Origin of the sequence: Cohnella sp. CFH 77786, assembly GCF_019400745.1 — a bacterium.
In the GTDB taxonomy this organism is placed as follows: domain Bacteria; phylum Bacillota; class Bacilli; order Paenibacillales; family Paenibacillaceae; genus Cohnella.
The window spans coordinates 346,029-560,120 of record NZ_WJIB01000002.1 but is presented as its reverse complement, the minus strand read 5'-3'; the positions used below and the strand labels follow the sequence as shown (position 1 = coordinate 560,120).

Annotated in this window: 176 protein-coding genes and 6 pseudogenes; 49 read left to right on the top strand and 133 right to left on the bottom strand. The window is 56.2% G+C overall.

Annotation, left to right across the window (positions count from 1 at the left end):
• The 7 genes from GE107_RS05205 to GE107_RS05175 form a co-directional block, all read right to left on the bottom strand.
• A partial coding sequence (locus GE107_RS05205; protein ID WP_219638464.1) for a condensation domain-containing protein occupies positions 1-3,556 on the bottom strand: 3,556 nt, incomplete at its 3' end.
• Between the two features lie 60 nt (positions 3,557-3,616).
• Positions 3,617-4,342 carry a thioesterase II family protein gene (locus GE107_RS05200; protein WP_219638462.1) on the bottom strand — a complete coding sequence of 242 codons (726 nt, stop codon included), beginning with the start codon at positions 4,340-4,342 and terminating at the stop codon, positions 3,617-3,619.
• The gene (locus tag GE107_RS05195) at positions 4,339-6,252 is read right to left on the bottom strand and encodes a cyclic peptide export ABC transporter (RefSeq protein WP_219638460.1); all 1,914 of its coding nucleotides are present in this window, start codon (positions 6,250-6,252) and stop codon (positions 4,339-4,341) included. The genes GE107_RS05200 and GE107_RS05195 overlap by 4 nt, the downstream gene beginning before the upstream one ends.
• 34 nt (positions 6,253-6,286) lie before the next feature.
• Positions 6,287-9,709: a non-ribosomal peptide synthetase gene (locus GE107_RS05190; protein ID WP_219638459.1), complete on the bottom strand. Its 3,423-nt coding sequence runs from the start codon at positions 9,707-9,709 to the stop codon at positions 6,287-6,289.
• A gap of 100 nt (positions 9,710-9,809) precedes the next feature.
• Positions 9,810-10,862 carry a hypothetical protein gene (locus GE107_RS05185; RefSeq protein WP_219638457.1) on the bottom strand — a complete coding sequence of 351 codons (1,053 nt, stop codon included), beginning with the start codon at positions 10,860-10,862 and terminating at the stop codon, positions 9,810-9,812.
• A gap of 43 nt (positions 10,863-10,905) precedes the next feature.
• Entirely contained in the window at positions 10,906-14,775 is a 3,870-nt protein-coding gene (locus GE107_RS05180; RefSeq protein WP_219638455.1) for a non-ribosomal peptide synthetase, read from the bottom strand.
• Positions 14,776-14,956: 181 nt separating this feature from the next.
• The gene (locus GE107_RS05175; protein WP_219638454.1) at positions 14,957-15,964 is read right to left on the bottom strand and encodes a BtrH N-terminal domain-containing protein; all 1,008 of its coding nucleotides are present in this window, start codon (positions 15,962-15,964) and stop codon (positions 14,957-14,959) included.
• Between the two features lie 135 nt (positions 15,965-16,099).
• On the opposite strand from GE107_RS05175, the gene GE107_RS05170 reads away from it, so the two are divergent.
• Positions 16,100-17,134: a hypothetical protein gene (locus GE107_RS05170; protein ID WP_219638452.1), complete on the top strand. Its 1,035-nt coding sequence runs from the start codon at positions 16,100-16,102 to the stop codon at positions 17,132-17,134.
• 9 nt (positions 17,135-17,143) lie between these two features.
• Here GE107_RS05170 and GE107_RS05165 read toward each other — a convergent pair whose 3' ends face one another.
• From GE107_RS05165 to GE107_RS05140, 6 genes are all read right to left on the bottom strand, one after another.
• Positions 17,144-17,830, bottom strand: a complete 687-nt coding sequence (locus GE107_RS05165; protein ID WP_219638451.1) for a YwaF family protein — start codon at positions 17,828-17,830, stop codon at positions 17,144-17,146.
• Positions 17,831-18,143: 313 nt separating this feature from the next.
• Positions 18,144-18,830 (bottom strand): response regulator, encoded by a 687-nt coding sequence (locus GE107_RS05160; RefSeq protein ID WP_219638449.1) that lies wholly within the window; start codon positions 18,828-18,830, stop codon positions 18,144-18,146.
• Positions 18,823-20,259 carry a sensor histidine kinase gene (locus GE107_RS05155; protein WP_219638447.1) on the bottom strand — a complete coding sequence of 479 codons (1,437 nt, stop codon included), beginning with the start codon at positions 20,257-20,259 and terminating at the stop codon, positions 18,823-18,825. Before GE107_RS05155 ends, GE107_RS05160 begins: the two co-directional genes overlap by 8 nt.
• Positions 20,260-20,583: 324 nt before the next feature.
• Positions 20,584-22,491 (bottom strand): ABC transporter ATP-binding protein, encoded by a 1,908-nt coding sequence (locus GE107_RS05150; RefSeq protein WP_219638445.1) that lies wholly within the window; start codon positions 22,489-22,491, stop codon positions 20,584-20,586.
• Positions 22,488-24,218 (bottom strand): ABC transporter ATP-binding protein, encoded by a 1,731-nt coding sequence (locus GE107_RS05145; protein WP_219638443.1) that lies wholly within the window; start codon positions 24,216-24,218, stop codon positions 22,488-22,490. The genes GE107_RS05150 and GE107_RS05145 overlap by 4 nt, the downstream gene beginning before the upstream one ends.
• Positions 24,219-24,341: 123 nt before the next feature.
• Positions 24,342-25,313 (bottom strand): RluA family pseudouridine synthase, encoded by a 972-nt coding sequence (locus tag GE107_RS05140; protein ID WP_219638442.1) that lies wholly within the window; start codon positions 25,311-25,313, stop codon positions 24,342-24,344.
• 123 nt (positions 25,314-25,436) lie between these two features.
• Between GE107_RS05140 and GE107_RS05135 the strand changes: the two genes are divergently transcribed.
• Positions 25,437-26,204, top strand: coding sequence for a kanamycin nucleotidyltransferase C-terminal domain-containing protein (locus tag GE107_RS05135; protein ID WP_255570199.1), 768 nt, complete (start codon positions 25,437-25,439; stop codon positions 26,202-26,204).
• On the opposite strand, the gene GE107_RS05130 is transcribed toward GE107_RS05135, so the two are convergent.
• Complete coding sequence (locus GE107_RS05130) at positions 26,201-26,455, bottom strand: alpha/beta fold hydrolase (RefSeq protein ID WP_219638440.1); 255 nt, start codon at positions 26,453-26,455, stop codon at positions 26,201-26,203. The genes GE107_RS05135 and GE107_RS05130 overlap by 4 nt on opposite strands.
• Before the next feature lie 140 nt (positions 26,456-26,595).
• Here GE107_RS05130 and lplA point away from each other — a divergent pair, with 140 nt between their 5' ends.
• On the top strand, positions 26,596-27,585 hold the full coding sequence (gene lplA / locus GE107_RS05125; RefSeq protein ID WP_219638438.1) for a lipoate--protein ligase: 990 nt from the start codon (positions 26,596-26,598) through the stop codon (positions 27,583-27,585).
• Between the two features lie 282 nt (positions 27,586-27,867).
• Here the strand turns inward: lplA and GE107_RS27020 are convergent, their stop codons facing one another.
• The 3 genes from GE107_RS27020 to lacZ all read right to left on the bottom strand — a co-directional run bounded on the left by GE107_RS27020 (position 27,868) and on the right by lacZ (position 32,661).
• Positions 27,868-28,566: a CD3324 family protein gene (locus tag GE107_RS27020; RefSeq protein ID WP_370636254.1), complete on the bottom strand. Its 699-nt coding sequence runs from the start codon at positions 28,564-28,566 to the stop codon at positions 27,868-27,870.
• An 11-nt stretch (positions 28,567-28,577) separates the two neighbouring features.
• Positions 28,578-29,282 carry a hypothetical protein gene (locus GE107_RS05115; protein WP_255570198.1) on the bottom strand — a complete coding sequence of 235 codons (705 nt, stop codon included), beginning with the start codon at positions 29,280-29,282 and terminating at the stop codon, positions 28,578-28,580.
• Positions 29,283-29,541: 259 nt separating this feature from the next.
• Complete coding sequence (lacZ, locus tag GE107_RS05110; protein WP_255570197.1) at positions 29,542-32,661, bottom strand: beta-galactosidase, LacZ type; 3,120 nt, start codon at positions 32,659-32,661, stop codon at positions 29,542-29,544.
• 112 nt (positions 32,662-32,773) lie between these two features.
• On the opposite strand from lacZ, the gene GE107_RS05105 reads away from it, so the two are divergent.
• On the top strand, positions 32,774-33,604 hold the full coding sequence (locus GE107_RS05105) for a helix-turn-helix transcriptional regulator (protein ID WP_219638437.1): 831 nt from the start codon (positions 32,774-32,776) through the stop codon (positions 33,602-33,604).
• A gap of 834 nt (positions 33,605-34,438) precedes the next feature.
• On the opposite strand, the gene GE107_RS05100 is transcribed toward GE107_RS05105, so the two are convergent.
• The 4 genes from GE107_RS05100 to GE107_RS05085 form a co-directional block, all read right to left on the bottom strand.
• Entirely contained in the window at positions 34,439-34,873 is a 435-nt protein-coding gene (locus tag GE107_RS05100) for an RbsD/FucU family protein (protein WP_219638435.1), read from the bottom strand.
• A gap of 925 nt (positions 34,874-35,798) precedes the next feature.
• Positions 35,799-37,307, bottom strand: a complete 1,509-nt coding sequence (locus GE107_RS05095) for a rhamnulokinase (protein ID WP_219638433.1) — start codon at positions 37,305-37,307, stop codon at positions 35,799-35,801.
• A 16-nt stretch (positions 37,308-37,323) separates the two neighbouring features.
• A complete protein-coding gene (locus GE107_RS05090) occupies positions 37,324-37,986 on the bottom strand; it encodes a class II aldolase/adducin family protein (RefSeq protein WP_219638432.1) in 663 nt (220 codons plus the stop codon).
• A 21-nt stretch (positions 37,987-38,007) separates the two neighbouring features.
• A complete protein-coding gene (locus GE107_RS05085) occupies positions 38,008-39,798 on the bottom strand; it encodes an L-fucose isomerase (protein ID WP_219638430.1) in 1,791 nt (596 codons plus the stop codon).
• A gap of 135 nt (positions 39,799-39,933) precedes the next feature.
• Between GE107_RS05085 and GE107_RS05080 the strand changes: the two genes are divergently transcribed.
• Positions 39,934-40,953 carry a LacI family DNA-binding transcriptional regulator gene (locus GE107_RS05080; RefSeq protein ID WP_219638428.1) on the top strand — a complete coding sequence of 340 codons (1,020 nt, stop codon included), beginning with the start codon at positions 39,934-39,936 and terminating at the stop codon, positions 40,951-40,953.
• 156 nt (positions 40,954-41,109) lie between these two features.
• Here the strand turns inward: GE107_RS05080 and GE107_RS05075 are convergent, their stop codons facing one another.
• The 5 genes from GE107_RS05075 to GE107_RS05055 form a co-directional block, all read right to left on the bottom strand.
• Positions 41,110-42,162: an ABC transporter substrate-binding protein gene (locus tag GE107_RS05075; protein WP_219638426.1), complete on the bottom strand. Its 1,053-nt coding sequence runs from the start codon at positions 42,160-42,162 to the stop codon at positions 41,110-41,112.
• Positions 42,163-42,310: 148 nt separating this feature from the next.
• A complete protein-coding gene (gene yjfF, locus GE107_RS05070) occupies positions 42,311-43,276 on the bottom strand; it encodes a galactofuranose ABC transporter, permease protein YjfF (RefSeq protein ID WP_219638423.1) in 966 nt (321 codons plus the stop codon).
• Positions 43,269-44,306: an ABC transporter permease gene (locus GE107_RS05065; RefSeq protein ID WP_219638421.1), complete on the bottom strand. Its 1,038-nt coding sequence runs from the start codon at positions 44,304-44,306 to the stop codon at positions 43,269-43,271. Before GE107_RS05065 ends, yjfF begins: the two co-directional genes overlap by 8 nt.
• A gap of 5 nt (positions 44,307-44,311) precedes the next feature.
• A complete protein-coding gene (locus GE107_RS05060; RefSeq protein WP_370636252.1) occupies positions 44,312-45,829 on the bottom strand; it encodes a sugar ABC transporter ATP-binding protein in 1,518 nt (505 codons plus the stop codon).
• 105 nt (positions 45,830-45,934) lie between these two features.
• Positions 45,935-47,005, bottom strand: coding sequence for an ABC transporter substrate-binding protein (locus GE107_RS05055; RefSeq protein ID WP_219638417.1), 1,071 nt, complete (start codon positions 47,003-47,005; stop codon positions 45,935-45,937).
• A 275-nt stretch (positions 47,006-47,280) separates the two neighbouring features.
• On the opposite strand from GE107_RS05055, the gene GE107_RS05050 reads away from it, so the two are divergent.
• The 4 genes from GE107_RS05050 (at position 47,281) to dat (ending at position 52,596) form a co-directional block, all read left to right on the top strand.
• Positions 47,281-49,080, top strand: coding sequence for a cache domain-containing sensor histidine kinase (locus tag GE107_RS05050; RefSeq protein ID WP_255570196.1), 1,800 nt, complete (start codon positions 47,281-47,283; stop codon positions 49,078-49,080).
• Between the two features lie 13 nt (positions 49,081-49,093).
• A complete protein-coding gene (locus tag GE107_RS05045; RefSeq protein WP_219638415.1) occupies positions 49,094-50,701 on the top strand; it encodes a response regulator in 1,608 nt (535 codons plus the stop codon).
• Complete coding sequence (locus tag GE107_RS05040; protein WP_219638413.1) at positions 50,676-51,644, top strand: sugar ABC transporter substrate-binding protein; 969 nt, start codon at positions 50,676-50,678, stop codon at positions 51,642-51,644. Before GE107_RS05045 ends, GE107_RS05040 begins: the two co-directional genes overlap by 26 nt.
• A gap of 121 nt (positions 51,645-51,765) precedes the next feature.
• Positions 51,766-52,596 (top strand): D-amino-acid transaminase, encoded by an 831-nt coding sequence (gene dat, locus GE107_RS05035; protein WP_219638534.1) that lies wholly within the window; start codon positions 51,766-51,768, stop codon positions 52,594-52,596.
• Positions 52,597-52,651: 55 nt separating this feature from the next.
• Here the strand turns inward: dat and GE107_RS05030 are convergent, their stop codons facing one another.
• From GE107_RS05030 to GE107_RS04955, 16 genes are all read right to left on the bottom strand, one after another.
• The gene (locus GE107_RS05030) at positions 52,652-54,535 is read right to left on the bottom strand and encodes an LTA synthase family protein (protein ID WP_255570193.1); all 1,884 of its coding nucleotides are present in this window, start codon (positions 54,533-54,535) and stop codon (positions 52,652-52,654) included.
• A gap of 148 nt (positions 54,536-54,683) precedes the next feature.
• The gene (locus GE107_RS05025) at positions 54,684-55,268 is read right to left on the bottom strand and encodes a thymidine kinase (protein ID WP_219638410.1); all 585 of its coding nucleotides are present in this window, start codon (positions 55,266-55,268) and stop codon (positions 54,684-54,686) included.
• Positions 55,269-55,395: 127 nt separating this feature from the next.
• On the bottom strand, positions 55,396-55,701 hold the full coding sequence (locus GE107_RS05020; protein ID WP_219638408.1) for a hypothetical protein: 306 nt from the start codon (positions 55,699-55,701) through the stop codon (positions 55,396-55,398).
• A gap of 371 nt (positions 55,702-56,072) precedes the next feature.
• Complete coding sequence (locus GE107_RS05015; RefSeq protein WP_219638406.1) at positions 56,073-57,212, bottom strand: GNAT family N-acetyltransferase; 1,140 nt, start codon at positions 57,210-57,212, stop codon at positions 56,073-56,075.
• Between the two features lie 45 nt (positions 57,213-57,257).
• On the bottom strand, positions 57,258-58,196 hold the full coding sequence (locus tag GE107_RS05010) for a metallophosphoesterase family protein (protein ID WP_255570192.1): 939 nt from the start codon (positions 58,194-58,196) through the stop codon (positions 57,258-57,260).
• Between the two features lie 57 nt (positions 58,197-58,253).
• Positions 58,254-59,126 (bottom strand): sugar phosphate isomerase/epimerase family protein, encoded by an 873-nt coding sequence (locus tag GE107_RS05005; protein WP_219638530.1) that lies wholly within the window; start codon positions 59,124-59,126, stop codon positions 58,254-58,256.
• 296 nt (positions 59,127-59,422) lie between these two features.
• Entirely contained in the window at positions 59,423-60,292 is an 870-nt protein-coding gene (locus tag GE107_RS05000; RefSeq protein ID WP_219638405.1) for a MurR/RpiR family transcriptional regulator, read from the bottom strand.
• A 291-nt stretch (positions 60,293-60,583) separates the two neighbouring features.
• Positions 60,584-61,555 (bottom strand): ABC transporter ATP-binding protein, encoded by a 972-nt coding sequence (locus tag GE107_RS04995; protein WP_219638403.1) that lies wholly within the window; start codon positions 61,553-61,555, stop codon positions 60,584-60,586.
• Complete coding sequence (locus GE107_RS04990; protein ID WP_219638401.1) at positions 61,552-62,604, bottom strand: ABC transporter ATP-binding protein; 1,053 nt, start codon at positions 62,602-62,604, stop codon at positions 61,552-61,554. Before GE107_RS04990 ends, GE107_RS04995 begins: the two co-directional genes overlap by 4 nt.
• Complete coding sequence (locus GE107_RS04985; RefSeq protein WP_219638399.1) at positions 62,571-63,560, bottom strand: ABC transporter permease; 990 nt, start codon at positions 63,558-63,560, stop codon at positions 62,571-62,573. The genes GE107_RS04990 and GE107_RS04985 overlap by 34 nt, the downstream gene beginning before the upstream one ends.
• On the bottom strand, positions 63,557-64,528 hold the full coding sequence (locus GE107_RS04980) for an ABC transporter permease (protein WP_219638398.1): 972 nt from the start codon (positions 64,526-64,528) through the stop codon (positions 63,557-63,559). The genes GE107_RS04985 and GE107_RS04980 overlap by 4 nt, the downstream gene beginning before the upstream one ends.
• Positions 64,529-64,619: 91 nt before the next feature.
• Positions 64,620-66,353 carry a peptide-binding protein gene (locus GE107_RS04975; protein ID WP_219638397.1) on the bottom strand — a complete coding sequence of 578 codons (1,734 nt, stop codon included), beginning with the start codon at positions 66,351-66,353 and terminating at the stop codon, positions 64,620-64,622.
• A 534-nt stretch (positions 66,354-66,887) separates the two neighbouring features.
• Entirely contained in the window at positions 66,888-67,625 is a 738-nt protein-coding gene (locus tag GE107_RS27015; protein ID WP_219638395.1) for a response regulator, read from the bottom strand.
• A 12-nt stretch (positions 67,626-67,637) separates the two neighbouring features.
• Positions 67,638-70,592 (bottom strand): ATP-binding protein, encoded by a 2,955-nt coding sequence (locus GE107_RS27010; protein WP_219638394.1) that lies wholly within the window; start codon positions 70,590-70,592, stop codon positions 67,638-67,640.
• Positions 70,589-71,713: an adenylate/guanylate cyclase domain-containing protein gene (locus GE107_RS27005; RefSeq protein WP_219638392.1), complete on the bottom strand. Its 1,125-nt coding sequence runs from the start codon at positions 71,711-71,713 to the stop codon at positions 70,589-70,591. The genes GE107_RS27010 and GE107_RS27005 overlap by 4 nt, the downstream gene beginning before the upstream one ends.
• Positions 71,710-72,459 carry a response regulator gene (locus GE107_RS04955; RefSeq protein ID WP_219638390.1) on the bottom strand — a complete coding sequence of 250 codons (750 nt, stop codon included), beginning with the start codon at positions 72,457-72,459 and terminating at the stop codon, positions 71,710-71,712. The genes GE107_RS27005 and GE107_RS04955 overlap by 4 nt, the downstream gene beginning before the upstream one ends.
• A 241-nt stretch (positions 72,460-72,700) precedes the next feature.
• On the opposite strand from GE107_RS04955, the gene GE107_RS04950 reads away from it, so the two are divergent.
• A complete protein-coding gene (locus GE107_RS04950) occupies positions 72,701-72,910 on the top strand; it encodes a cold-inducible protein YdjO-related protein (protein ID WP_219638389.1) in 210 nt (69 codons plus the stop codon).
• A gap of 929 nt (positions 72,911-73,839) precedes the next feature.
• Here the strand turns inward: GE107_RS04950 and GE107_RS26400 are convergent.
• The 14 genes and pseudogenes from GE107_RS26400 to GE107_RS04890 all read right to left on the bottom strand — a co-directional run bounded on the left by GE107_RS26400 (position 73,840) and on the right by GE107_RS04890 (position 84,413).
• The gene (locus tag GE107_RS26400; protein ID WP_370636261.1) at positions 73,840-74,115 is read right to left on the bottom strand and encodes a YiaA/YiaB family inner membrane protein; all 276 of its coding nucleotides are present in this window, start codon (positions 74,113-74,115) and stop codon (positions 73,840-73,842) included.
• Positions 74,095-74,334 (bottom strand): annotated as a pseudogene (locus GE107_RS26395) (YiaA/YiaB family inner membrane protein); the annotation flags it as partial. The pseudogene GE107_RS26395 and the gene GE107_RS26400, both read right to left, overlap by 21 nt.
• A 41-nt stretch (positions 74,335-74,375) precedes the next feature.
• Positions 74,376-75,350 (bottom strand): DMT family transporter, encoded by a 975-nt coding sequence (locus GE107_RS04940; RefSeq protein ID WP_219638387.1) that lies wholly within the window; start codon positions 75,348-75,350, stop codon positions 74,376-74,378.
• Positions 75,351-75,429: 79 nt separating this feature from the next.
• Entirely contained in the window at positions 75,430-76,209 is a 780-nt protein-coding gene (locus GE107_RS04935) for a glycerophosphodiester phosphodiesterase (RefSeq protein ID WP_370636260.1), read from the bottom strand.
• A gap of 200 nt (positions 76,210-76,409) precedes the next feature.
• The gene (locus tag GE107_RS04930; protein ID WP_219638384.1) at positions 76,410-77,642 is read right to left on the bottom strand and encodes an aminopeptidase; all 1,233 of its coding nucleotides are present in this window, start codon (positions 77,640-77,642) and stop codon (positions 76,410-76,412) included.
• A 179-nt stretch (positions 77,643-77,821) separates the two neighbouring features.
• Positions 77,822-79,000: a bifunctional diguanylate cyclase/phosphohydrolase gene (locus GE107_RS27000; protein WP_370636250.1), complete on the bottom strand. Its 1,179-nt coding sequence runs from the start codon at positions 78,998-79,000 to the stop codon at positions 77,822-77,824.
• A gap of 1,167 nt (positions 79,001-80,167) precedes the next feature.
• A complete protein-coding gene (locus GE107_RS04920; protein ID WP_219638381.1) occupies positions 80,168-80,749 on the bottom strand; it encodes a DUF5317 domain-containing protein in 582 nt (193 codons plus the stop codon).
• Complete coding sequence (locus GE107_RS04915) at positions 80,750-80,956, bottom strand: helix-turn-helix domain-containing protein (protein WP_219638380.1); 207 nt, start codon at positions 80,954-80,956, stop codon at positions 80,750-80,752.
• A 249-nt stretch (positions 80,957-81,205) separates the two neighbouring features.
• Entirely contained in the window at positions 81,206-81,853 is a 648-nt protein-coding gene (locus tag GE107_RS04910) for a helicase-related protein (protein WP_219638378.1), read from the bottom strand.
• A gap of 127 nt (positions 81,854-81,980) precedes the next feature.
• A complete protein-coding gene (locus tag GE107_RS04905; protein WP_219638376.1) occupies positions 81,981-82,652 on the bottom strand; it encodes an MBL fold metallo-hydrolase in 672 nt (223 codons plus the stop codon).
• Positions 82,653-82,670: 18 nt separating this feature from the next.
• On the bottom strand, positions 82,671-82,967 hold the full coding sequence (locus GE107_RS04900; RefSeq protein WP_219638374.1) for a YciI family protein: 297 nt from the start codon (positions 82,965-82,967) through the stop codon (positions 82,671-82,673).
• A gap of 19 nt (positions 82,968-82,986) precedes the next feature.
• Positions 82,987-83,247, bottom strand: coding sequence for a DUF2203 domain-containing protein (locus GE107_RS26390; protein ID WP_255570191.1), 261 nt, complete (start codon positions 83,245-83,247; stop codon positions 82,987-82,989).
• Between the two features lie 14 nt (positions 83,248-83,261).
• A complete protein-coding gene (locus GE107_RS26385; protein ID WP_370636249.1) occupies positions 83,262-83,399 on the bottom strand; it encodes a DUF2203 family protein in 138 nt (45 codons plus the stop codon).
• A gap of 108 nt (positions 83,400-83,507) precedes the next feature.
• Positions 83,508-84,413 carry a DMT family transporter gene (locus tag GE107_RS04890; protein ID WP_219638372.1) on the bottom strand — a complete coding sequence of 302 codons (906 nt, stop codon included), beginning with the start codon at positions 84,411-84,413 and terminating at the stop codon, positions 83,508-83,510.
• A gap of 172 nt (positions 84,414-84,585) precedes the next feature.
• On the opposite strand from GE107_RS04890, the gene GE107_RS04885 reads away from it, so the two are divergent.
• Positions 84,586-85,926: an aminotransferase-like domain-containing protein gene (locus GE107_RS04885; protein ID WP_219638370.1), complete on the top strand. Its 1,341-nt coding sequence runs from the start codon at positions 84,586-84,588 to the stop codon at positions 85,924-85,926.
• 8 nt (positions 85,927-85,934) lie between these two features.
• Here GE107_RS04885 and moaA read toward each other — a convergent pair whose 3' ends face one another.
• The 6 genes from moaA to GE107_RS04855 all read right to left on the bottom strand — a co-directional run bounded on the left by moaA (position 85,935) and on the right by GE107_RS04855 (position 92,529).
• A complete protein-coding gene (gene moaA / locus GE107_RS04880; protein ID WP_219638368.1) occupies positions 85,935-86,951 on the bottom strand; it encodes a GTP 3',8-cyclase MoaA in 1,017 nt (338 codons plus the stop codon).
• Between the two features lie 197 nt (positions 86,952-87,148).
• The gene (locus GE107_RS04875; protein WP_219638366.1) at positions 87,149-88,360 is read right to left on the bottom strand and encodes a carbohydrate kinase family protein; all 1,212 of its coding nucleotides are present in this window, start codon (positions 88,358-88,360) and stop codon (positions 87,149-87,151) included.
• 2 nt (positions 88,361-88,362) lie between these two features.
• On the bottom strand, positions 88,363-89,517 hold the full coding sequence (locus GE107_RS04870; protein WP_219638365.1) for a Gfo/Idh/MocA family protein: 1,155 nt from the start codon (positions 89,515-89,517) through the stop codon (positions 88,363-88,365).
• 2 nt (positions 89,518-89,519) lie between these two features.
• Positions 89,520-90,365, bottom strand: coding sequence for a class I fructose-bisphosphate aldolase (locus GE107_RS04865; RefSeq protein WP_255570189.1), 846 nt, complete (start codon positions 90,363-90,365; stop codon positions 89,520-89,522).
• A 127-nt stretch (positions 90,366-90,492) separates the two neighbouring features.
• On the bottom strand, positions 90,493-91,266 hold the full coding sequence (locus GE107_RS04860; protein ID WP_219638363.1) for a DeoR/GlpR family DNA-binding transcription regulator: 774 nt from the start codon (positions 91,264-91,266) through the stop codon (positions 90,493-90,495).
• 159 nt (positions 91,267-91,425) lie between these two features.
• Positions 91,426-92,529 carry a citrate synthase/methylcitrate synthase gene (locus GE107_RS04855; protein WP_219638361.1) on the bottom strand — a complete coding sequence of 368 codons (1,104 nt, stop codon included), beginning with the start codon at positions 92,527-92,529 and terminating at the stop codon, positions 91,426-91,428.
• Positions 92,530-92,860: 331 nt separating this feature from the next.
• Here GE107_RS04855 and GE107_RS04850 point away from each other — a divergent pair, with 331 nt between their 5' ends.
• Both GE107_RS04850 and GE107_RS04845 read left to right on the top strand, forming a co-directional pair.
• The gene (locus GE107_RS04850; protein ID WP_304516540.1) at positions 92,861-93,298 is read left to right on the top strand and encodes a hypothetical protein; all 438 of its coding nucleotides are present in this window, start codon (positions 92,861-92,863) and stop codon (positions 93,296-93,298) included.
• Between the two features lie 69 nt (positions 93,299-93,367).
• Complete coding sequence (locus tag GE107_RS04845) at positions 93,368-93,505, top strand: VOC family protein (protein WP_219638360.1); 138 nt, start codon at positions 93,368-93,370, stop codon at positions 93,503-93,505.
• A 143-nt stretch (positions 93,506-93,648) separates the two neighbouring features.
• Here GE107_RS04845 and GE107_RS04840 read toward each other — a convergent pair whose 3' ends face one another.
• From GE107_RS04840 to GE107_RS04825, 4 genes are read right to left on the bottom strand one after another with little or no spacing between them, the layout of a single operon-like run.
• Positions 93,649-95,061: a hypothetical protein gene (locus GE107_RS04840; protein WP_219638359.1), complete on the bottom strand. Its 1,413-nt coding sequence runs from the start codon at positions 95,059-95,061 to the stop codon at positions 93,649-93,651.
• Positions 95,062-95,081: 20 nt separating this feature from the next.
• The gene (locus GE107_RS04835) at positions 95,082-96,974 is read right to left on the bottom strand and encodes a glycosyltransferase (protein WP_219638357.1); all 1,893 of its coding nucleotides are present in this window, start codon (positions 96,972-96,974) and stop codon (positions 95,082-95,084) included.
• Positions 96,975-96,997: 23 nt separating this feature from the next.
• Entirely contained in the window at positions 96,998-98,974 is a 1,977-nt protein-coding gene (locus tag GE107_RS04830; protein ID WP_219638355.1) for a cellulose biosynthesis cyclic di-GMP-binding regulatory protein BcsB, read from the bottom strand.
• A gap of 32 nt (positions 98,975-99,006) precedes the next feature.
• Positions 99,007-100,020 carry a sugar phosphate nucleotidyltransferase gene (locus GE107_RS04825; protein WP_219638354.1) on the bottom strand — a complete coding sequence of 338 codons (1,014 nt, stop codon included), beginning with the start codon at positions 100,018-100,020 and terminating at the stop codon, positions 99,007-99,009.
• Between the two features lie 816 nt (positions 100,021-100,836).
• Between GE107_RS04825 and GE107_RS26995 the strand changes: the two are divergent.
• Positions 100,837-100,968 (top strand): annotated as a pseudogene (locus GE107_RS26995) (hypothetical protein); the annotation flags it as partial.
• Between the two features lie 14 nt (positions 100,969-100,982).
• Here GE107_RS26995 and GE107_RS26380 read toward each other — a convergent pair.
• From GE107_RS26380 to GE107_RS04805, 4 genes are all read right to left on the bottom strand, one after another.
• Positions 100,983-101,210: a hypothetical protein gene (locus GE107_RS26380; protein ID WP_255570188.1), complete on the bottom strand. Its 228-nt coding sequence runs from the start codon at positions 101,208-101,210 to the stop codon at positions 100,983-100,985.
• Positions 101,211-101,238: 28 nt separating this feature from the next.
• Positions 101,239-104,142, bottom strand: coding sequence for a hypothetical protein (locus GE107_RS04815; protein ID WP_219638350.1), 2,904 nt, complete (start codon positions 104,140-104,142; stop codon positions 101,239-101,241).
• 463 nt (positions 104,143-104,605) lie between these two features.
• Complete coding sequence (locus tag GE107_RS04810; protein WP_219638349.1) at positions 104,606-105,550, bottom strand: aldo/keto reductase; 945 nt, start codon at positions 105,548-105,550, stop codon at positions 104,606-104,608.
• Positions 105,551-105,585: 35 nt separating this feature from the next.
• Positions 105,586-106,584, bottom strand: a complete 999-nt coding sequence (locus GE107_RS04805) for a Gfo/Idh/MocA family protein (protein WP_219638347.1) — start codon at positions 106,582-106,584, stop codon at positions 105,586-105,588.
• Between the two features lie 131 nt (positions 106,585-106,715).
• Here GE107_RS04805 and GE107_RS04800 point away from each other — a divergent pair, with 131 nt between their 5' ends.
• Positions 106,716-107,552 (top strand): AraC family transcriptional regulator, encoded by an 837-nt coding sequence (locus GE107_RS04800; protein ID WP_219638345.1) that lies wholly within the window; start codon positions 106,716-106,718, stop codon positions 107,550-107,552.
• 75 nt (positions 107,553-107,627) lie between these two features.
• On the opposite strand, the gene GE107_RS04795 is transcribed toward GE107_RS04800, so the two are convergent.
• The gene (locus GE107_RS04795; protein WP_219638341.1) at positions 107,628-107,816 is read right to left on the bottom strand and encodes a hypothetical protein; all 189 of its coding nucleotides are present in this window, start codon (positions 107,814-107,816) and stop codon (positions 107,628-107,630) included.
• Between the two features lie 109 nt (positions 107,817-107,925).
• A complete protein-coding gene (locus GE107_RS04790) occupies positions 107,926-108,270 on the bottom strand; it encodes an ArsR/SmtB family transcription factor (RefSeq protein WP_219638339.1) in 345 nt (114 codons plus the stop codon).
• Positions 108,271-108,481: 211 nt separating this feature from the next.
• Between GE107_RS04790 and GE107_RS04785 the strand changes: the two genes are divergently transcribed.
• From GE107_RS04785 to arsC, 3 genes are read left to right on the top strand one after another with little or no spacing between them, the layout of a single operon-like run.
• Entirely contained in the window at positions 108,482-108,796 is a 315-nt protein-coding gene (locus GE107_RS04785; protein WP_219638337.1) for an ArsR/SmtB family transcription factor, read from the top strand.
• A 17-nt stretch (positions 108,797-108,813) separates the two neighbouring features.
• Positions 108,814-109,452, top strand: a complete 639-nt coding sequence (locus GE107_RS04780) for an MIP/aquaporin family protein (protein WP_255570187.1) — start codon at positions 108,814-108,816, stop codon at positions 109,450-109,452.
• A gap of 14 nt (positions 109,453-109,466) precedes the next feature.
• The gene (gene arsC / locus GE107_RS04775; protein WP_219638334.1) at positions 109,467-109,889 is read left to right on the top strand and encodes an arsenate reductase (thioredoxin); all 423 of its coding nucleotides are present in this window, start codon (positions 109,467-109,469) and stop codon (positions 109,887-109,889) included.
• 968 nt (positions 109,890-110,857) lie between these two features.
• On the opposite strand, the pseudogene GE107_RS04770 reads toward arsC, so the two are convergent.
• From GE107_RS04770 to GE107_RS04755, 4 genes and pseudogenes are all read right to left on the bottom strand, one after another.
• Positions 110,858-113,074, bottom strand: a pseudogene (locus GE107_RS04770) (heavy metal translocating P-type ATPase); the annotation flags it as partial.
• Between the two features lie 82 nt (positions 113,075-113,156).
• Entirely contained in the window at positions 113,157-113,360 is a 204-nt protein-coding gene (gene copZ, locus GE107_RS04765; protein ID WP_219638330.1) for a copper chaperone CopZ, read from the bottom strand.
• A 173-nt stretch (positions 113,361-113,533) separates the two neighbouring features.
• Entirely contained in the window at positions 113,534-113,875 is a 342-nt protein-coding gene (locus GE107_RS04760) for a hypothetical protein (protein WP_219638328.1), read from the bottom strand.
• On the bottom strand, positions 113,872-114,312 hold the full coding sequence (locus tag GE107_RS04755) for a MarR family winged helix-turn-helix transcriptional regulator (protein ID WP_219638327.1): 441 nt from the start codon (positions 114,310-114,312) through the stop codon (positions 113,872-113,874). Before GE107_RS04755 ends, GE107_RS04760 begins: the two co-directional genes overlap by 4 nt.
• A 223-nt stretch (positions 114,313-114,535) precedes the next feature.
• On the opposite strand from GE107_RS04755, the gene GE107_RS04750 reads away from it, so the two are divergent.
• Genes GE107_RS04750 through GE107_RS04725 form a run of 6 tightly spaced genes read left to right on the top strand, consistent with a single transcriptional unit; the run spans position 114,536 to position 119,692 of the window.
• Positions 114,536-115,537 (top strand): phosphotransferase, encoded by a 1,002-nt coding sequence (locus tag GE107_RS04750; RefSeq protein ID WP_219638326.1) that lies wholly within the window; start codon positions 114,536-114,538, stop codon positions 115,535-115,537.
• A complete protein-coding gene (locus GE107_RS04745; protein WP_219638325.1) occupies positions 115,534-116,226 on the top strand; it encodes a phosphocholine cytidylyltransferase family protein in 693 nt (230 codons plus the stop codon). Before GE107_RS04750 ends, GE107_RS04745 begins: the two co-directional genes overlap by 4 nt.
• A gap of 18 nt (positions 116,227-116,244) precedes the next feature.
• Positions 116,245-117,306, top strand: a complete 1,062-nt coding sequence (locus GE107_RS04740; protein WP_219638324.1) for an iron-containing alcohol dehydrogenase family protein — start codon at positions 116,245-116,247, stop codon at positions 117,304-117,306.
• 29 nt (positions 117,307-117,335) lie between these two features.
• Positions 117,336-118,124 (top strand): CDP-alcohol phosphatidyltransferase family protein, encoded by a 789-nt coding sequence (locus tag GE107_RS04735; RefSeq protein WP_255570186.1) that lies wholly within the window; start codon positions 117,336-117,338, stop codon positions 118,122-118,124.
• Positions 118,125-118,133: 9 nt separating this feature from the next.
• Positions 118,134-118,508 (top strand): adenosylmethionine decarboxylase, encoded by a 375-nt coding sequence (gene speD, locus GE107_RS04730; RefSeq protein ID WP_219638323.1) that lies wholly within the window; start codon positions 118,134-118,136, stop codon positions 118,506-118,508.
• A 5-nt stretch (positions 118,509-118,513) separates the two neighbouring features.
• Entirely contained in the window at positions 118,514-119,692 is a 1,179-nt protein-coding gene (locus GE107_RS04725; RefSeq protein WP_219638322.1) for an aminotransferase class I/II-fold pyridoxal phosphate-dependent enzyme, read from the top strand.
• A 41-nt stretch (positions 119,693-119,733) separates the two neighbouring features.
• Here the strand turns inward: GE107_RS04725 and GE107_RS04720 are convergent, their stop codons facing one another.
• From GE107_RS04720 to GE107_RS04705, 5 genes are all read right to left on the bottom strand, one after another.
• Entirely contained in the window at positions 119,734-120,675 is a 942-nt protein-coding gene (locus tag GE107_RS04720) for a spermine/spermidine synthase domain-containing protein (RefSeq protein ID WP_219638321.1), read from the bottom strand.
• Positions 120,676-120,852: 177 nt separating this feature from the next.
• Positions 120,853-121,359 (bottom strand): hypothetical protein, encoded by a 507-nt coding sequence (locus tag GE107_RS04715; RefSeq protein WP_219638320.1) that lies wholly within the window; start codon positions 121,357-121,359, stop codon positions 120,853-120,855.
• Positions 121,360-121,925: 566 nt separating this feature from the next.
• Complete coding sequence (locus GE107_RS26375) at positions 121,926-122,057, bottom strand: hypothetical protein (protein ID WP_255570185.1); 132 nt, start codon at positions 122,055-122,057, stop codon at positions 121,926-121,928.
• Between the two features lie 108 nt (positions 122,058-122,165).
• The gene (locus GE107_RS04710) at positions 122,166-122,420 is read right to left on the bottom strand and encodes a DUF6171 family protein (protein WP_219638319.1); all 255 of its coding nucleotides are present in this window, start codon (positions 122,418-122,420) and stop codon (positions 122,166-122,168) included.
• 7 nt (positions 122,421-122,427) lie between these two features.
• Entirely contained in the window at positions 122,428-123,921 is a 1,494-nt protein-coding gene (locus GE107_RS04705; protein WP_219638318.1) for an alpha-N-arabinofuranosidase, read from the bottom strand.
• A 146-nt stretch (positions 123,922-124,067) separates the two neighbouring features.
• Between GE107_RS04705 and GE107_RS04700 the strand changes: the two genes are divergently transcribed.
• The 4 genes from GE107_RS04700 to GE107_RS04685 all read left to right on the top strand — a co-directional run bounded on the left by GE107_RS04700 (position 124,068) and on the right by GE107_RS04685 (position 127,913).
• Entirely contained in the window at positions 124,068-124,979 is a 912-nt protein-coding gene (locus tag GE107_RS04700) for an ArsR/SmtB family transcription factor (RefSeq protein ID WP_219638317.1), read from the top strand.
• Between the two features lie 14 nt (positions 124,980-124,993).
• On the top strand, positions 124,994-125,641 hold the full coding sequence (locus tag GE107_RS04695) for a response regulator transcription factor (protein ID WP_219638316.1): 648 nt from the start codon (positions 124,994-124,996) through the stop codon (positions 125,639-125,641).
• Positions 125,642-125,643: 2 nt separating this feature from the next.
• The gene (locus GE107_RS04690) at positions 125,644-127,044 is read left to right on the top strand and encodes a HAMP domain-containing sensor histidine kinase (RefSeq protein WP_219638315.1); all 1,401 of its coding nucleotides are present in this window, start codon (positions 125,644-125,646) and stop codon (positions 127,042-127,044) included.
• Between the two features lie 80 nt (positions 127,045-127,124).
• The gene (locus GE107_RS04685) at positions 127,125-127,913 is read left to right on the top strand and encodes a hypothetical protein (RefSeq protein WP_219638314.1); all 789 of its coding nucleotides are present in this window, start codon (positions 127,125-127,127) and stop codon (positions 127,911-127,913) included.
• Between the two features lie 119 nt (positions 127,914-128,032).
• Here the strand turns inward: GE107_RS04685 and GE107_RS04680 are convergent, their stop codons facing one another.
• The 9 genes from GE107_RS04680 to GE107_RS04640 form a co-directional block, all read right to left on the bottom strand.
• Positions 128,033-128,320, bottom strand: a complete 288-nt coding sequence (locus GE107_RS04680; RefSeq protein WP_219638313.1) for a hypothetical protein — start codon at positions 128,318-128,320, stop codon at positions 128,033-128,035.
• Positions 128,321-128,421: 101 nt separating this feature from the next.
• Complete coding sequence (locus GE107_RS04675; protein ID WP_219638312.1) at positions 128,422-129,180, bottom strand: YdcF family protein; 759 nt, start codon at positions 129,178-129,180, stop codon at positions 128,422-128,424.
• Positions 129,181-129,217: 37 nt separating this feature from the next.
• The gene (locus GE107_RS04670) at positions 129,218-129,709 is read right to left on the bottom strand and encodes an AbrB/MazE/SpoVT family DNA-binding domain-containing protein (RefSeq protein ID WP_219638311.1); all 492 of its coding nucleotides are present in this window, start codon (positions 129,707-129,709) and stop codon (positions 129,218-129,220) included.
• A gap of 335 nt (positions 129,710-130,044) precedes the next feature.
• On the bottom strand, positions 130,045-131,379 hold the full coding sequence (locus tag GE107_RS04665; protein ID WP_219638519.1) for an arsenic transporter: 1,335 nt from the start codon (positions 131,377-131,379) through the stop codon (positions 130,045-130,047).
• Between the two features lie 575 nt (positions 131,380-131,954).
• A complete protein-coding gene (locus GE107_RS04660) occupies positions 131,955-132,362 on the bottom strand; it encodes a zinc ribbon domain-containing protein (protein WP_219638310.1) in 408 nt (135 codons plus the stop codon).
• A 145-nt stretch (positions 132,363-132,507) separates the two neighbouring features.
• Positions 132,508-133,824 (bottom strand): FtsW/RodA/SpoVE family cell cycle protein, encoded by a 1,317-nt coding sequence (locus tag GE107_RS04655; protein WP_219638309.1) that lies wholly within the window; start codon positions 133,822-133,824, stop codon positions 132,508-132,510.
• Positions 133,821-134,153, bottom strand: a complete 333-nt coding sequence (locus tag GE107_RS04650; RefSeq protein WP_219638308.1) for a PadR family transcriptional regulator — start codon at positions 134,151-134,153, stop codon at positions 133,821-133,823. The genes GE107_RS04655 and GE107_RS04650 overlap by 4 nt, the downstream gene beginning before the upstream one ends.
• Before the next feature lie 982 nt (positions 134,154-135,135).
• The gene (locus GE107_RS04645) at positions 135,136-135,468 is read right to left on the bottom strand and encodes a DUF3889 domain-containing protein (protein WP_255570184.1); all 333 of its coding nucleotides are present in this window, start codon (positions 135,466-135,468) and stop codon (positions 135,136-135,138) included.
• A 314-nt stretch (positions 135,469-135,782) separates the two neighbouring features.
• Positions 135,783-136,577, bottom strand: coding sequence for a Nif3-like dinuclear metal center hexameric protein (locus GE107_RS04640; protein ID WP_219638307.1), 795 nt, complete (start codon positions 136,575-136,577; stop codon positions 135,783-135,785).
• Between the two features lie 176 nt (positions 136,578-136,753).
• Here GE107_RS04640 and GE107_RS04635 point away from each other — a divergent pair, with 176 nt between their 5' ends.
• Together GE107_RS04635 and GE107_RS04630 are read left to right on the top strand one after the other, a co-directional pair.
• A complete protein-coding gene (locus GE107_RS04635; RefSeq protein ID WP_219638306.1) occupies positions 136,754-137,638 on the top strand; it encodes a helix-turn-helix transcriptional regulator in 885 nt (294 codons plus the stop codon).
• Between the two features lie 112 nt (positions 137,639-137,750).
• On the top strand, positions 137,751-139,034 hold the full coding sequence (locus GE107_RS04630; protein ID WP_219638305.1) for a glycoside hydrolase family 27 protein: 1,284 nt from the start codon (positions 137,751-137,753) through the stop codon (positions 139,032-139,034).
• Positions 139,035-139,108: 74 nt separating this feature from the next.
• Here the strand turns inward: GE107_RS04630 and GE107_RS04625 are convergent, their stop codons facing one another.
• The 6 genes from GE107_RS04625 to GE107_RS04600 form a co-directional block, all read right to left on the bottom strand.
• A complete protein-coding gene (locus GE107_RS04625; protein ID WP_219638304.1) occupies positions 139,109-139,936 on the bottom strand; it encodes a carbohydrate ABC transporter permease in 828 nt (275 codons plus the stop codon).
• Positions 139,937-139,950: 14 nt separating this feature from the next.
• The gene (locus GE107_RS04620) at positions 139,951-140,835 is read right to left on the bottom strand and encodes a carbohydrate ABC transporter permease (RefSeq protein ID WP_219638303.1); all 885 of its coding nucleotides are present in this window, start codon (positions 140,833-140,835) and stop codon (positions 139,951-139,953) included.
• Positions 140,836-140,902: 67 nt separating this feature from the next.
• Positions 140,903-142,255, bottom strand: a complete 1,353-nt coding sequence (locus GE107_RS04615; RefSeq protein ID WP_219638302.1) for an ABC transporter substrate-binding protein — start codon at positions 142,253-142,255, stop codon at positions 140,903-140,905.
• A gap of 174 nt (positions 142,256-142,429) precedes the next feature.
• Positions 142,430-143,806: an ABC transporter substrate-binding protein gene (locus GE107_RS04610; RefSeq protein WP_255570183.1), complete on the bottom strand. Its 1,377-nt coding sequence runs from the start codon at positions 143,804-143,806 to the stop codon at positions 142,430-142,432.
• Between the two features lie 11 nt (positions 143,807-143,817).
• Complete coding sequence (locus tag GE107_RS04605; RefSeq protein WP_219638301.1) at positions 143,818-145,713, bottom strand: sensor histidine kinase; 1,896 nt, start codon at positions 145,711-145,713, stop codon at positions 143,818-143,820.
• Complete coding sequence (locus GE107_RS04600; protein ID WP_219638300.1) at positions 145,710-147,287, bottom strand: response regulator; 1,578 nt, start codon at positions 147,285-147,287, stop codon at positions 145,710-145,712. Before GE107_RS04600 ends, GE107_RS04605 begins: the two co-directional genes overlap by 4 nt.
• Before the next feature lie 286 nt (positions 147,288-147,573).
• Here GE107_RS04600 and GE107_RS04595 point away from each other — a divergent pair, with 286 nt between their 5' ends.
• Entirely contained in the window at positions 147,574-148,410 is an 837-nt protein-coding gene (locus GE107_RS04595) for a DUF92 domain-containing protein (RefSeq protein WP_219638299.1), read from the top strand.
• A 50-nt stretch (positions 148,411-148,460) separates the two neighbouring features.
• Here the strand turns inward: GE107_RS04595 and GE107_RS04590 are convergent, their stop codons facing one another.
• Positions 148,461-150,584 (bottom strand): multicopper oxidase family protein, encoded by a 2,124-nt coding sequence (locus GE107_RS04590; protein ID WP_219638298.1) that lies wholly within the window; start codon positions 150,582-150,584, stop codon positions 148,461-148,463.
• Between the two features lie 156 nt (positions 150,585-150,740).
• Between GE107_RS04590 and GE107_RS04585 the strand changes: the two genes are divergently transcribed.
• Together GE107_RS04585 and GE107_RS04580 are read left to right on the top strand one after the other, a co-directional pair.
• Positions 150,741-151,433 (top strand): response regulator, encoded by a 693-nt coding sequence (locus tag GE107_RS04585; RefSeq protein WP_219638297.1) that lies wholly within the window; start codon positions 150,741-150,743, stop codon positions 151,431-151,433.
• Positions 151,430-152,803: a sensor histidine kinase gene (locus tag GE107_RS04580; RefSeq protein ID WP_219638296.1), complete on the top strand. Its 1,374-nt coding sequence runs from the start codon at positions 151,430-151,432 to the stop codon at positions 152,801-152,803. Before GE107_RS04585 ends, GE107_RS04580 begins: the two co-directional genes overlap by 4 nt.
• A gap of 19 nt (positions 152,804-152,822) precedes the next feature.
• Here GE107_RS04580 and GE107_RS04575 read toward each other — a convergent pair.
• A pseudogene (locus GE107_RS04575) lies at positions 152,823-153,035 on the bottom strand (winged helix-turn-helix transcriptional regulator); the annotation flags it as partial.
• A 101-nt stretch (positions 153,036-153,136) separates the two neighbouring features.
• Complete coding sequence (locus tag GE107_RS04570) at positions 153,137-153,943, bottom strand: ThuA domain-containing protein (protein ID WP_370636247.1); 807 nt, start codon at positions 153,941-153,943, stop codon at positions 153,137-153,139.
• Between the two features lie 119 nt (positions 153,944-154,062).
• Here GE107_RS04570 and GE107_RS04565 point away from each other — a divergent pair, with 119 nt between their 5' ends.
• The 5 genes from GE107_RS04565 (at position 154,063) to GE107_RS04545 (ending at position 160,067) form a co-directional block, all read left to right on the top strand.
• A complete protein-coding gene (locus GE107_RS04565) occupies positions 154,063-155,724 on the top strand; it encodes a GMC oxidoreductase (protein ID WP_255570182.1) in 1,662 nt (553 codons plus the stop codon).
• A 198-nt stretch (positions 155,725-155,922) separates the two neighbouring features.
• Entirely contained in the window at positions 155,923-157,506 is a 1,584-nt protein-coding gene (locus GE107_RS04560; protein ID WP_370636246.1) for a spore germination protein, read from the top strand.
• Complete coding sequence (locus GE107_RS04555) at positions 157,503-158,678, top strand: Ger(x)C family spore germination protein (RefSeq protein WP_219638293.1); 1,176 nt, start codon at positions 157,503-157,505, stop codon at positions 158,676-158,678. The genes GE107_RS04560 and GE107_RS04555 overlap by 4 nt, the downstream gene beginning before the upstream one ends.
• A 15-nt stretch (positions 158,679-158,693) precedes the next feature.
• Positions 158,694-158,936, top strand: coding sequence for a hypothetical protein (locus tag GE107_RS04550; protein WP_219638292.1), 243 nt, complete (start codon positions 158,694-158,696; stop codon positions 158,934-158,936).
• A gap of 24 nt (positions 158,937-158,960) precedes the next feature.
• Entirely contained in the window at positions 158,961-160,067 is a 1,107-nt protein-coding gene (locus GE107_RS04545) for a GerAB/ArcD/ProY family transporter (RefSeq protein WP_219638291.1), read from the top strand.
• Between the two features lie 497 nt (positions 160,068-160,564).
• Here GE107_RS04545 and GE107_RS04540 read toward each other — a convergent pair whose 3' ends face one another.
• Positions 160,565-161,398, bottom strand: a complete 834-nt coding sequence (locus tag GE107_RS04540) for an AraC family transcriptional regulator (protein ID WP_219638290.1) — start codon at positions 161,396-161,398, stop codon at positions 160,565-160,567.
• Between the two features lie 161 nt (positions 161,399-161,559).
• Here GE107_RS04540 and GE107_RS04535 point away from each other — a divergent pair, with 161 nt between their 5' ends.
• Positions 161,560-163,638, top strand: coding sequence for a beta-galactosidase (locus tag GE107_RS04535; RefSeq protein WP_219638289.1), 2,079 nt, complete (start codon positions 161,560-161,562; stop codon positions 163,636-163,638).
• A gap of 348 nt (positions 163,639-163,986) precedes the next feature.
• Here the strand turns inward: GE107_RS04535 and GE107_RS04530 are convergent, their stop codons facing one another.
• Positions 163,987-165,939 carry a glycoside hydrolase family 127 protein gene (locus GE107_RS04530; protein WP_219638288.1) on the bottom strand — a complete coding sequence of 651 codons (1,953 nt, stop codon included), beginning with the start codon at positions 165,937-165,939 and terminating at the stop codon, positions 163,987-163,989.
• 190 nt (positions 165,940-166,129) lie between these two features.
• Between GE107_RS04530 and GE107_RS04525 the strand changes: the two genes are divergently transcribed.
• Positions 166,130-166,894 (top strand): AraC family transcriptional regulator, encoded by a 765-nt coding sequence (locus GE107_RS04525; protein ID WP_370636244.1) that lies wholly within the window; start codon positions 166,130-166,132, stop codon positions 166,892-166,894.
• Between the two features lie 10 nt (positions 166,895-166,904).
• Here the strand turns inward: GE107_RS04525 and GE107_RS04520 are convergent, their stop codons facing one another.
• Together GE107_RS04520 and GE107_RS04515 are read right to left on the bottom strand one after the other, a co-directional pair.
• On the bottom strand, positions 166,905-167,873 hold the full coding sequence (locus GE107_RS04520; RefSeq protein ID WP_219638286.1) for a glycoside hydrolase family 43 protein: 969 nt from the start codon (positions 167,871-167,873) through the stop codon (positions 166,905-166,907).
• A 16-nt stretch (positions 167,874-167,889) separates the two neighbouring features.
• A complete protein-coding gene (locus GE107_RS04515; RefSeq protein ID WP_219638285.1) occupies positions 167,890-170,271 on the bottom strand; it encodes an alpha-L-arabinofuranosidase C-terminal domain-containing protein in 2,382 nt (793 codons plus the stop codon).
• Positions 170,272-170,407: 136 nt separating this feature from the next.
• On the opposite strand from GE107_RS04515, the gene GE107_RS04510 reads away from it, so the two are divergent.
• Together GE107_RS04510 and GE107_RS04505 are read left to right on the top strand one after the other, a co-directional pair.
• Positions 170,408-171,187, top strand: a complete 780-nt coding sequence (locus tag GE107_RS04510; protein ID WP_219638284.1) for an AraC family transcriptional regulator — start codon at positions 170,408-170,410, stop codon at positions 171,185-171,187.
• Positions 171,188-171,276: 89 nt separating this feature from the next.
• Complete coding sequence (locus GE107_RS04505) at positions 171,277-172,434, top strand: acyl-CoA dehydrogenase family protein (protein ID WP_219638283.1); 1,158 nt, start codon at positions 171,277-171,279, stop codon at positions 172,432-172,434.
• Positions 172,435-172,550: 116 nt separating this feature from the next.
• On the opposite strand, the gene GE107_RS04500 is transcribed toward GE107_RS04505, so the two are convergent.
• From GE107_RS04500 to GE107_RS26360, 5 genes and pseudogenes are all read right to left on the bottom strand, one after another.
• Positions 172,551-174,125, bottom strand: a complete 1,575-nt coding sequence (locus tag GE107_RS04500) for a copper amine oxidase N-terminal domain-containing protein (protein WP_219638282.1) — start codon at positions 174,123-174,125, stop codon at positions 172,551-172,553.
• Positions 174,126-174,214: 89 nt separating this feature from the next.
• Positions 174,215-175,333 (bottom strand): annotated as a pseudogene (locus tag GE107_RS04495) (glycoside hydrolase family 28 protein); the annotation flags it as partial.
• Between the two features lie 749 nt (positions 175,334-176,082).
• Entirely contained in the window at positions 176,083-176,409 is a 327-nt protein-coding gene (locus GE107_RS04490) for a hypothetical protein (RefSeq protein ID WP_219638280.1), read from the bottom strand.
• Between the two features lie 36 nt (positions 176,410-176,445).
• Positions 176,446-176,688, bottom strand: a complete 243-nt coding sequence (locus GE107_RS26365; protein ID WP_255570181.1) for a hypothetical protein — start codon at positions 176,686-176,688, stop codon at positions 176,446-176,448.
• A gap of 93 nt (positions 176,689-176,781) precedes the next feature.
• The gene (locus GE107_RS26360; RefSeq protein ID WP_255570180.1) at positions 176,782-177,018 is read right to left on the bottom strand and encodes a hypothetical protein; all 237 of its coding nucleotides are present in this window, start codon (positions 177,016-177,018) and stop codon (positions 176,782-176,784) included.
• A 335-nt stretch (positions 177,019-177,353) separates the two neighbouring features.
• On the opposite strand from GE107_RS26360, the gene GE107_RS04480 reads away from it, so the two are divergent.
• Entirely contained in the window at positions 177,354-177,569 is a 216-nt protein-coding gene (locus tag GE107_RS04480; RefSeq protein ID WP_219638279.1) for a hypothetical protein, read from the top strand.
• Positions 177,554-177,724, top strand: a complete 171-nt coding sequence (locus GE107_RS04475; RefSeq protein WP_219638278.1) for a hypothetical protein — start codon at positions 177,554-177,556, stop codon at positions 177,722-177,724. The genes GE107_RS04480 and GE107_RS04475 overlap by 16 nt, the downstream gene beginning before the upstream one ends.
• Before the next feature lie 33 nt (positions 177,725-177,757).
• Here the strand turns inward: GE107_RS04475 and GE107_RS04470 are convergent, their stop codons facing one another.
• The 3 genes from GE107_RS04470 to GE107_RS26990 all read right to left on the bottom strand — a co-directional run bounded on the left by GE107_RS04470 (position 177,758) and on the right by GE107_RS26990 (position 183,016).
• On the bottom strand, positions 177,758-178,474 hold the full coding sequence (locus tag GE107_RS04470; RefSeq protein ID WP_219638277.1) for a S1C family serine protease: 717 nt from the start codon (positions 178,472-178,474) through the stop codon (positions 177,758-177,760).
• A gap of 384 nt (positions 178,475-178,858) precedes the next feature.
• Positions 178,859-179,491 carry a GntR family transcriptional regulator gene (locus GE107_RS04465; RefSeq protein ID WP_219638276.1) on the bottom strand — a complete coding sequence of 211 codons (633 nt, stop codon included), beginning with the start codon at positions 179,489-179,491 and terminating at the stop codon, positions 178,859-178,861.
• A 309-nt stretch (positions 179,492-179,800) separates the two neighbouring features.
• Positions 179,801-183,016: an ATP-binding protein gene (locus GE107_RS26990; RefSeq protein WP_219638275.1), complete on the bottom strand. Its 3,216-nt coding sequence runs from the start codon at positions 183,014-183,016 to the stop codon at positions 179,801-179,803.
• A gap of 248 nt (positions 183,017-183,264) precedes the next feature.
• Here GE107_RS26990 and GE107_RS04455 point away from each other — a divergent pair, with 248 nt between their 5' ends.
• Entirely contained in the window at positions 183,265-184,134 is an 870-nt protein-coding gene (locus GE107_RS04455) for an SDR family oxidoreductase (RefSeq protein WP_219638274.1), read from the top strand.
• 83 nt (positions 184,135-184,217) lie between these two features.
• Here GE107_RS04455 and GE107_RS04450 read toward each other — a convergent pair whose 3' ends face one another.
• Complete coding sequence (locus tag GE107_RS04450) at positions 184,218-185,705, bottom strand: glycoside hydrolase family 43 protein (RefSeq protein ID WP_219638273.1); 1,488 nt, start codon at positions 185,703-185,705, stop codon at positions 184,218-184,220.
• Between the two features lie 328 nt (positions 185,706-186,033).
• On the opposite strand from GE107_RS04450, the gene katG reads away from it, so the two are divergent.
• Positions 186,034-188,223 carry a catalase/peroxidase HPI gene (gene katG / locus GE107_RS04445; protein WP_219638272.1) on the top strand — a complete coding sequence of 730 codons (2,190 nt, stop codon included), beginning with the start codon at positions 186,034-186,036 and terminating at the stop codon, positions 188,221-188,223.
• A gap of 82 nt (positions 188,224-188,305) precedes the next feature.
• Here the strand turns inward: katG and GE107_RS04440 are convergent, their stop codons facing one another.
• From GE107_RS04440 to GE107_RS04395, 10 genes and pseudogenes are all read right to left on the bottom strand, one after another.
• Positions 188,306-188,806, bottom strand: a complete 501-nt coding sequence (locus tag GE107_RS04440) for a DinB family protein (protein WP_219638271.1) — start codon at positions 188,804-188,806, stop codon at positions 188,306-188,308.
• A 127-nt stretch (positions 188,807-188,933) separates the two neighbouring features.
• Positions 188,934-190,523 carry a cellulase family glycosylhydrolase gene (locus GE107_RS04435; protein ID WP_255570178.1) on the bottom strand — a complete coding sequence of 530 codons (1,590 nt, stop codon included), beginning with the start codon at positions 190,521-190,523 and terminating at the stop codon, positions 188,934-188,936.
• A gap of 271 nt (positions 190,524-190,794) precedes the next feature.
• Positions 190,795-190,914, bottom strand: a pseudogene (locus GE107_RS26350) (carbohydrate ABC transporter permease); the annotation flags it as partial.
• 145 nt (positions 190,915-191,059) lie between these two features.
• The gene (locus tag GE107_RS04430; RefSeq protein ID WP_219638269.1) at positions 191,060-192,061 is read right to left on the bottom strand and encodes a glycosyltransferase; all 1,002 of its coding nucleotides are present in this window, start codon (positions 192,059-192,061) and stop codon (positions 191,060-191,062) included.
• A 68-nt stretch (positions 192,062-192,129) separates the two neighbouring features.
• Positions 192,130-192,903, bottom strand: coding sequence for a Cof-type HAD-IIB family hydrolase (locus GE107_RS04425; RefSeq protein ID WP_219638268.1), 774 nt, complete (start codon positions 192,901-192,903; stop codon positions 192,130-192,132).
• 440 nt (positions 192,904-193,343) lie between these two features.
• Positions 193,344-194,390: a type I glyceraldehyde-3-phosphate dehydrogenase gene (gene gap / locus GE107_RS04415; protein WP_219638266.1), complete on the bottom strand. Its 1,047-nt coding sequence runs from the start codon at positions 194,388-194,390 to the stop codon at positions 193,344-193,346.
• Positions 194,391-194,443: 53 nt separating this feature from the next.
• Entirely contained in the window at positions 194,444-195,991 is a 1,548-nt protein-coding gene (gene pckA, locus GE107_RS04410; RefSeq protein ID WP_219638265.1) for a phosphoenolpyruvate carboxykinase (ATP), read from the bottom strand.
• A 136-nt stretch (positions 195,992-196,127) separates the two neighbouring features.
• Positions 196,128-197,426, bottom strand: coding sequence for a CapA family protein (locus tag GE107_RS04405; RefSeq protein ID WP_219638264.1), 1,299 nt, complete (start codon positions 197,424-197,426; stop codon positions 196,128-196,130).
• 20 nt (positions 197,427-197,446) lie between these two features.
• The gene (locus tag GE107_RS04400; RefSeq protein ID WP_219638263.1) at positions 197,447-198,718 is read right to left on the bottom strand and encodes a Glu/Leu/Phe/Val family dehydrogenase; all 1,272 of its coding nucleotides are present in this window, start codon (positions 198,716-198,718) and stop codon (positions 197,447-197,449) included.
• Between the two features lie 103 nt (positions 198,719-198,821).
• Positions 198,822-200,531, bottom strand: a complete 1,710-nt coding sequence (locus GE107_RS04395; protein WP_219638262.1) for a methyl-accepting chemotaxis protein — start codon at positions 200,529-200,531, stop codon at positions 198,822-198,824.
• Between the two features lie 99 nt (positions 200,532-200,630).
• Between GE107_RS04395 and GE107_RS04390 the strand changes: the two genes are divergently transcribed.
• Complete coding sequence (locus GE107_RS04390; protein WP_219638261.1) at positions 200,631-201,551, top strand: LysR family transcriptional regulator; 921 nt, start codon at positions 200,631-200,633, stop codon at positions 201,549-201,551.
• 28 nt (positions 201,552-201,579) lie between these two features.
• On the opposite strand, the gene GE107_RS04385 is transcribed toward GE107_RS04390, so the two are convergent.
• The 9 genes from GE107_RS04385 to GE107_RS04345 form a co-directional block, all read right to left on the bottom strand.
• Positions 201,580-202,752, bottom strand: coding sequence for a M20 family metallopeptidase (locus GE107_RS04385; protein ID WP_255570177.1), 1,173 nt, complete (start codon positions 202,750-202,752; stop codon positions 201,580-201,582).
• A 30-nt stretch (positions 202,753-202,782) separates the two neighbouring features.
• Positions 202,783-203,751, bottom strand: coding sequence for an ABC transporter ATP-binding protein (locus tag GE107_RS04380; protein ID WP_219638260.1), 969 nt, complete (start codon positions 203,749-203,751; stop codon positions 202,783-202,785).
• On the bottom strand, positions 203,732-204,727 hold the full coding sequence (locus GE107_RS04375; RefSeq protein ID WP_219638259.1) for an ABC transporter ATP-binding protein: 996 nt from the start codon (positions 204,725-204,727) through the stop codon (positions 203,732-203,734). The genes GE107_RS04380 and GE107_RS04375 overlap by 20 nt, the downstream gene beginning before the upstream one ends.
• A gap of 26 nt (positions 204,728-204,753) precedes the next feature.
• The gene (gene nikC / locus GE107_RS04370) at positions 204,754-205,659 is read right to left on the bottom strand and encodes a nickel transporter permease (protein WP_219638258.1); all 906 of its coding nucleotides are present in this window, start codon (positions 205,657-205,659) and stop codon (positions 204,754-204,756) included.
• A 13-nt stretch (positions 205,660-205,672) separates the two neighbouring features.
• A complete protein-coding gene (gene nikB / locus GE107_RS04365; protein ID WP_219638257.1) occupies positions 205,673-206,593 on the bottom strand; it encodes a nickel ABC transporter permease in 921 nt (306 codons plus the stop codon).
• Positions 206,594-206,640: 47 nt separating this feature from the next.
• Positions 206,641-208,254 (bottom strand): glutathione ABC transporter substrate-binding protein, encoded by a 1,614-nt coding sequence (locus GE107_RS04360; RefSeq protein ID WP_219638256.1) that lies wholly within the window; start codon positions 208,252-208,254, stop codon positions 206,641-206,643.
• Positions 208,255-208,506: 252 nt separating this feature from the next.
• Positions 208,507-209,139 (bottom strand): helix-turn-helix transcriptional regulator, encoded by a 633-nt coding sequence (locus GE107_RS04355; RefSeq protein ID WP_370636259.1) that lies wholly within the window; start codon positions 209,137-209,139, stop codon positions 208,507-208,509.
• Positions 209,140-209,250: 111 nt separating this feature from the next.
• Positions 209,251-209,889, bottom strand: coding sequence for a nitroreductase family protein (locus GE107_RS04350; RefSeq protein ID WP_255570176.1), 639 nt, complete (start codon positions 209,887-209,889; stop codon positions 209,251-209,253).
• Positions 209,890-209,930: 41 nt separating this feature from the next.
• Positions 209,931-210,689, bottom strand: coding sequence for a GTP cyclohydrolase II (locus GE107_RS04345; RefSeq protein ID WP_219638505.1), 759 nt, complete (start codon positions 210,687-210,689; stop codon positions 209,931-209,933).
• Positions 210,690-210,929: 240 nt separating this feature from the next.
• Here GE107_RS04345 and GE107_RS04340 point away from each other — a divergent pair, with 240 nt between their 5' ends.
• Positions 210,930-211,238 (top strand): winged helix-turn-helix transcriptional regulator, encoded by a 309-nt coding sequence (locus tag GE107_RS04340; protein ID WP_219638255.1) that lies wholly within the window; start codon positions 210,930-210,932, stop codon positions 211,236-211,238.
• A 372-nt stretch (positions 211,239-211,610) separates the two neighbouring features.
• Positions 211,611-212,033, top strand: a complete 423-nt coding sequence (locus GE107_RS04335) for an RDD family protein (RefSeq protein WP_370636240.1) — start codon at positions 211,611-211,613, stop codon at positions 212,031-212,033.
• Between the two features lie 118 nt (positions 212,034-212,151).
• Here GE107_RS04335 and GE107_RS04330 read toward each other — a convergent pair whose 3' ends face one another.
• Positions 212,152-213,075 (bottom strand): carbohydrate ABC transporter permease, encoded by a 924-nt coding sequence (locus tag GE107_RS04330; protein ID WP_219638254.1) that lies wholly within the window; start codon positions 213,073-213,075, stop codon positions 212,152-212,154.
• 12 nt (positions 213,076-213,087) lie between these two features.
• Positions 213,088-214,017 (bottom strand): ABC transporter permease, encoded by a 930-nt coding sequence (locus tag GE107_RS04325; protein WP_219638253.1) that lies wholly within the window; start codon positions 214,015-214,017, stop codon positions 213,088-213,090.
• Positions 214,018-214,092: the final 75 nt, after the last annotated feature.

The following is a 214,092-nucleotide window of genomic DNA, read 5'->3' as shown; positions in this document are numbered from 1 at the left end:
CCGCCATCAGCCCGACCGGCTCCTCCGGCGCCAGCCCCCCTTCCCGCAGCGCCCGCGCGATCCGGCCGGAACGCTCGTCCAGCTCGCGGTACGTCAGCGTCTCCTCCGCGAACGCCGCCGCGACGCGGTCCGGCGTCCGCTCCGCCTGCTGCCGGAACATCGCCGGCAGCGTCAGCTGCTCCGGATACGGCGCCTCCGTGTCGTTGAACCCCTCCACGACCTGCCGCCGCTCCCCGTCCGTCATCCATTCCAGGTCCGCCAGCCGCGCCGAAGGATCGCGCAGCGCCGACTCCGCCAGCCGCGCGAAGCCTTCTGCCAGCCGCTCCGCCGTCTCCCGGCGAAGCAGGCGCTCGTTGTATTCCCACACGCATGTAAGCGAGCCCGACGGCTCCGGGTATACGTCCAGCTTCAGATCCAGCTTCGCCGTTCCCGTCTCCGCCGGAAGCTGGACGAACCGGCATCCGCCGGCCTCGAAGCGGACGGATGCCGATTCCGCTTGATTGTGATACACGAGCATCGTATCGAACAGCGGATTGCGGGAGGGGTCCGTCCGCTGCCCCGAAAGCTCGATCAATCGCTCGTACGGCACGCCCGACCGGCGCAGCGCTTCCCACAGCTTGTCTTGCGCCAAGCGCCGGAAATCGCGGAACGAAGCGCCGGAGTCCGCCGTCAGCCGGATGGGGACGTAGTTGTTGAACATGCCGACTATTTCCGCGGTATCGGGATGCGCTCGGCCGGCGAGCAATAAGCCGACGGACATCTCCGGCCGGCGGGTATATCGATGCACCGCCAAAGCATGCAAGCCGAGCAGAAGCGACGCGATCGTCGATCCATCGCGGCGGACCTGGAGTTCCCAGGCTCGAACCGTTTCCGCGGGCAGCTCCGCGCGAACCGTGCCGCCCCGATAGGTTCTTATGGCGGGTCTGGCGGCCGCATCCGGCCATTCCAAGGCCGGAATCGGAGACCGAAGCTCCTCCCGCCAGTAGGCTTCATCGTCCGGCTTCCGAAGTGCCTCGCCCGCGTCCCGCTCCCAGTGCGCATAATCCTTGTAGTGCCGCTTCGGACGCGCAGGCCGATCCCCGTTCAGCAGCGCCGCGAACTCTCGGGTCAGCACGTTCATGCCGATTCCGTCCGACGCGATATGGTGAACGTTGAGAATCAGGAGATGGCGCTCTTTCCCGTCGGTCCATAAGCGGGCCCGCATCGCCGGCGCGCGCGACAGATCGAACGGCTCGAACGCGTCCCGAAACGCCGCGTCATCCGCATGAACCGGATCGGGAAAACGCCCGCCGCAATCGATCACCTCGAAATCCGCCCCGACGGTGCCCGCGGGATGGATGCGCTGAACGAGCTCTCCGCGCTCCCACCGGAATGACGTGCGCAGCGTCTCATGCCGGTCCGTCAGCTCCTGCAGAACGGCCCGCAGCTTGTCCGCATCCAGCGGGCCGTCGGCCGCGAGCGCGACCGGGATGTGATACGCGCAGCCCATTCCAAGGGCTTGTTCCGCGAGCGCCATCCTTCGCTGCGCGATCGACGCGGGATATAGGCCATCCTCCCGGCGCGGCGCTTCCGGCAACGAATCCCATTCCGCCGCCGCGCGGGCATTAACGCTTCGAAGCCTTTCCAGGAGAAGCCGGGGAGTGGGACAGTCGTACAGATCGCGGGGGGCGAGCTCCGCCCCCCATTCCCTGCGGATGCCTGTCAGCGCCAGCGCAGCCTTTAACGAATTTCCCCCCAGCTCTTGAAAATGATCGTCCGGCCCGACGCTCCCCGTCCCGAGCGCCTCCCGCCATACGGTCAACATGCGCAGCATGTCCGGATGCGCGGTGTCTGCGTCGGCCGCCCCGGACCGCGCCGCTGCCGTCTCTTCCGAGTGCCGGAGCGACTCCAGCTCGCCCAGCACGCCGTCCCATTCTCCGGAGACAAGCCGCTCGACCAGCTTATAACGCTGGATTTTGCCGCTCGTCGTCCGCGGCAGATGGCGAACCGGCACGACGCGGCCGACATCGAGCCCGGTCTCCCGGTTCATCCGGCGCCGAAGCCGTTCGGCCAATGCGGCGAATTTCTCCAGACCGCCCTTGTGCTGAATGAACACCACGATCTCGTCTTCTCCCGAATCGGAGCTCGGTACGCCGCATGCGGCCGCTTTGCCGTACCCCACCCCTTCGACCGCTTCCGCTCGCGTTTCGAGATCGTGAGGATAGACGTTCTGCCCGCGGACGAAAATGATGTCTTTATGGCGGCCCGTGATGACCAGTCTTCCTCCGCGCATCAGCCCGATATCGCCGGTGCGAAGCCATCCGTCCGGGCCGATCGCCTGCCCGCTCGCTTCCGGCGCGTTATAGTAGCCGGAGGTGACGTTTCTCCCCCGGATGAGGATATGGCCGATCCTGCCCTCGGGCAGCGGATCGCCCGTTTCCCCGGCGATCCGCACTTCGCAATCGGCCACAGGGGTTCCTACGTCCACGAAAGTTACCGCCCGCTCGTCCTCCGCATCCGCCAGTCTGACGCTGCCGCCGATCCGGAGCGAATCCGGGGACAGCCGCACGGACGTCAATCCCTCGCCCGCGGGAGGGAACGTAACGGCCAGCGTGCCTTCGGCCAGTCCGTACACCGGAAACATCGCGGAAGGAGACAGCCCGTAAGGCTCCATTTCCCGCAGGAAACGGCCGGCCCACCCGGCGGAAATCGGCTCCGCCCCGTTAAAGATCAGCCTAACGCAGCCAAGGTCCCATGCTTGCGCTTCCTCGGGTTTAAAACAGGCGAGAAAATGCCGATAGCCGAAGTTGGGCGAGGCGAGCGAGGTAATCCGGTGCTCATGCGCCTTCGCGAGCCAAAGCATCGGATCGAGCATGAATTGCGAGGGCCGCATCAGGTACTGCTCCATGCCCGCATAAATCGGGGCGAGATGGAAGCCGATCAGCCCCATGTCGTGCGTCAGCGGCATCCAGCTCAGGGAGGAGTCCCGATCCGTCGTCCCCGAGCAAGCGACGATCGCCCCCAGATTGGAAAGCAGGTTCGAATGGGTCAGAACAACCCCTTTGGGTTCACCCGTCGATCCGGACGAGAATTGAACGAAGGCGATCTCCTCCGGAGAAGGCCGGTACGGCAGCTCCGCATGCGCGAGCGGAGCCTCGCCTTCCTCGGCCAACACCTCGGCGGCAAGAAAGCCGCCCTCAAGGCGCCAAGGCTCGTCTTCAGCCGTGAAGTCGTCCGTATCCGCCAGCAGGCGGGGACGATTGAGCCGGGCCCAAACCTGGCGAAGCTTGGCCCGATGCTCCTCGCTGCCTCCCGCCGCCAGCGGAACCGGAATCAACCCTCCGAGAATGCAGCCCCAGAAGGAGGTCACAAATGCTTGCGGGTCTTCGGTCCGGATGACGATCTCGTCCCGCGGGCGGCAGCCCCCGGCGCGCAATCGCGCGGCGGCGGCCAGGCCCCGGTCGTACAACTCCCGGTAGGTCATGCGGGTTTCCGATTTCTTATGGATAAACACGATGCCCTTCCCGGTTGCGGCGCCGAATTCCAGCACATCCGCCAAATTGCCGAACGGCTTCATGTTAAACTCCTCCCCACTGGTCCGGCGGCGGCATCGGCCGCGGCCGGGTCCGCGCGAATCCTAAGCGAAATTTCTCTTCTCCCCGTACGCCTTCCGTAACGCTTGCTCCAGAAATCCGGGCAGCCAATCGGGATCCGGGCCGTTCTGCCAGTAGAAATGGCCGCCAGGCGGGCGCACGATCCGGCAGCCTGCCGAGGTGCGGCGTCTCCAGCCTTCCAGCTCCTCGTCCGACCATTGTTCCTCCGAGCCGGCCAGAATCGTCAGCTCCCACGGCAGGAGTCCCTTCTCCTCGTAGCGGTACGTTTCGACCAGCCGGAAGTCGGCGCGCAGGATCGGCACGAAAACGTTCATTAATCCCCGATGGGCAAACACCTCGGGAGAGGTCGCCCCCATCTCGAGGATGCGCTCCGCGAACTCGCGGTCCGGCAACTTGTGAATCGGCACGGCCGCGCGCGGCAAATCCGGTGCGGGCCGGCCCGAGAAGAAGAGGGCGGCAGGCGGCGGAAACTTCCCGTCCCGCAGCAGGAGGCAAACCTCGAAGAGGATCATCGCGCCCATCGAATGGCCGAATACCGCGTAAGGCGAACGGGAGTCGATTTGGGCCAGCAGCTTCTCCAGCGCGTCATCGGCCGCCTCCTTCATGCCCGCGTAAAACGGTTCGCCGGACCGTATTCCCCTTCCCGCCAGTTCGAGGGGAACGCACTCGATGCCGGGCGCTAGCGCCCTTTTCCATTTCATGTAGATCGCGGCCGAGGCGCCGGCATACGGCAAACAAAAGAGCTTCACGCGATTTTCCCCATTTCCAGCTTGATCAGCCTGTCCGCCATGCCGAAATACCTGTCGTCGTGGGTAATGACGATGACGCACTTGCCTCGGCTTCTCAGATCCGGCAGCAGGGAGGTGTAGAAAAACTCCCGGTACTCCGGGTCCTGGTCGGCCGCCCATTCGTCGAAGAGGCAGATCGGCTTATCGTCCAAATAGCTGACGAGCAGCGCCAGCCGCTTGCGCTGGCCGGTCGAGAGACGGGTCGTACTGAAGCGCCCGTCTTGGATGCTGACCTTATCCTGAAGGCCGAGCAGCGCAAGGTACGTTTGCGCCTCCCGTTCCTTGGCCGCGAAATCGATTCCGTACAGGCGGTCGAACAGGTAGGCGTCGCTGAAAATGGTGGACACGTAATCGCCGATGTCGCCCGCATGCAGCCGCTTGCCGTTCAAAGTCACGGTACCGTCTTTCGGCTCGTAGAGGCCGGTAATCAGCTTGGCCAGCGTCGACTTGCCGCTTCCATTCCCGCCGACGATGAAGATCAGTTCGCCCGAACGGAGTTCGAGGTCGATCGGGCCGACGGCAAACGCTTGCTCCTCCTCGTGGCCTCCATATGCGTAAACGGCGTTCTCCAGCCGCAGGGCAAGACCGGTTTCCTCCAGCGAGATTTCCGGAGCCGTTCTTCTCCCCCGAAGGGCAGCCAGTTCCTCCGACATTCTCTTCAGCCGCCTCCAGCTGATCCTGGCCTGGAACAGCTCCGGCAACGAATTGAGAATCGAAGTAAGCGGACCCGCCATGTACAGGAACACGAATACGAAGCTGCGTAATTCATCCGTCCCGATGCCGGCGAACAGCAAGGGAAACGCGAACACGACCGACCCGATGACGGCGGCGAACAGCAGGTCGCCGACGACGATGACGGCCGCGACCTTGCCCTCCGCCTTCATCCGCTTGTCGCGGTAAGAGGCGCAGCGGTTTCCCATTTCCTCGCGGAAATCGCGCGCCTTGCCGCGGTGCAGGTACAGCTCTTTGAAGCCGTATATGAGGTCGTGGATCAATTTGAAAAAGACGTTCTGGATGTCCCGGGTCTGTTCCCAGAGCTTGTCGGCCGAACGCAGAATCGCGTAGAAAGCGCCCGAAGCGGCCGCCACGACCGCGAGCGACAGCAGGAACCCCGGCCCATGGAGCAGCGCCAGGTATACGAAGCCGGCGATAATCGTCACCGTCCACGTTCCTATGCTGACCAGCCTGTTGGCGAATGCGCTCACGATTTCCGTGTCGTTGTTCAAGCTCGTTTCGATTTTCCCCCGCTCGAGTCTCTCGACTTTCTCGTAAGGAGCGCCCAGGATCGCGTCGAGAATTTCCATGCGCTTGTCGTATACCATGCCGTTCGTCATTCGGATCAACCGGAACCGGAGCAGCCGTTGACCGCAGACGAACAGGAGCATGCCCAGGACGAAATAGGGCAGCAACGCCAGCCTGGCGCTCCCGGTCAAGGCAATCGCGGCATTGACGACGAAGATCATCGACGCGTTGCCGAAACCGCTGATGACGCTGAGCAGCAGCAGCGTGACATAAGGGCGTTCTCCTTTCCTCGAATAGCGGGACGTCAGGGCGACATAAGCGCCGAACAGGAGCGCGAGCGCGAATGCCATGCCGGCAAGCGCGATTTCCGCAAAGGAAGCGTCCCGCCAGTACTCGGCGGCGGAAACCTCCGGCGGCGAGAACAGCTGCCCGGCGCCGTAGATGCAATAGCCGAGCCAGCCGTATATTCCGGCCGCAAGGAGCAGGGACTTGCCGCTGCGCGGGCCTGGTTGCTGAAGCAACCGTTTGCCGGAGCGTATTCCCGCACATGCGGACGCGATCCCCGCCAAGCAGCCTGCCAAGCCGATTCCGATCGCGATCAACCCAACCGCCGCCGCATTCGGCATCATCGGTCACTCCTTTCGTTCACGCTTGGCCGCTCCCTTATCCCGCGGTTTCCGCCCCGAGGGTTCTGGTCGTGTACCGGCTCAAGTCCCGTATCGTATAGCATTGTTGAAAATCCTCGGGGGAAATGGCGAGTCCCCGCTGCTCCATTTCGATCTCCAGCTTGACGGCGAGAAGCGAATGCCCTCCCAACTCGAAGAAGTTGTCGTTTACGCCGACGATCTCGATCTCCAGCAGCTCCTGCCAAATCTTGACCAGTTCCTCCTCGATCTCGTTGGCCGGCGGCTCGTATTCCGCGTCGGATCGGACACGGGTCAACGGATCGGGAAGTGCCGCCCGGTCCACTTTGCCGTTCGCCGTCACCGGAATGGCCGGAACCCGGACGAAATACGACGGGATCATGTAACCCGGCAGATCCTGGCTCAAATAATCGCGCAGCTCGCGGAAAGGAAGCTCGGCTGCCCCGGCATAATAGGCGCAAAGCGCTTTCTGGCCGGAACCGTCCGAACAGTCGAGGACGACGCACTGGGCGATGTCGGGATGGCGGAGCAGCTTCGCTTGAATCTCCCCCAGCTCGACCCGGAAGCCGCGGATTTTCACCTGGTGGTCGACGCGGCCCAGAAACTCGATGTTTCCGTCCGGCAGCCACTTGGCCAGATCTCCCGTCCGGTACATCCGCGCCCCTCCGTCCGGTTCGAACGGATCCGGGAGGAAACGTTCCCGGGTCAATTTCTCGTCATGATATCCGCTGGCGAGGCATTCTCCCCCGATATACAGTTCCCCGCGCGCTCCAATCGGACAGGGCTTCCTTTCTTGGTCCAGAATATAGTACTTGGCGTTTCGGATCGGCTTGCCGTACGGAATGCTTTGCCACTGCGGATCGATCTCGTTCACTTCATAGCAGTTCGACCAAATGCTCGCTTCCGTCGCGCCGCCCAGCGCAGCTACCCGGCAACCCGGGAACAGGCTCTTGAGCTGCCCGGGCAGCTGCAGCGGAATCCAGTCCCCGCTGAGCAGGAACAGCCTCGCCGGCGCCGGGGCCTCCGCGTGCTTCGCGAAGCAGGGCATGCTCTGGGCCAGCGCGGCGGGCGCGGAATCCCAAATCGTGATGCCGCTCGCCGCCATCCGCTGCGGCCACGTCTCCGGCCTGCGGACGTCTTCCTCCGGAATGATATCGACCGCCCCTCCGGCTGCGAATATCCCGAACAGGTCGTAGACGGACAGATCGAAGCACAGCGACGTGATGAAAAACAAGCGGTCGCGCTCATTTACGCCGAACGTGCCGTTCACCCAGTCGATGACGTTGACGACCGGTCGATGGGACACGACGACGCCTTTGGGCGTTCCCGTCGAACCCGAAGTAAAGATGACGTAGGCCGTTGCCGACGGATCCGAGGAAGCCGGAAGTCCGGCGTCTTCCTCCCGTCCCAGGTGGAGCTTCGTATAGAAGCGGATTCTTCCGTCTTTCGCACGATCTGAATCCGCGTTCGCCGGCTCCTCTTTCGTTAGAACGATGTCGTACCGATAACGGAGTTCGTTTTTGAATCCGGTCGTCCGCTTGCGGACCTCCGCGCGAAGACCGGGATACATGCCGGCGAAGCTCTCGAAAAAGTCCTGATGGACATATAAATGCTGGTCCAGGTTCGTTCGGGTTTTGTAGAAGGCGCCGTGATTCCGCTTGAACTCCTCCAGCGAAGCCCGGAACTCCTCTTTGGCCTCTTCGTCCGGCACGTCGGCCACGATGACGGCTCCTCCCGGCCGAACGACCCGCACCGCCTCCCGGAGCACGTGCGCCAGGTAGAAATAATCAGGGAAAAACTGGATCGCGCTCGGAAGCAATACGGCATCATACGCGTGGTCGGGCATGCCGGCGATCTCGTCGGCGAAGCCTGTCAGCAGCCGGATTCGCCGGTCGTCCCAACCTTCCTCCGCCAAACGCAGGCGATTTCTTTCCTGCGTTAACGGAGAAGGATCGAGCCCCGTGTATTCCCCGAACCTTCCGGCCAATCCGAACAGGATCAAACCGGAGCCGCAGCCGATTTCCAGCGCGGATTTGCCTTCGCCGGCGTAAGGCGCCGCAAGCTCCATCACCCTGTCCCGGTACTCGTCCACTTCTTCTTCCGTGAAATTCAGACCCGTGTAGGAGCTGACGAACCCTCCGGATGACACCCGGTCCGTGGCCGCTGCCGCCAAATCGTCGAACATCCGGACGATCGATTCCCGGTCCGGATGGATAACGTCCGGCTGCTCGCCGTCCTCGTCCAGAAGCACGACGTGCCGCAGAGAGGGAATCCGCCAGAGCAGGTCGGCCAGCGGCGCGATCACATGCCTCTGGGTGACGATATAACGGGCCTCTACTTGTTCAAGAACCGTTTGAACCCGGCGTTTGGGCCAAGAAGCATCGATCGGGACGTAAGCCCCTCCCGCCTTCAGGATGCCTAACGCGCCGACGGCCATGCCGAACGATCGCCTGCACATCAAGGCGACGCGCGTTTCCGGCCCGACGCCCGCCTTCCGGAGTACGCGGGCCAAGCGGTTGGAGCTTTCGTCCAGCTCCCGGTACGTGATCGTTTCGTCTTTGAAAACGGCCGCGACAGCGTCCGGCGTCCTGGCTGCTTGGGCCGCGAACAGGCCGTGAAGCGTCAAGTCCCGGGGGAACGGACCGGCCGTATCGTTAAAGCTCCGGACGACCGTATCCCATTCGGACGGATCGAGCATGTTCAGTTCGCGCAACGGCGCATCCGGGTCGGACAGCAGACGGTCCAGCGCCAGCACAAGCCGGGAAGCGACGGTTTGGGCGAATTCGTCGGAATAACGACTGGGGTTGCAGCGAACTTCCAATTCCCAATCGCCTTCCCGCTCCGCGAACCAGAAAACGACCTCCGCCTCCGTTCCCGCAAGCGATCCGTCAGGGTGAAGCCGCCCGCTGCCGACGGCGATCGGAGCACGGAAGCCCCCCGTTTCGTCGGCATTGCCCCAACCGCGGTCCTGCACGAGTTGGGAGAACGGGTAGTTCTGATGATCCAGAATGTCGGCGAGGCGGTCTTTGAGCGCGTTCAGATTGTCCCGGCAGGAACGTTCCGCATTCGGCGCGAAGGGAATGAGGAGCAGATCGTTGACCCGGTTTTCCCCTTGTTCATTCCCATCGAAAACGGGCGTTACGAGCAGCACTTCCGAAGCGTGCGCGTATAGCCTCGCTACAAGCTGAACGCCGCTTAGCAGCACGAGGAAAGCGGCGATATCCGAACCGCCCGAGATCGCGTTGACCTTGCCGGACAAGGCGGGACCGAACGTCGTCCGCCACCGGCGCATATCGGAAGGAGACGATTCGGCAAGCCGGCGATCTTCGGGAAAACGGGTCAACTCCCGGTCTCCGCCCAGCAGCTCGGACCAAAACCGTTTTTCCTTATCCCATTTCCCGCTCGCCAATATTTTTCGAATCTCCAGCGCATCCAAGCTCATTTTCCTTCCTCTCCTTTTCGAAAAACGTTTAGCTTAATAGGGAGACCGCAGAACGGTGCGAAGCCGCCGATGCCGCATGACCGATGTGCGCTGCCGCGGCTCACATCCCCCCCATCCGGTGCGAGGTCCCATATTCGTCCAGAAGCCGTTCGATCGCGACAGCTTCCTCGTCCTTCAGCCGGATCAACCGTTCGGCGAGCTGCTCCAGATAGCGGTTGTCCAAGGTCATCCAATATTTCAAGATCAGGTTGCGAGTCACCAAGGCGGACTGTTCTACGTTCCGGTAGCCCTCGGCCGCCTCCGGGGAGACAACGTAGTAGCCTTGCCGCTCCATGTAGGCGAAGCGGCGGTTCATCATTCTTTTGTGCTCCCACAGCACGTAGAAGGGACGGTGATCGAGGTTGATTTCCCGGGCGACGTGGCGCTCGATTTGGCGAAGCAGGCAGTCGTAAATCTCCATTCCCCATACGAGGGGAGGAGAGTTTTCAACCTCGAACCGCTCCTTCACCCGGTTCGAAGGCGCGGCATGCCGGTAATCCTCCAGCTGCTTCATCAGCCACCCCACGTGAAATTCGCAGGACGACTTCCGTCTTTCGTTCAGTTTGTACAAGTGGGTATAGGCCGTGTAGTGAAACTCGTCAGCCGGTTCGAATCCGTGGAATGCCCGTTCCAGGTCTTCGTAGCCGACCGATGTGACGCCGTAGCGCTGGTTGGATAAAAAGGCGGTCGCTTGGAACGTCCGGCTTTCGTCGTCGAAGCCGTATAGGAAGATGCTGTGGGGATTGGATCGGTTCTGGTAAGCGACGGTGCCGGGGATATAGAAATCGTTCACGAACGTCGTCACATAGTAGCCGTCTTCGATGGCGCTCCGGACGAAATCGGCGAAGCGCGGAAAGCACCGCTGAATCATCTTCCGGGCGAGGCGCGGCGAGCCGGCTAGACTCGGAATGTAATGGTGGTCGTCCGGATTGTTCGTGTAATAATCCACCATCAAGCTGCCATCAAGGGAGCCCCTCATAAACAGTTGGACGAAATGGTTGTAGACCCAGCGAAGCGAATCCGTGTCCGTGTACAGCACCGAGAGAAAAAAGGCGAAATGGGCATAGGAAGTAATGTCCGGTTCGGCGATCGGCAAGATTTTGCGGGCGGCCATCTTTCGTTCCTCCTTCGGTCTCCTTATGCATTCCGCGGAGCGATCAGAAACGGAAATCCAGTCGGTGCCGGGAAGCGCTTACGGGCTGATATTTCGTTGTGAGGTAGATGGCGCCCAGATCGACATCCGGCTGATCCGCCAACCTGGCGAGCAGAGTCCGGTAGTCTTCCGCCAGCTTTTCGACCGTGGTTCTGCGGAACAGGGAGCTGGAATAAGTCACCCACAGCAGCATGCCGTCCTTGTTCTCCCAGGCCTGGAACACGAGGTCGAACCTCGACCACTTTTCCTCCAGGACATGCGGCGTCCACACCGCTTGTTCGTACCGGATTTCCGGCGAATCGAGATTCTGCAGCACGAACATCGTGTCGAACAGCGGATTCCGTGCGCCTCCTTGCAGCTTCAGCTTGCGTACGAGCCGCTCGAAGGGATAATCCGCGTGTTCATACTCTTCGGTGACCCTCTCCTTTACCACGCGGGCGAACGTTTCGAACGTAAGGTCCCCCGTTACCGTGTTGCGGTGAGCCAGGGTATGCACGAACATGCCGACCATGCTTGCCGCATCCGGGTGGTTCCTGCCCGCATGGAGCGAACCTACGACAATGTCTTCGGATCCGGTCAGTTTGGAGAGAAGCACGAAATAAGCCGCCAGCATCGTCACATGCACGGTAGTCCCGCACCGGTTCGCCAGCTTCCGGACGGCTTCCGCCATCGCTCCGTCCCATTGAAGCGGCAAGGTTCCCCCTTCATACCTGCGGTCCGGGACCCGAGGATAGTCGGTCGGCAAGTCGGGGGAGGACGCATAATCCTCGAACCTGGCGAGCCAGAAATGCTCGTCGTCCCCGGACGGTTCCCGGTTATGCCTCCATTCGCAATAATCTTTGTACTGCACGGTGAGCGGAGGAAGTTCGCGGCCGGACAGAAAAGCGGTCAAATCGTTCATCAAGATGCCGAGCGATATTCCGTCCGCTATGATATGGTGAAGATGAATCAGGAGCAAGCTGCGGCCGTCGGTATATTCGACCAGCGCGGCCCGAAGCAGCGGCGGCTTGTCCAATTCGAACGGTTCCACGAGCCGATCGGTCAAATCCGGGAGCCGCTCCGGGATATCCCGGATCCTTTCCATCCGGAACGGAACGGAAGGATGGACGATTTGCACGGGTTCGCGACCGTCCCAACCGAACGAGGTACGCAGGGGCTCGTGGCGCTCGATGAGCCGGACGAAAGCGTCTTCCAGCCGGGCGAAGTCCGGCGCAGGCTCCATCCAGAAGGCGAACGGCAACACGTACAGCGTACTGCCGGGCCGGGAGCTTTCCACGGTAAATACCCTGGTCTGAGCAGGAGAAAGACGGTACCCGGACCGGACGGGGGCGGGCCCAATCGCCAAAACGGCGGATTCCGCACGAAGCGCTTCGATGCGCCGGGCCATCCCCGCAAGCGACGAATGCCGAAACATTTGCTCCAGCGGCAGATTAACGCCGAACGAATCATAGATGATCGAGGCCATCTTCGCGGCCCTTAAGGAATGCCCGCCGAGCTTGAAGAAATCGTCGTCCTTCCGGATGCCTTCCGTCCCGAGCAGAGAAGCCCAAATGGCGGCCAAACGGACCTCGGTGTCGCCGCTCGGTTCCCGTTCCCCAGGCGTTTGTTGTACATCGCGGAGCCCGGCAACGGATGGAAGCGCCTTCAGATCCGGCTTCCCGTTGGGCGTGAGAGGGATATCCTGAAGCTCCGTCCAATAAGCCGGGATCATGAACGGGGGCAACCGGCTCGAGAGACCTTCCGTCAACGCGTCGGCATGGGGACAGTTGTCCGGCCGGGCCGTATAGAAGGCAACGAGCGCGGGCTCGCCCCCGGCGTCCGTTTGTACCGTGACCACCGCTTCCCTGACGCCCGGCTGCTCCATCAGCGCTTGCCGCACCTCTTCCGTCTCGATCCGGTAGCCCCGGATTTTCACTTGGCGGTCAAGCCGTCCCAGGAAGACGATCCGTCCGTCCGGCGTCCACTTGGCCAAATCCCCGGTCCGGTATACCCTCGTTCCGTCTGCGGGAAGGCGCACGAATTTCTGGTCCGTAAGCTCCGGTTTGTTCCAGTACCCTCGCGCCAAGCCGTCTCCCGACACCACGAGTTCCCCTGCCACGCAAGCCGGAAGCGGCTGCAGAAACTCGTTCACGATCAGCACCTTCGTATTGGGCATAGGCGTGCCGATCGGAACAAGGGCCGATTCCGGCAGCGGCTCGGCACTGCCGTTCCAGGCCGTCGCGCAAACGGTCGTCTCGGTCGGGCCGTATGCGTTCACGTAAGTTACCCTGCTGCGCCACTTCGAGAGCAGCTCCCGGTTGGATTCGGAGCCCGCGGTCACGACCAGCCGGAGCGAAGGCATGGTTGCCGGATCCAAATGAATGGCGTACGTAGGCGGGAGCGTCGCGACCGTTACCCCTTGCTCCTCCATCCACGACTCGAACCGCCTCAGATCGCCGATGACGTCGGGGACCGCGATGTGAAGCTGAGCCCCGGTCAGCAGCGCCATGGACAACTCCCAAATCGAAGCATCGAATGATGCGCTGGCGAATTGGAGGATGCGGTCCCCTGCTCCGATTCCGAGCTCCGCTTCGAAATAGCCTTGCAAGTTGCCGACTCCGCGGTGCTCGATCATGACGCCCTTGGGCTCTCCCGTCGATCCCGAAGTATAGAGGATATATGCCAAATCGTCCGATGACACCGCCGCCCGCGTTGCCGCCGAATCGCCTTCCTCCGGCAGCGGCGACGGTCCGTGCGCGAGGTTCACCAAGGTGCCGGGGAAATGACGGGCCGTTTCCGGTTCTCCCGAGACGATCAGGGCGGAGGCACGGCTGTCGGACAGCATGTATTCGATCCGCTGCACCGGGTAAGACGGGTCCAGCGGGACGTAGACGGCTCCAACCTTGAGCACGGCGATGAAGGCCGCAGCCCACTCCGCGGATCGATCGAGCATAACGGCGACGCGATCGCCGCGGGCGACCCCGGCTTGGCGCAGCCGGCGGGCCAGCGCGTTCGACCTCTCGCTTAGCTCCCGGTACGTCCATCGCTCCCTGCCGCAGACGACGGCCGTCCGATCCGGATGCCGGGCGGCAACCCGTTCGAATCCGTCGTGTATCGTTCGTTCGCGGTCATAAGGCGCGAACGTATCGTTCCACCGGTTCTGCCTGGCGGCCTCGGTGCCGGTTCTCAATTCCCAGTCCGACATGGAACCTTCGGGCCGGATAGCCGCCCGCTCCAACAGGGTCGTGAAGCCTTCCGCCGCGGACTTCATCAATTCGGCGCTGTACAAGCCCTCATCGTAATGAAGGCAGCATATGCCATCATCCGCAAAACCGTTTCCGATATGCAACAGCACTTTCCTGCCGTCCGACTTCTCGAACGAATCCGCGAACTCCCTCCCGTGTACGGGTTCATATGAGAAAGAGAAACATTCCAAAGCTTCCTGCGGCATTGATCGATCGGGATAATCGTGCCAATATTCCGAATATTTATAGGTTTCCCGGAGGGCAACGAGCCACTCGCCGAGCCATTCCTTAAAGCTGCTCCCTTCGGAAGGCTTCCCGATGAAGACCGGTAAGGCTTGTCCACCCGAATCGCCCGGCAGGGACGGGAGCGTTACCGCGACTTTGCCCTCCGCCCGTGAAAAAGCCGCGAGAACGGCGGCCCAGGCCGCAAAACAAAACACCATCCGCAAATCGTGCCGCTGCCGGTCGTAACGCTCCATGCGCTTGACGACATCCGGCGGAATCCGAAAATCGAGCTTGCGATTCCGGACGGTCTCTCCGAACCCGTCGGGCTGCAAGGGAGGTTCCCGGCCCCAGTCGGCCAACGTCTTGTTCCAAAATGCCGAAGCATGGCGATTGGACAACCGTTCTTCCAAGGAGTGAGACATCATGCAAGGATCATCTCCCAAGGTATCAGGTTTCAGTTCATCAACCGCTGTCCAGGTTCTTCGACAAAATATAACATTTTTATTCATTTTATGAAATTCCTGTTCCACCCTTAGATTACAACCGTCGTGTTTTCCGGTCAATAACCGATTTTGTAAAAATTCGGGTAAATGCAATAATATTCGCTCATAGACGTGCCAGCAACGACTCCAGGATTCGTTTCTCTTCGCCGGGGATCGCACGGAGAACGACGTTCGCTTCCGACAGAAACTTCAGGTTCCCGGATACTCCGAACTTCAGCGCCAAGTTGCGGATCATGGCGCATTGTTTCAGAATCGGTTCATAGGCTTGCGCCGCTTCTTCGCGGACATAACCCAAGTTCTTCATATGCTCCAGTCTCCGAAGCATCAGAAATTTATGATCGTGAAGCACATGGATCAGACGAAAATCCGGCTCTTCCCTCTTCTCCAGCACCCGTGACAAGTGTTCGAGCACATAATCATATACGGCAACACCGTATGCCGAAACTTGCGTGGCGAGCCATGTCTCTTCCTTGTCCTGGGTGAACGAGGCATTCAAGTAGTCCGACAAATAGAGTTTGACCTGGTCCCGTTCAAACGGGCAGACGGCCTCCGCACGATACCCGAACAACTCGATACCGTCCAGCTTGTCTTCTGCGGGAGCCATATCTTCATAGGCGAGCTCCAACTGCTTGAACGGAACGGCAAACGTGCCGTATTGAAGGATTCCTCCATCCGCGAGATGAAAATCAGAGAGGAAAAACAGTCGTTTGCGTTCGTCGTACCCGCGAACCAGCGGATCGTGGGGCAAATGCTTGATGTGGTAGAAGGGGTAATGAGGCAGATGGTAGGCGTTAAGGAAAAGGTAGGCGTAGCATCCGTTTCTGGCGCTCTCCTTGAGAAAGGCGACGGCTCCTCCCGCGGCCGCCACGCTTTCCCTCGTCGATCGCGACACCTCGAGCAGACGGCAGGATTCTTCCGGGGTCTTCGGGAAGGAGTAATTGAGAAGCGGGGGGCCGCCATGCAGCGACTCGACGAGCTCAAGCTGAATGTAGTTCGAATAGATCCAATTGCTGCTCTCCGGATTTCTCTCAATGATCGAAAAAATGTGGGCATGATTCGCCCATGACGCGATGATCGGCCGACTCAGCGGCAACAAGACGACGTCTTCCATCCGCTTCCCTCCTCTGCGTTATGGATCACCGTTGCAACGCGCATTCCGCCTTTCTAGGAATCTATTGATTGTTTTCGTTTCCGTTGGAGTTTATACTTATTTTACCATGTCTACCACGGAAGGGGGAGATATCCCGTGACTGCAACGAGCAAGAAATCCGTGCTGCCCGTCGCCTCTCCTATGATTTCCTTGTACGCCGCCCATGCGAACGCTTTGTCCGTGCTGGAGAATCGTCCGGAAACGATGCCGTGGCTGCTCAACCGGTTCGTGCAGATCGTATGCTGGCAGAAAGATTGGGTCGATTACTTGGATTTCGACTTTCGGGACTGTCCTCTTCTCGATTACCAAAGACTCGATAAAACGTTCATCCGGCTCAAATGGGGAGACGATATCGTTTCTTTCGTGCGGGATGCGATCGATGGCGGGTTCTATGTTTCCTTCCTGGTCAAAACCAGATGCGTCCCCGCGTATATCCACGGCGGAGACCATTGCCATGAACTTTTCGTCTACGGCTACGACGACCACGCGAAACAATTGTATATCGCGGACAATTTCGATTTCGGCCGTTACCAACGGAAAACGTGCTCGTTCGAGGAAGCGGCGGAAGGCTACGCCAAGGTAACGGAGCGGGAAGAACGGACCTTCTACGGAGCCCCCCAAGCCAAGGGAGCCGTGCAGCTGATTCGCTACGACGGCGTTAAGAGCGGCTCCGTTTCGCTTTCCTTTCAACCAGGTTTGTTCGTCGAGTCGATGGAGGATTATTTGTCGGGCGACATGCCGAGAGCGGGCTTCAACTTGTACGATTATACACCTCATGCTTATGGCTGCAAGGCCGTTTACCAACTCGCGATCCGCAATATCCGCGAGCTCATGGAAGATCCCGACGCTTATTTCGACGTCCGTAGAATCCACATCCTCTGGGAACATAAGGACATGATGCTTAGAAGGCTGAACTATATGGCCGGGCAGCATATGCTGCCGGCTCCTCAAATCGTGGATCGTTACCGGGAGTTGGAACGGAATCTGCACCGGGCAAGGGCGACGGTCTTGAAATATTTCTTCACGAGGGATAGGAGGATGTTGAAGGAAGCCGTGGATTTGTATGCATCGTTGATGGAATCCGATTTGGAATACGGATATGACTTGTTGCACCAGCTAAAGTCCGGTTGAGGGAGAGATTTACTTCCCGTACCCTTTGTCCGACAGGCGGACGACGCCGGCGAGCAACAAACAGAGCGCTAGCGCGATCACTTCGAGCTGAAGGACGTACCACGGCCACGGGGCCAGCAAATCCAGCATCGATGCCGTATCCGGCTTCCGGGCCAGAAACATGAAGTTCTCGCCCGTGACGGCATTGGCGATCCCAGCCGGCACCGCCAGCAGGTTCAGCCATCCCCATGCCCGCCATGCCGAAATCGAAGAGGGACGGTACCCGGCTACCGCGGTGATATAAGTACCGGCTCCTATAATGGCGGCATGCGCGACGAAAAAATGAAAATAGCGGAAGTTCGGAAACGTCTCCTCCAAGTTCGGGGTGACCACGGCCTGCAGGGCGCCGAGCACGCCCAGAAAGAAAACAGGTTCGGAAAGCCTCGGGTTTCCGCTCAGGAGAGCGGCGACGGAAAGCCATAACGTCATCGTGCAAAGCTGGAACGGCAGCGCGTGGAGTCCCCAATTGCCGGTGAACCCGTACCAGACATAGAGTGAAACTTCGCTGGCGATCAATACGGACGCAAGCCCCAAGCGCGCAGTTCGGTCCGCGGCCGCTTTTCTTAGCCGTGTGCGGAATGCGATGATGGTGCCGGCGACCAAAGCCGTGAAGGCCATCGCTGCCCAATGGGCGGACGACAACGGTTCGAATGCCACCCGAATTCCCCCCTCTACTCCCTATCATTAGCGTGATTCCGGTCCTCACACCCTCATTCTAGAAAAATGGCGCGAAAAAAATAGTACCATCTTGGCATGGTACTCACCTGTTTCGAAGCGGATGGAGAATGTCGCAGGACGTTTCGCGCTCTCCGCGCCTCTTGGCTTGCGCAATTTGTGGATTGTTGCGATTGTGCGGATTGTCGCGATTGTGCGGATTGTTGCGATTGTGCGGATTGTTGCGATTGTGCGGACTGTTCGTCGGTTTCCTACGCCTGTGAGGGGCAAGTAAATGACATAAGACCCCCCCCTTTCAGCCCTGGCCTTTGCCGTCCTCCCGTTCGAACAGGCCCATATCCCGGGCTATGCGGGCCGCTTCCTTGGAGCCGGTAAGACCAAGCTTCTTCAGCACGTGGTTGATATGATTCTTCACCGTCCGGATCGACACGACGAGACGCTCGGCGATCTGGGACTGCGAATAGCCGCGGTCCACGAGCTCCAGCAGCTGCAGCTCGGACGGCGTAATCAGATCGCGCATTTTGCGGACCTCGAATTCCCGCTCCAGCTTCTTCAGCCTGCGGAACTCTTCCCGCATGCGCTCCGCCGCTTCCGGGCTGATCGGCGCCCGTCTGGCAGAAGCCGCACGGATCGCGCCCGGCAAAGACTCGTACTCCGATTTGATCTGGTAGTCGATCGCGCCGGCCTGGAAGGAACGGAAAATGAATTCCTTCTCCTCCATCGACGTAAGCATGATGACCCTGGCGCCGGTCGCGACGGACACTTCCTCCGCGAGCTCGATGCCGGCTGGAACGCCTTGCAGCATGATGTCCATCAGCACGACGTCGGCATCCGCGCCTCCTTCCGCAAGCGCCTCCCGAACCGCGTCGGGCCGCTCCGCACGGAACGTCACCGCCAAGTCCGGCTGGCTGTCCAAATAACCGGACAACCCCCGCAGCCAGTCCGGATCATCCTCTACGATCCAAACGCGAATATCAGCCACCGATATTCCCCCTCTCCGCCTTTTCGGCAGTTTCCCGGCGTTCCGCCCGGACCGCGCGTTTCGGAAACGCCAGGCAAACGGTCGTTCCGATCCCGGGAGAGCTTCTCAGCAGAAGCTGTCCCCCGTGCTTGCGCATCACATGATAAGCGTATGGAAGTCCCAAGCCGAAGTTGAGTCCCGTCTGGGCCTTCGTCGTGTGGAACGGCTCCAAAGCCCGTGCGGCCTGCTCTTTGTCCATGCCCCGCCCGTTGTCCGAGATTTCCACGCGCCATTCCCTTTTCGTCTCGAATAGCCGGACGCCAAGCTCTCCCCCGTTCTCCATCGCCTCCAACGCGTTGACCACTACGTTTTGGAGCGCTTCCCCGACTTGCGCCGCATCGATGAAGCAGTGCCAGCCCTCCGTGACCGACTCCCGGACGGCGATCCCATGCAGCTTCGGGCCGACCGTCCGAACGGTTTCCCGGACGAGGGCGCCAAGGTCCGCAGCCGACAGCCGGATGGACAAATCTTCCGTCCGATGGTGCACGCGGGAGATCATTTCCCGAATGTGCTCCGAAGCGGCGAGCACCGTCCGGATATCCTCGAGGAGTTCCATCTGATTCGTCGCTTCCGCGTATGCCTTGATTTTATCCCCGAACAGCCGCATTTTGCCCACGTCGTTCTTGATCGCATGGTTCAGGATCGCCGTTCCCGACGTCACGGCTCTCAAGGTGGAATCGATCCTTTTCCGCTCGATGGCCAGACGGACGCCCATAAACCCATACGAAAACAAACCGATCAGAAAAATGCCGAATCCCAAAACAACGATCCAGGTATTGTAAACGTACATGCGAAGATAGCCGAGGCTGGGCAGAATATAGTTCAACACCATAAAAAAGAGAACCGGCGGAAGCACGGCCAGACATACGATCGCGTGTATCCGGTCGAAGCCTCTGTATGGAGGGCGTTTCGTCAAAACGAGGACCGTGCCCCCGAGCAAATACGGCACCGCCCACCAGACGACGATCCGGAAAGTGACAGGATACGTTTCCGTATAAAACGGCGTAAACAGCAAGCAGCCGGCAATGGGCAGCAGCAGCAGCCAGGGCATCGCCTTACGCAGTCCGGTTGTCAGGCTCACCGGGCGATAGGCCAGCGCGAATAACACGAAACCATAGGGAACGCCGTAGTAGGATGAAACGGAAGACACGGCCTGCAAAGCATACAAGACCCGCTCCATTTCGTCCGGCCAAGAAGCCCAAGACCCGTTCGTCAGCTTGGGGATGATATCGCTGTCCAGCAAAGAGGCAAGCGCTCCCGCTCCTCCGAAGAAACAGACGGCCGCAAGCCGGCGGGACGCCGGGGATCGCCGATCGGAAACCAGCAGCAGAACGGCGACCGTCCATAACGCGACCAGAACGTAAGCCAGACGATAACCCTCCCTCCACATTTTCCACCGTTAGCTTTTCGACAAAATCCCCCGTTTCCCCTGCCGAACGTCAAAGAAAGCCCGTTTCGCTCCGCGAAGGGAGAAAACGGGCCGGCTAATCACGGGTCGGGTTGTCAACCATCATGCGCCGCAGCGCTTGAAGAGGAAGTCGCGTGAGTGCCGACAGCTGGGTCACGCATCCTGAAGAGCAATTCGCGTCAGTGCCTACAGCTGGGTCACGCATCCTGAAGAGCAATTCGCGTCAGTGCCGATAGCTGGGTCGCACAACCTGTCGAGCGAAGTTCCGAACCCCCAAGACTTGCCGTGCGAATGACGAAAGCCGGCTTACACGGCATGCACCTGCGGGCTTTGTTCGGCAAACTGGCTGTTGTACAGATCGGCGTAAAATCCGCCCCGCTCCATCAGCTCCGAATGGGTTCCCTGCTCGATGACCGTTCCTTTGTTCATGACCAGAATGAGGTCGGCGTCCCGGATCGTGGACAGCCGGTGCGCGATGACGAAGCTGGTCCGTCCTTTCATGAGCCGGCTCATCGCCTTCTGGATTTGGACCTCCGTGCGCGTATCCACGCTGCTGGTCGCTTCGTCGAGGATGAGGATCGCCGGATCGGCCAGGATGGCTCGCGCGATCGTGAGCAGCTGCTTCTGGCCCTGCGAAATGTTCGAAGCTTCTTCATTCAATACGGTATCGTAGCCTTCGGGCAGCGTCCGGATGAAGTGGTCGGCGTAAGCGGCTTTGGCCGCTTCGACGACTTCCTCGTCTGTCGCGCCTTCGCGGCCGTAAGCGATGTTGTCGCGGATCGTGCCGCCGAACAGCCACGTATCCTGCAGCACCATGCCGTAGAGGCTGCGCAAATGCCCGCGTTTCATCCGGGTGATGTCCACGCCGTCCACGGTAATCCGGCCGCCGTTCACCTCGTAGAAGCGCATGAGAAGGTTGACGAGCGTGGTCTTGCCCGCGCCCGTCGGTCCCACGATGGCGACCGTCTGTCCTTGCTTGACGCCGATGTTCATGTTCTCGATCACGGGATCGTCCGCCTTGTACCCGAACGTAACGCCGCGAAGCTCCACGTCCCCGCGCGGCTTCGCGAGCCGGACGGCGTCCCGGGCCGCTTCCGGCACCTCTTCCGATTCGTCGAGCAGCTCGAATACGCGCTCGGCGGAGGCGATGGTGGATTGGATGACGTTCGCGATATTCGCCGTTTGCGTAAGCGGCATCGAGAACTGGCGAGCATATTGGATGAATGCCAGAATGTCTCCGATCTGGATGGCGCTCCGGGTGACCAGAATGCCCCCGACGACGCAAATGAGCACGTAGCCGATGTTGCTGATGACGTTCATGAGCGGCATGATGATGCCGGAGACGAATTGCGCCCGCCAGCCGGATTCGAACAGCCGGCCGTTGATTTCTTCGAACTTGGCGATCGATTGCCGTTCGCGGCCGAACGCCTTGACGATTTTGTGGCCGGTGTACATCTCCTCGACGTGTCCGTTCAGCTCGCCGAGTTCCTTCTGCTGTCCCTTGAAAAAGAGCTGGGAGCGTTTGGCGATGCCTTTGACGACGAAGAAACTGAGGGGCAGCGTAAGCAACAAAATGAGCGTGAGCAGCGGGCTGATCGTCAGCATCATGACGACGACGCCGACGATGGTTACGACGGAAGTGATCAGCTGAGTCAAGCTTTGCTGCAGCGTATTGCTGATGTTGTCGACGTCGTTGACGACGCGGCTCATGATTTCGCCGTGCGTACGCGTGTCGTAATATTTGAGCGGCAGCCGGTTCAGCTTGTCGTTCACTTCGCGGCGGAGCCGGTACACCGTCTTCTGCGCGACGCCGGCCATCAGGTAGGACATGACGTACATGAAGGCGGAACTGAGGAAGTACAGTCCGGCCAAAAGCAGCACGATTTGCCATAGCCCCGCGTAATCGATGTTGCCGCTCATGAATCCTTCAAAAAGTTTGGTCGTGGCCTCGCCCATGATTTCGGGACTGCGAATGCTGAATACGGTGCTCCCCACCGCGGTCAACAAGACCGCAACCAGCTTCCAACGATGCGGACTCAGGTAGCCGGCAAGCCTGCGGAACGAGCCTTTGAAGTCTTTGGGTTTCTGTCCGGGCATCGCCATCATCATGCCGGGGCCGCCGAACGGCATGGGACCGCGTCCAGGACCGCCGGGACCGCCGGGACCGCCCGATCCTCCGGGGCTCCCCGGCATCGGTTTGCGTTCCTCGCTCATGCGATCTCCTCCTCCGTCAGCTGGGATTCCACGATTTCGCGATAGACGGCGTTCTCGGCGAGCAGCTCGCGGTGCGTTCCGCTGCCGACGATGGTGCCTTCATCGAGCACGAGAATCCGGTCCGCATCGATGACCGTGGATACCCTCTGGGCGACGATCAGCACGGTCGCGTCAGCCGTAACCTGCCGGAGTGCGGCGCGGAGCTTGGCGTCCGTCTTGAAGTCGAGCGCGGAGAAGCTGTCGTCGAACAGGTAAATGTCGGGTCTTCGCACGATGGCGCGGGCGATGGAAAGACGCTGCTTCTGCCCGCCGGAGACGTTCGTGCCCCCCTGCGCGATGACGGACGCGAAGCCGTCCGGCATGCCGGAAACGAATTCGGTCGCTTGCGCGATCTCGGCCGCCATCCGCACTTCTTCGTCCGTCGCGTCTTCCTTGCCGAATCGGATATTGTCGGCGATCGTCCCGGTAAACAGCACCGCTTTCTGCGGGACAAGCCCGAGCCTGGACCGCAGGTACTCCTGGTCCTGGTCCCGGACATCCGCGCCGCCGACCCGAACGCTCCCTTCATCCGCGTCGTAGAAGCGGGGAATGAGGCTCAGCAGCGTCGATTTGCCCGAGCCGGTGCCGCCGATGATGGCGGTCACTTCGCCCGGACGGGCCGTGAAGGTAATGCCCGTGAGTGCGGGTTTCTCCGCGCCGGGGTAGCTGAACGTCACGTTGTCGAACTCGACGAGCCCCCTGACGTCCTGCTTGGCGGCGGTCCGGCCGCCTTGATCTTCGATCGCCGGCGCCGTGCTGAGCACTTCGTTGATCCTGACCGCGGAAGCCGAAGCGCGGGGCACCATCACGAACATCATCGAGAGCATCATGAGCGAGAACATAATCTGCATCGCGTACTGAATAAAAGCCATCAGATCCCCGACCTGGATATGCCCGCCTTCGATGCGCATGCCGCCGAACCAAATGATGGCGATGGACGAGAAGTTGATGATCAGCATCATCACCGGCCACATGAACGCCATGATCTGGTTAACCTTCACGGCGGTGTTCGTCAAGTCGAGGTTGGCCTCGTCGAAGCGCCGCTTCTCGTGCTCGATGCGGTTGAACGAGCGGATGACGCGGATGCCCGTCAGCGCTTCGCGAAGCACCAGATTGAGCCGGTCGAGCTTTTTCTGCATCACTTTGAAGTAGGGGATGCCTCTGCCGGCGATCAAAAAGATGGCGCCTCCCAGGATCGGCAGAATGGCGATGAGAACGAGCGAAAGCGTCGGATCTTTGGATACGGCCATGATGATGCCGCCGATGCACATCATCGGGGCCATGACCATGAGCCGCAACATCATCATGAGCACCTGCTGCACCTGGTTGATATCATTGGTCGTCCGCGTGATCAACGACGAGGTGCTGAGCCTGTCGAACTCCTGCAACGAAAACCGCTCGACGTGCGAGAACACCTTCGCGCGTACGATCCGGCCGAAACCGGCAGACGCTTTAGACGAGAGATAGCTGGCCGTCACTGCGACAAGAGCCCCGCCGAGCGTCACGAGCAGCATGAAGCCTCCGATTTTCCAGATGTACGGGATATCCTTCTTCACTACGCCATAGTCGACGATGTCGGCCATCAGCGTCGGCAAGTACAGCTCCGCCAGCGACTGCAGCAGCACGAGCACCAGCACCGCGGCGACCGTCCAGCGGTAAGGCTTCAAATAACGGAACAATCGGAACATTGCTCGAACCACTCCCTCTCGTAACTCCCCGCAAAGAGACGTACTGCTTCGCCATTTTTTCCGATCGCTTTGCGGGGGCCTCAACACCTTAGACTCGAACCAGACTACGCCCGCAATATGAACTCAGTATGAACTTCCGGTTAAGGAGAGACCGACGCGGGAAACCGCGCTTCGGAGCAGGGGCGGCCAAGGCGCGCGGAACTCGCGCCCGTCCGGCAGCACCATCCGCCAGGCATGCAGCAGCTGGTGATTGATCGTTCCGAGCGCGTGCCCTCCGTATTTGATGTCGCCGAGCAGAGGATGGCCGATGCTTTGGAAATGGGTGCGGATCTGGTGCGTGCGGCCGCTGATCAGCTCCACCTCGACGAGAGAGTAGGTTTTGCCGGTTTGCAGCACTTTGTAGCGCGTCGTCGCTTCCTTCTCGCCGGGACGGGTTTCTGCCTGGGCTTCGCCGCCGCGGGAACCGACGACCAGCGTCCGGTTGCTCTTCTCGTCCCGGACAAGCGAGCCCTCTATCGCGCCTTCCCCGCTCAATCGGCCTTCCACCAGGGTGACGTAGTACTTCTCCATTTCCCTTTTCTGGATCCACTGGTTCAGCTGGTGCAGCATGCCAGCCGTTTTGCCGATCAGCACGAGCCCGCTCGTGTTGCGGTCCAGCCGGTTGGCCGTGGCCGGCAGGAACAGCGCGCTGTCCAGCTCGCCCTTGCGGTACAAATACGCGTGAACCCGGCCTATGAGCGTGTCCCTTTGCTGTGCTTGGTCCGGGTGGGTCAGCATGCCCGCCGGCTTGTTCGCGACCAGCAGCTCCGCGTCCTCGAACACCACGTCGACGTCCGAGCTGACGCCGACGAACTTCGGCTTCTTCTGCGCCGCCCCGGCGCTCGCTTCTTTATAGTAAGCCTCTTCGACATGAAGGACGATTTCATCGCCCGCTCCGAGCTCATAATTCTGGTTTTTCCGCTTGCCGTTGACCCGTACCTTGCCTTGGTCGATCATTTTGTATAGTTGCCCGAGCGGAATGTTCGGCATCAACGTCCGGAGAAACCGATGCAGCCGTTTGCCGCTTTCCGAAGGGGTTACTTTGCGTGTAATCATGCGTATTCTCGCTCCCGTTCCGCTTGATGTCGATGTTTTCCGGATTCCCTTCCAAGCGTACTCCACCCACGGCAAAAGTCAAGGCGATATAATGGAGTAATAACAAAACGGGAGGCGCGCCGCATGGACATGATGCCTTACCCCTGTTCTACGACGAGGGAAGAAAAACTGCATTTCGTTTACCGCGCGAAAGACAAGCTGCTGGCTCTGCACGGAGACGGCATCCTGGCCGTCGGGATATACGGTTCCCTAGGCCGCGGATCGGATGGTCCTTATTCGGACATCGAAATCCATGTCGTCACGAGAGACGGATACTCTCTTCAGGGACATGAGTTTATTTGGTTGCCGTTTAAACTCGAGATCAGCGCCGTAACGGAAACGGAATTCCGGAACAAAGCGGCGGGGTGCGACGACGGTTGGCCTATTCGGGCAGGGTCGTACGTCGATATCCTTCCGATTCACGATCCGGACTCCCTGTTCGATGAAATCAAAAAAGTCCCTTCGTCGATTCCGGACGAAACCGTAAGAGAGACCATGAGGCAATTCATGATTTGGGAACCGTATGAAACGATGGCGAAAATCCGAAATAGCCATTGTTCCGGCAACTGGAATTACCTTCCGACCGGCGCGACGGACCTTGCCTGGCAGACAGCGAAATTGGTCGGGCTGGCGAACCGGCGGTATTTCTCCACCCGGGCCCGGACGCTGGAAGAAGCGACGGGCATGCCCTTGAAGCCCGCCGGTTTCACGGAGCTGGCCGCATCCGTCATGGCCGGGGATTTAACCGACAAAAACCGCGTTTATCGCCTTTGCGAAAAGCTGTGGACGGGATTAAACGAGTGGTTTCGGGAACTGGGGATCGAATACCGCAGCAAGGAATGGCCTTTCTAGTCCGGGTAAGACACTCTCTCCAGCCAATCCGTCACCAGGCTTTCCAGCATGATTTTGCCCTCGATCGGGATCATATGACCGGTGCCGCCAAGAATCACGATGGCTGCGCCGGCCGGCGCGATCAAGCAAATTCCGTCGATCTGGAGGTGCAGATGGTGTATAATTCCTTGTGCCGGCAATCCTCCATAAGACATTCCGACGATGGCGAACCGTTCGTTCGGCAGCGTCCGGCAGCATGTCGAGGAAATCATCCGTGCCCCATGGCGTGCAGAACAAGCAGCGGCCTTCCTTCTCCGAAAATATCGCAATGTATGGTACCTTGACGGAGTTGTATCATCATCGTTGCTGGGTCACCTCGCTTTTCCATCCTAACATAAAGGCGGCGAACCCTATGCTTTTTCTGGACAACGGCAACATCCACGATCCGGCCCTTAACCTGGCCTTGGAGGAATATGCCCTCCGCAAGCTGCCCGCAGACGAGGACTACTTGCTGTTCTACATCAACGAACCGTCCATCATCATCGGCAAAAACCAGAACACCGCGGAGGAAGTGAACGAACCGTACGTTCGCGAGCGGGGCCTCCATGTCGTCCGCCGTCTGTCGGGCGGCGGCGCGGTGTACCACGATTTGGGCAATCTGAATTTCAGCTTCATCACCCGGGACGACGGCCAGTCGTTCCATAATTTCCGCAAATTCACGGAACCGGTCGTGGCGGCCTTGCGGAAGCTGGGCGTGCAGGCGGAATTGACCGGCCGCAACGACCTCCAAGTCGGGGAACGCAAAATTTCCGGCAACGCCCAATTCGCTTCGAAGGGACGCATGTTCAGCCACGGCACGCTGCTGTTCGATTCCGAAATCGATGCCATCGTGGCCGCCTTGAACGCGAATCCGTCGAAGTTCCAGTCGAAAGCAACCAAATCGGTGCGCAGTCGGGTCGCCAACATTTCGGAGTTTCTGCCCGAACCGATGGAAATGGAGGCTTTCAAGCGTTTCTTGCTGGAGTCGATCTTCGGCGGCACCGATATCCACCGATACGAGATGGGGGAAGCGGATTGGGAAGCCGTCCGGAAGCTGGCCGACGAGCGGTACCGCAGCTGGGAGTGGAACTACGGACGCTCCCCGGCGTTTAACGTGAAGCAGGTGAAACGGATCGAAGGGGCGGGCACGTATGACGTCCGATTAAACGTCGAGGCCGGCATCATCCGCGAAGCCGCCGTATACGGGGACTTCTTCGGAACAGGCGAAGTCGGCGAAGTGACGCAGCGTCTGATCGGCGTGCGGTATGATCGGGATGCCGTCCGCGAGGCGCTGGCCGACCTGGACCTGAAGGTCTATTTCGGCCCTGTCGACCGGGAGGAATGGCTGTCTCTGCTGATTTGAGCGGGGGGTGCAACTCCATTAATGAATTGGCATACCTGATTCGACAAGCCGAAACGATGCGACCCAATGCTGTTGCCAACCTGAATGCAAAAGCTAGGAAGTGACAGACTGTAGGCGACCCGATCATGATTGTAAAAACCCGACGTGGGTTCGGCAATCGCCGCGAAGACGGGGAGGTTCGCCTGTCAATTCCTTCTCCATAGCACCTGCAAGTTTTAAGGCCATCCATTTCGGATGGCCCTTTCTTGGAAAGATTGAACGAACGTGTCCCTTTCGTTCATATCATACTTTATCAACATAATAGAGTACGGTTCCATAGTATTTCATAAATCTTTTATAATCGGCATTTTCTTTCATAACGATTATGGTGGGATAAGCGTTTACTTTGCGTTTTTTTAATGAGGCCAATAATTCTTGCTGAACGATGCAATGAAATATGCCTTCCTCATACTGAACGATAAGCGGCGGGTGGGCGGCTGCATGGTTATCTTTTTCATCCGCATGGTTGTTCCTGTTCTCGATTCCATCACGCTGAATGAGACGCAATGGAAACTTAACGACACCAAAATATAAATGATCTTCTTTCATGAAATGTTGTAAACGGGGAGCGGATTTTCGAGTAAGCAGGAGATAGCATTGAATCCATTCTTCGATCTTCCCGACATTCGCATATTGCACAGCCGATTCTAAAGTCGGAACATAGGTTAAACGGCTGTCGTTTTTCTTCGAATAGATGATCTTCTTGATTGAATCCAAGGATAGAAAGTATTCGTCCGCAAGTTCCGAAACCGTCATCCCATGGGCATACTTATTGCGAATCATGAGGTTGCGCCTCTGCAGTTGATGTCGGTAACCGGACGTTTCGCCCCAAGCCTTCTTTTCCTCCCCGGAGGGTATATAAAGAAGTTTTCCTGCCGCGTATTTCTGGATTTCTTTCAATAGTCCCCCCGGGAGTACATCGCCGGCATTTTCATATTTCATACCGTCACCATCTATAAGGCATAAATTCGATCTTTCAATTCGCTGATGGATTTCTTGATGGATATGCAGGACTCCACGTCGTCAATCGATGCATGCCAGCGCAAGGTGTCGATCCCTTTATAATAAGCCATGCATAAGAATCTTTCCTTAAAATCCGGGATGATGATGGCTCTTTTCTTGCAGTACTCAAACAACAATTCCGGAATTTTTAGGTAAGGCTTATTTAAGTCCATGATGGCAAAATCCAAAAGCAAATCGCCAATGCCGGATCTGCTCCAGTCAGGAAAACCGACCATTGTCTGGCCATCTGTGATGATATTGACGAAAAACGCGTTATTGTAAACCAAATAACGTTTTCCTTCACAATAACGGATTCTGTCCGCCATTTCCTTGAAGTAGTTTTCGAAGAATTCACGCTCTAAAACCGTTGTTTCGAACATTTCCCTCCAATTATACCAGTACCCCTCTTTATCTTCCGTAAAGGTACCGACCAGAAACTCCTCGCAAGATCCATATTCTGTTTTACATTCATCATTAAACTCGCCATAACCTTCTACTTCCGCTATGTCGGATGAACTAATTTCAAAAATCTTGTCAAAAAACAATTCGTAGCAACCGGCAAACTGTTCGGGGCTTAATTGATCCGCAACGAATCCATTCGGTGTCATGTTTACCTTTTCAGAAAGCATGGATTTAATGATATTGTCCTTACCCAATTCTTCATCTCCTTTTCCATGTTCAAATCGTGCTCTAATCAGTTCCGCGCCTGATATGTGATCATCATATCATCGGTAAAGTGCGGGATATAGGCAACGAATATCTTTAATTAACTTTACACCGACCCAAAAAACTCGCAGAAGCTGGTTTGTGCCACTGTTTTTCCGTGGATTTTGGAGTCCAGTGAACCGGACAGCCGTAAAGCAAAAACCGCCGCAAGGATCGGGAGAGCGGCTCCCGGCCTTCGGCGGTTGTGGTTTATATGCCTTTGATTTTGAAGCGGAAGTCGTAAGAGCGGTTCGAGAACAGCGTATAGTCCGGATGCGTCCGAGCGCCCCAGCTGTCGTCCCCGCCGACGCCCATTTGCAGATGATTGATCCTCACGACCGTTTTCTCCGCTTTCGGCAGCAGATGGTAATGGTCGTACTGCTCCATTTCGTCAGGCGTGTACGGCATCACGTTCAACTCGAACGCCGGCAGCCCCTCGATCCGGAATCCCTTTCCGGCCGCGTCGGTAACCGTCGCGTAACGCACGTCGGTTTTGTTTCCGCACTCCTGCGGACGAAGGTAAGGAACGACTTGTTCGGAAACGAGCCCTTCATGCAGGCCCAGCTTCGCGCCGGTTTTCCGGTCCCAATGGTTCTCGTGCGGCCCGCGGCCATACCAGACGATGCGGTCGAACGACGGCTCCATGGCGAACAGGAGGCCGATCTCCGGAATTTCCGGATTGCCTTGGCCCGGATGCAAACTGCCCGACACCGCGATCTCTCCGTTGCCGGCAACTTCGTACCGCAGGTCCAACGTCGATTCCGGCGCCGTCGGAAGCCCGTAGCGGACGTTAACCTGCACACGGTCGGTTCCCGATACCCATTCCAGGCCGAGCAGCTTGCGGTTCGGGCCGGCTTCCCTCCAAACGGCCGTCCTTTGCGGGTGGCCGTTGCCGCGGTCGTTGTCGGTATAGGCGCGCCAGAAATTAGGAGCGGGAGCTTGCCGCAGCAGCTCCACGTCGCCGATCCGGTAGGACGAGAGGTTTCCGCTGTCCAGATCGAACCGGACCGTGAACCCTTCGCCTTCGAGATGAACGCTCGTTCCTTCCTCCCTGACCCGCAGCGCCGGATAAACGGCCGAAGCGGGCGCCGCCACCGGCGTTTGCCCGGACGCGGGCAGCACGAACTGCTCCCATGCCAGCTCGTGGCCGGCTTCCGCCCATTTCGTGCCTTCCTGCAAGTGCATGCTCAGCGTCAAAACATGCTCGTCGCCGTAAGCGGCGTTGCTCGGGTACGCATGCAGCAGATCCACGATGACGGTTTCCCCTGGTGCCCCTTGAACCGGGATCCGTCCTTCATCCACCGGAACCCCGCCGCGGGAAAGCGTCCAGCGGAAAGCGAATTCGCTCAAATCCGTAAAAAGGTTGCCGTTCTTGACGGCGAACGTCCCTTTGGACAAATCGTCCGAAGTGATGCGAACGTTCTGATAGCATTTTTTCACCTCGTACAGCTTCGGGGAAACGGACCGGTCCGCGAAGATCAGACCATTGCCGCAGAAGTTGCCGTCGTGCGGAGATTCCCCGAAATCGCCTCCGTAAGCCAAATGGCTGGAACCGTCCGCTTCCGTCACGCGGATGGCCTGGTCGACCCAATCCCAAATAAATCCGCCTTGCAGGACCGGATATTGCTCGAACAGCTCCGTGTATTTCTCGAGTCCACCGCACGAGTTGCCCATCGCATGGCTGTATTCGCAGAGAATGAAAGGCTTCTTGTCTCCCGGCCGCCGCGCGTATTCCTCGAGCGCTCTCGGCGGGGAATACATTTGGCTCTCCATATCGGAAGCCGAATCGAACGGCCGACAGTGCATCACGCCTTCGTAATGCACGGGCCGGGAAGGATCGCGTTCCCTCAGGTAGTCGTGCATCTTGACGAAATTGCTGCCGCCCCATGCTTCGTTGCCGAGCGACCAGATGAGGATGGACGGGTGGTTCTTGTCCCGCTCCAGCATGGACTTGCAACGGTCGAGGACGTTCTCGCTCCATTCCGGCTTGCTTCCCGGCACGGTGTCCCCTTCCTCGACTTGCCCGTACTGCCAGCTGCCGTGGGTCTCGAGATTCGTTTCGTCGATCACGTACAAGCCGTACTCGTCGCACAGATCGTACCATCTGGAATCGTTGGGGTAATGGGAAGTCCTGACCGCGTTGATGTTGTGCGACTTCATGAGGCGGACGTCGCGCAGCATGTCTTCGAATTGCGGCACCCGTCCTTCGTCGCAGGAAAACTCGTGCCGGTTGACGCCTTTGAACACGATGCGCTGGCCGTTGATTTTCATCAAACCGTCCACGATCTCGAATTTGCGGAAACCGATCCTGCAGCTCGCGTACTGAATCGTCTGCCCTGCGGCGTCCGCGAGTCTTAGGACCAGCGTATACAAATTCGGATGTTCGGCGCTCCATTTCTTCGGATTGCCGACAGTCGCGGCGCCTTGGACGGTGCCTGATTCACCGGAACCGAGGGCGGATTCCATCCGCAGCGGGTTCGGAAGCACGGGATTGCCCGCAGGATCGTAGAGCTGCGCTTCCAGCGTCACCGTTCCGGCATCGCGTTCGTAGTAATTCACCAGCTTGGCGGATACCCGGACTTCCGCGTCTCGGAAATCGGCGTCCAAGTCCGTATTCGCCTGAAAATCATAGAGATGCACGTCAGGCGCGGTGAACAGGTACACCTCGCGGAATATGCCGCTCAGCCGCCAGAAGTCCTGATCCTCCAGCCAGCTGCCGTCGCACCAGCGGTACACCTCGACCGCCAGCTTGTTCTCCCCTTCGCTCAGGTAGGGGGTCAGGTCGAATTCCGCGGGCGTGAACGTATCTTCGCAATAGCCGACGAGCTCGCCGTTCAGCCAGACATAGAACGCCGACTCCACGCCTTGGAAGCTGATGAAAACGGGTTTGCCCGCCCATGACTCCGGAACGGTGAACGACCGGACGTAGGAGCCGACCGGATTGTAGTTCGTCGGCGCGAACGGAGGGCGGATGTCGTCGTGCTCGATCCAAGGGTAGCGGACGTTCGTGTATTGGGGGTAGTCGTATCCCTTCAGCTGCCAATGGGAAGGCACCGGGATTTCGGCCCAGCCGGAACAATCGTAGTCCCTTTCGTAAAAGTTCGCGATACGCGAGTCCGGGTTTTTCGCCCAAGCGAATTTCCAGCTGCCGTTCAGGGAGACTTTGTAAGCGGAAGTATCCCGATTGCCTTTGAGCGCTTCTTCGAGCGTATCGTACGGAAGGAAGGCGGCGTGCGCGTCCATTCGATTCAAGGCGAAGATGTCGGGATTGTTGTTCCATTCCGGATATCCGTTCACCGGCGGAACGTAGACGAATTTTGTTTTGGACAATGGGGACACTCCCTATGCATAATATAACTATATTCAAATTATAATGGCCGATCGTGTGCAATCCAATACTAGTATTTTCGCCAGGATATCAAAATTTGAAAGGAAGTCGCGGATGACGGACATCGCCCTGTTTCCGGTGGTGAGCGAGCTCGACGCCAGGCTCCCGGTCCATTTGACCACTGTAGGGCATTGGGATCATCAAGACGCCATGCGGAGGCCGGACGGCTTCCCGCACTATCAATGGCTGCAAATCGTGTCCGGGGAAGGTGAACTGATTTGCGGGGAGCGGCGGGTGACCGCCAAAGCCGGACAAGGGGTATGCCTCTATCCCCGCATCCCCCATCGTTACGCTCCGATCAAATCTCCCTGGGAAATCTACTGGGTCTCCTTCGACGGCGGATTAGCGGGGCAGCTGCTCGGGCAGGCGGGCATCGCGGAAACGGGCGTGTACGGCACCGCGGAACCGGAGCTCGCGCTTTCTCATTTAAGGAATTTGCTGGCAGCGGCGCGATCGGCGCCTCCTACTTCTGCGATCGAGTTTTCGAAAATCTTGTACGCTTTTCTCCTGGACTTGCAGACCATCGTGCACGGGCAGCCGGTGAAAACCGGCGTGCACCGGTCGCGATTGGACCCGGTGCTCCGGTTGATCGAGGAGCGGCTTCACCGGCCGATCGGCATCGCGGAATTGGCCGGCGCGATCGGAACGAGCCCGCAGCATCTGTGTACGCTGTTCCGTAAAACGCTCGGCATGCGGCCGATGGCATACGTCAACCTCGAGCGGATCAAACGGAGCAAGGAGCTGATGTTCCGCCATCCCGATCTTCCGATCCGCGACGTTGCCGCGCGCGTCGGCATGGACAACCCGAGCTATTTCGGCGCCGTGTTCAAGAAGCTGGAAGGCCGGACGCCGGAACAGTTCAAGCATATGCACGGACTGAGATAACTCGGGCGATGGCCCGGGATATGATCCTTATCATGATAAACTCAGCCCTCTGCCGTCTTTGCGGTGGAATTAAGGCATTTTGTACCTTTACTCCGCCGCTTTCTCGGTGTTTTGGCGGAGTTAAGGCATTTTGTTCCTTAACTCTGCCGCTCTCTCGGTGTCTTGGCGGAGTTAGGGCATTTTGTTCCTTAACTCCGCCGCTCACTCGGGGTTTTGGCGGAGTTAAGGTATTTTGTTCCTTAACTCTGCCGCACTCTCGGTGTTTAGGCGGAGTTAAGGCATTTTGTACCTTTACTCCGCCGCTCTCTCGGTGTTTTGGCGGAGTTAAGGTATTTTGTTCCTTAACTCTGCCGCTCTCTCGATGTTTTGGCGGAGTTAGGGCATTTTGTTCCTTAACTCTGCCGCTCTCTCGGTGTTTAGGCGGAGTTAGGGCATTTTGTTCCTTAACTCCGCCGCTCTCTCGGTGATTTGGCGGAGTTAAGGTATTTTGTACCTTTACTCCGCCGCTCTCTCGGTGTTTTGGCGGAGTTAAGGCATTTTGTACCTTTACTCCGCCGCTCTCTCGGTGTTTTGGCGGAGTTAAGGCATTTTGTACCTTTACTCCGCCGCTCTCTCTGTGTTTTGTAGGAATTAAGGTATTTTGTTCCTTAACTCCGCCGCATCTCGGTGTTTAGGCGGAATTAAGAGATTGCCGCTTGACGATGATGTTTTCACCATTATGGGAAACGGGGGTCGGGACGGTGCCCGGGGGAAAGTTTCCTCAACAAAAAAGTCCCGGCAGCGGTCGGCGCGGTAGAACGCGCGCCGGGTTGGCCGGGACTTTCGAGGCGATCTTCAGGCGTCCGTAACGACGCCTTTCTTCAGGATCAGGTTCGCGTACAAGGCGCTCTCCCCCGTCGCGACGACCGCATACGCTTGTTTGGCTCTCTCGTAGAAGGCGAAACGTTCCACTTGTTCGAACGGCTCGGCCAGTCCGGCTCGCTGCCGGATCACGTCCGCGTACGTTTCCCAGATCGGGGTTTTCACCGGATCGCCGGGAACGACTTGCATGAGCGCAGCCGGCTTCGGCACGTACGGATCCAGCGGGAACAGCTTCAGTACCGCGTCCAGCAGCTCCGGGATGCCGAGGCCGTCGCAACGGATCAGCCGCCGAGCATGGCTGGCCGCGGGAAAATTACCGTCCGCCAGTACGATTTCGTCACCATGACCCATTTCCATCAAGACTTTGAGCAGCTCCGGCGACAGGATTTTCGGAATGCCGATCAGCATCTGTTTCCACCTCTCTATGATGGTTCCATCATCGATTTATCAAAACCCGTTTAAGCCTCTGGTTCTTCTCCGCCACAGGGCAGCGTGCACGCTCGTTATGCTCGCCAGGCGAGCTTATCTCCGCCTATGCGGCAGCGTGCATGTACGTTAAGCTCGTCGGGCGAGCTTATCACCGCCACCTCGGCAGCGTGCTCGCATGTTATGCTCGCCGGGCGAGCTTATCTCCTCCTCCGCGGCAGCGTGCAGATACGTTAGCTCGTCTGGCGAGCTTATCTCCGCCTCCGCAGCAGCCTGCACGCTCATTATGCTCGCCAGGCGAGCTTATCTCCGCCACAGGGCAGCGTGCACGCTCGTTATGCTCGCCAGGCGAGCTTATCTCCGCCTCCGCAGAAGCGTGCACGCTCGTTATGCTCGCCAGGCGAGCTTATCTCCGCCCCCGCGGCAGCGTGCATGTACGTTAAGCTCGTCTGGCGAGCTTATCTCCGCCCCCGCGGCAGCGTGCATGTACGTTAAGCTCGTCTGGCGAGCTTATCTCAGCCTCCGCAGAAGCGTGCACGCTCGTTATGCTCGCCAGGCGAGCTTATCTCCGCCCCCGCGGCAGCGTGCATGTACGTTAAGCTCGTCTGGCGAGCTTATCTTCTCCTCCGCGGCAGCGTGCTCGCATGTTATGCTCGCCAGGCGAGCTTATCTCCACCATCGCGAAAGCGTGCACGCTCGTTATGCTCTCCAGGCGAGCTTATCTCCGCCTATGCGGCAGCGTGCATGTACGTTAAGCTCGTCGGGCGAGCTTATCTCAGCCACCGTGGCAGCGTGCATGTACGTTAAGCTCGTCGGGCGAGCTTATCACCGCCACCTCGGCAGCGTGCTCGCATGTTATGCTCGCCGGGCAGGCTTAACTCCGCCCGAGGCTCTCGAGCCCGCCAGCTTACGCCCCCGCCGACGGCTTCTGCTTCCGGAACCGCACATATGCCGCTTCCCAAGCGGAGACGTCGGCCGCCGGCGCGTATTGCTCGACCGGGAACGACGACGCAACGAGGCGGCGCGCTTCCGGCAAGCCGGTGCAGCGGCCGAGCGCGACGAGCTGCATCAGCATGTTGCCGATCGCGCTCGCCTCGACGGGGCCAGCCCATACCGGCCGGCCCAAGGCGTCGGCGGTAAACCGGCACAGCAGCCGGTTCTGGATGCCGCCGCCCACCATGTGCAGCCCGCCGTACTCGCGGCCGGTCAACGTCTCCGCCTGTTCCAGCGCCTCGCGGTATCGCAGGGCGAGGCTTTCCAGGACGCAGCGGACGAACTCCCCTTCGTTGCGCGGCGCCGGCTGCCCGGTCTCCTCGCAATAGGATCTGATTTTGTCCGGCATGCCGCCCGGCCCGTAGAAGCGAGGATCGTCCGGGTTCACGAGGCTGCGGAACGGCTCTGCGGCTTCCGCCGCCGCCACCAGTTCGGGATAACCGATTTCGCCGCTGCCCTTCTCGTCCCATTCCCGCTTGCATTCCTGAAGCAGCCACAATCCCATGATGTTCTTGAGCAGCTGATACGTCCCGCCGACGCCGCCTTCGTTGGAGAACTCCATCTCCATCGCGTCCAATGTCAACAAAGGTTCCGCCATCTCGGTCCCGAGAAGCGACCATGTGCCGCAGACGAGGTACGCGAACGGCTCATCGCCCGCCGGGACCGCGGCGATCGCCGACTCCGTATCGTGCGTGCCGACGGAGACCGCGGTTATCGCGGGCACTCCGAGCTCCTCGCGCACTTCCGGCGCGAGCGGGCCGATGACGCTCCCCGGCTCCGCCGGGTCGAGAAAAAGCCCGGCCGGAATGCCGAGCCGCTCCATCAGCTCGGCGTTCCAAGCGCGCCGCTCGGGATGGAACAGCTGCGTCGTCGTGGCCATCGTGAATTCGCACGATTGGACGCCCGTCAGCAAGTACGCGAGCAAATCCGGCGTCAGCAGCAGCGTGCGGGCGACCTCCAGCTTCGGAGACGCGGCTTTCTTCATCGCGTACAGCTGGTACAACGTGTTGAACGGCATGAACTGCAGCCCGCTTTGCCGGAACAGCTCCTCCTTGCCGATCAGCGCATTGACCTCTTCGATCAGCCCTTCGGTCTGCGGGTCGCGGTAATGGTACGGATTGCCCAACAGCTCGCCGTTTGCGTCGATCAACCCGAAGTCGACGCCCCACGAATCGATGCCGAACGTCTGCGGCGCATACCCTTCCTTGAAGGCGATGCGGATCGATTTCTTGATTTCGTGCAGAAGCCGAAGGATATCCCAGTGCAAATGCCGCCCGACCTGGATCGCGTGGTTCGGAAACCGGTGGAGCTCCGTCACCTGCAGCTTCGGCTCTCCGCCTTCCGCTGCTGCGAGTTCCCCGATCAAAGCGCGCCCGCTGCCGGCGCCCAAATCGAACGCCAGCACGGCCGTCCGCTCGGTCATCGCGCGCCACCTCCGGTCATTTCATCTTCTGAAGCAGCTGGATCCGGTACGCTTCGCTTTCAAGCGAAGCGATTTCCCGAAACTCCTCTTCCGTGAGCACCTTCGGCTCCCGGATCGCCTTCGCGATCAAATAGATTTTCGAGCTCTCCTCGACCACTTCCGTGCGGTAATACGCTTCGCGTAAATTTCTGCCCGTGGTCACCAGCCCGTGGTTGCCAAGCAATATCGAGCTTGCGTCGTTCACCTTCGCCACCACCGCGTCGGCCAGCTTGTCGGTCGTCGGCAGCACGTAATCGACGTACACGGTGCGGCCGACAAGCGCCGCTTGGTCGGGGAACATGATCGGCAGCTCCCGCTCGACCAGCGTGAACGCGATGCAGTAAGGCGGATGCGTATGGACGATCGCGCCGATATTCGGATTCGCCCGGTACGCGTACAGATGCATAAGGACTTCGGAAGACGGGCGCAGGCCGATGTCGGTGATGTCGCCGGTCGCGATGTCCACCTCGACCCATTGCTCCGGCTTGATTTCATCCAGCGCGAAGCCGCTGGGGGACAAGTACATTGTACCTTCGTGCCGGGCGCTGATATTGCCTCCCGGTCCGACGACAAGTTTGTTCGCTACGGTTTTCTGCGCGTACTTGCAGAGCTCCTCGCGGATGGCGGTACTGCTGCTCATGAACGTTCAGTCTCCTCTCCGTTATCCGTACAGCGGTCCGAAATTGCCGCAGGCTCTGAAATCGGCGCTTTCCGCGTTGTCCGTGCCGAACAGTCCCCAAGCCCGGGGACGGAAAACGCGATCCGCGGACACGTTGTGCATGTTGACCGGAATCCGGAGCATGGAAGCCAAGGTGATCAAGTCCGCGCCGATATGGCCGTAGCTGATCGAACCGTGGTTGGCCCCCCAATTGTCCATCACTTCGTACACGGAACGGAACGCGCCGCTTCCCGTCAGGATCGGCGCGAACCAGGTCGTCGGCCAAGTCGGGTTTGTCCGCTCGTCGAGCGCGTCGTGCACCTCCGGCGGCAGATCGACGGAATACCCTTCCGCGATTTGCAGGACGGGGCCAATGCCCTTCACCAGGTTGATGCGGGACATCGTCATCGGCATGCCGCCCCGCGTCAAATAGTCGGTCGAATACCCGCCCCCGTTGAAATACTCGACGGCGGCCGGACGCCAGGACGTCGCTTTCAGGCATTTATCCGCTTCTTCCTCGCTGATTTCCCAGAATGGCTTCATCGCCGGCTTGCCGTCCCGCGTCTGCTCCCCCGTTCCGTCGAGCGCCGCCGGTCCGGAATTGATCAAATGCAGAATGCCTCCCGCCGCCGCCCCTTCCAGCTTATGGCCGGTGACCCGCTCGACGGATTCCGGGCTCCAATAGGTGCGGACGTCAGCAAAAATTTGCGCCGTATTGGTGAGCAAATATCCCATCAGCATGGCAGCGCCGTTCAGGCTGTCGTTCTCCGTTGCCACGATATAAGGTGCTCGGATGCCGTTCCAGTCGAAAGAGGAGTTGAGAATCGCTTCGAGGAAATCCCCATTCGGAAAATGATCGGTCCATTGCCGCTGTCCCTGGAATCCGGAGACGATCGCGTTATGGCCGAGCGCTTCTTCGCCGTAGCCAAGTTCCGCCAGTCTCGGGTTGCCGACCATCAGGTCCCGGGCGATAAGCGCCATCTTGACGACGGTCTCCCAGTCTTTGTCCTTCCGCTCGCGGGAGGTTCGGATGCCCGGAGGGTTGTCGTCCGGTCCTTCCGGACAATTCTCCTTCACCCATTTAAGCGCGCGTTCGAATTCCTCCGGGTCGTAAATGCCCGTGTCCATTCGGCGCACGAATTCGGTCATATCCACGTACTCGTTGCGCATGCCGAGATAGTCCTGGAAGAACGAGTCGTTGACGACGGAGCCCGCGATGCCCATGGACACCGAACCCATGGACAGATAGGCTTTGCCGCGCATGATCGCAACCGCGAGACCCGCCCTTGCAAAAGCCAACAATTTGCCGCGAACATCGTCCGGAATCGAAGTATCCCCGGCATCCTGCACCTGCTCGCCATAGATGCCGAACGCGGGCAGGCCCTTCTGCGCGTATCCGGACAGAACCGCCGCCAAGTAAACCGCGCCGGGACGCTCCGTTCCGTTAAAGCCCCATACGGCCTTCGGGATCGTAGGATCCGCGTCCATCGTTTCCGTTCCGTAACACCAGCAAGGGGTGACCGTTATCGATACCCCCACCCCGGATTTGGCGAACTTGTCGGCACAGGCCGCCGCTTCCGCCACGCCGCCGATGCACGTATCCGCGATGACGCATTCCACCGGAGAACCGTCCGGATAGCGCAAGTTGCCCGTCAGCAGCTTCGCCGTCGCCTTCGCCATGTTCATCGTCTGGTCTTCCAGCGATTCCCGAACGCCTTTGCGCCGTCCGTCGATCGTCGGCCGGATTCCGATTTTCGGAAATCCGCCCGCCCAGCGCGTCTGTATATCCGCCAATTTGAACACCCTCCCGCACTTTTTGAAAGCGCTTGAAATGTTATCGATAACTCTACGCTATCAAGGAAACGTATTGCTGTCAACCATTTTCTCCGGTAAGATAAACACAACGATTCGACAAGAGGAGCAGCCTTCATGGTTACGATATACGATATCGCGGCGAAAGCGGGCGTATCCGCGATGACGGTCTCGAGAGTTATCAATAACACGGGAAAAATCAGCGACAAAACGAGGGCCAAGGTGAAACGGGTCATGGAGGAGCTGAACTACGTCCCGAACCAGACCGCCCGCAGTCTCGTGCTTCAGCAAACCCGGATCCTGTTCCTGCTGATCACCGACATTACGAACCCTTTCTATACGACGCTGGCCCGGGGAGCGGAAGACGCAGCCACGAAAAACGGCTTCCGCCTGCTGTTCGGCAACAGCGACGAAAGCCTGGACAAGGAAAGCGATTATATCCAAACGATTCTCTCCACCCGCGTGGACGGCGTGCTGGTCGCGCCCGCGGGCGATCCTTCGCTCCCCCATCTGGAGAAGCTCCGCCGGCATAACATCCCGTTCGTGCTGCTGGACCGGGAGGTGCCCGGCATCGGCTGCGACGTCGTGCTCGGGGACAGCAAGGAGGGCGGCCGGCGACTCGTCGAGCATCTTGCCGAACATGGACACCGCCGGATCGCCATGATCAACGGCTCCTCTTCCATCTCCAGCGCGCGCCTGCGCCTGCAAGGGTACCGGGAAGCGATGAAGCTGCACGACCTTCCCTGCGGCGAGCTCGATATTTATGAAACGAGCTTCGGCCTCCGCTCCGACCTCTCCGGCATCGAAGCTTGGCTGGACGCCATGCCGGAGCCTCCGACCGCCATCATCGCGGGCAACAACGTGCTGGCCCTTGAAGTGATGAGCGTGCTGCGCAAGCGGGGAATCTCCGTTCCCGAACAAATCTCGCTCGTCTGCTTCGACGACCTCGGACCGTACGCCGATTTCGATCCGTTTATCACCGTCATTGCGCAGCAAGCCTACCATTTCGGCTACATCGGCATGCAGATGCTGCTGGAGCGGATTCAGGAGCGGGAGCCTTCCGCCCCATGGAAGAAAATCGTTCTGCCCGCCGAGTTGATCGTCCGGCGATCCGTCGCCGAGCCGCCTTCCCCGTAAGTTCGTCTAACGAGCCGTCGCCAAGCCGCATTCACGGTTACTTCGCCCGGCGATCCGTCGCCGAGCCGCATTCAAGGTTACTTCGCCCGGCGTTCCGTCGCCGAGCCGCCTTCATGGTAACTTCGCCCGGCGATCCGTCCCGGAGCCGCCAACGCGCTAATACTTCCGGTTGCCGACCTCGACCGCCGCCATTTCCTCCGTGAACACGCTCTCCGGGGACGCGATCCTTTTGGGAAGCGTGCGCCCCTGCATGATTTCCTTCGCCGCCTGCATGATCAAGGGCCCTAAGAGCGGGTTGCACTCCACGACGCAGTTGATTTTGCCCTCCACCATCTTCTCGAAGGCTTTCCGGGTCCCGTCGACGGAGATGACGACGATGTCCTTGCCGGGCGCGAGCCCCGCCTCTTCGATCGCCTCGATCGCGCCGAGCGCCATGTCGTCGTTGTGCGCAAACAGGACGTGCGGCGGCTTCCCGTCCTTCTTCAGGAACGCCCGCATCACTTCCCGGCCCTTCTCCATCGTGAAATCCGCCGGGGCGCTGCTTACGATTTCCAGGTCGGCGCGCGATCGGATCGTATCCCGGAAGCCTTGCCCGCGGTCGATCGACGGCGTCGAACCGACGGTGCCTTCCAGCTCCGCGATCCGGATCGGACCGGGCACGTCGCGCATCTTGTCGAGCAAATATTTCCCGGCTTTGACGCCCTCTTCGTAAAAATCGGACCCGATGAACGTGACGTACAGCGACGTATCCCGGACGTCCACGGCGCGGTCGGACAGGATCACCGGAATGCCCGCCTGCTGCGCTTCCTTCAGGATGGGTTCCCATCCGGATTGGATTACCGGCGCGAACGCGATGACGTCGACCTTCTTGCGGATGAACGAGCGGATGGCTTCGAATTGCTTCTCCTGCGATTGCTCGGCGTTCTCGAGCAGCAGCGTGATGCCGGCCTCCCGGGCGGCGTCCCGGATCGAATTCGTGTTCGCGATCCGCCAGTCGCTCTCGGATCCGAGCTGAGAGAACCCGAGCACGATAGGACGCTCGGGCGTCTGGCTCTCCGCGGCCGGATCGGCCGGTTGCCCGGCAGACGGCTTGGGCACCGGTTCGGCGACGGGCTGAACGTCCGGGCCGCTTCCCCACGCGCAACCGGACAAGTCCAGGAGCAGAATGGAAAGGAGGCAGCATGCCGCGGTCCATTTCAGAATCCTCATGTCATTCCCTCACCTTCGCGATCCGTCCGTCTTCGGCTGCCTCATAACGAAGAAGCTAGACATATGATTCTCCACCTGACAGGATATTTCCTTCAAGCAGCCGGCCGCGCGTTGAGATTCGCCGGTTCGCCCGCGCTCCTCGCCTTCGCTACCCCTTCCATGCCGCCTTCCCGGAACTCAGCAATCTCTGCAGCACGATGAACAGAAACAGCAGCAAACCGATGGCGATCTTCGTCCACCAGGAGCTGAGCGTCCCCTCGAAGCTGATGATCGTCTGGATGACGCCCTGGATCATGACCCCGAAAAACGTTCCGACCACGTACCCGACGCCGCCCGTCAGCAGCGTGCCGCCGATGACGACGGCCGCGATCGTGTCGAGCTCCGTGCCGATCGCATGCATGCCGTACCCGGACAACATATAGAACGTAAACACGACGCCCGCAAGCGAAGAACACAAGCCGCTGAGCAAGTAGACCGATATCTTCGTCTTCCCGACGGGAAGTCCCATGAGCAGCGCCGACTGTTCGCTTCCTCCCAGCGCGTACGCGTTGCGGCCGAAACGGGTGTAATGCGCGATGTAAATGCCGATGGCGACCACGATGAGCGCGATGACGACGCTGACGGACACCGTGTTTCCGCCCGGCAGGTGAATACGCGTCTGCGCTGCTTTCGTATAGAAGGCGTTATCGATCGTGATCGTATTGATGTCGATGACATAGCATAAGCCCCGGGCCAGGAACATGCCGGCAAGCGTGACGATAAACGGTTGGATTTTGAAATAGTGGATGATCGCGCCCATTCCCGAGCCGAAGACGGCACCCATCGCAAGCACGAGCGGAATGACGACGGCGGGCGGCCAACCGTGTTGCTGGACGAGGCTCGCGGACACCATCGTGGTAAGCGCGATGACCGAACCCACCGACAGGTCGATGCCTCCGGACACGATAACGAGCGTCATGCCGACGGCCGCGATGAGCAGGTAGGCATTATCGATCAGCAAATTCAAAATGACTTGCAGCGAGAAAAAACCGGTGTAGCGGAAAGATCCCGCGGCGAACATAAGCGCGAATAAGCCGACCGTGACGAATATCGGGACGTATTTCCGGTTAAACATGGCGCGCGACCTCCCGTTCGGCCGGATAGCGGCGGGTTTTCCATCGTTGCACGAGCGCCTGGCGGAACGTTTCCGATTGGATCAGGCATACGGCGAGCACCACGAACGCCTTCACGACAAGCGTGATGGTCGGCGGCACGCCGGTCATATAGATCGTTGTCGTCAGCGTCTGGATGATCAAGGCGCCGATGACGGTCCCCGTCAAGTAAAACCGTCCTCCGTTCAGCGAGGTCCCGCCGATGACGACGGCCAGAATCGCGTCCAGCTCGTACCATTGGCCGGCGTTATTGCCGTCCGCGCTGGCGACGTTGGAGCTGAGGATGAGACCCGCGATGCCGGCGCAGAAGCCGCAGAACACATACACGGCAGCGATGACCCACCCCGACCGGATCCCGGCCAGGCGGCTGGCGCGCGGACTTACGCCGACCGATTCGATAAACAGGCCCAAGGCGGTTTTTCTCGTCAGCAGAGAAGCCAGAAGGAACAAGGCGAGAACGATGAAAATGGAAAACGGCAGACCCGCCAGCGCCCCGGAGCCGATATATTGGTACTTCGGGCTGTTCACCGTAATGATCTGGCCATCCGTGATGAGCTGCGCGATCCCGCGTCCGGCCACCATGAGAATCAGCGTGGCGATGATCGGTTGGATGCCCGCTCCCGCGACGAGAAACCCGTTCCACAAGCCCAGCAGCAGCGACAATCCCAGGGCGGCGCCGGCGGCGGTCAGCACCAAGGCGAGAGAATCTCCGCCGGTGCCTTTGCTGATCGTCAGGCACGCCATGGCGCCGGAGATCGCGACGACGGAGCCGACGGACAAGTCGATGCCTTTGGCCGCGATGACGAGCGTCATCCCGATGGCGACCAGGATCAGGGGCGCCCCGAAATTCAGGATGTCGATCAGGCTGCCGAACAGCCTCCCGCCCCGCATCCCGATGCGGAAGAAGTCCGACGAGTACAGGAAATTGAACAGCAGCAGCGCGGCCAGGACGGCGATCGGCCAAAACAGGTGGTGTTTCAATATTCGGTTCATGGCTTTCACACTCCCGCGATCGCCTGCATGACATGCTGCTGGCTGATGTTTTGGTCCGCGATTTCCTTGACCACGCGGCGGTCCCGAAGCACGGCGATCCGGTCGCTGACGCGGAGGACTTCCTCCAGCTCGGACGAAACGAAGAGCACGGACATCCCCTCGCCGGCGAGCTGAAGGACCAGCTTCTGGATTTCGGCCTTCGCGCCGATATCGATGCCCCGCGTCGGTTCATCCAGGATCAGCAGCTTCGGCTGCGTCAGCAGCCAGCGTGCCAGAATGACCTTCTGCTGGTTGCCGCCGCTCAAGTTTTTGACCAAATGCTCCGGATTCGGAGGATTGATGTTCAGCTTCCGGATGTATTCGTCCGCGATCTCCTCCTGGCGTTTGCGGGAGATCGTCCGGAACCATCCCCGGTGCGCTTGGAGCGCGAGTACGATGTTCTCCCGAACGGTCAGGTCGTCGATGATCCCTTCGGTTTTCCGGTTTTCCGGGCAGAAGGCGATGCCGTTGTCGAGCGCTTGCCTGGGCGATTGGATCCCGCGGGTGCCGCCTCCCTTCCCCCGGAACGTGAGCTTGCCCGAATCCGGGCGGTCGGCGCCGAAGAACAGCCGCGCGACCTCCGTGCGGCCCGATCCGAGCAGTCCCGCCAGACCGACGACCTCCCCTTGCCCGATCCGCAGGTCGAACGGCTCGATCGCCCCCTTCCGACCGAGCCCCTTGGCTTCGGCGACGGTTTCGGCGCCGGATTTGGCCGAAGCTGGCGCCTTAGGCATCTCCTCCAGCAGATGCAGCGCCTTCCCGATCATGCGCGAGACGAGCTCGATCCGGGGCAGCTCGGCGGCCGGGTATTCCCCGACGAATTCCCCGTTTCGGAGTATGGTGATGCGGTCGGAGATTTCGTACACCTGGTCCAGGAAATGGGTGACGAACAGAATGGCCAACCCTTCGCCCTTCAGCTTCCGCATGATCCCGAACAGCTGCTGGACTTCGCTCTGGTCCAAGCTGGACGTCGGCTCGTCCAGGATCAGCACTTTGGCCTCGACGTTCAGCGCCCGCGCGATGGCGACCAGCTGCTGTATGGCGACGGAATAATGCTCAAGCGGAAGCGTGACGTCAATGTCCAGGTGGAGACGCTCCTTCAGCAGCACCTTCGCCCTCGCGTTCATTTCCTTCCACCGGATCCGGCCAAGCCGGCGCGGCTCCCGGCCGATGAAGATGTTTTCCGCCACCGACAGGTTCGGACACAAATTGACTTCCTGATAAACGGTGCTGATCCCCGCCTGCTGCGCTTCCAGCGGACTGCGAACTTCGTGCGTCCGGCCTTCAAGCGTCACGGTGCCCCGCGTAATGGAATACACGCCGGTAAGCACCTTGATGAGCGTCGATTTGCCGGCTCCGTTCTCCCCCATAAGCGCGTGGACTTCACCGGGAAACAGCCGGAAATTGACGTTCGTCAAGGCCGCGACGCCCGGGAATTCCTTGCAGATGCCTTTCATTTCAAGAATCGGTTCGCGTTCGGCCACCGGATTCCCTCCCTTCATGGGAAAAGCCGCTCCGGCGCGGAAGAGCCCGAACGGTACGGAGCGGCTTTGCCCTTGATCTTCGAATAGGCTGTCAGAGCTTGCTTCTTAATATTGGCGGGTCGGGAGCGCTTCTTTGGCTTGCTCCGACGTGAACGTGCCTTCCTTGGTCACGATCCGCTGCGGAATTTCCTTGCCCTCAAGCACGGCGTTCACGGCTTCCATCAACTGCGGCCCGAGGAGCGGATTGCACTCGACGATGAAGTTGATCTTGCCTTCGCTCGCGGCTTGCATGCCGTCCTTCACCGCGTCGACGGAGATGATTTTGATGTCCGTGCCCGGCTTCAGGCCGGCGGCTTCAATCGCCTGGATCGCGCCGAGCGCCATGTCGTCGTTATGCGCGTACAGCACGTCGATGTCCTTGTGCGCCTGCAGGAATGCCTGCATGACTTCCTTGCCTTTGGCGCGGGTGAATTCTCCCGTCTGCGAAGCGATGATCTTCAGGTGCGGATTGGTCTTGATCACTTCCTGGAAGCCCGCCATCCGGTCGTTCGCCGGAGCGGAACCGGTCGTGCCCTGCAGCTCCACGATGTTGACGTCTTCCGATGCGTCCTTATACTGGTCAACCAGCCATTGGCCGGCCTTGCGTCCCTCTTCCACGAAGTCCGAGCCGAGGAACGTCCGGTACAGCGACGTGTCTTTGGAGTCGACGGCGCGGTCCGTCAGGATGACCGGAATGCCGGCGTCCTTCGCTTCCTTCAGCACGGTGTCCCATCCGGATTCGACGACCGGAGAGAATGCGATCACGTCGACCTTCTGCTGAATGAACGACCGGATCGCCTTGATTTGGTTTTCCTGCTTCTGCTGGGCATCTGAGAATTTCAGCTCGAAGCCCGCTTGTGCGGCCGATTCCTGGATGGACTTTGTGTTCGCCGTCCGCCAAGCGCTTTCCGCGCCGACCTGCGCGAAGCCGAGCACCACTTTCTTGTCCGCCGGTTTCGCGGATTCGCTTGGTTTCGCGGATTCGCTTGGTTTGGCGCTTTCGCTGGCCGCAGGCGCCTTCGAGCTTTCGCTGGGCGACGGGCTCGCCCCTTCGTTTTTGCCGCCGCATGCCGCGACCGCGAGCATCAGCGCGATCAGCGCGGCAAGCACGCCCCACTTTTTGCCGAACATCTTCATCGTTCTATTCCTCCCCTTCGGATCACCATGGTTGGTGTGGCTCCATTATAGAGCGCTTCCAAAACGGAAAAATACGGAGTCCGATGGGGATTGTTTTTGTTTTCTTATTCATTTGCCGGCCGCTTCAGGAGCGAAAGTGTAAATTTATCATCGTTTGCTGGATTTTTTAGTCGCGCTTCCATTTCCGTCTCTCCGCCCCCGCAACTTTTGCTATAGTAATAGAAGCTCCCATTTGACATAACCCGAGCGGTGCGGAAAGCGAGACGGAAGAGCCCATGATGAATCCGGTGCGCGTCATCAATTCCAGCCTTAGAGCCAAGCTGCTGACCATGTTCGTCATCTTGACTTCCATCCCCCTGATCACGGTCGGCCTCATTTCCTACCAGAAATCCTTCAATACGATCTCCGGTCACAGCAAGGCTTCCGCGATGCTGGCGGCGAACCGGCTCGCCCGCGACATCGACGTCCTGTTCCAGGACACCGGCAAGCTGCTCGAGCTGGAGAACAATCCGCAGGTGCTGCGGTTTCTGTTCTCGCAGAGCGAGACTTACGCCGACGCCAAAGACATCCTGAAGACGTTCGAGCTTTACCGCGATATCTACAAATACGAGAACGTCCGCAACATCACCATGATCAACCTGTACGGCAAAGGGATCAGCGAACGCAAAGGCGTCTTCCAGCTCGATCACAATCCGATGCGCAATCCCCATTTTCAGCGATTGACGAAAGAACCCGGGCGGACCTTGATCATCCCCCCTTCCGACGCTTCGCCGCTGGACCGACTGGACGGCTTCACCTATCCTGAGTCGGATGTCATTTCGATCATGGCGACCGTCAAGCAGCGCATTACCCACGAGGTCATCGGATTCATCGTCATCGACTTGGACGACTCGTTCGTGGAACGGTTCTGCAACGACGTGACGATCGGCGATACCGGGTTTTTCTACGTGGCCGATCCGGAAGGCACTCCGCTGTTCGCCCCGGCCGACCCGGCGAAGAAGGAAGCGCTGCGGCAGATCGATTGGTCGGATCGGAAGCTGGGCCAAACGCAAGACAGCTTCGTGCTGCGCCAATCCGGCAAGCCGAAATTCGTTGTCTTCACGACATCCTCCGCCACCGGGTGGAAAATCGTCGGAAACGTCACGCTGCAGGAGATCGTACAGGACGCCAACGAGATCCGCCAGCTCATCATCGTCAGCGTCATGCTCAGCATCCTGTTCACGATCACGTTATACTTCTTCATCACCGCCCGGCTGACCCGTCCGATCCAGTTTCTCAAAAACAAAATGAGACAGGCGGCGAGCGGCTACCTGGACGCGAAGGTGAAGCCGGCCGGTCAGGATGAAATCGCCGATCTGGGCAAGAGCTTCAATATCATGCTGGAGAAAATCAAAGCGCTGCTCGACCAGAGCATCCGGGAGAAGGAGCTCGTCCAGAAAGCCGAACTCCGGACGCTGCAGGCGCAAATCAATCCCCACTTCCTCTATAACACGCTCGATTCCGTCGTCTGGATGGCGGAAGCCGGCAAGAAGGATCAGGTGATCCAGCTCGTGCAGGCGTTCTCCCGTTTCTTCCGGATCAGCCTCAACAAGGGACGGGACTGGATCTCGATCAAATCCGAGCTGGATCATGTCCAAAGCTACTTGATCATCCAGCAAATCCGTTACCGGGACATCCTCGATTACGAGATTTCGGTGGACGGGGAATTGCAGGTGTTCCCGATCCTGAAAATGACGCTGCAGCCGCTCGTCGAAAACGCGCTGTATCACGGCATCAAAAACAAACGGGGCAAAGGCATGATCCGGATCGGCGGCCATGTCGAGCAGGAACGGGACATCGTCCTGACGGTCGAAGACGACGGCGCCGGCATGAGCGCCGAGCGCCTCGCGGAAGTCCGGGAAGGCTTGAACCGGCAGCGCGCCCCGGACGAAGAGGAAGACGGAGCGGGCGGCGGCTTCGGCCTCCAGAACGTGCACCAGCGGATCCGGCTGTATTTCGGCGAACGGTACGGGGTCGGGATCGAAAGCGCGGAGGGCGCCGGCACCCGCATTTTCGTGCGGATTCCGAAGAAATGAGGAGGCGGGTCGGATGAAAAAAGTGATGCTCGTCGACGACGAAATCGTCATCCGGGAAAATATACGCGAAAGCATCGATTGGGAGCGGGCAGGGTTGATCTACTGCGGGGACGCCTCCGACGGCGAGACGGCGCTCCCCTTGATCGAGAAATGGAATCCGGACATCCTGATCACCGATATCAAGATGCCGTTCATGGACGGACTCGAGCTGAGCAGCATCGTCCGCCGGCGGATGCCGCATATGAAGATCGTCATCCTGAGCGGGCATGACGAATTCCATTATGCCCGGAGCGCCCTGCGTATCGGGGTCGAAGAATACATCCTCAAGCCGATCGGGGCGGCCGACCTCATGCAAGTCCTGCAGTCGGTCTGCCTCAAGATCGATCGGGAGAACCGCGAGAAATCGGCCGGCGCGTACACGAAAGACAAGCTGCTGGCCGACTTGTGCGGCGGACTCGTTACGACGGCGGAAGCCGCGGAAGCCGCCGCCTCGCTCGGGCTTCCGCTGCTCTCCCGGTTCTACGCGGCGGCGGTCTGGGACCTGCGTTTCCCGGAACCGGCCGCGGACGCGGACGCAGAGCTGCTGCGGCGAGCGGACGCGGAAATCGAAGCGCGCGGCCGACAGCTGGACGGGGTGCTCGGTTACCGTCGCAGCCGCGCCGAAATCGTCTGGATCGTCACCGGCGATTCCTGCGGCGAAGTGGAGCTCACGTTGGAACGGCTGCAGCAGAGCATCCTCCCGGAGCTGGAAAACGCCCTTCCCTGTCCGGTTACTGTCGGCATCGGTTCGGTGCAGGATCGGCTCCAGGGCATCCACGCTTCGTTCATGGAGGCCGAAGAAGACCGCAATTGGAAGCGGCTGACGAGAATGAACGAGCTGGCTCTGCGCGAAGCTGCGGGCATCGGCTCCCATGAAGCCGCCCCGCTAGACCGGCCGAAATTCGTGGAATTCCTGAAGATCGGCCGCCCCGCGGGTGCGGACGGCTTCATCCGCGGCTTCGCCGAAGGACTGCGGGCGATCGACTGGAAATCTTCCTTGTACGGTTATTACCTCATGAACGATATTACTTTGGAGACGCTTCGCGCCGCGAAAGAAACGTTCCGCCCGGCGGAGCTGACGGAGGCCGCGGTCGGAGCCTTGCAGGACAAAATCCGGGACATCCGCAGCTGGGAGGATGCCGTCCGTTACTTGACCCTGCTGGCGGAACGGTTCTGGGAATGGCGCGCCTTGGCTTCGGACAAATACGGCGAATTGATCGCTGCCGTAAAGGAATTCATTCACGAGCGTTACGCCGACGACCGGCTCTCCCTGCAAGACGCGGCCGAGCGGGTTCGTGTCAGTCCCGGCCACTTGAGCAAGGTGTTCAGCCAGGAAACGGGCCAAACGTTCATCGAGTATTTGACGCAAACCCGCATCCGCAAAGCGATGGAGCTTCTGCAGACGACAAGGGACAAAACCTACGAGGTCGCCTACCGGGTCGGCTACAACGACGCGCATTACTTCTCCAACCTGTTCAAGAAAATGACGGGAATGACCGCCCGCGAATACCGCCGCCAAGGGGCCGCGGACGTCAAAGCGCCGGAGGGGGATGCCGATGCGACAGGCGGGCAAGTATCGTAAATGGACGCGGCTGCCGCTTGCCGCTGGTTTGCTAGCCGCGCTCGCGGGCTGCACCGGCGCTGCCGGAGAGACGCCGGTCTCCTCCTCTCCGGCAGGGGGAGCATCGGCGGCCCCCTATTCCTATACGTTCGGCATCATCTATCCGATGGCGCATCCCTACTACGAAACCATGACGGAAACCGCGCAGAAAGCGGCCGAGCCGGCCGGTGTCCGGCTCGTGGTCAAAGCGCCCGACGAGGCCAATCTGGAGCAGCAAATCCGGATGATGGAGACGATGATCAAGATGGGAGTCGACGCGATCGCGATCGATCCGGTCGATTCGGACGCGCTCGCCCCCGTCATCGACAAGGCGGTGCTCGGCGGAATCCCGGTCATCTGCTTCGAATCCGACGCGCCGTCGAGCAAACGGCTCGGCTTCGTCGGCGTCGACAACGTCGAAGCCGGCGTCCGCATGGGGCAAGCGATCGACCGGCAGCTGAAGGGCCGGGGCATGGTGCTGGTGGAAACGGGCATGAGCCGGATGAGAAGCCTGGGCCAACGGCTGCAGGGCATGCTGGACTATATTAATGCCCATACGGATATCCAGGTGCTGGAGGTTCGGTACAACGAAGGAAGCGAAGACAAAGCGTTGTCCGATCTGGAGGAGATGATCGACGCCCATCCCCATTTCGACGCGTTCATCGCTTTGGACGTCGTATCGGGCCCGGCTTCCGTCCTTGTGTGGAAAGCCAAAGGCTTGACCCGTTACGCCGTCACCTTCGGCGTTACGCCGAAAATCCGGGAAGCGATCGCGAACGGGCAGATCAAAGCTGCCGTTTCCCAGAACGAAGCCGGGATCGGAACCCGCATCGTGGAACGCATGCTGCAGGCCGCGCAAGGACAAGCGGTTCCGGCCTTCGACGATACGGGGCTAACGGAGATCGCCTCTGGCTCGGCCCCGTAGCGGCGCTCGGCGGATTGAAACGCCTTCGCCTGCCGGGTTAAACTGAGAGAGTACGTCTCGTTCGAATCCGGATTCGACGAAACATCGCACCCCTGACGGGAGGAGAAGAGCGTTGTCGCAAATCTATTGGTATCAAGACCGCTGGCTGCCGGCGGATGAAGTGAGGATCTCTCCGGAGGACCGCGGCTATTATTTCGGGGACGGCGTCTACGAGGTATTCCGCGTGTACGGAGGCAAGCTGTTCGAAGCGGACGCCCATTTCGCCCGCCTGGAGAAGAGCGCGGCCGGCATCCGGATTCGGCTGCCCCATTCGACCGAAGTCCTGAAGCGGCGGATGGAGGAATTGGTCCGTCGCAACGGATTGCAAGAAGGAACCGTTTATTTGCAGATCACGCGGGGAGAAGCGCCGCGCAGCCACTTGTTCCCCCGCGATGCGGACCCGGTCGCGATGGCGTACTGCACGGAAACGAAGCGCCCGATCGCCGCCATGCAGACCGGTTATAAAGCCATAACGGCCGAGGACGTGCGCTGGCTCCATTGCGATTACAAAACGCTGAACCTGCTGGCGAACGTGCTGGCCAAGCAGGAGGCGGCGGACCGCGGGGCGGACGACGCCGTCCTTCATCGCGGCGGAACCGTAACCGAGAGCAGCGCCTCGAACGTCATGATCGTGAAGGACGGCAGCTTAATCACCCACCCGGCCAATCACCTGATTCTGCACGGCATCACGCGCGCCGTCGTGCTGAGGCTGGCCGCCCGGGCGGAAATTCCGACGGAGGAACGGAGCTTCTCCGTCCACGAGCTTCTAGCCGCCGACGAGGTGCTGCTCACGGGCACGACGATCGAGGTGATGCCGGTGATCGAGGTTGACGGAAGAACGGTCGGTACAGGCGTTCCCGGACCGGTGACCCGCCGGCTGCAGCAAGAGTTCGAGCGCGTGATTCATGCGTGAAATGAAAAATCCCTTTCACCGGTTCGCCGCCGGAAGAAGGGATTTTTCATATCGTTTATCGTTTCGGGAGAGACTGCACGTACGCATCCGACAAGCCCATCAGCTTCAGCACGTAATCGTAGTCTTCCTTATATTTCGAGAAATCGGCAACAGGTTTCAGTGTATCGAGGGAGACGGCCGTACCGTCCTCGAACGATTTGCCCGGCACGAACATGACGTCGTTGTTGAAGAACGAACCGGTCGGCAAGTAATACCGCATGCCGAATACGTTCTTCTCCGTGTTGAGCAGGTCGTGCCCGAAAGCCATGTAATTCTCTTCTTTCAAGGAGATGCCAAGCAGGTTTGCGACCGTCGGCATAATGTCGACTTGCCCCCCTACCGTTTGGATCGTTTTCTTGGGGGACGTGCCGGGCACATGGATGATGAGCGGAATGTTGAAACGGGAAATCCGTTCATGATACGTAATGCCGAGCTTCTCGCTGACGTCCTCCGGTTTGTTGTCCTGGGGCTGAAGGCCGAAGTGATCGCCGTAAAGCACGATCATCGTGCTGTCGTACAGTCCGTTTGCCTTCAGCATCTTGATCAGCTCGCCGATTGCGTAATCCGTGTAATGGATCGCCTGCAAATAATCGCCCAGCTGCGTGCCCTGGATGTTCGCCGGCAGATCGAGCCACTGCTTATCCTTCGGAATTTTGAACGGATGATGGCTGGAAGCGGTGATGAGCTGTGCATAGAACGGCTTGTTCTCTTTTTTGAGCTCGACCAACCGCTTGACCGCCCCCTTGTACAACTCTTCGTCGGATGCGCCGAAAGCGTTGAAATGGTCGTTGTTGAAAAAGGGCTTGTCGAAATATCGATCGAACCCGAGCGCCGGATACATCTTGATGCGGTCCCAGAACGTGACGTCGTTGACGTGGAACGTCTCCGCCGCGTATCCGTGCTTCTCGAGCAGTCTCGGAAGGCTCGGAATCTTCCGGTCGCCGTATCCGGTCGACATCGCAACCTTCGCCGTCGGGTAAATCGACGTGTTGGACATGAACTCGGCGTCGGATGTGTTCCCTTGGCCGATTTGCTGGAAGAAATGCGGGAAATAATAACCTTCGTCCGCCAGTCCGTTAAGCACGGGCGTCAGCACCTGTCCGTTCAGCTTCAGGTGGATCGGGAAGTTCTGGAACGCCTCCATCTGGATGACGATCAGGTTCTTGCCCTTCATCGAACCGAATGCCGCGGGTGTTGCTTCCTTCGTCGCCTGCAGATCCGGATTGGATGTCTCGAGCTGGTCGACCTGCTTGGAAAGCTGCTTGATGTCCACGGTTTTCGCAAAAGCTTCTTTGGCATTCAACGCCGCGTTAACTTGATAATTGAAGAAGCCGATTTCTTCCGCCTGCGCCAATTCGTTCTCGATCGAAGCCGCGCTGCGGATATACAATTGGGAAACGAAAAGACCGACGACTGCCGCGGCGATGACGCCGAGTTTCCAAGTGCGGCTCTTTCCTCTCTCCGGCGGGGAAACTCTCTTCGTCAACCGGTAAACCGCCCATACGAAGGCCAAGATGATCAGATCCGCGAAAAACGCGTAATATTTCCACTGAATCGTCGCCCGGACGCTGTCCTTCACGCCCGCCACCTGATCGAGCTGTTCCAGCGCCGTGTACGTCGGTATCGTGCTGTAATAGCTGAAGTACAGGGTGGAAGCGAAAAACAGCAAGGAAACGACGAGATTCAGAGCCCAGAACACGTATTTCTTCGGCTTGTCAGGCGTGATTGCTTCGAATAACCCTGTGAGGAACAGGATGGACGCGGCGTCTGCCGCCACCTGCCCCCATGCAATATGGTCGAACAGAAACTGGCGAAGCAGCAGCGATTTGAGGAATAACAGCACGAATGCAACAAAAAAAGGCTGAGGCCGTTTTAGCCCGGATAAGAGCGTAGAAATCAATGAGCAACCTTCCTTTATCTGCATAATGTCAAATCCATATAAACTGTATGTTATCACGGATTTAATCATTTTCCAAAAGCATAATAACAGGAAAAGAAGAAAACTCCGGCACGCGGCCCGGAGTTTCCCAAAGATGTTTCCGATCGGACTAGTCCTCCTGCTCGAAGGCTTTGTTGTAGCATTTGCGGCAGACCGGCTTGTAATCCTCGTTGCCGCCGACCTGGAATTGCTCGCCCACGTTGACGGGAACCCCGTCCTTGAACCGGATGACCATCGTGGCCTTGCGGTCGCAGTACCAGCAGATCGTTTTGATTTCCTCGATTTTGTCCGCGTAGATGAGCAGGTTGTAGCTGCCTTCGAACAGATGGTTCTGGAAATCGTTCTTCAGCCCGAACGCCATGACCGGAACGTGGAGCTCGTCCACGACGCGGGTCAGCTCCAGGATATGCTTCTTCTTCAGCCACTGGGCTTCGTCGACAAGCACGCAATAATATTTCCGCTCCTCGAGGAACTGTTTGACGCTCTCGTACAGGTTCGTATCCTCGTCCACGGGAATCGCTTCCCGCGTGAAGCCCGCGCGCGACCCGATCCGGTTCGATCCGTTTCTCGTATCGACCGCCGGCGTATATAACAGCACCGGTTTGCCCTGTTCCTCGTAATTGTGGGCCACCTTGATGATTTCGAAGGATTTGCCGCTGTTCATCGTTCCGTATTTGTAATAGAGCTGTGCCAAACCGTGTCCCTCCATGCCGATCTTATCTCGTCCATTATACTCGAGCGAAAGCGAATGATCGACATGAAGTGGCAGGATCGTGTCGTTTCGCGTGTTGTCTCGATGACGTTACTCGTTGCATGAAGCCCTATTCCGCCAACCCGAATTTCCGCAGCTGGTCCCAATGCCCCTCGCGAATCAAGATTTCCTTTTGCTTCGGGCCGATCAGATCGAAGTGCGGGTAAGGCTGCCGCCGGTGAATGTACTTCGGGTTCAGCCCGTTCGCGGCGCACCAGTCGGACAACCGGTCCAGATCGGAGCAGCCCACTTTCGTAACCGTGCGGACGCCGGGAAAGCGGATTTCCTGCCAATAATGGGTCAGGAACGCGATCTCCCCCTTCGCCACCCGCTCCTTCCACGCCTCCAGCTCTTCCCTCGTAATCCCGAAAGCCATGTTCGCATTCCGTCCTTCATGCAGAGCATTTGAATAGGATCAACATCATATCATAAGCTTCCCGCGGCATGACAAAGCCCTGGGCGTTGGAAAGAAGCGATGGCGAGCGAGAAAATGGAATTTTGTTCCTTTCCTCCGCCCCTCTCCCGCTTTTCCAGCTGAACGCGGAACCAACAAAAGACCCGGCAGCTAAGCCGGGGCAGGGGATGTTGTCGTACCAACCGACTGGATCTCTTTTATCTTGCCGTCGTCGACCGTTTGGTGGATCATCCCCCACAGTTACGCAGTTTAGGAATACGGTCCGGACGAATACTCGCTGCGTTTTCCTGCAACAAACATGGCCCATGTTGAGGATTCCGGGTCCGCTCATCCTAAATATACGCCAAACCCGCCGTATACGGGAACGGGACGGGGAACAAGTCCCGGTAAGCGTCGCAGCCTGCCGGCAACGCCTCGTTCTCCGAGCTGGCGCAGTCGAAGACCAGGCGCACGAGTTCGTTGGCCGTCAATGGGACGGTCGGACACGAAGCTCTCTCCAACCGCCAGTTGCCTTCTTCTACAGACACGAAACGCAATCCATCAATGTTGCTCCGCTTCTCCAGCCAAGGCCGCAGCTGTTCCGCCAACGCATCTCCATCGACGATCCGGACGGTCCCCAGGTGATCCTCCAGAGTGAAAGGGATACCCTCCAGCCGCGATTGCAACACCGTCTCGTGCCAAGGAATTGGAAAATCCACACCCGGAAGCCCGTAACGCAGCACCGCTGCCCCGGCCAACCGAGCCACTACGCTAGGATCCCCCGCATACTCCACCACGACTCCTCGTTTATGCGGGTCGTTCGGCACGCCGATCACGGCGAACGCGGCCATGACGCCGCCGGTTTCCGCGACGAGCACCCGGTGCGTCATCTTGATGCAGCTGACGAACGCCTCCGCCTTGAGCAGCGTGGCCAACTCCTGAACGCCGTAATGATACCGAACGCCGCGGGAAGCCGCAATTTCCTGCAGACCGAACACGTCTTCGGGATTCAACTCCCGGACCAGTGGATGCCCGTCTCCGGCGCGATCGGCCAGCGTCTCCGCGGATTGCGGATCCAAGCGGTACCTGCGAATCCTTCCGAACGGGGCGCAGCCGGCCCGCGTGTACAGGGAGCGGTATCCTGACACGAGAAGCAGGGACGCGCCGGCTTGCCGGGTAAACTCGTTGATCTCGCTTAAGATATCGCTGGCGTAACCTTTTCCCCGGGCTTCCGGTTCCGTGCAGACCGAGCCGAGAGAGAACACCCGCAGCTTCGCGCCGCCGATCCGAATTTCCCAAGGCACCAAACCCATGAACGATATAAGCTTCCCGTTCTCCCCGAATGCGCCATAGGACAATGAAACCGACGTTTCCGAGAAAATGTACGGAAACGCCTTGCCCATCGACGTCTGCTCCGCATCGCGGAACGTGGCGTCCGACAGGCGCACGGCCTCCCTCATTTCGGTATCCGTTAATCTGCGTATGATCGCCATTCGCCGGGCCTCCGTAGGTTCGTTTTTGATTCGCTTCCTCTCACCTTATGGCCGCTTGGCGGGCCTTCCCTCCGGCCGATGCGCGGGCTGCTCGGTCACGACTTCGCCGTTATCCAGCCTGAGCCACGTGCGAAATCCCCGAGCGCCTTCCTCCAGCAAGATGACTCTCGCCCCGTTCGGGAAACCTTCCATGGCATAGTTGTTGTATCCGGTTTTGCGGCCGTAGCACAAGGTGATGCCCATCAGCTCGCCCATGAAATCATTGGCATGGTCGTGCCCGACGAAGGTGCCGACCACGTTCCCTTGCTGAACCATGGCGGCGAACAAGCCGGTATTAAGCGCGGGACAGCAGATTTCCTCGTGTTTGCTGCCGCGGCATTCCCGGAAATCCCAGACATCGTTGTACTCCGGCAGCGGAATGTGGAAGAACGCGAGCGCCGGAACGGGCGTATTCCCATTGGCTTCTTTCAACGCCTCTGACTCCCGGGCGAACCAATCGATCTGATCCCTCGCGACCGCGGCATATCCGCCAATCGGCGGCTCCGCGTAATCTCCCGAATCGAGGAAGAACAATGCATGCCCCGGCTTCCCGTCCCTTCCATGCAGGCGGAGCACGTAGTTGCCCACTCCGGCAATCGAAGCCGGACCGCGTTCCGTCAGCCCGTGCCGAAGTCCGCGTAACGCCTCCATCAGCTCCTCCCGGGTCACGTTGCCTTCGGCGTCGTGATTGCCGAATACGGCGGCCCACGGCGTGGCGGATTCCTCCATCGGGGCGACTGCGTCCCGAATGGAGCGGACGGGAACGCTGCAAGTCCCGCTTTCGATGAGGTCGCCCGTGAGCACGACCAGGTCCGGGCGCTCCTCCACCAACACCCGTTCCATGAGGAGCCGGGTCCGGCGGTCGTTCTCGTTCCCTTCCCCCCAATGCAAGTCCGTGAATTGCACGATTTTGAACGTTCCGTCTTCCCGATAAAACAACGGCATCCCGATACCCTCTCCCGGTAAAATTTTCACCCTTATTCCATGGAATGCTTCTCCGCCTTAACGATACCGCTGGATGAACCGCACGGCTTCCCGGATGTCCGCCTCCGGGTTGACGCCCACTTCCCGCTCGATCGTCAAATAGCCTTGATAGGCGATTTCCAGAAGCGCGCCGAAATAATCGTCGAAGTTCACGCCGCCTTGACCCAGCGGCACTTCCTTGAACACTTCCCCGGATGTTACCATCTGCGCGATTTTGCCGTGGTCCATCGGCTCGTAGCCCAGAGCTCCATAGATTTCGCGGGGATCGACCTCCTTGAAGCGGACTCCGTCTTTCACGTGCGTATGCACAATATAATCCTTCAGCATGCGAACGCCGGCCGAGGGATCGTCCCCGGTCACCATCACCATGTTCGCGGGATCGAAATTGACCGACACCCCTCTGGAGCTCAGCGTGTCTAGGAAAGCCTTGAGATGGGCCGCCCGTTCCGGACCGGTCTCGATCGCGAAATAAGCGCCCATGCTCGTCGCGTATCGGCTCAACTCTTCGCAGGACTGCTGCATCGCATCGTAAATGTCGTTTCGATCGTCCGGGACGATTCCGATATGCGTCGTCACGATGTTCGTGCCGAGTTCGACCGCGAGGTCGAGGATGCGTTTCGATTTCTCGATTTTCGCCGGATTAGCCGCGCGATCCTGAAATCCGTGGCCTCCCAAATCCCCGACCAACGCGGAGATTTCCAGCCCGAGCGACTCGATGTAAGCTTTCAGTTCCTTGCGGGCAGCGACGCTGAGGTGGGCCGGATCCATCTCCCCGCTGACGGCATAGATTTGCACGCCTTCCGCTCCGACTTCCTTCGCCTTCACGAGGCCTTCGCGGATCGGCAAGCGGAAGCTGTCGACGATGACGCCGATTTTGTTGGTCAATTTCATAGCGGTTCTCCCCTTTTCCATGATCCCCCTGTCTATAACTTTGGTTGACTCGGATACATAAATGCCGCGCGTCTGGATTCGATCCCTGCAGCACCTTTCCATGACCTGCTGCGCGCCCAACATCGCTTGTTTCATGTCCCCGGAATTCTCCTGTGGCTCTATTTACCAAGACGCTCTTATCGTAACATATGTTGAATGTTCACTCCACAATCTTCAGGATTTCCGAAGAAATTATCCAACACAAAAGGGAACGATCGCATGAGGTCGTTCCCGAAGCCGGAGCGATGATATGGAATTCAATACAATTTATCGGCGACGGACAGCGCCGTTTTCTCGAGCGCTTCGGACGCCGTGTCCATCTTCATGGACAAGAGCGTAGTGAGAATGTTGAGCATATGGATCTGCGTGAACTTCGTCGACAACGCCCCGCCTTCCCTCGACATCTCCCGCGACGGTACGAGCAGCACCGTATCGGCATGGGCGGCGATCGGAGAGCGCAGGTGGCTCGTCAAGCAAATCACGCCGGCTCCGTTCTTCTTCGCCTGCCGCACCGGATCGACCAGGTCCCGGGTGCTCCCGGACGTGGAGATCCCGAATACGAGGTCGCCTTTCTTCAACAGTGCGGCCGACATCGCGATGATGTGGGCGTCGCGGTGCGCCTCGACGTTCATGCCCAGCCGCATCAGCCGGTAGTGCAAGTCCAGCGCGGTAATGCCGGACGATCCTACGCCGTAGACGAATATTCGTTCCGCGGCGAGCATTTTGTCCACGGCTGCCTTCAAGTTGTCTACGTTTACCAGATCCAGGGTGTTCTTCAACAGCCGTTCGTGCTGCATCGTCAGCTTACGGGCTACCGTTATGACGTCATCCTCGTCGCCGATCTCCATGTTCGAAACCGACGGCGGACGGTCCACCAGATCCTGCGCGACCGACAGCTTGAATTCGTGGAACCCGCGGAACCCCAGCTTCCGGCAGAAACGGATGACCGAAGTCTCCCCGACGCCCGCCTGTTCGGACAGATCCGTCACGGTGGCCAGCACCGCTTCCTCGGGATTGCTTTTCACGACGTCCGCTACCTTCTTCTCGGCCTTCGTCAAGGAAGAATAGATGCTCGAGATCATCAGGAGCGTATTCGCTTGCTGCAGCTTCGGGCCTACTCTTGCCATATGCCAAACCTCGCTTATTCATGTGTAGGGAATAGAAAAAGAATAGACGATTGCCTAGGGAAAAACAAGCAAATATCTTCTTCATCAGGAGTACAAAAGAAGAAAATATCCAATTCGATGATCTGATGATCAATATTCGGCAACAACCTGCGTTTTCCCTTCATCTGTCAGAGAATAGACCTTTCTGCAACCGGAAACGGAAAAAAACACCCGAGTTACCTCAGGTGCCGGCTTGGAAATATACCGGTTCGGATGCCGGGGCATCCTTAAGCGTTATATCGCCGATAGGATTTACAACGGAAAATGGCATGCGACTTGACGGTCGTCTCCCGCCGGCGAGAGCAGCGGCTCCTCGACCTTGCACCGTTCTTGCGCGTAGGGGCAGCGGGTGTGGAAGCGGCACCCGGACGGCGGATTCGCCGGCGACGGCACGTCTCCCTCCAGGATGATGCGCTCCTTCGTCCGGTGCGGCGTCGGCTTGGGAATCGCGGACAGCAGCACCTGCGTATACGGATGCTTCGGATGGTCGAACAGGTCTTCGGTGCGCGCGATCTCCACCATTTTGCCCAAGTACATGACGCCGATTCGGTCCGAAATGTGCCGGACGACGTTCAGTCCGTGGGCGATGAACAGATACGTGAGCCCGAGCTCCTTCTGCAGCCGCTGCAGCAGGTTCAGCACTTGGGACTGCACGGAGACGTCAAGCGCCGATACCGCTTCGTCCGCCACGACGAACTTCGGGTTCAGGGCGATTGCCCTGGCGATGCCGACCCGCTGGCGCTGCCCGCCGGAAAATTCGTGCGGGTACCGGTTCCGCCGGCTCACGTCCAGTCCGACCAGCTCCATCAGCTCCACGACCCGTTCGTCCACTTCCTTGGCCGACATTCTCCTGTGCGTGCGAAGCGGTTCCGCGATCACGTCCTTCACCAGAAACCGCGGGTTCAAGGAACCGTAAGGATCCTGGAAAATGATCTGCATTTCTTGCCGAAGCTTGCGCAAGTCGGAGGAGCCGACTTCGTGGATATCCCGTCCCTGGAAACGGATTCCCCCGTCCGTCGCCCGTTTGAGCTTGAGCAGCACGCGGGCCAGCGTCGATTTGCCGCAGCCGGACTCCCCAACAAGTCCGAACGTCTCCCCCGCCCGGATCCCGAACGACACGTCGTCCACCGCTTTGACGTGACCGACCACCCGGCCGAACAAGCCCGACTTGATCGGGAAGTATTTCTTGACGTGCTCCGCTTCCAGCAAATATTCGTTCGTCATGACGGGGTCACCTCCGGCCGGCTTCCGATCGTGATTTTCCTTTCCCTGTTGTCCGGCATGCCTGGTCTCAGGCCGCCCTCGTCGTCCAGCCAGCAAGCGGCCTTATGTCCGGACAACGATTGGCGAAGAGGCGGTTCGTCCGTCCGGCACGCGTCCATTGCATACGGACAACGGGGATGAAAGCGGCAGCCCGACGGGATCTTGCTAAGCGGAGGTATCGATCCCTTGATCGTATACAGCTCTCCGCCGCGCTCTCCTTCCAGGCCCGGAATCGACTTCAGCAACCCGATCGTATAGGGATGACGGGGCTTTTCGAAAATTTCCGCGACCGTTCCCTCTTCGACCACGGTTCCCGCGTACATGACCGCGATGCGGTCCGCGACTTCCGCCGCCACGCCCATATCGTGGGTGATGAGCAGCATGGACATGCGGAACTCCTGCTTGAGTTGCAGGAGCAGATCGAGGATTTGCGCCTGAACGGTCACGTCGAGCGCCGTCGTCGGCTCGTCGGCGATGAGCAGCTCGGGATTGCAGGCGAGGGCCATCGCGATGACGACGCGCTGGCACATGCCGCCCGACATTTCGTACGGGTACTGCCGCGCCCGGATTTCCGGATCCGGAATCCGGACCTTCCTCAACATTTCCACGCTTTGCCGCCAAGCTTCCTTCTGGCCGACTCCCTTATGCGTCCGGAGCGCTTCGGCGATCTGTTCCCCGACCGTGAAGACGGGATTCAGGGCCGACATCGGGTCCTGGAAAATCATCGTAATGCGGTTGCCGCGGATTTTCAGCATCTCTTGCTGTTTCATCCGGACCAAATCCTGACCGTCAAACCGCACTTCGCCTTCCGTGATCGTGCCGCCTGCGAAATCGATCAGCCGCATCACCGACAATGCCGTCACGCTTTTTCCGCTGCCGGACTCGCCGACCACGCACAACGTCTTCCCTTTTTCGATCTCGAGGGAGACCCGGTCCGCGGCTTTCACCATTCCTTGATCCGTAAGGAAGGCGGCGGTCATGTTCCGGATTTCGAGAATTTTGTCCGCCATTGGTCCAGCCTCCTTCGCGGGATCGTCGTTTTGCGGGGATCCATGGCGTCGCGAATGCCGTCACCGATGAAATTCACGGCCAGCACGACGATCAGAATGCACAAACCGGGATATAAAGCCAGCAGGGGATCGGTCAGCATGAATTCCTGAGCGTTGCTAAGCATCAGGCCCCAGCTCGTATCCGGAGTCTGGATTCCCAGTCCCAAATAAGAAAGCGCCGATTCGCTCAAAATCGCGTTCCCCACCATGAGCGTGGCGGTCACGATGATCGGAGCCGAAGAGTTGCGGAGCAGATGGACGAAAATAATGCGCCAATCGGACACTCCGATCGCCTTGGCCGCTTCTACGTACTGCATCTCCCGCAGCTGCAAATAATTGCCGCGCACGAGCCGGGCCACGCCCATCCAGCTGGTGAGCGCGAGAATCCAGATCAGATAAGTCGACTTCGAGCCGAAAATGGCCAAAATCAAAATATTGAGGAACAACGTGGGAATCGAGTACATGACGTCGACCAGCCGCATGAAAACCGTGTCCACCCAACCGCCGAAATAGCCGGATACGGCGCCGATCATCGCGCCGATCACGACGGAAACGATGGCGACGGAGAAACCGACCTTCAGCGAGATTTGGCTGCTGTAGATCAGCCGGGACAAGATATCCCGTCCCAATTCGTCCGTCCCGAGCAGATGGCCTTCCGAGCCGGCCGGCAGGTTCGGGAACATCATATCGATCCGGGTCGGATCGTAAGGAGCCAGCTTATGGGCGAGCAGCGCGATCAGAACGAAAATCAAAACGATGACGAGTCCCGCAACCGCAAAAGGATTATGCATGAACTTCTTGGCCGCGGTCTTCCAAGGCCCCGGAGGCGGCGGATCCGCGGGAACGGGAATGCCCGCCGGCGTCCCCTGGGGGGAATTACGCCGCTTGCCTGTTGGAGGAACTTCAATGTCGCTCATGCGGCCGCACCGCCCTTCCGCCCGTACTGTACGCGGGGATCCACGACGGCATAGAGAATATCCGCCAGCAGGTTGCCGACCACGACCATGACGGAAACGACGAGCGTGATGGACATGAGCACGGAATATTCGCGCGCTACGGCCATTTCCACGAACAGGCGGCCCATTCCGGGCCAGTTGAATACGTTTTCGGTTAACGCCGCGCCGCCGACCAGAATCGGCAGATCGAGGCCGAGGATCGTGATGATGGGGATCAGCGCGTTGCGAAGGGCGTGGCGGTAAACGACTTTTCGTTCCTTCAAGCCTTTGGCGCGGGCCGTGCGCACATAATCTTGGTTCAGCACCTCGAGCATGCTGGAACGGGAATATTTAACATAACCGGCTAGAAAGCCGAGAGATAGCACCGTTACGGGAAGAACGAGATGCAGGATCAGGTTTCCGACGTCTCCTTGCTTGTCCATGTCGTACATGTCGGATAGAGGCAGCAGATCCAGCTTAAGCGCGAACGTCTGCTGCAGAATGATGCCGAACCAGAACGTCGGCATCGCGAAGCCGAGATACGAAATGAAATTGGAAGTATGGTCGGAAAAGCCGTATTCCCGGGTGCTGTTGTAGATGCCCCAAGGGATGGCGATGATCAGGGACAGAATCCAGGCCGACGCCATCAGAATGATCGTGTTCTTCACGGTTGGCCACAGGATGTCGCCGACGGGGATGTTGTTCTTGAACGTGTGGCCCAAATCCCCTTGAAGCATTCCCCCGATCCATTTCAAATACTGCACGGGAACCGGTTGGTCCAAGCCGAGGTTGTGAGCCTGCACTTTGGCCGCTTCCGGAGACAGCCCCGGCGCCAGGAACACTTGCGTCGGACCGCCTGGAGCCGCATGGATGATGGCGAACGTGAGGATGGATATGAGGAAAAGCACCAGCACGGATTGCAGCAAACGGCGTATCAAATACTCGGTCATCCGGCGTCCTCCTCTCCTTGGAGACAGGGGAAGGGCCCGCGGGACCTTCCCCTGAATCTTTAGAATTAAGATGATGTCCTTGCGATTCCGCTTACTCTAACCACCAGTTGATGATATGGAACAGATAGCCGTAGGCAAGGGACGATTCGGGACGGTCTTCCTCCGCCCATTTGACCTTCGAAGCGTCCACGCCTTGCGGGAGGCCGTATTGGTACAGGAATACGTAGGGCAGGTCAATCGAAATTTTCTCGCCGATCTCGTGATAAATCTTGGCGCGCTCGGTTTTGTCGACGGTTTGTTGGCCTTTCACCCACAGCTCGTCGAGCTCTTTGTTCACGTACCAGCCGCTGTTCTGTCCGGCCGGCGGGAAATATTTGGACGAGAAGATGCTCTCCGCGTCCGGATCCGGGTTGGACAGCGACCATCCGAGCAGGATCGCCGGGAACTTGCCGGGCGTGACGTTCTGGTCGATCCAGGTCGCGAAGTCGATGCCTTTCGGAATCACCTCGATGCCGACGTCCTTCAAGTTCTGTTGGACGATCGCCGATACTTGCTCGCGGCGGCTGTTGCCCGCGTTGTACTGCAGTTCGAACGAGAAGCGGATGCCGTCCTTCTCGAGGATGCCGTCTTTACCCGGCTTCCACCCGTCTTCCGCCAGCAGCGCTTTCGCCTTCTCGGGATCGTATGCGTAATTGACGGCTTTGTCGCCCGGGTCCGCCCACGATTTGGGGAGGAACGGGGAGTTCATCAGGGCGCCGGCGCCCTTCAGCACGTTGTCGACCATGCCTTGGCGGTTGAGCGCGTAGGCGATCGCTTGACGGGTCTTCTGGCTCTTGAACGGAGACACCTTCTGCGGGAAGTTCTCGTCCTTGAAGTTGAATTGGATGTACTCGTATTGCGGTCCCGGCGCCAGGATGACGTTGAGGTTCTGCTGCTTCTTCACGGCTTCGATCTGCGTCAGCGGGATCGCTTCCGTCATTTGAACGTCGCCCTTCATGAGCGCCTGAACTTCCGTGTTCTGGTCCGCGTAGATCTTGTACACGATCTTGTCGATATGCGGCTTCTTCTCGCCCCAGTAGTTCGGGTCCTTCTCGATCGTGAAATGCTGGCCTTGCGTCCATTCCGTCCATTTCCACGGTCCGCTGGTCACCGTTTGGGCCGGATCGACCCCGAACTTGTGCGCCTTAAGTTCCTTGGCAGGAACGTCCTTGAGGATGTGCTGCGGCACGATGGAGATGTACAGGGAGTACGGGAACGGCGCGTATACCTGCTTCAGCTTGATTTCCACCGTCTGGGGGTCCTTGACGGTGATCGTATCGATTTTATCCAACGTGCTGATCGCCGGAGAGCCGACGTCCGGATTCCGGATCGTATCGAACGTGAATTTCACGTCTTCCGCGGTGATCGGCTGGCCGTCGCTCCATTTGGCGTTCGGCTTCAGCTTGATGACATAAGTCTTATTGTCCGCGGCAACCTGAGGCAGCTCGGCGGCGAGCGACCACGGCTCGGCGGCCAGATTGGCGTTGCGGTCCAAATCGTACAGCTTCGCGAAAATCAAGGCGTCCAGGTCACCGGATGCGGTATCGTTAATGAAAATCGGGTTGACGGATACCATGTCGGAGAACGTGCTGATCGTCAAGGTTCCGCCGTCTTTGGGCCCGGCCGGGCTGGCGGAAGGAGATTCGGAGGGAGATTCGCTGGATGTCGCGCTGGGCGACGCCGAGGGGGAGGCAGATTCCTGCGGCTTATTGCCGGTACAGCCCGCGATGAGTACGGCCGCTAGTGCAAAAACGGTGAAGCTCGAGACCCACTTCTTTTTTCTCACGTTTTCATCCTCCTCTTAATTATTGCGGAAAATCATGGCAAAAGCGGAGTACGCCTTTTTAAATCATAACGACTTTTCCAAGTTATCGGAAGAATTTTTTTATTCGATTTCTCCCGAATATCCCGTACGAAATTAATAATTATTAGCTTTTGTTCATAAACATTTTTCGCGCTCCGGCTTGCGTTCTGAAAACGCAATCCCGCTCTTACTGGAAAATCGGAACCCGATCTTTCTCCTGCCAAATTCTATCATCTAAAATCCACAACAAAAAATGAGGCTTGTGCCTCTTCGTTTTGTGAGCTCTTTTCATTTCCAATTGAAAACGCTTCAATCGAGGACGGCGCAGGGTTTGTCGAATTTTCACGACTTACCGGTGACGATTTCTGGCGAGAAATGTATAAAGATGCATTACGATTTTTTGTTAAAAAATTGTTAAAGTCCCCTTCGGATCTCTGTAAACGGCGGGGCAACCCTTCCTTCCATCATGAATGACACCGGCAACGATTGCCGGTGCCCTCGGTTTGGCCGATCCGTTCAAAAGACGACTTGCGCCCATTCGGTATGAATGCGGAAAAATTCGCCTTGATTATGCTGCTTCAGGGATTCGATCAGACTGTGGTTATGGCTGAGCGCCTTGACCGCACCTCCGGCGTCATGCAGCTTTCTCATGAGGCCCAGGATACGGACCAGCAAGTCCTCCTGCAGCATCCCGATGCTGCCGAAATCGACGACGGCTCGGAGCGGCTTGACGTAGAGGAACCCTTGCACCGCCGTCTGAAGCTCGTCCAGCTTCTCGTCCGTGATTCCGTGTCCGATCCGGATGAGGAAGATTCCGTTCTTGTTCTCGATCGCCAGCGGCACGTCGTTGTCCCGCCCGTTCTCCTCTGTCATGGACGCGACGTCCGGGGATTTGATTTTCAGAACTTCGTTCACCGTTTCGAGAATCTTCTCCACGGTCACCGGTTTGAGGATATAGTGCTTGGCGCCGTTCTGGATCGCCTCGAACACCATGTTCCGCTGGTCCAGCGCGCTAATCATGATGATGTTGGCTTCCGGATACGTGGCCATGATTTTTTTGACGGCGTCGATCCCGTTCATGACCGGCATCGTGATGTCCATCGTCACGAGGTCCGGCAGCAGCCTCGCGTATTCCCGGTACGCCTCCATTCCGTCGGAAGCTTCTCCGACGATCGTGTGGCCCGCCTGCACAAGCATCGATTTCAGATTTCTCCGCATGATCACGGAATCGTCTACGATCAATATTCTGGCCAAATGGATAACCTCCTAGGTTAAACTGCTTTTCTTGAGAATGACGAAGCCGACGCGAAGCACCCCTTGCCCGGAATCCAGACGGCACGTCCAGATTTCCGAATCCGCGTATCGGATGGAAGCCCCCTCCGTGCGGATCGTGATCGGCGGATCCATCAGAATGAATTCTTCCAGGCTCTGCAGCTGGCTCAGGGAATTCCCGAGCACCGTATTGGCGGCTTCCGCCAGACTGTCCTCGACGAATGCGTCCTCTTCTGCCTCCGGAATCCCTCCGATGACCATGCGCTGAAGCAATATTCGAGAAAGCCGGTCGTCTGCCGTCATCACGAAGATGCCTTCCACCGCCCCTTTGACATGGATGAACGTGGTCACCTTGTTCAGCAGCAGCTTGTCGTTCTTCCCCTGCTGCAGCTGAACCATTTCGTCGGCGACCAGGCGGACGCCGGCTTGCTCGCGGAAGAAGGTCTCGGTGGTGCGGACCAGCGGTTCGATCACCGTCGGCACGCCGAGCTGCGGAAGATCGGTCAATTCGTCAGCCGGAAGCGTAATGCGGAAGATCGTGCCCTGCCCCGGCCCGGTCATCACTTCGATCGTGCCGCCCAGACGAAGCACTTCGGCTTTGACGGAGGACAATCCGATTCCCCGTCCGGACAGTTCCGTGACTTGCTCCTTCGTCGAGAGCTCGTCGCGGAAAATGAGGTCGAGCGCTTCCCGATCGTCCAAGTTAGCCAGACGGTCTTCCGCATAGATGCCGGCGGCCTGCGCCCGGGCCTTGATCGCGGAGACGTCGATTCCCTTTCCGTCGTCGGCGATGGACAAGAGAATCGAATCCGCCCCCCGGCTAACGTCGCAGATCAAGTTGGCCGAAACCTCCTTGCCGGAAGCCTCCCTCTCCTCGGCCGTCTCGATGCCGTGGTCGACAGCGTTGCGGAAAATATGGATAAGGGACCGGCCAAGCTCCCCGTATTTATCCGTATCGGCGAGGAAGTCCCCGCCCCGGATGTCGAAGCGGTTCACGGATTTCTCGAGCCGCGAGGCCAGCCCTTCCACGTATTCGGGATAGGTCTTGAGCAGGTCGCGGAAAGGCTTGTACCTGAGCTTGCGCAGGTCGGGCAGCAACAGCTTGCAATCGACCGGCGACAACGTTTGCAGCATTTTCTTCTCGATCTCGATCAAGCGGGCCTTGTCGATCATCAGGACGTCCCGGTCTTGGAGGAACTCGTCGCCGACGGTGTCCCGTAGCATCTGCATGTCCTCTTCCAGGGCTGTCTCCAAGGACATGTCTTCCAGTTCGTCCAGCCATTCCATGGCTTCGGACGGTTCCCGCTTGCCGAGCTTGGAAACGAGGGTTTCCGCTTCGTGCAGCCTTTCCGTGATCTGGCGAAGACCCCATTGTGCGAAAGTGCCTTTGAACGTATGGAGATGGCGGAATACGACCGTCAGCTTGTCCCCTATCGGCTCGTCCCTGGACGCCAGCTGCTTCAGGTCGTACTCGAGGAATTTGCGGAAATCCTTCACGCTGGAGGAGAAGTCGGCATAATGGACCATGACTTTGACGACCATCTTGAGGGTATTCCGTTCCGCTTCCATTTGCGATTGAAGCGCCCGTTTTTCCGTGATGTCGGTCAGGACGACCATGAATATCTCGCCGGTCTCGTTCTCGGGATCCGGTATGATTTTATAGTCGACGTGCACGATCCGCCCGCAGGTTCGGACCTCTTCAATAAGGAGCGGCATGTAGATTTCCCGGCGGTTGCGGTCGCGGTCCTGCAGAATTTTCACGAGGATGTTCTCCATGAATATCCGCTGTTCTTCGTCCCCGGAGGAGATTAAGGCCGGGAAAGAGCGCCCGGCGAGCGGCCGATCCGGAGACAATATTTTGACGCATTCCTGGCTGAACACCGGGTGGACCGACAGATCCGCGCCGAACGTCAGGAAGCCCTGCCCCGCATGATTCAGGATGTTCCGAAGCGCGGCTTCCTTCCGGGCGATTTCCAGTTGGGCCCGCTGGATGATCTCCTTGGACTCCATGAGCTCCTGATTTTGCGCTTCGAGCTCCTCGTTCTGGTCCTCCAGCGTCTGCTTCTGAATATGGAGCTGGTCGGCGTAATCACTCATCTTCTCTATGATCAGATTCGTGGCATCCGCGAGCTCTTCGATTTCCCGCAGCGGCCGTCTCAGCTCCACCCGGTTCCCTGCGACATCCTCGTAACGGTCCCGCGCAATCCCCTGGATGTTGTCTTTGAGCTGCATCAGCGGTTTGAGCACCGGAATCGAGAACAGCTTGCTGAAAAGCAAGGAAAACAGCTGCATAATGACGAACATCACGATGAACAAGACGACCATGAGCGCGAGCATGAAGGCAGTTACCGCCGGGGAGAAGCCGACTTTCACCTGCCCGATCCGATCTCCTGACGTATTATACAGCTCGTTGAGGGAATCCGAATGGTACAAGCGGTCCACCAGCTTCAGCAGCCCCTTCGGGGAAGCCATGGCTTCGTTGTTCGAATAGACGGTTTTCCCGGCCAAATCCACTTGAACGTAAATCATCACATCCGAAAAATCGACTCTCTTGGGAGGCGCTAAATCGACTTCCCCCGAATTCGGATCCCAGGACATGGGAAGGAAGTATTCGATCTTGGTCATCCGGTCCATCTTGGCTTTCCACGGCTGGGCTTCGGGACTGTCCGGATTGAAATCCTCCAGCTTCCCGATCTTCATCTCCTGAAGGAACGATGGAGAATTGATCTCTTCGGCGATGGAAGAGCTGATATAAGTGGCGGCGGCTTCCGTAATCGGCTTGAAAATGAATCCGATCAAGGCCAGCGTAATGCAGGCGAACAGAAACGTGTTGACCATGTTGGACAGATAGAACAGGCGGCGTACCCGTCTCCTGAGCGTCCGGCGGTTTATCTTATTTCCCGGCTTGGGGTAATGGCTGCGAACGGCCTGCTGGGGCTTGGCAGTCACAAGGTTTCACCTGCTTCTTGGGAGTCGTAGGCCGGGCGGCCCGCGGGAGGACCTTCTCCGGTTACTTCATAGATTTCGACGGGTTCCTTCTTGCCCTTCACCCGCACCCGATCGACCCGTCTGACCCGGAACCGGGAAGGATCCGCCAGACGGCGGTATGTATGCTCCGAGAACAGAATGGAAGTGCCGTACGCTTTGTTGAACTCTTCCATCCGGGAGGCGAGATTGACGGCATCGCTGATCACCGTTCCTTCCATCCGGTTCTCCCCGCCGACGATACCCAGCATCATGGAACCCGTATTGATCCCGATGCCGATCGCCAGCGGCTCTTCGCCGGCGGCCGCGCGGTCCCGGTTGAACTCGCGGAGCCGTTCCAGCATCCGAAGCGCGGCAAGTAAGGCATGGTCAGGACTCCTGTGGAAGAGAGCCATGATCGAATCGCCTATATATTTGTCGATGAACCCGTGATGCTCGTTGACCACCGGTTCCATGACATATAGGTAGGCATTGATCAACCGGAAGTTTTCTTCGGGCGTCAATCCTTCGGACAAGGCGGTGAAGGAACGGATGTCCGACACGAGAATCGTCATTTCCGTCTGGACATGGTCGCCGAGCTTCACTTCCGTGATGCTCGATTTCTGGAGAAAGCTGATGAAGTCTTTGGGAACGAACCGCTGATAGGCGTTCGTGAGCGCGAGTTGAGCCAATTTCGCCTGTCGCTCTTCCTCGAAGCCTTGCTCCAGGTTGTCCACGTTCCTCAGCAGCATCCGGTTAATCTCGATCACTTGCCGGAACGCTTCCGCGATGCCGGGCTCGGCCCTGCGGAACGGTTCCTCCGGAATCTCGTCCGGAATAAAGCCTTCCGAGATGTCCTCCAGCCTGGAACGAAAGTAGCGCAGCGGTTCATGGACGCGGATCCGGAGGAAACGCAGCAGCAAGAACGCATAAGCGGCGATCCCCACCAGCGTAAGCGCGAACAAGGCGAATCCCCAGGTTGCCCGGTTTCCGGACAAGCCGTTAATCGAGTACCACCCGAGCGCAAAGGCCGGAAGGCCGATCAGAAGAACCAGGCACGCGACGAGCGGCGTCCGGAGCTTGTTCGGAATATCCGCCGCCTTCACCCGCTCCGTCCTTCCGCCCCGATCGGTACGGACAACCGGTTGCGCAGCGCGGCGGCCAGCGTCTCGTTCCGGGCGCCTGCGAAGGCGTTCCCCCCGGCTTGCCGGATCGTACCGATCAATGCCTCCAGTTCGTCAGCCAACGCCGGATGGCACCCCTGCGCGTCTCCGAAATGAAAGGCAATGTTGATCGGCTTCACGAAAAGCAGTCCTTGCACGGCCGTTCGCAAATCGGCATAGGGACCCGGCCTCATCGGATCGGCGAACGAAATCGTGAACATCCCGTCTTTGTTCTCGATGTCGAAACCGGGCCCTTCAGCCGTCAAGCTTGAAGTCGCGGGACGCTCGGGAGATCCGGCGGCGACCGGTTCGGAAACCGGGACAGGGGAAGGCTCAAGCTGCTGTCGTACGGCCGAGAGCAGCTTATCTGCCGTGATCGGTTTGATCAAATAGTGCTTGGCTCCGTTCTCCATCGCCTCGAACAGCATCCGCCGCTGATCGAAGGCGCTGATCACGACGATCCGGGCTCCCGGATACTCGCGGATGATCCGCTTGACCGTCTCCAAGCCGTCCATCACCGGCATCGTGATGTCCATCGTCACCAGGTCGGGGAGATACTTGCGGTACGCTTGAAGCGCCTCCTCGCCGTCGGCCGCTTCGGCCACGACTTCATACCCGGCATTCGAGAGGATCGCTCTCAGGTTTCTACGCATGATTGCGGAATCGTCCGTGATGAGAATGCGCTTCAAAGATCAAACCTCTCTTCCATAACTTGTCTCTCCCATTGTAGCCGGATCGACAGGAAGTGACAATCTTCCCAGGCTTGAACGATCATAAAGAAACCATCCTTCGGCGCGGATATAGAGAGGAATACCCACAGAACTTCAGCGAAACCGCATGGTCCCGGGGATGGACCACAACGCGGTTTTCTTGCGGTTAGGACTTGTGCATGAGGGGAAACGTAGTCGGTGGAGGTGAATCGTCCTGCAAATGGATACGCCCAAACCGGAGACCTCGCCGGTTCCGATCTTCCGATGCGTCAATCCGGAATGCAAGGCGTGGGTGCGGGAGGAACTGGCCGCTTCAGCTTCTCCCGAATGTCCCATGTGCCGGGGGAAAATGATCCGGGGCATCAAACACTTGCCTAAGCTGATTAAGAAGCATAGAGGGAGCCGCAAGAAGAACGACGAGAAAGTTTGACTCGTTAGAACAGCGTTTCCATAGAACGATCAAGATCAAGTCTAAGAGGTTCTATTTTTTCGCTGAAACTGCTTTTCTCCGCAATCGTTCCGGATTCGCAGACTTGAACAAAAAAACGACGGTGACCTACAGCATATATGCCAAGCCGCTTTCGGCAGATCCTACCGAATGCCGGATTTGCCCCGCCGATCCACTTTAGATGAAAAACCTCCCGCTAATTCCTTGAATTTTGCTTATTCGGGATCTTTAGAGGGAAAATCTCCCACTAATATCGGTGAAAAACTTCAATTGAGGGGAGATAGCCGGAATTAGAGGGAGGTTTTCCTTCTAATCACGCGCGTGTGGGATACGCAAAAATAGAGGGCCGATTTCCCTTTACTCGCCTTGACTTCGAGACAGCCGCCCCATCTTAGGCACCCAGTTCGGCACTGCCGAAATCAGATACGCGTATGACGAGGATGGCAGATTTTATACTTTCTGAATCACCAAGTAAAACGACTTCGTCGTTCTGTCGGTACGTATTTCAAGGCAGATTTGCGGACAGGCCCTTCATCTGGCTTGATGACTCGTATCTCGGCCGAGTGGAACATACTTGCTCGTGAGTTCAATCGCCACCCGGATAAAAGACCAAGCCTTGCATACCCACACCCGATTCTCTTAAAAGACTGATCCGCAGGGCGGCGTGCAAGGGCTTGGATTACCTCTTATGATAGGAGACGACCGTCTCTTTGTAACCGGTAAACTGTGTCATGACAGAGCAACATTCCAAACCATTCTCCCTTTCGCTCGAAAGGTCGGACGGCGGGATTATGCAGTTTCCCCGCGCGCTGCCCCGCAAGAAAGAGCATCTCCCGCGTCATGCTTTCGAGCGAATGCTTAGGCTTGAACCTCCAGTTCACGATGCCCGAGCGGCACCACACCGCGTTCCCTTAAGCGTTCGCTTCGTCGGACTCCGGAAGCTTGTCTTCTTCGTTGTCCCGGATCGTCTTCTGCAGGACGAGACAGGACACGATCAGAAACGCGGCGGCGATGGCGTAATATCCAACCACGTAAAGCGGTTCCTGCAAGGTCGACAGACCGATATATTCGAAAGCGACCGACAGGACGAATCCTCCCCAGGCCAAGAAAGTAAATGCAGGAGTGTTCCGCCTCCGGTGATGGGGATTGTGCTCCGCAAGGTAACGGTCTTCGTCATTGTCGCGGATGACCTTCTGAAGCACGAACGACGTAACGATGATCAGCACGCCCACGGCTGCATAGTAGCCTTGAACGGACAGGGGCTGCTTCAGCGTATAGATGCCGACGAATTCAAACCCGCAAGCGATGACGAATGCCGCCCATGCCATGAAGGTATACGCCGGAGTATTTCTTCTCCGGTAGAAATTGCGGCTAGCTCTTCTGGCCGCGACAATCGGTTCTTCCATGTCCGATTCCTCCTGAGTGACGGGATCTGGTGGATCTAACGTCATGATACGGGAGGATGGCGGCTGCCGGTAGACTCATCTTTTCCTAGTACCTTCCGGGGACGAATCACCCGGTTTACGATCACGATGCCCAGCACGATCAAGAGAAGAGACAGAAACGTGGTCGGATAAAGACGTTCGTTCAGCATCCAGGCGGACAACATCACCCCGAACAGAGGGATCAGAGCCAAGTACATGGACACCGAGCCTACGCTGTTATATTTCATCAGGTAGTTCCAAAGCAGGAAACCCGTCGAAGAGAGCACGGCCAAATAGAGCAGCAGAAGAACCGAATGGCCGTCGATCCGAAACGGCAGCCATCCTCCCCGAAGACCTCCGGCCGCCAGCAGGGTCAATCCGCCGAGAAGCATCTGCAAGCCCGTCAATAAGAACACGTTCACGCTCGATGCCTGCTTCTTGCTGATGACGTTCCCGAGCGCCCCGAACAACATCGCGGCCAGCAGCAGAATCTCTCCGAATCCGAACGAGCCTTCGTCTGCCGCTCCTTGAAAATAAATAACCATGATGCCGGCAAACCCGGCAAGCATCCCCAACACCTTCGGCGCGGTAAACCGTTCGTCGCGGTACATGAAGCGGGCAACGAGCAGTTGGAAGAACGATGTCGTCCCCGCGGTTATCGAACTGATCGTTCCCGTACTGAAGCCGAGACCGATATAAAACGCGATGTATTGCAATACCGTTTGGAAAACGCCCACCTTAGCGGCTCTAGCCACAGACGACCAGTTTCTCTCGAATTCGATCCGCATCGCGAGCATCGCGATTAAGATCAACATTCCGGCCAGCGTAAAACGGTACCCGGCAAACAAAATTTGCGCATTCGTCTCATCCCTATGGATGCCCATATGGGCGTAAGAAAGCTTGATCAGGGGAAAAGCGCTGCCCCACAGCAGAGTCGCCCCTGCCGCAGCCAGCGGCTTGCCGATCGGGTGTGTAAAAAATCGTTCTGCTGCGGACATAGTCCCTCCGTCATGCTGTCGAATCAAATACGCTCTATTGTAACCGGATTGATCCCGGATCGGCAATTCCCCTTCGTTTCTAGCCGTAGTCCTTACGCGGTACATAATCGGGATAGTCCGTGATGATGCCGTCCACGCCCATCCGTATCAGCGGTTCCACCTGGGATTTGTCGCGGACCGTCCAAGGCAGGATCTTCATGCCGAGCGAGTGGATTTGGTCCGTCAGCGTCCCGCTTGCGAGGCTTAGGTGGGGGTTCACGTATTCGGCGAACTCCGCGAAATCCCGCAGTTTGTCTTCCGTCAAGTCCTCCGGCAGGAAGGTCAATAGCCCGATGGGAATATCGGGGAGAAGCGCATGAAAACGGCGCATGGCTGCGTGGTCGAAGGACTGGACGATCACTTCGCCTCTTTTCGGCTCGTCCATTACCCTTTCCCGGAGCTCATCGGCCACCTGCTGCTCAATCCCCGGATAAAGCCAGGGCGATTTGATCTCGATCAGAAAACCGATTTGGCCCCGGTAACGGTCCAGCACCTCGCCCAGCGTAGGAATCCGTTCGCCGGCATAGGCGTCGGAGAACCAACTCCCAGCGTCAAGGCCCCGAAGCTCCTCCAACGTCAAATCCATAACGGCTCCGCTGCCGTCCGTCGTCCGGTCGACCGTTTCGTCATGGATCACGACCAATTTGCCGTCTTTGCTCCTCTGCACGTCGAACTCGATCAAATCCGCATTCATCTTCAAAGCCAGGTCGAAAGCAGCGATCGTGTTTTCCGGCGCATACCCCGACGCGCCCCGATGGGCAATCTTCCATAAGTCGCGGGAATTAGCCGAAGCGTCGGACACCAGACCGGGAAACGACATTCCGGATGCCGCCAGCATCATGAGGAAAACCACCGCCTTCATCGGTTTCTCGCCCCTTTTTCTTCTGTCGTCCATTCCAGTATAGAGCGTCATTGTAAACCGAAATGGCGGTAAACTCGCTTCGTTTGTAAGTCTGAAAAAAACGCCTGCATCCGGCCGGATGGCGGATGAACAGGCGATTTACAACGATTGCCATATTTTCAGAATGCCCAAGTCCCTTGCCGGAAAATCGGCTCCAGCGTGCCGTCGGCGGTTTCGCCGTCGATGTCCATGTCGGCCGTGCCGATCATGAAATCCACATGGGTTTGGCTGTTGTTGAGCCCGGCTTTCTCCCTCTCCTCAGGCGATAGGGAGGCGCCGTCCTCCAGGCAGAACGCGAAAGCCCGGCCGATGGCCAAATGGCTGGACGCATTCTCGTCGTACAAGGTATGGTAGAAAATCAAGCCGGATCGGGAAATCGGGGAATCGTGCGGCACCAGGGCCACCTCTCCCAAATATTGCGCCCCCTCGTCAAGCCCGATCATCGCTTTCAAAGTATCGGTGCCTTTCTCCGCTTCATACTCGACGACCCTTCCGTTCTCGAAACGCATCCTGAAATTCTCGATTACGTTGCCTTGGTAGCTGAGCGGTTTGGAGCTGCGGACGGTTCCGTTCGTCCCCTCCTTGCGCGGGGATGTAAATACTTCTTCCGTGGGGATGTTGGGGCTGAAAACCGTTCCTTTCTCATTCCGGGCCGATCCTCCGCTCCAAATATGCCCTTGAGGAAGCTCCACGGTCAATTCCGTCCCGAGCGCGCGGTAATGAAGCTTCCGGTATTGCTTGCGGGTCAAGTATTCTTTCCTCTCGTGCAATGCGGCAACATGCTCCGTCCAATTCCGGACCGGATCGTTCCCTTCCACCCGCGAGGCCCGGAAAATCGCTTCCCACAGCGCCTGCACGGCTTCGTTCTCCGGCAGGCCGGGGAACGCTTTTTTCGCCCATTCGGGCGAAGCGGCGCCGATAATCGTCCATGAAAACTTGTCGGAGGTCATGTATTCCCTCCACCTGGCGAGCGCTTTGCCCGAGGCTTTGGCGAAAGCCGCGACGCGTCTCGTATCCGCGTCCTTCAGCATCTCGGGGTCCCTGGACTCGATCAGCAGATACGCCCCGTCGTTCACCGCGTTCTCTTCCACCGCCTGCACCCGCCAGGCCGGATACTCCTCGAACGCTTCGTCCGGAGCTTTCGCGAATTTGATTTTCGTTATCGCTTCGTCGTACCATTCCACGTGTACGTCTCTGGCTCCCGCTTCGTATGCCTTGTCCGTAATGAAACGCACCAGCTCGGGGGTGCCGATCGGGGCATTGATCCATAAGGCTTGTCCGGGTTGGATATTCAATCCGACCTTTACGGTTATTTCGGCGTATTGCTTCAGTTTAGTCAAGAAGTCAGACATATAAGCCCTCCGCTCTCGGTTCCATCGCAGGATTTTATTACCATCTTACACATTCGCGAACCGCTTTTTCAACCTGATGGACCGGCCTATTCGACGGGATACGTCCACATTGATCTAGTTGAACAAAAAAAAAGAGAGTCCGTCGACTCTCTACTTGCTGGATTCTCATCCTTGCGCGGTTATCCCCCATTGTTGGGACTAACGTCCGCCATCTCGCTGCCGGCAACGGCGACATCGGACAGACTGGACGCCAGCTTGCCTTCCATATAACGAATGAACTGGTCTGCAAGCTCGGGATCGAATTGGGAGCCGGAGCATCTTCTGATTTCCAGCAGCGCGTCCATGAACGATTTCGTCTCCTGATACGGACGTTCCGTCGTCATCGCATCGAATGAATCGATAATGCACAGCATTCGGGCCAACCTTGGAATTTCTTCCCCTTTGTAACCGTGCGGGTATCCGGCGCCGTCATAACGTTCATGGTGGAGTTCGACGAGCGGAACGAGATCCTTGAATTTGCCCGTTACGAGAACGATTTCCTTTCCCCACAACACGTGCTTTTTGACGATTTCCCATTCCTCGCGGGTCAGCTTGCTCTTCTTATTCAAGATGTCCCTCGGGATTTCCAGCTTCCCGATGTCGTGAATCAACGCGCCCAATACCAGAAGCCTGCGATCCGATTCGCCCAGCTTCAGCACTTCGGCCATTTCGACCGCGTACGAATACACCCTTTTGGAATGCTTGAACGTGTACACGTCTTTGGACAGGAAAATTTTCAGCTGCTGTTCCAATTCATGGATGTCGTTCTCGAGACTGATCGGCAAACGGCTATCTTCGCCATAGATGAGGACCGTGTTCTTGCCTTTGGCCTTCGCCGCATAGAGCGCCTGGTCCGCCCAATCGATCAGTTGGGACTTGTCGTGCGTCTCCTTGTTCAGCTCCAGAATCCCGGCCGAGAACGATACGCAGCCGTGCGGAAAAATCTCCACCCCTTCGAAGGGAGTGTCGTTGATTTTCTTGCGGAGTGAGTCCACGAACGCCTTCGCTTTATCCTGCGTTAATCCCGGCATGATGATGGAGAACTCTTCCCCCCCAAACCGGGCGGCGAAAAACTCCTTGGGTTCGCATTCCGACTTGATCTGTTGGCCGAAAAAACCGAGAAGCCGATCACCTTGCGGGTGACCGAAAGCGTCATTGTATTTCTTGAAGTCGTCCAAATCGATCATCACCAGGGATAAGGGAAGAGCCTGTTCCCTGGCTTGAGCGATATATTCATCCAGCTTCTCTTCGAAGTAACTGTGGCTGTACAAGCCGGTGCGCTGGTCCGTATTCGCTTTTTCGCTGACTGCATTATACATATTGAACAATTGCCTGAAGGCGTGGGACAAAAGCATCCCAATCGCAAGGAAAAGAAAGAGGCCAAGCGAACCGTTATTTACGATTAGAATGACGAGAACTAGTGAAAGCAGCAGTGTACTTAAGTAAGCAAACAGAGTATCTTTCAAAATGTTTTTAATAAACTCATAAATGGTTCCTTTATGTAAGAGAAAGTAATAGCCCAGTAATAAGACATTTACAATGAAATATACGCTTAAAGAGAGAATATAGGCATAAATGTGATCACTGTTCAATTCACCAGTTTTACCGCCTAACAGATTAAAAGTAAAATCCGCTCCGTTAATCATAAACGTGTAAATCGAAAAATTAACGAAGTGTTTCCACCACTTTATGGATCTATTGTAAACTAAGACGACCGCTGTACTGATTAGTAGAATAAATAAAGCAAAACTTCCGCCAAAAACAAACATTGCAGCCAAATAAACGGATGAGTCCATGGACTGGACATTGCCTTCCGGCGGAAGGTAAAAAGAATAGTGATCTAATATCAAAACGGCTCCAACCATGGCATATATTAGTGCCCATTGTGCCATGGTATAAGCATGAAAGGATAAATTTCCGGTTGCAGCATAGAGTGCTACTCCTGCAAAGCAAAGCAACAACAAATAGATGTTGCCGGGTTGTCGAAAGTTGGAAAGTAATCTTTGAGCGAACCCCATTGTGGCTTCAGACCCTCCAACACGTTCAAATAAAAAAACGGGCAAACAGGTTTACCTGTTTACCCTTTATCTTAACCTAATTTATATCCCGATGTAAGAGCAATAATGACTGATGCAACAATCAACGCATTCAACAAAATCCGGGTAACTTTGATTCCATCAAGTTTTTTCATATGGCTATCTCCTCCAAATGAATGAAATTATCCCAGTTTATAGCCGGAAGTCAGAGCCACGATGACCGAAGCAACAATGGCTGCGTTGAAAAGAATTCTCGAAAGTTTGATTCCTTCGATTTTTTTCATATGTATGTCTCCTCCCAAAGAATGAAATTATCCCAGTTTATAGCCGGAAGTCAGAGCCACGATGACCGAAGCAACGACGGCAGCATTGAACAAAATACGAGTAATCTTGATACCTTCAAATTTTTTCATGGTTTATCATTCTCCTCTTTAGGAAATTGAGTTTATATTATTTTGTTTTCACAAAGGAAGTACTCGTCTTATAAACCATCATGACTTTCTGCAGGAAGATGAAAATCCCGAAGTTCATGATAACATCGCCCACGCTGATCACTTGCTGTCTCGGATACGGAGGCGTGAGAGGAATGATGTCTCCAAGAAAGGGGAGTCTCGTCGAATCCGTCATTGCGACGTGCTTGGCGTCCGCGGTTCCGCTCTGAAGCATTTCAACGTATTTATGATCCAACACGGAAGCGGCGTCGATCGATACCGGCATTTGCCCCCCGTTCACAAGCATCACGAGGAAATTCAGCGCGACTCCGGCGAAAATCCACCAAAATCCTTTTTCGTTCCGGTTGAGCCAAAGTACACAAAGCCCGGCGGCGTAGACGACCATGAACATATAGCCGCTGGATGTCGCCAGAAATGGAATACGGTTTTCAAGCAACACGACAATCAATTGAATAGCCAGCAGAATCGGAAAGACGATGCCGCCTCTTATTCGAATTTGCGAGAGTGCCGCCAGACCGCTGCGCCATCCGGCGCGGATAAATCCGACGAGCAATCCGATTACGATTCCGTCATAAACCATTTAAGCAGTTCCCTTCGCAGCAGCCGGGATGGATGAAATCGTCTTACTGGCGCCGGGCTTTGGCTGGTTCTTCTCCAGAATATAAGTTTTGCCGAACTTCCGGCATGTCACTTTCCCTTCGCGGCAGAGCCGTTTGACATGGTCCTGATGGACTCCCCAAAGCTTGGATGCCTCTTCCGTCGACATAATTTCGTTGAGCGGGCTCAAAATGCACTCCTCCTTACTGCACAGATAGAGGCGGCATCTCTGGGTCTTTGCGAAAATCTTCCTATGAAATCGCTTCCTGTTTGACTAAATAATAGCATGTCCGACAACGGACGTCAACATTTTTTTTCGTAATATCTTCCACATTTGATTATAGCGCAAAAAAGACCCCGTAACCGGGGTCTTGGGATGCAATATATCAAACGATCCATGGTCGATTCCTATCAGATTTGGGAGTAGAATATCGATCCGTTACGCCGTCGGGTTCGCGCGTTGCCGGATCGACCTCTCGGCCATGCATTCCCCGTAATCGAATTCGTCGATTTTGCCGGAAGTCATAAGATAATAGACCCACGCTTCCCGATGCTGCGACGTCTGTCTCGTCATCCGGTTATGACGCTGAAGCATGTCCAAATACCGGGACGGATAATCGTAATGCACCAAATGGTTCGCGGCCGTCACGTCCAGCCCCGTGCTCGCGGCATCGGTCAGGATCAGAACGGTCGAATCGGGATGCTTGTTGAATTGGTCGATCAGTTGGTTCGCTTGATGGACGGACAGCTCCGCAGACAGGAATAACACGCTCTCCTGGCTCCAAGCCGCAGTCAGTCTTTCATGCAATTCCGCTGCCGCGGCGGCCGACTTCGAGATGATCGCGAGCTTCTCCCGCTTATCGCGGACCTTCCCGATCACTTCATTCAGCCGCTCCAGCTTGTTCGGGTTCCGGTTGCACAGCTCCGTCATGACGTCCTTGATCGCCATCAGCCGTTTCTTCGCTTCGATGGACGAAACGCGGCTGTTGCGCTCCGCGGCCGCAAAATATTCATTCAGGAGTCCGAGGTATTCCGTTTCCAATGAAGGTTCCAACGTGACGACGATCGGGATTTCCGTAACTTTCATCGCGGATAACACCCTCTCTCTCGGTTTTCCCCATTATAAACGAAAATCTGCCGGAGTCAGTGCCTAAGAACTTTCCACGTCTGGCACAAATCCCCTAAGCGGTGAAACGGCGGATCATCGATCTCCATCATTTATCCGCCTTTGCCGATGCCGCGATTTCGGTCAGCCGCTCCCGGATCCGCTCCTTGCAGACCCCTCCGTGATAAGTGATCACGGTTTCGATGTCGTAAACGAGAAGCTTCGAGACGGATTGCATCGCGCTTTCCCAATCCGGCGTGAATTGGGGGGTGGGCGGCATCAGAACGCCATCCTGCGCTGTCAGGGCATCACCCGAAACGAGCGTTTTGCTGGAGGGATGATACAGGCTGATATGGTCCGGCGTGTGTCCCGGCGTATGGATCACCCGAATGCCTCCGGCATGCGATAGGACATCGCCGTCCTTCAGCTTCACGCCTACATCAACCGCAGGGGCGATCATTCCGCTCTTGATCAGCGGAACTTCTCCCTTCAAATAAGGTACGGCCTCTTCATGCGCCAATACCTCTACTTTACCGCCGAACGCCTCGACCAACTCGGGAAGACTTCCGATGTGGTCCCGGTCCTGATGCGTGATGATGATTTTCGTCAAACGGCCGAACGGGATGCCTGCGCTCTCCACCGCACGGCGGATGATCTCCAGCTGTCCCGCGATTCCGGTATCCACCAGGATCAGGTTGCTCTCGTCCCTGAAGAGGGCCGCATGCACGATAAAAGGATTGCCGCCGGCATCCATTTCGAGTTTCAGCGGAATAAGTTCCATGACTGCCTCCTTGCAGGGTTAGGAATGGGGCGCGAACACGGAATTCAACCGCTCGTCCCATCCAGTCGGCTCGAACTCCACGATCTCGTAGTCCGCAATTTCATGCTTGTAAAAAGGATCTTGTCTGACGGTTTCTTCGACGAGTTCCCTGTCGGACCCTGCCGCGAGAATCACCCCGCCGTTTCTCGGCACTTTGCGACCGGAAAGAAGAAACAAGCCTTGTCCGTAGTACGTCTCCAAGAAAGCCTTGTGCTCCGGAAGATAGCGTTCGACCGCATCAAGCGACGCTTTGTACTTCAATAAAATAAGAAACATCGCCGACCCCCTCCTCCACTTAAGCGTCCGGAATCGGTTTGCGGCCGATGAAGCCGTCGTTCCATCCGTGATAATGGGTGATACTCTCTTCCCCTTCCTGCCAGCAGATCAATACCGATTTTCCTTCGATGATGGCCGGAAAGTCAACCAGACCCGGGCGGATTCGCTTCAGCAATACGCCCTTGCGTTCGAAATTCCCGATGAGCAAATCGACTTCCACTTTCATGAAATCGAGACGACTCTCTTCCGTGAAGAAAGGATCCCGGCCTTCGGCCGCCATGCCGGCCGTTTGCTTCAGGCGGTTTTTTTGTCCTGCAATTCCCCGTACAGCTCCTCGAACCGCGCCGCCAAATCCTGAAGCTTCCGCAATTCCGTTCTCAGCTCCGGCAGCAGCGCGTTCGCTTCTTGCAAAGTGAAGATTTTCCTGTCCACGCCGGCATACACCCCTTCTTCCCAAAGTGTACTAAAAAACCGGCGGACAGTAAAACCCGGTAAACCTCCCTGCTCGCCTACGGTCCGCTGGTGCGCCCAACATCGATTTCATGCCGCGACTTCCTCTTTCGCCGCTTCTCGTTTATCGCGCCGCCTGTATTGAACCCCGAAGACGCCGACGAGGATGAGCAAGCCGCCATAGAGATGGTAAATCTCCAGCTTGTCATGCAGGAAGAGAATGCCGGCGAGCACCGCGATCAAATTGCCGAGGTTGACGAATACGCTCATCTTAAACGCCTCCAGCTTGGAAAGCACGAAATTGGAGAGCAACGAAGAAACGAGGGAAGACAACAGGCCGATGTACAGAATGGATACCGCGAAAACCGGATGGGAGAACGGCTGCAGCATGCCGCCGAACGTGCCTTCCCAGACGTGCTTGGCGATCGCGGCCGCGTCGAAGCAAACGCAGCCGACGAGCATCATCGCGAAACTCAATTGAAACGCGTTGAATTCGTGCCTCATGGAGCGGGCAAACACGCCGTACAAGGCAAGCGTGATGGCCGACGCCAGCAGCATGGCGATGCCGAACGCACTCGTTCCGTTCAAGGATGCCCCGCCCATCGATACGATGCAGACCACTCCTCCGACCGAACAGAGTACGGACAGCTTCTGGATCCAAGACGTCCGCTCTTTCAACACAAGGGAGCCTAGGATCAGCGTGAAAACCGGCGTCATAGCCGAGAAAATGCCGCCTTCGGATGACGTAGCATGGGCGAGCCCGAACGACTGGAACCCGAAAAACGCGGCCGGATACGTGAGTCCGATCGGCAGGAGCCGCCGCCAATGGCCGGCACGCAAACCCAATCGGATCCATCCCGCCCATACGGGGATCCCGATCGCAAGAAACGAAAGGGAAAACCGGAAAGCCAGCATGTCGACCGGATCCGCGATTTCCAAGGCCTGTTTCGTGAATAAGAAGGAAAACCCGATGATGAACGCGTATAATAAAGCCAACCAAATTGTCGCACGAGGGATACGCACGTAAAAACCTGCCCTTCATCTTGACCTGAAAATGGAAGCCGGCCGGCTTACTGAGTTCAAGCATACGGGACCGGGAAGGGATCTACAATCGAATCATCCATCAACTGTACCGGTACAGTCAGGCGAGAGGAGTTCGTGAGGCGAAATGAAATACGCCGAAATCATTTACGAAATCGAACGGCGGCTGGAAAACGGAGAGATTCGCGGAGGGCAGAGACTCCCGTCCATCCGGGAAATGAAGGAGCGGCATTCGTGCAGCAAAAGCACGGTCATCCGCGCGTATGCGGAGCTGGAGAAAAGGCATCTGGTGTACGCGATCCCGCAGAGCGGCTATTATGCCGTCGTGAAAAAGCCCGAGACGGAGCGGCCACCGGTTCGCGCCTTCCTGGACTTTTCCGCCCCGTCGCCCGATCCCGGACTGTTCCCTTATCTCGATTTCCAGCATTGCCTGAACAAAGCGATCGATATGTACAGAAGCCATCTGTTCGCCTACGGCACCCCGCAAGGCCTTCCTTCTCTGTTGAACGTGCTCGTTCGGCACCTGGCCGGCTATCAGGTGTTCGCGCGGCCCGAGCAGCTTGCGGTCACGTCGGGCGTGCAGCAGGCGCTCTCCATTCTGGCCGCGATGCCGTCCCCCAACGGCCGGCGGGCGGTGTTGCTGGAGCAGCCGAGCTACCACTTGTTCATCCAGTTGCTGGCTTGCCACGGCATTCCGGCCGTGGGCATTGCCCGAACCGAAGACGGCATCGACCTGGATCGATTGGAGCACCTTTTCCGTACGGCGGACATCAAATTATTTTATACGACCCCCCGTTTCCACAATCCGCTCGGCACCTCCTATTCCGAAAGCACCAAAAAGGCGATTGCCGAGTTGGCCAAACGGTACGGTGTCTACATCGCGGAGGACGATTATTTGGCGGACCTGGAGACGGACACGAAATCCGATCCGATCCATGCCTACGCTCCGACCCATGTCGTCTATTTGAAAAGCTTCTCGAAAATCCTGTTTCCCGGCTTGCGCGTCGGGGCGGTGGTCCTCCCTCCCGAGCTTCGGGAGACGTTCTCCCGATACAAGCAATTATCCGACATCGACAGCTCGATGCTGTCGCAGGCAGCGTTGGAAATCTATATTCAGAACGGCATGTTCGAACGGCGGAAACAAAAAATCGTCTCCGCTTACCGAAGCCGGATGCTCCGGCTGATTCGGGCGCTGGACGACTGCAACGATATTCCGGACGTCCGTCATGCGCGGCTGTTTTCCGGCGTTCATACGCATCTCGAGCTGCCCCGGCGCTTGCCCGTCCCTGCCTTGCTAAACCGGTTAAACAAAAAGGGGATCATCCTGAAAGAAATCGAACCCAGCTTCATCGCCGGGTTCGAGAAGAGGTCGATCCTGAAATTGAGCATTACCCAGGTGGAAGAAGAGCAGGTCGAAGATGGGATCCGCGCGGTTTTCTCCGAAATCAAACGGTTTCCCGTCCGGTAGAAGCCCGGTTATCCGCCGATGTGCGACATTTCCACTTTCTTGACGCGCTTCGTGTGCTCACCCCTGATTTCCGAGTAGCGGTCTTCCCGCGCCCCCCACACCGACCGGATCAGACCGCCGATTTCCTCGTCGGTCTTCCCGCTTCTTAACGGTTCCCTGAGGTCGGTGCCTTCGCCGGAGAACAAGCAGGTGTACAGTTTGCCGTCCGCGGACAGCCGGGAGCGGGTGCACGTCGTGCAGAAGGCGCGGGTGACCGACGAAATGAATCCGACCTCGGTGCCGCCGTCCGCGTACCGATACCGTTCCGCCACTTCGCCGTACCGCTCCGGATCGACGGGCGACAGCGCCATCTCCTGCTGCAGAATGCGAAGGATTTCCCGGCTCGGCACGACGGAATCGAGCCTCCATCCGTTCGTGTTGCCCACGTCCATGAACTCGATGAAACGCAGCTGGATATTACGCTCTTTAAAATACTTAGCCATCGGCAAAATATCGATGTCGTTGACGCCGCGTTGGACGACCATGTTGACTTTGACCGCGAGCCCCGCTTCCTGCGCTTTATCGATTCCGTCCAGCACCACGGATACTGGGAATCCGACGCCGTTCATCCGGCCGAACCGTTCGTCGTCCAAGCTGTCCAGACTGACCGTCACCCTGCGTAAGCCCGCGGACTTAAGGTCCGTCGCCAGCTTCCCCAGCAAGGAACCATTGGTGGTCAGGGCGATGTCCTCGACTCCGTCGATCCGGCGGATTTGGGAGATCAGAAGCGGCAGCCCCCTTCTTAGCAACGGTTCGCCTCCGGTAATCCGGATTTTATCCGTGCCCAATTCCGCGAATATCCGGACCAACCGGGTGATTTCCTCGAAAGACAGGATGCTTTCCTTGCCCATGAACGGGTAGTCGGGGCCGAAAACCTCCGCGGGCATGCAATAAGTGCATCTAAAATTGCAACGGTCCGTCACCGATATTCTCAAATCCTTCAGCGGGCGTCCGTACCGGTCCAGGACCGCGTTGTTCCGTTCCATCGCTCCAACCTCCATGCAGCCTGGCTTTTCTCTATTCTAACCGATTTAAGTCGATTGTAGATAGAAGGAAGAGCTGACGGCATGCGAGGTATCCCAAAACGCGCGAATCGCAATTCGTACCGATCGTCTTCGACGACGGGCATTCGCCAAGTCCGCGGATCGGTATACACGCCGAACTCGTCGCGGATCGCTCATCCTTAACCGATCCGGGTCCGGTCATACGGACCGATCCACAGGCCGCCCGATCCGGGGATCCATCCCGGAAGCGGGAGCCGGTTCTCCCTCCGGGCCCAGCCGGACTCCATCCGCCGGCGCATCTGCTCCCAAGCCGGCACGCCGCTTACCGCGTCCGCCTGCTCGACGTTATAAGCCCCGACCGCCACCGCTGCATCCAGCACTTGCTCCGGCGTTCCGTCCGTTCGCAGCAGGCCGGCCAGGAAACCGGCAATCGTGCAATCCCCGGCTCCGGTCGTGCCGACGACCTGCGCTGCATAACATGGGGCGAGCAGCTCGCGGCAACGCCACACTCCGAGATCACGGGGTTTGCCGGCGCCCATCCTGTCCAGCCGCTCCGGATCGGCGGCCGTGCGCAAATATAACCCGTGCTCGCCAAGCTTCAGGACGACGACAGCCGCACCCATGGCGATCAGCTCGTCGGCGATCGAACGAAGCAGCGTTCCGTCCGCATGGGGCAGCAGTCCGGAGTCGCCTTGCTTCCGAACCATCTCCTCGTATTGCTCCCTTCGGAGCATATACAGGATTTCGTCGAAGCTGGGCAGGAACAGGTCAACATGGGGCAACGCACGCCGCAAGATCTCCCGCCAATCCGCCCTTCCGGCGTCCGACGCCGGGTCCGGCCGCGCCATATCCAGCGACACCGTCACGCCGCGCTCCTTGGCACGCGACAACAGCTTCGCCAGCTGTTCGCCCGTCCCCTCATACATCCGGCGCATGAGCGGCGGGTAGCCGAAATGGAACAGCTTGGCGCGACCGATCGCCTCCAGATCCAGGTCGTCCGCCGCGAACGTATCGTTAGCCCCCGTACAATGGAGGAATACGCGGTCGGTCCCGGGCGGGCTGATCACGATCGAATACGACGTGTGCTCGCCTTCCGCGACGATCATGCCTTCAGCCAGCATATCTCCATAGGTCCGCAGCCGCTCGAGAACGGCCCTGCCGAATCCGTCACCGCCGATTTTGCCCATGAGGCCCGCGCGGACGCCGAGCCGGTGCAGCGCCAAGCCGGTGTTCGATACGGCGCCTCCGGTCGCGATCGTGGCCGGGCCGATTTCCACCAGCTTGCCGGGCACGAACATGGCGCGCATCCCTCCATCCTTCGCGTCGATCCTCGGAATGACGTCCAGACAGAGATGTCCGGCCACCACGACCTCGATTGAATCGGCCGCCACCTTTAGTCCCCCCAATCGATGCGCACCGTATCCCCTGTCAGCCCGGATTGGAGCGCGGCCGTAAACACGCGGTGGCTGCCGGCGGCTTCCTCCGGCGTAGCGCAGCGGAATGGCTGGCGCATGGAATCCCGGTTCGTCAGTTCGTCGCAGAACGCCGCCCACATCTGGAGAATGGAATCGGAGAAGCCGAATTCGAATATGCCGCCCGTTATCGTCTCGTAGGCCGAACGGTGGGGCGCGTCCATGACATGCCAAGCTTGGGAGCCGCCCGGTTCATAGGGGAGCCATGACACCTGCTTCGGGTTTTTGGTCGAGAACTCCGCCGACAGCTTCGTGCCTTGAATCCGGATGAACCACGTGTTGGCGTGCCCGGGCGCGATGCGTTTCATCGACAGCACCATCGGAAAACGCTGTGCACCGGCATTCACGTCGCAAGCCAAAATCGCGTTGTCCCACGTTTCGCACGGAGCGGTGCCGCCTTGGCCGTCCGGCCGCTCCCGAACGATTTTGCCGAGGAGCGCCCGCACGCTTCGGGGCTTCCAGCCGAACCGAAGGGGCAGGTGCAGGACATGCATGCCGAGATCGCCCATGCAGCCGTATTCGCCGTTGGTCGCGTTTCTCCGTTTCCAGTTGATCGGTTTGTTCGGATCCAGATCGCTCGAATGCCAGAAGCCGGCTTCCACTTCGATGATGGTGCCGAAACGGCCTTCGTTCACCCATTCGACGATTTGCCGGGCCCCCGGGAAGAACGGAAACTCCGACGAGCAGCGGACGAGCACATCCGGCCGTTCCCGCAGTGCCTTTGCGATCTGCTCGTTCGCCTCCCCGTCGATGCCGAACGGCTTCTCGCCGAGCAGGTGTTTGCCGGCTCTGACGATATCCGCGTAAATCCGCGCATGAAGGTGGTGAGGAACCGCGCAATAGACCGCGTCGATCTCGGCATCGGCGAGCAACTCGCGGTAATCGGCATAGACGCGCACGCCGGGGATCCGCTGACGGAACCACTCCGCCGCGTCAAGGTTCGCGTCGCATGCGGCAACGATTTTCGGCTCGAAGTTCACGTCCGCCAGATGCAGCCAGCGGGCCGCGGCGCTCGCGAACTCCTTGCCCATGAGTCCGCAGCCGATGACGCCGAATCGGATCGTCGTCCTCGCCATGGTTACGCCCCCTGACCGCGCAGCAGGGCCAGCGCCCGGTCCGCCGAAGCGCCGTGGTGGACGATTTCCATGAGCGCACGGGTCATGCCCGCCGGGTTCGGGTGCTGAACCACGTTGCGTCCGTAGACGATGCCCGACGCGCCTTGGTTCATCAGTTCCGCTGTGCGGCGGACGATTTCCTCGTCGCTAGCCCGTCCGCCTCCGCGGACGAGCACAGGCACCCCGGAAGCGATTTCAATCACACGGTGATATTCGGATACATCGTCGCAAGGATCCGCTTTGATGACGTCGGCGCCCAGCTCGACGCCTTGGCGGACGAGCGCCATGATTTTGCGGATGTCGCCGTCGACCATGTAGCCGCCCTTCTCTTCGTTCGGCAGCATGACCAGCGGCTCGACCATGAGCGGCATCCCGTATTCTTCGCACTTGCGTTTGAGCTGGGAAATGTTGCGGACGCACTGGTGATGGAGTTCGGGCTGATTGGGAAGCAGGAGCAGATTGATGCACATGGCGACCGCGTCCAACCGGACGGCATGTTCGACCGCGTGGTCGATGAGTTCGCTGAACAGATACCGGGGCGTCTCCGTGCCGTACACGTTAGCCGCGTCCGAGCGCAGCACGAGGCCGGGCTTGCGCTTTCCGGGAATGGCTTGCAGAAGCGGCGCCTGCCCGACGCTGAGCTGAATGCAATCGGGGTTCGCATCCACGATCGCCGCGATCGCGTTTCCCATGTCTTCGATGCCGGAGAGGAAGGAATACTCGTTGAAAAAGCCGTGGTCGATCGCCACGTCGAAGCATTTGCCTTGCTCGCTGAACATGCGGTTCAATCTGGGTTTGCTGCTGGACAACCGGATCATCCCCTTTGTTATTCGTGAACAGATTAATGTTCGATCCGAACATAATTGTAAGCGGATCAAGAAGATTTGTCGACGGTTATGTTCAAATCAAACTCGGATAGAGTTGCAAGCGAACCTGTCAGTCGCATATGACGCATTCTACGGAAGCTTCCCGCAGAACCTGACGGACGTCTTCCTCCTGCTCGGGCATCGAATCGGTCACCCATCGGTGCGCTTCGGACAGCCCGGCGAAGGAGAACAAGTCCTGCACGCCCCATTTGGACCGATCCGCGACGATGTTGACTTCCTTCGCGCGGGAGATCGCGATCCGCTTGATTTCCGCCTCGTACATGTTGGAGTTGCTGAATCCGTGGCGCGCGGAAATGCCGGTCGCGCCCAGGAAAACGCGGTCGAAAGCCATTTTGGACAGCGTTTCGGCGCAAACGGGTCCGATCAGCGTGGAAGTCTTCTCCATCAGCATGCCCCCCGTGACGAGCGTCGGAATGTTTTTGTCCATCAGCTCGGCAGCCAGGTTGATCGCGTTGGTGACAACAGTGATCCGCAGATTCTGCTCCAGGTTGCGGACGAGTTGAAGGGTCGTCGTACCGCCGTCGATGAAGACGGAATCGCCGGGGTGAATGCAAGACGCGGCACGTCTGCCGATTCTCGCCTTCTCCTCCGAGAACACGCCGGCCCGTTCCGACAGCGCGATGTCTCCGGTCACCATGATAGCCCCGCCGAACGTGCGCTTCACACGGCCCGTCTGCTCCAGCTTCTCCAAGTCCCGCCGGATCGTCATTTCCGTAACCTCGAACCGGGTTTTCAAGTCCGGCACCCGGATCTCTCCCGTCCGTTCGAGGAGCTCCAGCATGTCCCGCTGCCGATCGTTCAGTTTCAGCGCCTTGTCGTTCAACGAACGTGCCTCCTATAAGATGGATATGCCATGTTGCAAACGAACATAAGCCTTGTTGCTTTTGATCCCATTGTAGGAGAAACTCGTTCCTCTGTCCAATTGACAAAAACGTGCAGCTGCCACAGATGGCGCCTGCACGTTTCCGGAAATCGCGATGGCTCAGGTTCCTGCGTCGGGCATCGGGCCCGTATACGCCGATTGCGGGCGAAAAATGCGATTGATGCCCGCCTGCTCCAGGCAATGAGCCGTCCATCCGACGGTTCGCGCCGCCGTGAAGGTAGGCGTAAACAGCTCCGCCGGCAGCTCGACCGCCGTCAGGATCGCCGCGGCGAAAAACTCTACGTTCGTGTACAGGCGCCTTCCCGGCTTATAGGCCTCGAGCAGCCGAATCGCCGTCCGTTCCGCGTGCAGCGCCAACTCGAACGAATCCGTGTCGCCGGCCAGCGTTTCCGTAACGATCCGCAGCGCCTCGGCGCGGGGATCCTTCGTCTTGTAGATGCGATGGCCGAACCCCATCAGACGCCCTCCGGATTCGAGTACGGCTCTCATCCTAGGCTCGGCGTTATCCGGAGTGCCGATTTCCTCCAGCATCGCGATCACCTCGGAAGGCGCGCCGCCATGCAGCGGCCCTTTCATCGTGCCGATGGCGGAGCTGACGGCGGCGAACAGGTCGGACTGCGTGGACAAGGTGACACGCGCCGAGAACGTCGAGGCATTCATGCCGTGCTCCATGCCGAGGATGAGATAGGCGGTGAGCGCCTTCGCATGCGCCTCGTTCGGGAGGGAACCCTTGAGCATGTATAAATAGTTGGCTGCGTGATCCAATTCAGGATGCGGCTCGACCGGATCCAGGCCTTGCCGGGTCCGGTGCCGGTAGGCAACGATCGTCGGCACGAGCGCGGTCAGCCTTTCCGCTTGTTCCGGCGAGGGCGGCCAGTCCGCCGCTTCCCCTCCGGGCAGGGCCGCGACGGCGGACTGCAGCACCTTCATCATCGGCAGCTCCGCGGGCATGGCGTCGATGAGCGCACGAACCGATGCCGGCATAACGCGCCCCGCACGCAGCCTTTCATTTAACCGCCCCAGTTCGCTATCGTCCGGCAATTTCCCGTACCACAGCAGAAACGCGACCTCCTCGAACCCGCGCTGAACCGCCAAGTCTTTCGCCCAGTGCCCCCGGTAAATCAACCAGCCTTTTTCACCGTCCACCAGGCTGATATCGGTTTCCGCCGCGACGACGCCCTCTAGTCCCGTTACTTTAGGCATGATCATGACCTCCTTCGAAGATTTCGTAAGGCTAGCGTAGCGCATTCAATCCATCATGTAAATTTATAATATTAAATCATTGTGATAAACTATATTTATCACTTAAGGTTGAGGTGTACTCTTGACGAAGCCGACCCTCTCGGCTTCGTCAGATGCGTAACATGCAAAACGATATTGATATATCACTGATGCATAACTATTCTTGTGATATGCAAAACAAATTTTACCAATTACACATAAAGGGGTTATCTAAGATGTCAAACGGATCGACGATCGTACAATCCCTCATCAGATCACGGTAGCGGGACAATCGTCAGGAGCACATACCGTTATGTGGCTATTGGCAATGCCGGAGGCTCGCGGGCTTTTCCAAAGCGCGATTCTGCAGAGCGCACCTGCTGGTCTTGCTCCTTTACCTGCTGGTCTTGCTCCTATATCGGAAGCGAAAGCAGTGGAACGTGCCAACCGGCTGCTGGAACTCTTGAATGCTGATCAACGGAATCCTAAAGACATGGTCACTCAATTGAATGCCATGCCGCCTACCCGAATCTTGCTAGCAATGGGGAACTTGGCTCAAGAAATCGCACGGTTCGGTCGAATAAGGATGCACCGATCATGCAAGGGGCCGATTCTGAGGTTGTTGACGATATATCAACAGCGATCCGCGGCGCTTGGACAGGATCAATACGAACCGGCAATCCTGGCGTTTCCATTCCATGGCCGACTTATGAGCCGAATCAGAGACAAACCATGCGATTTGCTTCTGTGATTAGTGCTGTAGGCGACTTAGCCGAGATAAATCGCTTCCAATGAGAGAACGAATAAGGAAGTGGAAATCATGAATAAAGAGATTTACATTTTGCACCATATTGGGCTAATCACATCCAACATGAACATCACCATTGAACGTTATGAAAAGCTGGGATTTTCCTTTACTCCGCTTTCGTTACCTAAGATTCCTTTAACGGCACGGTGACGAGCATAAAAATTGTATAACATCGTATAGAAAAAGCTTCCCGCTTCCGCCTCATCGGCGCTGCGGGAAGCTTTTGTCTACTTCGATCAATCGATGTTCAGTCATTCTTTCTTCGACACGACCGCCTTTCATTTTCAATCTTGTTAGTTGTCCGCTTCGTTGCTTACTGTCCGTTTAAATAAAAGCAAGTTGTCTTTCGACCACAAAAGCTTGTAGTCCTGCAAACGATTCGATTCGATATCGCTCCAGTAAGTAAAAGCGAGCTGATCCCGCTCCGGATTTTTCAATAGAGCGATATAATCGGCATATAAGAAGGGTCGATTTAATGCAAGATTATACTCGTCATCGTAAGGGAGAATATCCGAATCCTTCTTATGACGGAATGAAAGAACAGGATACATGCTTTTGTCATCCATTAGAAGGCTTCCTTTCGGTAGCCTGTCCAATTCAACCGCCAATTCATAATAGGACTCTGCTTTAGGGAAGACGATTTGCTCGGCGAGTTCCTCGCGAGGATGCCGGTACAAATAACTCCAGCTCCAAATCAACAAAGCAAACAGCAGCATGCCCGCCACGGTTTGGTTGAACTTGGTCAGCTTGACATAAGGCAGCAAGAGACCGATAAACCAGATCGACGAAGTAAGTGCATATATCGAAATAGACTGATAATCGAAATAATCCAGCAGATAGAGCATATAGTACGGAATAACTGAAATGATAGAGAGCGACGTAAATATATACTTGCCATGAATGTCTCGAAAACGAGTGTTCAACAGAATTCCAAGATGAAGTAATACAAATGGGAGGATATAGTCCCATTGAAGTATGGAGCCGCTGCCGCTTATTTTGGCGAATGCAAGTTCCGTCATTCTGTCGCGCACATATTTCAGAAACGATAAAGAGTTGCCCAGTAACAGCCAGTTTAAATACATCCAGCTTGCCAATGCCATTAGAGCAGGCAGGATAACAATACCAATCACGGCAATGATATAGTTCTTTTCTTTCTCTCTAAGCATAAAAGGCAGAAGAACAAGGAAGGAAGGGAGAAGCACAATCGTACAATAATCCGTCAATATGCTTAAACCGTACAAAATGGAAAACAGGAACAGATCGTGAACCTCAAATTTGTTTAAATAACGGATTAATAAAGAGATAGCCGGAAGCACGAATAAAAAGGCAAGCAGCCAATAGGTCTGAAACCAGACGGCAATACTCGGCAGGGAAAAAACAAGCGTGAGCGCATACAACCATTTTAATGGCACGGAAATTCTTGAACGGCTCAACCTTGATAATAGATAGAATACGATTCCCGAATAGATCAGTAACGGCGTTTCCATGAAAGAAGGCGTCAAAAATTCAAGCAATAACGGAATTGGTGGTCTGCCGCCGTTTAATTGCAGAATTTGAGGGCCCTCGACAGTCGGAATCAGCGAAGCTTTTGCTGAAAGGAACAGCCAATCGACGGAATACCATCCGCGAACCGGCAACACTCTGAAAACAAGAAAATGGTATCCATAAATCGCCAAAAAAAGCGTAACTGATTTTATTTGTTTCACCCTGACAACCCTCTGATCACCTATAATTGTGGAGCGGATTCACCGTTTTTTGAACCGTCGTGTGTGCTCTTCGTTAAACCATGCACCGTTTTTTCCCAATAAAATGGGTTGACTATGAGCTGCCACAGACCTTTCCAGGTTGCAATCGAAAGGAGCAGCCAATAGAGCGGATTTAAGAATGAAAACCATTGTATATCGTAATACTGACGCCGAAACACAGAAAGCATGTTTAGATAAATCATGCAAAAATTTCCTGCAAGTAAATTGAACAAACCGATATATAAGAACAGGGGCGGGGAATATTCGTCCAAACTCGTCGTGCGGGTTATGAACCAAAACACGTAAAGACCCCAGAAGATAGGGGACATAGCGGCACTGAACACGCTTCCCCCAATAAAAAACTGGAGTGTAAAAAAACCTTTCAAACCCACAGTTCTCAAAAACTTCAAAGGGTTCCGGTTATGCACCAGAAAGGTCTGAGCATAGCCCTTCTGCCATCTGGAGCGCTGGCGAATCCAGTTACGAACTGAAGTGTTGGCTTCCTCGTAAGTGGTCGAATTCAAGATCCCGATGCGATAACCGTTGCTGTATGCTCGAATGCCGAGGTCAGCATCCTCCGTAACGTTGAACGGATCCCACCCCCCGAGCGCCCGCAATTTCTCCGTGTCGAAATGGTTGGAGGTGCCTCCTAGCGGAATCGGCAAGCGCAAGCGATTTAAGCCCTTCAACATATAATCGAACCAATAAGAATATTCCAGCGTAAACAACCGGGTCAGGACATTTTCTGTACGATTGAAATAGTTCAATGCCGCTTGATAACACACGTAATCGGGTGGCGAATTTCGAAAGGCGACAACCGCTTTTTTTAGTTGGTCCGGCTCCGGAAGATCCTCCGCGTCATAAATCGTCAAATATTTGCCCCTCGCAAACGCGAGTCCATAATTGCATGCTTTTGGCTTCGTTTTCGGCTGACTGTTCGGAATAACGATAAACCTGAAATTCGCGGGCGGAGCCGCGTGCTTGGCGGCAAGCAGCGTTTCCGAGTCGCCTTCCTCCAGCAAGAGTAAAATATCCAGCTTTTCCTGGGGGTAATCCAAATTTATCAGTGCTTTAATCAGATGCGGCACCACTTCAGGTTCTTTATACACCGGCACCAGAACCGAATACACAGGAAGCGACTTGACGTCGAGACTGCGCAGTTCCTCTTCTTCTACAACAACCTCGGATTCGTTCTTCGCGCCGACCAGACTTAAGAAAAGTTTGAACAGAACGGAAATTTGAAAAAAGACATTCACCGAACTCATGAGGATTGTAATTGTAATGGTAGGATTGTAATATAACCCCAACAGGCAGATTGAAGCGACTGTGAAGAGGAACAGAATCTGCCCGCGCGTAATCACCTGGATCGCCGACTCTTCCGGTCTGCGATAATAAAGGCCCATGATCGAATTTTGTGTGATATTCTCCTTAAATACGATATCTACAATTTTTGTGATATCCAGTTCGGTAGCGATCTTTATCTCCGTTTTCATGTCTATTGGAAGATTTAGCCGTTCTTTGACATAATCAATGGATTCCCGGTCGAACGGATTGGATGCTAGCAGGAGCAATCGGTTGTCGTCCGCTTTAACCGGAAAAATGAGTCTTGTCGATAACTCATCCGGACTGAATAGAACGATCAGCTCCCGGTCCACCATGTCGATATAAGGCTCAAGCCGGTTGTCGATATACTCAAACCCGGTTTGACGGGCTAACATATTATAAAATTCAAAACGCTTGACATAACCGAATGAAGTAATAATTTGCCCTAATGGACTACCTGTTCTTTGTTGATGTTCGAGCGCCTCCTCAAGCTTCTCCTGACTTATGAGTCCCTCTGCCAGCAGCATGTCGCCAATCCTCGCTTTTGGCATCTGCTACCATCTCCTTATAAACGCTATTCGATATGGTTATCGGACTTTCCGGAATCGAGAGCCTTCTTTTTCCTTGCGACCGAAAGATAAATTAAAAGGAAAATAACTCCGGATAAAATCCATATTGCAGTAAAGATTTCACTCTTGTAGCTCCGATAATAGTATGTCCAGTCTTTTGTTTCCGGTTTGATCAATTGAAAATTGGTTCCGATTTCATAGTCCCTGATCTCATCGTTCACGTAAAACGCAAGATTGCCATGCAGCTTTCTGAACTCTTTCATCGACAACAGGCGATCGGATAATCGATTAATCAGCTTCTTGTCACTGCCAAACACATTCATTGCGACAGCAGGCCGATCCTTGTATTTAAAAATTTGCAAGATCCCGATAGGCTGTGAAGCGTTGATGTTTAAAAGCTCCTTTTGCTTGTTCCGGGCTACAATTTTGAAAGTCGAATTCTCGGTAAACGCAAGTGAACCAAGTTCTTTCAGTTTATCGCCGGAAACGAAGAAAATATAATAATCGTAAGTTTTTGACCCCAATTCATTCAAAGAAATAATATTAGCCTGAATATTGCTCTGATCAAATTGCTTCATTGCCGACAAAAACGAAGCGGCCGCACTCAAATACGAACTATATTCCGCATTATTCGTTTCAGGCAGCACAATCGCCCCGCTGCCCATGAAACGGCCCGGTAAATCGGTAAAGTCAAGTCGGCTCACGTCTGTGCTATAGCTGTCGACTTTGAAGTAAGAGTCTTCGGAAATTTCACCTTCGAAAAATACGCCGCCTTTGGTGCATACGCCCGATTCGGGATAATACGAGTAAGTAATTCGAAGGGTATTCTCTCTCTGCAGCAGTTCGGTCGGCAACGTGACCTCCAAGTCCGCAAGTTTGCCGTCGTTCCGAAGATGAACCGCTTTGATCAAATGATTATTCAACGAAATTTTCAACAGGTGATGGTACTCCTTTTCAACTTCGAAAGGTAAATGGCTGCCCATAAGAGTAAAGGTTAGTTGCCTCGGATACCCCCCAAAATCGGCCACCGTAAATCCGATGTCCGTATTCAGATCCCCGATACCTTTCGCTTTGATAACGGAATACCCGAGTTGTTTCAACGGGATAACCGAAGAAGGTGTGTCTTCATCAACGTGAAGCACTTCAACCGGATTGACCGGCAGAAGATCGTACCATTCAGACATGATGTAATCAACCTGGGATGCGGGTATATTCAGGATCTTATTGTCATCGAGGTAAATGTTCGAAATATCGTTCCGAATCGCTATAATTCTTTCTAAACGGGTGCTCTTCAACGGCATAATTTTGTCGATTCGCTGAATTTCCACCGCCCTCTTGTTTATCACCCTGTGCAGAAAAGCATCAAGCTTTAAATAAGCTGAGCTAACCGGCTTGGACGGTTTCTCAGGAATCATAATTATGATTTTATCCATAAATCCTTTCAGAAAGTTATCCATTGTTAAACGAACATGATCGTTAGCCGGCTGAAGGGAAATATATGAATCTTTATCAATTAAAGTCCACAAACTGTTCGTATTCCAATCGAGACAATAACTTTCCGAGTCAAATAAATTCGTTCTGAGCTCAACCTTGAATAACGGATTGTCAGAGTCGACTTTGACTCCGTTTAACGGTACGCGAAGCATGAGATTGCCATCACTGAGCCTCTTAAGATCTGCAACCTTATAGGAATCAACGGGACTATCGTTTACATTTACCTGGATGTATGCGTTCGGAATCATAAAGTTGGAATGACGAATATAGAAGACCATTTCGCTCTTGCGCCAATCTATTTTATCGTACAAGGGGAGAAACACGGTAAATGTCGGATTCATCCCTTCAAGTAAGACGTCATTGGTGTATCCAAACTGGGTGAGAGGGAGTTTGATCGACGTCGCAGACACGTTCTCAGCCGATGATGGAAAAGCAAACATGTTGAAACCGCAAATGACAACAACCAGGAATAAAATCGCTCTTTTCATATAAACCTCCGAAATATTTCGATGCGTAAGGATTATCTGGGGTTAGAACGTTCCATAAGTGCACGTTCGATCAGCGGCTTGATCGATTGCAATGCCCCGAGACCGCTAATAAGTATTCCTTCCGGGCCGGCTACAATGACAGAATCGGATATTCCGTTCACAACAATCGGGATTCCCAATTGATTGATTGTTAACGTATTGATGCAATTGTCGTTCATAATGGTGAGGCTAGATGAGGAGGGCTCCAGCAAGTGCGCAATTTCGTCCCAAGTACCTAAATCGGACCATACGCCTTCATATTTCAAACACGCAATAGATTCCTCTCTCTCGGTCACCATATAATCAAAGCTGATTTTCGGTAGAGCGTTATAATTTGTATACAAGTAATGGTAACCGGACGGGTGATTGAGTTGCTCCAGAAGTCTCATTACATACCCGAGACGAAACGCGTAGACCCCTCCATTCCATAACGCTCCGCTTTGCATCAGCTTCATAGCAAGCTCAGACGAAGGCTTCTCAATAAATTTATGGACATACAAGCAACGATCGGAACACTCACCAGCCAGTTCGATGTAACCATACTTCTCAGTTGCCCGCTTCGGTAAGACGCCGACTAGCGCGATTTTCGCTACTTCTTCCGCTATTATCGAATCCAGCGTTTCAAACAGTGAATAAAACTCGTCGTCAGCAAAAGAGTCCACCGGAACGGTAACAATCGTTTCCTTTAGCGGAACAGATTCTAGCGAATACAGATAACTGCAAGCTAGAGCGATCGCCGGAAACGTATCGCGCTGTTCTGGCTCAGAAATGATTCGGGCATTGTCGCCGAGTTGTTCGCGTAGTATAACTTCATTTTTAACGTTTGCCGCGATATACAGGTTATCTGCACCGTAACGGCTTGCAAGTTTATCCCAAATGTTCTCAACCATGGAAATCTGTTTGCCGTCACGTTTGGTGATGAGCTTAATAAATTGTTTAGGACGATCAGGCTGAGACAGCGGCCATAACCGCGTGCCGCCACCCCCGGACAATAGCACAATCTTCACGGAACCACTCCCTTCAGCGAATCAGTTTGTACAACAACGCTAGAAATTCACGTTGTGTCAATGATTAATGGGATTTCGAGGCATAGTGATGCATCAAGCTCAAATTCTAATAATGAGCCAAGGGACCTTATCTATGATAAAGAGAGAATATGAGTATACTTTCATTTTAGTTATAAGATTTTTGTTAGTTCTGATAAGAAACAAGACTTTGTGCTGTAACCATTGAACCGCTCGCAATGACAGAAAAAATAAAGGATCAGGCAGTTTACATCAGTAGATGTCAACTGCCTGATCCTTTATTATACTTAGGACAACACAGGACTAAGCACGCATTTCCCGGTCAAGATACCGGATCCGCCGGGACTTTCAACACAGAACCGACCTTCACTTCATCGCCGTCCTGTAGAGGATTGTACTCGGCAATGGCCTTGGCGTACTTGTTGGAATTGTAGTATTTTCTCGAAATCCGTAAAGCGTCTGTCCCTGCTTAACGATATGTTCCTTGACGGAAGTGGGGCTTCTGTTGTCGGCATCGGCCTGACTCTTGCCCGGGAGCGCGGGAATGACAAGGTTCGTGCCGGCCTTCAGCCCTTTGGACTTGTCCAGCTTGTTCTGTTCCGCGATCAGATCCACATAGTTGCCCGATTGATAGAACAGCTATTCCAGCCCTGCGCTTTCATTGGCTAACCTCGATTTATGATCCGATTTTACGTTGGACCTTGAGGGAATCTACATTCAAGCCCAAACTAGTCATCGTGGCCTGTTCGTTCTGAGGATGTCGAGATCGTCCGGTCGCTCAGAAAATCTTTGCGCACGGTGTTCGAGCTGGCAAGAGAACAGAAAGCACAGGATGCAGCGGCGCTTTTGAATGAGCAACTGCGGATCAGCGGGGCGAAGCCAAGAATAAGCTGGTTGCATGGCCCCTGCCATCTGCATTTTGAATCGGTGGAGGACGGGTGCGCTCATTGGTTGGCTACGACGACAGCAATGGGGCTCGCTTTTGTATTGATTGAGTTTGGAACGGAGAGATTCGGAATTTGCGCTTCCGCTTCCGCAAACGTAAACGCTCCAATCGTTGAACCAAATACTTGAACGATTCCCGTCGAATCCAAGATCGTATCGATAAAGAAAGCAAAACCCGCGGCAAAGAAATGATGAAGCATTTCTTTGCCGCGGGTACTTTGCAGCATATCTTGGCCGTTGCGGCAAACATACGCTTTAAATATCCAGAAAACTCAGAGAATCGATGTCGTCGTTATTCACGTTTCCGTCCAGGGTACCCGCCGGCCACACATCCGGTTTCCTCTCGTCCGGAACATTGAGGTTGTTCACGATGCAGACGATGTTGCCGAAAGGAAGATCGTTATTCGTCGCCTGAGAGGGAATGACGTCCATCCTGTCGCCTTTGTAATCTTTACTCTGATGGAATCTGATTTTCCGGTTCGATGGCAAGATGGCCACGATGCCCGAAATCTCATCGTCCCATTCGCTGTCGTCCGGCAGGTTGTGGTCGGTTTTGGGCAGTTGCCCCAAATCCGCGATTCGATCGCCGACCGCTTCCGCCACCCATAATTTGTTCTTGCCGATCGGCTGAAGAACGTGGCCGAGCGCTTTCTTCAAGCCGAGAAGCATGAGCGCGAAATCCGCCAGGTCCGTGACGCCGTCGAGCAAGCCGTACACGGTTTCGACTTGGGCGTTCACCTTTTCCAAAACCGGTTTGAGCACGTCCCAATTCGCGAGGCGGGTAAACGTGGATTGCGGAAGGACGATGAGCCGGTCTCCCGCTTGGTCCAGGTCGTCAAGCCGATGCTCGGTGACCAGAAGCAGCTCCGGCACCGCGATCGGGAGCTGCGTGATCGGAATCTTCGGCAGGCTGAGCGGAATCGGATCAAGCGTCGGAATGGTGATTTCCAGTGCGGCCTCCAAGTAGCGGAACTCGATTTCCGCCAGCTGATGGAACCCTTTCACCTGCGGGACCAACAGAACGTCGAGCCGGGAATCCTTCCACGGATTGCCGCTCGTGTTGTCGGCGCCCGGGCGAAGACGGAAGTCTTTGCCGCCCAATTGGACATACTGTCCGTCCGCCCCTTTCTTGTACAGCTTCCACTCCAGCTTCACCGAAAATCCGAGCGGAATCTCGAACGGCAAGCGATCGTCCGCGAACGGCAGCGTACCCGTGAATACGCGTTCGATTGGGGCGAGCGACGTGCCCTGGATGCCCGCCTGCGACAGCGCGGCCGGCTTGGCCAGATCGGACGCCAGCTCGGCGATCAGCGGGGTTCCCGGCTCCAGCGTATCCGAATTGCGCGTCACCCGCAGGGTTTGCTCGATCAGTCCGAGAATCTTGTCTTGGAAAGGCAGCAAGCTCAAATCCGAGAACGTCAAGGCGAGATTGTCCAGCGGAAGCAGCTTGCCGTTCAAGAATGCTTTTACGTTCGCCTGTACCTTGCGCGTGAGGGAAGCGGCGCCTCCTGCCCAATTCTTAGGCGGAAGAAACACGAGCGAAGTTTGGAGACTGCTGAGCCCTTCGAGCGTACGGAAGTCTTCGCCATGGTTCAGCGGCGCCCCCTTCTCGTCCAGCACCTGCCATGCGATCTCCTTGATTTCGAAAGGAATCGTGAGCTCTCCGACCGGCAGGCCGCCGGTGACTGGAAACCATTTCAGATCGGGAAGCGCCGACGCGGACGCGGAGAGCGGAGCCGCGGCTTCGACGAGATTCTCCAGCGGCGTTGCCAGCTTGAGAAGCACCTGCTCTCCCAGGCTCGCCGAGCCCGCTTTGTTCGACTTCACTTGGAACAGGGACTGAATCTGCTCCTTCACGAGAGGCAATTGTTTGATCAGCAGCTTGATGGGATTGGAGCTCTCCGTATCTCCGTTGATCAGATAGGAGACGGTTCCCGTCAGCTCATACACTTCAGGGACAGCTTGCTCCGGTTTGTCTACGATCGACGGCTGGATCAGCAGCTTCTGCTCGAACGGATTGCCCGCGTCGGAGAGGAAGAAGTCTTTCCCCAAGGCGAGCGGGACAGGTCCGGCCGCGGCGCTTGAAGCGCTTTGGCGGCTGAGCCCCCAGACGATGCCGGTGATTTTCCACGCATAGGACAACGCGCCGATGTTCAAGTTCCCGAACGGCTCGGACAGATCCAGCAGTTTGTGGATGACCTTGAGCTCGAGAGGCTGGCCCGGCTGCAGCGTATGGAAGGAGTCCGGAATCAGGTCGAAGCCGCCCAAAATATCGGTGAGGACGGAAGTGACGGCCGGGATCGTGGTCGTCGGCGTGGTGAGCGACAGCGTTTGCCTGACTCCGTTGCATTCCGTCAGGACCTTAGCCGCGGCGTAAGCTTTGTAAGCCTCTTGCTGTGGAATGAACAGAAACCGGGATGTCAGCTTGTCCAAGCCGTCCGGAGCCTGGAAGTCCCGGCCTTCGACCAGCTTGATCGGCGCTGTTGCCGCGGCGGAGGCAGACTCGATCGGCGATTTGTAGGCTTCCCATTGGATCGAGTGGATGGTCACCAAGGTCGGTTTGCCGTTGATCGGCATCGTCGTCTTGATCGGAAACGAGTCGGTAGCGGCGCCTTCCGGAAGGGATTGCAGAATCGTCGACAGGCTGGCTTGCAAATATTCCCCGCTGCGCAGCATATTCGTCGAAGACGACTCCGCCAGGAACGACTGGAAAAACGTCTCCGACACGGTGGGCAGCAAGGTGGCCGTCTCGGGGTCGAAGGTGCGCTGGACGGAGTAGCCGTTCAGGATCACTTGAACGGTCGCCTGAATCGTAATCTCCGCTTGTTGTTCGACCCGCAGCAGCGGCGTCAGCACGAGGTCGGTGTAATTGCTCGTCCGGATTTCCTCGAGATGGTAGTCCTTGCCCCGGGCGAGCTCCGCTCCGGCTTTTTTGACCGACAGGAACGTCTCCAGCTCGTACGGGAAGTTGTACGAACTGCCGTAATAGAATTCGCCGGCGTGGCCCGACCGGGGGAGAACCGGAAAAGCGGGCTTGCAAATCCGATACGTGAGGGATTGTCCGGGGGGCAGAACGCCGCTGGCCGGGTTCAACGTGGTGAACAGATTTTGCTTCAACTCGTTGAGATCGATGGGGGTTTGCCCGATTACCACTTCCACATCATTCATCTCCTAGCCTCAAATTTTGGGTATATTTGGACATAGTTCTATTTGGTTCTAGTCCATACCCACTAAGATTATATAGGCAGAAAATGGAATGCGTTATAGGAAGCGATTCCCGATTCGCCGACGCGATTTAGGCGTAGGGTCGCACGCGATGTTCGATTATGTCAGAAAATAAGAATCGGACAAACGCGACGTTTGTCCGTTCCCCATTATTCGACAGTCTCGGCTTGATGCCGTACTATGGTCGAACCTCGAAGCCGGTGGAGTTGTCCGGGATTCCGGGTATCTGCATCGATCCTGTACATTCGATTCCAATCGTCATGCCGAAACCGGATCATCACTTCCCAGGATAACTCCTCTGACGTTAACTTTTACCGCCAAAAAACCCGAAAGCCGGACGCTTCAAGCGAGCGCCGGCTTTCGGGTTTACTGGAAAAGGAATAAACGTCTATGAATATTACACGGAAGCCGTTTCCCCGGACAAATCCAACCATTCCATCTCTTCGCGGGTCAGGCGGATCCGGGAGCCTTCGTCGCAGGAACGAAGCTCTTCGGCGTTCTGCGCGCCGATCAAGGCGCACGTCGGGAACGGCTGGTTCATCACGTAGGCGAGCGCGATCATGATCGCGCTGACGCCGCGCTCGCGGGCGAGTCGCTCGGCTCTCCGCAGCCGCTCCCAGTTGCCGTCGCTGTAGAATACGCGCACGATGTCGGCATTGTCGCGTACTTCCGGAGAGAATCGGCCGGTGAAGAAGCCTCTCGCCTGGGAGGACCAGGAGAGCAGAGGCAGCTGCTCCTTCTCGTGCCAGGTGCACGTTTCGGCGTCAGCCGAGACGCAGCCCGCCCAGAACGGTTCGTTCGCCTTGGCCAGGCTCAGGTTCGGACTGCTGAACGTGAACCCTCGCAGGCCGTGCGCCGCGGCATATTCGTTCGCTTCCTGCAGGCGCTGCCAAGTCCAGTTCGATCCGCCGATCGCCCCGATGGCGCCGGACTCGATATGCTCGTTCAGCGCTTCGATGATGGCGCCGACCGGCACGCCTGGATCGTCGCGGTGGAGCGCGTACAGCTCGACATGATCGGTCTGCAGCCGTTCCAGGCTCTCGGACAGGTCGCGGCGGATCGCTTCCTTGTTCACGCGCGGACCGTTATGGTCGTGGTGCGCTCCCTTGGTCAGGATGACCATCCGGTCGCGGTTGCCCCTCTCCCGCATGTACCGCCCCAGCACCTCTTCGCTCTGGCCGCCGCAATAAATATGGGCCGTATCCACCGAGTTGCCGCCGATCGCCAGGAATGCGTCCAAATTCGCGGCGGCTTTGTCATAGGAATCATGATAGAAATAGTCGGTGCCCTTCATCAGCCGGGATACCGGCTTGGCGCACCCTTCGATGCGGATATATTCCACGTTCCCTTGCCCCCTTGCCCGATGATGACTTCGCCTTACAGGGTGACGCGCCCCTTTGTTTCCGCCGACCGCAGCACCGCGTCGATGACCCGCATGTTGCGCACGGCGTCCTCTGACTCAAACTTCGGTTGTACCCCATCCAGAACAGTCCGGGCAAATTCGTCGCCTTGCAGCGCATACTGGTTCACGTCCGGCACCGCGACTTCGCGGCGGCTGCCTCCGGCGTTCACGAAGAAATTCGAACCTCCGTTCGGTTGAGTGATGAACGCCGACGGCACCTCGATCGTGCCTTGCGTCCCCAACACTTCCAGCGTATTGCGGAACGCGGCCCACATGCCGCAATCGAACGTCAGGGCAACCGAGCCCGGGAATTCGACCAAGCCTGAAGCCATCATGTCGACGCCGTCGTGCTCCGGCGAGAAGAACGCCTGCGCAGTCGCCGCTTCCGGCTCGCGTCCCAGCAGCAGCCGGGCGGCGCTGATCGGGTAGCAGCCCACATCGTATACGGATCCGCCTCCCCAATCCTTGCGAAACCGGACATTTCCCTTATCCCCGGCGTTGTTGAACGTAAACGTCCCGTGAATGCCCCTGATCTCGCCGATTTCACCGGAAGCGATAACCTCGCGGATCATCGCATAACGCGGGTGGAATCGGTACATGAACGCTTCGGCCAGATGGACGCCTGCAACCTTGCAGGCATCCGCCATCTCCTGCGCCTCTTCGGCGTTCAGGGCGATCGGCTTCTCGCACAGTACGTGTTTGCCCGCTTGGGCCGCGCGGATCGTCCACTCTTTATGCAGATGGTTCGGCAGCGGGATATACACGGCGTCGATGGACGCGTCCCTGAGCAGCTCTTCGTAGCTGCCGTAAGCGGCCGGAATGCCCAGGCGGCCGGCGGTTTCCTTGGCTTTGGCCAAGTCGCGGCTCGCGATCGCGGCCACTTCGTTCCGTTCGGACTGCTGCAAGCCGGGAATGACCGCTCTTTCCGCGATTCCGGCACAGCCGATGATGCCCCATTTCAATTTTCTTGTCATGGCTTGCGGGGTCCCTCATTTCGGTTTAGGATGATATTGTTATTATAGTAATTGACGATAAACATGAAAATATTAATATTTTGCATTTCCTTATAATAATATTGTCATCCTGTTACTCGGGAGGTTACCGTATGCTCCGTCAAAGCCACTTGCTGACGATTTCCGACAACCCGTACTTCGTTTTTCCCGAATCGGTCGGCGCCTACCGGGATTACCCCGAGCATTCCGTCTCCCGGGAGAAAGGCGCGCTGGGCAACTTCAACATCCATTACGTCGCGTCCGGCAAAGGGTATGTCGTCATCGAGGGACGCGTCCACGATTTGAAAAGAGGAGACGCCGTGCTTTATTTCCCCGCTCAAGAACAACGATATTACAGCAGCAAGGACCAGCCTTGGGACATTCGCTGGGTGCATTTCTACGGCAACGGCCTTGCCGAGTATTTGCGGGAGCGCGGGTTCCATCAAAGGAGACTGTGGACGCTCCGCCAACCTGACGCCTGGGAACGAGCCCATCTCGAGCTGCTGGAAGAGGCGGACAACCATAAAATGCTTCGTCCGACGCGGCTGTCTACGCTCACGTACGCCGTCATAGCCGAATTCGTGAACCAAGCGGTTCCTCTGGAAGGCTTTACGCCGAGCATGGCCAGCAGCCGGATTCTGAAGCTGCTGGCCCCGATGCAGCAAGAGGCCCATAAACCGTTCATCCTGGAAGAGTGGGCGGAACGGGCCGGCATCACCCCTCACTATTTCTGCAAGCTGTTCCGCCGAACGATGCAGATGTCGCCGCTCGATTACGTCACGCGCTGCCGTCTGCAGCTCGCGAAGCAGTGGCTGCTGGAACGGATGGACGCCCGGATCGGGCAAATCTCCGAGGATGCCGGTTACCCGAGCGTCAGCTATTTCAACCGGAAGTTCCATGAGCACGAAGGCATGACGCCGTCCGAATACCGCCGCCTGTTCGGCAAATGAAGGTTGTCTGTTCCCGTTACTCGACAACAAGGGTCCTCCTGCCGGAGGACCCTTTCGATTCTGATGGAAGGAGAATCATGCGCAGCAAGAAGCGCTGTTTGCGGCGACGTCGGAACCGCAGCACGAAGTTACGGTCGTGTCCGTGCTGCAGCAGGAGCTGGAAGACGCCGTTTCCTTGCCTGCGGCAGGATTTTTGCTCTCTGCTTCGCAGCATCCACCTGTGTTTTCGTTGCTGCCCTCGGTTTTCTTCGTCTGATTTTCCATTTGATTTCCTCCTTCTTTGAAATGATTTTTTATTTGATTCCCGATCGGGAGAATCAACTTGACGTCGAATTAATCAATTTTTTTTGATTTATTGCGCAAGCGAATGCCTTTAACAGCAGTCGCCTGAAGAAGAGTCATTTCGGAATATGCAACACAGTTCCGGGGACAGAAGATGATTCACTTCCGTTTGATTCAGTTCGTAGTAGCTCCAAGTTCCCCTGATTTCCCGCTTAATGAGCCCGGCGTCCAGCAAGATCTTCAGATGGTACGACAGCTTGGACTGCGGCATCCCGACGATTTCGGTCAGATCGCAGACGCAAGTGCTTCCCCTCCGGGTCAGTTCGTACATGATCTGAAGCCGCTTCTGGTCCGCGATCGCCTTGAACTTCATCTCATACTCGGAAAAATCAACGGGGTTTATCGCCCGTTCGAGAACCGGCAGCTCCTTCTTCATGTCCTTTCCTCCGACCCGATCCTTGATCAATTTTTTTTGATGTAGTCATCTTAACACGGAATGAAGAATCGCGCAAGAGTTAATCAATTTATTTTGATTTAGAGGAATATTTAGAAATAAACCTCCACTAATATAATTGTTTACTTATTTAAATGAGCGCGTATAATACAAGTTGTGCGAAGAATGGATCTGGACAGGAAGGAGGGGAACGGTGGCAACGATCGAAGAGCTGTCCGAACAACTGAAGCTTATTTCCGACAAGTCGAGGTTAACGATTCTGGCGTTGCTGAAAGAACGGGAAATGTGCGTATGCGATATTGTCGAGATTCTGGAGACGACTCAACCGAACGTAAGCCAGCATTTGAAGAAACTCAAAAACGGCGGAATGGTCCATGAGACGCGACGCGGCCACTGGATTTATTATTCCTTGAACGTTGAGGACAAACCCCATGTGAAGAAGATTTTGGACGATCTGCCCTCCATGAGAGACCGCGTCGCGCTACTTCGCAAGGAAAGTTGTGATTAAGGCGCATGCCCTCCCTATTGAAAAAAAAGCTTCTATCCGAGTTTATCGGCACGTATTTTCTCGTTTTCGCAGGCACCGGCGCGGTCGTCATCGATTCCTTGACGCATGCTTTAACGCATGTCGGCGTGGCCGCAACGTTCGGGTTGGTCGTTTTGGCCATGATTTACGCCTTCGGGCATGTCTCGGGCGCGCATTTTAATCCGGCGGTAACCATAGGGTTTTGGGTTCGCAGAGACCTGCCGGCGGCAGAAGCGCTTCTTTACGTCGCCGTTCAATGTCTTGCCGCTCTATCCGCAAGCGGCACGTTGAAATTGCTATTCGGCAACGTGAACGATTTGGGCGCGACGCTCCCCCGTTCGTCTTGGGGTCAATCGTTCGTTCTTGAAATGATTTTGACATTCGTGCTCATGATGGTCATCTTGGGATCCGCCGTTCATGGGAAGGCCGTTAAGTCCTTCGGGGGACTGGCGATCGGCGCCACGGTCGGATTGATGGCGATGTTCGCCGGACCGATCTGCGGCGCCTCCATGAATCCCGCCCGTTCCCTCGGTCCCGCCGTTGTATCGGGACATCTCCAATTTTTGTGGATCTACATCGTTGCGACCATCGCCGGAGCCATCGCTGCATCCGTCGTATATTCTCAAATTCATGAATAAGGAGAACAAACAAAATGAGCAAACCTCTCGTGTATTTCTTGTGTACGGGGAATTCTTGCCGGAGCCAGATGGCTGACGGTTTTCTGAAGGCTTTGGGCAGTGACAAGTATGAGGTGAGAAGCGCCGGTTTGGAAGCGCACGGCCTCAACCCCCGCGCAGTCCAGGTCATGAAGGAAGCCGGGGTGGACATTTCGCAACACACGTCCGACGTCATCGATCCGGAAACGTTAAACCGGTCAACTTACGTGATTACGCTTTGCGGCCATGCGGACGAACATTGCCCCGTCATTTCCAACCGGGACGTCATCAAATGGCATTGGGGCTTCGACGATCCTGCCAAAGCGACCGGCCCCGAAGAGGAGATCATGGCGCAATTCCGCACGGTCCGGGATTCGATCAAAGATCGTATCCTCAAATTCGTGCAAGAAGGTCAATAAGGATCGAAAAGTCAAAGAGCCGCCGCTCCCGCGGCGACTCCTCGATGACCTTCCGCTTATTCTACGTTGAAGACAAACGGAACGGTGAATACCTTGCCGCCCCGCTGGAATTGCGCCCAGAGCTTATAGACGCCCGGCTCCGGGAATTCGGTGGCGAACTTCGCCTCGGTTCCCTTCGCCTTCTCGTCAAGCGGGTGAACGTGAAGGTACCGCTCCGTATCCGCGCTCAGGATGACGACATGTCCGACCGCCCCCAGGTAGGGCTCGAGATCCGTGACCGGATCCTTGGTCTTCGAGTCCGCCAGCGTGAAGTTCAGCTCGAACTCCTCCCCGGCTTTCGGGTGGTCGTTCTGAAGCGTCGCTTCCACGCCATCCTCGACCTTGGAATGCGTCTGATCCGGTGTGAGCGGAACGGGCTCGGCGGCATCGCCTTCCACCTTGATCCATTCCATCTGCGTCGTCTTGCTGCCGCCGGACGGCACATAGTCCGCGATCAGCTTGTATTCGCCTCCGGAAGGGAACCGGTTCGTAATCGTGAACTCGCCTTGTCCCTTATACTCGGGGTGAATATGGTTGAAATAAGCCATATCCTTGCTGACGATGATGAGGTGCAGCAGCTTCTCGTGTTCGATGTCGAACTTCTCGACCGGGTTGCCGCTCCCGTCCCGGATGCGGATCCGGATTTCGGCGTCCTCTCCCGCGTTGGCGCGATTCACCGTCCACACCGCTTCGGTGGGCAAGGATTCCGCGCTGCCGCTTCCATGTCCGCTTCCGGCGTGTCCGGTACCGCCATGGCCGTGTTCACCGGACTCCGGCACGGATCCTGACATCTCCATGCCCGAATTCGATGCGCCGCCCTGCTTCCCGAAGCCATATCCGCCGATGAATGCCGCTGCGACGAGAACCATCACCGCCGCGATTTTCGCTTTTCGGCTCATTCCGCTGCCTCTCTCCCCTGCTTGGCGATCCACGTTCTGCAACCGGAGCGCGTTAAGGACGACCGACACCGAGCTGAGCGCCATCGCCGCTCCGGCCAGCCACGGTTCCAGGTAACCGAGAGCCGCGACCGGAATGCCGATCACATTGTACGCCAGTGCCCAGAACAGGTTCTGCTTGATATTGACCATCGTTTTCTTGCTCATCGAGATCGCGTCCGGAATGCTGTTCAGGTCGCCCCGCATCAAGGTGACGTCCGCCGCTTCCATCGCCACGTCCGTTCCGGTTCCGATCGCCATGCCGATATCCGCCGTCGCGAGCGCAGGTGCGTCGTTGATTCCGTCCCCGACCATGGCGACCGTTTTCCCGGCCAGCTGCAGCTTCTTCACTTCGCCCGCTTTGCCTTCGGGAAGCACTTCGGCCAGCACGCGGTCGATTCCGACCCGGCTTGAGATCGCATGGGCCGTGCGTTCGTTGTCGCCGGTGATCATGACGACTTCGAGGCCGAGCGCTTTCATCCGGGCTACCGCTTGCTCTGACGTTTCCTTCACCGTATCCGCCACGGCGACCATCCCCGCGTACTTGCCGTCAATGGCGACCAGCATCGCGGTTTTGCCTTCCGACTCCAGCCTGGCCATTTCCTCGAACGCGCTCTCCGCCTTGACGCTGTATTGGGCCATGAGCTTGCGGGTCCCGATCATGACTCCTTTGTCTTCGACAACCGCCATGATGCCGTACCCCGGGATCGCTTGGAACGAATCGGTCTGCGGCAAGTCGATTCCCCGCTCCCGGATTCCGGCGACAATGGCTTCCGCCAGCGGATGTTCGGAATTCCTCTCCGCGGCGCCCACCCAGGACAACAGCTGCTTCTCCTCGAACCCCGGCGCTGTCCGCACGTCGGTCAATTCCGGTTTGCCTTTCGTCACCGTGCCGGTTTTGTCCAGGATGACGGTGTCCACGCGATGGGTATTTTCCAGATGCTCGCCGCCCTTGAACAGGATGCCCAATTCGGCCGCCCGGCCCGAACCGGCCATGATGGAGGTCGGCGTCGCGAGACCGAGCGCGCAAGGGCAGGCGATGACGAGAACCGCGATCGCTTTCTCCAGCGCGGAAGCCACGTTGCCCGGTTCCGCGGCGAAATACCAGATCAGGAACGTGACGGCCGCGATGCCGACCACGATCGGAACGAAGATGCCGGAAATGACGTCCGCGACCCGCTGGATCGGAGCCTTGGAGCCTTGCGCCTCTTCCACGACTTTGATGATCTGCGCCAGCGCGGTTTCCTTGCCCACCTTGGTCGCCTTGACCTTCAGGACGCCGTTCTTGTTGATCGTGGCCCCGATCACCGAGTCCCCTGCGCGTTTCTCCACCGGGATGCTCTCGCCGGTCAACATGGATTCGTCCACCGCCGAGACGCCTTCCTCGACCAGACCGTCGACTGGCACTTTCTCGCCCGGTTTCACAAGGAATATATCGCCGACCACGACTTCTTCCACCGGTAGGTTCATCTCCCGGCCGTCGCGGATGACCGTCGCCGTCTTGGCTTGCAAGCCCATCAGCGACTTGATCGCTTCCGAGGAACGGCCTTTGGCCAGCGCTTCGAACAGCTTGCCGAGCAGGATCAGCGTAATCAGCACGGAGCTCGTTTCGTAATAAAGCGCCGAAGGGACATCCGCTAACGTGACATACAAGCTGTAGAAATACGCGGCCGAGGTGCCGAGCGCGACGAGCACGTCCATGTTCGCGCTGCCGCTCTTGAGCGCCTTGAAGGCTCCGACGTAAAATCTAGCCCCGATGATAAATTGAACCGGAGTTGCCAAGGCGAACTGGAACCAGGGATCCATGAAGCGCTCCGGGACCCAAATCCATGACGTAAAAGAGAAGTGTCCCACCATCGCCCACAGCAGCGGCAAGGTCAGCAGAGCCGAGACGGCCAGCATCCATTGCTGGCGCAAGATATCTTTGCGCCGGTGGCCCCCGCTGTCCTTCGCTTCGGATTTCGGCTTCGCTTTGTAGCCGAGCTGCTCCACCTTCTTGATCATGTCGGCAGTACTCACCGTGGACGGGCTAAATTCGACGTGGGCGGTTTCCAGCGCCAGATTGACGGTCGCTTTCACGCCTTCGAGCTTGTTGAGTCCTTTCTCGATGCGGGTCGCGCAAGCGGCGCACGTCATGCCGATAATATCGAAATCGACCGCTTCATATCCTTGTTGCCGCGGATCGTTGTTTCCCGGTGCGGACGCGTTCATGTGAAATCACCTTATCTTCTTTAAGACTTGGAAGGAACGTGACGTTCCGAAGGAGAAGAGCCATCCTGCGATGGCTCCGCGCTTAGGAAACGACGTCGTAACCTTGATCTTCGATCGTTTCCTTGATGGCTTCCAGCGTCACTTTGCTTTCGTCGAATTCCACGGCGACGGAACCCGCGCCGAGATCGACCTTGGCGGTGGCCCCGAGTTTTTTCACGGCTCCTTCGATCGAATTGACGCAATGCCCGCAGCTCATTCCTTGAACGTTCAACGTTACGTTTTGCATATCGCATGCCTCCATTCTGTTCGCCCGGATCGTCGATCCGATTGCTTGATTCCAATATAGTATACCCCTCTAGGGTATGTCAAGAAGTATGGTAAATATTCTTTTCGATTGCAGTTTGCCCCGGCGAACGCTTTTTCTACAGCCCAGCTCCCGCGCCATTCCCTTTCGATCCATTACCAGCCGAACCTCGCTACCGTATAGGCCAGGACAGCGAACGAGACGAGGATCGACGCGATCGTCAGGCCGTTCATCCAAGCCGGCATGCGCCGATGCTTCAAGAGCCGGAAAACGGAATATGCCGAAGCCAGAATCGTCATCGCAATCATCGCTCTGCGGAGCCAAACCATGCCCGTCATCGTCGCCGTCATATTCGCCGAACTTCCCAGCACGAGGAGTACCCCCATATGCAGCCAATGGTGGGAGGAGGCCAGGACGGAGAACACCACGGAAGAAACCGAACCCGCGATCGCGGCCGTAGGGCGTCGATCGTCATCCTTAGGGCCCTTATCGCTCATGACCGTCTCACCTCCGACAATGCGTTCGCGAAGGATTGGAAACCTTCGAACAGCATCATCCGTTCCGGTTCGGACATGTGCCCCAGGATCGATTCGTAAAACCGAACCGATTGGTCGCGTACCGCCCGAACGGAACGTTCCCCCTTCTCCGTAAGCGCGAGAATGACCTCCCTCCGGTTGCTCGCGTTTAATTCCCTGGAAACAAATCCCCCGTTCACCAGTCCGTCGATGAGCCTGCTCACCGAACTCCTTTCCAATTGCAGCCTTAGAGCGAGTTCCGTGATCGTTAACGTTTCTTTTTCCAGCTCCTGCAAGGCGAATACTTGCGACAACGACATGGAAAAACCGCAAGGCGTGGTCGCCTGCTCCAGCAACCCGAAGGATCGGATAAACTGTTGGACGGTATGGCGAAAAGCGAGAATCCGTTCCCGTTCCATATCAAGGCCCCCTAATATATGCATATTACAATTGATGTATTATACACGTTTATTGTATTCCATCATCCAAGCCTTGGCAAGTTGTTCCCTCTTCATGTCCGCTTCGGCACCAACCGCCCCTTTTCGTTTTCCTCCGGCTCGAATCGCCGTTCGTCCAAGCCCCCTGCGCGTTCCGTCATACTTTATTAAATAAATAAAGTCTTGCAGGGAAGGAGGGCGGTAGATGCTCAAGATCGACGAGAAAGAAATCCTCGGAATCCTGCGGGAGAAATACGGGGTTGCGGCGGATCAAGCGATTCGCGTCAGGCGAAAAACGGACAGGCAGGTATGGAGAATCCATGATGCGTCCGGCGCCGAATACGCGCTGAAATTCGTGGCCAAAGGCGGCAAAGGCCGAATGATCGCCATGGTTAACGATTATTTGCACAAGAAAGGAATTCCCGTCGCCACCGTTATTCCTCCCTTGGAAGGCGACGCGTCCGTCCCCCGCGACGAGGGATGCTTCCTGTTGTTTCCTTGGCTCGAAGGTACCCACCCCGACTATACGGAGCCCGGTATGATCGAGAAAATGGCCAAGCTTCTCGCCGAGTTTCACGAAGCGTCCCGCGGATATGCCGCCGCCGGTTATCCGATTGCGGACGGACGTTACGATTGGAACCGCGTGTACAATAGAAAAATCAAGAAAATGGAACGGCTCCGAAAGATGGCCGTCCAGGACCCCGATCCCTTCGCGCAGACGTTCCTTGATCAGTACCCCTGGCTTCGTTTGCGCGTTGACTGGGTGTTGGACAAGCTGCCGGACACGGCGCTGCGAAGGCTGCTGGAGGAGAACCGGGACGACCCGGCACTCGGCCACGGCGATTATTCCCACCTCAATTTGCTGCGCGATCATCGGAACGAATTGACGGTCATCGACCTGGATACCGTCAGCACCGCATTGCCCATGCGGGATATTTCCCACTTGGTGACTTGGATCAACGATGCATTCGGCGACTGGTCTCGCGACCGGTTGGACAGGGTCGTGCACGCCTACCGCGAAACCAGCCCTCTCACCGAGGAAGAATACACGCTTCTGCTGATCGATCAGATATTTCCCCACCGGGCGATCCGGTTAGCGGAAAAATACCTCGAATATCCAAGGAACGCGGCGCTTCTGCAGCAATTCGAGCGTTGTATCGGGATCGATGCGCGCAAATTGAACGACCTGGGGATGGGACCGTCATGAAAGTCGCCATTTTAGCCGCAGGGTTGGGAAGCCGCTTGCATCCTTTGACGATAAACCGCCCGAAAGCAATGGTCGGGCTTCACGGCAAACCGTTGGTGCAGCATCAGGCGGAAAGCTTGCTCGAGTCGGGATTCTCGTACGAGGATATCTACATCGTAGGCGGTTACAAAATCGAACAGATCGAGGACCATTTCCGGGGAACGGGCGTCCATCTGATCTATAACCCGTTTTACGATTCCATGAACAACATTTATTCTTTCATGCTCACCCAAGCCGTGGGAGACGATCTGCTGCTGATGAATTCGGACCTTCACTGCGACAGACGGATTCTGGGACGGGTCTTGGAATCGCCCTTCTCTACGTGCATTGCTGTCGATCGGCAGAGAGAAATCACCGAGGAAGCGATGAAGGTCAAGCTTAACGGGGACCGGCTGTTGTCCGTGAACAAGCGTATGAGTCCTGCGGAGGCAGACGGCGAATATATCGGGCTTGCCAAGTTGGCGTCGGACGATCTGGTCGTATTGTATCGGAAAGCCCGCCAGCTCATCGACGCCGGGGAAACGAACGAATGGTACGAGAGCGTATTCGAGGCGTGCGCGGAAGTCGTGCCCATCCGCGTCGTAGACACGGCCGGCTTCCCCTGGATCGAGATCGACGACATGAGCGACTTCGAGAAGGCAGAAGCCTGAAGACGGGGGTGCAGCGCGATGGCCAAGAATGTGTTACTCCCCAACCATCTGATCTGCGAACCCCGGGCATTCGGCCGGCTGCGCGCCAGCGAAATCTATGCGGAGGCGGCGGAACGAAGGATCGCCTTGCTTAGCGGCGCAGGTCCGACCTATGAGATCGGAGAGCGGCTGATCGAGGAGCTGAAGCTGAAGCCTTCGCAAATCAACCGCCTCGTATGCCCCGACAACAGCTTGCAGACGATCGACCGACTGGAAGCGGAAGCGCAAAGCCATTTTACCGAAATGATCATCGGGGTCGGCGGCGGCAAAGCGCTGGATGCGGCCAAAGTCGTCGGCGCAAGATTGAACGTGCCCGTGATGCTCGTCCCGACCGCTTTGTCGGGCGACGCCATCTGCTCGCCGGTCGGCTCGGTGCGCGTAAGCCCGGACAAGAGCATCAGCATCGCGGGCACCATGCCGTGGGCGGTCGTCATCGACCTGGAAGTGGCAGCGGGCTCTCCCGTCCGGCTATGGTCTGCGGGCATCGGGGACTTGCTGTCCAACAAGACGGCGCTCGCGGATTGGAAGCTGGCGCATCGGGCGGCCCGCGAGAAAATCGACACTTTTGCCTGTCTTATCGCGGATCATGCGATCGAAGCTTTCATCCACGCGGCGGACCACGGAAACGAGAGCAAGGAAGCGTTGCTGCGGGTGACCGCGGAATCCCTGATCATGAGCGGCATGGCCATGGCCATCGCAGGTTCGAGCCGGCCTTGCAGCGGATCGGAGCACTTGATCAGCCACGCGCTCGACGCCTATTGCGGAGGCAAAGCGCTTCACGGCGAACAGGTGGCCATCGGGCTGCTGATCGCGGAATGGCTGCAAGGCAACCGCGATTCCGGCAGCAGCATGCGCCCTTATCTAGTGCGGTTCGGGCTTCCCACCCATTACGAGGAGCTCGGCTATTCGAAGGAAGAGATGATCTTGGCCATCCGGAAAGCGCCGACGCTGCGGAACAGGTACACCGTGCTTAACGAAACGGAGCTCACGGCCGATCACATCGGCCGCGTGCTGGACGCCGTTTTTACAACCCCGCGTTAAGCCTAGGCCGGATAAGGAGTGAACCTCTCTTGGCTGACGCCAAATATTCGATGACAGACGTCCGGAATGCCTTCAAAAAGAAAGACGCCTGGTGGACCGTCTATCTCGTCGATCCCGTCGCTGCCCGGTTGATGCTCCCCCTCGCGAATCATACCCGGATCACGCCGAATCAGCTGACTTTATCCGCCTTCGCGTGCGGCTTGATCTCCGCCTTCTGTTTCTATCGCGGCACCTACTCCTGGATCTTGGCGGGCGCGGTTCTGTATCACCTCAGCTTCACGCTGGACTGCATGGACGGTAAAGTCTCCCGGCTCAAGGGTACCGGCTCCGTCTTCGGCGCATGGCTGGATTACGCTCTGGACCGCACTCGTGTCGCCATTTGCGCGTTCGCCTTGATGTTGGGCCAGTACGGGCAGACCGGGGACATCGCTTTTTTTTACCTGGCGGCCCTCGTGTGTTTCCTCGACAGTACCCGGTATATGAACTCGCTTCTCGTCTACAAATCTCTGAATACGATGCGCCACAAGCTCGGGGCGGATAACTCGGAGGAATTCCTTCGGGAAGTCATCGCCCGTCACCCCTCGTATTTGCCGATCCGGACCTTCCTGTTGAAGAGAAGGGTGAGGCTCCATCTCGTGAGCGGAATCGAATTTCAAATGTTCGTCTTCATCCTCGCGCCGGTATTCGGACTCATCCCGGAAGGAACGGTCGCGAGCTCGATTCTCATGGTTCTGTTCGAATCGGCCGTCATTTACAAGCTATGGCTGATGACCCTGGATTACAGGAGGCAGCTAAGGTCTAAACTCGAAGGAGCGTGAACAGGAAAGATGCAGTACTCCACCTATGGCAGGCATATCATCACCGATTTCTGGGGTGTTGAATTCTCCGTCCTGAACGACCTCGAGCTGCTCAAACAGCATATGATCGAGGCCGCCGAGCATAGCGGGGCCAAAGTTCTGTCCGTGAGCAGCGAGAAATTCGACCCATTCGGTTGCACGATTCTGCTCCTGCTGTCGGAAAGCCATATGTCCATTCACACCTATCCGGAAAAAAAATTCGCGGCGATCGACTGTTTCACGTGCGGTTACGACAAAATTCCGCAACTGGCGATCGAATACTTGAAGCTAAAGCTTAAGCCCAAGGAGCTGTCCGCCATCCGATTGATTCGCGGTCTCCATGGGATCGAAATCATAGACGACTGATCCCTATGAAGAATAAGCTCGATACCGCCGCATCCAAACGGCTGAAACGGCTGCCCCTTCCGATCTTCCCGGCACTCGCGTCCACGGCCGACAGGCTTGAACGTCAAGGATGCGACGTCATCCGGCTCGGACAAGGAATTCCGGATATGCCCCCCCCGCCCCATGTCATTCAGGCATTGCAAGCCTCCGCCGCGAAGCAGCAGGACGGCTGGCCGCTCGCGCCGGGCAAGCGGGAGCTGCGTGAAGCGATTTGCCGATGGTACCGGTCGGAACAAGGCGTAGACCTGGATCCCGAGACGGAAGTCGCCGTGCTTCCCGGCTTCCGTTCGGGATGGGTTCAACTGGCGGCGGCGCTGCTGGGTCCTGGAGACGCCGTTCTGGCGCCGGATCCCGCAAGCCCGAGCTTCGCTCCCGGCATCGCGCTTGCCGGCGCTTCCTCCGTTCCGATGCCGCTCCTGGCGGACAACGCCTATTTGCCGGAGTTGGGGAAAATCTCCCGTAACCAGAGAGAAAGAGCGAAGCTGATGCTGCTCGGATATCCCGCCAACCCGGCCGCCGTCCTGGCGCCGGCGTCCTTCTTCGACGAAGCGATCCGGTTCGCGGAGGACAACAAGATCCTCATCGTGCATGACTTCTCCTACGGCGCGATCGGATTCGACGGCAAGAAGCCGGTCAGCTTCTTGTCGCGCCCCGGCGCCAAGGAAACGGGGATTGAGCTCTATTCCCTGTCGTACGCCTACAACATGGCCGGATGGCGGATCGGGTTCGCGCTCGGGAACCGCAAGGCGATCCGGCTCCTGAATACTTTGCAGGCACATGCCGGCTTAGGCGTGTTCGGCGCCGTGCAGGACGCCGCGATCGCGGCGCTGACCTCCTCCCAGGAGTGCGTGCGCGAGCTGGCGGACCTTTACGAATCCCGCCGAAACGCTCTGTTCCGCGATATGGGGAGAATCGGCTGGTCAGCCGCACCTTGCGAAGGTACCTGCTATGTATGGGTGAAAACGCCTCCCGGCTTCTCCTCGACCCGATTCGCGGATCTCGTTCTGCGCAAGGCCCAGGTGATGACGGTTCCGGGCAGCGGATTCGGCGGCTGCGGCGAAGGCTATGTCCGGCTCGGATTGCTCACCAGCGAAGAACGACTGAGGGAAGCGATGCGGAGAATCCAGACCCTGTCTCTTTTTTGACATCGGAAAACCGGAGGGACGCCCCGTCCCCCCCGGCCTGTTCATTTCAAATGCGATAAGTCGTCGTTCTGATCCCGATGGAAATATTGAAACAACCGGAGATTTTTCAAGCTGTTCGGCTGCACCGTTCTTCTCCCCTGGAGCAGCTCCTTCGGAAGCTTGAACAAGGTGGAAAGACGGGACGGAAGCGTTCGGGCTTCGACCACCGGACGATGTCCCTTCGGGTCGAATTTCCGATAGGATGCGATTTGGAAGCCCCAATCCCCGAAGGAAGGCACATATACGTAATAGCTTCTCGTATGCATCCCGAGACTTCTCAACGTGTGGTAGATGCTCCAATACACGCTTGGCTTATCCTCCGTCGAGTTGGCCTGGACGACGAGCTTGCCGCCGGGAGCGAGGAGCCGGCCTACCTGTTGGTAAAATTCCTTCGTGTACAGCTTGCTGAGCGTCTTGTCGGCCGGGTCGGGAAAGTCCTGGATGATGACGTTATACCTTTTGGAACCCGCTTTCAGCCTGCCCGCGAGATACTTCCTCGCGTCCATCACGTAAACCTGGACCCGCTCGTCGGCGAGAGAACGCCCGTTCAATTCGGAGACCGGCTTGCTCTTCGCAAGCTCGATCATCTTAGGGTCCAGCTCGACGAGGTCAACCGATCGGACGTCCTTGTACTTCAATACTTCGCGCAGGGCGAATCCGTCTCCCCCGCCCAGAATCAGCACATTGCGGCGGATCGGCGTCATGCTCATGGCCGGATGGACCAACGCTTCATGGTAGACCCGCTCATCCACCGAGCTGAACTGCAGCTGCTTGTCGAGATACAGCCGGATGTCCTTCGTTTCCAGCATGACGATGTTCTGAAACCGGCTCTTGCCTCGATACAGGATCTTCGGCTTTTCTTTCATCAGAAACCGCAAGGTGATCAGGTCCCAGTAATCACCCCGAACAGGGCGGATCCGCCGGATCGTACTCCTCTTCTGCAAACCAGCTCGCCTCCCGCAGGCTTCGGTAATTCGTCCATTTCGATCAGGTTATGCGGGACAAAGCGGACCCGTGTGGGCAGGTACGGCGTTCGGATCCGAAGCTCCTGCCCGGTTTCCGAGCATGCCGAAGATCCCGGTTGCTGGCAACCGGGATCGGACGGATCGGACGGAATCCCGCTATTCGCTGCTCTGCGTCTGCAAATGCGAGGAAACATAATCGCTTGCCCAGGTGATCATGCCGTCCATGACGGTCAGGATCAGCTGGGCCACGTCTTTCTCGGTTAAATGTCCCGACGTTTGAGAACGGACGTACTGGGACATTCCCGATTCCACGCTTTGAATCATGTCTTTCACTTTCAGCAAATCCCCCGCCAATTGATCCAATTGGTTTTGCTGACCGCTTTGCTGATCGTTTTGCAGGCTGTATGGCTGGTTGTATTGCTGATCGTTTTGCTGGTTGTTTTGCTGATCGTTTTGCTGGTTGTTTTGCTGATTGTTTTGCTGATCGTTTTGCAGGTTGTATTGCTGGTTGCTTTGTTGATTGTTTTCCTCGGAAGACTGCATATCCGATTGCGATTGATCACTTTGCAGCATGGACTTGATCTGGTTGATCTCCTTCATGAAGGTTTCGTTTTGCCGGGTCAGCCGATCGATCTTGGCCGTTACGTCATTCGTAAGGATCATCACGTGTCCATCATCTATTCGCTTCCTTCTTTCGGATGCCGGGAACTTTCCTTCATTTTGTCCAACCGCTGAGATCTTATTCGGAAACAAGTAAGACCGCTTGCGCGGTTCTGCTTCCTCAACTATACCTACAGCTCGCCTAAGGGTTTCGCAGAAACAACGTCTCCGGAAGTCACTAAGGCGCTCGTAGTCGGGGATTTCGCAAAAATAACGTCTCCGGAAGTCACTACGGCGCTCGTAGTCGGGGATTTCGCAAAAATAACGTCTCCGGAAGTCACTACGGCGCCCGTAGTCGGGGATTTCGCAAAAATAACGTCTCCGGAAGTCACTACGGCGCCCGTAGTCGGGGATTTCGCAAAAATAACGTCTCCGGAAGTCACTACAGCGCCCGTAGTCGGGGATTTCGCAAAAATAACGTCTTCGTAACTCACTAAGGCGCCCGTAGTCGGGGATTTCGCAAAAATAACGTCTCCGGAAGTCATGCGGCCAATACGCAAAAATAGAGGGCAGTTTTCCCTTTCATCGCGATGACTGCGCGACAGCCGTCCCATCTGAGCGCCAGTCCTTTAACCGCTCCCCTCTCGCTTCCCAAAACAACCGGTTGCGCCGTCCTGTTCGGACGGATAGCTTTTATCGAAGTGTTTCAGAAAAGTATCGCTAAACCCGACTTCGTTCACGGCGGCCGACGCCGCGATCATAAAGCCGCCCTCCATCGTTCTCGCGGGGCGGCTTTATCGGATTGCACGGTATCAAGTTTCGCCTCTGTTTGCGGACGTTAGGTTCCCTTCTCCATCATGCTGCTTCGCCTACCACTGAGGCGTACCCGGTTTCGGACAACGTCTGTCCGCCAGCTTCGCCCGAATGTGGACGATACAGCCGCAATGGCTGCATGTGGTCCCATATTGAAGCGAAGAGCAGGCGAAGCAGGCATCGAGCCGCGTCCGGTAGACGTCGTCCGGCACGCGCTCGAATTCCCCGTCCTCCAGATGCTTCAGCATCCTTGCGATCTGCTGCGCGGAGACGTTCACGTCCGCCGAGCAGCCTTTGCAAGTTTCCGCCATGGCGGCGTTATGCCTGCGCTTTCGCTTCGAGCACGACGACGGACATCGGCGGCAGCTTCGCGGAGAGCACTCCGCCCGCGGTTTCGAACTGAACGAACGGCTTCGGCTTCACCGCGTCCGGGCGTTCGAACGTGTTGCGGTCGTTCTTGGCCGCGGAAGTCAGGATTCTGCCGCTATACGCGCGCGCCCCGGCATCGCCGCGGAGCTCCACCGAGATTTGCGCTTCCTCGTTGTGGCTCAGATTGGTGAGTCCGATGCAGATCGTGCCGTCTTCCGATTTCGCGGCTGTAGCGCTTACGCTCGGGATCGACTGGCCGTCCATGTCATAGAAACCGCTTTGCACGTTCAGATCCAGCGCCGTGGCGTTCTGGAACACCTTGTACATCTCGAACACGTGGTATGACGGGGTCAGCACCATTTTCTCGCCTTCGGTCAGCACCATCGCCTGAAGGACGTTAACGGTCTGCGCGATGTTCGCCATCTGCACGCGGTCGCAATGCCGGTGAAAAACGTCGAACGTGACGGAGGCGACCAGAGCGTCGCGCAGCGTGTTTTGCTGGTACAGGAATCCCGGATTCGTGCCCGGCTCCACGTCGAACCAGGTGCCCCATTCATCGACGATCAAGCCGACCCGCTTCTCGGGATCGTATTTATCCATGACGGTGGAATGGAGGGTGAGCACCTCATCCATCTTCAATGCTTTCTGCAGCGTCGTGAACCATTCCCGCTCCGTGAATTCGGTGGCGGAGCCTTTGTTCTCCCAGGCCGGTCCCGTGACGACGTAGTAATGGAGGCTGAGACCATCCATGTACCGTCCGGCTTCCCGCATGAGCACTTCCGTCCAATATGTGTTGAAATCGTTGCTTCCGCACGCGATTTTGTAGATTTTGTTGTCGCCGTAGTTCCGGACATACGTCTGATACTGACGGTACAGGTCCGCGTAATACTCCGGCCTCATGTGGCCGCCGCAGCCCCAGTTCTCGTTCCCGACGCCGAAATAGCGCACCTTCCACGGCTTCTCCCGGCCGTTCTCCTTGCGCCAGTTCGCCATAGGCGATTCTCCGTCAAACGTCATGTACTCGACCCATTCCTGCATCTCCTGCACGGTGCCGCTCCCCACGTTCCCCGCGATGTACGGCTCGCACCCGAGCATTTCGCAGAGCATCAGAAACTCGTGCGTTCCGAAATGGTTGTTCTCGACGACGCCGCCCCAGTGCGTATTGACCATCCGCTTGCGGGACTCGCGCGGACCGACGCCGTCCTTCCAATGGTACTCGTCTGCGAAACAGCCGCCCGGCCAGCGGAGCAGCGGGATGTCGAGCCCGCGAAGCGCTTCCAACACGTCATTGCGGATCCCGTTCGTGTTCGGAATCGGCGAATCTTCCCCGACCCAGATCCCTTCATAAATGCACCTGCCCAGATGCTCGGCGAAATGGCCGTAAATGTTTTTGTTGATCCTGCCTTTGGCTACGTCGGCATTAATGATGACGCGGTTGCTCATGTAACTGTCCCTCCATTGAATTAATGTTTCTATTAATGGTATAATCCATATATTAATTCAATTCCATCATAAAATAGATTTCCACGAACCGCAATGACAAATCGGGCGATCAATCCCTTATCCTTAAAGCGGAGGCTGCCTCATCCATGAACACGATCAAAGCGACGACAAGCCCGGAATGGCTCCCCTTATACGAAGCATTGGCCAGCGAAGTCCGATTGAAGATGATCGACCTGCTCGCGGTTCAACCGATGAACAACAAAGATCTAGCGGCCAGGCTTAACATCAGCGGCGCGATCGTCACATCCCACATCCGCAAGCTCCAAGCCGCCGGCATCGTCGAATCCCGGATGGTCCGCATCCAAGGCGGCACCCACAAAATGAACACCCTGTCGGCGGAAGGCGTCGAGCTGCTCTTTCCCGCCAAGAAGACGAACGCCCGCCCGTTCCATGAAGTATCGATCCCCGTCGGACACTACACGCGGTTCGAGATCCACCCGACGTGCGGCTTGGCGACGCCCGAGAAGATGATCGGCCAATTCGACGAACCTCGTTCCTTCCATGACCCGCAGCGGATGGCGGCGGGCATTCTGTGGTTCGGGCGCGGATTCGTAGAATACACGATACCGAATTACCTGCTCTCTTCGCAGAACATCACGGAGATCGAAATCTCGATGGAAATCGGCTCGGAGGCCCCGGGCATCGCCGAGAATTGGCCTTCGGACATCCATTTCCACCTCAACGACACGTTCGTAGGCTATTGGACAAGTCCGGGCGATTCCGGGAACGGACGGGGGATCTTCTCGCCGGATTGGTGGTCCAGCTCCATTAACCAATACGGGTTCCTGAAGATGCTCCGAATCGGCGAAGAAGGAACCTTCATCGACGGAGAGCCGATCTCGGCCGTGACGCTGAACGATTTGAAAGTGGACCGGAACAGCTGGAAGCTCCGGTTCAGCGTCGAGGAAACGGCGAAAAACGTCGGCGGCTTCACGCTGTACGGGGCCGGCTTCGGCAACTACAACCAAGACATCGTGTTCCGGACGTATTATGAGTGAGTGAGGGAACAAGAATGGCGACGATATTGATCGTAGAAGACGAAATCCCTATCAATGAGTTAATCAAAAGAAGCTTACAGCTCGTCGGCCATCGCTGCATTTCGGTTTTTGACGGAAAAGCCGCCATTACGGAAATTGAACGGCAAACGTACGATTTGATTCTGCTGGATGTGATGCTGCCGGAGTTGGACGGATTTCAAGTCTTGGAAACCATCCGGAATATCCCCACGATCTTTCTGACGGCCCGCAGCAGCTTGTCCGATCGCGTGAAAGGTTTGACGATGGGGGCCGACGATTATCTGACCAAGCCTTTTGAAATGCTGGAACTGCTGGCCCGCGTGGATGCGGTGTTGCGTCGAACGCTGAAAGACAGCCATTGCTATCAATTGGACAACATAAGAATCGATTTGGACAGCAGGCAAATATTCGACAACGGACAGCTCGTCGAATGTACTCCGCAAGAATTCGAGCTGCTGAACGTACTCATCAAAAACCGAAATATCGCATTATCGAGGGAAAAGCTACTGCAACTGGCTTGGGGCTATGCCTATGAAGGGGACACAAGAACCGTGGATGTGCATATTCAAAAATTGCGGAAAAAACTGAGGTTGGAGGAGCGTATCAAAACCGTCTACAAACTGGGTTATCGGCTGGAGGTCTAACCTTGAAACTGAAAACGTACCTGATGACCCTGATGCTGTTTCTTTTGTTTTTCAACGGCAGCATCTTTATCTTTTCGGTAGTTACGCTGAAAAGCAGCATGGACAGTTTGCGGGAACGGTCCTTGGCGGAGCATTATTTTATCGTCTCTGCATTATCCAAAGATTTATTTGCGGTTGAAAACAGGGGAACGCCTCTTCAACCGGCCATGCAGACGTTGTTTCAATCTTATTCCAAATACTACGCCAAACAGAATGTTCTGCTGGAGATCTCGAAAGACGGCCAGCCGCTTTATTCCACTGTGCCGGAAGAAGAACGCTTGACCGGCAAGTCCGATGTTCCGGCGGCCGGAACCCGGACGGTTACGATGCAAAAGTCAAAAAGCAAAGAATATATCAAAATCTCCGGGCAACTTCCGGCTCCGTATCAAGCATATGCGCTTGCTTATCTTTATGATTTATCGGAAGCTGCCGCGTCATGGAATCGGATGACAACAACGCTGTTCGCGATCGGCATGATCCTCTCGGCCTTGCTTGCCGCTAGCCTCCTGTTGCTGCTTACCCGTATTTTCAAACCTCTGAAGCAGTTTTCCATGGCTTCCCGAAGCATTGCGAAGGGGGAATACGGAAATCGGTTGAACGTTGCCGGACATGACGAGCTGGCGGAAATGGCGGAGAGCTTTAACGAAATGGCCGGGGAAATCCAGAACCAGATGAAGCAGCTTGCTGCCGCCGTAGAACAGAGACAACGCTTTATCGATAATCTGGCCCATGAGCTCAGAACTCCCTTGACCTCCATCTACGGGTATGCAGAATACATCCAAAAGGCGCCGGTCACGGATGAAGATAAGCTGACGGCTACGGATTATATCATGTCGGAGAGCAGACGGCTTCAGAATATCGCGTTCAGGCTTCTGGAGCTTGCGAGTCTTCGCCACAGCGAGATTAAGCGCGAGGAAGTCGTGATTGCGGAGCTTTTTCGCTCTACGGAAGCAACGATTCGCCTAAAAGCGTCGATGAACGAAGTGGAACTGAAATGGAGCAGCAAGATCGACAAGCTCGCCGGCGATCGCGATTTATTGGAAAGCCTGCTGCTTAATTTGACGGATAACGCGGTGAAAGCTTGCGGTCCGGGAGGCAGAGTCGAACTGAGCGCCTATTGGGAGGACGGAAAAAAAGTCATTTCCGTTCAGGATAATGGGAAAGGAATGACGGAAGAGCAGTTAAGTCATATTACCGAGGCGTTCTACAGGGCGGATCCATCGCGCAGCCGGAAAGATGGAGGAGCAGGGCTGGGACTTGCGCTTTGCGAGCAAATCGCTTTCTGTCATGGCGCCGAACTTGCTTTTTCCTCGCACCCCGGCTCGGGCACTGCCGTCAAAGTAACTTTTACAACTTCAACATAAGTCGGTGACCGGTTGGTGATGGGACGACTTTATACTTCTTCTTGTGATCACCACAATAAGAAGTGAAGGAGAATTCAGGCATGAAAAAAGCTGCGAAACATGAAGGCAAAAAAATGGCTCTCGGAGCGGTTGCGGCGATTGGTCTTTGCACATTGTTGTTTTCCGGGTCTACGCAAGCGGCAAAATTAGCCATTTTTCATCATTCGGAGACGGTTCCTACCACCTATAACCTAGATTCGATTACAGGGTCAAGCCATCCGGATGTACCCGATGGCTATGTAAAATCTAAATATACGGTGAAGCTCGTAGAAACTCCGGATAAACCTCCGGCGCAAGATATGTCCATGGAAAAGGCGGCGGAGCTGGGCGCGCAGAATCTATGGCGGTTATATTCCGCAACTTTCGATAACCAAACGATCTATATGACTTATATCCCGGCAGATGATTATCAATCACGCGCATTGTGGTACGGAGAAGTGAATATTAACGATACCCTGTTCTATTCTTTCCAACTGGATGCCGTAACCGGCGAATCCTACTCCGCTTCCAGATGGGACGATTCAAGCGAGACTGTTGAACCTTTGGAATATCTGAAAGACTACCAGGATTTTATATCCCTTGCCAAGTCGACCGCGGAAAAATATCGGCTTGTGTCCGGGAAGGTCATATCCGGAGAATACGTTCTGCAGGAAGCCAGGGGGAAACACCTTGTCATTGTCATTAGGGTGGCATCGGACAACGGGCAGGAAGCCGAACTGACTTTCGAAACCCATAACAAGGATCTGGTTTATGTGGCCTATGACAGCGAGGTCAAACAAGAGAAAAAGAACGTGGAAAAATCAAATCAGGAAGCTGCGCAGAACGATTGACGGACGAAATCCCGATAAGCTTGCTGGATCGCGGGCAACCGGTATTATAGCAAAAATAAGCCCCTCTATCGGACATGGAGTCCGGAGAGGGGCTAGAACATTGGCCATCCGATCGTCGACTACTGCTCCACCGCAACCTCGTATTTCTCTGCGACCTTGATCAAGTACTCTTCGATGTTGTCGTAATCCCCGACTTTGTCGCTTGAGATGATGACCGGTTCTTCCATTCCCTTGATATGCACTTGCAATCCCTTCACTTCGATCGTCCGAAACAGCTTTTTTACCGGCTCCTTCACCTTCACCAACCGATCCAGCTTGCTGTACTCGATCCTTCTAGGCGAAGATTCCTTCTCCAGCTTAAGCACCATTTCTTCCGCATCCAGGTTGACATCGACCGCTTTCGGCATGCCGCACGACCTCCTGTCGGTTGCCCTGCAATCCAGGCAAGGAATTGATGCGCTTATAAATGTATTCCCCTTGCCGGAGAATTATGAATCGGAAAACACGTTTATGATTTCAGCCGGGCGGCCGCGATACCGAGATACTCCCGAAGGCTCGCGCCCATGTTGGACAGCGCTTCGGAGGACGGACTCAGCTTGTTCAAACCGAAAACACCCCTTTCGCTCACGTGATAGTCCACGGGATAAGGCTGCACGGTCATCCCCGCTTTCTCGAATTGCAGCACGGACCTCTTCATATGGAAGGCCGAAGTGACGAGCACAGGTTTCTTCCAATGAAGCTGCTGCAGCATTCGCCCCACGTATTCGGCGTTCTGCTCGGTGTTCAAGGAGCGGTTCTCGACGAAAATCCGGTTCACCGGTACGTTCAGGCCGATCAACTGGCGCTTGGCGATGTCCGCCTCGTTGCCCGTGTCCGCGTACACTTGCCCGCCGGAGAACAGGATCGGCAAGCCGGTCTGAAAATGCAGCCGAGCCGCCGCCAAGAGCCGGTTCGCCGCAGAACCCAGCAGGTTGCCCTGGCCGTCAATGTCCGGCGTATCCGCCGTCGCGCCGCCGCCCAGCACGACGATGACATCGCCGTCGATCTTCGCGGGCGGCGGATAATCGCGCTCCAACGAGCGCATGACTTCACCGCTCACCAAGCCGGTGCTCGACAAATAGAGCATAATCGTCACCGCCAGTATCGCGATGCCCGTTGTCCGCCGCCTTCCGCGGATCCAAATCCAAACCCCCAAGACGGCGAACAAAATGATAAATAGACCTGGCGGGAGTACGAAACTGTACAGGAACTTGATCAAATACAGCAACTTGCGCTTCTCCTTCCGGCTTCCGGCCGCAAACGGCTTATTTCAGGGAACGGAGCAGCTGGCTTACGCGGCTCTGGGAGATTCCGATCATCCGCGCCCATTCGCTTTGCGAAGCGTCGGGATGGGCATTCATCACCTCGGCAAGCCGATTCCACGTCTCTCCCCGTTTGCGCCTCCGATTCTCCTCGCTTGCGGAAGGGAGGTCACCCACCGGAAGCTCTTCCGTGAGAACATCCGATGCCGCCGCGCTTTCCCGCTTCGCGGACGAACCGGACGGCGATCCCGGTAACGAATCCCTGATGCAGGAGGAACAGATAAAACGCTCTTTGAAATATCGCAATTCGTCGGTCGATTGGCAAAACAGGCACTCTTGCGTCCGGTATTTACGGAACATGATTTGCTTATGCTCCCGGTCGACGAAGAATTCGACCGGATCCCCTTCGTTCAGTTCCATCACGCGGCGCAGCTCGATCGGCATGACGATCCGCCCAAGCTCATCGACCAACCGAACGATTCCCGTGCTTCTCATGACACTCCACCTCTTGTTCATAATGTAGACATGCAAAGGCCGCAAAGCTGCTAGGCCGAGATTCTCACGTTATGTATTCCAGCGCCTGACAGATCAGGAAGTGGCGTTGATTCCATCGTAGCCGAAAGCAGTCCCGCCTATCAACACTTATCGCGAAAAAAAGCCCCAGGCAGCGCCTGAGGCATCGGGATAAACGGGTCGGCCGATATGCCGGTTGGTTACCTTATTGTATGATCACACAAGCTCATCAAGCCGAAACGGCATACATTGGTTGTGTGCACGGCGCACCTCTTTTGGAGCGGCCTTCCGAATGGAAGGCTGTTTTTTTAATTGAATCAGAAAACCCAGTACACCCAATACGCAAGAAGGACTAACGTAAAACAAGCGCTGATCGGAATCACCCGGAACGTCACCTTCAAATAATCGCCCCAGCTGATCTTGATGCCGCCTCTCTTGACGATATGCATCCACATCAAGGTCGCCAGCGTCCCGATCGGCAACAGCAGGGAGCCTACGTCGCTCCCGATGACGCTCGCCAAATAGGAAATCTTCAAGGTCAGGGGATCGAGCCCCATGTTGGTTAACGTCAGCGTCCCGATCATTAAAGCGGGGTGGTTGTTGAAGACGTTGGACAACACGGAGAGGAGGAAGCCCATCCCGAGGCTGGCTTGCAACAAACTTCCCGATACGACCGGGTGCAGCTCGTGGACCAGCCACCGGGTGAGTCCGATATTGTTCAAGCCGTAAACGATGACATACATGGAGAACGCGAACAGGAGAATATGCCAGGGCGTCTTCTTGACCATGTCGCGGGGAGAAATTTTCAGGAAGTACCAACGCCATCCCAGCAGAAAGGCGGAACCGATGACCGCCATGAGCGGTACGGGAAAATGAACGTAAGAGGCAACGAATAGGCTGATTCGGACGCCGAATACGAACAGCAGAATGTTTCGCATGAACCGGGATCTCTTCTCGATCGGGATCGGCGAAGCATCGTCTTTGAGCGGATGACCGCTCGCCGTCAAATGCCAATGTCTCAGCCGGAGAACGGGCAGTTTGCGCGGAATCGCGCGATAGAAATTGAGATACAGCAGAAACGCGAGGAGGACAAGTCCCAAGGATGCCGGAATGAACATCATCGCCGTATGCATGTAGAGGTCCATGTGGACGATTTCGAGGGCAATCAGATTGACGATGTTGCTGACTCCGATCGGCGCGCTCGCCGCGGTCGCGATAAGCGCACCGGACAGCAAATAAGGAATTTTTTGATGATTTTTGAGATTCAGCCGGTACAGCAGCATTAATAAAATCGGCGTCGTAATCAAAATGCTCCCGTCGTTGTTCACGAACAGGGTCATAAGAAAGCATAGCAGGTTGGTGTACCAGTACAATCGGACTCCCGAGCCTCTCGCCTTCTCCATAAGCCTCTCGGCCGCCCAGTGGAAGAACCCGAAGCTTTCCAGCACGATGGCCATCACGATGGTGGCCATGATGGTAATGGCCGCGCCGCCTATCGTTTCCATTATGACGCCGAGATCGTTCAGCGAAACGCTGCCGCTGAGCAGGACGATGACCGCGCCGATCGTGGCCGGAATCGCCTCATGGACATGGGGACGCCAGAAAATAAACGCGATGGTGCAGATAAAGGCGGCAATCGTTGTAAAAATCATGAAGTCGTTCACATCGCCTAACCTCTTTTCGGAATACGGTTGTCCTCCAATCTCGAAATCGATGGCAGGAATTTTGGTAGGGGACAAGCTGCCCCGGACGGTTTCACCTCCCTCTGCCTGTGTCTTGTATTTATAATTGCATTGTATGAAGCGGCAGCAGAGCCTGTACTACGCACTCTCCACGGTTCTTGATATTCCAACGAATCGCTATTCCTTACGGATAGTCATGGATGGCGTTTACCTAAATCCGATGGCTGCCCAGTGGGTACGGATTTCGATCAACGGCATATTTCCCGGGACGGGATTCGTCTATGTTTGAGGTCAGGCAATCTATGAAAACGAAACGAAAAACTGCGTTCGGCGATCCTGGCTGCGTTAACAATAGTCCCCGAAACGTTAATGCACCGCGCGGCAGCAGCGACAACAAAAACGAGCCAGGCTACTGATGTCTTAACATCTGTAGCCCGGCCCGTCGTCCCGAAAATAACGTTCCTGCCATCCCCGCAAGCGGCGTTCAGAACCTTCCTCTTCTTGAACAAATCGATATCATTTCAAGAAAAAGATGCCGGTACCCTTCAAGCTCCGATTTCCCTGCCGCAATTCGCGCAGAATCGGTGGGATTCTTCGGCGATCCTGTTGCCGCAGTAAGGGCAGTAGTTGATTTCGCCTGGATCCGTGTTAACCGGATCGTCCGTATAGCGTCTTCTCTGCTTGGAGCCGAACCTCTCGTTTAACGGATCCGGTTCCTCATGAGGGTCCGTGATGTCGTACTCGGACATCCGGTTCTTTCCTGTCGCGTTGTTGAAATGGTAGACCGCCTGCACGATCGCCATGATGATGAAAACGACGCCGAACAAGACGAAGAATGACGGCGCTCCCATGCTTGCGGCACCGATCGTCCATATGACCCCGAACACAGCCGTGAAAAGGCTTCCGGCTGCCCCCATGGCAGACGGGCCGCGGCCCGGTTTTATGCTTCTCATGCTGCACCTCTATCTTAATGGTGGAATTGCATTCCGTATTCCCACTATCGCAAATGCAACCGCATCGCGCGATCTTCAAACCCAGCAAAAAACTCCCATAACAATAGACACCGAAAATGGGAGTTAGTTGCTGTGCTTTTCACTTTTATTTGTTGCGCTGCGCCGGCTTGGATACCGCCACCATGTCCCTGCGGCGGTAAATGCCAAGAACCAGTCCGATCGCGGCGAATTGAACGATTTGATCGGTCCCTCCGTAACTTAAGAACGGCAGCGAGATTCCGACAAACGGAGCAAAGCCGAACACCATGGCAATCCCCCATGCGTACTGGATGGCAAAGAAAGAAGCGATGCCCGCGAACAATAGCTTGCCATAATCGTCCCGAACCGAAGCTGCCGATTTGACCGTCTTGACGATGAAACCCAGTATGACCGCGATAAGGAGAATTCCCGCCGCCCAACCGAAATAGGAAATGAAATAGGGAAGGAACCCTTCGGCTTGGACAGATGGAATACGCACATTCGAATCTCCGTTTCCCCACCACCCGGCAGATTGCATAGCATTCAAAGACTGCGTAACCATGTAATCGCCGCCTCCAGGATCATCAAACCGATTCAGAAACCCGAATGCCCGCATGAACCCATAATGGCTATTTAAAAGCGTCCAAACAACCAACAAAACGCCGCTTGAGGTATAAGCAACAACCTGCCATGCATGTTTCTTGGTCAACCCAAGATAAACGATAAAAACCAAGGCGTAGAGAACGGCCATCGTCACCACATTTACCTTCAAAAGCAGCAGTACCGGCATGATTCCGCGATACGCGATCAGCAGAAGGCCGCCTTTCCAATCCTGCTCCCTCAGCGGTTTGATTCCGGCGAGACCGACGACGAAGAGCAATATCGACACGATTGGGGCATAGATGCCAAAGGGACCGATTTCGAACCAAGCCGTCTGACCATTCATCGAGTGGCCGAATTCATGAACCCCGATCAGCAGCAGCACACCTGATCCGAAAAGATACCCCGAAAGCTTCTTGATTTTCTCATAATCGATAACCCAAAACACAACCATCAAAAGCGCGCCGATTCCCGTGAAAATCGTCTTCTTCTCGAAAAAGTTAACGTAACGAGCAGGTCCGGATCCTTGCATCTGAAAGTTGTAAAGGGCAAGGAGTCCGAGTGCAGTCAGGCCGGCAATAAAAGCAATCAGGATCCAATCCGTCCTGGGGCGGTGCGCGCGATCCAATTCGCGCCCGATTCGGGCAGGTTCGCCCATGCGGGAGACCGCAGCATGAACCGCCTCTGCTTCGTTCATGCCGCCCGCCCGATTCTCTTCGACGAGTTCTTGCAGATGGGTCGCTAATTCTTCCTTGATTTGAACATGAAGGGTTTTCGCTCTAACTTGCCGGCAAACCGCGTCAAGGAAACGTTCGATTTCCGGATGGTCGTTTGCGCTTTTCATACCGTGCCCTCCCCCAGAACGCCATCCACGGCGTTCCGGAACAATCTCCATTCCCTTTTCTTCTCTTGAAGAGATGCTTGTCCTTTCGGCGTGATCCGATAGTATTTGCGATTCCGCGATTCATGCGTCTGCCAATACGCGGTCACGAGTTCTTCCGATTCCAAACCGTGAAGAATGGGGTAGAGCGTCCCTTCTTTAAAAGCGAAAACCCCGCTCGATTTCCGCTCCATTTCTTTGATGATTTCATAACCGTACATGTCTCTCTGCTCGAGCATCGTCAAAATGAGAATCGCCGTGCTCCCTTTCAAAAGCTCTTTGTTGATGGTCAAAACGCTGCCCCCTTCATCGTATTCTTATACCTAGTTTTTCAATGCATCGATTATCTAGGTATATAATACAAGAATGGGCTTCCCCATTCAAGAAAAAAAGTTACAAGCTGCCCGATGTTACAAAAACGAACGGATCAAACCTTAAGTGCTTGAGCCATTCACCTCCTAACTGCCATCTCGCAAAAAACTCCTTGTGATCGTGATTGCGTGTCTGGTTGCATTCATGAGATCCACTTTATCCGGTTTAGATTCTCTTTAGAAGCAAAGCATCCTGAAAGTATTCCATGGCTTCCGGATATTTTCGTTGTTCAACTAGACACTTGCCGAAGTGCTGGTAGGCAAAATCAAGGAGTTCCTTCGATTGATCATCATGGTGGATATCCTCGATCACCTCGAGAAACATGCGATTCGCATCATCATAACGCCCCTCATATTGCAGCAGATGTGCGAATCCAATCCGGTTGATCAGGAGATTTTTTGTTGTCCTTTTTTTCGTTAAAACGATAAATCGCAATAGGGAGATATTTGTCTGCTGTTTTCAAGTCGCCAACCATTCTGCAATATGCACCGAGTAATCCGGCTATTTGGGGGTCGTTCGTGCTTGTTAAAAAAACGACGGCTGACCATTTAACAAACCACGATTCATGATTCCCGACTGGCGAAGGGCTCTGAAGAATCGAGCAAAGCGAGTCAGATGAGGGGCCTGCCCGTAAATCTAAATCTGTATGAAATTTCATACAGAATCGTAATGCCTGATCATGGAAAGTATTCATTCAATGTAACGCTGACCAAGGATCGGGTTGTGGCGACGGAATTGCCCGAAAAAATCTTGCAATTCGCGCCGGGATGGAGTGCTGAAGAGGGAGCCGATACCAATCGAACGGCTAATCTTGATGGAATCAATCGGAAAGTGGTTTACAAGCTGTTGGATGCGAATTAGTCAGCCATAGAAAAAAACACCTCCGAAGCATTCGGTTCAAGGCTAGGTTTCTTCAAATCCGACCGACAGCACTCGCTCCGTGACCGGATCAAATCGGATGGTGACGTACACGCCGAATTCTCTGCCATCCCGTCTCCTCAGCCAAAGTTTGAATTTCTCCTCCGCAACTGACGCGGAGATGTCGGTTCGACCCACATGTAAATAATCAATGATGGGCAGGCCGTATCGTTTCATCGTTTCCAGGACGGCCAGATTGCCCCATTTCGCGTAAGAAGGCGGGCTTTCGGGCTGTCTTTCTATACCAAAGGCAGCAAAGGAGTGCGAAGTCGAGATAAGCATACTGAAAATCAAAATGACGAAAATCCTACGTTTCATGTTGCACCACCTTTCGTCAGAACACCGAATCATCCAGTTCGTCCCCTTCCGAGTCATGAAGTCTCTGCACCGGAACCCGATCCGCCTTCGAAGGAACAGCGGTTGTCACAATCGCAATCACGAGAATAAGGAACACGGCCGTTCTCATCTTTAAATTACCCCCTCCTCCACTCGCTACATTTTTCCACCATCCCATGTAAATCACTCACCCTAAAGAAAAAAAGCCGCATCCCCAGGACGCGCCGGGATGCGACAAAAGGTAACCGAGGCCATGGCTTCACGAATCATTCGCTGCGGTCCCTGCTTACCTGCACTCAAATCACCCGAAAAACCGGCTCCTCCTTCAGGAAATGTACCGGTATTCCGGGATACTTCGTTTGCAGCCGATCGGCCAGCAGCTTCATGCCGGGCTCTTCGCTTTCCGCATGGCCCAGGACGATCAACGCCTTCCGATTGCCGAGGCGATTGGAATCCCTAACGTATTCCGGCGTTTCCCATTCGGGACCTTCTCCGCACAGGATGAGGTCGACATCTTCTTGCCCGAGCAGCGGAATCGACAGATCTCCGCCTCCCCGGTATCCCGCAAGCAGCCCTAGCTTCTTGCACTTCATGTCCAAGTCGCCAATCGCCCGGACGTAGGGGATGCCGAGCCGCCGCTTGGCGTATTCGGCCACTTCCCGGACGGAAGCGGCAGGAATCCTCACGATCGCCGCCGCTTCCCGATGTTCAAGGACGTACGGCTCCCAGCCAAGCGCATGAATCAGCCCTTCCATGATCCCGTCCGGCCGGTACCGGTGCCAATAATCGTGGAATCGGAAAATGGCAAGACCCGACTCCTCGATGAATCGTTTCTTCGCTTTGAAGACGGAATCGGCCATACGAAGACCGGTTCCGTCCTGGTGGGAAAAGAAGGGGCCTTCGTGCGTAATCAGAAGATTGGCGCCGCGTTCGATGGTCTGTTCCAATACCCTCTGCGTGGGCATGAAGGAAACCGCGATACCGGTTACTTCCGTTTGCGGCTTCCCGAACAGCAAAGCGTCGACGGTCCGTTCGAGCCCGCCTGCGGGTTCGATCAAAGCGTCGATGACGGATTGCACGGTCGGTCGCATGGCACTACCCTTTCCGCGAACGAACCCTCCCCTTCCGGATTCGTTCGACCCGTATATTCGATCAGGACTAGTCTACAACAGGAATGACGCGCGGGCGATAGGAATCTTGTCCGTCGTTTGCAATCCGTCCCGTTCTTTCTGCTACAATGGTGTCAAAACCAGCCTGCGCGACAGAAATGGAGTTGTTCGTCATTCGCCCGACAGGATACGGAACGTACGGCTTTCGGTACTCCGAGTTCCCGGAGCTCGCCTTGTGCAGTCTCTTCGCCGTCGGCTTCGACCGCGTTCACGATACCGGTTATCGGTGGGACGGGATGACCCGGACGGACGGACCGTTGCTGTTGTTCCAGTATACATTGGAAGGAGAAGGCATCTTCGAGCACGGTGACAACGTCTCCCGGATCGGTCCCGGCCAGGCGTTCCTGGCGGAAATCCCCAGCGATCATCGGTATTATTTCCCGGAAGACCAGCGTGCCTGGGAATTCGCCTTCCTTCTCTTCCGTCCCCGCCTGGTGCTGCCCAATTGGCAGGAAGCGGTCGCCAAGCTGGGACGGACTCCGGCGCTGCCCATCGGAAGCAGACCGATCCGGCTTCTCCTGCACATCTACGAGGAGGCGAGAGCCGGACGGATCACGGACCCTTATCACTCGTCTTCCTTCGTTTATCAATTCGTTACGGGATTATGCCGCTATGCCCTGCACGGCCGGTCCGAATGGCCCGCCAAAATCAGGACAGCCGTTTCGATCATCGAATCGCGTTATGCCTCCATGTTGAGCCTCGAACAGCTTGCGGACGAGCTACGGCTGTCGAAATACCATTTTCTGCGTTCCTTCTCCTCCGCCGTAGGCATGACGCCGAACGAATATGTTAACCGGGTGAGAACGGAACGCGCCATGGAGCTGCTGCGGCAAACGGACGAGAACGTCGAACGGATCGCGCAGCGGGTCGGCTATTCGAGCGGCAGTTACTTCATCAAAGCTTTCCGCCGCCATACCGGACTCACGCCCGGCGCGTTCCGCAAAGGCGATCCTCTCGTCCTGAACCGCTTGTACTTCGATTGACCGCAATATCGTACCATCGGGCGAATCATTTTACTGTAGAAGTTGCTTTTGCCGCGGGGTTATGATGGGAACATGATCGCAATATTGCTACAGATAACAAGGAGGTCATCCGATGCGACATCATACCTTCGCGGCCACGCCGCCGATGGGATGGAACAGCTGGGATTGTTACGGCGCGGCTGTGACGGAAGAAGAAGTGCGGGGCAATGCGGCTTACATGGCCGAACATCTGAAGCCTTACGGCTGGGAGTACGTTGTCGTGGACATCCAGTGGTACGAGCCGGGGGCCGTCTCCTCGCAATATCGGCCTTTCGTGCCGCTTGAGATGGATGCTTATTCGCGTCTTATCCCCGCGGTGAACCGGTTCCCTTCGGCCGCCGGCGGACAAGGGTTCAAGCCGCTGGCGGATTATGTGCATGGGCTTGGGCTGAAATTCGGCATCCACATCATGCGGGGCATTCCGCGTCAAGCCGTTCATCAGAACACGCCCGTTAAGGGCACTCAGGCGACCGCGCGCGATATCGCGCATCCGAACTCCATCTGTCCCTGGAACACGGACATGTACGGAGTTGACGCCGCCAAAGAAGGAGCCCAAGCTTATTACAGCTCGCTGTTCGAGCTCTACGCGGAATGGGGAGTCGACTTCGTGAAAGTGGACGACATCGCGGCCTCCCGGCTTTACGGCACGCATCAGGCGGAGATCGAATTGATCCGCCGCGCGATCGACCGCTGCGGGCGTCCCATGGTGCTCAGCTTGTCTCCCGGACCGGCCCCGGCGGAGCTGGCGGATTTCTTCGAAGCGAACGCCAACATGTGGCGGATGACGGACGACTTCTGGGATTTGTGGCCGTTGCTTCTCGATATGTTCGACCGTTGCGAGAGATGGCAGGGAAGGCCGGCGCCCGGCCGCTGGCCGGATTGCGACATGCTGCCGCTGGGGCACATCGGCATCCGGTCGGTGGACGGAGGCGGTTCGGACCGATGGACCCGCTTCACGCGGGACGAGCAGCTCACCATGATGACGCTGTGGACGATTTTCCGTTCGCCGCTCATGTTCGGAGGCGAGCTGCGGGACAACGACGATTGGACGCTGTCCCTGCTGACGAATCGCGAGGTCCTCGACATGCACCGTCACAGCGGAGGGGCGCGGCAAGTGATTCGGGACGGAAGCCGCATCGTCTGGGCGGCGGATGGACCGGACGGGACGAAATACGCGGCCCTGTTCAATACGGGTGAGGAAGCACATGAGGTACGGGTGTCCTTGGAGGCACTCGGTTGCCGAGACGGAGCAAAAGGGAAAGATTTATGGACCGGGAGTGAAATGGGCCGCTTGGAAGGCGGTTTGAGCGCGGTCATTCCGCCCCATGGCGCATCTCTGTTTCGCCTTGATCCGTAACCGGCCGATTCGTTCGGCCGAATACACGAAGAAGCCCGCGGCTGACCAGCCCCGGGCTTCGCTCCTTTCCGCCCTTACTCCCCTTTCAGACCCGATAACGTGACGCCTCGTACGAATACGTCCTGGGCGAGCAGAAACACAATCAGAATCGGCAGGACGGTAATGACCGTGGCCGCCATCAAGGCAGGCCAGTCGGTCGAGTACAACCCCTGCATGTTGGCCAGCCCCAGCGTCAGCGTCATCTTGCTCATCGAGCTGAGGTAAACGAGCGGGTTGACGAAATCGTTCCACGTGCCCATCGTGATGAAAATGCCGAGCGTCGCGAGCGCCGGTTTGGAGAGGGGCACGAAAATGCGCCAGTAAATGCCGAATGGCGTGCAGCCGTCGATTTTGGCGGCTTCCTCGAGCGCAATCGGAATTGTCGAGAAGAATTGCCGCAGCAGGAAGGTTCCGAAAGCGGATACGAGGGCGGGCAATATGAGCGACCAATGCGTGTCGAGCAGACCGTAGTATTTCATCAGCAGAAACGTCGGAATCATCGTCACCTGGGCCGGAACCATGAGCGTGGCCAAATACAAGCCGAACAGTCCTTCCCGGAACCGGAACCGCAGTCTCGCGAATACATACCCCGCCATCGAGCTGGTCAATAGCTGGAAAACGACGACGATGACCGTGATTTTGAGCGTATTGAAGAAGAAACGGAAGAACGGAATCCGTTCGGTCATATGCGTGTAGTTGGCGAACTTCAACTGTTCACCGAAGAAGCGGGGCGGAAACGTAAACACCTCGCCGATATCTTTCAGGGACGTGCCTATCGACCAAATGAACGGAAACAGCATGACGGCCGATCCGAGCAGAAGGACGGCATGCGCCGCCGCTTTGACTCCCAAACGCGGTCTCATCGTCGCCCTCCTCCTTAGTAGATGCTCCATTTTTTCTGCCTCCAGAATTGGAGGAACGTGATGATCAGGACGATGAAGAACAGGACGTAAGCCAGCGCGCTCGCGTAACCCATGCGGAAATATTGGAAGGCGTTTTGGAAAATGTAGTAAACCAGTACGGACGTCGACCGCGCCGGACCGCCCTGCGTCATCAAGTAGGCGGTATCGAATACCTGGAACGAATTGATGACGGACATGACCGTGACGAAGAAGGTCGTCGGGGACAGGAGCGGCACGGTAATGCGCCAAAATTTCGAGTACCACTTGGCCCCGTCGATGTCCGCGGCTTCGTAGTAAGATTCCGAAATGGACTGGAGACCGGCAAGGAAAATGAGCATGTTGAAGCCGAGGCTTTTCCAGATGCTCGTTATGATGACGGCCGGCATCGCCCAGCGGGTGCTGGTCAGCCAGGCGGGTCCATCGATGCCGAACCAGGAAAGGGCGTAATTGAGCAAACCGAATTCCGGATTGTAAATCCATTGCCAGATGACGGCGACCGCGACCATCGAGGAGATGACCGGGATGAAGAAGGCGGCCCGGTAGAAGCGGACGAGCGCCAGCTTCTGGTTCAAGAACACGGCCAGGAATAACGAGAGTGCGATGCCGATCGGCACGCTGGCGATCGTGAAATAAAACGTGTTTCCGAGCACCTGGCCGAATACGGGATCTTGAAACAATTCCTTGTAGTTATCGATTCCGTTGAATCGGAACGAATCCGTCAGATTCCATCCGGTGAAGCTGATCACGAACGTGGCCAAGACCGGCAGCAGCAAGAACATCAGGAAGCCGGCGATGTTCGGCAGCAGCATGAGGAAGGCCCAAAACCCGTCCTTGTACAGCAGAGGCTTTAGCGGTTTCATTGTCTCACCCCGGTTGCAGGAACCGGGGAAGGAACGTCAGCGTTCCCTCCCAGGTGCCTCTTTCTGTTTATTGATTTTGGGCCAACTGTTTGTTCACGACCGTTTCGATATTTTCCACCGTCTTGTCGAGCGGCTGGTTTCCGATGAAGAACTTATCCAGCTCCGCCGTCGTATCTTCCTGGATTTTCTGGCTGCTGAGAAGGGCATACGGGTACGTCTTCGATTCCGTGAAGTAAGGGATCATGTCCTTGAAGCCGTCCGGGTGGACGCCCGGGGTCAGCCATTTGGCGATGCCTTGTTCGGTGTACAGCGATTTGTGGTTGGGAAGCCAGAGACCGGCCTTGACGTTCTGCAATTGATACTCCTCGGAGGACAGGAACTTGATCAGCTTCCATGCTTCCTCCGGATGCTCCGTATTGGCGGATGCGACGTGCAGATGCGCCTGTCCGTGCGTGACCGCTTCCTTGAACTTCGGAAGCACGGCCATGCCGACTTTGAAGTTCATGTGGGACAGTTCCTGCAGTGCCCAGGAGCCGTCGACGAGCATTGCGATTTTGCCCGTTTGCAGCATTTGCGCTGCGCTCATCCCGCTGTTCGTCAGCAGCTTCGCTTCCGGGCTGACTCCGTCTTTCTTGCGGAGATCGGCGATCGCCTGCAGTACCTCTTTCACTTCCGGCGTGTTCGCGGCGGATTTCTTCAGATCCTCCGTGAACCAATTGCCGCCGTTGCTCATGATTTCGGCGATCGTCATATAGTAGTTTTCCAGTCCGTATACGCCGTACTGCTCGAATTTGTTGCCGTTTTTGACCGTCAGCTTCTTGGCTGCGTCCACGAACTGCTGCCAGGTCCACGCTTTGCTGGGGTCCGTGGGCGGATAGGCCACGCCGGCTTTGTCGAAAATGTCTTTGTTGAAATAGAGAACCGGCGCTACGATGCAGGACTCGATGCCGTAATATTTGCCGTCCACCGTGCTGAGCTTGACGGCGGAATCGATCAGGTCATCCGCTACGCCTTCGGAGTTGACCTTGTCGGTGATGTCGAGGAGGCTCTTCCGTTTCACGAAGTCCCGGTAGTAGTCGCTTTGCAGGAAGAATACGTCCGGCGCCTCGTTGCCGAGAACCATCGCCTGCATTTTGGCCACGTACTGCGTGCCGCCCGGAATCGTCGTGTATTCGACCTTGATGTTCGGGTTTTCTTTCATGAACAGCTCCAAGCCTTTTTTGACGCTCTCGGTTTCCAACGGACTTACTTCCCAGCCCATGAATTTCAGCGTGACTTGCTTGCCTCCCTGATCGCCTCCGGCATCGGCGGATGCCGAAGCTCCCGGCGAACCGGACGATTCGCCCTTTCCTCCGCCGCACGCTGCCAGCAGAAGCGCGAGAATCAGGAGAGAAGCGGTTGCGACTGACCATTTTTTCATGACAAGACCCTCCACATTCGGTGTCGTCGCCGGCGGATCGCGCATTTCTCGCGGCTGAACGCTGCGCATCTCGCAACATCATTCCCGCAAGTCTCTAAAACGCTTTCACCGGCCGCAACTTTACTATACCGAACGGATGGAGGGTCGAAATTGCAGCTTTTTTGGATTTCTCGACTATTTTTGTGCAAATAAAACGCTTACTTTCGCCGCGATCCCGTCGAGAGCCGCTTGCGCGGTCTGCTCTCCTTGCCAGACGGGCAAGAGACCCGCGGTCACCTCGGGGAAAATTTCCTTCTGGTTGCGCAAATAATACCCGATGCTGGGCATCCCGTTCTCGAGCAACTGTTTCATCATGGCGTCCTTGAATCCCGGGGGATGGGCGGCCGGATTCGCATTCACCCATCTCGCGACGAGCTCAGGATCGGTATACCACTTCTTCAGCACCGGCATCCATAAACCGTCCGCATACAGGTTGATCGCCTTGTTCGGATCGGACAGCCACTTATACAGCAGCCACGCTTCATCCGGATGGCGGGAAGATCGGAACAGCACCGTCGCTCCGCTGAGCCCGACCGTTACGCTCTTCTTCAGCTTCGGCAGGACGCCGATGTCGAAATCCGCTTTGGCTTTGCCCAGATCGAGATTGATCCATTGCCCGTCAACGATCATCGCCGCAAGTCCGGCCTGCAAGGAGACGCTCATGGCCGGCAGCGATTTGGATTCGTAGGGGGAAGGCGCAACATGGTGAACGTTCGTCAAGTCCGCGAGCTTCTGCAGCGCCTCCGCCACCTCCGGCGAATTCAGGGTAAACCGCTCGCCGTCCGGGCTCACCCAATCGCCTCCGTTGCCGAAGATGAAATTGTTGAGCGGGTCCGACCACGTCTCGAACATGACGCCATAGCGGACGATTCGGTCCTTGTCGAATCGCGGATCGTACGCATTCCGTCCCTCGCTGTCGAGGGTCAGCCGTTTGGCCGCGTCCACGAACTCGTCCCAGCTCCAAGCTCGCTCCGCTTGCGCCGGAGGGGGCGCAACCCCGGCTTGGGCCAGCAGGTCCTTCCGGTAGTAGAGCCCGAAGCACTCCGCCGCCGTGCTGATGCCCCAGGCGTAATCGGGCGACGATTTGTACCACAGGTAGTCCAGGAAATCCCCTTGGTCCAGCTCCGGGTCCTTCTTCAGGAAATCGAACAGGTTCAGGAACTTGTCCTGCTTCGCGAACACTTCCCCGAGCTCCGTCGTCATGTACGCGATATCGGGCTCTTCGTTGGAAGCGGACAGCGCCAGCATCTTCGTGTTGTAGTCGGAATTCGGGAGCTGGATCGGTTCCACCGTGATCCAAGGATATTCTTGGGTAAACCGGGCAAGCGCGCTTTCGATCGCCCGTTTCTCTTCGATGGACCCCCAGTAAGTGAACCTCAGCGCGACTTTCTCCCGATGCTCTTCGCCCCGGGGCGGAAGATCCGGCGATGCGGTTCCCCATCTTCCGATGAGGAGAGCGGCGAGAATCGCGAGCGCAAGCGCCCCGGCCGCCGCAAGCTTCATTCGGGTCATGAGGTTTCCTCCTATAATCGGGAGTTTGACGGAGTCAAACTCTCTCCGCTCAGGGAGTTTGACGGAGTCAAACTCTCTCCGCTTGCGGACGACGGCAGCGTAACGGTGACGGCGGTTCCTTCGCCCGGAACGGATCGGATCTGCAGGCCGTAAGGATCCCCGTATAAGATCCGGATGCGGCGGTTAACGTTGGACAACCCCACATGGCGTTCGCTTTGCAGGAGTTCCTCCGTCTGCGATGTCTCCATGCCTTGCCCGTTGTCCTCGATCCGGAATACGCGCGCGTCCCCTTCCAGGCGGCATGCGATTCGCAGCACCCCTTCCTTCTTCTGCCGCTTGAAGCCGTGAACGAATGCGTTCTCCACGATCGGCTGCAGGAAGAACTTCGGCACGCCTTCCTCCAGCAAACGCGAATCGATCTCGTACTCCACCCGGACCGAGCCTTCGAGCCGCTTGCACATGATGGTGACGTAGCCCTCCAGGTAAGCGAGATCGTCCCGGAACCGGACGACGGAGGCCTCGGTCTTCACCATGTATTTGAGCATGTTGCTCAGACTCACGACGATCTCGCTGATTTCGTACTCTCCTTTTTCAAGCGACATCAGACTGACCATATTCAAGGTGTTGTACATGAAATGGGGATCGAGCTGCAAATTCAGCGCCTTGATTTCCGCTTCCTTCTCGCGGATCCGGGTTTCGTAATTTTCCTGGAACAGCTTGCGGATATTTTCGTTCATGTCGTTGAATTTCTTCATCAGCACCCGGAATTCGTAGCTGCCGCTTTCCCGGAACCGCGTCTCGAATCGTCCTTCCCCCGCGTTGACAATCGCCCGGATCATCGTCCGGAACGGCTGGGTGACGAGCCGGGACAGGAAGAACGACAAGCCGACGAACAGCAGCGTGATGATCCCCGCCGAAATCAGCATGTTCCGGATGTATTGCCGGATGACCGGTCCCAGCAGCTCCTGCGGGGGAATGACGGCAAGGCTCAGCCAGCCGGTGATGTCGGAGCGGGAGAAAGCGACCGCCTGCTCCTTCCCACCGATTTTGAGCATCCGCACGCCATATTTCTCGTTCATCATATCGCCCAGTTCGGGAAGGTTGATCGTCTTCGTAAGAGACGAGCGGTCCGGGTGAGACACGATACGGCCCTTCTCGTCCACGACGAAGTAAGTGCTGCCGCTGACCGGGATGCTCCCCGCGAACACGCCGGTGAACAATGAGTCCTTGAAGTTCAGGATGAGGACGGGCTTGTCCTGCATGTCCGAATAGGACCGGAACGTTCCTTTGAAATAGGAGCCCTGGATCATCGTGACCGCCGAAAACAGGTATTTGTAGTCGTAGTCCATTTGCTTCAGGTACGGAACCCGGAACATGTCGGAGAAATCGTAGGTCGGCACCCAACGGGTTTTCCCGGCCCCTTGCCGGGCGATCCGGCTGAGCTCGGTGTCGTTGAATCCCTTCATCGGAATGAAGTTCTTCGAGTGCTCGCTGTTGGCCGACGAAGCGGTTCCGAATATGAAATAGGAGGTCGCCACCTGCACGGAATACAGGTCTTGCGATTGGGCGAAATATTTGTCGAGAATCCCCTTGATGCGCAGGTCGGCGGCCAGCACTTCCGTCTTGTCGGCCGGATGCAGCTTCGAGAACGTCTCGTAGAAGTCGGCATCCTCCGTAAAGCCGTAGATCATTTCGCGGATCCTCGAAAATTTGGCGTCCAGGATCTCGTCGTTTTTCCTGACGATCGTGTAGACGTCTTTTTTGGCCATCTCGAGCACGGTGTCGCGGCTAAGGCGGTAATCGCTGAAGCTTAAAATGAGCACCGTAACGGCAAGCAGCAGCAAATAGGTAATGAGCAGCTTCGTATGGAGGCGGCTGTCCCGAATCGCGTTCAGAAGGGCTTTCATGCTCCGGCGCCTTTCCCTTTCATTTGGCGGAAAACATTGGGCGATAACCCGGTTTCGCGCTTGAACATCTTGTTGAAGTAGGCGGCGTTGCGGAATCCGACCTTCTCCGAGATGTCGGCGATCTTCTCTTGGCCGTTCTCCAGCATCGCCTTCGCCTGCCGGATCCTTACTTCCAGGAGATATTCGGAGAAGTTTAAACCCGTTTTGCTTTTGAACAGATTGCTGAAATAGGACGGGTTAAAATGGAACAGGGACGCAACGGACTCGAGCGAGAGGTCTTCCATGTAATGCTGCTGCAGATACGCCTGACATCGCAGGACGATGAGCCCGTTCTTGTCCAGGCGCACTTGCCCGGCCTGCTCCAGCCAACCTTCCAGAAGCTTCTTGAACCGGAACTTGAGTTCCCGGTATTGGATGCAATCGCCAAGCCGTTTCTTCTGGTCGTAGTAGTTTAATTCCTGCGCATCGGCGGGCAACATCCCCTGCAGGCCTTCCGTCATTTGCCACAGGATCAGGTTCAGCTCTTCCTTGATTCGGTCCGGTTCCGGATAAGGCGGGGTTTCTCGAGGGCGGAAAAACGCATGGAACAGTTCCATCGCCTTCGTCCGGTCCCCGGCCTTCACCGCCAGCGTCAGCGGTTCGGCCAGCTCTTTGGAACCGGGCGTCACGCGCTCGGTGAATGCGCGCACGTCCGACCCCCATAGAATCGACTCGTCATGGGAATAGAAACGGTGGCGCAAAGCCAGCAACGCTTCGTCATAGGCATCTTTCAGGCGTTGCGGCTCCAGGAGGCGGATCGTGCTCACGCCGAGTACGGCCCCTTCCGTGACGTCCGCCCTGAACCTTTCGAACAGCCGGACGACTTTGCTGACGGTATCGGACGGTTTGGCCGCCAGCGGGCGCTCGAGCCACACGAACGATACGATTCTGCCCGTCGCGGTATCGCCGAATGTCACGGTTCTCCCGATCGACGACAAGAGCTTGGCCCACCTCTCCTTCGCCTCGTCCGCCGAATAAGGTTCGCACGGTTCGCTCCCCGACGCCCGCTGCGGACCGTTGTCCATCGCCATCGCGAAACCCGTACCCGTTGCCGGTATCTGACGTTCGAGCTCCAGACGCTGCCTCTCGTTTAATGAACCGGCGATCAGCCCGTTCCACAGATGCTCCTGGTAGACGGTAACGGACTGATGCAGAGCGGATTCCCGGGCGAAGAGGTCCTCCAGCTTGCCGATGACCCGTTCGATGTCCGGGAGGCCGATCGGTTTGACGAGGTATTCCACGACGCGGAACTCGATCGCTTTCTTGGCGTAATCGAATTGGCCGTAGCCGCTGATCAGCACCGTCTTCACATACGGCTTGTGCCGGGCAATCCGCTCGATCAAGGTCAAACCGTCCACGTCGGGCATTCGGATATCGGTCAGAACCGCATCCACGGCCTCCCTCTCGAGGTTCTCCCATGCCGATTCGGCGTCCGTCGCCTCGAGGATGCGGTATTGCGGCCGCTGCCTTCCGATAATGGCCGCCAAAGCTTTGACCTGGCGCGGCTCGTCATCGACGATGAGCAAAGTCGTCATTCGAACACCCCCAAACATAGCGGTTCGTCGAATTCAAGAAAGCGCTGTCACGCTATAATATATCCTATCTATCGCTGCTTTGGGCATCATTTTTTTTGGAAAACAGCACGATCTTGAGATTTCGATTCTGCCGATCACTGAGCACTCGGAAAGAAACATGGATCAGGAACTTTTGTTACAATCAAATCAAGTATGATGACCAAGGGCACGCCGGAACAACGCGATCGCGTCGCTCAGGCATTGCGTTGAGGTATAATGGAAGAAAGCAATAAAGGGGGGGAAGGCTGTGGAGTGGTTCATCGGATTGGCCGGCAGCACAGGGATCGCTGGGGCGGCTTATGCCAAACGGTCGCTGTCCGGCTCCGGCTTCCTGGCGGCGGTAATGCTGGGCACGGTAATGTATGCGCTTGGAAGCGCGGTCTGGTTCGGCTCCCTCATCGCTTTTTTTATTTCATCGACGTTATGGTCCAAGTGGAAAAAGCATGCAAAGGAAAAGGCCGAGAGCGGCTACGAGAAATCCGGACGGCGCGATGCCGGTCAGGTGCTCGCAAACGGAGGGCTGGGGCTGCTGCTATGCTCGGCCTATTGGGCTTGGCCGCATGCACTTTGGTGGTATGCTTTCCTCGGCGTCATGGCGGCGGTAACAGCCGATACGTGGGCGACGGAAATCGGCGGCTTGAGCCGGACGCCGCCGAGATCGATCAAGACGGGCCGGCGCGTTGCGCCCGGTACATCCGGAGGCGTCTCCGGCCTCGGCCTGGGCGCTTCGCTGGCCGGAGGCTTGTTTATCGGCGCCGCAGCATGGATGCTGCTGCTTGCGTGGCCCGGCCAAACCGCGCCGGACGTGGCCTCGGCGCCGCTTAGGCTGGCCGCCTGGGGCGGAATAGCCGGACTGGCCGGCATCATCGGATCGCTCGCCGATTCGTGGATCGGGGCGACCTGGCAGCTCATGTACCGCTGCGGCGAATGCGGTCGAGAAATCGAGCAGGCCCGCCACTGCGGCAGGCCTGCTGAACGAATCCGCGGCCGCGCCGGCTGGAACAACGATGCGGTCAACGTCGCCGGCTCCCTTGCGGGCGGCGCTTCCGCGGCTTTGCTGGCGCTGGCGCTCGGCTTAGCCTGAATAAATCGGAAAGAACGATCGGGACCCCCAAGGCTATGCGTTCTTCTCGATCAATCCGGCAAGTTCCCGGACCTCGTCCCCACCTCGTAAGAAGAGCGAACGTTGTCGTACATCAGATGCAAAATCATGCCGGTCGCCGCATGGTCCAGGTTATGGCAATGGTCCATCCACATCCCCGGATTGTCCGCGACGAATCCCACTTCATAGGATTCCCCGGGAAGCACGTTTAACGTATCGGTCATCCAAGGCGTTTTCACTTTCTCTCCGTTCTTCTTCAGTACCGTCATATGATGGCCGTGCAGATGCATCGGATGTTCGGCCAGACTTTTGTTCACGAAGGTGGTCTTCACTTTGTCGCCTTCTTTGACGACCAAGGTCGGCACATGGGGATACACTTCTCCGTTAATCGTCCACAGAAAAGTAAATTTCCCGTTGTAGAACCCCATCTTGTTCCCGAGGATCATCTTAAACTCCCGATCGAATTTCGCTGCGGCCGTGATTGCATTCACCACGGGCTTGCCGTAATCCGACGGATCGAACAGGCCGGATTCCGCTTGAAAGGCCGGATTCGCCGGCGGGGTATCCGTATAGAAAACGAAACTCGGATTGCGATCGTTCCGATCATCGCCAAGCTGGAACAGGACGGGATGGTTCGGCATCGTGAAGGCGACGTCGTATCTGCCGCCTGCGCCCAGCCTGAACGCGGTCCGATCGGACAACGAATCCGGGTTTTGGATCCGCACGCCGTCGATGCTCGTAATTCGGTAGCTGGCGCCCTGCAGCAAATATTTGCGTGACAACTTATCCGTATTGATGACCCGCAGCTTCACTTTCTTCCCCGGCTCGATCTGCTTGAATTGCTCTCCGTCCTGGATGCCGAAAGCGTTGACGCGTCCTTGACCCGTCTTCCAGCGGTGATTGATCAAGATAACCTCTTCGTCATACGTGTCGTCTTCCTGCTTGGGATCCACGATCAACGCGCCGAACAGTCCTTTCGCCACTTGCTCGGACGCTTGCTGATGGGAATGGAACCAATAGCTTCCTTCTTGGTTGGCCCGGAATTTATAGGTGAACGATTGCCCGGGCTTCACGACATTCTGGGTCATGCCCGGTACGCCGTCCATCGCATTCGGAACGTTATAGCCATGCCAGTGGATCGTGACACCCGCGTCAACATCTTGGTTGACGAGCTTCACTTCGATCATCTCCCCCTGTCGTACGCGCAGCTCGGGAGCGACTTCCCCATTATACGTCCAGGCATCGATCTCGGCGCCGGACGCAAGCGTAACCTTGCCCTGCCGCGCCGACAGCACGAATTTGCGGTCCGCGGGAGCCGAAATATCCCCCTTCAAAGCGGCCACTTCCACCATCGAGGATGGATTCGATTGATTTTGCTCCTCCATCGAATGGTCGTGAACGTGATGGGAGCCCGTCATCCGGGTTGGCGTCCCGCCCCCTTCGTCTACATGCTCATGGTTCATCATGTCGGAAGCCTCCGGCAGTTTCGAAGTCTGGATGCCGACTACGGCATGAAGCACGAAGACGGCGACAGCCACGATGGCCGTAAGAACCCCCGCATACGCGAACTTTAACCATCTGGACCCGACTCCTTGCACGTGGTTTCCCCCTTTCAACCCGTTGAGATATCTCCTTCTGAGAATCAGCGCCGGTACGGCGAGAAGGAGAACGATCAGAAGCAGCCTCATCACGATTTCCGCCAAATCGGGCAGGATCGGTTGCGCAATGACCATGCTGAAGGCGGCCATGCCCGACACGAATGTCAACGCGTAATAAGACAGCGAGATGGCGGGCATTGCGGCCTTGAGCCATGTATCCCTCGTCAGCGGCTGCTTGTTGGACTCCCCCAATGCGTATACTTTCGGCATCGTGACCCACAACCAATGGATGTGCAGAACAAGCAGCAACGGAATGGTCGCCTTGAAGGTGCCTTCCACGAAGAGCCAGCCGCTTCGATACAGCCAACCGATTTGGAACGCATACCAGAGCAGTCCGATCAGGAGAGCCGCATAACTCAACATAAGCAGCAGGATTCTCCGTCTTTTCAGCTTTTGATTGTTTGCGGCATAAGGCAAGCTCGTGGCCACCAAACTGGCCAACGCCCATAATACCGTCATGGCGAAAGTCAGCAGAATGCCTGCAAGGGTCTCGAACATATGGACTTCTCTCCTCGCGATCGTTTTTCAAACCTTATATTCGCTATCCTAATCCTGGAATGTTGCGAACTTATGGTGAAAAAATCGAGAGGTTGTGGGAATGGCCAATGTCCGTTAAAGTGGAAATGGTCATGGTAAGGATTGGGAGGCACGGTCATGGGGATCAAAGTGTTGATCGTAGAGGACGAAACGAAGATCTTGTCGCTGATGGAATCGTATCTTCAAACCGAAGGTTATGAGGTGCTGACGGCGGCGGACGGAATGTCGGCCGTGCAGTTGTACGCGAAGAGCAAGCCCGACGTCGTGATATTGGACTGGATGCTGCCGAACCTGAACGGTTTGGATACCTGCAGGAAGCTGAGGCAGCTGGGTTCCCCCGGGATCATCATGGTTACGGCGAAATCGGAGGAAACCGACAAAATCGTCGGACTTGAAATGGGAGCGGACGATTACTTGACGAAGCCCTTCAGCCTGAGAGAGCTTTCCGCGCGGATCCGCTCGTTGCTGCGGCGGATGAACCTGAACGGCAACGATGAAACGGCCAGCGTGCTTCGAAGAGGCGATCTTGCGATTCGCGAAGACAGCTTGCAGGTTTTCCTAGGCAGCCGCGAAGTGCATCTGACCCCTACGGAGTTCAAACTCCTTCATTTGCTGGCATCGAAACCCGGCCGGGTGTATAGCCGAATGCAGCTGCTTCAGCACGCGTTCGAAGACGAATTCATCGTCGACGAGCGGACGGTGGATTCCCACATCAGCAAGCTCCGCAAAAAATTGGAGAACGGCGGTCAGCCGATCGATTACATTCAGACCGTATACGGCTTCGGTTATCGTTTCGGAGCGGAACCATGAAGATCAGAACGAAGCTGATCCTGTCGATGAGCGTTTTGCTCGTGTTCATCCTGCTCTTTCTGCTGGCTGTCACGCATATTCAATTTTATATTTCGAGGGATTACGCTTATCGGGAGGATAAAGCCGTTTTCGAAGCTTTACGGCAGGAGTTCGAGCGGTATTACGCGGAGCATGGCGGTTCCTGGGAACAAGTGGGGGCCGCCGAGTTCAAACGGACGCGCGGCTTTGCCGAAGTTCTTCTCTACGTAGACGGAGTCCCGCTGTACCGGCAAGGACGTCTGGGCGTCGATGAGCTTCGGAACGAAGGCTACAAACTCGCGATCTTCTCCGGCGAGCGGAAAGTCGGCCGGCTCTACGTGATGAACGACAAGCAATACAAGACGTACGAATTCAAAAAAATGTGGTACGGCATCTTGCCCGCAATCGGTAGAGCGTCGCTGCTGTTCACCTGCGCCGCCGCCCTGCTGACCATTTTCTTATTGTCCTGGAGACTGACGCGCCCCATCCGAAGAATCATCCAAGGGATCGAAGGCGTCAAAAAAGGAGCACGGGACGTATCCTTCCCCGTTCGAAGAAAGGATGAATTCGGGGCGATCTCCAGGGCCCTCCGGGACATGAACGAGTCTCTCGCGAATGCGGAACGTGCCCGCAAACAGCTTCTCTCCGATGTCGCGCATGAATTGAGAACGCCGCTCATGATCATCCAAGGAGAATTGGAGCTGGTGCAGGAGACGGGCGACACGCTCTCTCCGGCTAAACAATCCTCCATCCTCGACGAAGTTTTGCGGTTGTCGCGATTGGTGAATGAGGTGCTGGATTTATCCAAGCTGGAGGCGGGCATGAACGAGCTCCGCCCGGAACCGGAGAACCTTGCGGCGTTGCTGGAGGATGTAGCGGAGAAAACCCGCTTTCTTGCGGAGGATAAACAAATCTTGCTCACGATTCACGGAGCGGAGGACGAAATTCTCGTCAAGGCGGAAAAGCCGCGCATTCTCCAAGCCCTGTACAACCTGTTAACGAACGCGGTCTATTACACGAACTCCGGCGGCCGAATCCAGGTCTCTCTCGATCGGGAATGGCATCCGGATAAGCATCAACAATATGCGCGCATCCGGATCGAAGATTCCGGTGTCGGCATATCCGCGGCCGATCTCCCGCATATCTTCGACCGCTTCTACCGGGCCGACCATGCCAGGGCACGACCGACAGGCGGCACGGGACTGGGGCTCGCGATCGCGCAGCAGAACGTCCTCGTCCATCAAGGCTGGATTGACGTTCAGAGCGAGGCGGGCCAAGGATCCGTGTTCACGGTTTATTTGCCCATCCATCCTTCTTCGTCCGAGCCCAAGGGCAAGAACTTGCATCCGTAAACCTGGAACTGCCGTACCCTCATTCGGAGCAGGAAGACTTCCATTCGCGTTGATGGATATATTGCGCGCCCCACTCGCCCAGCTGGTCCAAGATGGATTTCAGCGACCTTCCGAATTCGCTTATTTCATAGACAACTTTCGGCGGCACTTGATTATAGACCGTTCTAGTGATGATGCCGTCTTCTTCCAACGAGGCAGCACGACGCTCTTGCCTTATCATCTCGGACTCTATTATGACAACGATTCGAAGGCCGAAACTCGGTGACGAAGCGGTTGAAAAGCAACCGGCCCGCAGGAAGCCGCGGGCCGGTTGCTTTTACAGTCAGGTGTTCCCTATTGCATACGAAACTCGATCCCCGGCGGCCGCGATTGCCGGAACGTACGCAGCATCGGTTCCAGCGGCGGCGTATTGCCGAAGGTCGGCTTCGCTCCATGCGGTGACGCGGCCCAGCGGACGGCGTTGGCGATCACCTTCAGCACCGTCTTGTTGTAATAGGTCGGATACGCTTCATGTCCGGGACGGAAGTAGAAGATTTTCCCCCGTCCGCGTTCGTACGCGCAGCCGCTGCGAAATACTTCCCCGCCTTGAAACCAACTGATGAAAACCAGCTGCTCGGGAGCGGGAATTTCGAAAAACTCGCCGTACATTTCCTCCGGTTCCACGACGAAGGATTCCCCGATTCCCTCCGTAATCGGATGGGCGGGGTCGACCACCCACAAGCGTTCCCTCTCCGCATCTTCCCGCCATTTCAAATCGCACGTCGTTCCCATCAGTTTCTGGAAAATTTTCGAGCGATGGCCGGAATGCAGGACGATCAGCCCCATCCCGTCCAGCACTCTCGCCTGAATTCGATTCACGATCTCGTCGGACACCCGTTCGTGCGCCAGATGGCCCCACCAGATCAGCACGTCGGTGCCGGTCAGCACCTCCTTCGTCAAACCATGCTCCGGCTGATCCAGCGTTGCGGTCCGGATGCGGAATCCGTAAGGCCCGATGCCCGCCGCAAGGGCTTCGTGAATACCCCTCGGATAGACGGCGGCAACCTTCGGATCCGTTCTCTCGTGGATATATTCGTTCCAGATCGTCACGCGAATCCCATTCCGGAGAGGCGTTTGCGCCACGGTTTGCTGTTCGTACACTTCCGATCCCTCCTTCGATCATGGAGACATGCCAACATGATGTAACCGTATTTCAAGGACGCAAGAATCATAGTCATGATAAGTAAAGATAAATCCTTCTCTATGAGGATGTGTGGACCTTGAGGTTCTATATCGCCCGCGGTGAGGAAACGTTATACGGGATCTCGTTGCGATACGGGATCGGACTCGATCGGATGATGTCTGCGAATCCGCACATCGACCGGCCCGATGATACAATCGCGGGTCAAACGGTCCGCATCCCCTCCCCGGAAACGCCGCTAACCCGGCATCGGGTGGTCGCGCCTTTCTGCCCGCCCCTTCCCGAAACCGACTTCCTTCATAATTGGATTCCGCTTACGACTGCAGAGCGGATGGCCGAAACCGAATACGACGCCCTGATCGTCGGTTCGGGGGCCGGGGGCGGAGCTGCCCTCTGGCGGCTGTGCGAAAGGTGGGCGAACGCCGGAAAACGGATCGGGATCATCGAACGGGGTCCTCAATACTTGCCTACGCATGTCTCGAACATCGCGACCATTGACGGAAATACGTTCCGAATCTATCGGCCTCCCGAGATCACCGATCTGATCGGCGACAGGCTCCCCCAGTATTCCGGCATGAAGCTTATCTACGCCTTAGGCGGCAGAACGATTCTGTGGGGAGCGATAACGCCCCGCATCCCCGATTTCGAAATCGCGTTAAATTGGCCGGTCCCTGTCCACGAAATGGAAATGTATTACAACATCGCGGAAGAGGTGATGACGGTCACCAAATCCTATACGAAAGACTCTTCGATCACGCGGATCCTGCTGGAGAGGCTGCGGGATAACGGATTCCGCAACGCGGACGATATTCCGGTCGCCGCCGATCTGGATCAGACGCAATACGGACGGGTGCATTCCAACGTCTTTTTCAGCACGATTGTCCTGCTCGCCCGGGCCTTAGGCCTGCGCCCCTTCGATCTGGCCGTCGATACCTATTGCGCGGAGGTGCTGACGGAAGGAGGCAAAGCCCGGGGCGTCCGGGTGATGACCCCCGATAAACGATCGTATATCATCAAGGCGAAGAACGTCGTCATGTCGGCGGGCGCGCTTCAAACCCCGCGGATTCTGCTGAACTCGGGGATTCCGGGCAAAGCGATCGGCAGATATCTGACCAACCATTCTTACCTGGTATCAACGGTATTCGTCGATACGCGTCATTTTCCGGAACCTCTCGGGGTATTGGGTATTCTCGTTCCGGAGCTGGAGGATCGTCCCTATCAGCTGCAATTGCAAGGACCGGGAGGCTACTTCAATTACCACTATGAGCCGAAGCCGGTCCGGGACGAATGGATCGTGACCGACTTCTATGCGTCGGGCAAAGTGGAGTCGCGATACGAGAACCGCGTTTACGTCGATCCCGGAAAACGGGATGCGTTCGGGATGCCGGAGCTGCAGGTCAGCTTCTCGTTCAGCGAGAAGGACGAACAGATCGTGCAGCGGATGTATGAAGCCGTATTTCGGGCTTCCTCGGCGATGCAGCTGCGATTGTCCATGGTTGGCGGCGCTCCCGCCATCTGCAGGCTGCCGCCCGGAGCCGACAACCATGAATCCGGAACGTGCCGAATGGGCGACGATCCGAACACATCGGCAACGAACCGGTTCGGGCAAATCCATGGCGTGCCGGGCCTGTACGTGGCCGACACCAGCGTTCTTCCCTCGATCGGAGCCGCCAATCCGACCTTGTCCGCCGCCGCGTTGGCCATTCGGACGGCGGATGACATCGTTAGCCGGCTGCCTTGACCGGGGGAAATCGTCGCGAGTATACTTTCAGCTTATGCCCCGCCCCTTAAATGGGTTAATACCCAAACAATGCCTACGAAGCCATTTCCGATTCCTTTTCGGGGACCACGGGCGATATTCATTCAGTCGTCTTGTCCCTGTGAATTTTTGTTGGAATTAGGGCCACAATAGTACCATCTTCAGGGGAGGATGGTACGTTTGAACATCTTCAGATGGCTGGTGAAAAAAAGTTATCGCGGCAAAATCCCGGGAGCGGGTACCGTTCAACGAGGAGTTCCGCTTCCGGCTGCTTCGCCGGCTTCGGCTCCTTCCGGCATTTCACCCCTTCTGTCGGACAACCTGGAGAAGTTGAAGCTGATTTTCGACCGTTGCAGCGACATCGTGGTCGAGCCTTGGCGCTACGGTCCCGGCATGAAGCACTCCGTATTCTCCATCTATGTGGAAACGCTGATCCAAAAAAAAGAACACAATTATTTTAAACAATCGCTCCAGGATCTCGTCACGCACGAGGTCGGTCCGGGAACGGACGTTACGCCCGATGACGTGAAATATTACTTCGAACGCAACGTCGGGTCGAGCCAGAGCGCCATTCTGATCGACGATATCAACGACGCGGTCAACAAAGTACTGCAAGGACATATCGTCATTTTCTTCGACGGCTGGGACAAAGCGCTGGGGTACGAAGCGACCGGTCTTGAAACCCGGCAAGTGTCGGAATCGACCCTCGAACCGGTCGTGCAAGGGCCTCGCGAAGCGACCGTCGAAAACATGAAGAAAAATATGGGCATGCTGCGGGAACGTTTGAGAAATCCGAGCTTCAAAATCGAAACGGTTCAGACGTCAGGAGTCACGAGAACCAAGTTCGCTTACGGCTATTTGGATGGAATCGTGAATGCGGAAATGCTGAAGGAATTCCGGAAGAGAATCGATAAGCTGAAGAACGAAGAAGTACTGGAAACGTCTTACGTCGAAGAGCTGATCGAAGATTCGGCGTACTCCCCGTTTCCCCAATTCCGTTACACAGAGAGAACGGATGTGGCCGTCGCCGCCTTGGTGGAAGGGAAAATCATCGTGCTGGTCGAGGGAACGGGGTCCATTCTCATCTGTCCCGGCCTGCTCGTGGATCTGCTGCAATCGAACGAAGACTACTATCAACGGACCGTCATCTCCAGCCTGATCCGGTTGATCCGGTTAGTCGCCCTGTTCATCGCGATCGGGCTTCCCAGCATCTATATCGCTTTTTCCACGTTCCATTCGGAATTGCTCCCAACCGTTCTCCTGCTCGCCATCATCAACTCCAGGGAAGGAATTCCATTCCCCGCGGTGATCGAAGCCTTCATCATGGAATTCTTTTTCGAATTGCTCCGGGAGGCCGGCATCCGGCTGCCGCGCCCGGTCGGATCCGCGGTGAGCATCGTCGGGGCGCTCGTCATCGGGGAAGCCGCCATCAACGCAGGCATCGCGTCGCCGATCATGGTCATCATCGTCTCCTTGACCGGGATCGCCTCCTTCGCCATTCCCCAGTACAATTTCGCCATCGCGCTGCGCATCTTGCGGTTCCCGCTGATGGCTTTCGCTGCCTTCTTGGGGATATTCGGCATCATGGTCGCCTTCCTGCTGATTTGGCTGCATCTCTCGAGTCTGCGCGTTCTGGGCCAGCCTTACCTGAGCCCTCTGGGTCCTTTCATTCCGCGTCAAATGAGGGATGTGTTCATCCGGGCTCCGCTCGGATTCCTGATGCGATCGCCGAAAACCCAGCATAGGAGTGAACCGGATTCATGAGCAGACGGATTGGACTGGCGGCCAGCCTGTCGGCATTATGCTTGATGACGGGCTGCTGGGATCGGGCCGAGCTGCCCGAGAAAGGATTCGTGATGGGCATCGCGATCGATGAAGGCAGAGAAGGGAAAATCTCTTTGGCCACGCAAATTTACCGGCCGTCCCAAGGCGTCAGCAGTATCGGCGCCAAAACGGCCGAAACGGCGTTCGTGAATATCACGACCGAGGATAAGACAGTCGCCAGAGCGATCCGCGACATTCCGATCAACCTCGGCCGCAAGGCCCAATGGAGCCATATTCGCCTGATTATGATCGGGGACAAGCTGGCGCGTAAACGACCGATCACGGAGCTTCTGGAGTTTTTTTACCGCGATCACGAGCCCCGGCTCACGATCAAGTTCATGATCACGAACGGTGAGGCCTATCCCTTTTTGCAGCTCAAACCCTACATCGAAAATACGATTTCCCAGCAACTGTTCCAAAGCGAGAAAGCCGCTGCGGAGAATAGCACGAAAACGATAGATATGGACTTGCTGAAGCTGGGTCTTCAGCTCAAGGGCGAAACCGGCAATGCGGTCGTCCCCTATCTGTATGAGACCCAAGAGCCGCTCAAAAGGCCGGAGAAAACCCCGAATGTCGCCGGACTCGCCTTGCTGAAGAAGGGGAAGCTCGTGGGCGTGATGGATCCGTCCATGGTCGAATATTTGCAAATGCTGACGGGAGTATACAAGAACGGAATGCTCGATATTCCCTGCCGGCCATCGCCCGAAGGCAGGCAGGTGAAAGAAGTCGTGGAAGCCCTCAACTCTCAAAGCCGTCTGCAGACATCCATCGGTCCGGAATCGGCAACGGTCCGGTTCCAGATCAAAATCGATCTTGCGTTGATCGAGCTTGCCTGCACCAAAATCAAAACGAGCTCTGACGAAAGGAAGTTCGCTAAACAGGTGGAGGATACGGTGCGGGAGCGAATCGAGGAAACGGTCGACTGGATGAAAGAGCAGAAGTTCGACGGGATCGGATTGGGCAATAAGATCAACGCCAAGAATCCAAAGCTGTGGAAGAAATGGAAACCGGACTGGGACAGCCGCTTCGCCCGGACCCGGTTCAAGATCGATGTGAAGGTCAAATTGAAAACCAGCGGTACGACGATCGGCAAACCCGTATTCAAAAAATAAAGGGAGGCAAGCGGCATGATGGGCAAGCTGATCTTGCTCATGATTATATACGCGGGGATCGGACTGGCGGACAGGGCCAGGCTTAGCAAGCTGGGCAGCCGTGAGCTGGCGGCATATGCCGCCATGCTTCTGCTTTCCCTGTATCTCGGCATCGATTACGTCTTCGATCTGAAATGGCCGTTTCTGGAGGATGCCGCCAAACTCGTGTTCGGAAAATTCGCGGGTTGGATCGTGAAAGGATTAACGGTTTCTTCATAAAATCCAGAGGAGGGCGTGAAAGGAATGAAAACGCGCGAGCAAATCAGCGCCGGGCAAATGTCCGTCATGTTTTTTTCTTTCATGACGGGCTCCTCGATCGTGAACATTCCGGGGCCTCTCATCGGTTATGCCAAGAATGGAGCATGGATATCCCTGCTCCTTTCCCTTGCGATCGGCGCCGTTCTGCTTGTCTGCATTCTGTCCTTATACCGCAAATTTCCCGACTTGACCTTCATCGAATACAGCAGGGCAACCGTCGGCAAATGGCTGACCGTTCTTCTCGCCATCCCCTTTATTTCATTCCAGTTCCACATGACATCCGGAATCGTCCTGGACATCGGCCTGTTCTTGAACACCTCGATGTTGCGACAAACTCCGCTCTATCTTTTCTCATTGCCCATTTTCTTTGTTGTCGCCCTCACGGTCCGTTCCGGCATCGAAACCATGGCCAGGATGTTCTTCGTGCCGATGGTCGTCGTGCTCGCCTCCATTACCTCCATCCTGATTTTGTCCATTCCGAATTATAACCTCGAGGCCTTGCTGCCCTTGATGTCGGACGGATTCAAACCTGTACTCCTCGGCGCCTATTTCTCCTATGGTTTCCCTTATGCCGAACTCGTGCTGATGTCGATGGTTTTCCCGCACATACGTAAGAATGAACGGATAAAAATCGCGAGACCGTTGTTTCTCGCCCTATTTCTCAACGCTTTTTACTTAATCGCGGTGACGCTCAGCACGATCCTGGTGTTCGGTCCGATGGCGGCGGAACGCATGTATTCCATGTTCGAAGTCGCCCGGACCGTCGATCTTCTCGAGGTGATCCAGCGGATCGAATCGCTGGTCGGCATTTCCTTGATCATGGCCTCTTTCATGAAGGCGGCCGTCACTTTGTTCGTGCTCAATATGACGTTTACGAAACTTCTGAATTTGCAGGACGACCGCATTCTCGTGTTCCCGCTTGCGCTGGTTTGTTTCCTGTTTTCCATGAATCAAATCGAGTACGGCCAATTCTTCTGGATCAATTCCGTAACCGTCATCCATCCCGTATGGGCAACCGTCTCTTACGTGCTGCCTCTGCTGATCGTAAGGACGGCGGCGTTTTTCCGCCGCAGGCCCGGTCCATCGCTATGATCAAGCGCTCTCCCGAACAGCTCGTTTCCGAATCCTTCGTCAGACGACCTCGCCATCCAGCGGATAGTGCCCGGCAACCGTTTTCCGAAACGATTGAACGAAAGTCAGCTGCCATCCAAGGGATCAATGACGCCTATTTCGTCATCATCGGAATCGGCGTTATCGCCTTGCTGCTTTCCTTCTTCATCAAACGCGTTCCCCAAGCTTCCGAGGAAGAGTCCGAAGCGGCGTTTAAAAAGGTAAAGGTCGCAGAAGCTTGAGTAAAAGAAGCGAGAAATCACGTCGAGTCATAACCACCGGCTTAGCCGGTGGCTTCTGCTCCCTTCAGCCCTATAAGGGCATGCTGGAAGCAAGCGCCTTTAGAGGCACTGAGAGTCTGCCATCCGCGTGTTGCCACGGGCAAGCCCCTGAAAAGGGGCCTCCCCCTTTTTTCACCAACTCACCTGTTAAAGGGTTTCCGTATCTGCACTCCCTATCACCTTTCCGCAAAACCGCCGTCATCCATACAGATCACGGAATTGCTGGGGCGTCATTCCCGTCATCCGGCGAAATTGGCTGATGAAATAACTGCTTTGGCTGAATCCCGCCTCGAACGCGATCTGCTTGATGGCGAGCGGAGTCGATACGAGCAGGTTCTTGGACAGCAAGATCCGGCTTTCCGTCAAGTATTGCGTCGGCGACTTGCCTACGGCATCCCGGAAAATTCGGGTAAAATGGTGCGGACTGTACCCGGCTTTCCCGGCGATCGACGTCAAACTCAAGTTACCGGCACAGCTCGCCCGGATGTAATCGGCCGCTTCGAACATCTTCTCGCGGGTGCCGTTTCCCGCCTGGCGGCGACGCCGACCGGCATCATGCAGGAGCGCGGCAAGCGCCTCGTACAGGGCCGCCGACAGGGCCGGTTCGCTCAAGCTCTCGAATGTCCCCGCCAACCGGGTCAACTTCTCCAGCGCTTGCTCGACGGATTTGCGCTGCTGCGTAAGCGTAAAGAGCCAAACCTCTCCCTTTCCTTTGGGGCCCAGCAGCGACTCGATTCCATTTCCGGCAAAATGAACCCATCGAACATCCCAAGGATCGCCCGGATCGGTCCCATAATCCTGGCTCTCGCCGGGTCCGTACAGAAAACCGGAGCCGGCCGACAATTCCTGCCGCTCTCCTCCGGCTATCACGTATCCTTTGCCCGCGACGATGACATGCAGGTTGTATTCGCTCAACATCCCGGCAGGTCTCCGTTCGCGGTGATCGGGATCATGAGCATAGCGGCCGCAGGATTCCGGATAGCAGACATAATGCAAATTGCTGGGCCGCGGCAGATAAATATGCTCCCTCACGGTGTCTCACCTCAATTTTGGATGCGTTTGTCACGATCGCAAAATATTGATATCATTCGCAAGATCCCGTCATTTACTCTATATCGTTTTAGTTTAAAATGAAAGACATATGCGAAAGAATTCGCAATATTTTATCACTCCATCTGTCAGGAGGATGCGGCGTGCCGAAATCGACCAAAGAAGAAGCGATACGGCTGGGTGTGTGTTACTATCCGGAGCATTGGGACGAAAACTTGTGGGAGGATGACTTCCGCCGCATGCGGGAGCTCGGATTCTCCATCATCCGCGTGGCGGAATTCGGCTGGGCGATCATGGAGCCGGAGGAAGGCGTCTTTCGGTTCGATTTGTTCGACCGGGCCCTCGACTCCGCTCACCGTCATGGCCTGAAGGTCATCTTGGGCACGCCGACGGCAACGCCCCCGGCTTGGCTGACGCACCGCTATCCGGAAGTGCTTAACGCCTCCATGGATGGCACCCCTTACCGGCACGGCCAGCGGCGGCATTACAATTACAACAGCCCCGTTTACCGGCAGCTTTGCGCGCGGATCACGAGGCGGATGGCCGAGCATTACAAGGACCATCCCGCGGTCGTCGGCTGGCAAATCGACAACGAGCTGAACTGCGAGATCAACGTGTTTTATTCGGAAGCCGACCATGCCGCGTTCCGAGTATGGCTGCAGCGCAAATACGGCTCCTTGGACGCCCTGAATCGGGCATGGGGAACCGTCTTCTGGAGTCAAACGTATACGGCGTGGGAGCAGGTATTTCTTCCGAGGCCGACGCCTTCCGACTCCCCGAATCCGCACCAGGCGCTGGACGAGAAGCGGTTCATCTCGGACAGCGCGATCGAATTCGCCCGCATCCAGGCCGATATTCTGCGGGAAGTCGCAGGTTCTCGGCATTGGATCACGACGAACGGCATGTTCGGCCATCTCGACAACCACCGGATGACGGAGGAGTTGCTGGATTTCTTCTCCTACGACTCTTATCCGCAGTTCGGAACGATTCATCCGGATGAGGGGCCCGAACCGTTTCTGGACCGGATGTCGAGTTTGTACTTGAGCGGCGTGCGCTCGATCTCCCCGAATTTCTGCATCATGGAGCAGCAGTCCGGACCGGGAGGATGGGTGAACCGGCTGGCGATGGCTTCGCCCAGACCCGGCCAAATGCGGCTATGGACGTATCAGTCGCTCGCACACGGCGCCGACATGCTTCTCTATTTCCGCTGGCGCACGGCCACATTCGGCACCGAAATATACTGGCACGGCATCAACGACTACCATAACCGTCCGAACCGCAGGGTGCTTGAAGCCGCACGCATCGGGCAAGAGCTGGCGCAGGTTGGCGGAAAGCTGGCGCAAAGCCGTTACGAAGCGAGCATCGCGATCGTAAGCGACTACGACAACAGCTGGGACGGGGAGCTCGACGTCTGGCACGGCCCGCTTGCCGGTCAAAGCACGAGGGCTTGGTTCAAATCTCTTCAGCAAGCACACATTGCGGCCGATTCGCTGACGTTGACGGACCGGACGAAGCTTGCCGATTTGCAGCGGTACGGGGTGTTGGTGTATCCGCATCCCGCCATCTTGACGGAATCCGCAGCCACGCTGCTCCGCTCCTACGTGGAAGCCGGCGGCATCGCCTTGTTCGGAGCCCGCACCGGCTACAAGGACGAGCAGGGGCATTGCCGGATGATGCCGATGCCTGGCCTCGCCGCTTCCCTGTGCGGCATTACGGTCGAGGACTTCACGATAATCAAGGGAACCGTACCCGCTCCAACGCTGCGCTTCGTTGGCGAAGAAGACGGCGGCGAAACGACCTCAGCCGGCTCGCTTATCGCCGAAGGCTTTAACGATATTCTGCGGGTCGAGGCAGATAGCGTGAAGGTGATCGCCGAGTATGCGTCCGACTATTATGCCGGGAAGCCTGCCTTAACCGTCAACGAGCTGGGCCAAGGGCGCGTATACTATTACGGCGCCGCTTACAGCGAAGCGGTCGTGCGCAAGCTTCTGCCGGAGCTTGGTTTGCGGAAGACGGCGGAGGACGTCGTTCGCGCGCCGGCAGAAGTTGAGCTGGCTGTCCGGCGGCATCCCGCTACCGGCGAAGCCTTTATTTTCGCGCTCAACTATTCGGGACAGGCGGCAACGCTTCGGTTGCAGCGCAAATCGGTTGATTTGCTCAGCGGCAGCTCCTTGGAGGGAGACATCGAGCTGGAGCCATACGGCGTACTGGTGCTAAGCTGATCCTCCACATTGATAAATAGGCCAACATCACCTTAAGGTCAGGCCGGCCGATTTGTTGAACTGAGATCAACGCCGTGCTGCTAAGGGATCTAACCGCGCGAACAGCCTGCGCTGGGATGGCGAGTTCGCGAGCCGACGAAAAGGAGGCAGATTAGTGGGAAAATGTCCCACTAATTTGCCTCCCTTCGGCGTTTTCGTAACAATTAGAAGGAAAAATTCCCACTAATACACCCCTAACACCCGAATTCACGGTTTGTAGGCGATATTAGTGGGAGCTTTTCCCTCTATTTTCGCATCCACTTTCCAAAGGGACAATTGAATGTCAACTTTTCCCTCTATTTGGGGCCATCAAGCCTGGAATCTCAACCACACCGACATTTCTCCGCTCTCCCGGTTCCCCCACAGGAAGTAGGGGACGGCCCGCGCTTTGACGCGGGAAGCGGCCTGGATTATTCCCGCCGGCAGATAGGGATTCTCTCCGCTCCAGCCGTTCTCGTCCGCCTTCCGGCCTTCGGTTTCGATCACGACGACGCCTCCGAGCAAACCCGGATCGAAACGGGCATGAAGCGTCGAATCGGGACCGAACGAGAGCGATGCCAGCGGTTTGCCGTTATCCGTCTCCTCCAGACAGTAAACAAGCGGGCCATACTGGATGGCGGCTTTCCCGGCGTTCGCCCGGATTTCGGGATGCGCGACGATCCATTCCGCCCGGAGCGGCAGCTGCCATTCCACGACGTCTCCCTCCGACCATTCGCGGTCTATGTGCGCATAACCGCCTTTCTCGGCGTTAGAATAATCCGTCTCTGCGCCGTTCACCAGCAGCCTCGGCCGGTCCGCGCACCACGAAGGAATGCGCAGAGCAAGCGTAAACCGGGTCGCCGTCTTCGGAGACACCTGAAGCTTGACGTTCCCTTCCCAGGGCAGCGACGATTGCTGTTGCAGGGTGACCGGCACGTCACCCAGATGAAGCGTGAACTCGCTGCCGATAAACAGATGGGCGTAAACGGTTTTCGTTTTCTCGTCCGCGGTATAGATATAGTCGCCCAGTGAAGAGATCAGCCGGGCGATATTCGGCGGGCAGCACGCGCACCCGTACCATTTGGGCCGGGCCGGTTTGACATGGTGCTTCCCGGGATTTTGCGCGCTGGCTTCCGGCCATACCTCCAGCGGGTTGACGTAGAAGTAGTTGTGACCGTCCTTCGACATGCCCGCGAGCACCAGATTGTGCAGCGCGCGCTCGATGACGTCGGCGTACTTGCTGTCCGCTTCGAGCTGCAGCATTCTTTGCGCGAAGAAGATCAGGCCGATGGAAGCGCACGTTTCCGCATAAACGGTATCGTTCGGCAAATCATAGTCGAAGGTAAATGCTTCCCCATGATGCGTAGATCCAATACCGCCCGTAATGTACATTTGCTTGGTCGTCATGTTGTCCCACAGCTTGCGGCAGGCTTCCAGCAATCCGGTATCTCCGGTCAGCCGCGCAAGATCCGCCATCGCCGTGTACATGTATACGGCCCTGACCGCATGGCCGACTGCCTTCGTCTGCTCCCTCACCGGCAGGTGGCTCTGATGGTACTCGTGATGCGGTTTCGCAGCTTTCGCGCCTCCGTTCCAGAAGGAAGTTTGCCCTCTGGCCTCCCACTCCTGTTCGAAGAACTTAGGCTCCCGTCCCCGTTCGTCGATAAAATATTGGCTTAACTTCAGATAGCGCTCGTTGCCGGTCGTGTTGTACAGCTTCACGAGCGCCAGCTCGATTTCCTGATGGCCGTCGTAACCTCTGATCTTGCCCGGTTCGGTGCCGAACACCGAATCGATGTAATCCGCGAACCGGCACATCGCGTCCAGCAGCTTCCGCTTGCCGGTCGCTTCGTAATAAGCAACCGCCGCTTCGATCATATGGCCCGCGCAATATAACTCGTGGCAATCGGTCAGATTCGTCCAGCGCTTCTCCGGCGCTTCGATCGAGAAATACGTATTCAAATATCCGTCGTCCCACTGCGCTTGAAGCGCCAGGTCGATCGCTTCGTCCGCGATCCGCTCCAGCTCCGGGTCGGGATGCGAAGCCAAGGAGTGGCCGACCGCCTCCAGCCACTTGGCCAGGTCGCTGTCCTGAAAGACGAACCCTCCGAAGTTCCCCTCCTCCAAGCCGGCGGCAATCCGGAAATTCTTCATGCAATGGCTCGGTTCGGCACCGGGAACCCGGTCGTTCAGCATCTCCCATTGATAGGGGATGACGGTTTCCCGGACCAGCCGTTCATACGGCGTCCAGAACGGATCGGAAATGCGGGCTTTTCTCATCATGTTCGTAAGCCTCCAAAAATATAATGAACAACACTATCATATTCTGTTAGATGAAGATAGAATATAGATAACCTTAACTTCTTTTTTATAAATTTCAACACAAGGAAGTCGATCGGACATGGCGCCTGAATCCCTTGTCGTATCCTTCCCGGCCCCTCCTTTTCCCTACTATCTAGAAGGAGGAAAAACGGTGTACGGGCCGGGCGACCAACATCCGAACCGATCCCGGCTGGGCGTGTTCGATCTCATTTTTCTCGTCAAAGGCACTCTGTTCATAGGTGAAGAACAGACCCAGTGGGACCTGCGTCCCGGACAGGCCTTGCTGCTCCTTCCCGATCGCCATCATTACCCCGTCAAACCCTGCGAGGAGCCTACCGAGTTTTATTGGATTCATTTTCAGAGCGCTCGCGAATGGGAAGCCTCGGGAAATTCCCTGAGCGCCAATCGGATTTCTCTCGCCCAATATTGGACCGTTACGGATATCGGCCACGCCGAACGGTTCTTCCGTTACCTGCTCACCCTCTCCCTAAAACCCCGTTCCATTTCCCTGTGGGAGGAGCAGAGCACGTTCTGGGATTTGCTCCGTTACATGGAAGAAGGGAGGAAAGCCGCTTGGCCTTCCTCCCCGCAAGTCATTGCCGATAAAACCGAAACCTATCTCAAGCAGCATTACCAAGCCGAAATCACGAACGAGTCTCTGGCGGAGGCGCTTCATTTTCATCCGAACTACGTCATCCGATGCATGAAAGACGTTTACAACTGCACGCCGATGGAATACCTGTTCCGCTACCGGATCGAACAAGCCAAGCTGCTGCTGCTCAAAACGGAATGGCCGGTATCCGTAATCGCCGAGCAAGCCGGTTTCCGTTACGCGCCCTATTTCTCCAGCTGCTTCAAGAAGCAAACCGGCGAGTCCCCTCTTAAGTTCCGCCAACGGTTCAAAGGCTCGCCCTGACTTCGGGCGTTCACCCGGGGACCCCGAAGTTCGGAGTTCCATCCTCGTTCCAATTCAATACTTGCGCGCGTGTATGGCGATTGGGGTCATTCAGCGGCTCGCCCTCGATTTCCTTGTAGCTTCGGGAGTGATACACCAGAATGTCGGCCGAACCGTCCTCCGAAACGGTGAAGCTGTTATGGCCCGGGCCGTACTCGCCGGTCTCTTCGTTCGACCGGAATACCGGCTCCGGCGATTTCGTCCAGGATCGCGGATCCAACAAATCGCTTGTGTCCGAAGCGCTTAACAGTCCCATGCAATAATTGTGGTCCGTGGCGCTTGCCGAGTAGCTGATATAGATTTTGCCGTTCTTCTTGAGTACCGCGGGCCCTTCGTTCACCCGGTGGCCAATGATCTCCCACGCATATTCCGGTTTCGCAAGCAATACCTGCTTGCCGCGAATCGTCCACGGATCGGACATCTCGGCGATATACAGATTGGAGCTTGCCGGCGTTTCCTGGTCGTACTGCGCCCAAACCAAATACCTGACGCCGCGATGCTCGAAGGTCGTGGCATCCAGGGAGAAGGAGTCCCAGTCGGTCCGAATCTGTCCTCTCTCCACCCATGACGCTTCCAGCGGGCTCTCTGCCTCGTTTTCCAGGACGTACATGCGGATTTCCCAATCCGTCTCGTACTCTTCCGAGCCGCCGGCGGCAAAATAGATATACCACTTGCCGTCGATATAATGGATTTCGGGCGCCCAAATATGTCCGCTCATTCTGCCCTTCCCGTGTTTCCGCCAAATGACAACCGGTTCGACGGTACCGAGCTCCCGAATCGTTTCAGCCCTTCTCAGCTCGATGCAGTCGTAGGCGGGAACGGTAGCGGTGAAATAATAATAACCGTCCGTATGCTTATAAATCCAGGGATCGGCCCGTTGTTCGACAAGCGGATCCGGGTATGGGCGGTTGATGTTCGATCGATCTTTTGTAAGCATCATGTTTTTCTCCTCATCTTCATCTCATTCTGAATACCGTAATGGAATGTTTGGGAAACTCGTAATGAAAACTGCAGCCTTCCGTGCGGAATTCCTTCCGGGTCGGCCGCACCCGCTCCGGCGACGCGAACGTGTTCTCGTCTTCCAACGCATAGCCGGACATCTCATACACTTCGACGGTCAAAGACTTTGCTTGCATTTCCGCCGGAACAATCTGTCCGCTAACGTTTTTCTCCTGCACGTTGACGACCTTAACGATGACATCCCCCGTAGAACGCTCATAGCTCGCGGAATAATATAGCGGCTCGATGACCGGAAGCTTGTCTTCCGTATCGTGGAATAACACGCCGTCGATCCAAGCGCGGATTCGTCTGCCCGCTACGTTCAATGTCAACTCGTATTCCTTATCGGTTTCCACGTTGAAGATGCTTTGGGTGAGGCAAGAGGTTCTGCCGTTTACGCTGGCGCACAAGGCGGAATCCTGGTTCTGCCACCCTCCGAAATCCCAGAACAATTGATTGTTGCCGTCCCGTTTGCCAAAGTACAGGTTGAATCCCTTAGGTCCGCTGATTCTTTGCGCTTTCAACCTCAGCGTATAATTCACCCAATCCGTTTCGCCGAGGTCCAGCGTTGCGATAGAGGTACCGCTCCGCCGGTCTTCTTCCGTATCCGACAGCTCGGCGGACGAGCCGTTCAGAAACGCTTTCGTTTCTCCGGTCTCGTCGTTAACGAGCAGTATGTCCCGGAAACGGAAAGAGCAACGCTCTGTCCCGAGCGCGAAGGCTCCATTAATCGGCTTGATCGCTTGTTCCTGTTTTTCCTCGAAGCCTGTTGCCTCGATGGTTAAGAGCTGGTCGCCCTGGTGATGCATAAACAGCTTCTGCACGTAATAATTGGCGGTTCCGTAAACTTCATGGTTGTTGAACCAAATCAAGTCCGGCTTCCAGTTGACGTAATCCACGTTGCAGAGCATCGGCGCATAGCAAGCCAGGGCTACCGCGTGGGCGTTCCTTTCAAGGCCGGTCATAAAAGCCGCTTCGACAAGGGCGTTGTAATACGTGTTCCCCCATGTCGCGTATTCACCCAAAAATACTTTCGGCTCATCGGCTTTGAAGGCGTCGTAGCGGTCGACATGCGCGAGAAACCATTCCGGCGTCTGATAATAGTGCTCGTCCACCAGATCCGATCCATTTTCTTTCGCGGATTTCCAGCCGCGTTCATACTCGCTACCGGCCGCGAACGGACCGGCGGAATTGATGACTTTGATATCGGGATACTTCGCTTTGATGGCTCTGTGGAAATAGGGATAGCGTTCGAAAAACGGTTCTCCGACTTCTTCGTTTCCGATGCCGATATACTCCAGTCCGAACGGCTCCGGATGACCCAACTCCGTCCGTATCGCTCCCCACTTGGTGGACGCATCGCCATTGGCGAACTCAATCAAATCAAGCGCGTCGTCGATCCACGGCTGCAGCTCGTCCAGCGGGACGATTCGTTTATGATGCGGGTCGTATCCTGCCGGCAAGATCGGAATCGGCTTGGCGCCGATATCCTCGCAGAACAGAAAGTATTCGTAATAACCCAAACCAAGCGTTTGATTATAGACCCAATTATTCCGTCTGGCCGGTCTTTGCGCGATATCGCCAATCGTGTTTTTCCAGCGGTACATCGAATTTCTGTCGTCGGGATTCAAAGACCCGTCGTGAATCAAGCAGCCGCCCGGAAAACGCATAAACTTGGGTTTCAGATCCGCGATCATCCGGGCAATGTCTTCCCGCAGGCCACCCGGCCGGTTGCGAAAAGTCCGTTCCGGAAATAGGGACACCATATCCAGGTACAGCTTCCCTTTTCCCTTCGTTACCAGCACAAGACGGCTGTTGGTGTCGGTAGCGATCGCCGTAATTTTCGCCTCGTATTTCGTCCATTCGGGCGATTGGACCGTTACCGTTGCCTCTCCATGAACGGACCCGTCCGTCCCTTCTATCGTGACGACAACCGGCTCGTCAAAGCTGGTTTCCCGCCGTGCATAAACCGAGAACAAATAAGATTCTCCCTGTTTGACCGGGATTCCGTTAAAACCGGTGTTCATGATTCCGACGCCATCGCCCTCGGACAGAATATCGATGGCGACGTAATGAAGGTTTCGCGGATTTAGAGGATAGCTGTCTTCAACGGCGATTTCCGCCTGTCCGCCGCCTCTTTCGATTTTCTCCCACGCCGTCATGGCATGATATTCCGCGCGATCGATCGGATCGAATTCGAAAGAACGGTTCTGCACAAGCTCCGCATACAGCCCTCCGTCCGCCGCATGGTTCAGATCCTCGAAAAAAATGCCGAACAAGTCGCCTAATTCCGCACCCCGCTGTTGCGTATATACAGTTAATGTCGGTTGCGCACGCATGACGTTTTCGACTCCTTTGCAATGTCCGTGCGACCGGCACGGCCCTTATTCATCGATTTTAAGCGCTTGTTCATCCGGGAACAATTCATTATAATGACAGAAAACTGACCTTTCGTGCTTTAAATGGGGATCCAGTATGATTACATTGATTAGTTGCGGTTATCATTTCATTCATGAGAACGGGATCACGATCGATCGTCCGGCAGGAGCGGGCAATTACGCCTTTGTCTTTTTTAAAAGCAAAGCGGAGCTGATCCTGAACGGAGAGCTCCTTGCAGCGGAAAAAAACTCCTATATCCTGCTTCGCCCCGAAACTCCCCATCTATACCGAGAATCGGATGAGCCTTTTATCAACGACTGGTTCCATTGCGACGGCGATGAACTCCCGGAATTCCTCAAGCGACTGAACTTTCCGCTGGATACAGTCGTGAAGGCTACGGATCCGCTCCTGATTTCCGGAAGCATCCGGGAATTGCAAAGCACCACCAGACTTGGCGGCCCTCTGCGCGATCAGATTTCGGATTCCGAAATCAAAACTCTTCTTATGAAACTGAGCAATCTTCTTCAGAGAGCCTCCCTGCCCGATACGACGAACCGATATTTCCGCCAATTTTCCGAGCTGCGCAACGAGCTGTACAGTTCGCCTCATACCCGTATGCCGGTCGAAAAGATCGCATCGCGCCTCAATTTGAGCAAATCGTATTTCCAGCATATCTATAAAGAGCTGTTCGGCTGTTCCGTTGTATCGGATATCATCCATAGCAGACTCGAATATGCCAAGTATCTTTTGCAGAACAGCTCGCTATCCATCGTTGCGATTTCGAAAATGTGCGGATACGAGAACGACACCCATTTCATGCGCCAATTCAAACGCTTCTTTGGCGTCACGCCAAGCCAATTCAGATCGCGGCGATAGGTGGCATAGTGCGTCTTACGGAAGTTTGAACCGCATGGATTCGTGCTAAAGAATTCCAAAACCGCAGAAATGCCTGAGGGGTGGCGTGGATGGAACGTCTGATCGACCGGTATATCCGCAACGATGCGGAAAGGGAGCGCGCGGATCGGATCGAGGCTTTGGCGGTCCGATTCGCCGAGCGTGCGGCCGCCCATGACCGCGAAGGCTCTTTTCCCTTCGAGAATTTCGCCGACCTGCGCGAAGCCGGTTACTTGCATAGCACGGTTCCGAAGGTTTACGGCGGAGAAGAGCTATCGCTCTACGACCTGGTGTCGCTTCAGGAGCGGCTGGCTTACGGAGACGGTTCCACCGCGCTCGCCGTCGGCTGGCATGTCGGCCAGATTCTCCATCTGAGAACGTCCCGCAAGTGGCCGGAGCCCTTGTTCGAGCGGCTATGCCGGGATATCGTCGCGGACGGGGCCATGATCAACACCTTCGCCAGCGAAACCGCCACGGGCAGTCCCACGAGGGGCGGCAGACCCGAAACGACCGCGGTCCGGACAGAGGGCGGCTGGCTCCTGACGGGACGCAAAACGTTCAGCACGCTCTCTCCGATCCTGGACCGATTCGTTGTCTCCGCTTATGTGCCGGAGGAAGACCGGACGGACGAATTCCTCGTCTACCGTTCCGATCGCGTGACGATTGAGCAAACCTGGGATACGATCGGCATGCGCGCGACCGGAAGCCACGACGTCGTGCTGGACGGCGCTTTCGCGGCCGAGGATGCCCGCATCGCCGGTAAAGGCGAAGACGACGGAGGCGGCTGGCTGCTGCACATCCCGGCCTGCTATCTCGGGATCGCCTTGGCGGCGCGGGATTTCGCTCTCGAGTATGCCCGAACCTACCGTCCCAACTATCTCGCGGGGCCGATTGCTGACGTCCCTGCGGTTCAACAATCGCTCGGCCTCATGGAAGTCGAGCTCCGCACGGCCCGCTCCCTGCTGTACGCGGCGGCGGATCGATGGGACCGGGACAAGGAAAAACGGCCGTTCATGAAGCCGGAGCTGGGACTCGCCAAATACGTGGCGACGAACCATGCGCTTAAGGTCGTCGATATGGCGATGCGGATCGTCGGAGGCGCCGGCTTGTCCAGAGCATTGCCTCTCGAACGCTTCTACCGGGACGTCCGCGCGGGCCTGCACAACCCTCCGATGGACAATCTGGTGCTCCAGTCGCTCGCTTCCGACGCGCTGGGGGAAGGTCGTTGATCGCGGAGCCTATTTGACGACAAGAAACAGGGGCAGTCCCTCGGCCATGATCATGGCGTTTGGGACTGCCCCTGTTGCCGTTTCAGTATCGGATTTGCCGGGACGGCTCGATCTTTCTACAAATCCCGCTTCACCTTCATCACGGATTCTCCGTTCCCCGACTCCTCGATCGTGTATTCCGCGCGCAGAATGCCGAACAAATCGTCGGCTGCGATATAAGCGTAGGGGCCTTCCTGGTAGACCGCGCTGGACAACGTTGCTTTCTGCCCATTCACGTATGCTTCCGCCGAGCCGATGTTGAATACGATTTCCTGACCGGAAGCCCCGTCCGCGAATCGGATTTCTTTCGTCTCGTGCGTATAGATGATCTTGTCGCCGAGCTGCTCCAGCGAATATCGAACCGGAACGTAGGCCTTTCCATTCTTGTCCTTCACGAAGGGAATGCCCCATTCGCTGCTGATCTCGAACGATTGGTCATCGATTTGCAGATCGTTTTTCAGCAGATCGTAAAGAACGGACGAGCTGTCGAGCGATCTTACGAAATCGTATGCCTGCATCGATTCCAGATCTTTCTCTGTCAGCGCCCCTTCGGGGATGTCCACCGGTTGAACGGTCACGTCGCCGTTTACGTTCCAGATGTCCGCGCTGCCGTGAATGCGGATGCTTCGAATCGGAAAGTCGGGCTCTGCGAAATACGCGGGAGAGATAACGAGCTCCGTATCCGTTTTGCGCAGGAAAAGCGAGTCGTCCACGTACAGGTCGGTTTTGAGCGAAATGCCTTTGTCGAAGATCTGTCCCCACATTTCATCCTTGCGCGCTTCGGCAAGCTCGTCCCGGAGCTCTTGCAGCATGGGGAGCAGCTCGCTCATGCCTTCGTTAACGAAAGCCTCGATATCGTTCTCCGAGGCCGGGAGATCTTCGATACCCAACGATTCCCTGGCTTCCGGCGGAAGAGCGGCGAATGCCTTGACCAAGCTGCGCAGCATGTCTTTGAACCCTGCTTCGTCTTTGAGCATGTTGTCAAGATATGCGGGGATCAGCTCGCCCAGTTGCTCCCCGTTCAGCTCCGCATGCACCTTCGTCAGCGACATGAAAGTGCCGTTCACCGGCTCCCACGCGCGTCCGACCTCCAGCTTGGGAGGATTCGGCAAATGGTGGACAAAATAGGAAGCGACCGATTGAATCAGGCTTCGGGTCCACTCCGCGATCTGCTTGTCGCCTGCTTCCAGGTTCGAGAAACCCATGCCGGGCATCATCATTCCATTCAAAACTTCCGCATTCAGGGAATCGGTCGTCATCACGATGGGCTGCTTCAATCCGCCGATGTCAAGACGAACCGACTTCTCGTCCGTATGGAGCTCGAGCGGGATGGCGCCCTTGCCCCCGAACGTCACGGAGCCTTTCATGTCCAAACGGCCTGTGCCGTCGGTTGCCGCATGGTCGATCGTAAACGTCATCTTCTTGAATAAGCCGAGCGCTTGGGCGATCCCCGGTTCATCCTCCGCGATCGCTTTATCGTTCAAATCCAGCTCAATGTCGAGCTTGCCGGACTGCTCCAGCGACCTCACTTCCAACTGCTTCAGAAGCATGCCGTCCAAGTTCAGCCCAAAGACCGCCTGGCACCCGACAAGCACCACTACCAGCATCATAGATAGCCAAAGCCCGATTTTCCGGTAACGTCTTTTACCCATCCCTCATCTTCCTCTCCTCTTCCGTTCCAGAAGATGAGTTCGACATCCACCCTCCAAATCCTGCCTCAATCTGGGCGAATCTGGATGAATTACCGCAGATCTTCATTCGCAGGCGGTACGGCAACCAGCACCAGAAGCTGCTCGGCATTCTTCGTATTCCGGGACTCGCAATGCTCCAGCGTGACCCTTTCGCCGTTCTCGACGTAAAAGGCCTGGCCTTCATGATTCTCTACCGTTACGTTGTGGAACCGGACATCCTTCACGTTGCCGAGGAAGAACCCCCGATTGTTTATCTCCCGCAGGCCCGACATCATCGCGGGCAGTCCCGGGGTCGCCTGTTCGGCCATGGAGATCTCGATATGGTCGAAGGTGATTTCCGAGATCGGCTGCTCCGCCAGTCCATACAGGAATCCGGCTGCCGCGTGAACGCGGCGGGCGGTGATGTTCGCGAAGTGAATGCGGCGGAAGCGCGGCGTCTCCTCCGTAACCGGGTAAGGATTTTTGTCCCAGACATATTTGTCTTTGCCCCGCGGTCCGCAGAAGTAATAAAGATTCAGGATAAACGGGCAAATCACGTCCTCCATCACGATATTGCCGACTCGGATATCCTCGACGATGCCGCCTCTCCCCCGCCTCGATTTCAAGCGGATGCCGCGGTCCGTCTGCTTGAATACGCAATTGGAGATGACGACATTGCGGACATCGCCGCTCATCTCGCTGCCGATGACGACGCCTCCGTGTCCGTGGACCATCGTGCAATTCGCGATCGTGACGTTCTCGCAGGGAATCCGTTCCTCCGCGTCTTCGGTGCCGGATTTAATGGCGATGCAATCGTCCCCGACATCGATGTGGCAGTTGCTGATGCGGACGTTCGCGCAAGATTCCGGATTGATTCCATCCGTATTGGGCGAATCGGCGGGATTGAGGATGGACAGATTGTCGATGGTCACATTCCGGCAGCGGAGAGGATTAACCGTCCAGCTTGGAGAGTTCGTCAGAGTGAGATCCTTGATCGTTACTCTACTGCAATTTTCGAAGCAGAACGGCTTGGGACGAGGATAACGAAGCTCTTCGGGCCGGTTTCGATGCTTGTCCCACCAGGCTCGGCCGTTTCCTTCGAGCCGGCCCGCGCCCGTCACCGAGACATTCTCCGAATCCTTGGCGAAGATGCACGAGGCGTGCACCTCCCGGCTCGCTCCTTCCCACCGAATGATTCGGTTTAGGGATTATCCTGTTCTCCGTCGGCCCTCGTTGAATCCCGCTTGAAACCGTTATTTTCCGAATGAACAAGGAATACCCCTGACGGCGTCGCAAGCCGGATTCACCCCGTCGGTAAACTTTAGAGGGAAAACCTCCCACTAATTTCGATATTTATAAGAGTTTGGGGCCTTTAGAGGGAAAACCTCCCACTAATTTCGGTGTAAAACTTCAATTTAAGGTATATAGCCGGAATTAGAGGGAGGTTTTCCTACTAATCACGCACGAGTGGCCAGTCCGCAAAAATAGAGGGAGGTTTTCCCACTAATTACTTTGACTGCGCGTCAGCCCACCCATCTTAGGCACCCAGATCGGAGACCTGCCGATATCAGCAACACGTTTGACGCTCATGCGTGCGACTTCGGCCATGCTCCGCGGGTTGTCTCGCCGGATCTGAGTGGGGATAAGAAATAACTTCACACCGGTCTTGTTGATATAAAGTCTCCGGAGGTCACTATCGTCCGCAGCTCCGGAAGACACAACCGCACAATCCGCTTCACAAGATGAACAGAGCATCAACGGGAGAGCCAGTATCGTAGAGGGCTCCCCTCTCGCTTAACATCGATTTGCCGATTCCTCTTTACGCACGACTTCAAGCTTAGATTCCGAAAACGATGAAATATCCGTCTGGATCCTGGATGCAGATGTTTTTGTACGTATTTCCGTCGCTGTGCGTTCTTTGGATAGGACCGAGGACAATCTAGGCCCTGCTCGCTTTAAGCACTTGCTCCAGGCGATCAAACTCTTCGCTCTTCACGTGAATGAACTTGTCCCAGCCCAGATCCGGTCCAGTCCAGTCCGTCGGATAGGTGTCCCGCTTCGCCGAAGCGGCGTTGGGACGCACATCGCTTTCCTCCCGGGCTTGCTGAAGAATCAGCTTCATGCCGCCTCGAATTGCATGTCCCCAATCATTGACTTCACAGCCCAGTACATCGCGATACCAGGCTTGTGACTTGCGAAAGTCGGAAACTAGCCTGACCTGCAACGTATCGTGAAAGGTGGTTTTGGACTCGTTTGTCGTTCCCATCTGCTGCGATAGTCTCCTTGATTCAGAGCTATCACCTCAATCCAGAATCGGCAGCGAGTACCGGGCAAAACCCTTGCCCTCATAGTTGTAGCGCTCGCATATGGTATATTTCCGGTCGCTTGCGCCGACAACCCATCCATTCTCGCTGATGTAACGGTCGATCACCTGCCCAGCCGCATCGAAATTCCCTTCTTGGTTCGCGACGACGACGCACTTCTGAGGGGAGAGGCTCGTCTTAAAATACGACTCCGGAACCCCGTCGAAGGACTCGACTTCCACGCAGAGAATGTAGGCATGCCGATCGGAATCGTCCTGCGTGGGCGCTTGCGGCCATATCCCATAGTGAACTTCCTGGTTTTTGACAGCGAAATGTTAGGTCGAAACCAGCAGAGCGTCTTTGGCGTGACGGTATTTTCCGTTCATGTCGTTGAGACTGATGCAGGGGATTCCGATGAGCTTCAATTCTTCGTGCTCGACGACATAGGGTTTCATGTCTTCCACCCTGCCGGACACCTCTTTCTTTGGACGCTCCTTCATGATTTTCAACGCCGCCGGGACTCTATTCGGCTTATCGTTATCCGGGCTGTCGGAATCAGATACAAGCGGCACGCACAATTCCATCTCAAAATCCTCGTCCGTTTTCCCTAGAGCCCTGCGGGAGTATTTCCAAAGCCGCTGACTTGAACCGCGACATAATAGGTGTGGGTATTTCCCTGATCCTCAAACGATGAACAAGGAGCAATGCCGTACCGATAATGGAGCGCAGTTCGCTCTAGCGGGACATACAGATATTGACAAATCGTCTGATCATTGTATACATTTGTATACAGAAATGAATTTGCATGCGTTTGTATACGCCCAAGGAGGAGAATCCATCATGCGGGAAGGTAAACAGGATCCCCGAAGACATCACGGTCACGGAGGTCCCGGGGAGCACCGCGGGCATGAGCATCGCGGGCATGAGCACCATCAACACCATGAACACCATCAACACCATCAACACCATCAACTGCATGAACACCATCAACTGCATGAACACCATGATCGTCGTGAACATCACAAGCATCGTTTCCACAGTGCCCAAACATTTCGCCGAGGGAGGGCGATCGCGTTTCTCGACAGGCTGCATCTCAAGCGATCGACCTTGCTGCAGCAGCTGAATCAGCCGGAATACGAGGCCATCAAGCAAGTCATCAGCGGCGAATTAAAAGCGGTCGACTCGATCATCCAAGAGTTCATCCAGGCGTTTGAGCTTCGCGAAGTCCCCCCGGACAGCGACATCGAAAACGTTGGAGAGGACGGGAAAGAGCCGTAAGACATGGTACCGGTATCCGCCATGTCACCTGTCTCAATCAAGGAACCGGCGAATGCGGTTCTTGATCCCATCGATTCCAAGGGCGAATCCAAGGCCGTTTTTGTTTTTGGCCATGAAGGCGTTCATACCGATCACTTGGCCTTTCAAATTGATCAGCGGTCCTCCGCTGCTTCCGGGATTAATCGCGCAGTCCGTTTGGATGATATCCTGAAGTTCCGTATCGGAAACGGCGACGGATTTATGCTTTCTGCTGATCACGCCCGAGGTGAGCGAGTTTTCCAGTCCGAGCGGATTCCCGACGGACATCACGATTTCACCCACTTCGCTTCGGCGCGAGGAACCTAACGGCAATGGCGGTAGATTCTGCTCGCTGTCAAGCTTAAGCAAGGCAATATCATGGTCTTGGTCGCTCCAAACCAGTTCGCCCGAACATTGCTTGCCATCATATAGGCTCACTTTAATCTCCCGTGCGTTTCTCACCACGTGCTCGCTCGTCAGGATGAGTCCATCCTTGTTGATGACGAATCCGGTCCCAAAACCGATTAACTCCGTTCGCGCTTCTTGGCCGGGAAAGAATACAGGAAACGGATAGGGAGGCGCCTCTGCCTCCTCTTTTTTGATTGCTTGAATATATACGATTCCTCGGCGGCATTTGCGAAACAGGGGGACGAAGAAATTGCCGAAATTACGGCCGGAATGGTTCCTCTTGGGGACAGGCGGCCTTTTTCTAGACGGAAATTTCGCTGCCATGCGCACACCTCCTTCCATAAAGTATGAATCGGGAGGACGATCGCACACTGCGCATAAAAAAAAGGCCTCTAAGGATTATTCCAAGTGATGTACACAGGATAAAATGGAAAAAGACCCTTTCGGGCCGGAAAAATCAAACATGAAAGAAGGATCCGTCCGAAGGATCGGGAACCCAAGACTGATTGGATGAAGCTCGCAAGCGATCTGCCATGGCCATGATAACAAACACCTTGTCATCTGACATTCTTATATTATTTATTAGGTTGTTTGTAAACAATTGGATAGTACCCATGTTGGCTTTACCTGTATCCTACCACTGTTGTGCGGGAATAAAAAAAGCCGCCTGAAACGGCGGCATGTCCCTTCGGTATGCGATTGCGGCGGTTATTGCGGATTTCTCGGCCGATTGATGAAATTTTCCGTTTTTTCGTACACTTTATCGTCTCCGACCACGACCAGTACGTCGCTTTCCAGGAGCACGACGTGCGGACCTGGGGAGATCGATACATGGGTACCCCTGCGCAGCGCGATAATCGTTGCGCCGGTGTTCTGCCAAAACTGGAGATGGGCGATCGTGAGGCCGATGGCGTGCGAGTCGGGATGGATCGTGATTTCGACGGGCTTGTACGGCTTGAGGTTTTGCAGGCGGTCGGAAGCGTCTATGATCTCCTTGAGAAGCGATTCGAAATGGCGGTCCAGCGCCTGCTTCTGCTGAAGAAGCTGCTGCAAATCCTGTTTCAGGGAATAGACGGACTTCAAATAGTTGTTTTTGGTGATGTATTCGTAAGCGTTGCGGTCCGAAACGATCGTGATTTCCTTGCCTTGCGAGACGGACACGATATTTTCTTCCTTCAGGAGGCCGATGGCTTTCCGGATGGTTTCCGGCGACACCTGGTACTGTCCGGCCAGCAGCGATCTCCCGGAAATCTTGCTGTGCAGCGGAAACTCTCCGCTTACGATCCTTTGCGCGATGTCGAGCGCAATCGATTTATAGCCCGCTTTTTCCGAATCGGACATTTGCCTTGTTCTTCCCCTTGTCGACTGGGATGCGTGTTCAAAACAAGCATACGCTTTTCCGCATCGGTTGTAAATCGAATGGCTCGACTTCCACATCCTACTGTAATCCTGCCCGTGGGACTTCCCGGAAGAACGACCATCCGATTGTCCGGACGAAGATCCGTCGGAGCGGCCGTGGGATCCGTATCCTGATCGATCAGCTTCTCCCGCAAAGCGAGCTCGGCAATCGCGTCCTCGTTCCGGTCGACGGCAAGCTCCGCCCTGGCGGCTTCGCTTCATCACGACGCTTGGCTGTTCTTTCCTTGCGGATCATGATGCGACGGGAAGCCGGAGCGTGAGCACGCAGCCCCAATCCGCGCTCTCCTCGACCGCCAGCGTGCCGCCGAGGGTGACCACGCGTTCCTTCATGGCGGTGAGGCCGAAGCCGAACCGGGAATCGTGGAAAGGCTGCCCGTTGTTCTTCAACGTAAATTGAAGCCACCCTTCCTTCACCTCCAGCTCGAATCGAAACTTGGTGCCGCCGCCGTGGCGCAAGCCGTTCGTCAGTCCCTCCTGAAGCGCGTGGTATACCACTTTTTTCTGCAATGGGGATAAGCCGGACAGCGGCGGGATGCTGTAGCCGATCTCCACGCCGGCCGCATTCTCTGTTTCCGTTATCAATTGGACCAAGGATTCGTTCAAATCGCTTTTCGCCGAATCTTCCTTCACGACTCTGACCGCGGTGCGAACTTGCTGCAGGCCGTTCCGGATGAGAGTTTGAGCCGACGCCAGCTTCTCCAGGGCGAGCTCCCTGTCTTTCTCGAGCAGTTTTTTGGTGGCTTCGAGCTGAAAGATGGTGGCCGTCAGCGCATGCCCGACCGTGTCGTGAATCTCGTGCGCGATGCGGTTCCGCTCTTCCAGCGCTACGATTTCCTTCATCGCCTCCAGCGTTTCGCGGATGGAGTATTGCAGCTCGAGGTTCCGCTTTTCCAGCTCCGCCGTGCGTTCCCGAACCTCTTCCTCCAACGAACGGTTCAGCTCCGCCATTTTCAGGTGAAGCTTGACGCGGGACAGCAGCTCCCGCTTGGTCACGGGCTTCACGACGTAATCGTTGGCTCCGGATTCGAAGCCTTCCGTCAGGTCTTCCGGCATGCTTTTGGCCGAAAGCATCAGAATCGGCATATCGGCTTCCCCGTAAAGGCCGCGAAGCTGTTTCGCCAGCTCGTAACCGTTCATGCCGGGCATCATCACGTCGGTGATCACGAGGTCCGGCTTGCCTCCGCCCTTGATCCAATCCAATGCTTTCGCCGCTTGATGGTGCGTCACGACCCGGTAAGGAGGACACAGATGGCTCGCGAGCACCTCCAAGTTGACGGGCTCGTCGTCGACGACGAGAATCAGCCGTTCTTTCGTCTCCGGCGCGTGGGAAATAAGGGTTCGTGGTTCATTGTCCTCCGTTTCCGCCGTTCGCAGAACCGGGGGCTGAAGCAAGGAGGGAGCAACGGATGCGCTTGCCGCTTGCCGCGAAGCCAGGTCCGGATCGAACCCATGAATCTCCTCCTGCCAGACCGGCAGCGTAAAGCGAAAAGTGCTCCCCCGGTCGACCTCCGAGGTTACGGACAACTGTCCGCCCTGCAGCTCGATTAGCCGCTTGCTCACCGTAAGCCCGAGTCCGGTCCCCCCCAAACCTTGTTCTATCGTGCGGCTGCTTTGATGGAATTTCTCGAAGATGCGGCTCAGGTCCTCCGGCGGAATCCCCAGTCCCGTGTCCGATATGGAGATTTCCAGAGCCTCGCGGCCGTCCGGGGTGACGGCAGGCCTGCAAGCCAGCGTAACGCTCCCTTCGGCGGTGAATTTCAAAGCGTTCCCCACGAGATTGAACAGGATTTGCTGCACGCGGTCTTCGTCGGCCCGCACCGGACGCAGTTCCGTCGGAAAATCGTTCCGCAGCGCCAAATTTTTCATTTTCGCCTGCGGAGTCAGCAAGGCCGTGACGATTTCCGCGGATTGCCGGATATCGACGGGCCGCAGATCGAGCTTCAAATCGTTATGCGACAATCGGGCCAAGTCAAGAATGTCGCTCACGAGCCGGATCAACCGCTTGCAGCTGGCGATGATGATTTCCAGACGGTTCCGTCCGGCCCGGCCTTCGGCCGTCCCGTTCTCATCCAGGAGCGTTTCCGCCATGCCGATAATCCCGTAAAGCGGCGTTCGCAGCTCATGGGAGGTATTCGCCAGAAAATCGTCCTTCAATCGATCCATTTCGCGGAGCTGCTCGTTCTTCGCTTCAAGCTCCCCGGCGTACTGCGCGACTTGACGGTGCGTTGCCGTATACCGGCGAACCAGTACGGCGCCGAGACAGACGACGAACAGAAATCCGCCGAAGATGATATGCGACCCTTCAATAGACGAAGCAAACGTTGGAGACAGTCGAAACAGCCAGTAACGATAAGCATCGACGTAGATTTGGACGAAATGCAGGACCAGGGAGAGGATAAGCAGAATGAGTCCGGCTAATATCCACAGCAGGTCGTTGTCGCGCCGGCGTCTTAAAGATTGCGCGATGAATGCGAACAAGACGATCATCATCATGCCGGTGATTGGCGGATAAACCCTCAGCATCCCGAACAGATACCAACGCTCGTCGGTCATGGCCGCCCATACGACGGCCGCGAACAATCCCCACTGGATCCATAAGAAAGTACGGAGGATGACAGCGCGTCTGCCCGTCAACAGCTCGCTCATGAACCCGAACAAAGCGCCGGTTCCGAGCGGAATTCCGATATGGTGAAGATAGGAGAACAACGGCAGGTCGACGAATAGAACATGCGATCTAGCCGTGACTATGCTCCCATAAGTAATGCATGCCGTCAGAATGGCGAAAAAGAAATAGGCCCGGTCCTTGCGGTGGAACGCGAACAGAACGAAAGCGGACACGGAGAGGATCATATACAAGATGCATAAGACGATGCGGAACGCGTCGATCCACAACGTTTCGAGAATAAACTTGTAGGCAGGACCGAGCAGAAAGGTGCCGAGGCGCGGCGGCCCGCCGGACTGGTACTCCCGGATATACAAGGTGTGGCCGAAATCCTGCTCTTTCAGGGAAGCGAGGCTCCAGTAGAAGTCGACATTGACTTTGAAATCCCGTTTCTCCATGTTGAATTCAAAGACCTTGCGTTGGTCGGTGAACAGCTGGACGTGTTTGATCCCCCGAACCAGGATATGCCGCCCTTCCTCCTCCCGAAGCGTTTCGGGCAGTTGGACCCTCATCCAATAATATCCCCGGTACCCGGAAGGAATTTGCGCCGTTTCGGACGATTGGCTGTCCAGCGGTTCCCATTGCTCGGCCGCGTTACGGTCCGGGAGTCCGCCCTTGAAGGCGAGATCCCCGATATGCAGTTCCCATCCCGGCAATGCCCTCAAATTGTGATAACTTTGGTAGCCTTGCCGTTCCAGGTTCCATGAAGCGAAAGTCCAGAAGGCGGCAAATAGAATCAGGGCGGGCAAGATCAGCAGGATCGGAATGGCATATTTTCTAACCACGTAAAGCCCCCGTTTCTCGTATTCCGTCGACAAGCCTCGAACAGCCGCCGAAACATCGGAGATTTCCATTTTACGTCGATTTTCACGTTTTCACATCGACCTTAAGTGCTACTAAGAATTCGGAAACGGACTCCGGTATCCTTTAATTTCTCGGCGGTTGCCGTCCGAACCTTAATAAGCCCAGGGCACCACCGGCCCGCAATGGGCATATGTTATGGTGTATGAGCTTTCAAGAAGGACGGGATAGCATGCAACCTATTTTCGGAAGTTATACCGAGTGCAAAACGATTCCCGTTAATCAGCCGCCGCAGTATCAACCGCAGCAGCCCGGGATCGAATCCATTATGATTCCAAGACCCGTGTCCGAAAATCCCGCTTATGTCGGATGCGGGAAGCTGCGCGATAAAGTCGCGATCATAACGGGCGGAGACAGCGGGATCGGAAGGGCCGTGGCGTACGCGTTCGCCAAAGAAGGAGCGGACATCGTCATCGTCTATTACAACGAACACGGGGATGCGCAGGAAACCTTGGCCAGGGTCAACCAATTGGGCCGAAGGTGCCTCGCGCTCGCCGGAGATATCGGAGAAGAATCGTTTTGCGGGCATGTGGTGAACATGACGATCCGCGCGTTCGGCCGAATCGATTGCCTCATTAATAACGCGGCTGTGCAGTTTTATCAGGAGAGCATCGAAAACATAACACGCGAACAGTTGGAGCTGACCTTTCGAACGAATATTTTCTCGATGTTCTATTTAACCAAAGCGGCCCTCCCTTACATGAAACCGGGAAGTACGATCATCAACACCTCTTCCGAAACCGCAACCATCGGCTTTAAAGGGTTGATCGACTATTCGGCGACCAAAGGCGCGATCAGCACGTTTACGCGTTCCTTGAGCATGTCGCTGATCGACCGCGGAATCCGCGTCAATGCGGTGGCTCCGGGCAGAACTTGGACGCCTCTGCAACCATCGTCGCTGCCTCCGAAGCTTTACATGTCGATCAAATACGGTCAGCCCTGGGAGCTTGCACCGGCATATGTCTACCTTGCTTCACAAGACTCCACATATGTGGTCGGACAGGTGATCCATGTCAACGGGGGGTCATATTTCAGTCAATAACCGAGTCAGAGAGAAAGGATCCGGCCGATACTGCGATCCCATGCAAAGGGGCTCGAATCTCTTCGAGCCCCTTATGCTTGGGTTCAAGCATATTCGCATTTAAAATTCGAAAACTCCGCCAAACAGCCTTCGCCATAGGCATATAAACCGATCATCACGCCGGTAAATCCTCCTGCAACCTCGGAGGATAGGTATTTCGTTTGTGCCGTTCCTAAATGGATCTCCTTGCCGTCTACCTGAACAACAAAACTGTAGGCGTTAGGGGTAGATCGGATAATCAGGGAAGCGCAGCTATGATGGATATCCACCGCTTTTTCTATGGATTTAATATCGCCGATATTCAGGCGTTCGATCACTTTATACCCGTTCTCATCTTTGCGAATCGCGAAGTCGTAATGATGATTTTCATCCATATAGAGAGTTATGCCCGCTTCACCGCTCTCAAGGGATACATCGCAAGTAATCACGGCGTTGAAGTCCCTCTGGCGAATGCCGATGAAGGTCGGGGTGTCAGCTTGATCGAGCGAGATTTCCGTTCCTTTCAGCGTTAACCTATTCCGTTCGAACGAGTAATTTCCCGAACGCGGCAGACGAAGATAACACCAATCCTTATCCCATTCCGTATTTTCAAAGGTATCGCTCTTTTTCTCATTCTGAACCACTTCTTCCGGGATACGGTCCGTTTCAAAGCACGATAGCGTGGTACCGTTATCTCCTGCCGTAAACCAGCCATTCTCTCCGAAAGTAACGGGCGTGAGGAAGACTTCGCGTCCGAGGTGGTGGTAAGCAAACCACCGGCCGATTTGACGGAAACCGAGATGAAGCATCCACCAATTGCCTCCGTTGTCTTGCACGAGGTCTCCGTGACCGACACCTTGGATTTCATACCCCCCCAAGTTGCGGTTCGTGAGCACGGGGTTCAGGGGATACGCTTCAAACGGACCGCCGGGAGAAGGTCCGCGGGCATAGGTCACCATATGACCATATTCGGTGCCGCCTTCAGCAGCGAGAAGATAATACCAGCCGTTTATTTTGTACAGATGCGGCGCTTCCAGATAACGTCCGCCCGTTCCTTGCCAGATCACCCGGCTCGGGGTCAGCTTGCAGCCCGTTTCGATGTCGATTTGACATTGAACGATACCGCCTCGGCCATGATCGTCCGCTCCGTTGCTCATGAAGTAGGCTTTCCCGTCTTCAAAATACAAATCGGGGTCGATTCCCCCTTGATCCACGTTGATCGGATCCGACCATTCCCCGTAAATATCGTCCGTCCATACATAGAAATTTTGACGAGTCGTGTCGTTGGTGGTGGTCATATAGAATCGACCGTTATGATACCGAAGGGTAGGAGCAAAGACTCCGCCTGAACTGTTCACTTTGTCCAGCTGAATCTGGCTTTGTCGGGTGAGACAATGACCGATTGGCTTCCAGTTGATCAGATCCTTGCTTTCAAAAAGAGGAACGCCAGGGAAATACTGAAACGAGCTGCACGCTAGATAATAGGTATCCTTCACTTTGCACACGCTCGGATCCGGATACATGCCTTTCACGACCGGGTTATTGAATCTCATATATACACCTCTATTTGAAATATGGAATCCATAAATACTACCATGACCCCTTGTCCTTGCGTACCCCAGAAATCAACACAAAAATCACTTCATTATCCGCAAAAATGGCGGCAAAACCGATCCGTAAATGCCTATTGTAGAGCTAGCCGCAACGACCAACAAGATAATATTCTTCACCGACCCTCCATACGTTAGGATTAGGATGAAATCCGGAATGAAGGGGTGAAGACGTAAAATAAAAAAGTTGATTTTTGCAGGCAGTCGTATTATACATAGATTAGAATAATTTTTATCTACGATTTAATTTAATCTGATGGGAGAGAAACAAATGGACGCAAAGGTTATCCCCGACGCCGGGAAATGCCCGTTTCATCACGGGAGCGCTACGAGTCACAATACTAGCGGTACGACGAACAAAGACTGGTGGCCGAATCAGTTGAATTTGAACATTCTCCATCAGCATGACCGAAAATCGAACCCGATGGGCGAAGATTTCGATTATGCGGAGGAATTCCGAAAGTTAGATTACCAGGCTCTCAAGCAGGACCTTCGCGATCTCATGACAGACAGCCAAGATTGGTGGCCGGCTGACTACGGACATTACGGTCCCTTCTTCATTCGTATGGCTTGGCACTCCGCAGGCACTTATCGCACGGGCGACGGCCGCGGCGGAGCCGGATCCGGCACGCAGCGTTTCGCTCCCCTGAACAGCTGGCCCGACAACGGCAACTTGGATAAAGCCCGCCGATTGCTGTGGCCGATTAAACAAAAGTACGGCAACAAGATCTCTTGGGCCGATTTAATGATTCTTGCAGGGAATGTCGCGATCGAGTCCATGGGCGCCAAGACATTCGGATTTGGCGGCGGACGCGCGGACGTGTGGCACCCGGAAGAAGACATCTACTGGGGCGCGGAAACGGAATGGCTCGGGGATAAGCGCTACACGGGAGACCGCGAGCTTGAGAATCCGCTTGCCGCCGTTCAAATGGGTCTGATCTACGTGAATCCGGAAGGTCCGAACGGCAAGCCGGATCCGCTTGCAAGCGCTCGCGACATCCGCGAAACCTTCAAACGGATGGGCATGAACGATGAAGAAACCGTCGCGCTCGTCGCCGGCGGACATACGTTCGGCAAGGCACACGGTGCAGGAGATGCTGCGCACGTAGGACCGGAGCCGGAGGCTGCTCCCATTGAAGCGCAAGGCTTAGGCTGGCTGAGCACGCACGGGTCCGGCAAAGGCCGCGACGCCATCACCAGCGGGATCGAAGGGGCTTGGACCGCGAATCCGACACAGTGGGATAACGGTTATTTCGATGTGCTGTTCGGATACGAATGGCAGCTCACGAAAAGCCCGGCAGGCGCCCATCAGTGGGCTCCCGTCAATCCTGCCGAGGAGCATCTGGCACCGGACGCGGAAGATTCGTCCATTCGCGTTCCGACGATCATGACGACGGCGGATATGGCCTTGCGCGTGGATCCGGTATATGAAAAGATTTCCCGCCGCTACCATGAGAATCCGGAAGAGTTTGCGGATGCATTCGCTCGAGCATGGTTCAAACTCACCCATCGCGACATGGGTCCTCGCGCAAGATACCTCGGGCCGGAAGTTCCGGAAGAAGAACTGATCTGGCAAGATCCCGTTCCGGCGGTTGATTACGAATTAACGGATGCGGAAATCGAAGATCTGAAAACAAAGATCCTGGACTCCGGACTTACCGTCAGCGAACTGGTCACGACGGCTTGGGCTTCGGCGAGCACCTTCCGCGGCTCCGACAAGCGCGGCGGCGCGAACGGCGCCCGCATCCGTCTTGCTCCGCAGAAGGACTGGGAAGTGAATCAGCCTGAGCAGCTTGCGAAAGTGCTGACCATCCTGCAAGCCATTCAAGATGATCTGGATAAGAAAGTCAGTCTGGCCGATTTGATCGTACTCGGCGGCAGCGCCGCAGTAGAGAAAGCGGCTCGGGATGCCGGCTTTGACGTAACGGTTCCTTTCGCTCCCGGACGCGGCGATGCCGCGCAAGAGCAAACCGATGTAGAAAGCTTTGCCGTACTCGAGCCGATCGCGGATGGTTTCCGCAACTATCAGAAGAAGCACTATAGCGTCAGTTCTGCGGAGCTCCTGGTAGACAAGGCGCAGCTGCTCAACCTGACCGCACCGGAAATGACGGTACTGGTTGGCGGCATGCGCGTACTCGGCACAAACTTCGGCGGCACCAAACACGGCGTATTCACGGATCGTGTCGGCACTCTCACGAATGATTTCTTCGTTAACTTGCTTGACATGGGGGTGCAGTGGAAGCCGGTAGACGGGGGCTACTATGAAGGACGCGACCGCAAGACCGGTGAAGTCGTGCGTACGGCGACTACGGTTGACCTCGTCTTCGGTTCGAACTCCATTCTGCGCGCCATCGCCGAAGTTTATGCCCAAGACGATAACCGAGAGAAGTTTGTGCGCGACTTTATTGCCGCTTGGGTTAAGGTCATGAATGCAGATCGTTTCGACTTTCTGAATCACTGAAATAACGGCTGCTGAGGACCACAGGGCACAGAGATACGAAAAGAGGGATCCTATCGATGATTGATAGGGTCCCTCTTTTCGTTTAATGCCCGGCTCGCATCGCGGCGGACTCCTCTTCGTTCGGTCCGTACACGCCGGGTGGAACGAGTCCGGCCTGACGCATCAGGATCGTCATCTGGCCGCGGTGATGGATCTGGTGGCGCACGATCATCACGAGCAGACCGCCGTATGTCGTGTTGATCCGACCGAAAAGAAGAAGCGGCTCGGACAGCTTACCGTCGGTCCACTGCGCCTTCAGCGCGGAGACGGCGGCGTCGCTGACCTTGCGGTAGCCGTCGGCGATTTCCTGAGCCCGGGTCGGGGTGGGCGCGTTAAAGCCCGGACCATCGACCTGCACCCCTCCCGCGCCCAGCATGCCGGTAACGCTGGTCGCCAAATGCCAGGCCAATTCCCCGAGCTTTCTCCCCTTCGTTTCCGTGACCGCCTGCGTCAAGGACGCGTCCGTCAAGGCGGAGAGAACTTTCGACGTCAGCGAGGACTCCTGCGCCCAGTCGTCCAAAAACTGTTGAACCGCTTGATACATCCGATCTCCATCTCCTTCTGGGATAATGTGGGCAGAACTATGATATCACCCGGGCGGAGCCGTCCGCAAACGCAAAGCAGCTCATACCCGTTAGGTTAGGAGCTGCTTTGATATTGGATGTCGATGATCAGGGACTGACCAACTGCCACTGCAAGTTCGTACTAGGGTCGCTGCTCCACAACTTCAAGTCGGAGCCGTTCGCCGTACTGCCGCCGCCGTCCAAATAAAGTCCGGTCGCCACGTTCTTGATCCTGTAATTGCCTCCGTACGATTCCAATACCCATCTCTGATTGTTGCTGTTGCTGTTGCCCCACTGGCCGCAAATGGAGCCGGCTGACGTAAGGCCCATTCCGTCAAGATACAAACCGGTTGCGACGTTTTTGATTTTGGAATCGCTTCCGTATGATTCGATTACCCATTTCTGGTTGTTGCTGCTGCTGTTGCTCCATTGCCCTGCATTTGAACCGTTCGTGGTTCGCCCCATGCCGTCAACATACAAACCTGTCGTGACGTTCTTGATTTTGTAAGTGCCCGCGATGCCCGTAGAGCCGCCCATACCGCTCATGATCGCGTCGATGATTCCTTGCTGCGTAACCGCGTAAGTCGATCTGTTAAATAATGCGAAGCCGTACTGTCCGTTGTGTCCATTATCCCAATATACGGGTACGGAGCCGTATTTCTTGGCCGTCTGGCTTACCGCTTTGGCGAATGCCGCCCGATACGTGTTGTTCGAGGAATCGAAGGCCGTTTTATCGATGGAGCCGAATTCACCGACGACCACGGGATATCCTTGCGTGACGAATTTATCGAACGTGGACTTCAGCTGCGAATCCAAATAATCTTCCTGTCCCCAGGTCGATTTTTTCGAAGCGTTGGTCGCGGTTGCTCCCCATTGGGTAATTGCGCCGGATTCCACGCCGCAGAAGTCCCATGGCGAATAATAATGAACGGAGATCATGATTCTCTTCTCGGAACTCGGAATGGCAGAGGAACGATAATTGTCCGTAGGAAGCACGAAGCCGTAGTTGCCGACCGTATAATCGATGTTCGTATTCCAGCCGGGAATCAGCAGCCATCTTGCGCTGTTGTTTCCTCCGGTCTGTCTTACGGTATCTACGAAGATTTGATTATACGCATTCAGATTCGAATAGTATGTGGGGTTAGGCGTGCCGTAAGTACCGTCGAATTCTTCGTTCATGGATTCGAAGATCAAATGCTCATCATAGTTAACGAACTTATTCGCGATCTGCTGCCACACTTTCTGATACTTGGCTCGAATCGTGGCTTGATCGCTTGAATTGACGAGCAGCCAAGAGCCGGGAATGGAATTGTAACCGTCTCCATGCATGTTGATGATAACATACAAACCCTCGTTGTAGGCGTAATCCACGACCGTTTTGACTCTGTTCAGCCAAGTGGAATTAATCGTATAGTCCGGTGCGCTCCCGATGTAATTCAAATACGAAACGGGGATCCGGATCGTTTTGAATCCCGCTGCTTTTACCTTCTGAATGAGAGACTGCGTTACGGCAGGATTACCCCACGCCGTTTCGCTCGGCGTACCGTTAGAGCCGACAGCTTCCAGCTGGTTGCCCAGATTCCAGCCCGCACCCATTTCATTAACGATTTGCGAAGCATTCAAGGATGTGAAATCCGCCGTTTCCGCGGACGCTGACGGAATCCAACCGGTAATGACCGTGGTAAACGCTACTGCCATCGCTAACAAACAGCTCCTCATTGACTTCGCTTTCGATAACATGCCCATTACCTCCGTCTCTTCTTATTCTTGACGATGAAACGAGTTTGGCAAAAGCACTTCCCTCCGAAGTCGACTCTATTCATTCCCCCTTTCGATTCATGCAATCATCGTTTCTTGGTGGACACTGGTGTAAGAATCGCTTTGTGCAATTTGATTATATAATTATAAACGCATATAAGGCACCCTATAAATTGTCACAAAATTCATACAATAATTGCTAGTACCCTCCTTACCCTTTAACGCTGCCGATCACCATCCCCTTCAAGAAATACTTCTGCAGGAACGGATACGCGGCCAGGACGGGAAGGGCGCCTACCAGAATCTGAGTCGCCTTGACCGTTCTCTCGGCCGATTCATGAGTCGATAAAACCCCCGGGTTACTTCAATTTTAGGGGCAATTCCCTTGGTCGATGGTGATTCGAATGGCATCGAAACAAAAAAAAGCTTGATTGCTCAAGCTTTCGGAAGCAGGTGATCTTCCTTGCTGCGTGTCGTTACAGCCATTTTTCAAAAAACTGGAGGTATCCCCGCTTCATCACATCATAGGAGAAATGGCTGAAGGCATACTCCCTGTTCTCTTCGGAAACCCGATGCGGCGAGGCAGCAGCCATATTCACAAGTTCGAACCAATTGTGTTCGTCTCCGGCAAACGTGTGCCTGGATGAAATGTGCGAATAGCAGCGGTTTTCGGACCGGACGATCAGCTTCCCCATGGCCATCGCTTCGCTTAACGGCATGGCAAACGTATCGAAGACCGAACTGTTCCAGTAAACCTTCGATGAATTCATGAGCTTGAATATCTCTTCCCGGGACAAAGCGAACATGGTTCTGACGTTGTTGGGAATATCGTATTTCTTGATACTCTCCCTGTACCTGAGCCCGCCGAATACCATCACCACTTCTTTATCCGGATTTTGCCTCGCGTACTCGATCGGGGTATGAGGCCTCCGGTTGGGTTCGTCCCTTCCGATCCACAGGATGCGGTTGTGCACGACTTCATCGGGATTGTAATATTGCTTGGCCAGTTCCGTTTCAAAGCCGATCGGAATGACATCCACGTTCGTGACGCCGTAATCGAGCGCGAATCGCTGCCGCAAATATTCGGTATGCACGATCGCTTGATCGATCAGATCCGGCGTATAGAAGGGTTTCATCATCTCGTAACCGGTTAAATCCCGGTGCGGGTAAGAATGCGGAAACAGCACGCATTTATCGAAGAACATTCTCAAGAACGTAAAGCCCGACACGGTATAAATGATATGCTCGATGCGTTCTTTCGCGAGTTTATCCAGAACGATATCGTAATTCGCAAGATCGCCCTTCTCGTATTCATAACCGGGCGCTTGATCGAAATCGCTGACATGGCGTTCCGGCGAGATAAAGACGATATCCACTCCGAGTTCCCTGCCGATTTGCTTCAATCGATCCGCATATACCCGCGGGCCTTGCGCCTCCGCGAATTGAATTTTCCGCATCACCAAGCCGACTTTTTTCAATGCTGTTCCTCCACGTTTATCGACGATGATTGGGTGAGGGAAGGCACGCCTTCTCCTCAATCTGCGCCTTATAGAACGCCCGCGTACTCCAGACCTTTCTTGACTCCGCCTTCGTCGACGTTCGCGGTCACGTAATCGGCATACGGCAGCAGCTCCTTGTGAGAGTTGCCCATCGCGATGCCGAGGCCGACGAGCTGCAGCATCTCCTTGTCGTTCAGCCCGTCACCGAACGCGATCGCTTCCTCCGGAAGGATACCGATCTTATCCAGCAGCGCCTTGATGCCTTCCGCTTTGGAGCCCGTGTTCGGCAGCACGTCCATCGCCTTGGAGTGCCAACGGACGAAGCGCAGCTCCGGCAGCTCCCCGGGGTACAGATGCTCCTCATGGCTCTCGCAGTGCAGGAACACCTGGTAGATGCCTTCCTTCTTCCAGAAATCCGCATCCGCTTCCGGGTGCACGACCTTAAGCGAGGCGACCGCCTCGTAGACGAAGGGATGCTCAGGCGACGTCGCGAAGTAGGCGTTCTTGCCTTCGAACACGAGCTCGTGCCCGTTCTTCCTTGCGAGACCGACCAGCTTCTCCAATGCTTCCATCGGAATCTGGCTCTCATACAGATCCTCGCCTTTGTACCTTACGTACGCTCCGTTAAGGCAGACATAGGATTCAATGCCGATTTGCTTGATGAGATCTTGGAAGAAGTACGGCGCTCTGCCTGTCGCGATGACGGGCTCGATCCCCTGCTCCTTCAAGCGGCGAATCGCCTCAATGGCATCCTCCGGGATTCGCTTCTCCTCGTCGACCAACGTTCCGTCAATATCGAAAAAAGCGATTTTATAAGACATGATGTTCTCTCCCCTATCTCTATTTTCGCCGATTATAGCACTCTTCACGGAATAAAAGAAGGCTTCCATAACTCCCGCTTAACTCTCGCTTGAAGCGGGAGCTTGTATCCACGGCAGGCTTTCCTACCGTTTTTCGCAAATTGTTCATATATAAGCATAAAAGCTGCCCCCCTCTCATTCCAAGATGGGGGCAGCTTTTATGCTTACCTGCAATTGAAGTTCAACATTTTGGAGTGCCCGTTTTGGACGGCCGGCGTATCCACCGCCGCTTCGTCAACCGTCCGTTCATCCTCCGCTCCGAATCGTGGATTCCATACATGCCTTCTTGCCGCACACGCCGTAAATTTTTTTGACGCCGTTCGTGGGGAGGGTAGCCACGACTTCGTTGCAAACCCTGCAGATCAACGCCCCCAATTCCGGCTTCCCGGATGGGGTCGGCGCTAAACCGTTGGAACGAGACATGTATCTCCCCCTTTCCGTATTTGGAACTCGGCTTGTGACATATAAGCTGCCAGGTCGATCAGCCGACTCGCATACCCCCATTCATTGTCATACCAAGCCATCAGCTTGAGCGAATCCCCGTCCGTCATGATGCTGAGCCCATCGATAACGGCGGACTTGTCGCTCCCGATGTAGTCTGATGATACGAGCGGCAGCTCATTGTACGCCACGTAAGCGCCCATCCCCTCCGCGATCGCAGCCTGAAACGCGTTCGCCACGTCTGCCGGTTCTACGGACCGATTGAGAAAGACCAGCAAATCCAACAGCGAAACATCCGGGGTGGGAACGCGCACGGAGACCCCCTTCAGATGCGGCGCAAGCCGGGGAAGCACGTCGACTAGCGCTTTAGAGACGCCGGTCGTGGTCGGAATGATCGACTGGGTGCAGGCTCGGGCTCTCCGCAAATCTTTGTGCGGGTTATCCATATGGTTCTGATCGTTGGTGTAGGCATGAATGGAGGTCAACCATCCTCGTTTCACTCCGAAGGCTCCATCCAGAATCTTCAGTACCGGAGCCAGGCAGTTGGTCGTACACGAAGCGGCCGATACGAGGCGGTGCCGTTTCGGATCGTACCGCTCCTCATTCACGCCCAGGACGATCGTCGCGTCCAGGTCTTTGCCCGGCGCGGTCAGCAGCACCTTGCCCGCTCCGGCTTTCAGATGTTTTTCCAAAGAAACCCGATCCCTGAATTTCCCCGTCGCGTCGATGACCAGATCGATGCCGAACGATTGCCACGGCAGCTGCGCCGGATCCCGTTCCGAAATCACGGGGATTTCGTGTCCGCTCACGATCAGCCGATCCGGTTCGCTTCGGATGTCCGCGTCCCATTTGCCGTGCACGGTGTCGTAAGCCAGCAAATGGGCCAATACCGACGTCGGGCTGGTGCTGTTGAGGACGCCGATTTCGAAACCCGGAGCGTTCCGCGATAAGGCAATGCGGATGCACAATCGCCCGATTCGGCCCATTCCGTTTACAGCGATCCGCATGTCGCATCCTCCTTCCAATTCTGTTAGGCGTTCATTTTATTCATGGACAAGTGTCAGATATTTGCGACTCCTAATTCTCCACAACCTTCAAACCTCTTGAATTGGCTCGCGAACCGCTCGGCGAGCTCATACGCCGCTTTCTCGTAAGCCGCCTTGTCCGGCCAGGCGTCGCGCGGTTGGAGCAGTTGTCCGGGAACGCCGGCAAGGCTGGCCGGGCATTGCAACCCGAAGATCGGATCGACGGCGAAATCCGTTTGTTCGATCGATCCGTCCAGCACGGCGGCCACCATGGCCCGCGTGTAAGATAGATCCATCCTCTTGCCTACGCCGTAGGGACCCCCGGTCCAACCGGTGTTGAGCAAGTATACTTTGGTTTGATGGGCCTCGATTTTTTCTCCGAGCATTCTCGCGTAGACGGTGGGGGGAAGGGGAAGGAACGGCGAACCGAAACACGAGGAGAACGTCGCCTCCGGTTCTGTCACGCCCCTCTCTGTGCCGGCGAGCTTGGACGTATACCCTAACAAAAAGTGATACATGGCTTGCGCTTTTGTGAGTTTGGAGATCGGGGGCAGCACGCCGAACGCATCTGCCGTCAGAAAGATGATGACGTTGGGATGCCCGGCTTTGCCGGGGTTAAGCGCGCCGGGGATCATATCGAGCGGGTACGCGGCCCGTGTGTTTTCCGTCCGGCTCAAGTCATGGAAATCGGGGGAACCCGTTACCCCATCCAGCACGACGTTTTCCAATACCGTTCCGAATCGGATGGCACCCCAGATTTGCGGTTCTTTTTCTTCGGACAGATTGGCGCACTTGGCGTAGCAGCCGCCCTCGAAATTAAAGACCCCCTGATCCGTCCAACCATGCTCGTCGTCTCCGATTAACCGGCGATGGGGATCGGCGGACAGCGTCGTTTTCCCCGTGCCGGACAAGCCGAAGAACAGCGCCACGTCGCCGCGCTCGCCCACGTTGGCCGAACAATGCATGGGGAAAACCCCTTGCTTAGGCAGCAAGTAATTAAGCACCGTGAAAATCGATTTTTTGATTTCTCCGGCATACTCGGTTCCGCCGATCAGCACGATCTTCCGGGTAAAGGAAATGCAGATGAATGTTTCCGACCTCGTGCCGTCCACCGCCGGATCCGCCTTCAAACCGGGAAGCGCGATCACCGTGAATGCCGGGCTGGGCGGCCGTTCGCCCGCGACGGGGCGGATAAACAGCTGCCGGGCGAACAAATTGTGCCAAGCGTATTCATTGACGACCCGGATCGGGATCCGATACGCTTCGTCGGCGCCCGCATAACCGTCGAAAATAAACAGTTCCTTGTCCGACATATACCGGATCGCCTTATCGTACAGCCGGTCGAAGGAGGCCGGAGACAACGGTTGATTGGCTGGACCCCAGTCCACAAGATGCTCCGTCTCCGCGTCTTTCACGATAAATTTGTCCTTGGGAGAACGGCCGGTATACTTGCCTGTATACACTTGGAGCGCTCCCGTAGACGCCAGCTCGCCTTCTTCTCTCGCCAACGCCATTCGGATCAGTTCGTTCACGGGCAAATTATCATTTGCGATTCTGGAAAGCCGTTCCTCTTGGACACTCATGTGCTGAACACCCCTCTTATTAATCCATATATGAGTCATTTACATTTATTATTTTATATTAGTGCGTCATTTAGTTCCAATAGAAATATTATATGTGTCACATTAAAACATTTAATACTCATTTATAGATATGATTTTACAGTACCACGCGGCCTGCGATTCCATCGATTTCTATCTGGGTTCCGAATGGCGAAGACAGTTCCCTCAACGCAAGCAAAATCTCCCGATCGGAAGACAATTCCGGCCAGCCGCGCTGCGGACGAGGCAAGCCGAAACCCAATTCGATCGGAAACAACGTAAGCTCCGTCAGTTCGCCGTTTCGCATTTTCCAATACGGCAGAACCGATCTCCAGATCTGGGGATTGGCCGCATAACCGCGGGTCCCGTTTGCGCTGCGGCAATCGAACACATCGGCGACCGTGTGCTCCGGACCGAGTCCGTACTTGTCATAACTCTCCGCCGGCAAACGCGGAAGCGTTTCGTTATGAAAAATGAAATTGCCCAGGCTGTAGAAAATCGGACGTTTGCGGTAAATTTCGATTCCCCGCAGCACATGCGGTCCGTGGCCGATAACGGCATGCGCTCCTTCGTCGATGCATGCGCGGGCGAACGTTCGGATAAACTCGGCCGGTTCTTCCATACGGTCCCCGTTCATCTCGTGTGTGTGAATGCTGACCAGGACATAATCGGCTTGCCGTTTGGCTTCGGCGATCCTTCTTCGAATCCGCTTCATATCCGTTTCATGGGGGGACGTCGAGACCCCAGCCGTTTCATCCGCCTTAAAACGATACGTTCCGAAAGCGAAAACTCCGATCTCCTCGTCTTTCAAATAACCGTTCTGGATGGACTTGTTTCGTTTCGCGTTCAGGTGTACCGACCGCGCGATCTCCTTTAGCGTCTCGAGCTTGTCTTCCGGTACGCCGTAGGTGGAAATATAACGCAACGGATGGATGCCCGGTCTGCCGATCATGTCGGAGCGCTGTTCGCCAGCCATTTGGAACTCGTGAAAGGTGGAGGTAGCCGCAATCAGACCCACTCTTCCGGAGGGAGTTTCCAAATATCGCACTTCGCTCGCTTCGGCCAGATTGCGGCCGGCTCCCGCGTGAATAAAGCCGTATCGATTCAAATGAGATTCCGTTGCGGCCAATCCCTCGTATAAATAGTCCATCGTATGGTTATTCGCCCATGAGATCGCGTTGATTCCGTAGGCCTTCAGGTCCTCCAGCACCTCGGGAGGGCTGACCGCCCAAGTTCCGCCGCTCAGCGCCGAAGGAACGCAATCATAATGGTGAAGCGTCGTTTCCAAATTGGTGAAACGGACGTCCGCGTTATGAAACAGCTTCGCGATCCGTTGAAAGGAACTCGTTTGGAACGACGGCAGCCTCCGGGTAATGAAGCTATCGCCGCTCGCGATAAAGCTGATCTCTTGATCCATCGTCGCACCTCCAAATCAGGTCATGCCCAGCCCCGCAGCTTGACGGCGTGAGCCAAATTCTCGATTCCCACCATGTAGGCGGCCATCCGCATGTGTACGCCATGTTTTTGCGCCATGCGGAAAACCGCATGCAGGGATTCGACCATCCGCGTTTCCAATCGCGCGTTTACTTCCTCTTCCGTCCAGTACAACCCTTGGTTGTTCTGCACCCATTCGAAATAGGACGCCGTTACGCCGCCGGCATTGGCTACGATATCCGGTACGATGACAACGCCGCGGTCGGTCAACATCCGGGTCGCCTCCAAGGTCGTCGGCCCGTTCGCCGCCTCTACGATGATGGAGGCCCGGATTCGATGAGCGTTTTCGCTCGTGATTTGATGTTCGATCGATGCGGGAATCAACATGTCGCATTCCTGCTCCAAAATTTCCCGATTCGTGAGATTTGCCCGAAATCGATCGGTCACGTTGCCGAACGCATCGCGCTTCTCCAGAAGCTCGGTCACGGGCAATCCGCGGGGATCGTAGATTCCGCCGAACAAATCGCCAACGCCTACCACCTTGACGCCTCTCGCATGCAATAACTTCGCGACCTCTCCCCCAACGTTGCCAAAACCGTGAATGATCACCCGTAGATCCAGCAAATCGCGATTCAGGTAAGCGGCGATTTCACGAGCGGCGATCACAACGCCGCGTCCGGTTGCCGACTCCCTTCCGTTCGAGCCGCCCAAGATGCGGGGCTTGCCGGTAATAAACCCAGGCGTATGGCTTTCGCGGATGCGATTGTACTCGTCATACATCCAGGCCATGATTTGCGGATTCGTATAGACGTCCGGCGCGGGAATGTCCTTCGCGGGACCGGCCATTTGGCTGATCGCCCTCACATAGCCTCGGGACAACGATTCCAATTCCCTGGGAGACAAGGCCCTCGGATCGCAAGCAATGCCTCCTTTGCTCCCGCCGAACGGTAGACCCAGAATGCTGCATTTCAGACTCATCCAGATCGAAAGCGCCTTCACTTCGTCTTCGGATACGGAAGGATGAAACCGGATTCCTCCTTTCGTCGGTCCTAACGCGGTATGCTGAATGCGGTATCCGGTAAACACCCGAACATTCCCGTCATCCATGCGGACCGGAATCCGAACCTTCAAGCTTCTCATCGGTTCTTTCAGGATCTCGAATACTCCGGAATCGAAGCCCAGTCGATCCATTGCGGCCGCTATAACCGCCTGCGTGTCGCCGAGCTCGTCCTCTTGTTCCGCTTTCGCCTGTCCGTTTTGTACGGTAATCGTCATGAAATGACTCCCCCTGCACCGGCATTCATTTTTCCGTGTTTAACTATAGCGATTGTGGCGCGAAGGGTACAATCGAAGGATTCGAAGCTATGGTTTCAAAATTTCAAACCAACGAGAACGACGTGCAACGTTCTCTTAATTCATCCGACAGCTCGAACAAGGATTTCGATGCGGCGGCCATTTCCTGCAGTGCCGCCTGCTGCTGCTGACTGGCAGCCGTCGTTTCCTCACTCGTCGCCGCGGCGGTTAGCGTGACGGCCTTTACCTCCTCCATCCCTTTCACGATCTCTTGGCTTCTCCCGGCGATTTCGCTGACGGCGGCCGTGACGGACAACGCGCTCTTCCTGAATTGGTCTATCGTGAACTCGATCGTTTGAAATTCGCTTTGGGCAGCGGTTGCAAGCTTCATGCCTTCTTTGGCGCTCTCCGTCCCTTCCGCGATCGATTTCCGGGCATCGGAGGTACGTTCGGCGATTTGCAGCGCGATCTCGGCGATCAGCTTGGAGGAAGCCGTCGATTGATCGGCCAGATCGCGAATGCGCGCGGCAACAACAGAGAAACCCCGGCCGGCTTCTCCTGCGCGGGCGGCTTCGATGGAAGCGTTCAGCGCGAGCAGATTCGTTTGGTAAGAAGCTTCTTTCATCATCTTGGTGATCATGCCGATTTTTCCGGATTGTTCGACCAGTAAAGAGAACAGGCGCTGCGTCTGTTCGTTTGTACGGCATAGCCCTTCGATTCGGCCGTACAGTTGAAACACATGATCGACTCCCGCCGCCGAAGCCTGAGAAGCCTTTTCCGTGCGATCCGCCATCAACCTCATCTGCTCGTCGATCTGTTGAATGTGGGCATCCACTCTCTCCAGTTCATTCGTCATCCTGGCCACGCTGCTCACCTGGTTGTCCAACCCGGACGTTAACCGGGCGGAAGCGGAAGCGATGACCTCCGAAGCCTTCGAAGTCTGGTCGGCGAACACAACCGTCTGGTCGGCGGTTTGGGAAAGCGACTTGGAGCAATGGTCGATTTGGGATACGAGGGAGCGCAGCGAAGCGATCATGACATGAAATGACCGGAACATCGCGCCGATTTCATCCTTGGACCGGTATGCGCCGGAGACGTTCAAACGGCCTTCTGCCGCCTTCTCCATCAGCCGTCCGATGTCTTCAAGGGGGCTCGTAATCGTTTTGCCGAGGAGCGCGGCGGCAAATCCGGATACCAAGGCGGACAGCAGCAGCAAGCATACGCTGAGCTGGACGGCGAAGGCGCTCGTTTCTGCATTGGATGCTTTGATATCGCTGGCGACTTCCGCCATATGGTCGGCTATCGCCATCATCAACCCGTTCATTTGCGCCTGAATCGGGCCGGTTTCCGCGGCGTATTGCCGATAGGCTTGCTCGCTTTGCCTCTGATGGGTCAAATACGAGATTTCGTTCTGGCTTTTCAAATATTCGATCCGGAGCTTGTTGTACCGCTCCAGCCGATCGCGGTCGAATTCGCTCAGCGGCACGGTCTTCAATAGATTCAACCGTTTGGACGTTTCCCCCAGCCGACCGTTCACCCGCGCTTCCAATTCCGCGATCCGGTCCGGCTCCTTCGCGATCATCGTTTCGAACACGTCTGCCTGGATTTCGAACGTCATGTCGCGAATCTCGTAGATCCACTCGAGGGGGAGTACCGCTTCCTCGTATAAGCGTTCCGAATTGGACTGAAGAACCTGCACGTTCCGATAGCCCACCAAGCCGATCAAGACGATGAAACCGACGGACAACGCATTCAGGGCCGCCAGTTTTCGCTGAATCGTCAAATTTTTCATCATCGCGATCTCCATCCTCCCTCGCGCTTGACAATGATTAATAATCTGCCTAACGTATACACTAACTATCGGAAAATAGCTGATGTCTAAGGGGGACCCGGCATGAACGAACAAGATTGGTCGCTGCTCGACTTCGTCTATAGAGAGCAAAACTTGTCGAGAGCCGCGGAGCAGCTATTCCTCTCGCAGCCCACCTTAACGTACCGGCTGCATCAGATCGAGTCGGAATTCGGCATTAAAATATTCACGAGGACCGGCAAAACGATGAAGTTCACGCCGGAAGGCGAGCATCTGGTTGCTTACGCCCGGAATATGCTGCTGGAGCTGCGGAAAACGAAGGATCTGTTGACCAATCTCAAGCACCAAGATATCCGGAGCACGATCCGGATCGGCGTTTCCGGCAATTACGCGATGTATCGGATGGTCCCGATTTTGCATTCGTTTTACGAGCAATTCCCGAATATACAGGTCAACATGCTCACCAGTCTAAGCTCCGTCATCTTTCAACTCCTGCAAATGCAGGACGTCCATGTCTGCATCGTGCGGGGAGAGTACAGCTGGTTCGACCGAAAAGACCTTCTGGAGCCCGAAGGCGTCTGTCTCGTCTCGAAACAGCCGATTCGGTTGGAAGAATTGCCTTCGATTCCCTGCATCCAATATCGCAATGATCCCAATGCCGCCGGGCTGAAACATAAGACCGACCCTCTATTGGGAAAAGCGATCGATAGCTGGTGGAACGAACGGTTCAACGAGTCGCCGCTCATCGCCATGCAGGTCGACAACCTGGATATGACGATGAAATGGGTCAAGATGGGAGTCGGTTACAGCATCGTACCGGAAGTTTGCTTAACGGACGAAGATCGAACCGAGTTGTTCGTTCAACCGCTCGAATTCAGTAACGGACAAGCCGTGATTCGAAACAATTGGATGCTGTACCGGGAATCTTCCCTAGGTCTCTACGCCGTGGACAAATTCGTCGAACATGTAAGAACATGGTATAGAAACCGGACCGAAGAATCCTGATTCTTCGGTCCGCATTTACGTTAGATCGTTACCCCTGATGGGCGACGGCATATTCCGCTTGGATTTCCTTCAGCAGTTCCGGATCGGCGATCAGGTCGAAGGCGCTTCCCGCAATGGCTTTGGCCGCCAGCATAACCGCCTTATGGCCTTCCGGACTCACGCCCGCCCTCACCCACTCCTCGGTATGGCTCGAAGTTCCCAGCGGAACGAATGCCACACGCAAACAGGCGCCGGGTACCCGATGCGTCACGTTGGCGAAATCCGTGGACCCCGTGCTCGTTCTCGGCGGCGAAATTTTCTCGCACCCCGCCTCTATTGCGTTATCCAGCAGAAGCCGGTTCAATCGTTCGACGTTGATCTTGTTTTCGGTTGCTTTCTTTTCCTCGATCGTCACGGTGGTACCGGTAGCCATGGCCGCGCCGCGCACGGCATTAAAGACCCGTTCCAGCACCGTGTTCAGATGCTGGCGGTCGTTTGCGCGAACGTAATATTGGGCGGAGGCGTATTCGGGCACTATGTTGGGCGCGACGCCGCCGTTTGTGATCACGCCGTGGATTTTGACGTCGGAACGCACGTGTTCTCGCAAATATTCGAGCGCATGATAGGCGAGCAGTACCCCATCCAGCGCGCTGACGCCTTGGTCGGGAGCAATGGCCGCATGGGCTGATTTTCCTCTGAAGATAAAGTCGAACTTATTCATCGCGAGCGTTTTGCCATCCACGGTCGTTCGATCGCCCGCGTGCATCATGAGCGCCACGTCCAGATGATCGAACACGCCCGCTTGGACCATCGGCACCTTTCCGCTCGTCGTCTCCTCGGCCGGCGTCCCGTACACTTCGATGGTCGCGGAGAGATCGCCCAAGCATTGGGTCAGCGCGATCGCCGCTCCCGTGATGGAAGCCGCCTGCATGTGGTGTCCGCAGCCGTGTCCCATTCCCTCGAGGGCATCGTATTCGCATAATAACCCGATCGTGGGACCTCCATCCCCATTGCGAAAAGTCGCTTTGAATGCGGTCGCCAATCCGGCCACGTTCCGCTCCACTTCAAAACGATGCTCCGCGAGCGCGCGCGTCAGCAGTTCCACGGCTTGAAACTCCTGATTGCCGATCTCGGGATGGCTGTGAATAAAATCGTTGATGGCCAAAATTACGCTTTCCATGCCATCAATCGTCTCATATATCCGACGTTTGATCTCCTTCATCGATTCCCCTCCGTATATCGCTTTCCGTTTCTATTCGTTGTACAAATGGCACGCGACAAATCGTCCGTCCACTTCCCGAAGCGCCGGCTTCTCCGTGCGGCATATCGCCATGCATTCGCTGCATCGCGTATGGAAGGCACAGCCGGCCGGAGGATTGGCCGGGCTTGGCACATCGCCGGTCAGCACGATCCGTTCCTTCTTGACGAGCGGGTTCGGAATCGGCACCGCGGACAGCAGCGCGCGGGTGTAAGGGTGTTTCGGGTCGTCGAACAGTTCCTGTTTTTCCGCCAATTCCACGATACCGCCGAGGTACATCACGCCGATCCGGTCGCTGATGTGCTTCACGACGCTTAAATCGTGCGCGATAAACAAATACGTCAGTTGAAACTGCTGCTGCAAATCTTGCATCAAATTGATCACTTGCGATTGGATCGAAACGTCGAGCGCGGAGACCGGTTCGTCCGCGACAATCAGCTTCGGACGCAAGGCCAGCGCCCTCGCGATGCCGATGCGCTGCCGTTGGCCGCCGCTGAACTCATGTACGTAACGCTTGGAATGGTAGCCGCTTAATCCGACGACGCTCAGCAGTTCTTCGATGCGCCCGTTCAGCTCTTTTCTCGGAACGAGACGATGGATCTTCATCGGCTCCGCGATAATGTCTCCGACGGTCATCCGCGGATCAAGCGAGGCATACGGGTCCTGAAAAATCATTTGCAAGTCGCGGCGAAGCGGCCGCAGCTGCCCCGGGGTCATGCCGGCGAGATCATATCCCTCATAGATCACTTCCCCTTCCGTAGGAGTCAGAAGCTGCAGCAGCGTTCTGCCGGTCGTCGATTTCCCGCAGCCGCTTTCTCCCACCAGACCGAGCGTTTCCCCTTTGAAAATCGTGAAATCCAGGCCGTCTACCGCTTTCACATAGGCGGGCCGCCGATTGAGCAGTCCTCTTTTGATCGGAAAATATTTTTTCAAATTCCTTACTTCAATGAGCGGCTGCTTCATCGAACGTCCCCCTTTCTTCGGGTGCATGAAGCCAACATCTGCTGTAGTGCCCGGCTTCGACTTCGAGAAATTGCGGAGGTTGAGCGCGGCAACTATCCATCGCAAACTCGCACCGCGGGGCGAAGCTGCACCCCGGGGGCAGACGGTTGGGAGCGGGTACGTTCCCTTTGATGGAATGCAGCCGCTTCTGATTGCTCTCAAGAGACGGAATCGACTGAATCAAGCCCTTCGTATACGGATGTTTCGGATTCGTGAACAACGTAACCACATCCGCTTGTTCCACCACCTTGCCGCCGTACATGACGACGACGCGGTCGCACATTTCAGCCACGACGCCCAGATCGTGCGTGATCATCAGGATCGCGGTGTTGTGCTTCCGTTTGAGTTCTTTCATCAGATCCAGGATTTGCGCTTGGATGGTCACGTCAAGGGCGGTCGTCGGCTCGTCCGCGATCAGCAGCTTCGGATTGCAGGACATCGCCATGGCAATCATCACGCGTTGCCGCATGCCGCCGGACAATCGGTGAGGATACTCGTCCACGATTTGCTCAGGACGGGGGATACCGACCAGCTTCAGCATGTCGACGGCGCGCTTTTTCGCTTCTTTCTTGCCCGCTTTCCTATGGATTCGAACGGCCTCGCCGATTTGATCCCCGACCGTGTATACGGGGTTCAAGGAGGTCATCGGCTCCTGGAAAATCATCGCCATATCGTTACCTCGGATATCGCGCATCTCTTCTTCCGTGCAGGCGAGAAGATCGCGGCCGTCGAACGTAATCGAGCCTCCGACGACTTTGCCCGGCGTCAATCGCATGGCGGTCAGCGAGGTTACGCTTTTGCCGCAGCCCGATTCTCCGACGACGCCGACGGTCTCCCCTTCATGAACGACGAGATCGACGCCGTCTACAGCGGGCACGACACCTTCATCCGTATAGAAAAACGTTTGCAGCTGTTTGATTTCCAATATTTTCTTCACCGGCAATTCCCCTCCGCGCAAAGCCGTTATAGTTTCATCTTGGGGTCCAGCGCGTCGCGCAGGCCGTCACCCAGCATATTGAACGCAAGGACCATGAACATGATGGCCAGCCCGGGAATCGTACTGACATGCGGCGCAACGCGCAAATACCCGCGACCCGTGCTGAGCATGGCCCCCCATTCCGGCGTAGGCGGCTGCGCGCCCATACCGAGAAAACTGAGACCGGCCGCGGTCAGAATGGCGGTCGCGATCCGCAGCGTGGACAACACGATGACCGGCGCGATACTGTTCGGAATAATGTGTTTGAAAATGATCAATAGATGGGAGCCGCCCATCGCCTTGGCCGCTTCGACGAATTCCTTGTTCTTGATCCCGATGACGGCGCCGCGGGAAATCCGCGCGAATGTCGGGACGGAAAAGATTCCGATGGCGATCATCACGTTAATCATGCCAGGTCCGAGAACGCTGACAATCGCAAGCGCGAGCAGAAAGCTGGGGAACGCCATGAAAATATCGATGAAACGCATGATGATCGAATCCAGCCAACCTCCGAAATAACCGGAGACGGTGCCGAGGAATACACCGAACACAAGAGAGATCAGGACTCCGACCGTACCGACCATCAGCGAGATTTGCGTTCCGTATAGAATTCGGGACAAGATATCCCGGCCGAATTCGTCGGTGCCAAACGGATGCGCCAAATTCGGCCCCTCAAGCATGACTTCCATGTTTTGCTGGTAAGGATCGTACGGTGCGATCCATTGAGCGGTGGAAGCCAACAAAATCAGGGCCGCTACCATCCATAACCCCACCATGGCGCGTTTGTTTCTCCGGAAACGCCTCGCCATCAGCCTCCAGGGAGACCGGGAAGCGGCGACGCCGGATACATTCGATTCGAAGGGTGTTGCGGCAGGAGCTGTCGTTCGGCTCATGTAGGTTACTCCTTTATTCGTACTTGACACGCGGATCGACTAAGCTGTAGCAAAGATCGACGATCAGATTCACGACAACGAAAATCGCCGCGCAAAATAATACGGTGCCTTGAACAGCCGGATAATCGCGGTATTCAATCGATTGGATGATAAATCGCCCCAATCCGTTCATGGAGAAAACGGTTTCGGTCAATACCGCGCCTCCGAGCAAATGGCCGAATTCCAGGCCGACAATCGTAATGATGGGGATGAGCGCGTTTTTGAGCGCGTGCTTCAGGATAACGACACGTTCCTTAACGCCTTTCGCGCGTGCGGTTCGGATAAAGTCCTGATGAATCACTTCCAACAAGCTGGATCGGGTGAGCCTGGCCAGAATGGCGGAAGACGATAAACCGACCGCGAACGACGGCAATATGAACTGACTGAAGTGATCGCTGCCCCCGGAAGGCAACAACTTGAAATAATACGAGAAAAGCAGAATGAGCATCAATCCGAGCCAGAAGACGGGCATGGAAATCCCGAACAAGGACAGCATCATGAACCCGTTGTCTCTTCTGCTGTTCGGTTTGGTCGCCGAGAAGATGCCCGCGAGCAATCCGATGACCACCATGAAGCCGATGGCCATAAGCGTGAGCTTGATCGTCGTCGGAAACCGGATCATGATTTCGTGCAGAACGGGCCGTTCGGAACGGAGCGAGTCGCCCAAGTCCCCTTTGAGCAGGTTTCCGACATAATGGGTGTATTGGTAAATCAGCGGCTGATCCAGCCCGAGCCGTTCTCTCATCAACTGGACGTCTTGTTCGGTGGCATCGTATCCCGCGATCAGCCGCGCGGGATCGCCCGGTATGGAATGGATCATGATAAAAACGAGAACGGATACGCCGATCAGCGTAGGGATCATCTGCAGAACGCGTTTGATCGCGTAAGTCGTCAATGTGCTCCCTCCAAGCAGGAAAGGGAGGGGGAGTCCCCTCCTCTCGGTTACTTTTTCGATGCTTCTCTCAGGATGAGACGTTCGTTTGCCCAACTATAGACGTTTTCAACGTTTTTCCGAACACCCGTCGTTTGCGAGTAGTCCAGAACGAAAATCCAAGGCGCATCATCTTTAACCAACTGCAGGGCTTCCGCATAAATTTGTTTGCGCTTTGCCTCGTCGACTTCTTTCATGCCTTGTTCGAGCAGTTCGTCCAGTTTCGGACTGGAGAATTTCGAGTAATTGCTGGAACCGTCCGTTCCCAATACCGGCCGCAAGCCCCAGTCTGCGTCGTTGGTCGAATTGCCCCACGCATTGACGGATAGATTGAAATCCGCGTCCTTCTCCCTCAACCCATCGGTGTAGGAACCGAAATCCCGCTTTTGGAACTCGACCTTGAATCCGACGGCCTGCAAGTTCGCTTGCACGAACTCGGCGATTTGACGGTCCATCAAGTAGCGGCCATCCGCCGTCCACAGCTTGATCGTCGTTCCTTCCTTCACGCCCGCTTCCGCCAGCAACTGCTTGGCCTTCTCCGGATCGTAAGGGTATGCCCCGACCGGCGTGAATCCCCAAGTATCATGGCCGATTGCCGCTTCTGCCACGATCGCATTATTACCCATGATTTTCCGGACGATCGTTTCTTTATCCACGGCGTAATTGACGGCTTGCCGAACCTTCGGATCGTTAAACGGCGGCCTCGTGGTATTAAGCGCGAAGTACAGGTTTCTCGAGCTTGGTTCGATATTCACGGTCAAATCTTGATTTTCCCTTAAACGGTCGATATCGGTAATCGAGATCGGCAGGGCCACGTCCGCTTCGCCGGTCTCGAGCATGATCGTTCTAGCCGAGCTTTCCGGAACCGTTTTAAACGTAATGGTTTTGAGCTTCGGTTTGCCGCCCCAATAATCGTCGAAAGCTTCGAATACGACTTTGTCGCCGGGCACCCATTCTTTGAGCTTGAACGGGCCTGAGCCTACCGGTGATTTTCCCACGTCCGAGCCCTTCTCCTGCAAGTTTTTCGGGCTGTGGATGCCGGCATTCGTGTGCGCAAACGTCATCAAAGCCGGTCCGAAAGGGAATTTCAGATCGAAGCTAACCTGATACTCGCCGTCCACGTTCACCTTGTCGATAAATGCCCCAAAGAGAGAATAGCGGTTCAGCTTGTTCTCCTTGTTAAGAACGCGGTCGAACGTCACTTTCACCGCTTCCGCGTTGACCGGCGTGCCGTCCTGGAATTTCGCGTTATCGCGAAGCTTGAACGTAATCTTCTTCCGGTCTTCGGAGAAGGTCCAGCTTTCGGCGAGCTGCGGTACGATCTTGCCTTCCCGGTCCAGCGTAACCAACTTGTCATACAGAAGCTCGTTCGCGTTGTTGGAGACCCCGTCGCTCGCGTCTTGCGGGTCCAACTTCACCGGCTCCGCACCCATCGCGACAACCAAATCCCCGCGTTCGGCTTGTTCGGACGAGGCGGCCTTGGTCGATGCCGAAGGCGCATTAGACGCGGAGGACGCCGAATCATCGGAGGAACCGTTCTGACTGGTGCACGCGACCGCGACCATTAGCGTAAAGATGACCGTTGCAACCGTTTTCACCATTTTCAACGTTCTCGCTGTTTTCATAGACCTACTCCCTTATGGTAGATTCGCAACTCTCTATCACTATGGAATTGCTGATTTGATCTTATGGGATGGTTAAGGGAATGTAAATTTCAGATCTTCTATGATCATTATCTAAAATCTAAATGATAAAAAAACGATCTGAAGGTTGGAGAGAGGGGCGTTAGCGAGGGACTTCCAAAGAAAAGGGCCATTGGAAATTTTCCAACAGCCCTAATCGAAAACTACCCAATCCGAGGTCGGCGGACTTTGATGCTACTTAATTACATCGTAAAGCAGCTTGATAATCGTCGTTTTGGTGATTCGGCCGACCACCTCCGGCTTGACACCGCCGTCATTCACTCCCTGTTGCACCACTGGAAGTCCGTCCACCTCATGCTCGATCATTTTGCCTATCGCCTTACGGACGGTTTCATCGGGGGAAATTGTCACGATATTGGGATAGCGGGTCATGACCATGCTGAGCGGAACGGAGGAAGCCTGGGGATTGCCGAAAGTGGCTTTGATCAAATCTTTACGGGACACTATCCCTGCCAGCGAACCAGTTGCGTCGACGACGGTCAGGTTCCCGACATTCTCGAGAAACAGCGCGACCACGGCGTCGCTGACAGTCGCCGTATCGCGCAGCACGACCGGAGCGCCCATGACTTCGCGAACCTGCATGTCCGCGATCGGAGCCAGGCCGGCCTGCTCGTCCGGAAAGGCGGGGCCGATAAAATAGCCGACCTTGGGCTTCGCGTCGAGATAGCCCAACATGACCAGCAATCCCAAATCGGACCGGATGGTGGGGCGGGTGACGCCAAGTCGCTCCGCAATCTGTTCTCCCGTGATCGGGGCGAACTTGCGAACCAGCTCGACGATTTCTGATTGGCGGGATGAAAGGACGATGGCGGTTCCCTCCCAAATGCTGTACCTCCCCCCATTGTACCCGATTTAAGTGCGGGTTTACACTGCCGGCATTTCATGTTGATCCTATCACCGAGCATCTTTCAAGTCCCATTAAAAGGGTCCGAAATGAACAAACTCGCCGACCGGCTTACGGTAGCCTCTGGGTCTGGGATGATTCGTTTTTTCTTTGCCAATCGTGATCATCATGACGATATGATATCGATCGGGAATGTTTAAGAGGCTTCTCATTCGTTCGGGGTCAAAGCCGATCATCGGGCAAGTATCCCAACCTTTCGATTTGGCAATGAGCATAAACTGCATAGCCGATAACGAGGCATTGCGGATGGCTTCTTCTTTTCGAAATTGTACGTCTTGGTATGCCGCATGAATGGAATCAATGGTTTGCCGATAAGAGAGCTCATCCAACATACCTAGATGAAGCATGCCTTCATAAATGCGTTCGGCATCCTTATAGGCTTCCAAGTCCCCAAGAACCAGAAGAGCGGCAGAAGCGGTCTCTACTTTATGTTGACGATAGGCGGCTTCCTTCACCTTGAGCTTGAGTTCGGGATCATCGACCACTACATAATTCGCGTGTTGCAGGTTATAAGCGGATGGAGCGAATTTCGCCAATTCGAACATTTCTTCGATTTCCCGGCGTGTAATCTTCACATTACCGTCGAAGTTATTCGCGGATCTTCTGGTTCTCACGATTTCTTCAACCGAACTTGCCTTCATGACTTGTTCCATGAGAATGTCCCCCTCCATTGATCGAAGAATTGCACTTGAAATTAGACAGTCTTTGCCACAACGCTTCCGTCTTCATTCAAGTGACCGGCACGGTTTATCTTCGTCTTCAAATATTTGACGTTGTACTCGGACACGTCCCCCCACAACGGAACCCGTTCTTCCACGTCCAATCCGGCTTTCGTGAGGGCTTCGAGTTTCCGAGGGTTATTCGTAATCAACGTGACCGGTTTGGACCGAAGAGATTTCAAGACATGAATCGCATCGCTGTAATCCCTGGCGTCATCGACGAATCCAAGCTTCAGGTTCGCATCGACGGTATCGTACCCGTTCTCCTGAAGGATGTAGGCGAGGGCTTTACTGAAGAGGCCAATCCCTCTGCCTTCATGATTCGCCAAATAAAACAACGCGCCATGTCCGTGCTCGGCAATGCGCTTCAGCGATTGCTTCAGCTGATAGCCGCAATCGCAGCGCTTGCTGCCGAAAATATCTCCGGTATGGCAGATGGAGTGAAACCGAATCAAGGCGCGTTCGGCATGCTGAAAATCACCGTGAACCAGAACGCTCGATTGTTGAAATTCCGCTAAATTGCCTTCTGACAGCATGGCGATCAAACGCCCCACATCGACTGTCTCTTCGCGGGATTTCAGCCAGCAATACCAGTTGAACGGAACGGTTTTCCCCATGAGGTTAATCGGCATTTTAATGGGTCCGGCAAGGTAGACGGCTCCCTCTCCGGTTTCGATCCGTTGTACTTTTCCTTGCAGAAGAGAAATGACTTCAGGGTTCGGTAGTTTCGTCATCAACAGATTTCCATCTCCTTATGCAGCCAATTTTGAGGTCAGAAGGTCCGAAAGAACAATTGTGATTAATCGTAATGTCATTACGAAAAGTAAGTATTGGATGAAAAAAATAATCTTGAACTTGGTCTATTCACTTACTTTGTGTAACTAAACTATACAACAGTAACTTACTTATTTCAAGTCATTATTTTTGTGCTATAATAAATAATAACCTTAATCAGACAAGGGGGATGCTCCGTTATGCAAGTCCCAAGGAAATGTATCGTTACCCAAGCCATGGAGGAGATATTAGGAAAAAAATGGGCGGTCTCCATTTTGCTTCAGCTGCTTTCCGGACCGAAACGTTTCTGCCAACTGGAAGAAGATACGGATGCCAGCGGCCGCCTGCTCTCGGAACGGTTAAAGGAGCTGGAAGCCGCCGGCATGGTCACCCGAACGATATATCCCGAAGTTCCGCCGCGGGTTGTGTATGAATTGACGGAAAAAGGCAAAGACGTGGAGCCGATTATTGAGCAAATCTACGGTTGGGCGTCGAAATGGCTGCGTTGATGCCCTTCGCCTCTCGCCTCCGGCTGCCAGCCTCCCATGATCATCAAAAAGGAAAAAGCCCGGTTCGCGGGCCTCTTATTCCTTCATGTTCCAGGATCAGATCTTCCACACCGATCACGTAGCAGTAACCATCCGGCGTATTTCTCGTCGACCCTGATCTTTGCCTTCTCGATTTTACTCCGCACTTCCGCTGAATCGATTTCGGAGCAACGGCATCCGAAAGTTTCATTTCCTTCACTTCCAATCACCTCTTCATTCAACTCAAACAAAAGCGGCCTTGGAGACGGACGCACAGAAAGCTAATAATTTACTGCAAGCTGGGGCAGTAATAAATGGACCAACCTGTTGAGGGATTCGCAAGGAGGACAACCCGTGTCATTGACAGATCAATCGATTGCACGACCAGCGGGCTTCTGGATCCGGTTTTATGCCCAAATCCTTGACGGCATTATCGTGTCGGTTCCCTTGGCGCTAATCAGCTTTCTGGTTACGGGCAGCTGGAATGATAATATTTTCAACACGATCGTATCGTTGTTGTATACACTGTTGCTTCCGATCTTATGGAATGGGTATACGATTGGTAAACGACTGGCCGGGATACGGATTGCGAAAGTAAACGGTGAAAACCTCGGTTTGGGGACCATGCTCATGCGGAATATCGTAGGCGGGTTAATCTACGGGATTACCGTGGGCATCGCCGCGATCGTCAGCGCCTTTATGGTCGGATTGCGCGAGGATAAGCGTTCGATTCACGATTTCATTGCGGGAACGTACGTAACGAAAGCAAAACGGTAAAATACAAACGGAACCAGCGATTAAAAATACACAGATCAGGACATGGAGTTCATGTCCCGTACTGTGCATTCCTGCTTTCTCTAGGGCCGGACACCGAAACGTACATCCGTTCTCGCCGTTATTCCTTCACGGATCCGAGCAGCACGCCCTTCACGAAGAAGCGCTGCGCAAACGGATATAGGATAATCATCGGAATCGATGCGATGACCATCGACGCCAGCTGCAGCGTTCGGGCGTTAACGGCTCCCTGGCCTTGAACCTTGGAATAGAGAGACGCGACATTGGGATTGTTGCCGCCCACTAAATTCGCCATGTGTTCAACCGCGTCGCTCGACTGGACCAACCTCAGAATCAAGTACTGCAGCGTCTGCAAATCCGTCGATTGGGTGAAGTACAAAGTCACTCCGTAATCGTTCCACACACCGACCGCCACGAAAACGGAAAGGGCGGCCAAAACCGGCTTCGACAAGGGAAAGACGATTCGGAAGAAAATCGTAAACTCATTCGCGCCGTCTATTTTGGCCGATTCGAACAATGCGCTCGATATGGCCTTGAAATTCGCATTGAAAATGATGACGTTCCAAAATCCGGAAAACAGGAACGGAAGGATATAAACCCAATATTGATCATACAATCCGAGCCAATTCATGAGCATAAACGATGGAATCAGCCCGCCGCTGAAATACATGCTCGTAAAGCCGACCGCCGCATAAAACCACTTGCCCTTCAAATAAGGGCGGGAAAACGCGTAAGCGAACATGGCCGTATACGTAATGGAAACCGCCGTTACGATCACCGTGCGCGATCCGCTGATCCAAGCCGCATGAAGAATGCTCGGATCCAGCAAGACGGTCTCCCAGCTCGCCCATGTGAAATCCCTCGGCCATAGAAAGATGGGACCGAACCGAAGATCGTCTCCCGTATTCAAAGAGTTCGCAATCGAAAACCAAAACGGATATAACGTCAATAGCATCGCAATGAGCATGATGCCGACATTCGATACGGCAAATAGGCGCTCTCTCCAACTCCTGCCTCCAACCATGCCGGACACCCCCTAAAACAAACCCGATTTTGTAAGCTTCTTGGATAGCGTGGTGGCTCCTACCAACAAAATAAGCGCAAACACCGATTTCAACAAACCGATCGCAGTCGCCGTGTCAAACTGAAACTGTTGGAGCCCTACACGATAGATGAACGTATCGATGACCTCGCTTGTCGGCAAGTTCACCGGATTCTGCAGCACGTAAATCTGGTCGAAATTGTTGTTCAACATGCCGCTTACGGCGAAGATGATCAGAATCATGAGCGTAGGCAGAATGCCGGGAATCGTGACGTGTACGATCCGTTTGAAGCGGCCTGCGCCGTCGATCGCGGCAGCCTCGTACAAAGACTGGTCAATGCCCGCAATGGCAGCCAAATACAGGATCGCTCCCCAACCCAGGTCTTTCAATAATCCCGTCCCGATGGCGACGCCCCAGAAATGCTTGGGATCGCCCAGAAATTGAATGGGCTCGTCGATCAAACCCAAATGCAAGAGCACATAATTCACGATGCCGCTATCCGGATTGAGCAGGTTAATAAACAAGCCTCCGAAGATAACCCACGATAGAAAATGCGGCAGATACGTGACGGTCTGTACCCAGGATTTGAACCTCGCATGCTTGATCTCATTCAACAACAGCGCGAACGTCATCGTAACCGGAATCCCGATCAAATTCCCCAAAAGATTGATGCCGAGCGTGTTTCTCACCATGGGCCAAAACTGAAAATTATCGAAAACAAGCCGGAAGTTCTCGAAATGGTTCCAGGGACTGGTGAAAATCCCTTTGACTCCGGTTAGAGGATCGTAATGCTTGAAAGCCAATAACAACCCGTATAACGGAACAAAGTTGAAGATGAAAATGATCATAATCGCCGGCCACAGCATGATCTTAAGCTCCAGCTGGGTGCGGAAATCATGCCCAAGCTTGTATGGTTTCGCCATCCCTATTCACCTCTGGCGGAAAATGATAGTGCCAAAGCGCCATTCAGTACACAGGCACTTTGGCACTTTTTTTCG

Coding starts and splice junctions, on each gene's coding strand:
- GE107_RS05195 (WP_219638460.1), bottom strand. CDS start 6,252: ATGATGCCGAATGCGGCGGCGGTTGGGTTGATCGCGATCGGAATCGGC.
- GE107_RS05190 (WP_219638459.1), bottom strand. CDS start 9,709: ATGAGCTTGGATGCGCTGGAGATTCGAAAAATATTGGCGAGCGGGAAA.
- GE107_RS05185 (WP_219638457.1), bottom strand. CDS start 10,862: ATGGCCGCCCGCAAAATCTTGCCGATCGCCGAACCGGACATTACTTCC.
- GE107_RS05180 (WP_219638455.1), bottom strand. CDS start 14,775: ATGATGTCTCACTCCTTGGAAGAACGGTTGTCCAATCGCCATGCTTCG.
- GE107_RS05175 (WP_219638454.1), bottom strand. CDS start 15,964: ATGGAAGACGTCGTCTTGTTGCCGCTGAGTCGGCCGATCATCGCGTCA.
- GE107_RS05155 (WP_219638447.1), bottom strand. CDS start 20,259: ATGTGGAGGGAGGGTTATCGTCTGGCTTACGTTCTGGTCGCGTTATGG.
- GE107_RS05150 (WP_219638445.1), bottom strand. CDS start 22,491: ATGAGCGAGGAACGCAAACCGATGCCGGGGAGCCCCGGAGGATCGGGC.
- GE107_RS05145 (WP_219638443.1), bottom strand. CDS start 24,218: ATGTTCCGATTGTTCCGTTATTTGAAGCCTTACCGCTGGACGGTCGCC.
- GE107_RS05140 (WP_219638442.1), bottom strand. CDS start 25,313: ATGATTACACGCAAAGTAACCCCTTCGGAAAGCGGCAAACGGCTGCAT.
- GE107_RS05135 (WP_255570199.1), top strand. CDS start 25,437: ATGGACATGATGCCTTACCCCTGTTCTACGACGAGGGAAGAAAAACTG.
- GE107_RS05130 (WP_219638440.1), bottom strand. CDS start 26,455: ATGATTTCCTCGACATGCTGCCGGACGCTGCCGAACGAACGGTTCGCC.
- lplA (WP_219638438.1), top strand. CDS start 26,596: ATGCTTTTTCTGGACAACGGCAACATCCACGATCCGGCCCTTAACCTG.
- GE107_RS27020 (WP_370636254.1), bottom strand. CDS start 28,566: ATGAAATATGAAAATGCCGGCGATGTACTCCCGGGGGGACTATTGAAA.
- GE107_RS05105 (WP_219638437.1), top strand. CDS start 32,774: ATGACGGACATCGCCCTGTTTCCGGTGGTGAGCGAGCTCGACGCCAGG.
- GE107_RS05100 (WP_219638435.1), bottom strand. CDS start 34,873: ATGCTGATCGGCATTCCGAAAATCCTGTCGCCGGAGCTGCTCAAAGTC.
- GE107_RS05095 (WP_219638433.1), bottom strand. CDS start 37,307: ATGACCGAGCGGACGGCCGTGCTGGCGTTCGATTTGGGCGCCGGCAGC.
- GE107_RS05090 (WP_219638432.1), bottom strand. CDS start 37,986: ATGAGCAGCAGTACCGCCATCCGCGAGGAGCTCTGCAAGTACGCGCAG.
- GE107_RS05080 (WP_219638428.1), top strand. CDS start 39,934: ATGGTTACGATATACGATATCGCGGCGAAAGCGGGCGTATCCGCGATG.
- GE107_RS05075 (WP_219638426.1), bottom strand. CDS start 42,162: ATGAGGATTCTGAAATGGACCGCGGCATGCTGCCTCCTTTCCATTCTG.
- yjfF (WP_219638423.1), bottom strand. CDS start 43,276: ATGTTTAACCGGAAATACGTCCCGATATTCGTCACGGTCGGCTTATTC.
- GE107_RS05065 (WP_219638421.1), bottom strand. CDS start 44,306: ATGAACCGAATATTGAAACACCACCTGTTTTGGCCGATCGCCGTCCTG.
- GE107_RS05055 (WP_219638417.1), bottom strand. CDS start 47,005: ATGAAGATGTTCGGCAAAAAGTGGGGCGTGCTTGCCGCGCTGATCGCG.
- GE107_RS05050 (WP_255570196.1), top strand. CDS start 47,281: ATGATGAATCCGGTGCGCGTCATCAATTCCAGCCTTAGAGCCAAGCTG.
- GE107_RS05045 (WP_219638415.1), top strand. CDS start 49,094: ATGAAAAAAGTGATGCTCGTCGACGACGAAATCGTCATCCGGGAAAAT.
- GE107_RS05040 (WP_219638413.1), top strand. CDS start 50,676: ATGCGACAGGCGGGCAAGTATCGTAAATGGACGCGGCTGCCGCTTGCC.
- GE107_RS05020 (WP_219638408.1), bottom strand. CDS start 55,701: ATGGCTTTCGGGATTACGAGGGAAGAGCTGGAGGCGTGGAAGGAGCGG.
- GE107_RS05015 (WP_219638406.1), bottom strand. CDS start 57,212: ATGGCGATCATACGCAGATTAACGGATACCGAAATGAGGGAGGCCGTG.
- GE107_RS05010 (WP_255570192.1), bottom strand. CDS start 58,196: ATGCCGTTGTTTTATCGGGAAGACGGAACGTTCAAAATCGTGCAATTC.
- GE107_RS05005 (WP_219638530.1), bottom strand. CDS start 59,126: ATGAAATTGACCAACAAAATCGGCGTCATCGTCGACAGCTTCCGCTTG.
- GE107_RS05000 (WP_219638405.1), bottom strand. CDS start 60,292: ATGGCAAGAGTAGGCCCGAAGCTGCAGCAAGCGAATACGCTCCTGATG.
- GE107_RS04995 (WP_219638403.1), bottom strand. CDS start 61,555: ATGACGAACGAATATTTGCTGGAAGCGGAGCACGTCAAGAAATACTTC.
- GE107_RS04990 (WP_219638401.1), bottom strand. CDS start 62,604: ATGGCGGACAAAATTCTCGAAATCCGGAACATGACCGCCGCCTTCCTT.
- GE107_RS04985 (WP_219638399.1), bottom strand. CDS start 63,560: ATGAGCGACATTGAAGTTCCTCCAACAGGCAAGCGGCGTAATTCCCCC.
- GE107_RS04980 (WP_219638398.1), bottom strand. CDS start 64,528: ATGACCGAGTATTTGATACGCCGTTTGCTGCAATCCGTGCTGGTGCTT.
- GE107_RS04950 (WP_219638389.1), top strand. CDS start 72,701: ATGGATACGCCCAAACCGGAGACCTCGCCGGTTCCGATCTTCCGATGC.
- GE107_RS04940 (WP_219638387.1), bottom strand. CDS start 75,350: ATGTCCGCAGCAGAACGATTTTTTACACACCCGATCGGCAAGCCGCTG.
- GE107_RS04935 (WP_370636260.1), bottom strand. CDS start 76,209: ATGTCGTTTCCCGGTCTGGTGTCCGACGCTTCGGCTAATTCCCGCGAC.
- GE107_RS04930 (WP_219638384.1), bottom strand. CDS start 77,642: ATGTCTGACTTCTTGACTAAACTGAAGCAATACGCCGAAATAACCGTA.
- GE107_RS27000 (WP_370636250.1), bottom strand. CDS start 79,000: ATGTATAATGCAGTCAGCGAAAAAGCGAATACGGACCAGCGCACCGGC.
- GE107_RS04920 (WP_219638381.1), bottom strand. CDS start 80,749: ATGGTTTATGACGGAATCGTAATCGGATTGCTCGTCGGATTTATCCGC.
- GE107_RS04910 (WP_219638378.1), bottom strand. CDS start 81,853: ATGAAAGTTACGGAAATCCCGATCGTCGTCACGTTGGAACCTTCATTG.
- GE107_RS04905 (WP_219638376.1), bottom strand. CDS start 82,652: ATGGAACTTATTCCGCTGAAACTCGAAATGGATGCCGGCGGCAATCCT.
- GE107_RS04900 (WP_219638374.1), bottom strand. CDS start 82,967: ATGTTTCTTATTTTATTGAAGTACAAAGCGTCGCTTGATGCGGTCGAA.
- GE107_RS26390 (WP_255570191.1), bottom strand. CDS start 83,247: ATGGCGGCCGAAGGCCGGGATCCTTTCTTCACGGAAGAGAGTCGTCTC.
- GE107_RS04885 (WP_219638370.1), top strand. CDS start 84,586: ATGAAATACGCCGAAATCATTTACGAAATCGAACGGCGGCTGGAAAAC.
- moaA (WP_219638368.1), bottom strand. CDS start 86,951: ATGGAACGGAACAACGCGGTCCTGGACCGGTACGGACGCCCGCTGAAG.
- GE107_RS04870 (WP_219638365.1), bottom strand. CDS start 89,517: ATGGCGAGGACGACGATCCGATTCGGCGTCATCGGCTGCGGACTCATG.
- GE107_RS04855 (WP_219638361.1), bottom strand. CDS start 92,529: ATGCCTAAAGTAACGGGACTAGAGGGCGTCGTCGCGGCGGAAACCGAT.
- GE107_RS04850 (WP_304516540.1), top strand. CDS start 92,861: ATGTGGCTATTGGCAATGCCGGAGGCTCGCGGGCTTTTCCAAAGCGCG.
- GE107_RS04845 (WP_219638360.1), top strand. CDS start 93,368: ATGAATAAAGAGATTTACATTTTGCACCATATTGGGCTAATCACATCC.
- GE107_RS04835 (WP_219638357.1), bottom strand. CDS start 96,974: ATGCCAAAAGCGAGGATTGGCGACATGCTGCTGGCAGAGGGACTCATA.
- GE107_RS04830 (WP_219638355.1), bottom strand. CDS start 98,974: ATGAAAAGAGCGATTTTATTCCTGGTTGTTGTCATTTGCGGTTTCAAC.
- GE107_RS26380 (WP_255570188.1), bottom strand. CDS start 101,210: ATGCTGCAAAGTACCCGCGGCAAAGAAATGCTTCATCATTTCTTTGCC.
- GE107_RS04805 (WP_219638347.1), bottom strand. CDS start 106,584: ATGACAAGAAAATTGAAATGGGGCATCATCGGCTGTGCCGGAATCGCG.
- GE107_RS04800 (WP_219638345.1), top strand. CDS start 106,716: ATGCTCCGTCAAAGCCACTTGCTGACGATTTCCGACAACCCGTACTTC.
- GE107_RS04795 (WP_219638341.1), bottom strand. CDS start 107,816: ATGGAAAATCAGACGAAGAAAACCGAGGGCAGCAACGAAAACACAGGT.
- GE107_RS04790 (WP_219638339.1), bottom strand. CDS start 108,270: ATGAAGAAGGAGCTGCCGGTTCTCGAACGGGCGATAAACCCCGTTGAT.
- arsC (WP_219638334.1), top strand. CDS start 109,467: ATGAGCAAACCTCTCGTGTATTTCTTGTGTACGGGGAATTCTTGCCGG.
- copZ (WP_219638330.1), bottom strand. CDS start 113,360: ATGCAAAACGTAACGTTGAACGTTCAAGGAATGAGCTGCGGGCATTGC.
- GE107_RS04760 (WP_219638328.1), bottom strand. CDS start 113,875: ATGAGCGATAAGGGCCCTAAGGATGACGATCGACGCCCTACGGCCGCG.
- GE107_RS04755 (WP_219638327.1), bottom strand. CDS start 114,312: ATGGAACGGGAACGGATTCTCGCTTTTCGCCATACCGTCCAACAGTTT.
- GE107_RS04750 (WP_219638326.1), top strand. CDS start 114,536: ATGCTCAAGATCGACGAGAAAGAAATCCTCGGAATCCTGCGGGAGAAA.
- GE107_RS04745 (WP_219638325.1), top strand. CDS start 115,534: ATGAAAGTCGCCATTTTAGCCGCAGGGTTGGGAAGCCGCTTGCATCCT.
- GE107_RS04740 (WP_219638324.1), top strand. CDS start 116,245: ATGGCCAAGAATGTGTTACTCCCCAACCATCTGATCTGCGAACCCCGG.
- speD (WP_219638323.1), top strand. CDS start 118,134: ATGCAGTACTCCACCTATGGCAGGCATATCATCACCGATTTCTGGGGT.
- GE107_RS04725 (WP_219638322.1), top strand. CDS start 118,514: ATGAAGAATAAGCTCGATACCGCCGCATCCAAACGGCTGAAACGGCTG.
- GE107_RS04715 (WP_219638320.1), bottom strand. CDS start 121,359: ATGATCCTTACGAATGACGTAACGGCCAAGATCGATCGGCTGACCCGG.
- GE107_RS26375 (WP_255570185.1), bottom strand. CDS start 122,057: ATGATCGCGGCGTCGGCCGCCGTGAACGAAGTCGGGTTTAGCGATACT.
- GE107_RS04710 (WP_219638319.1), bottom strand. CDS start 122,420: ATGGCGGAAACTTGCAAAGGCTGCTCGGCGGACGTGAACGTCTCCGCG.
- GE107_RS04705 (WP_219638318.1), bottom strand. CDS start 123,921: ATGAGCAACCGCGTCATCATTAATGCCGACGTAGCCAAAGGCAGGATC.
- GE107_RS04700 (WP_219638317.1), top strand. CDS start 124,068: ATGAACACGATCAAAGCGACGACAAGCCCGGAATGGCTCCCCTTATAC.
- GE107_RS04695 (WP_219638316.1), top strand. CDS start 124,994: ATGGCGACGATATTGATCGTAGAAGACGAAATCCCTATCAATGAGTTA.
- GE107_RS04685 (WP_219638314.1), top strand. CDS start 127,125: ATGAAAAAAGCTGCGAAACATGAAGGCAAAAAAATGGCTCTCGGAGCG.
- GE107_RS04680 (WP_219638313.1), bottom strand. CDS start 128,320: ATGCCGAAAGCGGTCGATGTCAACCTGGATGCGGAAGAAATGGTGCTT.
- GE107_RS04670 (WP_219638311.1), bottom strand. CDS start 129,709: ATGAGAAGCACGGGAATCGTTCGGTTGGTCGATGAGCTTGGGCGGATC.
- GE107_RS04665 (WP_219638519.1), bottom strand. CDS start 131,379: ATGATTTTTACAACGATTGCCGCCTTTATCTGCACCATCGCGTTTATT.
- GE107_RS04660 (WP_219638310.1), bottom strand. CDS start 132,362: ATGAGAAGCATAAAACCGGGCCGCGGCCCGTCTGCCATGGGGGCAGCC.
- GE107_RS04655 (WP_219638309.1), bottom strand. CDS start 133,824: ATGAAAAGCGCAAACGACCATCCGGAAATCGAACGTTTCCTTGACGCG.
- GE107_RS04645 (WP_255570184.1), bottom strand. CDS start 135,468: ATGAAACGTAGGATTTTCGTCATTTTGATTTTCAGTATGCTTATCTCG.
- GE107_RS04640 (WP_219638307.1), bottom strand. CDS start 136,577: ATGCGACCGACCGTGCAATCCGTCATCGACGCTTTGATCGAACCCGCA.
- GE107_RS04635 (WP_219638306.1), top strand. CDS start 136,754: ATGGAGTTGTTCGTCATTCGCCCGACAGGATACGGAACGTACGGCTTT.
- GE107_RS04630 (WP_219638305.1), top strand. CDS start 137,751: ATGCGACATCATACCTTCGCGGCCACGCCGCCGATGGGATGGAACAGC.
- GE107_RS04625 (WP_219638304.1), bottom strand. CDS start 139,936: ATGAGACCGCGTTTGGGAGTCAAAGCGGCGGCGCATGCCGTCCTTCTG.
- GE107_RS04620 (WP_219638303.1), bottom strand. CDS start 140,835: ATGAAACCGCTAAAGCCTCTGCTGTACAAGGACGGGTTTTGGGCCTTC.
- GE107_RS04615 (WP_219638302.1), bottom strand. CDS start 142,255: ATGAAAAAATGGTCAGTCGCAACCGCTTCTCTCCTGATTCTCGCGCTT.
- GE107_RS04610 (WP_255570183.1), bottom strand. CDS start 143,806: ATGACCCGAATGAAGCTTGCGGCGGCCGGGGCGCTTGCGCTCGCGATT.
- GE107_RS04605 (WP_219638301.1), bottom strand. CDS start 145,713: ATGAAAGCCCTTCTGAACGCGATTCGGGACAGCCGCCTCCATACGAAG.
- GE107_RS04600 (WP_219638300.1), bottom strand. CDS start 147,287: ATGACGACTTTGCTCATCGTCGATGACGAGCCGCGCCAGGTCAAAGCT.
- GE107_RS04590 (WP_219638298.1), bottom strand. CDS start 150,584: ATGTTCGAGACCCTTGCAGGCATTCTGCTGACTTTCGCCATGACGGTA.
- GE107_RS04585 (WP_219638297.1), top strand. CDS start 150,741: ATGGGGATCAAAGTGTTGATCGTAGAGGACGAAACGAAGATCTTGTCG.
- GE107_RS04580 (WP_219638296.1), top strand. CDS start 151,430: ATGAAGATCAGAACGAAGCTGATCCTGTCGATGAGCGTTTTGCTCGTG.
- GE107_RS04555 (WP_219638293.1), top strand. CDS start 157,503: ATGAGCAGACGGATTGGACTGGCGGCCAGCCTGTCGGCATTATGCTTG.
- GE107_RS04550 (WP_219638292.1), top strand. CDS start 158,694: ATGATGGGCAAGCTGATCTTGCTCATGATTATATACGCGGGGATCGGA.
- GE107_RS04545 (WP_219638291.1), top strand. CDS start 158,961: ATGAAAACGCGCGAGCAAATCAGCGCCGGGCAAATGTCCGTCATGTTT.
- GE107_RS04530 (WP_219638288.1), bottom strand. CDS start 165,939: ATGATGAGAAAAGCCCGCATTTCCGATCCGTTCTGGACGCCGTATGAA.
- GE107_RS04520 (WP_219638286.1), bottom strand. CDS start 167,873: ATGATGCTTACAAAAGATCGATCGAACATCAACCGCCCATACCCGGAT.
- GE107_RS04515 (WP_219638285.1), bottom strand. CDS start 170,271: ATGCGTGCGCAACCGACATTAACTGTATATACGCAACAGCGGGGTGCG.
- GE107_RS04510 (WP_219638284.1), top strand. CDS start 170,408: ATGATTACATTGATTAGTTGCGGTTATCATTTCATTCATGAGAACGGG.
- GE107_RS04505 (WP_219638283.1), top strand. CDS start 171,277: ATGGAACGTCTGATCGACCGGTATATCCGCAACGATGCGGAAAGGGAG.
- GE107_RS04500 (WP_219638282.1), bottom strand. CDS start 174,125: ATGGGTAAAAGACGTTACCGGAAAATCGGGCTTTGGCTATCTATGATG.
- GE107_RS04490 (WP_219638280.1), bottom strand. CDS start 176,409: ATGGGAACGACAAACGAGTCCAAAACCACCTTTCACGATACGTTGCAG.
- GE107_RS04480 (WP_219638279.1), top strand. CDS start 177,354: ATGAGCATCGCGGGCATGAGCACCATCAACACCATGAACACCATCAAC.
- GE107_RS04470 (WP_219638277.1), bottom strand. CDS start 178,474: ATGGCAGCGAAATTTCCGTCTAGAAAAAGGCCGCCTGTCCCCAAGAGG.
- GE107_RS04465 (WP_219638276.1), bottom strand. CDS start 179,491: ATGTCCGATTCGGAAAAAGCGGGCTATAAATCGATTGCGCTCGACATC.
- GE107_RS04455 (WP_219638274.1), top strand. CDS start 183,265: ATGCAACCTATTTTCGGAAGTTATACCGAGTGCAAAACGATTCCCGTT.
- GE107_RS04450 (WP_219638273.1), bottom strand. CDS start 185,705: ATGAGATTCAATAACCCGGTCGTGAAAGGCATGTATCCGGATCCGAGC.
- katG (WP_219638272.1), top strand. CDS start 186,034: ATGGACGCAAAGGTTATCCCCGACGCCGGGAAATGCCCGTTTCATCAC.
- GE107_RS04440 (WP_219638271.1), bottom strand. CDS start 188,806: ATGTATCAAGCGGTTCAACAGTTTTTGGACGACTGGGCGCAGGAGTCC.
- GE107_RS04435 (WP_255570178.1), bottom strand. CDS start 190,523: ATGGCAGTAGCGTTTACCACGGTCATTACCGGTTGGATTCCGTCAGCG.
- GE107_RS04425 (WP_219638268.1), bottom strand. CDS start 192,903: ATGTCTTATAAAATCGCTTTTTTCGATATTGACGGAACGTTGGTCGAC.
- gap (WP_219638266.1), bottom strand. CDS start 194,390: ATGCGGATCGCTGTAAACGGAATGGGCCGAATCGGGCGATTGTGCATC.
- pckA (WP_219638265.1), bottom strand. CDS start 195,991: ATGAGTGTCCAAGAGGAACGGCTTTCCAGAATCGCAAATGATAATTTG.
- GE107_RS04405 (WP_219638264.1), bottom strand. CDS start 197,426: ATGGATCAAGAGATCAGCTTTATCGCGAGCGGCGATAGCTTCATTACC.
- GE107_RS04400 (WP_219638263.1), bottom strand. CDS start 198,718: ATGACGATTACCGTACAAAACGGACAGGCGAAAGCGGAACAAGAGGAC.
- GE107_RS04395 (WP_219638262.1), bottom strand. CDS start 200,531: ATGATGAAAAATTTGACGATTCAGCGAAAACTGGCGGCCCTGAATGCG.
- GE107_RS04390 (WP_219638261.1), top strand. CDS start 200,631: ATGAACGAACAAGATTGGTCGCTGCTCGACTTCGTCTATAGAGAGCAA.
- GE107_RS04385 (WP_255570177.1), bottom strand. CDS start 202,752: ATGAAGGAGATCAAACGTCGGATATATGAGACGATTGATGGCATGGAA.
- GE107_RS04380 (WP_219638260.1), bottom strand. CDS start 203,751: ATGAAGCAGCCGCTCATTGAAGTAAGGAATTTGAAAAAATATTTTCCG.
- nikC (WP_219638258.1), bottom strand. CDS start 205,659: ATGAGCCGAACGACAGCTCCTGCCGCAACACCCTTCGAATCGAATGTA.
- GE107_RS04360 (WP_219638256.1), bottom strand. CDS start 208,254: ATGAAAACAGCGAGAACGTTGAAAATGGTGAAAACGGTTGCAACGGTC.
- GE107_RS04350 (WP_255570176.1), bottom strand. CDS start 209,889: ATGGAACAAGTCATGAAGGCAAGTTCGGTTGAAGAAATCGTGAGAACC.
- GE107_RS04345 (WP_219638505.1), bottom strand. CDS start 210,689: ATGACGAAACTACCGAACCCTGAAGTCATTTCTCTTCTGCAAGGAAAA.
- GE107_RS04340 (WP_219638255.1), top strand. CDS start 210,930: ATGCAAGTCCCAAGGAAATGTATCGTTACCCAAGCCATGGAGGAGATA.
- GE107_RS04330 (WP_219638254.1), bottom strand. CDS start 213,075: ATGGTTGGAGGCAGGAGTTGGAGAGAGCGCCTATTTGCCGTATCGAAT.
- GE107_RS04325 (WP_219638253.1), bottom strand. CDS start 214,017: ATGGCGAAACCATACAAGCTTGGGCATGATTTCCGCACCCAGCTGGAG.